We start from the raw sequence: 230,686 nt of genomic DNA, 5'->3' as shown, positions 1-230,686 counted from the left end.
TCGCCGATCAGACTTCCTTTCGGGTCGGTAATCACGAATGAGGTCGGGTAGTCCTTGGACACGCACTGCATGAGGTTGGGCTTCACAAAGAACCGGGTCTTGCCGCTGCCGGAACCGCCGATCACCAGCACATTTTTGTTCCGGGCGGTCTTGGGGTCTTTGGGCCGGTTGTTCATGGTGAGGCGTTCCGTCTGGGTCAGGAGGATGTTGTTGTCAAACACCGGGTCGATGTACGGGGCTATATCTTTGGGGCTGCCCCAACGGGCGCTGCCGTACTCGACACCCCGGCGGTATTTCTTGGCGTTCTTGCTTTTGCAGTACACCATCAGCCGCAGCGCCACCGCACCGGCCACGCCCACCGCCAGATCGAACAGGTGGAAGCTGGGGGCGGCGCTTTCAAAGGCAAGGGAAAAGCCGTCCGCAAGGTGCAATAGCTTTTCCGACAAGTCCGCCCCAGCCGCCAGCCGGTAGGTCTGTCCCAGCTTGCCGAACAGGTAAACAAACAGCAGGTAGGGCAGGTTGGCGATGATCAGCTTTTTCATTTCCGGCTTCATCGTGACAGCCCCCTTTCCTTGATTTTCTCCTTGGCCTGCTGGCTGCTTCTGGCCGCTGCCTTTTCTTTCAGGACGGCAAGGGTCTTTCGGATGGAGGGGCGCTCCTGCTGTTTGAGCTTCTTGGCCGTAAACTCCTTAAACGCCTGTTCCAGATTGTCCGCCTGCTTGGATTTGAAGATCACGATATACCGGGGCGGATGGGTAGTGCGGTCTTTCCGCAAGGTAAAATCAATGTCGTATTTCTTGGCGCAGGGCTTAAACAGGCCGATGTTGGCGTCGGTGATCTCAATGTTGGACAGGGCGGAACCGTCCTTTTTGAGCTGCCGTAAGCTCTGCTGTCCGTGATGGGCCTTGCCCGTCCCTTTCTGCCGGGCGGCCAGATATTTTCGGATGGCCGCTTGCAGCACTTGGGCGGTGAGCTTGCCCGTCTTAACCGCTAACGCTATGGTTTTCTGGTCTACTTCTTCCTGCAACTGCTATCCCTCCTTTGGAAAGTCAGCAGGCAGGCGGATGGCTTAAATCCGCACCCGCAGGCCGGAGAGGTCGTCGGCATGGATTCCCACAAGATACCAGTTCTCGGCCATTTCAATGCGGGTCGGCCTCCATCTGCCGCCCACCATCACATCAAAAGTTTCTCCGCAGTGCAGGCCGCCGTAATAGTCCGCAAGGTCAAAGCGGATGTCGTAGCGGTCTGTCTGCTCGTCAAAAATCAAAGCACCCTGTTTCATAGGGTCGGCCTCCTTTCAGATTTTGCCGGTGTTCATGTCATGGGCCACCAGCGCCGTGTAATAGCCGTTGATGGTGCTTGGGGCGTTGAACAGAACCGCCAGCAGGTATTTTTTGATGTTCCGTATTTCCGTGGTGTTTTTGCTGATACAGTCAAAGACAAACTCAATGTGAGAGCTGTTCAGCTTCATCAGCTTGGATTTCACCAGCTCGGCGGGGTAATCGTCCCCGGCAATGCGGATGGTCTTTCGGGCGCTGCATACGGTTTCCACCAGCAAGTCCACGATCTCGTCCAGCATATCCCGGTCAATCCCCTTGGCGTACTGGCAAAGGTGTTCATACTCGATGTTGTCCTTGATGATCTCCCGATAAATCTCTACGGTGCTCTGTGATTTCGCTCCCGTTCCTTTCCGTTCCGGCGGCGCAGCCGCTTCTTCCCCCAAAGGAGAGGGAGGGGAAAGGATAAGAATGGAATCGGTATTTGATCCATCCGTAATTGATTTCTCTTTACTTGATCTATCTTTATTTAATTGCGTTGGTTTTTCCTGCGTAGGCTTTTCCTGCGTTGGATTATCCAATGTTGGATTTTCCAATGTAGGTGAATCCGGCACAGGCTGGGGCTGTTCATAAATGATGTAATCCGCCCCGCGCAGGCGGCCTTGGCTGTCACGCTCACGGGAACGCACGATATAGCCCGCCTGTTCCAGCTCCCGGACAGCCGCCCGGATCGCGTCGATCTGCTCCCGGTTGATAAGGGATAAGCCTTTCAGCGTAAAGTCCCAGCTCTCCGGCAAGGACAGCATTTGCGACAGCAGCCCCTTGGCTTTCAGGGACAAGTCCTTGTTCCGCAGGTGGTGGTTGGACATCACCGTATAGCCCCGGTTTTTCTCCACTCGAAAAACTGCCATCTCGTCGTCCACTCCTTTCACTTGAAATTTCACCGCGCCGTCAAGGGCGGTGAGCTTGCCCGGCTGGTAGGGACATTCCTCATACACACAAAACTGGTACTTCCAGTGCGGGCGGTAGAAACGGCAGGTGCCGCAGTCCTCCGGCGCTCCGGCCTCGCCGTTGTCAAAATGATCTGCGCCCGGCCTCGTCTGCATGAGCTGTTCAAAGGCCCGGTCGCTGCCGGAAGTAAAGTACATAGGCGGTCGCCTCCTTTCTGTTTTTGGGCGCAAAAAAGCGGCGTCCTGATCTCCCCAAAGGGGAAAAGAGAACGCCGCTGTCTGCGGTGTCGTATTCAATTTTCGATGTGTCACTATTTGGGCGCTGGGCTTCACGGGAAGCAGAAGCGTGTCAAAGCTCAATCCGAAAGTAGTAAATCGGTAGTAAATTCAGTTCTTATATCCCGTGAAATGCCCGTATTTCCGGGCTTTTTGGAGATAATCAGAGTTGTTAACTTTAATTAGATTGTAAAAAGTTTAGTGCGCACGATTAAATTTTTTAAGACAAAAAAGAGGAGGAAATAAAATGTTTAACAAGCTTGAGAAAATACTTATGCCAATGTCTGATGTGCTAAGTAAAAACAGAGTCTTGATTGCCATTCGTGATGGCTTCTTAATAGCCACGCCATTACTGATCGTCGGTTCGATCTTCTTATTGATCGCCAATTTTCCGATACCCGGATGGTCTGAGTTCTGGACAGGAGTATTTGGGGCAGGCTGGGAGGAATGGTTCAAAGCCGTATCCCGTGCAACCTTTAACTGTACCGCTTTACTGACTTGTTTGGGTACTGGCTATGCTATGGCCAGAGAGTTTGGTGGAGATAAGATACAGGGTGCAGCCGTTGCCTTAGTTTCATTTTTCATCCTGCAGCCGGTCATTCACGATGCGGTAAATGATGCGGGAGAAGTGGTTTTAGAAGGTGCATTTGCAGGTTTATCCTTTGATAATATCGGTACGGACGGTATCTTCATGGCTCTGTGCTGCTCTATACTCTGCGTACTTCTGTTTATCTGGGTTTACAAAAAGGGATGGACAATCAAAATGCCAAAGGGTGTGCCACCTGCTGTAGCGGACTCCTTCGCTGCATTGGTACCTAGTGCCATCGTTTTACTGGTATGCTTCCTGATTCGTATTTTCTTTGAATTTACACCATTTGAAACTGCACAGGGATTTGTATTCACCGTACTTCAGACGCCTATGAAAGGACTGGGGGATACTCTGGGGGCAAATGCTATTTACAGCTTCATGTGTACATTCCTCTGGTTCTTCGGTATAAACGGTCCTGCCGTAATGAACTCTGTATACTTCATCGGCAACGTATTAACGGCCGATCAGCTGCTTGCATTTGAAGCAGGAACGCCGAATAATGAATTACCGCATATCTTTACAAATCCGTTCTCAAACTTCTTCACGAACTTTGGCGGCGGCGGAAGTACGCTATCGCTCGTTATCTGTATGCTGCTGTTCTGTAAATCTGAACGTATCAAGGTGTTGGGTAGATTAAGCATTGTTCCAGGTATTTTCGGAATCAATGAACCAATCATTTTCGGTTTGCCTATCGTATTAAACCCGATTATGATCATACCGTTCATCTTTGTACCATTATTTAATTTAGTTACATCCTACTTACTGACAATAGCAGAAATTCTGCCAAAGACAACCGGTGTCAACTTACCGTGGACGACTCCAATCGGATTCTCCGGCTGGTTATCGACAGGAAGCTGGATTGCCGCAGTATGGCAGATTATTCTGCTGGTTATCGGATGCTGTATCTATTTCCCATTCATTAAAGCGCTTGATAAAGGTTATTTGCATGATGAAGAAAATTCAGAGGATACAGAAGAAGAAGATATTTCATTTGATGATTTATCATTGGATGATCTGTAACATACCAGACGCTATTCTTACACAGCTATAGACTGAGCGGGTTTCACATCTGTTGTATTACACCAATAAGATGCGAAGCCTCTTTTTCTTAGCTCCCCCCCTTCCAATCCCAATAGATATATTTTATGAAAATGTGATAAGTATGAATTACAGCTCTTTCGTTGCGACTAATGCAATACGCTGCGCTGTAAGCCGAAAATTTCAAGCCTGTTATGACCCCTGTTATCGTGCACTGCTTCCTCTTTTTCGCATGAAAAAAGCTGTGATTAAGTATTGGTCATACATATATTTCCTAACAGCTAGGAAATATAATTGGTTATATTGCACATGAAAAGGATTTATAATGAATTGGTAATGGAGGATGATGTATGAAACGACTCTATTTGTTCTGTGACCAGGGAATGTCTACAAGTTTACTGGCAAGCCGTATGCAGGACTGTGCGGATAAACACATGCTTCCAATCGAAGTTAATGCATTCTCTTATAAAAAGATGCAAGGCATCGTTGAAGAAAAACATCCGGATATCATCCTGCTGGGTCCACAGGTAAAATATCTTTTTGATGAGACGAAGAAACGCTTTGATGAGCGAATCCCTGTCATGCTGATTTCACAGGAGGATTATGGGATGATGGATGGTGAAAAAGTATTAAAGAAAGCATTGCTTCTGCTGCAGAAAAGAAAGCGAGGAGAATTATAAAATGAAAGTATTGATGGTATTTGATCAAACGCAGGCAGGACTCGGCGGAAAAGAAAGTCCTGATTTGGCAATGGGTGGAAAACCGATGGCAATAGGTTCATGTCATATGTTTGAAAAGACTTTAACGGATATGGGAGGAAGCATCTGTGCAACACTGTATTGCGGTGATGGAACCTTTGCGCAGGATCCGGATACCAACGGAAAAAGATTTGCTGCGATGAGCAAGAAGCTCAATCCCGATGTGGTAATCTGCGGTCCGTGCTTTAATTACGGAAACTATGGAAAAATGGCCGCAAAAACAGCACAGACAATCAATGAACTGACAGACATACCGGCGTTTGCTATCATGTCTGAGGAATGCGGTACAGCTATTGATGAATTTAAAAATCATGTGACCATTCTTAAAATGCCGAAAAAGGGTGGTACGGGATTACCGCAAAGTCTGGCAATGATGTGTGAGTTTGCCCTGAAGCTTGCGAAAAAAGAAGATGTCAGTGATATGATTAAGGAATATGCATATCATTAAAGGCCTTATTGATTACATGGAAAGCAGCTGTTTTGCTGCTTTTCTTTTTTCCTAATACATAGGAAGCATTCTTCAAATACATTATTTTTAAAAGGCTTATAATGAATTTAGAAAGAGAAAGAGGTGTATTTATGTTGACGAATGAAACGATTGCTTTAATGGAGGAGTTAACACAGGCTGTTGGTATCTCCGGAGATGAAAGGAATATCTCAAAAATTATGAAAACGCATATGGAGCCCTATGCTGATGAAATTATATACGATAATCTGGGTTCTATCTTCGCCGTAAAGAAAAGCGGAAAACCGAATGCATTAAGAGTGATGATCTGCGGTCATATGGATGAGGTAGGCTTTATGATTACAAGTATTAAGAAGAACGGCCTTGCCGAATTTATATGTATCGGCGGGATGGATGCACAAAGTCTGCATGCACAGCGGGTGCGTTTAAAGACAGCCAGCGGTAGAGAGTACATCGGTACCATTGTATGTGATAAGGATGAAATAGCAGCCTGCGACACAAAGCATATGCGGATAGATTTTGGTGCGGAAAATGCCGAAATGGCTGCTGATTGGGGCGTTAAGGTTGGAGACAGCGCCGTTCTTGACGGCGGTTTTGCCATGCTTGGTGACGGTCATCGCATCCTTTCCAAGGCATGGGATAATCGCTATGGCTGTATTATGGCTATCGAGCTGCTGCAGGCACTGAAGGAAACAAAGCTTGATGTGGATTTGTATATCGGAGCAACCGTACAGGAAGAAGTAGGTATACGGGGTGGAACGACAGCGACAGGACTGATTCATCCGGATATGGGAATCGTATTGGACTGCAGTCCAGCAAACGACATCACCAAAGACGAGCAGGCAGTCGGTCTGCTTGGAAAAGGAATCCTGATTCGTTATTATGATAAAGGCATGATGCCGAATCGCCTATTGCTGGATACCCTTGTACAGACCTGTAAGGATCAGCAGCTGCCCTATCAGTATTACTATAATATGGCACAGACAGACGCAGCCTGGATACACAAATTATTTTCAGGCTGTCCAACCTTAAGCGCCTGCATCTGCGCACGCAATGTCCATACGGGAAACAGCATGATTGATATACGTGATTACGATTGTGCGAAGAGTGCGCTGCTTGCCATCATCACATCGCTTGATGAAAACAAAATTAACGCTTATAAAGCGGAGAATCGCTAAGGTGTGCATATGAAAGAGGCATATGGAAGAATAAATCTGGAAATGATCAGAGAGCTGAGTGAAGCTCATGGAATTTCAGGATGCGAAAAGGAAGTTAGCCGTATCATGAAAAAGTGGTTAACCCCTGTCTGCGACGAAATCACATACGATAACCTTGGCTCCATAGCAGGTCTGCAGAAAGGAAGTGCTGATGGTCCAAAGGTGATGATCTGCGGACATATGGATGAGGTTGGCTTCATGGTGCGTGAAATTGATGAACAAGGTTATATCCGCATGCTGCCCGTAGGCGGCTGGTGGGGACATGTTCTACCATCTCAGACATTATATGTAACCACAAAGGAAGGCCGACGATATCACGGCGTCGTCGGTTCCTGCGCTCCGCACGGACTGCCCCCTGAGGTAAAAGAAAAGGTTATAAAGCCCCTTGATTTATTTCTTGACATGGGAGTGGATAACCGTGAGGAGATATTGGAATTAGGAATTCAAATAGGAGATATGATCACCCCGGATACAAAGTTTGAAGTTATGAACAATCCTAATTATCTGATGGGGAAAGCATGGGATGATCGTTTATGTGCAGCTCTTGCTGTCGATGTGTTATACCGCATACAGAAGGACGCGCATGAGGCAAACGTCTATGCCGTGGGAACTGTGCAGGAGGAAGTCGGATTACGGGGGGCCCGTACAGCAGCGAACCTTCTGCATCCGGATGTAGCGATTGCACTGGATGTCACAACAGCATTGGACACACCGATGGATAAGGGAGATGTCAAGCTTGGCAACGGTGTGGTGCTGTCTATAATGGATGCCGGTATTATTGCCCATAAGGCATTGTTACGGGAAATGGAAGAAATTTGCAGGGATTTAGGACTCAGCATCAACTACGATATGATGACTGCCGGAGGAACCGATGCCGACAATATTCACAAAGCATATGATGGTATCATAACCATGACATTGAGTATTCCAACACGCTATATGCATTCCCATCACCTGATCATACACCGCAGAGATTATGTGCAGACGGTAGAGGCGATTGCAGAATTTTGCCGCCGTTTATCCTGGGATAAAGTAAGTGCAATGAGAACCGCAATACAGTAAAGGTGTCGAAAGACACCTTTTTTCATGAAACTGCGAACCATACCTACCTCTTCCTATGGCTGCGTTTATCCTATGCGCTGTGAGCCTTATAACATTGAAATCCATAAATCCTTAAGCATGACAGGCAGATTACGTAATATCCGTTCATCCTGAAAATTATTTGAAGTAATTGTGCAATGTACTTTAAGTCAGACAATAAGAAACAAAAAAAGGATTTAAATTTTAATGTGGAATAGGATATCCAGCCCTGTCCGTTCATCCTTAACACATGTAAAAAATAACGCTCAATGTTCTTTTCGTCTGTTATGCAGAATAGAAAAAAAAGCATACTCTTATTGTGGCGTTCTTATCCGAAAAAGAGTAACGCAAATAGTTCATAACAAAAAACACAGGATCAGCTTCATTATTGCGCATGATCTTGTGCTTTTATTATCTATAATCAAATAGTCAAATATGAGGAAGAATCAATCGTGGAATAGCCCAGAGAACTCTTTAATCTGTAGCAGATTTATGTGGGTATTGCTTTTTACCATCTGAAGGGTTCACGCAAAATATGCCTCGATATACCCTATTACTTCTCTCTTCCATGCTCGCCTCCACTCCTTAGATTCCCCCAGAATAAGCCCCGTTATGCCCTGTTACAGCATATCCTCTAAGTCGTAATCATCATAAGGCCACATCGGGCGATAAATCTGCTTGAATTTTAATAATTCACTTCTCTGATATGTCGGCCCCTGAGTAAGCGCCATCATACACAAGTCGCCATATGCGGCAAACTCGGCAGAGATATATCCCTGTTTTACCACAACGACATCATATTCCTTTAACACGATTCCACAGCGGGTATACTGCTCCGGCTCATAAAACTGAATCGCATCATTCAGAATAACAACGCTTACCGGTGCATGATCTAATCGGACCGTTATCGCAGTCCCCATATCTTTTTTATGCTCGTACCCTTCATCAGGTATACCTTTCGCGATTATAGTTCCTTCAATCGGTACGCTTTTACATAATTCATCATAATTCATGCCAATGCACAGACTGACATGCTCGCCTACATGTCGGGGATACAGTTTTTTAAAAGCGTTGTGATCAACAATTCCGCTTACCAGATACTGTTTATGGTTGGTATCATGCAATGCGAGAATCTGTCGTAGCATATAGGTATTAAAGCCATCCCCTCCGGAGCCTACATTATCTCCTGAATCTGTAATAAATACGGTTCCTCCAGTATGAGCAACTGCTTTTTTTAAAACCTCCTGCGGTTCACCGGTATTGCCGTGATAATGAAATTCATGACGTCGTGAATATGCAAACGCACGAATATGATCTGCCACTTCCTCGGCATAGGCTCGATACTTACCGCTCTGCGGTACAACGACAACAGAGCATCCCAGCTTGTCACCATCATGGCGCAGATAGCCGATATGAAAAGAAGCACTCATAATGCGTTCATCCTTTTCTGCTTCATCACACAGCCGGTTGATGGATACCATCGGCTCATCGAGTGATACACTCTTTTCCCCGCCGATTATGATAGGAACCTTTCGGTATACCGGTCTTATGTTCCTTCTGTTCTTTAACAGCTCAACAAATTTTTCTGCGACAAACTGAAATGTCTCCTCTGCATCCGTATGCGGAGAATGACGGTAGCAGCGCAGGATATTCACCTTGCTTACAAGCTCTTCGGACAGATTTCCATGGGGGTCCATTACAAGGGCAATCGGCATATACGGCCCGGTTATTTCACGTATTTCTTTCAGGAATGCGTGCTCAGCCGAGCCTCCTGCCAAGCCGATCACTTTACTGGCGCCATGTAAAAACAGAAAGATTCCATCAATTTCATGGACATGTGATTTCACCTCTGCCATCATACGCGAACGGATAAATTCAAAAGCATCATATGTGACAGGGCCATGCGGGTGCCCGCGGGCAATGATTGCCGGAATCAGTTCTATACCGGCATCCTCAAAAACCTTACGGCAGGAAACATGCTGAACGGCCTCTTCACCAAACTTAAAAACAAATTTATCAAAGGTCATCAAACTGCGTGAATGCTCATTCGATTCTGAGCTGAAATAAGCAAATAATACTTTCATAAAACGTTTCTCCTTTACTTTTATCTTTATATAAATTCATAAAATGTGTTGAAAGAGCAGGCATTTGGTTTTTCTACTTATCAATCTCTACATAAACTCATAAAACGATTTTTATTGGAAAAGCAGACATCCGGACGCCTTCGTCCTGCAGCCTCTGCTGTCAGAAAAACGGTTATCCCAATACCTCCCTTGCGGCAGTATACAACAGCTTCTGTTTGGACGCCGTTTCTATCTGACTGCTGGCAGCTGACAGACTGATACAATCATGCGGTTAGCCCTGATTCTGTGCTGTCTCTTTCGCTAATATCAGAAATTCATCCATTTGCCTTGTGATGGATTCAAGTGAGGCTTCCCAGAAAGCGGCATCCTCCAAATCTATACCGGCAATGGCCGCTGTTTCTTCTACCGTATGCGTAGTTGATGCCTTCAGCAAGGCGCGATATTTCGGAAGGAACGCCTCCCCTTCTTTTTCATACATCGCATACAGGCCTCTTGAAAATAAGGCGCCGAAGGTATATGGAAAATTATAAAAAGCAATATCTGGGATATAATAGTGTACTTTTGTAATCCAGCGATACGGATGGAGCCAATTCGGGTCCAACCCGTCCTTAAAACATTTCTTTTCCGCCTCCAGCATCAGCTGCATCAAGTCGGAAGCAAACATAAACCTTTCCTCACACTGTTCAAATACGGATTTTTCAAATGTGTAGCGGGTTGTGATATCACAGATATTCTGACAGAGCGCAGACAGCTGCGTATCAATTAAGAACAATTTATTTTCACGGTCTGCATCATTGATTAAAGCACGATACATGATATTCTCATTGAATGTAGATGCCGTTTCTGCCAGCGGCATACAATATTCTCTATTTAGAGGCCGCTCATTTTCAACCAGCATTCCATGATAGGCATGCCCTAGCTCATGTGCCACCGTGATAACGTCACTCAGGGTATTTCCATAATTGGTAATGATTCTGCTCTGTTTGATCCATGCCAGATTTTCACAGAATGCCCCGCTCTGTTTTCCCGTATGGCTTGGATAATCAATCCAATGCTCATCTATTGCCTGCTTTGTCATATCATATAAATCAGTGGAGAAATTTCTGAAATGCTGTTGTATATACGCTTCACAGTCTTCGATTGTAAAGGACATATCGCACGTACCGAGGGACGCGTAAATTTCATACCACGGAAGTCCGTTATCATATCCCAACAGCTTTGCTTTTGTACGCAGATACTCATGAAACCTAGGCAGATACTTATCAACAGCGGCATACATCGTGTTCAATGTTTCTTTCTTCATGAAGGAATCCTGCAGCATTTTATCCAGGGGATCCTCATACCCCCGCATACGTGCTTCCATCAGCTGTTGACGCTTGATGTTATTGATGGAAAAGGCAAGCGGCTCTTTGATGGATTCATAGGCCTTCATTTCACACAGAAAGGCTTCCTTTCGCACGTCTCTGCTAGTTGAATGACATAAATTTTTCACTTGTGTCAGAGTCATCGTTTGCCCCAGACACTCCACGGAGACATTTGCCGTCAAATGATAATACATATCACTAAATGCTGCTGTACTTGTCTGCGAAAGCTTCGCCAGCATCGCTTCTTCCTCTTTGCAAAGAGAATGAGAGGCCTTATCTTTTAATGTATACAGCAGAAAGGAATACTCCTTCAGCATTTCGTCCTGCTGTATGCAGGAGTCCATATGCTTTATATGTGCCAGATAATCCTTTAACTGCGAACGATAGACGGAATAAGAGGATATTCTCGAATTGATGATATTCAAATATCGCAGAGTCTGTTTATCATTGGTATCCACGGATTGGCGTAAAATCGTGTACATGTGCAGACGGCCGGATAAATCATATTCCTTTTCCAAAAGCCGAAGGACTTCCTTCACCGCACAGCATTCCTCCAGTGTGTTCATTTCTTCCGTCAGTGCAGAAAGCTCGTCGTGTAAATCATGATACTGTTTCAAATCATTTTGAAAAGCGGGGTCATCGTAGCCTTTATATAAAGCATCCAGCGACCATTCATATCTGTTCATTTTTAAAACCTTCTTTCCTGTACTCATTATAAGGCACTGAAATGCAAAGAGACGGTAGAACGTTTTCCTAACATCCTAGGAAGTACTATCACTCCTTCATAATCAATTTCCTAATGATTAGGAAACTGTGTTAAAAGTATTTTTTTCAATGGCTAGTATAATAAAAGTGCGTGATCAAGATCACTTAAGAGGAGGGTATGAGTAATGGAAGGTTTGGAAAAGCAATGCTTTCAAATTATCTCTGCTGTAGGAATGGCTCGCTCCAGCTATATAGAAGCAATACAGGAGGCTAAAAAAGCGAATTTTGAAAGGGCCAGAGAAATGATTGAAGAGGGAGATAAAAGTTTCCTTCAGGGACATGAAGCTCATGCGAAAATGATTCAGCAGGAAGCAGGCGGCGAAAAAGTAGAAACCGGTTTGCTTCTGATCCATGCGGAAGATCAGCTGATGAGTGCGGAAAGCTTTAAAATCATTGCTGACGAAATGATTCAGAATTATGAAAGAATCATAGCGCTTGAAAGCAAGATTAAATAGAGCAGAAAGGAGAACGATATGAAGAAAATTTATCTATTTTGCAGTGCAGGTATGTCTACGAGTATGCTGGCTCAGGAGATGCAGAATGTGGCAGATGCTCACGGCCTTCCCTTAGAAGTAAAGGCATATTCTCATTCTAAAATCGGTGACATTGTCGAACAGCTGCACCCTGATTGTATTTTGCTTGGACCTCAGGTAAAATATCTGTACGAAGAAACAAACAGACGATTCAAAGAAACGGCTCCGGTAGCGGTGATTGATGCTTCCGATTATGGTATGATGAACGGAGAAAGAGTTCTAAAAACAGCAATCAAACTGATTAAATCATTTAAGAAATAAGATAACCCCAAAAGCTGGGCTCTAACTCACTTTCAGATGTTTCTGTTTATAGCTATTCGGCACAAGATTACAATGTAATTTTGTGCCTTTTTATTTGCGATATCGCTTTGCCAGTTGGATATGTAAGAACGAAAAGATGGAAACAGTTTTTCTTTTTCTAATGCTCGTTTTTAGAAAACCGTATATGCGGTAGTCTAGTAGCTTGCGTTATACCGGAAGTATTTTAAAGAAGAGAGTATTTTATACTCAAATTGCTTGACGGATATTGCGCCCGTTTTCTTTTTGAGACTGAGGTGCTGAAGGAATCGCCACTTATTTTATTCCTAGCATTAGGAAACCGTATACGCGATAACCTATGCTGTTTGCATTATAATAAAAGTATTATAAGGAGGGCATTTTATGCACAAATTAGGTATCAGCGTATATCCGGAGCATTCAACACCTGAAAAAGATCAGGCATATATGGAAACAGCTGCCGGATATGGATTTACAAGAATTTTTACATGCTTGTTATCGGTACAAAAAGCAAAGGAAGAAATAATTACGGAGTTTACTGATTTCATGAATCGCGCTCATGCACTCGGCTATGAAATAGCCGTCGATACCAATCCGGATGTTTTCAAACACCTGGGAGCCACACCTTTGGATTTAAAGGTATTTCATGACATGCATGTGGATATCATTCGTCTGGACGGTCACTTTGATGATTTTCTTGATCGGGCAATCACCCATAACGAATACGGCATTAAAATTGAATTTAACGGAAGTATGGATTCCACAATCGACTATCTGCTGAAGCACGGCGCGGACCCGCATAATGTTACTATCTGCCATAATTTTTATCCGGAACGCTACAGTGGAATCGGCTGGAAGCTGTTTATGAATTTGAATGAGAAATGGAAGGGGCTGGGACTTCATACAGCAGCCTTCGTGACCAGCCGTGAACCGAATACCTTTGGTCCATGGCCAGTATCTGCCGGACTTCCAACCGCAGAGATTCACCGTACTAAGCCGATTGATGTGCAGCTGCGCCGTATGCTGGCCTGTGAGCTGATTGATGATATATTGATTGGAAATGCATATGCCAGTGAAGCGGAGTTAAAAGCGATGGCCGCTGTTGATCTATCAAAAACGACAATCCGCATTGAACTGGAAAAGGATATCTGTGCGGCGGAAAAGAAAGCACTGTTTGACTATCCGCATACCGGGCGGCAGGATGCCAGCGACTACTATATCCGCAGCTCTCTTCCGCGTTTCTTTTTCAAAGAAGAAGCAATACCGGAACGGATGAGTGAACAGAGAATGTTCCATCGCGGAGATGTCGTAGTTGTAAATGACAATCTAAAGCATTATCGCGGTGAAATTGAAATTCTGTTAACAGATATAGAAAATGACAGTGAGCGTAATCTCGTTGGTCATATTGCAAATGATGATATGATGATTCTTGATGAAATGGAAAAGCATCCGGAGCATATTTTTGGCTTTATCGAATAAAAAACTCATCCGTCCTTCGTTCCCACTCTGTGTAGTACGGAGGATGAAGCTGCTGGGCAATTACAAGGAACGGTATGCGTAATTCATCAAGGCTATGCGGATATGATCAGCTTTCAACAAGAAATCCTCTCAGATTCATGAGATTTCCGAAAGCATCGTACAGAAATATCTCTGCTTACACACAAAATGCAAGCAGATTCATATACTGCACCTACTGTTTTTTTGAACCGTCCCTTGCCTGATATCCCTTTTGGTGTATACACATACTTCCTAGGCTTTAGGAAATGATCTTAGAAACGATATGCTGAAATGGTATTATAATGAAGGAGAATATGATAGCTGATGAATGCGAAAGGAGAGAATGAATATGTGGGGTATTATAGCAACCTGGAGAATGGCAGCGGAAGGAATCGAAAAAGCTGCCCGAATATTGGAAAATGATGGTATCAGCGGTGATGCTATCGAGACGGCAATTAAAGAGGTAGAGGATTTTCCATACTATAAATCGGTGGGCTACGGCGGTCTGCCGAATGAGGAAATGGAAGTGGAACTGGATGCGGCCTATATGGATGGAACAACCTTTGATATCGGAGCAGTTGCCGCGATTAAGGATTTTGCGAATCCTATCAGTATTGCCCGCCGGTTAAGCAAGGAAAACGTAAACAATCTGCTGGTCGGTGAGGGTGCGGAAAAATTTGCGCACAAAGAGGGCTTTGAACGTAAAAATATGTTGAGCGACCGTGCGAAGATTCATTATAAAAATCGTGTTAAGGATGTGCAGGAGTTGGAAATCAAGCCATACAGCGGACATGACACGGTAGGTATGGTCTGTCTTGACAGTCACGGCGATATGACGGCAGCCACCTCAACCTCCGGCTTATTTATGAAGAAAAAAGGCAGAGTCGGCGATTCCCCGATTTCAGGATCCGGCTTTTATGTGGACAGTAGGACCGGCGGTGCCAGTGCTACAGGACTCGGTGAGGATTTAATGAAGGGGTGTATCTCTTATGAAATCGTTCGATTGATGAAGGAGGGAAAGCACCCGCAGGAGGCTTGTGATATCGCTGTTTCACAGCTCGACCAGGAGCTTACAAAACGGCGTGGCAAGGCGGGCGATATATCGCTCGTCGCTATGAACAGCAAAGGAGAATGGGGCGTTGCCACAAACATCGAGGGATTTTCATTTGCGGTCGCAACGCAGACACAAAAGCCGATTGTATATGTGACAAAAAGAGAACACGGAAAATGCGTACATGAAGAAGCCAGCAGTGAATGGCTGGAGAATTATATGAGTACCCGCATGGCACCATTGATTGAGAAATAGCATGGAAGATAAAATACTGGCGGAGATTGACAAAATCTCAGAGGAAATGATACAGGGAATTTTAGAGGTCGTACGAATAGATAGCGTCAAGAGTGAGCCGCAAAAGAACGCTCCCTTTGGAAAAGGCGTAAAAAAAGCACTTGATAAAGCCCTGGAACTAGCAGAAGAACTCGGCTTCGAAACTGTAAATGTGGATAATTACGTAGGATATGCCAAATATGGAGAAAGTGAGGACTATATCGGTGTCATGGGACATTTGGATGTCGTTGAAACAGGCGAAGGCTGGACACATCCTCCCTTCAGCGGTTACACGGATGAAAACGGGCGTATCTTTTCCCGCGGTATCCTTGATAATAAGGGACCTGTCTTGAGTTGTTTATATGCTCTCTATGCCTTGAAACGATTGCATATACCATTGTCCAGACAGGTACGCATCATGTTTGGTACGGATGAAGAAAGTGGTTTTGAGGATTTGACATATTATCTTTCAAAAGAAAAACCGCCTGTTATGGGATGGACACCGGATTGTAAATACCCTGTTGTATATGGAGAAAGAGGTCGTGCAAATCTGCAGATTCGTGCTGATCAAGCGCATCTGCGGCAATTCTTTTCATTCGTTACCACGTATTTTCTGGAAAGTGCAGCAAGCGGTAATCGTTTAGGCATTGATTATCACGATGATGAATATGGAGAAATGCAAATGCGCGGGTATGCGCTGCGTACAGAGCAGGAGGATGTCGTATTTCAATTTACTCTCAGTTATCCTGCCTGCTGCAGCATTCAAGACATACAGAAACAAATACGTACCAAGCTTGATTCCTGCTGTACACTGCAGCTGCTTCACAATTATGATCCTGTCCGATTTGAAAAGGACTGTTTCATGGTCAGAGCGTTACAAAGTGCATATGAGCAGGTAAGCGGTCTGGATGGAACACCGGTAACAACAACAGGCGGAACCTATGCAAAGGCGATGCCGAATATCGTCCCATTCGGACCAAGCTTCCCGGGTCAAAAGGGAATCGGACACCAGCCTGATGAATGGATGGATATCAAGGATATTATCATGAATGCAAAAATATATGCATTAAGCTTGTATAAGCTGGCAAAATAAGGCGGCATGCCTTAGAGTCAAAATCAGCTACAGGAGGATACCTATATGAATACTCAAATTGAAATCTGCTGCGGTAGTTACTATGATGCCCGACAGGCAGAAGCCGGAGGTGCAAAGCGCATTGAATTAAACAGTGCATTGCATATGGGCGGCTTAACACCGAGTGTGGCAACACTGCGCTTAATAAAGGAACATACGAAGCTAAGCGTCATGACAATGATACGTCCCCGCGGTGCTGGATTTCATTATCTTTCACAGGATTATGACGTTATGGTAGAGGAAACAAGAGATATGATCAAGAACGGTGCCGATGGAATCGTATTCGGCTGCCTGGACGCATACGGGAATATTGATACAGAGCAGAGTGGGCATATTACTGCACTGGCAAAAGTGAACCATAAGCAAGTGGTATTCCATCGCGCTTTCGACTATGTGAAAGATCCATTCAAAGCAATAGAAACCCTGATCAATATGGGAGTAGACCGCGTGCTTACGAGCGGTACTTACCCCACGGCATTTGAGGGAAAGGAAATCATACGGCAATTACAGGAGCGTTATGGCGATCGAATCGAAATACTCGCCGGATGCGGTATAGATGCCATGAATGCAAAGGAGCTCATAGCCTATACAGGAGTAAAACAGATTCACTCCTCCTGCAAAGACTGGCTGCGGGATGAAACAACATGTGGCGAGCGTGTTACTTACAGCTATGGACCGCAGGGTCATAAAAGCGATTATGAGGTTGTAAACAGTAAAAAAGTCGAGCATTTAATCTGGAGCGTTCGATAGCCATCCGCTGAATAACGGAAAATCAGTTTTCCTTGTTTTATAGCTTCATAAAGAAAAGAAGTTCCTCATTCTATTGTTTATAGATGCGGAGCTTCCTTTTTACGTATCCGATGTTCACTCTATATATCTGAAATAAAGGATATCTGACGTATTATGAGGATAAAGCCATTCTCTGAAATACGTAGATTTTAACTGACACAGCGCTCTTTATCACCTTTACAGCTGCTTCCTCTGTTTGCTGATGAAAGAAAATCGTTAACAGTTTTCAATCACAGCTACAATACCTCTTTCCTTCTATGCTGTAGGAATACCTGATAGCTGTATCCGCTTTATTCCATCCTGCTCAGCTTACAGTATTCTTTAACCCCTGCTTCCAGTACCTCTTCATCGAAGTCAAAATTGTGAGCATGCAGGGCAATCCCGGTACCTGTTCCAAGAAAGAAAAACACACCCGGCACCCTTCGCTGATAATGGGCAAAATCTTCGGAAATCATTTCAGGCTTCTCCAGCAGCACGATATTCGGATCCAGCTTCAGCACCTGATCCACAAGGGCAGCGTCATTCATGACTGCAGGATAGCCGGTATTGATATCAAAGGAGAACACTGCCCCCTGTTCTTCATACGGCTTCGCCAGCTCCAGCATACGCTTTTTCATATACTGATAGGTTTCATCCTGAAAGGCACGAAGGGTTCCTTCCATACGGGCAGCATTCGAAACAACATTGCGAACCGTACCGCTCTTCAGTAAACCAAAGCGCAGTAAACGATAGGTTTCCGCTGACAGCTCCTCCTGTTCCATCGTATATACATCCAGCAGATAGCGCGCTGCAATCTCCATCGCATCAATGCCTTCCTGATACTTTGCCGCATGTGCGCTTTTTCCGGTAATATCGATATTCACCTCACTGGAGCGTGCCATAAATTCGTTTCTGCGTGTGGCAATCACACCCTTGCCCAGCATTGGCCATACATGAAAACCGAAAATCCGTTTGATATGATACTGTTCAAAGATACCGCTTTTGCACATCGGCTCCGCTCCGCCCGGTGTTTCCTCTCCCGGCTGAAAAATCAATACCACATTGTGCGGAAGCTCTTTATAATACGCAGACAGCTGGTGTGCGAACTCCAGCAGCATTGCCATGTGACCGTCATGTCCGCAGGCGTGCATGCACCCTGTGTGTCTGGAAGCAAACGCTCTGCCGGTAGCTTCTGTTACCGGTAATGCATCCATATCACTGCGAAAGGCGATGCTTTCCTTTTTTCCTGCGTCAAAAAAAGCCACAACACTGCTTGGAATCGGTGAGCTTAAAGTACAGGGAAGATCCCTGAGCGCCTCTTGCAGATAGCGTTGTGTTTTCGGCAGCTCCAGCTCCAGCTCCGGTATCTGATGCAGGTCCCTGCGATATTTCTGTATTCTCTCTAACATATCCTTCATCCTCCCTGCTCTATGTTATGTTTATTATATAGGAAACCATCCCTCATGTAAATATTTTCATTTTATGAAATTTATACATTTAATTTTCATAAAACGGTTGTAATTTACCTTGAATAGTGATATGATACAGAAAAATAGATAGAGGCGCGGGAGCGACTACATCAGCTGGAGTCGGCAGACACCTGACAGCTGGTTTCAGCAATTCCGCCGAACTGCAGCCTTAGGCATAGGGTTGTGGTGGGCTTATGGAGAAGATCCATAAGACTGTCTACCATCAGTAGATGTGCTATCATTATTGTCATAAGGTGAACTACAATGTCAGTAAGGGTACGCGTCCCCTGCTGGCATTTTTTAATGAGGTGATGGAAATGAGTAAAAAAGTGTTGGAAATATCCGGAGTTTCCGTAGAACAGCTGGCGAATGCCTGCGGTACTCCGCTATATGTGTATGATGAGAACAAAATCACACAGAAAATGAGCCAGTTTCACGAGCTGTTTCAAAGTGAGAATTTTGATACCGAGGTTCTGTATGCATCCAAGGCGTTCTCCTGTAAGGCAATCGTTCAGATGGCGGCAATCCACGGTCTGTGTCTGGATGTTGTCAGCGGCGGTGAGTTATATACCGCCATGCAGTCCGGCTTCCCAATGGAAAAGATCTACTTTCACGGCAATAATAAAACATGGGATGAGCTGATTATGGCACTGGAAGCTGGCGTCGGGTGCATCGTTGTCGATAATGCCATGGAATGCGAGCTGCTGGTAAAAGCGGCACAGCGTGTCGGCACCACCGTTCGTACACTGATTCGCGTGAATCCGGGCGTTGAGGCACATACCCATAAATATATTGTAACGGCACATCTGGACAGCAAGTTCGGTATCTCCATCAGTCGTATGGAGGATATCCGCGATATGATTCAGACACTGACGAGTATTCCCAATATTGCCTTTGAAGGCTTCCACTCCCATATCGGATCTCAGATTTTTGATAAGGATGCCTATGTGGCGGAAATTCAGACACTGATGAAATTCGTGGACGATATGCAAAAGGCATACGGCATCACCACGAAAGCATTAAATCTGGGAGGCGGCTTTGCGGCTTACTATACGAGTGAGGATCACCCGATTCCGCTTCAGGAAGTGTGCCAGACAATTCTGGATACCTGCAAATGGGAGCGTGACCGTTATCAGCTGCCGTTGGAAAAACTGATGATTGAACCGGGACGAAGCATTGTTGCGGAGGCAGGCTCCACCTTGTACCGCATCGGGTATCAGAAGCAGACGGAAAACAAAAAGTATATTTTTGTGGATGGCGGTATGTCGGACAATATCCGTCCGGCATTGTATCAGGCAGCCTATGCATGTGATATTGCGAACCGTATGGACGAGGAAAAAAGTGAAACGGTGACCGTTGCCGGAAAATGCTGTGAGTCCGGAGATATTCTGGTGGAAAACGTCCGGCTGCCGCGCGCACAGACAAACGATCTGTTAATCTTGTATACAACCGGTGCCTACGGCTACAGTATGGCAAGCAATTACAACCGTCTGGGCAGACCTGCTGTTGTGTTTGTAAAGGATGGTAAGGTGCGCTTTGTGGTAAAACGTGAAACATATGAGGATATGTGCAAGCTGGAATGTGATGAGGAAATCAAGGTATGAATGTTGTAGAGAAGTATGGAGGAACAAGCGTCGGTACGATTGCACAGATTAAAGCAGTCGCAGCACATGCGGCGAAGCTGAAGGCACAGGGGGATCAGGTGGTCATTGTGGCAAGTGCCATGGGAAAGACAACCAACAAGCTGATTGCCATGGCAAAGGAAATTGGTGAACATGTCAATGAGCGGGAGCTGGATTCCCTGCTTTCCACCGGTGAGCAGAGAACCATCACCCTGCTTGCAATGGCCATTGATGCGCTGGGCGTACCGGCGGTATCCCTGACCGGATACCAGTGCGGTTTCATAACAAGCGATCACCATTCCCATGCCCGCATCATGGATATTGACATTACGCGGCTGAAGCAGCATCTGGAGGATGACAAGGTTGTCGTGGTTGCGGGCTTTCAGGGAGCGAACGAGGTCGGTGACATCACGACACTGGGGCGCGGAGGAAGCGATACCACCGCCGTTGCACTTGCGGCCAAGCTGGGCTGGGAGTGCCATATCTTTACCGATGTCAACGGCGTGTATACCATTGACCCCAGAATGTACCCGCATGCGAAACGTTTGCACGAAATCACATATAATGAAATGATGCAGATGGCGTGTCTCGGTGCCGGGGTACTGGAAACAAGAAGCGTCGAGCTTGCCAGCAAGTACGGTGTCCGTCTGTATCTGGGAAGGGCACTGGAAGAGAATTTAGACAAAGGAACGTATATTATGGAAAAAACGAAGCATCTCGAAGATATGCCGATTACAGGAATCAGCATCAAGGAAGATTATGCAATTATGAGGGTAAACGATCTGCCCAATGACGGAAAATTTCTGAACTCGCTGTTTGCGATGATATCACAGCTGGATATCAATCTGGATACCATATCCCAGCAGCTAACCCATGACGGCAAGGTCAATTTTGCCTTTTACTGTAATAAACAGCAGTCGGATGTGATACTGAAAAATATTGATAAGCTGCATTCCCGCTACCCGATCTCCCGTCTGCTTGGGTTTGTGAAGCTGTCGATTGTCGGCGTCGGTATCTCCACACACAGTGGTATTGCCGCAAAGGTTCTGACGACACTCAGCGATCACAATATCCGCTATTACCAGATCACCTCCAGTGAGATTTCCATCTCCCTGACGATCGAGGAAAAGGATAAGCTGAAGGCAGTTGAGGTGCTTGGAAAGGCCTTTGACCTATGATTCCGGTAACCAAATATCACGGCTGTGGAAATGATTTTATCATTACCGACTGGGAGCTGTTAAAGCATAAGAATATTGAAGATTTTGTCAAACATGTCTGTGACCGGCATACGGGAATCGGTGCAGACGGCTGCATTCTGGTGAAGCAGAAGCCGCTGGAGATGGTATTCTACAATGCGGACGGCTCCCGCGCACCAATGTGCGGAAACGGAATTCGCTGCTTTGCGAAATACTGTTATGATGAGGGAATTGAAACCGCAGAGGAATATGATGTGGAAACACTGGCGGGGGTCAAGCATGTGACACGGGTGTCTCTGGATCCGTTTCAGGTCCGTATTGATATGGGGACCTGGGATGACGAACCCAAAAGCATTCAGGTGGACGCGCTGAAGGAGCCTGTCATGGGATATGAGCTGCCTGTCGGTGATAAAAGCGTAACGGTCTACAGCTTCTTTATGTCCACCGTGCATACTGTTGTGTTTGTATCCGATGCCTTTGCCTTTGATTATAATGAGATCGGGCATGCAATCTGTCACCATACCCTGTACAGAGAACAGACAAATGTCAACTTTGTGCAAATCGTGGATGCGCATACCCTGCAGATGGTAACGTATGAGCGGGGTGTCGGTATGACGCTGGCATGTGGAACCGGTGCCTGTGCCGCAGCACGCATCGCCCACGAGAAAAAGGGCTGTGCCGCAAATCTGAAAATTATATTAAAGCGTGGAGAGCTGCATATTGATATCGATGATCAGCAGCACGTCCACATGTTTGGTCCTGCCGAAAGGATCCTGAAAGGAGAAGTTGCATATGTTTAATGTTAAAGGAAGTATTGTCGCTCTGGTAACTCCGTTTCATGAGGATGGAAGTGTGAATTTTGATAAGCTGAAGGAAATTCTGGAATGGCATGTGGAAAACGGAACGGATGGTATTCTGGTTCTGGGTACAACCGGTGAATCCAGCACCATGACGCACGAAGAGGATGATGCGGTCGTGGAATGCACCCTGCAGACAATCAAAGGAAGAATCCCTGTAATTGTCGGCAGCGGCTCCAACTGTACGGAAACTGCCGTCGATAAGAGCAAGAAATATGCCGCTATGGGAGCCGATGCACTGCTTGTGATTTCTCCCTACTACAACAAGGCAAATGCACAGGGGATGATTGCCCATTTTACTGCCGTGGCGGATGCTGTGGACAAACCGATCATTCTCTATAATGTGCCGGGCAGAACCGGATGCAGTATCAGCGAGGAAGCAGTCAAAGTGTTAAGCAAACACCCTAACATCTGCGGTATCAAGGAAGCAAGCGGAAACATCGCGTATGCCGCAGCCATTGCACGGTATCTGAGTGATGATTTCGTTATGTTTAGTGGAAATGATGATATGGTCATTCCCCTGTTATCGCTTGGCGGCAGCGGCGTCATTTCCGTATGGGCAAATATCATGCCGAAGGAAGTACATGAAATGGTGCACAATTACCTGAACGGGAATACAGAGGCGGCGCTAGCGACACAGTTACACTATCTTGATCTGATTCACGCCCTGTTTATCGAGGTCAATCCGATTCCTGTCAAGGAAGCCCTGAACATGATGGGCAAGGCTGTCGGCGGATACCGTCTTCCGTTGTGTGAAATGGAGGAAACGCACCGCAAGGCACTGTTACATGAAATGAAAGAGGCCGGTCTATGTTAAATGTACTTGTTGCAGGCTATGGGAAAATGGGTAAAATGATTGTGGAAACCATTGAGCAGAGCGACGATATGAAGGTCGTTATGATTGCCGACGGTACCAATCATCCGGATGTATCCACCCTGCAGGAGCATGTGAATATCATCATTGACTTTTCTCATCCGGACAATCTGACCTGGATCAAGCCGTTTGTACTGGAGCATGCATGTGCCTATATCTGCGGCACCACCGGGCATAATGATATTCAGAAGCGCCAGGTGGAAGAGCTGAGCAGTGTGGCACCGGTTGTATTTCAGGCAAATTTCTCTCTTGGAATCGCAGTTTTTCAGGAGGTTCTGCAAATGATTACACCGATGCTGGAGGAAAGCTTTGATATGGAGGTTGTGGAAAAGCACCATAACCAGAAGCAGGACGCGCCAAGCGGTACCGCCAAAATGCTGGTAGCTGCCATGAACAGGGAGCATACATACCGGGAGGTACACGGAAGGAACGGTTTTGTAGGGAAACGACAGAAGGAAATCGGTATACACGCCGTGCGCGGCGGCACAGTTGCAGGGGAGCATGATGTTTACTTTTTCGGAGATGATGAAATCTTCGAAATCAAGCACACTGCCAACAGCCGTAAAATTTTTGTGAATGGGGCATTGCGCGCTGCACGCTTTGCCGTTACACAGAAGCCGGGTATGTATACCATGAAGGATATTCTGTTCGCATAAGGAGGAGCCATGGACGCAAAGGAAATTATCGCATTTATACAAAACGCAGAAAAAAAGACACCGGTAAAGGTGTATCTGAAGGAAAAAAAGCCGGTTGCTTTTCCGGACTGTAAGGTATTCGGGATCGACAGCAGGGTCATATTCGGTGACTGGAAGGTCATTGAGCCAATCCTGAAGGAGAATGCGGAAAGCATTGAGGATATGGTTGTGGAAAACGACTGCCGCAATTCCGCTGTGCCGCTGCTGGATAAAAAATATATCAATGCACGGATCGAGCCAGGGGCAGTCATTCGAGATCAGGTGGAAATCGGTGACAATGCCGTTATCATGATGGGTGCTATTATCAATATCGGCGCTATCATCGGAGAAGGTACCATGATTGATATGGGCGCTGTTCTGGGCGGCAGAGCGACCGTTGGAAAGCATTGTCACATCGGTGCAGGAGCCGTTCTTGCGGGGGTTATCGAACCGGCAAGTGCAACTCCTGTCATTGTGGAGGATGATGTATTGATCGGTGCAAATGCCGTAGTGATCGAGGGAGTGCATATTGGAAAAAATGCCGTGGTTGCGGCAGGTGCTGTGGTCATTGAGGATGTTCCTGCCAACAGTGTGGTCGCAGGATGCCCGGCTCGCGTCATCAAGGAAAAGGATGCAAAAGCCACAGAGAAAACCGAGCTGGTTGACGCATTGCGCAGTTTGTAGAATCTAAATGAGAAAAGCGGATCGAAGCATGACCCGTTTTTTTCAGCTGTTCGTGGCATCCGGTCAATATCCCTTCGTATAGGCAGCACAGCTTAGATACAACAACGCTGATTCTATTTGAATACATGCATCACAAAACTCTATTAAGCATTATCATAAATAAATTACTTGTGAAAACAGTACATCCGATAATACGCTTTGCACAATGAAAGGTCTCAGTGGAATGACTCCCATCAGTGTATCTGCAAGATGCTGTCTGAGCATAGATACCCTGCTGGAACTGTGTTATAATAATCGGGTAATCCGGAGGTATGTTATGAAACGTTCATTATCCTGGCTGGAGCTGTTGTGGTATCTGCCGCTATATATCATCAGTGTATATTACCACCTTAATTCCGTCATGGTTTTAGTCATCGTGGCTGTGGGGTATACCGTATCGCATTATCATAAATATACAAGCAGTGCGGAGTATCGCGAGCACTATAAAAAATCCTTCCTGTTTGTTCATACAAAGGATACCTATGCCACCCTTCAAATCAGCTGTATCTGGGGGATTTTGTTTTCTGTGGTATGCTGTGTCTATTTCTTTCTGCACGATACCACAGCCGGTATCTACAGTCTGATTCCTGCCGTTTTGCCGCTGATCCTGCTTCTGTATATCCGCAAAGCAAACAAAAAAACACACTGATTACTGTGTCAGTATCCAGTGTGTAATATCCTGATGAATGGCTTTCTGTACGTGAGAGTCATTTTCTTTTGTATACAGGCTGTTTTGAAGCAGGGAAAGCAGATTACTGTTCTTGTACAGATCCAGCAATGTAATCGACGATTTTTCCTTTATATAAGAAGTATTTCGCAGCTGCGAATCGTTCATTGCACACAAAATCTGCTTCACATAGGCATCATAGATTCCAAGCTTTTCCACATCCTCTCGCTGTACCAGCGGACGCAGATTATTCTCCAGCAAGGTGTTTATGCCCTCCTGTGAGCGTACCAGCTGTAAAAAGGCAAAGACAGCATTGGGATAGCGTGTCTTCTGACTGGCCGTAAAGCCGTATACATCCAGCATGGGACGAAGGGATGTATCGTCATAGGACGGCATCGCCGTAAACTGGAGATGCATATCTGCATATGCCGTTGAGCTGTCAAAGTTTGTATCGTTCATAATGAGGCCACTCACATAGCGTCCGTCCTCATAAAAGGCTTCATCATCCAGTGTATCATCATGCAGATCCAAAGCCGTATGGAAGCTGCGGTATCGGTGCAGCCGTTCTTTAAATAACGACGATTGTACAACGGTTTTCATCGATACTGCCGCATCCTCATCATCCTCACGGTCAAAGAAAAACGGTATGGTATAAGCAAGCGTGCGATTCTGATAATATACATCCTTTTTTCCTGCAAGGCTTTTGAAATCATCAAAATCACCCGCTGTCAGTCCCCGCTGCTTCGCGGTATATGTATTATAAACAAAGACCAGTCCTTTTCCGCTCACAGGAAAGAAGCTGTCCTTTATAGCTGTTCGCTCAAGCTGGGCGGGCCAGGGATATTCCAGATGCTGCTTAATACCGGTAAGCGGATAAGCATGGGCTGTTTCATTCCATGCATCCGTATCCTTGCCCCACACCAGATCATGAGTTTGCAGGGATTTATCCTCCTGTGAAAAATGCAGTGCATTGCGATATGCGGGATAGGTCTTATTCCAGAGTGCTTCCAGAGCACAGGACAAGCCCTCATCCGGCAGATAAATATCCAGCTGCGCTCCCTGTTCAATTTCATAGCGGTCCTCCTTCATATGGATATCCGCAGGCTGTGAAGCAGCGCCACTGCAGCCCTGCATCAGCAGCACCGGTATGCACAATAAAAGCTTCTTCATATGCATCCTCCTCGTGATGCAAGTATAAAAATAATACACTGAAAAAAGTGTCGAAATCGCTTTCTTTTCTCAATTAACGATTGACATTTTTCGCCACGTATAGAATACTATACGTATAAGGGGGTTTTCACATGAATTATTTAAAACGCTTATATGAGGAGCTGGAAAAGCAGTGCAGAAGCCATGCAAAGGAAATTTACAATTATGCAATTCCACAGTCCTGGAATCTGTATGGATACCGTCCGGCCAAGAGCATTCGCAGCAGAGAGCTGCTTGTACATCCGTATGAATTTTATCTTTTCACCCTGCGCAATATCCTGAAGGATGCGGATGGAAACTGGAAACAGCCGCAGCTTACGAAAGAGAAACCCTCTGATAAAAGAGACTGGCTAAAGCATGCCAGTGTGTATTCTCTCATGGTTCGCACAGCAACCGCCTGGGATCATGATCGCGACGACCGTCTGGTGAGTGACAATCTTTACCATCTCAACGATAACGGAACCTTTCTGAAAAGCATCCTGCTGCTTCCTCTGTTGAGGCGCATGGGCGTCAACACTCTGCTGCTGCATCAGATTTTTCCGCTTTGCAAAACGCAGAATGCGCATGATTATCCGGTCAAGGAGGCCGTCACAGACTTTCGCAGCATTGATCCGCTGCTGCAGGACAAGCTGGTCAAAAAGCTGGATGCCAAAGAACAATGCGCTGCCTTTCTGGAGGCCTGTCACCTGCTGGGATTTCGTGTGATTCTGGAATACTGTCCCGGCAAGCTGGCAAGAGAGAACAGCTATTATAAGGAACATCCGGAATGGTTTTTCTGGTTTGACAGCAATCAGCAAAACGCTTATCACCCGCCGCGCTGCAATGCACTGCCCCAGAATACCCTTCCCTTCACCTATGCCCTGAAGGATTTTTACCGAAGTGAGGATGTGCAGCAGCATATTGCCCTGTTTCAGGAGGCTCCCGACGGTTTGCATGAGTTTGAAAGCTTAAGAGAAATCGAGCTGGACCTGCATACAACAATTGCCCCATCCATGGTGGATCAGATCAATGCCGCTATCCCTGCCGAGCAGGATACGACCATATGGCGCATGTATGAGGATATTCACGCTCAGGTCCCCAGGGATATCAGAGCACAGGCCAAGCCATACCTGATGCAGGATATCATCCGCTATGACCTCCATCCGGCGAGAAAGCCGATGACAGCGCTGTGGGATTACCTGTGTGAAAATATCTGCTGGTATCAGCAGGAGCTTGGTATAGACGGCATCTTTCTGGAAAAGCCGTATCTGCTTCCGGAAAAGCTGCAAAGGGCTATGGCCAAAGCAGCAAGAAAGCAGAGGAAATCCTTTGTCATGATTGCCGAGGATACGGTGAGTGACAACAGTCCGTTATGGCTGAGTAAAGGCTATGATGCCATATCCGGCAGCGGAGCCTATGAAGAAAGTGATGTATGGAATTTTAAATTTCACAGCTTCAGCTATCGGCTGAAGGGAAATGCCTGTTTGATGTTTGCGGCCTGTGAGTCCTATGATTCCCGCCGTATCGCCAGTGTGGAGGGTAATACCGCTGCGATTATGCTGACGGTGATGAATCAGTTTCTGCCAAATGGAATTCCGTTTATGATGAATGGTGTGGAGTCCTTTGAGGTGCAGCCGATGCAGCTGAGTGAATACGGCGATTCCAAATATCTGAACGCATTGCCTAAAGAAGATCCCCGGCATCGCAGACAGGCATATCTGGATGAATATTGGTTTGATTACCGCAATCCGAATCTTCCGGTGCTTCCTGCCTTGCTTGAGAAGACAAGCGCTATCCGGAAAGCCTATGAAGAAGCTGTTACGGATCCGAATGCCTGTATTCCCGTATGGTTTGACTCTCCAAGAGATTACGGTATTGGATTTACATACATAATGGAAGACAGGGCATTGCTTGTTGTATGCAATACCAACGTGCATGACAGTGTACTGTTGCACATACATACGGAAAACATGATCTGCGAGCTGCCGTTTACCCTGGCCTCCCTGCAACAGATTTTTTCTACAAAAGACCCGTTTACTCATGATATCATGATGGACAGCTTCCAGAATATACCACTGGAATTTGATCCGGGAGAGGTAAAGTTTATAGAATTAAAGCCGGAATGACTAGAAACGTTTGTTTCTTCAAACCGGCTTTTCTTTCGCTCCTTTATCCGTTATAATAAGCATAGGTGATCGTATGTACAGATTAAAAGAAGATACCATGGCAGAACTGGAAATCAAAAAAAGCAGATTTCTCTGTTATCTGCATAAAAGCTTTTCCGAAGCGGATGCCAAGGAGTTTATACAGCAAATCAAAAAGCTTCATCCAAACGCAAGGCATCACTGCTATGCCTTTATCATCGGAGAACAGAATGAGCTGCAGCGAAGCAATGACGACGGGGAGCCGCAGGGGACAGCCGGTGTCCCCATGCTGGAATGTCTGGCAAACCGTCAGATGCAGGATACCGTTGCGGTAACCGTCCGCTATTTTGGCGGTATTAAGCTGGGAGCCGGAGGACTGATTCGTGCCTACTCAAAAAGTGTATCCAATGCACTGGATCAAGCCGTCATTACACAGAAGCAAAAACGCCTGGTGTATTACATGACCTTCAGCTATGAGCTGATTGGAAAGCTGGATCACTATTTCCGGCAAAATGAGGTTGCTGTTTTAGATAAGGATTACGGAGAACAGGTTACCTATCTCTGGATGTGCAAAGAGCCTCTGGATGCGGATATAGCAGAGATTACAAACGGGCGCTTTCTGCCGGAATTTATAGAGGAACGCATCGTTGATGTGGAAGTCTAATGCTGTCGCCGTCTGATATCTTGTGATGATTGTTGGAAGGATCGATGCTGTGACTTAAAGGGTATACGGTTATATTGAAGAAGAAATGGACACAGAGATTTCTATCCTGCATGAGCAAAGAATTTAATAACTCTCTGCAAACTCAGATTTCAAGCTTGATTCCCGCATGAAACAGGAGTGTAAAATTCGCTCAATGCTATTTGAAGAACATGACAGTATTTTTACAGGAAGCTATAGAAGCAGTGGTCACCTGTACTTTTATCCTTTCTATGCCGATAGGTTCCCAGTATAAGAAGTCCAAGGAACATACGGTGATGAATGAGAAGATTTTCAGCTTTGACGGTCCTACATGTGCAGGCGCATGCAGATTATTCCAAAGCAATAACAGCCAAAATAGCAGGAGTCATCATTGATTTCTGCTTTTTTATCGTATCTCCTGAAATGCTGTACGGGATAAAGCAATATATATAAAAAAGAAGGAGCTATCCTCCTCTTCCTATACGATTCAATGATGGGAAAAGAAATGCTCTGTATCCTGTTCATAAACCGAAAGGAAATTCAACAGAAAGCGCTGTGCCAGAGAAGCCGGCTTTACCGAAGCCCTTGCCTCATCAAAGGTAAACCAGGCAGCCCGGTCCACTTCCCATGTACTTACATTCTCCAGGCATTCACTGTCAATAACCACAGCAAAATTGAATATCAATGTGTTGGTTTTCGGAAAATACTCACTGCGCAGAAAACGGTATTCCAGCACCTTTCTTCCAATCTCCTCCTGCATCTCCCTAATCATGGCATCCTCTGCACACTCTTCCTTATTGACGTAGCCTGCGACCAGTATATTATTAGGCTTTCCATACTGCTGTATCATCAGAATTTTATCCCGCTTCGGATTCAGTGTCACCATGGAAATCGCTGTACTGAAAATAGGAAAGCGATATGCACGGCATGATTCACAAAAGGGAACCATTCCCTCATGCTCCAGCTCCTTCATATGCAGCTTCTCTCCGCATTCATAACAATATTTCATAACGTCACCTCACAATCATATCTATTATACGCCTGTTTATGTTTGACATGCAAAAGAAAGAAACCTCTCGGTTTCTTATCTCAGTTCTTTTACCAGCTTCCAAAGCTCGCTGTAGGAAACAAAGCCAATGGCATCACATTTCTCCTTTGCCACCTGACGCTGCTTCTTGACATTTCCTTCATGCACCCTGTTCAGATTGTTCTTATCCATCATGTACTGCACATAGGAGAATTTTTTCAGCAGGAACCAGTTTGCGATGATGTTGTTAATACATTCTTCCTTATCATCGCATTTCGCAAGAATGTCTCTCAGATTTACCAGCTGGTAGCTCGCGATCTTCTGAGCAAGTTCATACATTTCATCATAGTTCAGGAACAGCTTTGCATCAAGCTCTCTTTGTACAATACCAGCCTTGCGGTTTCTCTCGAAAAAGCTTTCCACCGTATCCAGCAGGGTATCGACACTTTCCTTGTTTACACTTAAGGCGATAATCTCATTCCGCGTTCCTTCATATTCATTCTCCGGTTCGCTCATGACATAATACAGCGCCTTTGCCATCACATATTCCTCTTTATCTCCCAATGTAAGAATAATCGCCTTCTGGTGTTCATCAAAGCTTCCATATACAACATACGGACATTTGATTGTTCCCTTCGGCAGTTTAAATGAATCCTTGTAGCGTATAATCTGATTGGCAATCGCATCCTTGTTGATGTTCAGCCTCAGATTTGCACAAATTTTCAGATTATGATCCTTTTCAAAGAGCTGCGAAAGGATAGTGTAGTCGTCCTCTTTTCCTTCTGCTGTTTCTATGATGGAAAGATAATCTTCTAGGAAACCATTGAATTCACAGATACCGGTATCTGCTTCTCTTACGTCTTTTACTTCACATAAAATATCATAAATAGCCATAGTTCTCTCCTCCTTTCCCTGTCGTATTTTACATTTGAAGATAAAATGAACTATGTATGTCTATATGGATACAGATTCACCTTCATAACCAGTATATGATGTTTATCTGCCGAATTATTCCTATTTCTTAAAAATGTAAGGGGATTCCTAACTTAATTTTACAACCTTTTGAGAATTTTTCAACATATTTTTCCATAATTGGTCGTTTTCTTCTCATATTTCTTCCGCAATCCATCCAGAACAGGGGGATTACTGCCTATATTTTGCATATGCTTACAAATGGCAAGGTATATGTAAACAGGAAGGGATCTTCGGATTCCATAAGAAAACAGACTGTAAAGCACATAAGAAATACTTTTCTGCCAATCATGTGCATACCGCCTGAAAAGAAAAAGACGGATATCCGTCCATTCTAATTATGTAATTGCCCGCAAAAGCTGGGAAGCAGAGCGCAAACGATTTCTGCCGATATCGCGGAGGCCGCAGCACAGTTTTTCTCAAATTCCCCGATTCCTTTGTGCTCCGCCGTATCGGTTATCGTGCGTATGGCCAGAAAGGGAAGCTTGTTCACATAACAGACATGGGCAACAGCTGCTGTTTCCATATCGGTGCATAACGGGGTAAAACCAGTCAAAATCTGTTCTCTGTTTTCCTCTGTCACAAACTGCTCACCGCTTACCATTGTTCCAAATAAAATCACCCGCTTTGTTGTATTGCTGTAGGCTTTCGCAGACTGCAGTAGGTTTTCATCTGCATAAAAATACACACTGTCCATCCAGGGATGAAACTCTGTCAGAATATCATCCGCCACATCATGATAGGCGATTCTCTCGGAAATCACGGTATCAAAAAGCTGCACTTGTTCCTGTATGCCCCCTGCAGTACCTGCGTTAATGATACAGTCCACTGCAAAGCAGTCAATCAGCAGCTGTGCCGCAATTGCCGCATTCACCTTACAGACACCGCTGTATAAAAGGACCACTTCCACACGATCAATGTTTCCGCAATGAAAGACGAGCATCGCTTTCTCGATCACTTCAGTCTCCTTTACATATGGTAAAAATGCCGCCAGCTCTGTATCACCGGCACACAGTATTCCAATTTTTTTCATATATGACTCCATTTCTCCGCTTTCTTATTCGGATACAAATATCACATGTAAATTATTTTAAATTGTTTATTTTATCAGAGTTTCTTTCACGCTATTCTTTCCTTCAGCTTCCTTCCCCATGCTTTGTTTTCGTATCCCTTTTCATGCAGTCCTGTTCCTTATCTCTGTGTATTCCAAACCAGTCTGCTTTTTATATTATCAATCCTTAAAATACCAGTGATTGTCCTCTAACGTACGTAAATCCTGTGGATATAGGGCCGGTACTTCCAATAAAACCGTCTTTGATGTTCCTGCATCCCATGTATAAAAGCGATACACCGGTATAACATATGGCAGATAAGAGACATATCCTTCCTTTCTTCCGCCATAGGACAGCTCCACATGTAAAAATTCAAGTTCACCAATAGAAAATTCAGAAGGCTCCAGCGTGCTGTAAAACCCTCCCTGACGCATTACCTGTTCTGCCTCTTTCCTGCTCATGATAGTAAAATCCTGCAGCTGCTCCAAATTTTTATCATATGGAAAACTCAGATAATATACACCATCTCCCGCATTTGTTAGTGTGGCACCCTCTTTTACCTGATACAGCAGGCTCTTTTTATCATCATCCTCTGCCTGAAAGATTTCCGTTTCGCAAATCATTGTTCCATTTCCCATACTGATATTACAGCTCGTTTGAATATCTCCTCTTTGAAAGGAGAACAGCTCAGGATATGTCTTTATCAGCTCTTCTGCAATCTTTTGCTGCTGTGTTCTTGTACCTTCCTTCTTATCTGTATGCAAAATCAGGCGCAATTCCCCGTTTCCATCTGCCATAATATCTGTGATGTTAAGTATTTTCGATGTTTTTTTCTTTATTGTCTGAAACAGCTCTTCCGCTTTCTTTTTATGCTTCTGCATTTCTTTTTCCGGGATAGAGTCCAAATTCGCTCCATTACCATACTGTTTTCTGAAAACAGGTAGGGTGCTTTGTATATCCAGGCGATCCTTCTCATACGGCATTTCTTTTATTTTTTTCTTTTGTATGAAAGCCTTATCCGTAACCCCCATACCTCCTATCATATACGTCTTTGTCTGCGGCTCATAGGTTTCCTTTGGTATCACACGATCCTGTGCTGATCCGGTTTTACTTTCCTTTGCCTGTTCCTGCACCGTACCCGGTACAGCTTCATCCGCTGCTTTATTTTTTTCTATGCTGTTCGCAATCTGCGCGGCGTTTTCCGGCTGCTGTGATAGTGCATTCCTATCATATACATTGAAGCAGATAACAATAACGACACACAGGGCTGTACAGCCATAGATGAAGCGCAGCTGCTGTTTCTGACGGCGCTGTGGATGTTCCTGCTTTGCTGCTGCATGACGTATCCTTTGCTTCAGCTCCTCACTCATATGTATCTTATTCAGCTCCTCGCGATATTTTCTCATTGCCTGTCACCCTCTTCCAGTTTGTTTTTCAGCTGCTTTCTTGCCCGATGCAGCCATGTCAGAATCGTCGCCTCTTTCCTTTGCAGTATATCCGCAATCATAGCAACGCTCAACTCCTCATAATAAAACAAATAAATAACATTGCGGTACTTTACAGGCAGCTGCATGACCTCATACAGCAAACCGAAATCTGTATTCTCTTTCACTTTAGCCAGATTTTCCTGCAGCTCCACCGTTTTGCGAAGCCGCTGGTATTTCCAGTAATCCTTGCAAATGTTAACAGTAACCCGTAGTATCCATGCCTTTTCATGGGTTGTTGATGTAAACTGCGGCTTCTTCTTCAGAATACGCAGAAAGACGTCCTGTGCAACATCCTGCGCATCTGCGATATTCCCCATATTCTGCAGGGCAACACGATACACCATATCGCCATAAACCTCCAGCAGCTCATCCAGATCCCCGCACAGCTGTTCCCTTTCATCCATAAGTTTTCTCCTTCATGTGTAAAACGATCAGCATCCGCATAACATTTCATAAATTCCAATTTCACTATTGAAAATGTACTGCGGTAACCTTCAGCCTATCTTTGGCTTTTCCTATGACTGCGTGCAGACGATACGGCAGCTTATCCGTATGCACACCCCGTTCTATCCAATCTGCCACTTTTATATGACTGCAATACATTTTAATTTCCTGATATTCATATTTTAAAGCATATGTTAATACCGCCTTACTTGCAAGAATTTCTCCTCCGACAGCACCTATCTTCTTCATCTTTTCATTTTCATGTATTATATTTTTCATTTTCACCACGATGCCATCCTTTGAAGCAATTATCCAAAATGCATAAAACCTGCGAGTATCCGCATGAAACCCTCCACATACATACCCCGCAAGACTACCATTCATCATTGTTTTATTCTCATACTGCAGACTTTGATTCACACGATAACAAAAATCATTCCAAAGCTCATTTATGGATGCTGTGGAAGCTGCGAAACAGCTGTCTGCCAAGTAATCGAGAAAAAAATCCTCCGCCTGTGCATAGGAAGAAAACACCCTGCCAAAAGCATTGGAGTACCCTATTATATTCCGTTCATAGTCATTGACGGTATCGTATATACCAGGCTTATATCCTCTTAAGACAACATAATATTTCCGTTGGTCTTGCATGCTTGTAACATTTACATAATTTCTGCGTATTTCCATATATTTTTTTAAATGCCAGTAAAGCTCACAGCCCATTTTTCTACCATACTGTTTTATACAGTGAAGATAGATAGCTTTGAAATCTGAACAGGAATTACCGATCTGATCGTATTCAAAATCAAAGAGAGCGTGATAGATGGTATCCCTCAGAATTATCCTTTTTCTGATATCCGCTACATACATCCAGTATTCACACAGTGCCTGAAAGCCTTTATCCCCGCTTATAACTGCGATATCCTGTTGCATCCCCTGTCCGCATAGCTCTCCTATTTTTGAAGCGATATAAAAATCCAGCGCATTCTTTCCCCTTTTATACAGGACGACAGATTGAATGGAAATGCCTTTTTCAGCTGCTTCCCTTAATTTACCGTTTTCAACATTTTCTTTATCCCCCATATTATAAAACACGAATATTCTATCATCCTTCTTGAGCATTTCTATACCATATAGACCTTCTTCATGCACATTCTCATAATCTATCATATACCACATTGCCTGCTCTCCCTTCAATTCAATCATATGTTTGCCCGTCATTTTTTTATTATATCAGAATTTGTACTGCTATAAGCTTTACATTCCTGGATTTATAGTGTAAAACACATCAATATAGCTGCTGCCTCTATGCAAACATCATTTGAATTTGTGATAAGATTCGCAATACATCAACTTTTCACCTTTTTGTTTACTTCATAAGCATCTCGGTTTAAAATATAAGTATTATGCGAGGTGATAAAGGATGAAAAAAGAATTATTGCTGTCATTACTGGAAACAAACGCAAGATACTCCACCAGAGATTTGGCGGATGTATTGCTGGAGGATGAGGAAAGTGTCATCCACACTATGAGTGATCTGGAAAAGAAAAAGGTCATCTGTGGCTACCATACAATTATCAACTGGGAAAAGACCAATAAGGATAAGGTCATGGCACTGATTGAGGTGGACGTTACGCCGGAGCGTGATTTCGGCTACGATCGCGTTGCCAAAAACATCTATCGCTACCCGGAAGTCGATACCATGTATCTGATGAGTGGTAAGAGTGAATTTATTGTCATTATCTATGGAAGAACCATGCAGGAAATATCCAACTTTGTCGGTGCCAAGCTGGCAACAACAGAAAATGTCGTTTCCACATCTACCTTTTTCGTGCTAAAGGAGTATAAGGTCAACGGTATTGTTCTGGATGAAGAGGAAAAACCGAATGAACGACTGGTGGTGACGCCATAATGTATGAGAAATTTTTAAGTAAGCACGTACAAACCATCAAGCCAAGCGGCATTCGGAAGTATTTTGACCTAGCCAGTGAAATGGAGGGTGTGATTTCTCTGGGTGTCGGAGAACCGGATTTTGACACACCGTGGCATATTCGTGAGGCTGCCATTTATTCCATAGAAAGCGGTAAAACACACTATACAGCAAATCAGGGCCTTTTGGAGCTGCGTGAGGAAATCTGTCTTTATCAGAAGCGCCGGTTCCAGCTGGATTATGACCCTGTGGATAATGTCATTGTCACGGTAGGCGGTAGTGAAGCCATCGATATTGCCATGCGTGCCATTGTAAATCCCGGTGATGAGGTCATTTTGATGGAGCCAAGCTATGTAGCCTATACACCGAGTGTCGAGCTGACCGGCGCAGTACCGGTGCATATTAAGCTGGAGCATGAGGATCAGTTCAAGCTGACCCCGGAGAAGCTGAAAGCCGCAATTACACCGAAGACCAAAGCAATTCTGATGAATTTTCCGAGCAATCCGACCGGCGGTGTGATGACGAGGGAGGACTATGCCAAGCTTGTCCCCATACTGAAGGAGCATGAAATTATCGTAATCAGTGATGAAATCTATGCAGAGCTTACCTATGACGGTACCTTCTGTTCACCTGCGAATTTCAATGAAATCAAGGATCAGGTTATCATCATCAGTGGATTTTCCAAGGCGTATGCCATGACCGGCTGGCGGCTTGGCTATGTTCTTGCGAACAAGACCTTCACGGATGCGATGAATAAGATTCATCAGTATATCATTATGTCCGCTCCGACAGCTGCACAATACGGTGCCATTGATGCCATGCGCAACGGTGATATCCATGTCGCAGAAATGCGGGAATCGTATATGACAAGAAGAAACTTCATTACAAAGGGCTTCAACCGCATCGGTCTTCCAACACACCTGCCTCACGGCGCCTTCTATATCTTCCCGGATATTCGCGGTACCGGTTTAACCAGTGATGAATTCTGTGTTCAGCTGCTCGAGGATCAGCGTGTAGCCTGTGTACCGGGCACTGCGTTCGGCGATGCAGGCGAGGGCTTTATTCGTGTATCCTATGCCTACAGTATCGACCATATCCGTGAAGCTATTGAGCGCATTGATCATTTCATGGAAAAATTCCGGCAGAAATAATTTTACAGATTTTCTGCATGCATAACACAGCATGTGTTATGCTTAAACACTGAAAGACTCAGACGATCCTTATAGGAAGGATGAAGCCTGAGTCTTTTTATTTTTCTAAGTTTTTTCTTACGGTACGCTTATCAGCGGAATCAAGCTTTACAAAAGTCTGCCGTAATGCCCTGTATCTTATGCATTTACAGCTCCAGCTCCAGCTGTTCGATTTCCTTTTTCTCGACTACCCTCATGCATGTTTCTCCTTCAAGCGGAGCCTCCAGACGATCGATGAGAAACTTAACATTCGCAAATGCCGTTCTGCGATACTCCATCAACGGCTTCACATATCTTCGAAATACATCCCTGGGAAAGAATTCCTCTGCCTGTTTATCGCTGCCATAGCTTAGATTCCATGCGGTAAGCGCCAGCTCCAGAAAGCTGTTTTTCTGATCCTGACCTGCATTCCACAATATAGCGTTTAAAGGATTCAGATAATCGGAGAAAAGCTCCTCCTTCTTTTCCTGCATATTGCGCTCCAGCACCGAGAAGGAAGCTGTCTCATGCTCTGAAAGCAGCGCACCTTTTTCCATAGCGATACCGCGATATTCCTCAAAAAGCTCTATTACGAAGGATAGATCCGCAATTGCCTGCGTGTTTCCGATACTGTCGAGGATGAAATGATTTTTATATGGCAGGATGGCATACTGCACCATGCAGGGTAGTGTCTGATTGCGCAGCAGGAAGCTCAAAGAATCTGTAATCCCCTTTACGCCATACAGCGTTCTGCCCCTGCGATCCATTACAAAGGTATATTCCTGCTCATACATCATAACATACAGCTGCTGCTTACGACAGCCTTGAAACCTTGCAATACAGGCAGCGTCCTCTTTCGGCAGCTGAGGATGAAGCTTGAGGTATTGTGAAATGAGACGCCTGCTTGATTGTTCATTGCGGAACACGATCGTACTCCCCACATGGCACAGATGCTCTATATTGTCCATGGTTACTTTTGCCTTCTTATTCTTTGTCCGATATGCATACAGAAACAGACCGCTGAGCAGATTGATGACATGCTTTGCCTCCTGTGCAGGTAAATGATCCATATGAATTACTCCCTTACTTTTTATATGTATATAGTAGCATACTTTCAAGCATTATGCGCCGCTTATTTCACATTCCTGTTCCCTGCGGACAAGGACATGAATCCATTTCTTGGAGCGGAAGCGCCATAGTGTAACCATAGCCTTTACCAGCTCATCACTGAAGGACAGTGCAACAACCCAGTGAAGCGGCAGCCTCCAGACAGCAGCCGCAAGAAATGACATGGGGATTGCGACAAACCATATACCGATCAAATCACAGAACATACAGAACTTCGTATCGCCTCCGGAGCGCAGAATCCCGCATATATGTACATATGACATCATTTTCGGTGTGGTATACAGCGCATAGGCGATCAATGTAAGATTCAGCATCTGGCTTGTGGCAGCATCATAATTGTAGATATCGATAATCCTGCCTTTCATAAGAAGCAGAGCTGCTGTCATAACCAGGCAGAAGCCGATATTGATTCCAATGAAGACTCTTCCATACGAATACGCCAGCTTTGTATGATTTCTTCCCAGCTCATTCCCGATCATGACAGCACAGGCATTCCCCAGTCCGAAAAACACGCATTGAAACAGGTCATTGATTACACTTGCCACCTGCACAACGGCAACTGCACTCGTTCCCAGCAGACCGTACGCTATAAAGCAGACCGTCGTTCCGATACTCCATGCACTTTCACTCATAGCCACCGGAAGAGCAGTTTTCACTACACGCTTCATCAGTGGTACATCCAGTCTGCGAATGGTCGCACCGTCAACTGCCAGCGGATGGTCTTCACTGAAATAAACATAGCCCAGGATTAGCAGCATTTCCACAAATCTTGCGGTCAACGTAGCGATAGCAGCACCCTCAACACCCAGCCTCGGCAGATGAAAATTGCCGAATATCAGTCCGTAATTCAATACGGTATTGACGGTTATCGCCAGGACGCTGGCAAGGGTAGGCACCTTCAGATTATGAATGGCACGCGAATTAAAGCTCATAAGAAAAGAAAATGCAGTCATGAGATACGTAAAACAGGTTATACGCAGATAGGAGGCACCGATTGCCACAACATCCGGTTCTCTTACAAACAGATGCAGAATCTGCGGTGCAAACACCAGCGCCAGCCCAACAGTAAACAGGGCGAGGAAAAATCCGATGCGCATTTCGATTGCAATCACCTTGCGGATATTTTCTACATCGCGGATTCCCCAGTACTGGGATACATAAATACTCGAACCGCTGTAAATTCCAAAACAGATAATGGAGAATATAAAGTATACCTTATTTGCCGCCCCTACAGCTGCCAGCTCACCCACACCGATACTTCCAATCATAAAGGTATCGATCATATTCAGACTCAATGAAATAATCTGCTGTAAAACAATCGGCAGTCCGATTGTCAGAAGCAGCCGTACAAAAACCTTTCGGTCTATCATGCTATCACCTCAAACTGTGAGTAATTTTACCATACTTTTATACAGGCAGGCAATGATGCTTATAAGCATAAGAGCGCTTTTTGTAAGAATTATAAAAGAAAACCCGTTTCGACAGGCTGCTGATATATGTGATGGAAGCCTGATGCCGCAGGGCTTTCCTTTTTGCTTCATGTAAGCTTTTGCGTTTGAAAAAAGGACGGCGCAGCGTCCTTTTTCATGTATCATGCTCAGACTTCATGATACAGCGACATCTGTAAACAAAGGATGTCAATCGCCATGGGATGATAACATCATTCCTGACATCTTTATTATACAGCAGAATCATGAAAACACCTACGTACAATTTACCGCAATAATACGGTAATTTTGTACGAAGCTGTCCTTTTTAAATTGTGCTATACTGATAATGTGATGAACTATGAAACCTTATCTTTTATATCCGGTACTGGAGCAGCTGATCGTCTCTCCCTTTTGCACAACCTTTCAGCTTGCGAAACAGGCGGGACTGTCTGAAAAAACCGTACGGACGTATCTGAAGCAGGCAGATGCTTTACTAGCCGCATTCTCATTGACGCTTACACGAAAACCCGGCTGCGGAATAACACTTTCCGGAAGCAGGGAAAATATGATGAAGCTGCAAACTTATCTGCTTGATGAAAAAACGCGCTGTCCTCTTATATTGCCAAGGGAGCGTGTCAGCTACATCCTTTACAGTCTGCTTCGCTTTTCACGTCCACTGCGCATGTTTCAGCTGGAGGAAACACTCCATATATCTCGCAGCTCTCTGTATGCAGACATACGAAAGGCTGAGCAATGGCTGCGGACCTATCAGCTGTCCATCTCCCATACAAGAAGTGGTATACAGATATTGCAAGGAGAAAAGCGCATTCGCAAAGCATTGGCACAGCTGGTTAACGAACTGCATGAAGCCCGTACCATAACCTTCCACAAGCCGCTGAATGATTTTGTTGAAGCATGCTTTTCAGACAATACCGTAAAAAGGAACATCCTGCTTTATATCCGTCAGTTCGAAGTATGCAGCTTTTTACAGCTGAATCAGGCGGATAAGGAATATGTCAGTGTGTTGTATTATATTGCACTGGATCGTATATCCAGAGGAAATCATGTGCATATGCACAGTCCAAATCCATTGCAAAAGACGGCGCTGTTTCAACAGTTGATGCACCTGCGCAAAGAAATAGAACATCATCTGCAGCAGACAATTCCCGAGGAAGAGCTTTCCTATGCCTTATCTGTCCTTCTGACATTGAAGAACACCAATACCGGTTTATTGCAAACGCCGGAAATACAGGCAGCCTGCAAAGAAATCCTGCGGCGGTTCACACCGCCGATTTATGCACGTTACCCTAAAATCGACAGTGATACGTTTGAAAAGCGGCTCTTTCAGCATTTATCGAATGTTCTGGAAAAATCCGTCTATTATTATGAATATGACAATCCGCTGAAGGATGCTATGAAAGCTAAATTTCCGATTCCCTACCAAATGGCTTCCTCCATGAAAGAGATTGTACAGGATATCTGCGGCCTGCAGCTTCCGGAGGATGAAATATCCTACATCACCCTTCATATAGCAGCTGCTTTGCAATACACACTGCAGCCGCTGGAGGCAGTCTTTTTATATGAGCATCGCTACAGTGAGCTTATTTTTTCCTTACGGCTGCTGCAAACGCATATTCAGGAGGTGAAAATACAACGTGTAATACGATGGCAGGAGGTTAGCGAACCGGATAGTTGGATGCATTATCCTGTCATATTTTCCACCTTTCCCCTTACCGTACCGCCATCTGTTCACTGGTATCAGATTCCCATGCTGCCGGATCAGACATTTCTACAACGGCTGCGGGATGATATCCAGAGTTTGTTCAATCATCAGAATCATTTCTAAACCACAGAAAAAGGGACTGTACATGCAGCCCCTTTTTCTCATAAAATATACCGCTGTATTGCTTTAGCAACCCCGTCATCCATGTAATCTGCAGTTACAATATCGCAGGATGCCTGAATTTCCTCAGCAGCATTTGCCATGGCTACAGTAAGTCCCGCTTCCGCAAACATGGGAAGGTCATTCATGGCATCACCGAAAGCCATAAATTCCTCCTTCTTCAAATGCAGGGATTGCAGTACAGCTTTTATAGCATTCCCTTTATGAACACCACCGGCAGTGATATCAAAGCTGATAGGCTGATAATCGGTTACCGTGATGTTTTCTATACATTCTATCTGTTTTCTGGCTTTTAATAGCCGATCCGTCTGCATATCATAGACCAGTATCTTCGCAATATCATGAGCATGGTGCTTCAGATCTTCCCAACTCATGCCGGTAAAGGATGTTACCTGAACCTCTGCCGGCAGCTGATTATTTATATGATCGTAGAGAAACCTCTCATCATAAGGCTCATGCGTAAAGAATTCGTGCTTTCCCTTGAAAAAGGCATGTGCGTGTGCATGCTCCTTCAGCACATCAATAATCTGATACAGAACATGCGGCTCTATCGTATGCATGATACACTTCGTCCCTATTTCGTATATCGCTCCGTTAGAGGAAATCACCCTTACGGATGGATGAATTTTTTCCGCAATCATCCTTGTAAAGCAGTAAGGCCGTCCGCTGATCAGATATATCTGAATGTTTTGTTTTATACATTCCTGCAATGCACTAATATTTTCATCACTTACCGAGTTGTCCTTTCTCAGCAGGGTTCCATCCAGATCAAGACCTATGAGGCGAATTTCAGGCATAGGAGTCTTTCAGAATAGCCTCCAGCTCCTCTCTGCTTCCAAATGGCAGATGATCCAGAACTGGAGATGCCAGAATTTCCTGAAAGTCTTCCTCACTGACTCCGAAATCCTTCAGCTTCTTGTGAAGCCCGATTGTTTCCAGGAATTCAATCATTGCCGTATATAAATCGTCACTGCCAAACAGCTTTGCGACATCCGCAAAACGCTCCTTGTTTTTATCTGCCATATGCTGAATGAAGGCAGGGAAAACGACAGCCAGTGCTTCCCCGTGCGGCAGATGTACAATTCCGCCAATAATTTCAGAGAGCGGATGCGGTGCACTTGCACCGGAATTAGCCAGTGCGCGGCCAGCCAGTGTGTCGGCAAGACACATGTTTGTACGGAATTCCAGATTCTGCGGATCTTCCAGTACATGTGGCAGATGATCAATCACCAGTCGCATTGCCTCCATGGAATCCATCGCACTGTAAGGGGATGCATTGGCATTGATGTAGCTCTCAAACGCATGGGTAAACGCATCAAAGCCGGTAGCGGCACTCATGCGCTTTGGCAGGGTCAGCATCAGCTGCGGGTCCAGAATCGTTTCCTGTGAAAAGTTATCCGGATGAAAGAATGTGATTTTCTCTTTTCCTCTTGTGATGACAGCCGCCTGTGTTACCTGAGAACCGGTTCCTGAGGTTGTCGGTACACTCAGCAGGGGCAGGTGTTTTTCACTGTAGGAAGGGTAATATGCGAACGGTGAGCTGTATTCGTTAAACAGATGATCCCAGTCAATCGACTCTTTACCATTCGCAAATGCAATCGCCTTTGCTGTGTCAATCGAGCTTCCGCCCCCGACTGCCAATACAAAATCGGCAGGCTGCTCCTTCAGCATGGCAAATCCCTGTTCTACGATTTCCACACTTGGATTGGGTTCTACCTTATCAAAATGAATAACGCTGATACCTTCCGCATCCAGCAGTTTCTTCACACGTTCATATAACGGCTGCAGGGGAGCATCCGGTGTTGTTACAAGAAAACAGGTCTTTCCATAGCCTCTGCAAACATGCCCCAGCTCATTCAGCTGACCTGCACCGAAATGAATCTTTGTAGGCTGATAATAATGAAACATAGTACATACCTCCTCTTTACAGCTTCATTATACGTGTTTTTTCACCGCTGTATAGAACACAGCTATACAGAGTGCTTCCATAATGATACGGAAAAAAATACAGGGAGATATTTACCGCATCCTTATGGAAACAAAGGTTGCATGATGAAGGCCCAAATATACACAGATTTTGTATACTTAAGAAAAAGAAGAGGAGTGATGGTATGCTGTATCTGATTGACAGCGGGAATGCACAGGAAATAGAAGAGGCTTTGATGCTGGGCGCAAGAGGTGTAACAGCCAACACAAGTATGTATCGCAAAAACGATATCCGTCTGCATGATTTTGTTAACGGCTATTCAAACAGGGAGCTTGATTTCCTAAGTGGAGAGGTCATCGGAACCTATGAGGAAATGCTGCAGCAGACAGAGGAGCTTCTTGCCCTATACAGTGAGATTGTTATTAAAATCAATTTTTCAAAGGATGGTCTGCATCTTGCAGACACGCTGCATAAACGTGGAGTTAAAACGGCAATGACACTGATTTTCACCATGGGACAGGCTGTGGCAGCCATCAATGTCCATGTGGATTATCTGTTTTTCTTTATCGGAAGAAACGAGGAGTACGGAAGTGATGCCATGCGTATTCTCAGCAATATTCAGGAAATGATAGCAGCTAAGAGATATCCGGTGAAAACTGTTGCCGCATCCATCAAGAATCTGGCACAGCTGGAGAAGCTGGCAGCAATGAAGGTGGACTATGCCGCGATTCCATACACATTGTATATGAAATCACTGGAGCATCCGTTAACCGATAGTGGAGCACGTACCTTCGAGGATGATTTTTATCTACGATAAAGGAAATGTAGAAAATCCGTTTGTCTATCTACTATAAGAAGGACTGTCATCATATAGACACAGTCCTTTTCTTTGTTTCCTATCCGAATTTCAGTCTGCGTCTTCCCTTGCTACTTTATGCACCGATCACGCAGGCATGACGTATACTATCTGGCTATCTGCATACAGAAATAGTTAGCCACCATTGCTATTTAACGGATTTCACAAATGCCTTCATCATCAGCATAGCAACGCAGGCCCCCGGATCTTTCAGCGAACGGCTCATTTCTCCTCTGGTAGCCGCCCTGCCATGAACCGCCAGCATGGTAGCAGTATTTTCATAGCCTGCACATGCTGCCTCATATGCTTTTTGTGCGAAGCTTTCCAGGCTCTCATGGTTTTTCAGGCTGCTTCTCATACTCTGTACAGCAGGGTCAATACCATCAAGGAACGTTTTTTCGTTTATGTTTGCTTTTCCTCTGTGCATCACACCAGCTTCATATGCCTGAAAGAACTGTGCTATATGGTTCAGATCGAGCTCACAGACACCCTTTAACGCTTTCCCCGCCTGCATAAATCCACTTGCCATCAGGGTACCCATTGTGGAGGGTACGGCAACAGACATCGCTTTTCCTGCCATATATAATAGCTTGCCTGCATCTGTTTCATCGCTTTTGCGTACAGCCTCCGCAGCAGCCTGAAAACCGTCACTCATCGTTAAGCCGAGATCCCCGTCTCCCACGATACTATCCTGTTCAATTAAGAACTCTCTATTCTCCTGCATAACCTCTGCAAAACAGTTTAACAGGCTTTTTATATATTTAACATCCATATTAAATTCTCCTACAGCTGTTTAAAGAACGGGGTATTTGCCGGATAATCAATCAGCTCTGTAAGCTCTTCGTCAAGCTTCAGTAAGGATATGGATACTCCTGCCATTTCCAGTGAGGTTGCATATTCCCCCACATAATAGCGGTGAACAGCTATTCCTTTATCCATGAGAAGCTGATTGATTTTTCTCGTTACGATATATTGTTCATCCAGTGAAGTCGCCCCCAGACCATTTACAAGTACCGCAACACGATCTCCAGGTGCATAAGGAAGATCTTCTATTATCTTATTCATCATCTCTTCTGTTATCTGATCAGCTGTTTCAATCTTTCCTCTGCGAATACCCGTTTCTCCATGAATTCCCATTCCGATTTCCATTTCATCCTCTTCGATATGAAAACCGGCATGCCCGACACGGGGAACGACACAGGATGTTAAAGCAACACCCAGCGTCCTTGTGTTCCAGCTTGCTTTTCTTGCAATGCGTGTCACAGTGTCAAGGCTCATCATTTTATCAGCAGCTGCTCCGGCACATTTATAAACAAAGAAAATACCTGCAACACCCCGCCTTGTTGTCTTCTCGTCCTGCGAAAGCGGCCCGATACTAGCGACGTCATCTGCACCAAGCACTGTTTCCACACGAATTCCATCCTCAAAATCCGCCATTTCTGCCGCCATATCAAAATTAAATATATCCCCATTGTAATTTCCGTAAATATAGAGAACTCCGGCACCTGAATCAATCTCTTTTGTGATTGCATGCATCTGTTCAGCGCTTGGAGACTGAAAGACATCGCCTACACTGCAGCCGTCCAGCATACCGTCACCTACATATCCCAGAAACAAAGGCAGATGTCCGCTTCCTCCACCGGTTGCGATTCCCACCTTCCCTGCTTTTTTTGTTTTGGTAACCAGACATTGCGGATCATCATTTACATATGTCAATTGATTTTGATGAGCGATATAGATCCCTTCCAGCATCTCCGATAGATACTTATTCGGGTCATTGATAATCTTTTTCATAATAGCCTCCCTTTGTAACATATTCTGTTGAGTTGATGCATTCTACCGTGTACCTTCCCTTATGATAGCCGATAATTGTCACACTGCAATTTCCAAACCTCACTTCATTCCTCAGACATTCTTCATAAACTTCCTTATCCGCAGTATGCAGAGCAGCCAGTATGGAAATTCCATGACTCACACATAGAATATTCCCATGTCCTCCTTTATTCTCTTCCAATATTTGTCTCATTGTCTGATGGATTCGCTGGCAGACATCCTCCAAATTTTCTCCACCGGCAGCCTTCCATGGAAACTGAATTCTCTGTAGATAGGTTTCACATCCGGCAAATGTATTGGCCTTGGTTTCAAAGGTACCGAAATTCATTTCCTTCAGACCCCTGCACATGGTTATCTCCATATTTCTTTTTCCCCGTATATAACAGGCAGTATCATAAGCGCGTTCACTTGTTGATGAATATATCTTCTCAAACGGTGTATTTGCCAGTCCTCTTCCCAAAGCCTTTCCCTGTGCGATTCCCTTTTCCGTCAACGGAGTATCCGACCATCCCTGCAGCGTATGCCATATATTGGATAGTGTTTCCCCGTGGCGCACAAAATAGAAATACATCATATCACTGCTTCGGAAATTTGATTTCTTTTGGGTATTCCCATTTCTGTAATTCTTCCTGAGCGAATGATTTTGGTTCCTTGCCCTGTAAAACAGTAACTGCATTATAATAAAGCTGTGCCAGTTCCTCAATATAAGCGGCCTTCAAAAAGGCTTCATAAATATCCTGTGAATCAAAGGCTACAGCGCCATGACTTTCCATCAAAAAGCTTTCAGCTTCCATGCATGCATCAACCACACTGTTTGCCAGCTCCATCGTCCCCGGTCTTCCATAAGGCGCCACCGGCACGCGTCCCTTTGTAAGTCCCATATTTGCGACTTCATATACGATAGCAGGAATCGGCTTATTTAATAATGCAAACGTAGTTGCATACATAGAATGGGTATGTGCAATAGCATTCGCATCCTTTCTGGTCTTATAAATGGTAATGTGCATCAGCGATTCACTTGTCGGTTTTAAACCGGACAGGTTTTCAATGACATTGGCCTCCAAATCCATCACAATCATATCTCTTGGAGTCAGCAGCTCACGATCCACACTTGTCGGTGTAATAACAATATAGCCGCTTTTCACATCACGGGCTGAGAAATTCCCTGATTTATGCTTACATAATCCATCACGCTGTGCTCTTTTCGCAATCTCACATACATCTTTTTTTAAATTCTCTAACATACCTCGTACCTTTCTTTAGATATTATATCTAATATTTCCGAAATGGAGTCTGTAGACTTCATCCGATTAAAATCTTCTTCATTTTCTACGATATCAATCAGTGCATACAGCGCCTTTAAATGAATTTCACGATTTGGTGTTGCCATAACGACAACGATAACAGCTTCCATATAACCATTGAAGCAAATACTTTCCGGCAGCTTTAGAAGGGACATGCCCAATGCATTAACCCCCTCCTCTACACTTGCATGTGCCAGCAGCAGACCATCCGCAATCGTCCAGATCGGTTTATCATATTTGACGCTGTAAATCATATTTTCTATATATTTCGTTGTAATACAGCCATTTCTCAGCAATGGTTCCGATGCAGTTTGAATAGCTTCCATCCAGGTTAGTTCATGCTCTGCTATATGCACGGTTTCCGGTGTTAACAGATCATGAAGATTGTTTGTGTCCATTTGATGGCAATGCTCTGTCAGAACCATTTCCTGCGTGGTTTCACCAAGATAGCTTTTTAATGCCGTCAACAGTCCTTTACGGTCCTTTACATCCACATATTTACTAATAACATGCAGTAGACTTGCTGAGTTAACCTCATAAATAGTTTTATTCAAAAGCTCGTTGAACACCTTTTTGCGAAGATTATGCAAATCGTTATCATCCATAATCGGCTTTACCAGAAATTGTGGTACCGCTGTATCAAGATGAACGGTAGCAAATACAACATCATATTCCTTATGGTATTCGTAAAACTGCCGTGAGGATAAAGAACAAAGAAATTCAAGCTCAGGGAATGCCTCCTTCAGCTTCAGAAACAGAAAATTGGAAATGGAAATACCATTGGTACAAACGACAATAGCTCTTCTTTTTTTCTCAAGAAAATCCAGTGTTCCTTCCTTTGTCATCCACCCGCCAAACAGGATGGTGATATACGCCATTTCCTCCTGCGGAATAAGAATATGGAACATCTCCTCAAACGGCACCATTGCATGTCTTGTGATTTCAAATAGATAGGAATGATGAGGAAGTATCATATTGAGAATATTGCCTTCGATATGATACTGATAGCGTATTCTGTAAAGGGCCGGTTTCAGATGCTGAATCAGAGCATCCAGCAGGGCCTTACGATCCTGAAAACGAATACAGACGAGATTTTCAAAATTCTCAAGTGTCTTCTCTGCCGCTTCCGCCAGTTCCTTTTCAAATTTCTTACTGCGGCTGTCTTCAAAATTAACACTTGATATCTGAAACTGTGATACCAGATATAATTTGTCCATTGTATTCTGGATATCATATTTAGCGAAGATATTCATAATAGAGCCATATTCACTGGTACCTGCAATATGCTGATAATCCTCCGGAAGCACATCCAGAAATTTCTGAGCCTCGATTCGAATAAGAATGAAATATAGGATAAAGGGAATCTCCCGTATCCGTTCATCGGTATAACGTACTTTCAAGGTTTTTTCTACTTCCTCTACATCGGCACAAAGCATCCGGATCCGTTCCTCATCAATTTCAAGTATGGAAAGCAGAATAGATTCTCCGCTCAGCAACGGCAGGATGCTTTGAATCATGCGAATCATCAACGTACGCTTTTCATATTCCTTGCCAACCAGATAATATCCCTTGGAACGATCATACCATAGCTTCAAATCGAATTCCTGTAAAATCACCGTCTGCAGTTTTTTCAAATCATTCAAAACCGTATTCTTGCTAATCCTCAGGATCGAGGTGAAATGGTTAATGCTGAGTTCCTCTTTATGCTGCAAGAGAATCAGGGCAATCAAGTAAAGACGCTCTTTTTCTATAAATACATACGCACCTTCATCAAAGGTGAACTGATTTGTTTTATAGGAATTGATAACATTATGGGGTATGATAAATTTCCCCGTCCGCATTCTTCCGATTTCTTCAAATCCATTTTCCTTCAGATAAAAATTTATCTTTGCTAAAGAATAACTAAGCTGTTTTCGTGACAATCCTGCTTCTTTTTCCAGTTGAGAACCACTGATCGTCGGATTATTTACTAGCAGTTTTAAAATATTCAAGCCTCTTTCATCCAACGACATTGCGATTCCTCCTTATAAATAACGTGATCAGCAGGACAGCATCATCCTCTACCGATCCGCACAGCTTTCCTCAAATTTCATTTTATAGTGATTGCCGGTGTATCAACAGGAAAATCCAGCAATTCTTTAAATTCTTCCTTCATACGCATCACCGTCAGCGCAGCTCCACTCATCTCCAACGAGGTTACATAATCACCTACAAAGGAGCGATAGACTGAAATATCGCGTTCTGTAAAATAATTCTCTATCTCATCATAAAGAACATAAAGCTCCATAATTGGCGTTCCGCCCAGCCCGGATACGATGACAGATATTTCTTCTCCATGCTTCAGCTTTAAATCTGCTTCTATTTTCTCACAGAGTACCGCGGCGATTTCTTTTGCGCTTTTCAATGATTCTACAATCAGCCCGGGCTCACCATGATGTCCGATACCATATTCCATGGTACCTTCCTGAATCTCAAAATTAGCATGACCGACAGCAGGTATTGAGCAGGGGGTCAGCCCTACACACAAGCTTCTGGTTTCATTCACAGCAGCCTGTGCTGCATCGATCACTTCATCCAGCGTACCGCCAAGCTCAGCCTTTGCACACCCGATTTTCCACATGAACAGACTTCCTGCAATTCCATGACGCTTCTCTTTTTCATCCAACGGTGCGCTTGCAATATCATCATTGGCCGTAACATAGCGTACATTTACCTGCTGCATTGCCGCCATTTGTACTGCCATTTTCACATTCATATTATCGCCGGCATAATTGCCAAACAGACAGGCAACGCCTGCACCGGTATCAGCCTCTAAAAATGCCTGATGAAACGCAGTGGCAGGGGGAGAAGAAAATACTTCTCCTACTGCTACGGCATCCAGCATGTGTTCGCCAACATAACCAAGAAAACATGGCTCATGACCGCTTCCCCCTCCGCTTACGATTCCTACCTTATGCTTCCTTTGCCGGTTTTTCACAACTACATGATCGTTCTTTTCACTGATATGAAGGATATCCTTATGACATTTCACATACCCCTTTAACATATCATCTACAATCATGTCCGGATCGTTAACAAATCGCTGCATCTCCAGTCTCCTTTCGTGAAGCTTTTTCCAACGCTATTATCGTTGAGCAGAATGTCTGCAGAATCAGGCAGCAGGAGGTTGCCCCTGCATCCTGATGACCGATTGATTTTTCTTTCAGACGTGATGCTCTGCCTAATTTAGCCTGCATATCACAGGTCGCCTGCATCCCCTCTTCTGCAGCCTGTGAGCAGGCTGTAAGAGCAGCGCATGTATCCTGTGTTTTTTCAAAGACTGATGCATACGCTGAAACAGCAGGAGCAAGGACATCTACCAATGTTTTATCTCCTGGCTTAGCCGGTGAGATCATCTGAATATTGTCATAGGCCTGCTTCAGCATCTTTTCAATGATTGCACCGTTAATGTATTCTGCATTTCCCAATGCGGCCTGCATTCCCATAAAAATTGAACCGTAGAGAGGCCCCATGGATCCTCCTATTTTTTCCATAAGCACACAGGAAAGCGTGCACAGCGCTTCACTTAATGTCTCGTTTTTATCCACCTGTGACTTTGCGATCGTTACTCCTTTATTCATATTGATACCATGATCGCCATCACCGATTGCACCATCTATTTCACTTAGGTAATCCTTATGCTTTTGTATTGTATCTATGATATTCAATACGATAAGCTTACCTTCTTTATTAGTAAAAGACATGCCTACTCACCTGCTGCTTTTGCATTACCATCCTTCGCCTCGGCAAGCTTGTTTTCTTTGCTTAATGCGCGGTAGTAGAATGCGTAGCAGGTAACCCATACAAACAATACGATAATCGGAATCCAGTTGCCGTTGATCACATCAAATACCTGTGAAATTGCATACGTGAATACCGGCCCGTCAATCGAGGAATTGGAAATCATTTCGCCGGCCTTCAATGCTACCGCACCGGTTGTGTTTGCAAGGTCTGTGATAAAGGGAGCAAATGCAGTACCTACCCACAGGAACGCAGGAACTCCAAGTGTGCATAAAATAAGCATTCTCGGAAGATTTCCCTTTGTTACAAGATAAGCAGGAACAGCAAGTGCTATATTGATGATTCCTGCAAACGGCAGTATCGCATTACCCGGTAAAAGCATTGCACAGATCAAGGTTACCGGAACAGACCAGATGACTGCCAGCCATATTTCATTGGAACCGCCAAGGAAAGGCCAGTCAAGACCGACAAGCAGTGTTCTTCCCTTGAATTTTTTATTCATAAAGTCAGATACCGCTTCACTGATTGGTGACAGCGCCTGCATAAAATATTTTGTGATGACCGGGAACAGCGTTAAGGCTGCGGCACACTGAATAGCAAGCGTCAGTGTTTCTGCGACAGGATATTGAGCAAGCAAACCGAAGATAACGCCCAGAATAAACCCCAATACATGATTCTCAGCAAAGATACCAACTTTATCCTTTAATGCAGCCGCATCAAATTTTTTGTTAAATGCAGGTATCTTTTTCAACAGGCAGTCAATCGGATACATCAACGCTCCAAACAGGACCATCTTATGTGTACAGGTTACGCCTGGAATACCGGATAATTCTTCAATTCTGCGCTGGTGCACATCCGCTGTTTTTAATTCAAATACAATCTGTATGGCGGCTACCAGAAATGCCAGCGGTACGCTGCCGGTAATTGCCACAACGCCAACCGCTGTAAAAATCTTACCCCAGACATTCCATAAGTCCGCATTGAATGTATTTGTTTTTTTAATAACCAGCATGATTATATTGATGACAATCATGAGTGGAAACATTAGGAACGCATATGGCCAGGACCAAGAAATGGTTGACATTGTGGTCCAGCCACCATCTACGATTGGCAGAGATATCCCTGTATTTTTCAGCATCGCTTCCGCAGCCGGTGAAATTGCCCCCGTCATAAAATTGATCAGCATCGTCATCCCGGTAAACGCTACCCCCAGTGTAATACCTGCGGATATTGCATCCTTCAATTTCATTCTAACAATCAAACCGGCAATGATAATGATAATAGGAACAAAGATTGCTGCGCCTAAGCTTAATAGATAATTAACAACATCTGATAAAATTTCCATTATATTTCCCTTCTTTCTCTTCCTTCAAAGTTCTATTTTGCGTTGTTTATTGCCTCAATTAATTTACTCAGCTCCGCATCCTGATTCATGCCTGTCAAAAATGCGATACCGTTGATCACAGGGATTGGGTATTCCTTTGTGACCTTTGTTATTGTGATATATGCTGCAGCATCTACAAGGTAACGGTCTACCGATTTTAAATCTACGGCATCTACCTTTGCATCAACGTTTTTTTCCTTCAGCAAACGATTTACCTTTGATGCCACTGTCTGACTTGTAGCTACTCCGCTTCCGCAAGCCACGATTACTTTTTTCATAATGTTCTCCTTCTACCTGTTTTTTATGATTTTGATAAGTTCTTGAAACGCTTCTTCTTTATGCTCTCCTGAGAGAAAAGCAAGTCCGTTAACAGTAGGAATTCCATAATCCATATGACTATTTGTAATATCGATATAGGCAAGAGCTCCATGAAGCTCTCTTTGTAAAGAACGCAGGTTCACTGCCTCCACCCTGACATTGGTGATGTTCTCTTTTTCCAGCATGCGATTGATACGAAAAGCCACTGTTTGAGAGGTTGCAACCCCATTCCCACAAGCAACGATTACTTTTTTCATTAGAGTCCTTCCATTTGCTTCACTATTTCCAGAAATTCTTCCTTTGTTGCGGCCTTCAGCAAGCTTTCCATCGTGTCCTCGTTCTGAAAGTTCTGCAGCAGCAGCTGTAGAATTTCCACATGTCCCTCTTCTCTTTTAAAGCCCAGAAGAAACACAATTTGTACCGAAAGGATGCTGTCATTGTTCGCCATTTCACACCAGCTGATTGCATTTTTCAAACGAACAGGTGCAATAAACTGCTTCACGATGTTGATGGGATCGGAATGCGGTATTGCAACCGGATAAGGCTTTACCGGCAATGCGGTAGGATAATCCTGTTCCCGTTTTTTTATGGCTGATAGAAATTGTTCTGTTACATAGCCCAGATCCACAGCCTTTTTGCTCATGACTTCAAAAAACTCATCTGTACTTCTCACATCTAAATCAAGTTCACAAAGCTCATCACAGATCAATGTATCATTCATCTTATCAAACCTCCTTTTGTTAAAGGAAAATCATATTTGCGCGCAAGCTCTTCCTTACAAAATAAGTATATTTTATCGAAACCGTTTTCACAAGAATTGTTAGGTACTATGTTTGGATATACGTTTGCACATCACTATGATGAGCATTCACGTTGTGCAAAAAATAAAACGATTCTCTTTGAATGAGATACCAGCAAGTACGAAAGTACATTCACCGGCAATGATTAAATGCCGGTACATAGCTTTTAATTGGAAATTTACAGGAAGTCTATATTCTGAATAGATAAAAGCAATAGGACATGCGTGTGAAAAAAAGAGCCACGCATTAGCTCATACCTTATGAGGATATTAAAAAAAGCAAATATATCCGATTCGACATATCTGCTTTAAGTAAATCTCTGTTTATTTATGGATCAAAGGCTTCCCCGGCACCTCGTGGCAATGACGGCATCTTGCCTCGTACTGCTCACTTGCTCCCACCAGAATGATTGGATCATCATAGCGGGCGGCTCTGCCGTCAATCAGCCGCTGACTTCTTGTGGCAGGTGCTCCGCATATTGTACACACCGCTGTCAGTTTTGTAACGAATTCCGCATGTGTAAACAGCTGCGGCATGACACTGAACGGCTCCCCGCGAAAATCCATGTCCAGCCCGGCAACCATGACACGCTTTCCATGATCTGCAAAATAATCGCATATCTCTACAATCTCTTCATCGAAAAACTGTACCTCATCGATTGCAATTACATCATAGCTGTCATCTATGTAATCAAAAATCTCATGCGCACGGTTTATCACAAAGCTTTTTGCCGTGCTTCCGCAATGCGATACAACACATTCCTCACTGTAGCGATCGTCGATTTTCGGTTTAAATACGGCGATTTTCTTTTTCGCATATTCCAGTACCTTGATCCGGCGAATCAGCTCCTCTGTCTTTCCTGCAAACATACAGCCGGATATTACCTCCAGCCATCCTTCCTTATACTGCTGATACATAACGACACTCCTCACTAACATTACGATTTGTATTATATCATAAAGTGATTCCAGTATGTGCAATTTACATCTGTTACTTAACTTTCATTTTCTTTCATCCTATATCTCAGCTTTTAGGTAAACCTTTATCCAATTCCTGTAATTCAGAAAATATAATACCTGTAAAACTATAAAAGAAAAGAGGCATATGCCCCTTTTCCACTGTAGTTGTTATTTAAGTCCGTATTTTTTGTTGAATTTTTCAATACGTCCCTGTGCAGCAGCGAATCTCTGACGTCCTGTATAGAAAGGATGGCAGTTTGAACAAGTATCAACACGCAGCTCTTTGCTGGTTGAACCAGTTTCAAATTCAGCTCCACAAGAAGTACATTTTACCATAATACGGTGGTACTCTGGATGAATTCCTTTTTTCATTTTAACTCTCCTTCCGCCTTAAACCTCAGGTGGGTTTAAAGTAAGTGCTATACAATTATAGCAATAAGTTTCTGCGAAAGCAATAGGTTTTTAGTAAATTCACATAAGAAATACATGAAATATTTCGTGTGAGACATTGCGAATCGCAGGACCATCAGATGATTTTCATTTACTATTTGAAAATAAAAAATCGTATTGCATATTGCTAAGGAAATCCTTTAAAAGCAATGCCAGTATAGTTGAATTCCTTTTAACGTGAAAAATAACAAATTTTATCAATTATTCGTGGATTCTTTAGGAATTTGACAGATTCCATACGTATAGAAGGGGGTAAGGAGCCCTTACAGAATGGAGGACATATAAATGTCAAATGCAAGGAATCAACTCAACTACAGTAACGATCTATTTTTTAAGTACGCCCTTTCCCGTGAGGATGAAGGCTCTGTGTACGCCCGCAACACCATCATTGAACGTGTTACCGGAATCAAGGTAAAGGAAAGCACCGTCCTCAATCCGAATCTGGACCCGGGCATCATCGGAAAGAAGCGCATCATTCTGGATGTCCACGTGAAGGATGAACAAAACCGTCATTTCAATATCGAGATGCAGACAACCTACAAAGGTTTAGCGGAAATGATGCGCTTTGAATTTTACGGTGCCAGAGCGTTGAACAATCAGCTGAAAAGCGGTGAGCTTTATGATCAATTAAAGCCGGTTTATCAAATTATCTTCATTGATGAGTATGCATGGAACAACAGAAATCTGATCAATCAGTATCAGATGCGCAATGAGCAGGGAGAGAATGAAAGCTACTACCCACTCATCCTTCGCACCTTTGTTCATATGCCGGCAATCAATGACATTGTAAAGGAGAAGGAAATGCAGAGACTGAATGACTTTGAACAGCTGATATACCTGTTTGAAAATAATAAAAAAAATGATATACTGAAGTCGAAGGAAAGGCTGGTGAAGGTATTCATGGACAAGTACGAGGAAATGCAGAAGGATGATGAGCTATGGTCAACCGCAATGGCGATTCAAATGGGAGAAGCACGTTACCGCAACGGCTTGCGTGACAGCTTTGAAGAGGGAAAAGCTGCCGGAAAAATGGAAGGTAAGCTGGAAGGAGAGAGGCAGCTCTTACACAGACAGATGCAAATCAAGTTTCATGAGGATTGCGCAATGTGGCTGCAGGCATTAACTGAGGAACAAATGCATATAGTATCCACATTGGTTCTGGAATGTGATACCTTCGAGTCTGTAAAAAAACGAATAAGCAAGTCCGACACGACGATATAAGCTGTCATTTGTAAATACATACATTGTGTGTTACTGTTTTAGATGTACAACGCAAAAAGGCTCTCTGCACACATAAGTGCTGAGAGCCTTTTGCTTACTATAAGAGGTATCGCAATCCCCTTGCGAATTGTGTACTCTATTATGCAATAGAACCCCTTTCATTCAACAGCAAAGCCTTCCTTTTGTGGTAAAAGAATGACTTATTTTTCCTTCATGCTTTCTATGAACAGCAAGAAAGATTTTCTTACTTTCAGCTCATTTCTCAATGCTGCATAACAGAGAATTTTTCCGTATGCTTCAGCTCTTCCATCAGCTTTTGTAGATAGTCCTTATTCTTTTTATTCATTTTTAGTGTATAGTTTCGAGAAACCTGAAAGTTATCCTGCTTGATATAAGAAATGCTGATATAAAACGCATTATCATAAAAGTACTCCTTCACACTCCTAGTACTGACTTCCTTTTGCACATCCAGCAGATCTTTCATGGATTCCTCATCCTGAACAGAAGTACCATACCCATCATAATATTCTTTATTCTTCGCATCATAGAACTGCATAGCGGAATCATTTTCAATAGAAGATGCATTCACATCAATATTTACACGCACCATGTCTGTCAGCGATGGAAATTCCTTTACCATCCCCAGCCCTTTTGTCTGCGTATACATATAGCTAAAGCCGAAGGTTCCGATATAAAGCAATGCAAATACGATTACGTGAAGCTTTTTTATCTGTATCTTTCGATTGGAGAAGAATATCATACAAAAATATGCAACCAGTATAATCAGGCTGGGAACAACGACACCGCCATTGATATTCATGACGAATAAAACCATACAGAAGGTGATAACCGTGATAATCACCGGGTATCCGAATAAGGTAACAGTTCGCTGCTCTGCATCCTCAGGCTTTCTATCCACAAAGGATTTCCAGCCAAACCAGAAGCACAGCACACCGATGACTCCCCAATATAGAAAGTACAGCCAGTTAAATGCGTTTATCAGAGTATCAATTCTATGCATTTCCGACGCCATGGAAGCTATCATATTAAATAGAAAGGCATATATTGTACTCGGCATGGAAAGCAGCATCTGGATCATTCCCATATTGATAAATTCACTTGGTGATGCGCCGATATCTCCAAGAATTGCCGTTATCTGATTACTAAAGAAAATCGTCGCGGAAAGCATGACAATAAACGGCATGACAACGTAAGCACCGTTGACAAGAATACTGTCAATCAGATTGTTGCATTTCACGCTTAAAAAGGTGAAAATGGAATACTGAATCAAAAGCAGGATGGATAAACCGAGAAAGAAGATTAACGGTATCAGCATATAGAGCGGTCTCTCCCGATATCCGAGCCCCAGCATTATAAAGTAGCCCAGAAGATAGTTCATCAGCAACGGGACCAGTACGACAAGCAGCCCGCTGATATAGTTGTATAGAAACAGATGCTTTCTTTGTATCGGTAAAGAGAAGTACATCTCATGACTTCTTTTCTTATACAAATAGCGAAAATTATATATTGGTAACAGATATGACAGGATACAGCCTCCAGCACAGGTTGCCGCTCCCAGAGCAATGAATCCCATATAAAAGGTATCCAGTGAATACGGGCCGCGTGGCAGTCCCATATAATTAAAGGTGAAGAATGGCATTATCAGAAACAGAATGATAAAAACCAGTATCAACAGCCGTTTATTGCTGTTTACATAATAGCGCAGATAGGCCTTAAAATCATTCATCATAAACACCATACCCCTTCTTTTCCATTTCATAGATGAAGACCTCCTCCAGATTGACATTCAGCACTTCCATCATCAGAGGGTCCATCGTATTCAAATAATTTTTAATTTTTTCAATATCTCCCTTAACAACCAGATTCACTACACGCGACTGCACATGCATCGACAGCAAATCCAGTGCCTTAAAATCATCTTCACGTTTTTCTTCTTTAAACGCAAGCTGAATCTTGTGGATATTTTCCTTCGTTTCATCCACATAGCCGGCAGTTCGAATCGTATTATCCTCCAAGATACCGAATGTATCGCAGATATCCTCCAGCTCACGCAGATTATGACTGGATATGATTACAGTCATTTCCTTTTCCTCGATCATTTTACTGATTGCCCGTTTAAAGGTCAGCCGCATCACCGGATCCAGACCGTCAAATGCCTCGTCAAGAAACAGATATTTTGGTGAAATTGCAAGTGCCAGAACGATAAAGGACTGACGCTTCATACCCTTGGAGAAATTCTTCAGTGTCTTATTTTCATCCAGCTTAAAGATAGCACGATATTTCTCGTAGATTTCATCATTGAGATTTGGATACCATACACGGTAAAATTCCTTCATATCCTTTAACGTGGCATTAAAGAAATAAAACGGATCATCACTGATCAACAGAATATCACGTTTCACATTGGGATTATCAAATACCCTTTCATCATCAATACAGATACATCCCAGATCCGGCTTCATAATACCGGCCATAATTTTCAGAAGTGTGGATTTACCTGAACCATTGGGACCGATCAGACCAAAAACACTGCCGCTGTGAATATCCAGGTTTACATCCATCAGCACGGTCTTTTCTTTAAATTTCTTTGTCAGTGACCTGATTTTAAGCATGATCCTTTCCCTCCTCATATACGGAATTCACCACTTTATAGAGCGCTTCCTTTTCGATATGATGCTGCTTCATATCAAGAACTGTTCCCTTAAAGTCCTTCAGCTTTTCTTCCCGTATCAGCTTATCGGATTCATTGTCTGCCACAAAGCATCCCTTTCCTTTCTCCGAATAAATATATCCGTGCTCTTCCAGCTCCTGATAGGCTTTCGCAACCGTGTTGGGGTTTACACCAATCTGCGAAGCCATGGCACGAACAGAAGGAAGTTTGTCATTTGGTGATAGAATACCAATTGTGATAAACTCCAGTATTTGCTTTTTCAGCTGTTCAAATATCGGAAGCTTGCTTTGCGTGTCAATTACAAACATCAATTGCACCTCCAGTGTATTAGTGTACTAAATACAGTAATACACTATCATGGTATTCGTATTCTGTCAATAACAACTATGTCGAATATCTGTTTTCTTAAACTATTTATGACTATACCGGTTACCATAGGACCAAATGAATATGAAGAAAAAGGTCCGGACAATCTGAATTCAGATCATGTCCAAACCTTACGTTCGGTATAAGCTGTATAGCGGATATACAGTAAACAGAGTGTGAATTCCCATAAAAACAGCTGTTATTGATTCTGCTTTTCCTCTTTTTCAAGCTTTCCTTCCCGATTGCGCACAATCACCGTACCAATCGGCTCGTCAAGAAACGGGATGATTTCCGGATCATAATTGCATACGGTATTTAAAGCGAAAACCTGCGTATGTTCAATATCATCAATATACTCCTGTGTTTCATCTCCGGCGAAGATTCTCCAGCCGCTGTCCGGATTGTCTTTGGAGGGCTCCTCGCGTACCATATAACAGATGGCATCCTGATCTATGCTGACACGATCCGTCACAAAGCAGCCCAACGTGCTGTCAATCAGCTTTTTCCCTTCTTTCATGCCCGGGAAATACTTCTTTCCCTCCAGCCAGGAATAGCGGTTCCATACATTGGTACGATTTTCAAAAAACAGCTTTTCAATCGCCTGCAGCTCATTTTGAAACATCATACTTCCATAATCGTTGTTCATCCCGGAGCTGCGGAACATGAAATAACACCCTCCGCACAGATAACTGAGCGCATATTCCTCCCATCTGTCAAACTGCCGGAATGCACGGGTTCCGATATCCTGCAGCATCATGTCCGCCGTTTCCCGATCCAGAAGTTCCACTGCATAGCATTCCCGTATCATGCGGACACATTCTCCATAATCAAAGCCGGCAAAGCCCTGATCCTTCAGGAACGGGTAAAACTGCTTCGCAAAGGTTTTGCAGCCCTCAAAGAACAGCCTTGCTTTTTCATCCAGCTCTTCCAAATCGAACTGAGGCTCATCCCTCCAGAAGCCCAGAAACTGCTCGTACTGCCATTGCACATTATCATTCAAAAAGGCTTTGATTGCCCTGATTGCACTCTCTTTATCGGTGATTTCAAACTGTTCCTTCAGATGCTTTCGCAATGCCTCCCGGTTGATGTTTTCACCTACCTCAAGCGTTACCAGATCGTATCCGTTTAAAATTGAAGGTATTCCGGACAACAGAATTTCAAATTCTTCTCTTTGTATAGCGACCTTGCCCTCAAGGCGTTTGGTCTTCATCTTTTTTTCCAGCTGATGCAGCAGCTTGATATAGGTAATTTTTTTCTGTGACATATCCTTCGTCTCCTTGTATGATCAATATCACTATTATACAACAGTTTACCCGGTAGGGAAACGACGGATGTGTAAGATTATCTTCTTATTCAGCTTAGCCTCTGCATGAATACGAAATCGTTCCGAATTTGAATATGAATAAGCCCATTGCCGCTTTCCATATCTTTCTATCAAAGCATCTGAATTATGATTTATTGCCCTATGGGAATAGAAGGGTTGCACATTCTGCGATAAGTGCGGCAATACAGAGGGCATTCAATATGTAAAATATCAAAATGATCACCTTGAGCAGCGTCATATTACGCAGCAGTGCAACCAGATGTGTTGTCAGTGAATACGGATGATCCATAGTTTGCAGTGATAAAATTTCCATATAGTCGCCGGGATTCCACTCCTTAGACTGCCGGATATGAAACAATATGTCATCCACCTGCATCTGATTTTTTAGTAAAGCATCCTTGAACATCATAAGCTGTTCCTTTTTCTGTTCCAGCAGAATCAACAGCTGTTCCCGATCCATGACTCCCTGCTGAAGCTTTGTGATTTCCTCTAGACTTAGGCCCAGTACCTTCCATGCAAGGATGCATTTCAGTTTTTTCTTTGCTGCTTCATCATACAGACGAATGCGCCCCTGATAACCGCTGGGCTTCAAAAGATCAATCTGATCATAATACTGCAGTGTCCGTACACTGATATTGCAGGAATCCGCAAGCTCACGTATGGTAATCATTACAGAATTCCTCCCTTCTCCAGCCATGCAAACACCAGTACAATTACAAGAATCGCACAAAACAGCCGTGTGGAAATAACCGCATGCCGATAGGTCTTTCTGCTGCATCGATAGTTATAAATCTGATAGATGGAATTCCACTTCCAGATCAGCATCCCCTCCACACAATCATCGTCATGCTGTTCATCCGATACCGCTGCAGTGATATCAAATTCCTCATGCTGCCGGATCGCATGTATAACATTGTTTACAGCCCTCAGCTGTTCCTGCTTTTCCTCCAGCTTTTGATTCAGCTACTTTTTATGTGTCATAAGCAGCTCCTTCAAACATTTTTCACTGCTGCCATGCAACAGCTGCTGAATCTGTTCCAGAGAAAACCCAAGTCCACGATAATAGCTGATACATTGCAGCCGCACTACATCTTCTTTATTATACATTCGATTTCCCTGTATCCTATCCGGATGCAGGAGTCCTTTTTCCTCATACAGACGAATCGCTTTTCTGCTTAAATGACAGCGTTCGCACACCTCATGAATCTGATACATATTCTTCACCTCTTCCCCTATTGTAGACTATTCCCCTGCGTCACCCGCAAGAGTTTTCAAAGAAAAAACCGCCATGTTTGCGGTTATCGTATTCCTATACCATCCTGCTTCTGTTTATATTGGGAATAGCGCAGAAACAGCAGCTCTGCCAATACAAAATACAGATTTGCCGCCTCATGCAGAATAAGATTGCCAATCATCACCTGTGAGGTTGTGATGTAGATGCTTTTCGTGCATTTATGAGCGAGCTCATTATTTTTCAGTCGCGTCATGGATATCGTTTTGATGCTTCTTAGACGAAGCTGAGAAGCAAACTCATTGATCAGCTCCCCTTCTCCGCGCAGGGAAATCAGAATCACAACATCATCACGGCTCAAGAAGGGCAGAACCATTTCCGTTTCCTTTTCGCCGGATAGAACATAGACAAATTCTCCGCAATATAAAAACATACGCTGCAGCTCCCTTGCCACAGAATCCTGCAAGGCTCCTGTTCCATATACGAATATGCGTCCAGAGTGATACAGCATTTCACAGATATCCGTGAAATCACGCTCCCGCAGCTCATCAATGGCGTATTTGCTTGTATCACATACATGCTCAATCAGATGCTCATCAATCACCATATCCCCGGATGGCCGGTTTTCCCAGCTCAGATATACCTTCAATTCACTGTATCCCTTCAGCGACAGCTTCTGGGCAAAGCGCAGGATCGTCGTTTTGGAAACATGGCAGCGCTGTGCAAGCTCAACGATAGACAGATTCTGACATTCCTTTCCATGCGCCTGTATATAGTCCCAAATGTACAGGTCATTGGAGGACAGCTCCTTATAATGCTGATTGACTAGCTCTGCAAGTTTCATGATCCTTCACCTCATTCTCTACGATTATATCATGAATTCCATCATAAACCAGCAATTCTGAAAAAGATCACAGCATTCCCACGCAGTTACAGCAAAAAAACACCCGTATGCATAAGCGTATGCAACCACGGGTGTTCTCTTCTATAATCTATAACATAAGTTTCAGATTCTTATTTTAATTCCGGCCAGTAATCCTTATTCGCCTCGATCAGATCATCCAGAATCGCTTTTGCGACGCTTGCACTTGGTACCATGCGACTCAGTGTCAGGGCCTGCCACAGCTTCTGATAGCTCTGTTCCGCCCATGCTTCCACAACCAGCTTTTCCACAGCGACCTGCTGCTCCATCAATCCCTTCTGGAACCGTGGAATATCCCCGATGCACAGCGCCTGCGGTCCATCGCTTCCCACCAGACAAGGCACCTCAACCATTGCAGTCGGGTCAAAGTTTTGTACAGCACCGTTGTTTTCCACAATCAGCAGCATTTTTTCCTTCGTATTGTATGCCAGTGCACATGCCAGATCGACAATATAGGATGCATGCTCATCAATATGCAGATCCGCTCCCTCACTGCTCTGTGCCTCTGCTATCTTGCGGCATTCTCCGAATACGAATTTTTCACGGCCATCCATAACCTGGTTGGCACGGGTATAGGCAGGATCGGTATGTTCCACTACATAATCCGGGTAGAAGTAATATTTCAGATAGGTGTTCGGCAGGGTATCCGGATCCAGTGCATAGACATCTCTTGCCTTGCGGAAGGTATCTGTCCAGCTGTCATCCGTGTGCTGATACATCTGTGCTTCCACACAGTATCCCTTTTCTTTGATATGTTCCTTTAATACAGGCATCAGATCATTTCCCGCATGATCCTTAATACTCGTCCACCATCCGAAATGGTTCAGTCCGTAATAGGAGATGTCCATATCCTTTCTGGAATCCAGATGCAGGATTTCCGCCATATGACGTTCAATGCCGATTGGCATATCACAGATATTGAGAATACGGGAATCCGGGCGCAGCTTTCTTGTCGCCTCCGCTACGATTGCGGCAGGATTGGAATAGTTCAGCATCCATGCCTGCGGTGAATATTTCTCCATGTAGTCAACCAGCTCCAGCATCGCACCGATGGAACGCATACCGTAAGCAATTCCTCCAGGTCCACAGGTTTCCTGTCCGACGACATTATATTTCATCGGTATTTTCTCATCCAGCTCACGCATTGCATATTTTCCCGCACGAATATGTGCCATGACGAAGTCTACATCCGTAAAGGCTGTTTCCGGATCGGTAGTTGCCAGAAAGCTAATCTCCGGATTCCGCTCACGAATCAGGACCTCGCATGCATCCGCAACAATTTTCTGACGATCTGCATCATTGTCATAGAACTTGATTGAACGAAGTGGAAAGCGGTCCAGATGGCTCAGCAGCATCAAAACGATGCCCGGTGTATAGGTGCTTCCTCCTCCTGCAATCAGTATTGAAAATTTCTTCATATCAGTATCCTCCTTTATCAGCCGTTGTTAAGGGCTGTCGTAATAAACTATACTCGTTATTCTCTTCCAAGCAGAAGCTCTGCCTGTTCTCTTACCTTTGGTACATCCAGACCGATGATGACCTGAATGGAGGTGCCGTTTTTCACAAGGCCGATTGCCCCGTATTTCTTAAACTCTTCCAGGCTCTGTACCGCCTTTTCATCCTTAACAAGCAGACGCAGGCGTGTCGCACAGTTGCTGATTTCCAGAATGTTGTCTCCACCGCCCAGTGCGGATAGTATGCCGTTTACATCAAAGCGGTCACTTCCGGTGCTCTTTTTCTCATCCTTTAATGCCTTGTACTCATCCTTTGTCAGCAGCTTGGCATCCTCATCCACCGCTTCTCGTCCCGGCGTTGCATAATTGAATTTCAGAATCATGAATTTGAATACAAAGTAGTAAATCGCGGTAAAGGCAATACCGATGACAAGCATCCAGACATACATCATTTCATGATTTTTAAACAGTGGTATCAGATTCAGGAAGATGATGTTGGGAATACCCTGACCGAAGTTTCCAATAACACCGAACAGTAACATGACCACCGCAAGCAGTGCGGACAGTACTGAATAGACAACGTACAGCACAGGCGCCACAAACAGGAAGGTGAATTCCAGCGGCTCAGTAATCCCGGTCATCATCGCTGTCAGACAGGCAGGCACCATCAGTGCGACAACCATCTTCCGTTTTTCCGGACGTGCTGTTTTATAGAAGGCAAGGGCAACACCGATGACACCGAAGATTTTCGCAAGCTCTCCATTGGAGAAGCCACCCAGCGGATACAGCTCAATCAGCGGCTTGGAGGAGTTAACAAAGTCCGGCAGATGCTGTGCCCAATAGGATATCGTACCACCATCCACAATGACGTTATCAAACAGAACCGGTGCATAGATAAAGTGATGAACACCGAATGGCAGCAGCAGCTTCTGTAACAGATTATATGTGAACAGACCGGCAGCACCACTCGCCTTGAAGAAGCCCTGCAAACCCAATAGGGCGGATTGTACATGCGGCCATACAAGTGCAATGAGGATTGCGACAGGAATCATGACGAAGAAGCCGATCATGACAACAAAGGCAGACCCCTTGAAGACACCGAGATAATCCGGAAGCTCCTTGTCATAAAATTTATTGTGCAGATAAATGGCAATACCCGCAATCAGGGTAGCTCCAATCATTCCGGTATCCAGCGTTTTGATACCGGCGATCATGGCAAGTCCACTGGTACCTCCCACCTCCGCGGCAAAGTCAAAGCCCAGTGAAGAACCGAACTGGTTTAAAAATTCACTGACAAAGTAGTTGAACGTGATATAGATCACAAAGGTTTCCATGCACGCTCTGGCATTCTGCTTTTTCGCAAGCGCAATCGGCAGGGAAACAGCGAACAGTACTGGCAGCTGATTGAATACCGTATTCGCACCGGCACTGATCATTGCCCAGAATTTGTACCATATAGACTCCGGATTCGCCAGATCCCCCATGATCTGCGGATTCATACAGGTCGTCGCAAGACCGACCATGATTCCGGCAAAGGCAAACAGCAGCACCGGTGTAAACATGGCCCCTCCAAATTTTTGAATCTTCTGTTTCATAACATCCTCCAATTCTCCCAATTACATGTAAAGGTTTTCATTAACACCGCTATTGTATCGTAAAAGGCTTACCATCCACAAGCAATCCAGTTCGTTTCGTTCCAAGGTGGCAGAAGTAGGAATTTTTCCCTTTTTACAGGAAATTTCCCAGAGAATCGTTTATGGGTCAGACGGTTATGGAGTGGCACCGGCAGCTATTGATGTTTACAGCGATTTTCATATCACACAGGTATATGAAAAACCGCAGATGATTTCTGCGGTTTTTCATAGATTCCCTATGTATTCGTATACTGATTATCTGCTTTTTGGAAATACGTGGCGCATCGCCTTGTATCCAACACCAACCAGAAAGGCAGTGGCAAGCAGAACGGACATCGTTTTTTGTGTCATGCATTCAGCCTCCTTTTGTTAATAACAGTATATCGTAGAATACTTATCCATACCATACGATTTCCTTACCCTTCCCTTACAGTTTTGTCATGCTTTTTCTTAACGTTTACGAAACATGTGGTTTCTTATGTCATTTCACTTCGGATAAGATGAAGAGACTGTCTGCTTGCTATCCTCCTGCAAAATACCAATCTGTAAAAAATAAAATTTCAGAAACAAATAATCACTACATAGTACCTACAATATCCGTATAGTATATGATTTCTTTTACTAAAGCTCTTGCGAACTCAATTTCACCTTGTGTGCTGCTTCCTATGTAATGATCAATATCCACAACAAGGATTGCATCGGAGATACGTATCCTTTCCTTATGCATGTCACCAAGCAGCTCCCTTTCTTCTCTTGTATACACAGCTATATCTGAATTTGTCGGATATACAATACTTAACATACAATTTCCCTGCAATGTCATTTCCTCTGTGATTTTCATAATCTCATTCCTGAATTTCAGACTCCCACATACCGTAATGATTTTCATGTTTTTTCACCTCGTTTTCGTTTTCATAAACTCTGCATTAAATGCTTTGCCTTCCATATTCTTATTTTGTTTTTTAACTCATCTTAACCGCAGAAATCTATTTAATTACTGTTTTTATATTATATCGATATATCCATTATATAACAATATCTGTTGTTTCAATAATGGTTACATAGGATGATCAGATACAATCTTTTGATGAATATCCTATTTGGGTATTCTTTGACCGATTTACTTCCGTGACATGAAGTGGTATCATACATAATAAAGAGGAAAAGGAGCACAGATTATGAACATACTTGTTATCAACGGAAGTCCGCATGTGAAAGGCACTTCTGCACTACTGATGGAAGAGTTTATACGGGGAGCACAGGAAAAAGGACATGAAATCCATGTGTTTCATGCCGCCAGAGAGGATGTCCATCCATGCATTGCCTGTGATACATGCCGTAAGACCGGTAACGGATGCGTGTTTAAGGATGGAATGGAAAAGCTGAATCCAATGCTTGCGGATGCAGAGCTGGTTGTGTTTGTAACACCATTGTATTATTTCGGAATGAGTGCACAGATCAAAGCCGTATTCGACCGCTTCTATGCGAACAATACTGCATTACGGGAACAGCAGAAAAAAACCATTGTATTAGCTACCTGCGGCGATACGGAGGACTGGACATTTGATGCATTAAAGCACCACTTTGAAGATGCTTTCCGCTATATGCGGTGGACATGCATCGGCAGTGTGTATGCATTGGGAATGTATGTCAGAGAGGATATTGAGCAATCTGATTATCCGAGAGAGGCGTACGAGCTGGGACGCAGCTTATAAAGATTTAAAAGGGTGAACACCATATAAAAATGGGTTACCCTTTTTTATATGATGTTTTGAATTATGCAACATCAAAATAAATATGTAAGTAAAAGAGATAACGAAACATTTAAAGAACGATTACAATGAATTAGCCTTGTATCTTTATTTGATCTAGCACCGTTTTATTTAATTGCTCCTCGAATTGCTGTATCCTTTTCATCATTGTTTCACAGGGTATGGATTCACCATAAATCATATTGCTCATCGCCTTATAATCCTTTCCAAAATATGCGATAGCATTTTCCTTCGGTACCAGTTTGCAGCCGCCTTGTAATACTAAATCATATCGTGCCCAATTACATGGATAAAACTTCTTTTTGAAGGATACCACTCCAGACGGACAGATATTCCATGCATACTTCTCAGCAAGCTTTTCTGCCATAGCATTTGCCGAAGGATATCCATATTCATGTAAAACATTACTGTAGTATGGGATAGTATAATATCCACTGATAAGCCGGTATATTTTATTACTGCTGTATAGTCTGTGAAGAGGCATTTTAACTGCATCCGGATTGCTTATATCATAGAAATCACTGTTTGTGAAAATAGTGCCTTTGGGGGAGTTTTTCATCCGTTCTTCCATTTTCATCATAAGATTTTCTCCCACAACACATCACTCCTTGTTACAAAAATTACATGCTTTTAGTAACAAAATTACAATAGGTATTGTATATAAATGATATCTTTGAACATTATGCAGATATTATCAATTCAAACCTGTGAATGACTGTCCATCATTTTTCGAGTTAAGTATTGAGCTATCGAAAAAAGTGGAAATTAAAGAAATTAAAAATTTCGATATGTTGTTCCTAAGTATGTCAAGTCTAATTTATCTATACGGATAATACACAAAAAAGTTCTTCTTTTGAGAAAAGAGGATTTTTTAAAATTAGGATATTTTCGGCCTTTTGTGATAATTCATTAATGTACTTTGTGGTATTCAATTAATGTACTTTGTGCTTTTTCGTTAATGTATTTTGCGGTATTTCATTAAAGTGATTTGTGCTTAGCTGTTCCTGTTGCTTATGACAGCTATAAGTGAAATACACATCCTCCATTTCACAGTAATCCGGCAAAGCGATATGCAATTCCATACCCTCTAAAAGAAATACCATTCCATCACGGTAAAAAAATCCCGGTCTCCATATGTACGCATACAAAAAAAGACCCCATCTCTTATGACAGAAATGGAATCCTTCTTCATACTTTCTTATTTCTCTTTTTGCTCACGATATGCTTTCGTAAACAATACCAGACGTAAAATCCCAACAATCAGCAATGCCCCACCGATCACCGACAACACGATCTGATCACTGTCGATACCATAATAGATAAAGAAACAGGAAATCAGACATACGAATATAGCTGTCAGTAATGCAGGCAGTACCGTTTTTGTTTGCAATTAGCTCACCTTCGTTCCGTTTGGCAGATCCTTAACAATCGTTACAATATCCAGATCATCCGCATTGCTGGCACACAGAATCATGCCCTGACTCTCTACACCACGCAGCTTGACCGGCTTCAGATTGGTCACAACGATGACCTTCTTTCCGACAACATCCTCTGGTGAAAAGCTTGCGGCAATACCACTGACAATCTGGCGGGTTTCCTCACCCAGATCAATCTGTTCCACCAATAATCTGTCCGCCTTTGGATGCTTTTCGGCAGAGATAATCGTTCCAACCTTCAGCTCCACCTTTGTAAAATCCTCGATTCCGATTTGTTCAACAGGTGCATCTTCTTTCTTCGCTTCTTTTTTATCCGCCTTCTTTGCGGCTTTTTCTTCCTTCTTGCGGTCTGCTTCCAGTGTTTCCATAAACTCCTTCGCATCAATTCGTGCAAACAGAATTTCCGGCTTTCCTTCCACTGTATGCCCGCATTCCAGCATTCCAAACTCCTTCAGGCTGTCTGCATCACGCTCGGATGTGCTCAGCTCCTCAAGAATTTTCTCAGCGGTTTCCGGCATATAGCTGCTCAGCAGTACGGCAGAGAAACGGATACATTCCAGCAGGTTATACAGAACAGTTGCCAGACGATCCTTCTTCGCTTCATCCTTGCCAAGCACCCATGGCGTCGTTTCATCAATATACTTGTTGCAGCGCTTCAGCAGGGTAAAGATTTCATCAATTGCTTCTCCGACATGCAGGGTTTCCATTTTCTTTTCCACACGCTTCGGCGTATCCAGAGCAAGAGCAATCAGCTCCTTGTCGATATCCTCCTGCTCCAGCGGATTGGAAATCACCCCGTTGAAGTATTTATTCTGCATGGAAATGGTACGGTTGACAAGATTTCCAAGAACATTGGCCAGATCAGAGTTTATACGCTCCACAACCAGATCCCAGGTAATCGTTCCATCCTGTGCAAACGGCATTTCATGCAGTACGAAATACCGCACGGCATCCACACCGAAGTAATGCACAAGCTCATCCGCATAGATGGCGTTTCCTTTGGATTTGGACATCTTTCCATCTCCAACCAGCAGCCATGGATGACCGAACACCTGCTTTGGTAGCTGCTCACCGAGTGCCATCAGCATAATCGGCCAGTAAATGGTATGGAAGCGCAGAATGTCCTTACCGATGATATGTACATCCGCAGGCCAGTATTTCTGATACAGCTCTCCATGGTTTCCATCAGCGTCAAAGCCCAGTGATGTGATATAGTTGCTTAGGGCATCAATCCAGACATAGACAACATGTCCCGGGTCGAAATCAACAGGAATACCCCATTTGAAGGATGTACGGGATACACACAGATCCTGCAGACCCGGCTTCAGGAAGTTGTTGATCATCTCATTCTTTCTGGATTCCGGCTGAATAAATTCCGGGTGATCCTCAATATGCTTGATCAGACGCGGTGCATATTTCTGTAGATTGAAAAAGTATGCTTCCTCACTTGCTTTTTCCACAGGACGCCCGCAATCCGGACATTTTCCGTCAACCAGCTGACTTTCCGTCCAGAAGGACTCACACGGCGTACAATATAAGCCCTCATAGGTGCTCTTGTAGATATCGCCCTGCTCATACAGCTTCTTAAAGATCTTCTGTACCTGCTTTTCGTGATAATCATCCGTCGTACGAATAAAGTAATCGTAGGATGTGTTCATCATATCAAAGTTTTTGCGCACAATTCCGGCAACTTTGTCGACAAATTCCTTCGGCGTTACACCGGCTTCCTTTGCCTTTTCCTCGATTTTCTGTCCATGCTCATCCGTACCTGTCTGGAAAAATACATCGTAGCCCTGCTGGCGCTTGTATCTTGCGATCGCATCTGTCAGTATGATTTCATACGTATTACCGATATGCGGTCTTCCCGATGTATAGGTAATCGCGGTTGTGATGTAGTATGGTTTTTTGTTCTTACATTCCTTACACATATTCATATCCTCCTTATATAAGAAAAAGCCCCCGCCAAAGGACGAAAGCTTCGTGTTACCACCTTTATTCATGCACGCATACACGTACACCTCATTTGCCGTTAACGCCGGCCTGCGGTTCTTCCTAATTATTCAGAAAAACGGTTCCAGGGCCATGTTCGCTTTTTCCTCATGAGAATTTACACCAGCCATTCTCTCTCTTCGCCTTGGATAAAAGCTACTCTTCCTGTCATTACCTTTGCAGTATCATTATATAGAATTCTTCCCGCAAAGACAAGGAAAAATACATAAAATAAAGGATTTCGCACAATAATGCATTGCCGAAACATCGCTCAGGGCCGCATGTCTCTATAAAAAGAGAAAGCTATTTGCAAGGTTTGTCCGTTTGGGAAATCACCATAGGAAAAACATACTGCTTTTCCGTTTATTGATAAATAACGGAAATGGCTGTATACCCGACGGGTGTGCGATCAAAAAGGGCATACATCAACAAAGGTGTATGACTTTCAAGAAACCGGAAATCATAGCATTTTACCATATCATATTTCATGTATCTATCGCTGTCAACCTGTGCTATACTATGAAAAAAGGAAGTGCATAGCATGAAGAAAATCGGACTGGCGCTGCTGTGTCTGCTGATGGCCTGCGGGGTATCCGCTATGGTACTGTACGGTATCTGGAATCAATACAATCCCACAGCGATTATCGGCAGCAGCATACAAACGGAAAACACGGATGTAAAGGAAGTCACCGAACAATGGTTTGATGAGTTTTTCAAGCAATATGAAGGACCTTTTGTCCCCTTTGAATTCCGTATCAGGGATAAAAAAGTAAAATCCATTGAAGTCTTAAACAAGGAAGAGGGCTTTGTACAGCTCGATTATGAATTCAGGCCCGCAAGCGATAACCCTTATGTTACATCCTACTATTCCGCTACCTTGCAGGAGAACGGCTGGTATGTGGCGCAGGTTGTATTACAGCTTGAGAAAACATTGAATGGATATACTGTAAAAAACAAAATGTCATCCGTACAGTATCAAATCCAGACAGATCCTTCCCTGCGCAAACCTCCAACCACGCATTACGCGATGGCTGACAGGAAGGAAACCTATGCATTCTCTCAAAATCAGCTGTATGTCACCTATGATGCAGGGAAAAGCTTTAACGAGGTTCCGGTACCCTATGAAGATATCGCAGGGACGAATAACAGTACCTACAATGAACTGCTTCCGGCACATGGATATATTGTAAGCAGGGACTTTACTGCCTTTGTTTGTTATGACGAAACCGGAAGCTACCTGCAATACAGTGAAGATATGGGAAAGACATGGGAAAAAAGCAGAATTATTTCAAGAACCTATCGTGGAGATACGCTTTATCTGTCAAAAACGGAAAACAGCTGCTATATCACACTGGCAACAGATCGTTCACTCGGTCATGAGTATTACAGCACGTTTAAAAGCAGCGATTTAAAAACCTGGAAGCAGCTGACTGGTGAAGTATTGAATGAGAAAAGAGACATTATCTTTCTTTCCGATGAAACTGCCTACATCGGCGCCGGAACGGATGAACAGGGAAATCCGCTTGTATACTATACAGAGGATGATGGAAATACGTATACCACACTGACAATCCCTGCTCATGAGGTGGAGATACTGGGCAGCAGCTTCAAGCCATTCGTTCAGATGGAATATGTTTATCAGGAGAGGGGAATAACCTATATGATCGTCGCTCAGGGTACAGACGGCGATTATATAAAGAATAATGCTCTTGTCAAGGGACGCTATAAATCAAAGGACGGCATCAATTTTACCTTTGATAAAGAAATCAGTGACTCGCCGACACTGGCAGGTTAGATAGGAGAACCGATATGAAAGCATATATAAGATATGGAAGCATTGCACTCATGATTGCATCCCTCATCCTTACAGGCTATCAAATGACCTGCGGAGCCGTACTGTTTATCTTTTACAATGACAATAAAACCGCCCTGCTTTATCTCCTCAGGGGAGGTCTTGCGGCCCTCATCTTCCTTCTGCTGTTTTATCAGAAGGAGCTGAAGCAACTGTACCTGAAGCATAAAGCAAATACGTCAGGCTCTCTGGAATAAACACCTGTATAGAAAAAAGCCTTTCTACTAGATATCAACACCGCTGTGAAGAACTTCATAGCCCGTGTCCTTACACCTGTAGAAAGGTTTTCTTTTTCTCTATGACAGGAAATCAGATGTAGCTATGCATCCATCAGGACAGCTTCAAGAATTCCCTTAACTCCTCCATTCGCTCATACTGACCATGTGCATCGAACGCTTTCTGAATCTCATCCATCGCAAGCTTACGCACCGCATAGGGATACGCCACACTGTTTTCCTTTTCAATATGACGTTCAAGCAGATCAATATATGCCTGAATGAAACCGATCAGACGTACACAGACCTTCTCAGTGACATCCTTCTTTAGCAGCTTCTTCATGGAGCGGATGTAATATCTTGCGAGATCATGCTCCACAAGCATTCCCTGTTCGACAAGGAGTTTCCCCTGCGGACTTGCCTGCTTCAAACGGCTGAACACCAGCTCCTCCTCCTTCTGATGATGAAAGACATCCGCATATTCCTGTAGATAATCAAGACAGTTTTTCAGCCATTCTCTGTCCACCTGCTTTGTCCGCAGTATGGATAGCGAGTATTCCTGCATGGCAGCCAGCAGGTGTGAAATCATTTCATGCTCATATTCCAGCTGTTCCACCCATGTACGGGACACAGCATCTTTATATAAAACTGCTTCCTTTGCATACTCCTCATATACATAGTCTGCCGGAAGCATTTTTTGAAGCAGCTGTTCCCGCTCCCACAGCCATAAGGAAGGATTTTGGTAATGCTGCAGCTGGGAATCATTCTTCCATACAATACGCGCATGTGTATCATCCTGCACTTCCATGATCAGGTTACGTTCACAGGGCATTCCATGAAGAAACAGTGCTTCGATCTGCTTCAGCAGCTGTGTCAGATCGCCATCCACTGTATGCCGCTGTCCAAAGCCTGCAATCACCTGCGCGGCAGCCTCTTTTCCCTGCTCATGTACAAGACGCTCACTTAACACAGCATGCTCGCACTGTACCTCTTTCATCATTTCCTGCAGGCTTTCATGAATGTTGTTTTCATCAATCAGATCCGTCAGCTGCAGCCTGTGACAGCGATGCTTCTGTTCCCTGTGCAACGCAATGCACAAGGCTTCATTCCATTCGCTTAGAAAACAGATGCGCTTATACAGCAGCTGATGAATTCCTCCCAGCCGCTTACTCATGACGGTACTCCCGTATGGCTGCGCACACCTCATCAACGTTCAGGGCATGCAGCTCACAGGCATCGCGTAAGGACTCAAACTGAGAGCTTGGACAACCCAGACAGTGGAAGCCTGCTTCATACAGCACATCCTCCATCCCCTCATCCAGCTTCAACAGCTCCGCCATCGTCATATCACCATAGGATGGTTCACGTTTCGTAATACCGAAATTCTCCATATCTTTTTCAACCTCCTGAATTGTTCTGATTCCATAGCTCTCCTTTAGCCACTGTACGACTTCAGGGCTCAAAAAGGCAGGCAGCGTCGGTCCCAGATGGATATTCTTCACGCCCAGATGCAGCAGTGCCAGCAATACGATGACCGCCTTCTGCTCATACCATGCAATGTTATAGAGGATTGGCAGCTCGTTGATATCCTGTAAGCCAAAGGCCTCCTTCAGTGCTTCTGCAATCAGTACCAGAGAATAGGAATCATTGCACTGTCCCGCATCCAGGACACGGGGAATCCCGTTGATCATTCCCAGATCAAGCTTCAGATAACGGTATTTTGCACATCCGGCTGTCAGAATCACCGTATCCTTTGGAAGTGCTCTGGCGAAATCGGTATAGTAGCTTCTGGTGCTGTGCCGGCCATCACAGCCCGCCATAACGATAAACTGCCGGATATCCCCGTTTTTTACGGCTTCCACGACTTGATCCTGTAACGCCATGACCTGTGCATGTGCAAAGCCGCCGATTACACTCCCTGTTTCCAGCTGCTGCGGTGCAGGACAGTGCTTCGCCAGTTCAATAATACAGCGGAAGTCCTTTCTTCCATTCACTGCTTCTATATGCTCAAGTCCGTCATATCCGACAACACCAGTTGTAAAGATACGCTGCCTGTAGCTGTCCCTTACCGGAATGATGCAGTTGGTTGTCATCAGAATCGGCCCGTTGAATGCTTCAAATTCCTCATTCTGTTTCCACCACGCATTTCCGTAATTCCCTTTGAAATGCTCATATTTCTTAAATTCCGGATAAGAATGCGCCGGCAGCATTTCCCCATGTGTATAAATATCGATTCCCTGTGAACGTGACTGTTCCAGCAGCTCCTTTAAGTCGTGCAGATCATGTCCGGATACCAGAATACCCGGACGGCTTCCTGTTTCCAGAGATACCGTGGTGATTTCCGGCTGACCATAGGTGGCTGTGTTTGCTTCATCCAGCAGTGCCATGCCCTGTACTCCCATCTCGCCGGTCTTATCAAGCAACGTCAGATACTCCTTTTGTTCGTGATCCTCCAGCAAATATACAAGGGTGCTGCGGACAAAGCTGCTTAGCTCTGCTTTCCGGAATCCCAGCACAGCTGCATGCGACAGATAGGCACACAGCCCCTTCAGTCCGTACAAAATAAGCTCCTGCAAGGAACGCACAGTCTCTTTTTGATTCTTCAGGCATCCCTCCCGTGTCAGCTCCTCCACAGATTTTCCGGTATATGTTTTTTCAATCGCCCTGCGGATATTCGCTGTGGAAAAGTTAGCATTCGTTATCGTCATGAACAGATTGTTCATAAGCTGTTCGTCCGATGCTGTATCATATAATGCGGCATACTGACTTGCCCGTATCAAGGCATCCTGCAGATTGGCGCACGCTGCACTTTTCCCGCACATGCCCTGTACGGTACATGCCGTCTCGTTCATCGTTTCCTGGCACTGAAAGCAAAACATTTCTTCCATATTACCGCTCTCCCTTCTGTATCAGCAGCATACGGCTGTTTGTGTCTGCACGCAGGGCATGTACAACAGATGCCGGAAGATGAACTGCCTCCATACCCTGTATTTCCTTTTCTTCTCCATCAACGGTGAATATAATACGTCCCTCCAATACGATTGCCAGCGCTGCCCGCGTACTCGTATGTTCCTGGATTTCCTCTCCCTGAGCCAGTGCAAACAGCGTTGTGCTTCCGTTTTGCGTCAGTACTTTCGACACGATAGCACCGTCCTGCATTCCTGCCATTTCCTGTATTGTTTCTGTTTTCACAGATATCGCCTCCTTGCTTACGAAGCAAGTATATCGCGCAGACAGAAAAAAAGCGGTAATCTATATTACCGTTTTAAAGTTTCCATGCTCATCAAGAACCAGAAGTCCGTCATCCACCATGCGATACAGCTCTCTGGAAAGAGCCGGTCGGCTGACACCGAGAAAGCTTGCCAGCTCATGGCGCTTCAACAGGACATCGGGATGCTGCTGCATATATTCCATGATTTTTTCACGCAGGCTGTCCTTCATTAACAGCTTCAGCTTCTGTGACAGCGTATATGCTTTTTGTGAAAGCATGACATTCAGATTCCGGCTGATTCGGGGAAACCGGTGCAGCACACTGCGGGGAATCATAAGCACCGTGCTTTTCTTCATCGCTTCCGCAGAAAAGGGAAGCTTTTCATCAATAAACAGATAAACCTCTGCAAAGCAGTCCATCGGCTCCCGTATGATGGTCAGAATATTGCGGGTACCGTCCGGTGTATCATCAAAAACACAAACCGCACCCTCCAGCAATACATACAAATATTTGGGCGTGTCTTCCTTATGGAAAATGATTTCCCGGCGCTGAAACGTTTTCGTGACAGACTGCGCCTTCAGCTCTGCGACCTCCTCCGGTTTCATCTGATCCAGAATATGCATCTGCTTCATGGCTTCACCTGCTTTCTCTGCTTTTATGCGGCAAATGCATTGCTTATTTTTATAACAAAGCGAAGATACCGGTATACTTCATCATAGCTGTCCTTCTGTATGCGTACCGTGCAATCCGATATCCGTGTCACGCCGTCCATGCGGGAAACAAAATCGGCATTGCGTTCATGATGAAAGGTGATATCCACACAATGTGGTTTTTTGGCATAGACAGGCGCTTGTCCACAATGTGCTTCCATGGATGAAACGGCACGCTCATAGCGTTCCTCCAGCATTTGCCAGCTGCAGGAAAGGGCACACTGGGAAGAGATTGCACGCTTGGTTTCCACATAAGCAAACGGCATCGGCAGTTCCTCCTTCAGCTGTTCCTTCAACAGATCATCGCCGCTGATGAGCACGATCGGAACACCATATTCCCAGGCAAGTCGGGCATTGATGCCGCTCTCTCCCATTTCCTCGCCGTCAACGCGGATGCTTCTCACCAAGGTTCCCCATATCGTGTGTGCCATGACGCCGCGGGTATTGCTGCGACAATGATATCCGACAAAGCATACACCGTCAAAGGTATCGTCCAGTCCCTCCATCATCCCATATTCCTTATAGGCACCATTGCTTACCACCATACAGGCACGCGGGTCCAGTCTTGATGCGCTCAGATTATCCATATTGCCATGACCGTCATTCACCACGACTTCCTCAGCTCCTGCCGTAAACAGCTTATCAATCAACAGGTTTACCTCCGAAATCATATTCGTGCGGTATTCCTCATACTCTGTGCCATTCTTCGCAGTATGTGCAAAGGCCCCGTTTCCCCAGATTCCTTCGATATCCGCAGAAATATACAGTTTTTTCATAGCTGCCTCCTGTTTATTCATATGCGTCATACTTCGCTGCATTTCCTCTGGCTTTTTCCACAGGATACTTCTTTTCATTCTTTTCCATTTTATCCAGAATGATGTCTTCCATATTCACCTGCAGCTTATCCGCGAGCTGCATACAGTAAATCATCACATCCGCAAGCTCCTCACACACCGCGCGATGTTCATATTTCTCCGGATCCCACTGAAAGCATTCCAGCAGCTCCCCTGCCTCTATGCAGATGGATTTTGCCAGATTATCCGGCGTATGAAACTGATCCCAATCGCGATCCTTTACAAAAGCTCTTACTCTTTCGATTGCTGTTTCCATAGTATACCTCTTTTCTTTATGTTCTATTGTCTTTTTGTGTAGTACAGCTTCTGCAGCTGTATGCATCCAGCGCTATTGTATCATATATCCTTACTGTCGTGTATTCCCAACACATACCGTTCTACGATATGCAGACCTTACAGTCTTTAACAGACCGTCTTGCAAGCTCATGAAGCTGACCCTCTGTGCCTGATTTTTAAACAATTAACAATCAGGGTGATCAACAGCAGCAGATACAGGAGCAGGACAAAACTGATAAGGAATAAAAATTCCAGCGGCCGACCATATCCCTTTGTCGTTATGATCCAGATCAGAAGCACAGCACATGCTATGTGGTTCATCCGCCCCCAGATGAAATAGCGTTTGTCGCATACCTTCTTCTTTTTCAGCATGGAAAGCGTCCCCACTGTCAGCATGATGGAAATCGCCAGTCCGTGCATAAAAATAGGTATCAGCGTGGCATTTTGGTTGAAATCTGTAAGATATAGGTTCATTGAATACCCCTTTCCTGTATCGTGTGCACGATAATGATAAATGTGTAAATTGCCTTTATCCGATGAGGAGGAGCAGGAAATTGCCGTGAATCCGATGGTTTTCCATACCGGTAAACGGATGCATCTGCATTATTTATAGCATATATCGTACAGCTTGTATAGGATGAAATGCTTAAGCATTCTTAAGTCGATATAGGGTACTTCTTTTCATCATAAAGCAGGGATACGCCCTTATGATGTAGGTAGCTTTGCAACGCAGCTGAAAAAAGACAGAAACCGGCTTGTATGGCTTCTGTCTGTTCTTATCTTCTTACATACGTGCATGCAGCATCATATCGATTAAGCCTTCTGCCTCCTTTGGACAGTTGCATCTTCCGATGCGTGTGTTTCCTTCCATATTATAGAAGCCGCTTCCCGCGCTGACGAGCAGCTTACGGTCTGTCGCAAGCTTTAACAGACTTGCCATAAGTAAGCGTAAGTATACTTAATTCTGAAATGAATGTTGAATATAATTAATTCATCTTTGTAGAGGAATCAAAAGTATATGCTTTTTATATGATAGTTAAGAATGACGGTAATTGCTTGAATATTATCATAATCAAGATACAATAAAAGAATAAATATCCACTAGCATAGCTGGTGTTTTTACGTAATCGCCCCAAGGAGCTCAAATTCAAGCTACGCTTTCCAGCATAACAATACGTATTTGCATTTCTATTTACGATTACCTGTAAACGAGTCCTCTATATGGAGAATCTATTGTTCACTCAATTCATCTTCTTTCAGTCGCTGCTCTATACATGCTTTGATTACTTTGTCATTTTTCCTACTGTATTCCTCTACACAAGAATGATCTGTTTCTATAATTGTATTTCATGCTTCTCCATTTCTGATATATCATAATACTGCTTTTCCCCTTCAGAAATCCCATGAATCCTGATACTGTCATTTTCGGCGGTATTTCCACTAGCATATGTACATGATCTGGACATACTTCTGCTGTTATTATTTTTCCCCCTTCCAATCACATAATTATCTTAATATAACTCCAATTTCCAGCCTCTTTTCTCCATAAAACACTTTTCTTTTATATTTGGGGGTAAACAATATGATACGAGCTTGTAAACAAGGTGATAACATGTTATAATTAACTAAAGAAAGGGTGGTACTATGAAAAAAATTTTTGTATGCTTTTTCACCTTAGTTGTTGCTTTAACGACAACTCTCTCAATATCTGCTACTCAATGGTCTTCAAAAGAAACGCTAAATGTCCCAGCTTGGGGTGCTTGGAGTGAAAGAACGAAAACATCTACTAAGAAAAACAAAGCTTGTGACTATGGTTATATTCATCTATATTCTAATAATACAGGTTGGACGACATATGGAGACTTTTATTTCCATGGGGAACGCCGTTCCAATTCATATTATTCTTTAGCGGAAGGTTATGATAAAAGAATTTATTATTTAAACGGATACAAGTCCAAGGATTGGTGGATTGGCGCAAGAGTTTCCTCTTCTAATGTAAATTTTGGAGGTCAAGTTTCCATTAATTTTACACCGACAAATTAAATGAATACATAATAGAAAACCGAAGTCTTTCGGTTTTTGTTATAAAAGGGGGCCATTATGAAACAAAAAAAACACTTAATAATCTTATTTACTGCATTAATTACTCTCAGCTCCTATGCTGTTTTTTATGCAAAGGATTTTTTCCAATATGCAAATGAATGGAATTTATTCTCTGTTGGTATTCGTATCTGGGATTTTAATTTAAATCTTATATTTATTCTGTTACTATTGCTTATTCTTCCTAACATTCTGCTATATAATATATTCGCACTACATGAAAATGGCGCAGAAAACATCGCAATATTACGAATCGGTATAAAAAAATTTCACATCCGTAATTTGAAAAAACTTCTAGCAGAATCTTTTCTTTCCATATCTTTATTACATTGTTTCATTCTTTTAGGTATATATTTTGTTTATCATCCCTCATTGTCTATTCATTTTATTCCTGATGATTATTTATTATTTTTTAAAAATCCCATTATCAATTATCTCTTGTTCTCACTATTCAGTTGCCTAGGCTTCACTCTCTTTATCATTTTTGTATATGTATCCATTTTCTTTATTAAAAGGCGATATTTCTTTCACCTTTATCCATTATTGATAATGATAGGTAGTGTAGTTTTAGTGAATTTAGTAATAAGATTAAGTGTAATTATTTTTCAATATAAATCAATACCTTTACCCTTACGGTTATTGACAAATGCAATTTTACCTACAAGTTTGATTTGTCCTGGAATGTCATTGCTTCAAATAGGGTATTTAAATTATCTTTCTGCCTTCATATTTTATATATTCTTTATTTCTATATTGTATGTGCTTTTAAAGAGATGGAGAAAATACTTATGCTGAGAAATTACATAGTATCTCTTAAGAGTAAATATATCCTATTATATATTCTTTCTATTTTGATTTTTTTCCTATTTCTATATGAAAGCGATTCGAAGATTGGCTTTATATCATACATAGGGAATAACTACTTGCCTTTAGTTACGTGTTCGATATTTTTTTCCTTTAACTATTGGAGGGCTAATTGTTTATATGCTATGAAATATCACATATTCTTAAGGATCAAAGAAAACAAACTTGTAACTCAAATCTTATGCATAGAGTTTCTTAATTCTCTTATTTTTATCATCATAACTTATATACTTCCATTTTATAATCAACTTGCATATATGCCAAAGATATATATGCTATATTTGATTAACATCAGTATCCTATACCTTATGATTAGTTGTTTAAATACTGCCGCTCTTTTTGTTGGCAAAAGAATAACTAAAATATTATTAATGGCACCATTTTTATTAATGTTTGTGTTTCATTACTTAATCATGCTGCCTATACTCGAAAAATTGTGAAGGAGACAATCAAATGATACAACTTGTAAATATTTCTATCGCTTTTCATAATGTTAGCATTCTACGTAATGTAAATATGGATATTCACAGAGGTGATTTGATTCATATCACCGGATCAAATGGTTCAGGAAAATCTACTCTTTTAAAGATAATTGCTGGTCTTTTAAATGCAGATAAAGGTGAAGTAATAATCGAAAATAATGATATTGAAATAGGTGCTTTAATTGAAAATCCTGCGTTTATTGAGAACGAGAGTGCTGAATATAATTTGAAATTCTTATATGATCTGAAAAACAGTTACGATAGAAAAACTGTTCAAAGCTATATGGAATATTTTGATTTAACTTTAGAAGATAAAAGGGCAGTAAAAAAATATTCAGTAGGTATGCGTCAAAAACTTGGTATTATTCAAGCTATTATGGAAAATCAGAATATTATCTTATTTGATGAGCCTACAAGAGGTCTCGATAATACATCAAGCAATAAATTTATTGAACTTGTAAAGAAATTAAATTCTGATAAGAAAACTATTATTATATGTGCTCATGATGGAGTTGACGAAATCCCTTTCAATAGGAAATTTACTATAGATAAGGAACAATTATATGAATGTATTGATTAGAAAGCACAAATATCTATTAGCTTACAGTTTGCTTTTTCCTATCTCCTATTTATTATTAAACTACAATAAAATATTTTTCAATCAGGTAGTTTACGGTATGCCTACGAACATTTTAATGATATGTCTTACTTGTCTCTTCTTGTTATTTGAAATACTATATCTTTTTGATACTACATTTGACTTTATGAATTTAAAGTATGAAATAGAAATTCGAAAACCTAATTTGCTTCGTGATTTAATTATTAAAAAAAGTTTGATAAGTGATATATTTTTAGCAGTAATACAACTTATTTCTTGTTATCTATTTTCTCATCATATCTATATAGGCTTTATTATGATAGATAAAGCAGGGTTGTTATTTATTTACTTGCTATTACTCAAAATAAAGACGACTAATGACAAAAAAGTAGACAGTATCATAATATTTATATTCATGATTATTCTTCATTTATGCATTGAATATTTATATGGCCTTTTAACTATCTTTTAAAATCGTGTTACTTACAGGTGATAGTAGCTTCTTATTCATTAAACTATTTTTACATTGGACTTCGCCAGAAAGAGTGGAATAAGGTAACTTATATTAAAAAAAATAATTCATTATAAACACCCCTAATACTGACTACAGCAGCTATATATAAAACATTAATATTTAACTTTTAAGGGTTCATAGGGATAAAGAGACATAATAAATAAAAGTATTACGTAATGATTGTAATGACTCTTCTCGTATAAGTTTAAGTCACTAATTGGAAGGAGTCCTGTAGATAAACGACTTTTAATAGTTACAAGAACAGACAAATTCATCCTCTATGAATCTGTCTGTTCTTATCTTCTTACATACGTGCATGCAGCATCATATCGATTAAGCCTTCTGCCTCCTTTGGACAGTTGCATCTTCCGATGCGTGTGTTTCCTTCCATATTATAGAAGCCGCTTCCCGCACTGACGAGCAGCTTACGGTCTGTCGCAAGCTTTAACAGACTTGCCATTTCCTTCTTTGTATGCATTGGATGGAAGACTTCAATTCCCTGTACACCCATGAGCAAAGCCTCGTCCAGTAGCTCCGGCTCCTGTACCAGCAGCTTTCCTGGATGGGCAAGCACAGAGATACCGCCCGTCAGTTCAATGACATCCAGTACATCCTTAAGATATGGATACTTCACAGGTACATAGCATGGCTTTCCGTATGCGAAGTAATCTTTATTCAAAGCTCGCCATCCGAATTCATCTCTGCGATACGGCTTTAAAATGGCACAATCATCAAATTCCGGTCGATTCAGTACATGCTTGGCAATCAGTTCACCGCTCAAACGCTGGAACCGGTTGCTTTTCAGAAGCCGTTCCTCATCAATATTACGTCCCAGCAATGCCTCAAATCTGCGGACACGGTCAATGCTGGCCCTCTTCTCATTCACCAGACTTTCATTTTCAATATGTGCGAATAATTCACTGTTATACTGAATGAAATAACCGAGAATACGCACACGTCTTCCACGCAGATCACAGTTGATTTCAATACCCGGAATATAGGTTACACCATACAGCTCACTCATTCTCACCGCAATACTGTTTGCCTTTGCACAGTCCAGATCGGTTATGGAAACCGTCCGAATGTGGTTGCGCTTCGCATATTGGAAAATCTCTTCGACATTATACTGCCCGCGATCGGAGAAATTGGAATGAATATGCAGATCCATCGTATTCATAATCAATTCCGGCTGCTCAGCCTGTTTCGGCAGCGGCTGCTTTACCGCCTGCGGAGCTTTTTCTTTTTGTACAGGCTGTTGTGCTTTCTCTAATGCAACAACCCGTGTTCCAAGAACAAGATCGATCAAAGAGCGATGACGGCTGTCCGCAAGCGTAAACAAACCGTTCAACCCCCAGTATGCAACAACACCGAATGCATTTGTAAAATACATCAGGATGATAAACGGAAGATCGAAGCCTACAAGCTCCCGTAAAAGAAGCTGCTGTCTGCTGGCTTTGCGCCCGCTTTTCTTGACCACCTTAAAGCCGAACATACGCATGCCGACACTCTGTCCGCCGGTTTGCCGGTAGATATAGCTGTTCAGAAATAAAATAGAGATAACAAGCAGCCCCCCGATAAAGATGCTGATCAGCTTAATGCCGGAGATGCTGATGATATTTCCCAGCACGGCAAGCAGAATAATATTCCATAAAGCAATCGGACACAGCATGATGCTGACATCCATGCAGAATGCAAGCAGCCGATCCTTACTGTCCTGTACATTCAGCGGACGAATGCCGTCCACAGCCAGCTGATATTGTTTTTCTGGTGTTTTCCTCATTTTTTTCATGCCTTCACCTGTTTTCCTTCTCTTCATACGTTAACAGTCCTGTCTTGACACAAAGCGTGCCCAGCAGCCCCGACAGCATAAAAGACACTGTCAGTATATAGATACATTTGATATCAATTGTTCTTCCCTGCAGAAATCGCAAGCTGGTACCAACCGCCGCCGCAACGGACAGCAGGGGTATGAGCATATATTTTTTCAGGCTTCCAGTATCAAGCTGATACTCTGCCCCGCAGGCAGGACAGCGCAGATGCACATAGCCCTTTATAAAATGCAGTTTGATAGAAGTACCGCATTTTTCACATGTAAATATCTTCATCCTTGTTTAACCTCACAAGGATATTATACTACAGAATCCGCATTTGTATATGGTATTTCCCGTCTTAAGAAAAAGTTAAAGATTCCCGTACAGTTGTCTGTACCATGCTTTTTCATCCTATATTTTACACGGGGATATCCGTTACAGTATATGGTATCGCCCTGTGATTTAGTAGAAGAATCCGTTGAAGTTTTTCTTCCATGTCCAACAGCTTTTCCAAAAAAACGACAGGATGAGAAGTTCTGCTGCCGCTTTCTTCGCTTATCTTATTTCTTTCGACAAACATAAGAAAATATTAAGGCTTCTCCTCTTGTGGAAATATCCGTTCTCCTATATCATATATACACATGAAGGGAGTTTTTGCATGTCCATGAAATATAAAAAAGAGCTGTCCTATGTATGCCTAGGCATATCCATAACGGCAATGCTGCTTTATTTTTATCTCACAATAGAAAATTATCTGAACTTCTCAGGAATCGTTATGTTTTCTGTCCTCATATGCTCGACACTGATCCTTGGTGTCTGCCTGCAGAACCGTCTCTATGATACACAAAAGCAAACAAGAAATCTGCGTCTCATGTGGATCGTCCTGTTTTCCTTCTATATATTTCAAATGATCTATATCCTCTTTTTTGCCAGTGAGTTCGCACGAGATTATGTAGACCTGCGCTCGCAGTCCTATCCGGATTCCCTGCGGATGCAATGGGAATATGGAACCAGTCTGAAGCCGTTCGCAACCATTCATCAGATGATGGCGATTTTCGATATGCCGTATGTGGACAACCGGATTGCCGTTATGAATCTGCTGGGTAATTTTGTCGCCTTTATGCCGTTTTCCTTTTTCCTGCTTTTACTTACTGACTGGGCGAAGCGTCCTGTGAAGCTGCTGCTCCGTATGGCATTTATCATCATCATGGTAGAGATTCTGCAGTTTTTTACACTGAGCGGTACTATGGATATTGATGATTTTATCCTGAATTTCAGCGGTGTTCTGTTGTCTTATATAATTTTACGTTTTACTCCGTTGTATAAAAGTCTATCTGTCTTTTTGAAAAAGTAAATAGTATTTTCCATTCGGCTCATACTTCGTTCACTAGAATCTAGCTTTGTGATCTTCGCCTAGACAAACAAAATCAGCGTATGGATTCACATTTAATCAATTCAGGAAGCTTAAAAATAAAGATACCAAAGCAGGTTGAAATTACAAAATTTCGTTTTGATACACCAAAAGCATATCTCTATATTGATATCCATTGTATGTTATAGACGCATCCCTTATAATATTGCTATGCTTACAGACTGAACATGAAAAAGGAGCTTAACAATGAAAAACAAAACATTATGGACGGATACCGAAGGAAAGCCTATACAGGCACATGGCGGAATGATACTGCAGCATAAAGGAATATATTACTGGTATGGAGAGAACAAGGATACGGAAACAGTTAATCGTCACGTCGATTTTATTGGTATTTCTTGTTACTCCTCTGAAGACTTGGAAAACTGGAGGAATGAAGGTATTGTACTTTCACCGGTAGTGAACAACCCTGCACACATGCTGTATACCAAAAACATATGTGAACGCCCCAGAGTATTATATAATAAAAGCACCAAGCAGTTTGTAATGTATACCCATGCGGATACTGCAGATTATTACTATGCCGGTGTTAATGTTGCGGTCGCAGCTTCTCCAACCGGACCTTTTGTCTGGCTAAAGAGCTTTCAGCCCAACCGGCAGGACAGCAGGGATATGACGCTGTTTCAGGATCTGGACGGCAGTGCCTGGCTGATTCACAGTGCAAATTACAATAAAACAATGAATATTGCACGATTAAGTGATGATTATCTGGATGTTACCGGTTCCTATATCAGTATTTTCCAGGATCAGGAGCGGGAGGCACCGGCCATCATGTATTCCCATAACCGCTACTACATGATTACTTCCGGATGCAGCGGATGGGAACCCAATCCCTCCTTATATGGCATCTGTGACCATCTGATAGGACCATGGAAGCTGATCGATAATCCTTGCACCGGTCCTGCATATCGTACCACCTTTGACGGACAGGGGACCTGTATTTTCTTTGTGCAGAATCAGCCCTATGTACTGCTGGATCACTGGCACCCGGATGATTTGCGCTCCTCTGCCTACAGCATGCTTCCGATTCAGATATTAGATAACGGAGGATTAAAGATTGAATGGCAGGATGAAACGTTCTTCACAAATAGCAAAAGAAGAGAAGGAACCTCATAAAAGGTCTTTCTCTTCTTATTTTCATTTACTGCTCCAATGACATTTTCATTAACGCTTCCCTTGCGTTATCAATGCTTTGATCAAGCAGCTGATCCACATCCTCTGCATAATCCCTTGATAAAACCAAATCCAGCAAAAGAGGAAAGTTCGTGCCGGTTACCGCTCTGGCATAGCCATACTGAAAGGTAGCCATTGCGGCAGCTTTAAAAGGAGAGCCGCCCGGCAAGTCAGTGAGGATAATGACATTTCCGTCGATAAACCTTTCCACTTCCTTATTCACCGTGTCGCACAGATCTTCAAAGGAGGTTCCCTCCTGAAAGCTTATGCAGACAAGATGCTCACACTCCCCATTTAACAGCTTCAAGGAGCTGTACATCCCTGCTGCAAAGTCGCCATGACCGCAGATGATAAGCCCTGTCATTACGATCTCCCCCGTTTCTTTTCTCTGGCCTTCTGTACACTGCTCATGAAAATCTCTGCACGTTTTGGATCAATTGGATTTTTCATATTTCCATTTTTCACCCATGTTGCGACCGATACACCATCATAGTATTGCAATAGCTCTTCAATGTTTTCGCCATTGGCGCCTCCACCTAAAATTACCGGTGTATCCGGAAGCTTTTTACGTACAGCATGTATCATTTCAAGGCTTTCCTCCTTGCTTTTGCCGGATACAAATAATCCATCCGCAAAAGCCTCATGCACTGCTTCCCATGCTGCATCATCAATCGGCTTACCACCTAACGGGATTCCATGAACCTCCTGTATATCCGCATATACGGGAACCTTGGAGCGTATTCTCTTACGCAAGGCTGCGATTTCAACACACTGCCCCTCCAATATACCTGCACTTGTAACATTTGCGCCTGTAAACAGATGCTCCACACGCACAAAATCGGCATGTACGGCATCCGCCACGGCAAGGCTGGCAACGCCATCCCAATTCACAAGAACACCAAGGATAAGCTGCGGATACTGATGCTTTATTTCATATGCGATACGCGTCATATAGGCGATTGCCTCCGGAGCTGCATTTTGCTTGATTGGCATATCGTTCATATTTTGTAAAATTACGCCGTCAAAGCCATTATCCACAATCATTTGTGTTTCTTCCAAAACCTCTGCAACGATATCATCAATCGTTTTATCCTCATGCCGGTAGCTTCCAGGCAGCGCACTGGGCTGGATCATGGCAAATGCCGTACAATCAGGTTTAAACATCATCTGCACCTCTCAGTTCTTTTATATACTTCATGCTTATATCATACAGTTGCGTAGCCGGAATTACTCCCTGCTCCGTGATGAACGCCTTGATAAACCCCGGTGACACCGCAAGCAGCTCCGGTGCTGTATAATCAATGGTTCCCTTCACCTGCTTCGGATTTGCCACAGGCTCCAGCTTGCTTCGCAAATCGTTTATCACCGTACATTTCTCTTTTCCATACACAGGACGTACATCCAGCTTGATCAAAGGGGATATAAAATACAGCGGCACATGAAAATAATCACAAAGCAGACCGACAATATCAGATCCGGTTGTATTGAAGCCCGTACCATCCGGGTATATGCTCTCTGCCCCCATAAAAACACCATCACAGGATTTCATATAATACATCATGCTCGCATCAGGAATGAAATGAATCTGATGTCCTGCTTCAAGACATGGCTGAACGAAGGGAGCACCGCCATTGATCACACGGCTTTCCGGTATATAAATACGCTTGGGACCGTTGATTTTACGCAGGAATGCTTCCACACTGCTGGAATAATCATATACCATGATTGCAGACATACGATTCCCTATTTCCACAGCATAGGAAACAGCGGTTTCTGATGCGGCCGTACAATCCCGCTCATATTGCTTTTTCACATCTATAATACGCTGTGCATAGGTACGAATATCACGTTCCTCATGCTGTCTGTATCCGGCAGTCATCAGATAGACAGCATTCGTTATCGCCTGCGATGCCTCTCCTCTGGTATGAATAAAAAACTGACAGACCTCCTGGATTCGCTCCAGCATTTCCGCTATCGTACGATTCGTTTCAACACTGTCAACAGCAATTTGCTCAATCATTTTCCCAATCATTTGAATATGCTTGCTAGCCCCTAATACTCTTTGCTCAACAATGTCATCAAAGTCCTTCACAGCAGCAGCCGGAAGAGCTTTCCTCGCCTTTTCTAAATTTACTGTATACATTCTTTTTCCTCACATCTGCAGCAGACGTTTGCCATTTCCATCCGTAAACATCTGCAGCTGATCCTCTTTCAAATCAAATAAATCAAATACCTCCACAGCATTTTTTGTAAAACGCTGCGGATAGGTTGTTCCGAATACGATCTGTTCTTCACGAAGCTGCCGGAATGCCTTTTTCAGAATCTGCATTTCATACTGATTACTCGTTTCTACATATGCATTTTTATTCCGCTTTACAATATCCACGCAGCTGTACCCGTAATCAAAGCATCCCATATGCAAATAGATAAACGGTATTTGCGGATATCTTCTTGTATACGATTCCCACTGATGCGGCAAGGCCTTTGCGCCAATACCGGAAAATACCTTAACTGGCAAACCGCGCTCCTGCAGCATTGCGAACACATCATCCAGAACAGGACAATCATCGGGAGCATAGCCATGACGATATGAATCGAATTCTATCATACGGATTTCTTTCAGCGAGCAGGCATGTCTTGTATCCTCGAGAATCGTAGATAGTGCAGGATTCAGCACTGCACATCCGATCAAACGCTCAGGGTATTCCTTTACCAGCTCAGCAATTTTCTGGTTTCCGTCTTGCACATCATCATAGCGCATATCTGAAATAACACGCCGATTGATATGGAAACGGTCCATATCCTGCAAGAGCTTTTGCACACTGCCTTCTCCACTGTCTGTTTTTAAATGCGAATGAATATCTATCATCAGAGCACCTCCTTAACCAAGAATGCCTGCATAAACTGCAAGTATAGCAAACACCATTGTGAAGAAAATCAGTTTAACTGCCGAGTTTTTTTTCTTTGTTACCAGATAATACATCAGGAAGGTATAGGCCAGACCCAGAACCCCCGGCATCAGACCATCCAATGTCTTCTGAATATTGATAACTGTCTCACCGGACTTTATTTCAATCGGAATGTTCATAACAACCAGAGCCGGTATGAAGCCTCCGACAATCGTATAGGCAGCGATTGCGGCAATATCTGTAATTTTGGAAATCAGACCACTGGAGTTAATTTTTTCAACAAGCTTGATTCCCTGCTTATATCCCTGAAATACTCCCAGATAGCGGATGCCCAGGGAAACGATACTCATACCGATAACAAAGAATATAGGTCCTACCCATCCCAGATTGGCATGTACAAGAGAAATGGCAAGACTTGCCAGAATAGGTCTTGCTGTACCATTCAGCAAGGAATCCCCAAGGCCTGCAAGAGGTCCCATAAGGGCAGTTTTTACCGCATTGATTGCATTGGGGTCCATATCCGGATCATTCGCGTGCATTTCTTCCATTGCCGCAGCAATTCCGACAGGAATTGCACTTGTGATATCATTTGTCAGAAAATATTCCATATGCCGTTCATAAGCCTCCCGCTTATCCTCATCATTGTCATAGACCTTTTCAATGACCGGCATCATAGCCTGAGTAAAGCCGGCATTTTGCTGGCGCTCATAGTTATTTGCTCCACGGATTGTAAGCTGACCGCGGAATACCTTCCATAAATCTTTTTTTGTTAGTTTCTTTGCTTCCATTTGCCTACTCCTTTCCCTCATCTGCAAGTTTGAAATAGTAATACAGTGCCGCAAAAACAACAGCCAGCAGTGCAATACCTACCATATTGATCTGCAGATAGGCCGCAAAGAAAAATCCGAGAAACAGGAACGGCCACATGGTATGATTTTTGATAGAGCTGAGCAGTAAAGCAAAACCGACAGCACCTACCATATTTCCTCCTACAGATAATCCGGTTATAATCTTATCCGGAATCGCTTTAATGATATCTGCTACAAAATCGGCACCAAAATATACAGCAAGAAAGGTTGGTACTCCATAGAGAAGGGCATTCATCGCCATTGTAAAGACGATATTGTTCATAACCAGCCCTCTTGTATCCAGTTTTTCAATCGCATGCTCCGCTCTATGCATAAACCATACATTGATTACGGAATTTTGCACCGTCTCCGCAATCTGACCTATGAAGGATACAGGAAGTGCAGTTGCTACTGCCAGATCTGTCCCTCCGCCACCCAAAATGGCTACAGCAGTTGCGATTGCTGTTGAAATCGTGGGATTGGGGGGCACTGCTGTTCCAACAAAGATAACAGCAAGAAACATAAGCTCAACGGTTACACCTACCTGCAATCCGGTATTGAAATCCCCCATGATAGCACCAACCAGTGGCCCAATAAATATTGGGCGGAAGATGTGTGTCTGTGTTGTATGTGCATCAATAAATGCAATTGTCACAGCCAGCGCGACAAGAAATGCCTGTAAAAATAAACTCATAAAATTCCCTTCCTTTCTAAATTAAAGCAGATTTACCAGAATCTGTTTATGCTCATTTGGTACAGCGCGTACTTCAACCTCCACCTTTTCTGCAAGAAGACGAATATCCTTTTCTTCCTCATCATTCAGCCAGCAGTTCCCCAGAATTTTTCTTTTCCCCTTTTTCATATTGATATTTCCGACATTTATACTTTTTACATCGCTGCAGCTGTCAATCAAATACAACGCCTGCTTCGGACCGCGTACAAGCAGCAGTGTTTTTGTATCACTCTCGTCGTTTTGAATCAGCTGCTTTGCATCCTCAAGACTCATAATTTTTAAATCAACCTTTTTCGGTGTTGCCATTTTGAGGAGGGACTGCTGCAGGGTATCCTTCGCAGCCGCATCATCCGCAACCAAAATCTGCTTTGCATCACTATGTGCTATCCAGGCGGTTACCACCTGTCCGTGAATCAGTCGATCATCAATTCGAAACGTAGTTATGTTCATATCTGTTCCTCCCTTACTCGCTTCCATAATTTTTCAGCATTCCGATAAAAAATATCAGCGCGCTGCTCTTCTGTTAATTCCAACTCATAAAATTTGCTGATCTCCATATTTACCGGCTTATAGGGCCAGTCCGTACCAAAGCAGACACGTTTCGATCCCAGCACAGCTATCGCTTTTTTTAATACCTCTACATCCATTTGTCCGGAGGTTTCCACCCAGACATTCGGTAAATCCTTAACCGCTTCTATCGTGGACATCCCGAATTCATAATACCCGATGTGAGTGAATACAAAACGGACATGCGGATGCTTTTTGGCATATTCTGCCCAGACATTGGGATTGCTGATTGGTGCAGTACCGACATGGGTTTGCACATGCACACCATAGGAATCGATTTTGTCCAGCAGGCGATCGAGGGATCCGGAATTATCCGGATAATAGCCATGCTTCCAGGAATGAAACTTCACTGCACTCATGCCATATGTCCCAAGGCATAGGTCTATTTCATTTTCTGCAGCTGCATCCTTTGGATTGATAAACGCATAGCCCTCAATGACCTCTGGATATTCCTGCATTGCACGGTAAATCAAATCATTCTGCTCTCTTGTAGATATCCCTGAAAGACAGCTGATACCGACCTTTTCAATACCATACCTCTTCAAATCTGTTACCAGCTCGCTGGGTGTGTTTTCATCTCCGGAGCTTGTCTTCCCTAAATGGGAGTGAATATCATAATACTTCAAGTCGTCTCCCTCCTGTTCTAATCATGATATAACATGTTATAGCCATATAATAACTTATTATATCATGTTTGTCAATATTAACTGTATGAATTACAAATTTTGTTATCTATGTAAGCCTTTTACATAAAAACATGCGGTATAATAGCTGTTCACTTGTTATATCATCGAAACAAAAAAGTAATGGCGGACTGGATTATATGCCCTTTTTCATTCTATTTACTTATGAAGCAATACGGTATGCATTACTTTGCTGTAAATCAAAAAGAGCAGCAAACAACCGTTCACTGCTTTCATCAAAAATATGACATATTCATTTTCCTCAACGGGATATCATAAGCATGCAGACAGACTCGTGAAGCCACAGAGTGAAAGCCTACTGCAACAGATCAATAAGCTGCTTATAGCTCATCCTTTTTCAATGTAATGATATATTTGTATTCATCCGCTTTATAGGAATTTATCGATAATTCCAGCGGCCTGTTCTTGTAATCATAAGTGATTCGCTCTCTCCTAAATAACGGCTCTCCTTCATTCATATAAAGCTCTTTCCGCAATGCCGTAGATGGCATTACCGCCTCTATGGATTCTACTGCACGCTCTATATGGAGACCCTGTTCTTCATATAAGGCATAGATTGATGTTTTTTCATTCAATACATCTGCGTGTAGTTCAAAACCGGTTTGCCTCGATATAAACTGTTCATTCATCCCGATGATTCTTCCATTTTTCAAGCGCAGACGTTTCAGGCGGTAAATATCAGCGCCCTCCTGAAGCTGTAAGTAATCACATACGATACCGGAAGCTTTCAATTCTTCAAATTCCAAGATAATAGAAGAAGGCCGTTCCCCGGACTTCATAGCATCCTGTGAGAAACTGCTGACACCGACCAAATCGGTATATTTTCTATTCGCCAGCACCATAGCACCTTTCCCCTTTTGCACTTTTATAAATCCGGCAAGCTCCAAATCCTGAAGTGAACGTCTAATCGTTATACGGCTGACATTGAATTCCGCTTGTAAGGATGCTTCTGATGGCAGAAGCTCATTTTCTTTATATACTCCATTTTCTATTCGTTTCTGCAACTCCTTGTAAATCTGCAGATACAGCGGAGCACCTTCTTTTTTCTGCATTGTTTCATCCCCTTTCCTGAATGTAGTTCCCCTTAAAATATAACACAACATGTTATAAAAATAAAGATAACATGATATAACATCTTCTCTTTTTTAAGTTTTTACTTCGTTCATGTGATAAAGAACACATAAAAATCGCAGAACCATGTATGAGAATGAAGAAGGACAGACGCAGAAGCCTCATAGTTTCTGGAATTTCCGGTATATCTATTGCATAGCATTTTATGTGTTGATTCACTGATATAATACATGTTGTCGAAGACGGATATGCATACAAAAAGGAATCAGATTCAGACTGATCCCTCTTTGTATTATTTCAATGTGTTTTCCACTGTCTGAAGCAAATCCTCTGCAGTTAATCGGAATTCCTTCTGCAAGAATTCCGGAGTACCTACTGCGCCGAAGCGTTCTTTAACACCATGTCGTTTGAACTTCACAGAGATATTGTTCTCCGCAAGAACCTCTGCGACAGCACTTCCCAGACCACCGATAATCGAGTGATTTTCAAATGTTACAACAGCCTTTTTCCCTGCTGCCTCACGAATGATCAGCTCCTCATCCAGCGGCTTGATGCAGAACATATCGATGACTTCCACGGAAATTCCTTGTTTTGACAATACTTCCGCACAATCCAGTGCATCGCTCACCAGCTGTCCGGCAGATATAATCAAAACATCGCTTCCTTCTCTTACAATATTTCCTTTTCCCATTTCAAAGGTGGAGCCTTTTTCGTATACATTGCGTACATCCTTACGATTTGCACGGATATAATGCACACCCTCCATCCTTGCGAATTCTCTTATGATCCAGTCCAGCTGTACCTCATCGGCTGCATCGCATACCACAGCATGCGGAATTGCGCGCATCAGAGCGACATCCTCCCATGTAGTATGTGTTCCCCCGTTTGGCCCTGCCGTAAATCCGGGATCCGAACCGTATATGTTCATTGTATTACCGGCATATGCACCAGACAGGAAAATCTGATCGTAGATTCTTCTGGAAGCAAAGGGTCCAAACGTATGTAAATACGGTTTGAAGCCTGTCACAGACAGCCCTGCCGCAACACCTGTCATGTTTGCTTCTGAAATACCGCACTGAATGAACCGGTCCGGATTGCTTTTCTGAATCTTGGTAAAGCCGCTTGCACCGCCAAGATCAGCTTCCATTGCCACAACCTGAGCATCGCTCTTCATCATATCCTGCAGTGTTTCCACGACAACCATACGCAGCTCTTTCCCTTTTTTACTGCGGTCTTTGCTGAGAGTAAACATTCTACTGTCCCTCCTTTTCAATAAATTGCTTTAAATCTGCAATCGCCTTATGTGTTTCATTGATAACTTCATCACTGTTGAATTTGACAGAATGATTGGATACCATTTCTTCAAAGTACGGTACACCCTGTCCTTTGATCGTATCCAGAACGATACATACTGCCTGATCCTTTACCGCTTTGGCCTGTTCAATTGCCGCATCAATCGCTTCAATGTCATTTCCCTTTACGACCTGAACATCAAAGCCGAATGCCTTCATCTTATCAGGAATACTGAAAGGATTCATGACATCCTTCGTATACCCGTCAAGCTGCCGCTTGTTATCGTCAATAATCACGATACAGTTATTCAGCTTATAATGAGCAACATACTGGAAGGCTTCCCAGCACTGCCCTTCATTCAACTCGCCATCTCCCACAATCATGTAGACATAACGACTTGATCCTTTCATACGCAGCCCCGTCGCAATACCTGCAGCAGCACTTGTACCCTGTCCCAGAGATCCGGTTGTCATGTCAACACCCGGAGTTTTTGTACGGTCGGGATGACTTGGAAGTCTTGTACCACCATCATTCAGTGTCATCAGCCATTCCTTGTCGAAAAAGCCCTTCTCTGCCAGCGCACAGTACCAGGCAGGTCCCGCATGACCCTTTGATAAAACGACCATATCGCGATCCTCCATCTTCGGGTTTTTCGGATCCACATGCAGCTGTTTACCATACAGAACACTCATCAGTTCAACGATGGATAGAGAACCTCCCAAATGTCCGTATCCTCTGTGTTCCAGCATTTCCAGTATATCCATTCGCAGTTGTGCAGCAAATACCTGCAATTCCTTCAGTTGTGATGTTTCCAATGCTATTACCTCCTTTTCAGATAGCGTGCAAGCCTTCAGGCAATGTATGGTACAGCTCTTTTTACGTTCGCTGTACAATTAGCGATGCTCCAGTTTTCACGCTTATTTCTGCTGTTTTTTATCAAAAATTTGTAAAGAAAAAGAAGGATGGAAGAAACAGCCTTCTTTTTCCGTTTTTTTAAAGACCGAATACTTCTTTCAGCTTGGTTTCGATTTCATTCATATCCATAAGCTGATTTAAGATGATCTTGTTTTTGTAGCTCGTCATCTGAGGTGCAAGGTCTGCTCCGATGACAAACAGGTCAGCACTTCCTTCTGTTACTTCACCGATTGCCGTATGCTCAACCTTTACACCGGATACGCCCAGCTTCTTCAGAGCTTTTTCGACGTTCATGCTGACGATCATGCTGCTTCCAAGTCCCTGTCCGCAGCAACACATAATGCTTCTGATTTCCATAACTTATTTTCCTTCTTTCCAAAGCTTATTCAGCTTTTTTTGCTTTCTTAGGTGCAACATAATTGTACACGATAGGAATCAGGAATACAACTGCACAGACACCTAACAGACCTACGCCCTGAACAACCTGAGCGATATTTCCGAAGACGATTCCCATCCAGGAGAAGTCTGCATCAGAGAATGTACAGTTAGCGAAGTTCAGGGAACCCATAACCGGCATACAGATAGCAGGCAGGAAGGTAATCAGTAATCCGTGCATGAAGCTTCCGAATACACAGCCTTTTAATCCACCCTCAGCGTTACCGAATACACCAGCTGTTGCTCCACAGAAGAAGTGAGGAATAACACCAGGCAGAATCAGTGCAACACTCATAAGGTTTGTATCGATGAATCCAAGAATGAACAGTCCCACGATACCTCCAAGGAAGGATACCAGGAATCCGATCAGTACAGCATTTGGAGCATAAGGGAATACGACTGGACAGTCGATTGCAGGTACAGCACCTGGAACCAGCTTCTCAGCAATACCACGGAATGCAGGAACGATTTCCCCGACAATCAGACGAACACCGCTCAGGATGATGTAAACACCACCAGCGAAGTTCAGACCGCTTGTAATTGCCCATACAGCCCAGTGAGTCTTTGTTTCAGCCCCAACGTTCAGCAGACCAGCAAGGTTTGGATATTTTTCAAGAATAGCTGCAGCATCTGCACTCAGGATACCCTTGCTTACCGCTACGGTTGTAACGATCAGGAAGAAGATCACCATGGTAAGACCGATTGCTACGGTTGTATCACGCAGGAAGGTCAGACGCTGAGGGAAGTTAACTTCCTCTGTTGATTTTCCTTTGCCCTTGAACAGCTTCCCACACTGTGCAGCAAACCAGTATCCGGCACCACCGAAGTGACCGAAGCCAAGCTCATCCATTTTGGTAATCTTGCGCATTGTCGGCTGACAGAACGCAGGAGAGAATGCCATGATGAAGCCAAGCAGAAGTCCGCCGCCCAGCCACAGCTGCCAGCTGGTAAGACCACCGACATTCAGAATAACGGCAAGCATACATGCCATGTAAAGAGTATGATGACCTGTTAAGAAAATGTAGTGCATTCTTGAGAAACGAGCCATAATGATATTGAAGACCATACCCAGACACATGATATAAGCAGTATCTGTAGCGAAGTCCTTCAGAGCCAGAGAAACAATTGCTTCATTGTTTGGAACAACCCCCTGCATACTAAATGCATAATTGAACAAATCACCGAACGCATTCAATGATCCGGACTGCAGGAACGAAGCTCCGGCAGATAATACGAGGAAGCCGACGATTGTTTTAACGGTTCCCTTGACAATATCTTCGATTGGCTTACGCTGAAGCGCAAGACCCAGCAAAGACATCAGACCTACAAGAATTGCAGGTGTGGACAGTATGTTGATAATAAATTCTAACATATGTGTAAATCCTCCCTTTCAAATGGTTAACGCTATTTTTCACATGCGTTGGAAACAAACAGGTCGAATATTTCCTTCGGGCATGTTGCGTCCAGAATTTCCTGAACCTTCTTCTCATCGGAGAAGATGTTGGATACAGCCTGAATCCCTTCCATGTGGGATTCACTGTCTTTGGCAACCAGTGTTACCAGTACACGGACATCATATCCGTCCGGCTTGAATTTCACCGGCTCCTTGAGCACGGTCACAGCCATCTGTGTGTCATTGACACCGGATTGGTTGCTGGCGTGAATCAGGGCCAGGTTCTCACAGAGTACATAGTATGGACCAAGCCTTTCTGTGATTTCGTAAATGGCAGCTTCATATGCCGTTGTGCAGTAATTCTGCTCGATCAATGGTTCACATGCAATGTGAACAGCTTCTTTCCAGTCCTGCACCCGATCTCTCAGGTAACAGTTTTTTTCCTGTAACAGTTTTTCCATAGATGTCATAACCTTACCTCTTTACGTTTTCATTATCTTTTTTTTCGGTTGGAAATACAAGACCAATTGTTTTCCCGTTTTTGTGCAAAATGTTAGATATTGTGCAATTTGTAATCGCTTAAGTGCAAATTAACCTTCATTTTCCTGTGTATGCGCGCGAATATAGCTCTGAATATCCTCACTGCTTTCCAATGCTGCCAGCTGCTCAATACTCTTCTTTTTTGAAAATATATTCAGAACATCATTCAGGATGCGGATATGCTTGGTCTGATCCTCCGCACATAATACGATGATGATGCGTGCCTGCTTTCCATTCAGAAAGGTAACCGGATGCTTAAACGTGCATAAGGCCACATCAAGCTGCTTCACACCCTTTTCAATCGCTGCATGCGCAAGCACGAGTCCGTCTGCTAGAAACATCATCAGACCGCGGTTTCTCTGATCCTCCACGATTGCCTCCACATACTCCTGTTTAATGGAGTCCTCCATCAGAAGCGGACGGCAGGACAGACGCAGAGCCTCTTCCCAGTCACAATCCTCCCGGCAAATCTGAATATGGGAGGGCTTGAGATAATATACGAGATTCTGACCGAAATTTCGGTGGGGCACCGTACGAATCTGTATGCTGGAATAGTAATCCTGCAAATCTTTTTCAAACTCATCCAGCTTGGAGGATGGAATATAACTGGTTGCCAGTCGCACAATCTCCTGTATCTGCAGATTGGCCTGCGGTTCGGTATACATGCAGTTACGCAGTATGGTAACCCTGTCCTGATCTGTCAGAATCGGATGTACGACAATCAGCTTCTTTTCCTTCGGAAGGACGACGGTGGATATCACAACATCAAAATCATGATTTTCCTCGTACTGACTCAACGGAAGGTTCACGATTTCAGTTGCCTGCGGCACAAGTGAAGCCACCTCATTACGCAGCATATTTCCTGTTCCGATTCCGTTTGGACAGATGATCAGGATACGCAGATTGCGCTTCTGTGTCTGATTGGTCGTCAGAAATGCACCAAAATGCAGTGTAATGTAGGCTACCTCTGCATCGGATATCAGACAGCCCAGCTTTTTTTCCAGATATTCACAGGATTTTTTTGTAATTTCGTAAAGCTCCTCATACTCCGTCTTGATGCTGTTCAGCATCGGATTTCCCAGCTGAATACCGTATCGATAGCGATACAGGGATGTTTTCAGATGCGCATTGATCGCATCCACCAGCTCCTCCTCCTGATCAAAGAATATACAGGTCAGGCGTTCAAATTCATGAACAAGGTTTTTGGAAATCTCGTAGGTTTCATCCTGCTCCTTCATGACATTGACAGGAATCGTCTGCAGTCTCGACCCCAGCAGATGCAGAGTTACATAAATTTTCTCACCATTTTCCAAATCCGGAAAATACTGTGAAACAAGCTGATATTCCTTTGTTTCTACAATCTCCTCCTCATCCATATCCGAGAACGTCAGCTGATCACTGCGCTTGTCAATAGCAGACATGAAAACAGCAAGTGTCGGCAGTACTCCGCTGACATATTCCGCATGCAGCTCACTTTCAATTTTCTTCAGCTTTACCAGAATTTCACGGATATACTGCTCATTTTCCACAAGGACAACCTGCCGGTCATAATACTCCCATAAGGATGGAAACAGCATAAAGAAAATTGCACGCTTCTTAATCGTGTCTCCAGCAATACGATAGCCGCTTTTGATATCGTAGGTCAGCTCCAGATTGTAATTTTCAAGGAATCGTATGACATTTTTCAGATCATTGATCACCGTATTTCTGCTGACCTGACATACCTCCATGAAATTCTCTATATACAGCGGATGGGAACGGATAATGATTGCACATATCTCAATCCGATTTCGCTCATCCGGGGTAAAGACATGATAGTTATCACTCCCCTGATCACTCATTGCCTCCTGTATCCTTCTGGACTGCTCACTGCTGACAAAAATACCCTTGCCGCGTTCCTGAACAAGCGGATCGATTTCCTGATCCTCCAGCCATTCATTGATTTTAGTGATATCATAATACACACTGCGTCTTGATATCTGCATTTCATCTGCAAGATCCTGTATTTTCAGATATCCTCCGGCATACATTAGCCTTTTTAAGATTTCCTGACAGCGCTTGTCAAGATTCAACATAATATTCATGCAATTCCTCCCGCGTCTTAAACGAAATCATGCTTTATTCAATAGCTGTTTGACTTTTTTATGGTATGGCGTACCCTTCAGATTCACTCTGGCTTTGTTCAGATACAGCTCCATCTGTCGGCGGTTTTTCTGGTAGGAATACTGCAGTCCAAGCAGATATTGTAGAATACCCATCTGTACCTGCTGATCCTGCTTTTGATCTTTTTTTATTTTTTCTGCTTCCTTTTTCTCAAGGAGTGCTTCCATTTCTGCGATATCTTCACTCTTTTTTTCAATCATGATGCGAAACAGCATTCGATCATATAAAAGTTCTTCCTCCCCTGCGCTTTTTTCAATATAGGAGAGCAGCCGTTCACATACATCTCGGTTTTCCCGGTCAAGGAAATAAAAATAGGTTTGACTGGCTATCTGATATGCCTGCGCATTTGTAAGTCGGCTGTCAAGCAGCTTTTTGGTCTGTTCTTCAATTTTACGGTTATTTCCCTGTGCCAGATAAACACGCAGCGTGTTCCAGTTACGGTCATACTCCTTAAAAAACAGCTGAAACGCTTTGCTGTTCAGCATGATGAGAACCTTATCGTACTGCCCGTTATGAGGCAGTTTCAATACTCTGTTCCATAAAAGGCTGCGAATAACAAAGGGAACGGCTACCGCTATCATAATAATCGTCAGTAAGACGAGAAGCATAATTTTATTCATACCATCACTCCTACGATATCAGAATCGAATGTTTCTATTTATAAAATAACAAGCATAGCTTTCAAAATCAAATCCAAATCTTTTCACATCTTTTGACACAATCTGTACAATTATAGATTCTATCCTTATATAGTTTGAAAAGAAATCGCTATTTCCCGGGAAAATCAAACGTAGCAGAGAAAAAAAAGGAGCATGCTTTTTTGCAGCATACCCCATATACCTTGCCGAAATGACAGCTTTTACCGCCCATCAGCCTCAGTTTTGAAAAACGGCAGATATCTGCCGTTTCATTTTGTTTGATTATTCAGCTTTACCGTAAGAACCGAATTCTTTCATCATAGATGTAACTTTATCTTTGATTGCATCGCATCCTGGCTTCAGCAGTTTACGAGGATCGTAGCCCTTACCTTCCAAGTCTTTTCCAGCTTCAACATATTTACGAGTAGCATCTGCGAATACCAGCTGCAGCTCAGTGTTAACGTTGATCTTGGAAACACCTAAAGAGATAGCCTTAGCAATCTGATCAGCAGGAATTCCTGATCCACCATGCAGTACCAGTGGTTTTCCGTTTGTTACATCCTGAATTTCTCCCAGACGTTCAAAGTTCAGACCAGCCCAGTCAGCAGGGTATTTTCCGTGGATATTACCGATTCCGGCAGCCAGGAAGTCTACTCCCAGCTCAGCGATTGTCTTACATTCCTGAGGATCAGCAAGCTCACCCATGGAAGCAACACCATCTTCTTCACCACCGATTCCACCAACTTCACATTCGATGGATAATCCTTTAGAATGAGCCAGTTCGATCATTTCCTTGGATTTTGCCAGGTTTTCTTCGAATGCATAGTGTGAACCGTCGAACATTACAGATGTGAATCCAGCTTCGATACAGGCTTTTGCACCTTCGTAGCTTCCGTGATCCAGATGCAGAGCAACCGGTACAGTGATTCCCAGGCTGTCGTGAACTTCTTTAACCATAGCTACTACAGTCTTAAATCCACACATGTATTTAGCAGCACCTTCAGATACTCCTAACATAACCGGAGATTTAGCTTCTTCAGCTGCCAGTAAAATCATCTTTGTCCATTCAAGGTTGTTAATGTTGAAAGCACCAACTGCGTAATGACCTTCGTGTGCTTTATTCAGCATTTCTGTTGCGGATACTAATGCCATAATCAAATTCCTCCTTTAGTCTCTTAACACTATTATTCTACTGCATTTTTCCCCTTTTGAAAAGCTTTTGGACACATATTTTCAAAAAAGGGCATATTTCAAGTTTGCTTACGGAAAACCTTTTATATCACGGCAGCCATAGCAGGCATCCGTAGGTTGACGGCCTTCCTTCCCTGATTTTCCAAAAGCAGTATGCTGCTATGCTTCCATAGTACATGCGGATAACGGCTTAGAGGCATGAAAAAGGGGATGCATCCTTTTTAGAATTCTTCATCCCCTGCTTTTGCAGCATCGTCTTCCTCGTAGTCATCGTCAGCCTCCTCATCGATAAGGATTTCTTCCGTATCCACAACAACTTCATGATAGGTGTGGCGTTCTCTGAGGTCCCATTTGTTTTCTCCGACATTTACAAATCGGTCATCCAGCGACAGATCACTGTAAAACTGTGCGATATTGTCTTCCTCCTGCTGCTTCGTAAATGCCATAACCTGGCAGACTTCTTCCCACAGCTTCAGGAATACAATAGCTTTCTTCTTCGTAGACATCAAATCATATGCTACATCGACCATAGACTTTTTCATAATAACTTCATGCTCCTCCTACATTTTTTCAATGGCGTCAACGCCGATTAGATATAAGGCATTCTTCAATGTGATCTTTGTGGCTTTCAGCAGTGCCAGTCGCTGGGAAGAAAGTTCCGGCTGCTGAGGATCTATTACCTTGCATACATTATAGAAGCTGTGGAAATGCTGTGCCAGCTTCTGAATATAATTGCATACCTTATGCGGTGCACGGGAACGTGCAGCATCGCTTACTACATTCGTAAATTCATTGATATACTTCATCAGTGCGATTTCCTTTTCATGCGTCAGCAGCTCAAAGGACTGCGCCTCCGCAATTTCGGAAGCCTGTCGCAAAATCGAACAGATACGGGCGTGTGCATACTGCGCATAGTATACAGGGTTGTCATTGCTCTGTTTTCTGGCAAGCCCCAGATCAAAATCCAGGTGTGTATCCACGGCACGCTGGACAAAGAAATAGCGTACGGCATCCACACCGACCTCTTCACAGAGTTCACGAATGGTTACCGCGTTTCCAAGACGCTTGCTCATCTTGACCTCTTCACCGTTTTCAACAAGGCGTACCATCTGGATGATATCCACCTGCAGCTTGTCCGGGTTATTTCCCAATGCTTCAATGCTCGCTTTCAGACGTGGAATGTATCCGTGATGATCGGCACCAAGCAAATCCACGAGCAGATCATAGCCACGATCCAACTTATCCTTATGATATGCTATATCAGGTACCAGATATGTGTAGGAGCCATCCTTTTTTCTAAGAACACGGTCCTTATCGTCCCCGAAACGTGTTGTCGCAAACCAGAGGGCACCGTCTTCTTCATACGTAAGACCCTTTTCATGCAATACCTCCAGTGCCTTTTCGACCTTTCCTTCATCACGAATGCTTTGTTCACTGCTCCATACATCGAAGTGCACCCGGAAGTTATCCAGATCACGCCGTATTTTATCAAGCTCGAATGCAATCCCCTTTTCCTTAAAGAATTTCAGGTTGGCATCGCTGTATTCGACATAGGCATCCTTATATTCTCCCGCAATCGCAATTGCGATGTTTTTAACATCTTCCCCGTGATAGCCATCCTCCGGCAGATCAAAATCCAGACCCAGATGCTCACGGTATCTCGCCTGCAGACTCTTGCCTAGATTTACAATCTGATTTCCGGCATCATTAACATAATATTCACGGCACACATCATATCCGCTTGCTTTCATCAAACGGGTGATGCTGTCACCCCACGCTGCACCTCTTGCATGACCCAGATGCAAATCACCTGTCGGATTCGCAGATACATATTCCACATTCACCTTCAGACCTTGTCCATCGTTGCTGTTTCCGTAGTTGTCCTGCTCCTGCAGAACCCTCGTTATGATCTGTGCAAGGGATGTGTTCTTGATCGTGAAGTTGATAAAGCCGGGTCCTGCAATTTCACAGCTTTCGATATCTGCCGCCGCTTTATCCAGTGCCTCTACAACAGCCTCTGCGATTTTACGCGGATTATTTTTTAATACCCGGGTCAATTGCATTGCCACATTCGTAGAGTAATCACCATGACTTTTGTCCTTTGGTATTTCAATTACAATGCTCGCTGTATCAAGCTCTGTATCAAATGCTTTCTGCACGGCATTGTGCAATGCCTGCTTTAAGTTGTTCTCAATCTGATTCACACCTTATCCTCCTTTAAAATCCAAAGGATACGATATCCGTCCGTGACCTCGTCACCGCTTAGAATATCATATTCAATGGCTATAATATTTTCTCTTTTTATATATTTATGCGTAAAAACTCCGATATCGATCGTTCCAAATTCTGACAGAACAGAACCTGTCGTCTGCTTTTTATGCTGAAACGTCAGCCGTGTCATGAGTTCTCCGTCCCGTTGAATGCGAAGCCCCTCGTTCTCAGCTTCAACGCTGACCGCAGTATTGCTGCCGCGTTCCGTGTAGGAAAGCCGAAGACAGCCGTTTGAATCCGAAAAAAAAGCCTGTCCTTCAAACATGAGGTTTCGCTCTTCTGTGTAAAGATGTTTCTGTTTTACTACGATATGCTTTTTCATGCTGTCACCACTTATCATGAGCATTATAGCAGAAATTGAATATCGTGCAACCTTTTTTTCACTTTTTCTCTTTAAAATTTTAACTGCCACTTTACGCACAAAATATGCATACAGAACATTTTTATCAAATCGCGCATATTATTATAATAGTGGAATAATAGTAATCAATGCAAAACAATATTATACTTTTAGAATATATAAGCATATTCCACTTTGAGAATCAGATTGCGTACAAGGGATTATCTTTTATACAATACTATAAACCATTCCGACAATTCTCTATCCTTTTACTTCCAATCATATAAATTCAGAAAAAAACTCTTCCTTATATTATATAGTCACTCTGGTTCTGATGATTCATTTTTCAAAAAAACTCTTCCTTATATTATATAGGGCAGTGACAAAACTCTTCCTTATAATATATAGGGTGTGAATTCACAAAAACAGTCTCCTAAAGTTCTTTATCATTCCCCCTAACGATTTCTGCATTAGTTATAGTATAATTGATATATTATAGTTTTATAATATAAAATAGACTCTATTTAAAATATGATTTTCTGTTCAGCAGGAGTTGGCAATTTTATTTCGTACAGGAAAAATTTATCTTCATCTCAGCTAACCTTCCATCAACGAGTTATTATATCAATCATAGTATATTATAATTATAGAATATTTGCGGATGGTGTATACCACTTTCATATTTTGTGTTTAAAGCACGCATAAAAGCTCACACTAATAGCATACGAGGTGTTGCTATGAAAAGAATCCGCAAGCTGGTGTTTGGAATGATCTTCGCACTGCTCACACAGATTGTATGTGTCTATGCCTACGCCCTGTTCAATCGACTACCGCTGGATGAACAGAGAAAGAACATTACAATCTATGATGTGAACGGCGATATCATATACGAATCCAATTTCAAAAAAAATATGCAGTGGACGTCCATTGATGATATTCCCGAATTTGTTCAGGATGCGTTTGTGAGTGTAGAGGACAAACGTTTCTACTACCATGCCGGCTTTGATCCTGTGCGCATTACAAAGGCGCTGGGTACGAATCTCATTCATGGGGATATCCGACAGGGCGGCTCCACGATCACACAGCAATATGCAAAAAATCTGTTTCTGACAAATGAACAGACCTTATCGAGGAAGGTGCAGGAATTTTTTTATGCAGCCCGTCTGGAAATGCAGTACAGCAAAAAGGACATTCTGGAGGGCTATCTGAACACGGTCTATTTCGGACACGGTGTGTATGGTGTGAATGCTGCTGCAGAGTATTTCTTTGATAAAAAGCTGAATCAGCTCAGCATAGCGGAAACTGCCATGCTGATAGGAATACCAAACGGTCCCAGTATTTATTCCCCGTTTCTGCACAAGGACAATGCAATCAAGCGGGAGCATTTGATTCTGGAGGTATTGAAGAATAACGGTGTCATTACATCAAAGCAGTATGAGGCAGCCAAAAAGGAAAAGCTGAAGCTTTCCACCAATGTAAACATCAGTACCTACGGTATTGATGAATACTACATCGATGCGGTTATTCAGGAGCTCAGCAAGCTGAATATCGATTTGAACCGGGAAATTCATGTACACACCTATTATGACCCAAAGGTACAAATGCAGCTGAGCAATGCTGTCACGAAGCATGTGGATTTAAGCAGTGAGCTGGAGGTAGCCGGCATTATCACACAGCCCTTCACCGGAAACGTAATGGCTATGGTTGGAGGAAAGGATTATACGATTTCACAATACAATCGCGCCATCTATTCCTCCCGACAGGTCGCCAGTACCATCAAGCCGCTGCTGTATTACTGCGCCCTCCAGCAGGGCTTTACCCCATCCACGCAATTCACCTCACAGAAGACAACCTTCCGCGTATCCGATGATGAGGAGTATGCGCCGACCAATTACGGCAATGTCTATGCGAACGGAAAAATTTCCATGATCAATGCCATTTCCCTGAGTGACAATATCTACGCCGTAAAAACACAGCTTTTTCTCGGTGTGGATACACTGCACAACGCACTGCTTGATTTCAACATCCGTCAATCCTCTCCGAATCCAAGTGAGGCGCTCGGTACCGTGAATATGTCGCTGCTGGAGCTGAGCCGTATTTACAATACCTTTGCTTCCGAGGGTCTGTATGTTAAGCCTGCGCTCATTTCTCATATCACCAGCGGGAATGATGTTGTATACAAGCGTGAGGTTCAGCCGAAACGGCTGCTCCAGCGGGATGAAACACTGATACTGAATCAGATGATGACCTCGACCTTCGATATCCGCAATAAATCCTATACCTTCCCAAGCATGTACGGGCATGAGCCGGATATCACCGTGGCGGCAAAATCAGGCACCAGCGACTGGGATTCACTGGTTATGGGCTTTAATCCGGAATATACCGTAGGCATCTGGAGCGGCTTCGATGATAACCGCGAACTGGAAAAGCAGTATTACACCATCAGCAAGGACATCTTCAAGGATACCTTTAACGGGTTATACAAAAAACGTAAGGGTGTCTGGTATCAGCCTAGTGACGGCATTCAGGAAAAACGAGTGAATCCCATCACTGGTACGGAAGATTCCGGAGGCTCTGTCTACTGGTTCAAAAAAGAGTAGGCTATAAAAAAAATCAAAAAAATTTTATATATCCTGCCGAACAGTAAAAAAGCCCATGAATAAGCGGGGATTTGCTGTTGTGTCATTACACTGTGCGCATTCTTTTTGCACTTTTTACAGAAAATGGGTTTGCAAAAAGGAATTTTCTCTGTTAGAATGCAAAACTGTGAGGTGACAACATGAATTTTATTGAAAAACATACCAAAAAAGTGGCGCTGATTCTGTGCCTGGCAACAGCTGGAACTGCAGTCACAACTGTATATGCTGCCACTAATGCGGACGGATGGCATGGAACCGGAGCGGACCGCATTTACAAAGAGGAAGGCGCTGTCAAGACCAGCTCATGGCTGTTTGACGAAAGCGGAAGCTTCTACCTGGATGCAGACGGGCATCCGATTATCAGCGAATGGAAGACCATCAACGGTTCTGTTTACTACTTCGACTCCGAAGGACACCGTGTGAACGGAAAACAGGTCATTGACGGTCATGAATATCAGTTCCAGAAATCCGGCATACTGCTGACCGGCTGGAATCAGACAAAAACATCCTACTACAGCGAATTCGGCGAAAAGCTGAACGGTCTGCAGACAATTGATGAAAAACAGTATCTGTTCGATAAGGACGGAAACATTGTCAGCGGATGGCAGACGGTAGATGGGAAGAAGCTGTACTTCAAAGAAGACGGCTCTCTGGCAACAGCAAAAACAGAGATTGACGGAAAAACCTATAACTTCTCCAGCGACGGTTCCTTACAGAGTGGCTGGGTGAAAAAAGACGGAGAAAAATACTATTACGACAAGTATGGCTTTATGACAAAGGGCTGGAAGACCATTGACGGAAAGAAATACTATTTCAACCGCAAGGGACAGGCAGCAACCAGCACGAAGTACGCAGGCTACAAGTTTGATAAGAACGGTGTGGCGAAGAAAATCAAAGAGAAGAAAAAAGAAGAAACAACAGAAAGCAATGAGAATGTACAGAGCACACGCACAGCTGGCAACAGCTCCGCGGCGGCTTCAAGCAGCTCTTCCTCCTCAAGTGCAAATCTGAATCCGGCAGGTTCCGGAAGCAACTCCAGTGCGGCAGGCATTGCGGCTTCCATGGTAGGCTCCCCTTACGTTTGGGGCGGATCCTCACCTGCAGGCTTTGACTGCTCCGGTCTGACCTCCTATGCCTATGCACAGGCAGGCATCAGCATTCCGAGAACAGCAGGCGGACAGGCAAGTGTCGGTTCAGCGGTATCCTACGGCAATATGCAGCCAGGCGATCTGATTGTATGGAGCGGTGGTGCACACGTATCCATTTACGTAGGTGGCGGACAGATGGTTCATGCAACGAATCCATCTACAGGAGTTATCACATCCTCTGTAAGCTTCTGGAGCAACAACAGCGGACAGAGTATCACGGCAATCCGCAGACCGTAAAAAGCAAAAAACAATAAAAAAGGGGCTACGGCTCCTTTTTGTGTTTCTGACGCATTTCGGATAAAAAACGGAAGAAATACAAAAAAATTTCATAACTTTTTTAAAATTTTCTAAAATCGGGTTTCAGCCTATAAACAAAGCTTTTAAAGAGAATCGTGATGGGACGGAAAAGTGACAAAATCGTAAGTTTTCAAAAAATAGGGGTTGCAAATAAAAAAACGCTTTGTTACAATGAGGGCGTTGATGTCGAGGTGATAACATGAATTTTATCGAAAAAAACACAAAGAAAGTTGCTTTAGTCCTGTGTCTGGCTACAGCTGGAACAGCAGTAACTACGGTATATGCGGCACAAAATTCTGACGGATGGCACGGAAGTGGCACGGACAGAGTCTACAAAATGGAAGGCCAGGTAAAAACAAGCTCATGGGTATTTGATGAGGCTGGCAGCTACTACCTGAACAATGAGGGTCATCCGATTACAAGTTCCTGGAAAGAAATCAACGGTTCTACCTACTACTTTGATGCAGAAGGTCACCGTGTGAATGGAAAACAGGTCATCGATGGTCATGAATACACATTCCAGAAATCTGGAGTATTGCTGACAGGATGGAACGAAGTAAAGGATACATACTACAATGAATTTGGAGTTGCTGTTACTGGTGTACAGAAGATCGATAACAAAACTTACAACTTCGGCGAAGATGGTAAACTGGTTACCGGTTGGACCAAGGTAAACGGAAAGAAAGTTTACTTCACAAAAGATGGTTCTCTGGCTTCCGGCGTTGTAACCATTGATGGTAAAAAGTACAACTTCAACGATGACGGTACGATTACGACCGGATGGGTGAAGAAGGACGGAGAGAAATACTATTACACAGATTACGGCTTCATGACCAAGGGTTGGAAGACGATTGACGGTAAGAAGTATTATTTCAACAAAAAAGGTCAGGCTGCAACTAAGACAGAATATGCTGGTTACAAGTTTGACAAAAACGGTGTAGCAAAGAAAATCAAGAAAAAAGAAAAGGCGGAAACTACAGATAACGCAAGTGAAGATGTAGCTGACAGCGAAGATACTGCAAGCAATGGTTCCGGTAGCAGAGCTGCAAGCTCTTCTAAGAACCTGGGAACTGCTGATGGCGGAATCGCTTCTGCAGCACTGGCTCAGCTTGGTGTTGGTCAGGACTGTACAGCATTGGCTTCCAATGCACTGGCAGCACAGGGAATCTATTTCCACGGCTGGCCGGCAGAGTATATGTCTCTGGGTAGCGTAACAAGCAGTCCACAGCCGGGAGATTTAATTTACTATGATGATGCCGGTGCCGGAGTTCCTCATATCGCTGTATATGTTGGTAACGGACAGGCTGTTCATGGTGGATGGAAGGGCGGAACGACCGTTGAAGCATCTGCTTATATCGGAAGTGGTCCTGTATTTATCCGCGTAAACAAATAATTTGTGTAAAAAAGAAGGCAAATGCCTTCTTTTTTGTATCTCTGCTCTCCGGTCATTTCTTAATTTTTCTTAAATCCCCATTTTTATTCGTTTTAGAGCGTTTTAAGAGAATTAACTGATTCCTGTATTCCCAGCAATACAAACTCCTCTTAAAACGAGTTTATAAGCGTCATTAGATTTCTTAACTCTCCTTATCTGCCTTTCTTCTACTCTTAACGATTCATAGAATCTCTATTTCTGCTTCATAAGCCTGGAAAAATAATAGCTCAGGTATCGCATTGCCGGTTTCTGCCTTTGCATTCCATCCACAATAAAAGACTCATGACAGGTTTCATAAAAACCCCATGAGCCCTTTTATATTCCCATAAACACTTCCCGTAAGCTCTGCAAAGCCTTCACAGCATCTTCCCATAAAATTCATAACGCACTTCTTCCGTTGATAATAACTTCTTTCACACGCATATCATGTCCCAGAATCACCAGATTGATATTTTTTCCCAATCCGATTTCATGGGCATAGGTTTTCAGCATCCTTGCAGCGTTGGTGGAACACATACGGATACAGTCGGACAGATCATAGCCCTCCTGCTTGTACAGATACTGAAAGATATCCAGCAGGTCACAGCTGCTGCCCAGCAGTACATCCTCTTTATAAACAGCGCCGTTTCGTATAACACTTCCATCCTCCAGCTCATAGCCGTCCGGATAATGAAAGCCAGAAAAAGGCGTGCCGTCACTTACCGCAACCACACGGCTACAGCCCAGCAGACGAATCACCCATTTCAGCATCTCCTTCTGCATGTGTACGCCGTCCATGATAACTTCACACAGACAGTCGGATAAGAATACGGCATCCATCATACCGGGCTTGTGATGTGTGATTTCCGGCATGGTATTTCCCAGATGTGTAATCTGTGTAGCTCCACATGCGAACGCTTCATTGGTCTGGGTAAAATCTGCATTCGTATGCCCCAGTGAAATCTCAACCCCATACAGATGCAGTAACGAGATTGCTTCCATGGCATTTTTTACATCCGGAGCTATTGTCATGATTTTTATATTATCATGATACTCTGATAAAAAATCCTCCAGCTCACCCAGATGAATTTCCATAAGATTTTCTTTTTTCATGGAACCACGGCGATCCGGATTTAAATATGGACCCTCCAGATGCACGCCCTCGTAGCGTGCTCCCCGATAATCTCCCTGAAAGGCTTTCCGATATGCGTCGATGATCGTACGAAATTCATCCAGTGATCTTGCTGATACCGTCGGACAAAATGAGGTGATTCCGCGTTTTGGATATTCCAGCGCCAGCGCATGCAGATTCCCGATATCTGTATTTTCACAGGAATAGCCGTGAAAGCCATGGGTATGAATATCCACTAACCCCGGTATTGCTATATCACTCACCATATGTGGTGTTTTATAATCAATTCGTTCCACAAAGCCATCTTCCAGATGCAGATCACCAAACACCATGGTGCCATCCTGCATAAATTTTATATTTTCAATGATTCGTTTCATACAAACACCCTTTCTTCCTTAATTGTATTTCATTGGAATGCCTTTTACAAGCAAATACCCGGACTTCTTTAGAAAATCTTTTGAATTGATGCCGTCGTTCCTTAATACTTTTTCGATATACTTGCTTCAGGAGGACGGATTATGAACATACTGGATATCATGATACTGTTTATCGGATTCAGCCTTGCCGGATTACTCTGTCTGCATACCTTTGATATGTCTGCATTTTATGAAAAAACAAGAAAATAGCACATATCTGTTGTATAATTATAAAAAAGGAGTGTCATCATGAGTTCTGTCATACTAATTGCCGAGGATGAGGCATCGATTGCGGATGCTATTGAAATTTATTTAAAAAGCCAGGGATATCAGACCCTGAAAGCAGCGAATGGAGCCATTGCCTGGGAGCAATTACAAAACAATACGGTGGATCTTGCAATCATCGATGTCATGATGCCGGTAATGGACGGGATTGCCCTGACAATGAAAATCAGAGAGCTGTATGAGTTCCCTATCATCATATTATCTGCCAAATCGGAAGATATTGATAAGATTACCGGTCTGAATATCGGTGCGGATGACTATGTGACAAAGCCGTTTGTCCCGATGGAGCTGCTCGCCCGTGTACATGCACAGCTGCGGCGGCATTTGCGCTATCAGCAGCTGCTCGAGCAAAAGCAGGAGGTGGAGGACAGGCTGCTTCTGGGTGGAATCGAACTGCATCGCAAAAGCAAGGAGGTCTTTGTGGATGGAGAATCACGCCGGCTGACACCGATTGAATTTCGGATCCTGCAGCTGTTTATGGAGCATCCTGGTCAGGTCTTTTCCAGTGATGATATTTATGAGCATGTATGGAACGAAACCGCAGTCAACACCGAAACCGTTATGGTCCATATTCGAAATCTGAGAGAGAAAATTGAAATCAATCCCCGTGCTCCCCGTTATATCAAGGTTGTTTGGGGTGTCGGGTATAAGATTGAGAAACAGTAAAAAGAGGTGAATTATGAAAAAAGTACATTGGACTACCCTAATTCTTCTGTCCGGTATTGCACTGGCAATCATATCTATGTTTCTGGTATTTCCATCCCTTGATCAAAAAGCCATCGAAGAGTACAAAACGCATTACAAATACATTAACAGCGAAGAGGAACGGGACTTTAGCGGCAATACATTTATCAAAGAACCGGCTGATGATTCCATTCCCATGGAATATTCCCGAATTGAGGAATATATGGAGCCGGCCCTGCAGCGCATTACTTTGCTGGTAGGCACACTGCTTTTTGCATGGTCTTTGCTTATGCCATATAAATGGGCGGTAAAAAGCGGCTTCTATCGTTTTTTTACACAAAGGCTGCCCTATGAAATCACGCTGGGTGCTGCACTGCTTGGACTTTATTTCTATAAAATCAGGGGCAGCGAGCTTGTGTACCGGATGTTTCGTCTGCCGGAGGATTTCTCACTGGATATTCTCTCAGCCGATACATGGCAGATTTCCAGCTATTATCTGTTGCAGATTGCTTGTTTAAGCGGACTGTTCGCAGTGCTTTCCGGATGCGGCTATGCGATTCGCTCCATGCAGCACAACGGTGTGCGGGTATCCCTGCAAAAGCACTCCCTGCTAACACAAAATTCCGTATTGCTTGGCAGACAGGCAAAACGGCTGTATCGCTATATTATCGGCTTTGATTTTCATGATAAGGGAGAGCTTCGCCTGCTCGCCGCTTTGTTCCTGCATATCGTATGTATCCTCATAGTATGTATCTACCGGGACAGCGGAATATTTTTCTATCTTCTGCTTTCATGCTATTGTCTGATCCTGTATTCTATCCGTCATCGTCAAAACAGCAGGATGAAACGAGACTTTCAATCGCTTGAAGGCAGTATTCAGCGCGTTGCAAATGGTGACTTCCAAACCACTGTGGATGAAGATTTGGGCATCTATGAATCACTGAAGGACAATCTTCAGAATATTGAGACATCCTTTCAGGAGGCTGTTGCACAGGAGGTTCGCTCACAGAATATGCGCACGGAGCTGATTACCAATGTTTCTCATGATTTGAAAACTCCGCTAACCTCCATGATCAGCTACATCGACCTTCTGAAAAACAAGAATCTTCCGGAAGAGGAGCGGCTGCGTTACATCACAATACTGGAATCCGGCAGCAATCGTCTAAAGCACTTGATTGAGGATTTATTTGAAGTCAGCAAGGCCAGCACAGGCAACATACAGCTGGATCGCATGGATGTTGATTTAATTTCTCTGATTAAGCAGGTGGAAATGGAATACGAGGCACTGTTCATTCAGCATGACCTGACGATACGCAACACTTTCAGTAAAGAGAAGATCGTTCTCAGCCTTGATCCTCAAAAAACCTTTCGCATATTGGAAAATCTACTGGTGAATGCAGGAAAATATGCCTTGGAGCATACCCGTGTGTATGTCTATGTGGAGGAACGCGAGCAGGAGGTATATATATCTGTCAAAAATATATCCGCAACAGAGCTTGACTTTGACCCTGCCGATATCATGGAACGCTTTCAGCGCGGCGATAAGGCAAGGAATACGGAGGGCAGCGGCTTAGGTCTTGCGATAGCCAAAAGCTTTACAGTGCTGCAAAACGGGCATATGCACATCAGCTTTGATGCCGACCTGTTCAAGGTGGAGCTGATTTTCCAAAAGGAGCTGCCATGAAAAGCAGACTAGGCAACATCCTGGCTGTACAGATGACGAATATAAAACAGACACAGCAGGCATCAGCGTATCATACCGTTACTACGGAAAACAGGAACTGTTATACAGCCGATATACAAAAGTAACCCTAAAACAAAGAGCTTTCCTATGACACATCATCGAATAAGGAAGCTCCTTTTTCTGTATTTCTAAAAAAGTATACCCGATTTCTGTAATCGGATGTTAATGAATATTAAAATGCTGGATACGTAAGCTTAGACATATATATCATCACAATCACAAATGAGAATTAAACATGCAAATCAGCGATATCCAAAGGGTATAAGCTTGTGTATTCGCACCACCTGAAAGCATAATAAAAAGAAACCCGGAGGTTCCTTTTTGCATTATAATTTAATGAATTTTTCTACATCGATAACGAAGATCGTTGCGCCTCCTACCTGTACTTCAACCGGGAAAGATGCATATCTTCCGATGTCGTAGGATGCTGTACTCGGTACCACTTCCGTACGGCGTCTGCTGTATTCTCCAATCACTTCAATCGCACGTTCAATCTTATCGTCATCGGTACCTACGATCAGGGTGGTATTTCCTGCACGCAGGAATCCTCCAGTCGTTGCCAGTCTTGTTACCTGATAATTTTCTTTTGTCAATGCACTGGAAACTGCAGGACTGTCGTCATTGGACATAATCGCTAAAATTAGTTTCATAAACACGCTCTCCTCTCGTCTTGTTATATGCTAATTTTATCACTTATGGAACGTATTTACAAACCCTAAATGAACTAAATATGGATATTGCCTGTAAAATTATTGTCACACCACGATTTCCTCTGATAACGCCATTTTGATTTTTACCTTCGTGTGTAAGTACGTAGAAACTGTGCTATAATATACAGGTCATAAAGGAAGTGAAGAGAATGAGTAAGCTTGGACTTGTTCTGGAAGGAGGCGGCATGCGCGGAATTTATACTGCCGGTGTGCTGGACTTCTTTATGGAACAGAATTTATATACCGACGGTGTCATTGGCGTCAGCGCAGGTGCCTGTCATGCGTGCAGCTATGTATCCAAACAGATCGGCAGAGCGTACCGTACCAATACCGCCTATTTAAAGGATAAGCGCTATATGAGCGTATCCTCTCTGCTGAAAACCGGAGATTTCTTCGGAGCAAAATTTGTGTATGAGGATATACCGAATACACTGGATCCCTATGATTTTGATGCCTTTAATACATCGCATACAAAGCTGTATGCCGTTGCCAGCAATCTGGAAACCGGTAAGGCAGAATACCTGCAGTGTATCAATATGAAGCGTGATGTTATCTATGTACGTGCCTCTGCATCATTGCCCCTGCTTTCCAGAATTGTCGAAGTTGATGGAAAAAAGCTGCTGGATGGCGGCGCAACAGACAGCATTCCCATCCATAAATTTCAGGAGATGGGATATACAAAAAATATTGTTGTACTCACACAGTGTAAAGAATACCGCAAAGGAAAAAACAATCTGCTGCCGATGATCCGCCGCAGCTATAAGAAGTATCCGAAATTCATCAAGGCGCTGGAAACACGCCATATCGCCTATAACCGCACACTGGATGAGCTTGCTTTAATGGAAAAGGAAGGAAGTGTCTTCCTCATACGCCCAAGCTCTCCCGTGGAAATTTCGCGTCTGGAGAAAAATGAAGCCAGATTGCGGGAATTATATGAACAGGGCTACATGGATGCCAAAAACAGCTTTGAGGAATTGAAGTCTTTTATTGCAAATGAAAATTAGACCCCTTCGGTCTTTTTTTTCTTTATCTAAAAAGCAGGCAGAATACCCCCACCTCAGTGGTCGATGAACAGGTGGGAGATGAATGCAGCCATCTTTCTTTTCATCCTTGTTTTCTTTCTGTTTTTCATATCTTTCCTTAAGCTTTTCTTACGTTCGTGGTATAATGATGTCAACAAAAGGAGGGTTTCCAACATGAAATCATATCGCACATATTCTAGTATCCTATCTGCTAATCACCCGCAAAACCCCCGGCTTTTCTGCTCTTACGCATCGTGCTAAAAATCTGTACAACGTTGCTTCGTTCTATATAAGAAATGCGTACAGTGCTTCCATCAAATCAAATGAGGATCGCTTTCCACATGAGATACAGGTCCTGGAAGAACTCAATGGTGTCGTTGATGAATTGAATGTCATACGTCAAAAGCATCATAGCACACCATTCCACATCATTGATCATGATCATCGCTTTGTTTCCATGCAGCATCTGGATGGTTTTTTTAAATTGCGTGACCAGATCGATTACCGTGCTCTTCCTGCTCAGGCAAATCAGAATGTTTTGCATATGCTGTATCGTGACTGGAAAAGCTTTTTTGCTGCTTTAGCGGATTACAAAGCACATCCTGACAAATATGAAGCAATTCCTCATATCCCTCGATATGCAGATAAAGACGGTTATAAACCCTTGATTTTTACCAATCAGATATGCAAACTGAGAAAAGACAAGCATGGTTGGTATGTAAAATTTCCTAAGGCAGTGCTGCAGGCAGGGTGTGTACGTGACCGATATGATCTTGGTAAGATGGATCTGCATGAACAGAAGCTGAAGGAAGTACGTCTGATTCCCAATGGAGATACTATCAAGCTTGAAATCGTATGCGAGATAGAAATCATGGAACCGACGATTACAATCCATGAGGCAACCAGAGTAGCCGGCATAGATATTGGTGTCGATAATCTGACAGCGATTGCGTTTACGAGTGGACACCGCCCTGTACTGATAAAAGGAAATGAAATAAAGGCAGTCAACCAATTCTATAACAAACAGATCGCACATTATCGCTCACTGCTAAGAACTGGAAAGAAGGATAGCAAAGGCATCCATCAAACAAAACGAATGAAACGTATCAGCGAAAAGCGAAATCGACGTGTAAAGGATATCCTGCACAAAGCATCAAGAAAATAATAGATCTATGTGTGGAGGAAGGAATTGAAGTTATCGTCGTAGGAAATAATGCGGGTTGGAAGAAGCGTATCCATATGGGAAAGAAGAACAATCAGACATTTGTGCAGATACCGTTTCGTACGCTGATCGAAATGATCAAATATAAAGGAGAAGCGGCAGGAATCAGAGTCGTAGTCTGTGAAGAAGCAATACAATCGAAGGCTAGTTCCATTGACGAGGATCAAATACCAGTCTATGGAAACGATGTAACGCATACCTTCACAGGGAAAAGAATCAAGCGAGGATTATACAGAAGCAAAAACGGCATTCTAATAAATGCCGATATCAATGGAGCAAGCAATATCATACGAAAAGTATATCCATGTATGCCAAAGCGAGAGCGATGGAGTAGAGGTACGGTGAACGTACCAGTTACGTGTATCTGAACACGAACAAAAAGTTTTGATGAATGCGCAGGCATTCATTGGAAGCCGCTTGCTCTTTAGCTGGCGGTAGTTCACGATTGTGATACAATGAAAAAAAAGGATGGTAAAACATGAAAAAGAAAATTCAAATTGTCATATGCTGTCTGCTATGTTTTCTTATGGCAGCCTGCAGCGGCGAAAAAGAGAAGAAGGGACAGTCCGATGAGGTTGCTGATATCGTGCTGAGCGACAAGCAAAGTGATATGGCGCTTCAGTTTGTAAAGGATCTGACGCAGCGCAAATATGATAAGCTGCAGAAGGATTATGCATATGATGAGCAAATGCATAAGGCTGTACGGGAGGATTCCTTCCAGAAGCAGCTGGATGCCTATAATGACAGTCTCGGATCACTGATTGAGGCAGAGCAGCCCTATGGACAAAGCTATCAAAATTCGACAATCATCATGATACCATGCCGTATGGAGGAACAGAATACCAATATTCAGGTGAGCCTGAATGAACAGGATCAAATTCAGGGCTTGTTCTTTAAGCCGTACAAATCACAGAAGAAAGCAGCGAAAGCTCCGGATGGTGTCAAGGAGCGTGAAGATGAGCTGCAAATTGCCGATGGAAAAAAGCTGAGCGGCAGACTGACAACTCCGGCAGAGGGTAAAAGCTTTCCGCTTGTAATTCTTCTGGCGGGAAGCGGACCGAATGATATGGATGAGACCATTTACGATAACAAACCGTTTCAGGATATCGCCTGGGGACTTGCGAAAAAGGGTATTGCGAGCTACCGCTATGATAAGCGAACCTACACATATCCTGAATCCTTTACAGTGAAGGATACGGTCGAGCAGGAGGTAATTTTCGATGCTGTGGCAGCATTCAGCCAGATGAAGCAGCAAAAACAGATTGACACAAATAAAATCTATATCCTGGGGCATAGTCTCTCCGGCTATCTGATTCCAAGAATCGCAGCAGAAACGGACGGCTGTGCAGGCTATATCATGATGGCTGCCCCTGCAAGAGCATTGGATGAGCTGCTGATGGAACAGGTTACCTATCTGGCAAAGCTGGATGGAAACTTAACAAAGGACGAACAGGCAGCTATCGATCAGTACAAACAGGATCAGCAGGATCTGCAGCGAATTGATGAGCTGAGTGATGCCAAAATATTTTTCGGAGGTATGTCAAAGGCTTATATGAAGGATTTGCTGTCCTATGATGCTGTTCAGCAGGCTGCGGATATCAAGGTCCCTGTATTATGTGCACAGGGTCTGCGTGATTATCAGGTCACAGAAGAAGATCAGGCAATCTGGAGGAAGAATTTTGAAACGCATAAAAACTGGAAATTCACAACCTATCCGAACGCAACGCACCTTATGATAGATGGAGAAGGAACACCGACGAATGAGGAGTACAAAACAAAGGGTCATGTAAATCAGGCGTTTATTGAAGATATGGCAAGTTTTATTAAAAAATGATGATATTCTATAAATTGAATACTATATAAATCATATATCAATATACAGAAAAATTGACCTAAAACAGGCAAAAAGAGGCTTCTTCCCGGATTATTCTACACAATCAATGGGAAGAAACCTCTTTTTACATATGATAAATGAAATGCATCAACAGGTGCTTTGTTTCCTAAACATTAAATCGGAAATGCAGAACATCTCCATCCTGAACAACATATTCCTTACCTTCCAGACGCAGCTTTCCTGCCTCCTTTACAGCCTGTTCAGTTTCCAGTTTATCAATGTCATCAAACTTATAGCATTCTGCACGGATAAAACCTTTCTCAAAATCCGTGTGTATCACACCGGCACACTGCGGTGCCAGCATTCCGCGATGAAATGTCCATGCCCGGCATTCATCCTCTCCGGCTGTCAGGAAGGTGCATAAATCCAAAATATGATATGCTGTCTTTATCACCTTATCAAGACCGCTTTCCTGAATTCCAAGCTCGTTCAAAAACTCCGTTTTCTCTTCTTTATCCAGCTCTGAAAGCTCCTCTTCAATCTTCGCACAAACAGGAACAACCTCATTATGCTCCAAGTTTGCAAGCTCCTTCACCTTCTGAAAATATGGATTGGCTTGCGGATCGGCGATTTCCTCATCCGACATGTTTGCTATATAAATCATTGGTTTGATAGTCAGAAGGCTGAATGCCTTAATTAGCAGCAGCTCATCCTTATCAAGCTCTACACTTCGCGCAGGCTTTCCGGCCTCCAGCGCTTCCTTCAGCTTCTTCAAAACGACAACCTCTGCAAGTGCATCCTTGTCCTTATTCGTGACAGCCTTGCGCTCCACCTTGCTTAAACGGTTATCAATTGTCTGTAAATCCGCCATAATCAGCTCCAGATTGATGATTTCAATATCACGTATCGGATCAACACTTCCTTCGACATGCGTAATATCCGCATCATCAAAGCAGCGTACTACATGGCAGATGGCATCCGTTAGACGGATGTTGCTCAGAAACTGGTTTCCAAGCCCCTCTCCCTTGCTGGCTCCCTTAACCAGACCGGCAATATCCGTAAATTCAAAGGTTGTATAAATGGTTTTCTTTGGGTGAAACAGCTCCACCAGACGGTCGATTCTATAATCAGGCACTTCCACGACTCCAACGTTTGGCTGTATGGTCGCAAACGGGTAATTCGCAGCTTCTACCTGGCTTTTTGTAATGGCGTTAAATAATGTGGATTTACCGACATTGGGCAATCCAACGATTCCTGCAGTTAATGGCATATACTATCCTTCCTCTCGCTTTACCATTTTATCGTTTTTTTCGCATATATGCAAGCAAATACGGGGAATCCGTTATTTCTTCCAATCTGACTTACGGATCCACAAACTTATGCTGATACTAAACACCATCAGGAGGGAAATGATATTCATAACTACCAGTGTTTCTCCGCGAATGAGATCAAAGATCGTCAAGGCTGCCAGCACGATCGACAACGCGGTAAATACATAAGCAATAAACGCCATTCTGCCATCCTTCAGCGGACCAAAATAAGAGTTGCTCAAAATACTTGCCACAGAGCCGTATGTTATAGCAATACAGACAATACTGATCAGCGTTTCTCCAAAGCCGACATTCTTTTCGAAATCAAACAGTTGCATATCGTTTAGAAATGCAGCCAGTAACATGAGTATAATCGTTATGAGGAAGGCACGAGTCATAATTCTGCCGCGAACCTGTTCCTGTCGTTCATCAAAGTTTTTCATAATCTTCACTCCTCCCAAAATAAATCATTCAGTGTTTTTCCCAATACTCTGCATATGGTAATACATAAATTTATACTTGGGTTATAATCTCCCTTTTCGATGGCATTGATTGTCTGTCTGGTTACACTGACTTTTTCTGCAAGCTGTTCCTGTGTCAGATCCATCGCTGCTCTCGCAGCCTTCAATTTCAGATTTTTCGCCATTGCACCACTTCCTCTTCCCTTTTATTGTATGCTTTATTTTCTATTATGTCAATTATATTTTACATTCATATTTTATTAATGCTTTGAATAGGTTTGTCCTCGCTATTATTATAAATATAAGGCGCTGTTGTATCTTTCCCCTACCTTATAAAAAAGACATCGCATAGGATGTCAGTTTTCATTCGTTTCTCCGGGAGCCTTTTCTATAATTCTCTTTAATTTCTTTTCAAACTGCACTCTGGGAAACAGCACACTTGTACCACAGCCCAGACATTTAATGCGAATATCTGCCCCCATACGTATAATTTTCCAATATTTTGATTTATGACATGGATGTTCCTTTTTCATTTCGACGATATCATTGAGATCATAATCTTTTTCTATCATAAGCACCTCCACATTTATAAGACGATTTCCAGAATTCCGATGATCATATACCCTATCAGAATCCACATGGTGATTCCCATAAGCACACACAGCAGCTTCTTCAGCGTTTTGTTCCAGCCCTTATACAGACTGTCAAGAAACAGCTCCATCAGACCGTAGGTCCCATATGCCACTCCCTCAACCAGTATCTCACCCAAAAATTCTATCAGCATATCAGCTGTGTTTCCGATAGGATTCCAGCGTATTTTCCAAGAGCATTGCAATGGTCATCGGTCCAACGCCCTTAGGTACCGGTGTAATTACGGCCGCCTTGTCTTTCACTGTCTCAAAATCCACATCACCGCACAGCCTGCCATCCACACGGTTAATGCCGACATCGATGACAACAGCTCCCTTTTTCACCCAGTCAGCTGTAACCAGGCGGGGACTTCCAACGGATGCGATCAGGATATCCGCTTCCGCACAGATTTCTTCGATATTCCTTGTCCTGGAATGGCATATGGTTACCGTGGCATTGCGGTTTAACAGCAGCTGCGCAACCGGCTTTCCGACAATATTGCTGCGGCCGATGACGACTGCGCGAAGACCGCTTAAATCAGAATATCCAGCAGTGTCCAGCATACGCAGGATTCCCTTTGGAGTACAGGGCAGATAGGTATCCTCCTGCAGCATCAGCTTTCCTATATTATATGGATGAAAGCCATCGACATCCTTTAGCGGATCAATAGCAAACAGAACTTTATGCTCATCCATATGCTTTGGCAGCGGGAGCTGTACCAGAATACCGTCTACGGAGGTATCCGTATTCAATCTGTGAATTTCCGCCAAAAGCGCTTCTTCTGTGGTATCCTCCTGCAGCCGCAGCAGAATGTTTTCCATTCCGATTTCTCTGCACGCCTTTTCCTTACCGGTCACATAGGACAGGCTGGCAGGATTATCCCCTACCAGAATCACAACAAGCTTCGGAATCCTTTTTCCTTTCTCACGCAGCTCATCAATCTGTTCCTTCAACGAGGTACGTATATCCTTCGCTATTTCACTTCCATATAAAATTGTGCCCATTTCACTTCCTCCTACCATTCTTCACTGTCCAGCAAAATTGTAACCGGACCGTCATTCAGTAAATCCACCTTCATATCCGCACCGAAGATCCCCGTTTCCACATGGATACCATAAGTACGGAGCTCTTCATTAAATGCATGGTACATCGGCTGTGCAAAATCCCCGCGTGCCGCTTTTTCAAATCCCGGGCGTCTTCCCCGTTTACAATCCGCATACAGCGTAAACTGTGATATAGAAAGAATACTGCCACCGATATCCTGAAGCCCTCTGTTCATTTTTCCATTTTCATCCTCAAATACACGAAGCTGTGCGCATTTTCCTGCCATCTTCCTCATGATGTCCTCGGTATCCGACGGCGTAATTCCTACCAGCAGCAGAAATCCCTGCTGTATACTTCCTGTTATAGCTCCATCAACACGCACACTTGCATGCTGTACCCTCTGTAGCAATACTCTCATGATGTCACCTCGCTGTTTCCTAGTATACCGTAACTTTGTAACAAACACAATTCTATTTTCTGAATATTTTTCATTTTAGGGAGAGATTCCGAAAATAAACATATATGAAGCAGGAATTAGTTGTTCAAAGAAACAATGATTTTCATTTGCATCAAGCTTTCTGAATCATTCCTATGGAAAAAGCTGACGTTGACGATAAAACAAATTCATCCCTTTTGTGTATCTTTAAATAGCTGTGACAGACGATATCTTGTAGCATACCGTCAGCCTTTGTCACAAGGGCAGAGCCTGATTCCGGCTTATCCATAGCATTCGCATTGGATTTCTGCGTATTTCAAACATTTCGTATATGTGCCGACAAAATACGATGCAGCCATACACAAGAAAAAGCCCAGAATTGGGCTTTCACTTCCTATATTGTTCATGCCTGCATTTCTGTTGAAAAGCAATATCAGATGACACACACAGCACGGACATACATATCTGATCCCTTATGCATTTCCATAACACACACAAGGGCGCATTAACCTATAGAGAATCCTCCTCCGCGCTAAAACTGACTGACATTATTCATCAGCGAAGCTGATTTCCTTTGGATACTCCCAGCATTGCAGCTCCTCCTGTGAAAAAGCTTCCGGTTCCTTTCCCTCATGTACTGTCAGCGCATTATAATACAGCTGTGCCAGCTCCTCAATGTAATTGGCCTTTAAATACGCTTCGTAAATATCTCTTGTATCAAAAGCAACCGTACCATGCTTTTCCAGTAAAAAGCATTCCGCCTCCTTACAGACCTCAACAACAGAATCAGCCAGCTCCATCGTACCGGGGCGGCCATAGGGTGCTACCGGAATACGTGCCTTGGTAAGCCCGAAATTTGCGACCTCATATACGATTGCCGGAATCGGTTTGTTCAACAAAGCAAACGTGGTGCCATACATGGAGTGTGTATGCACGATTGCCCTCGCATCCTTTCTCGTCCTATAAATCATCAAATGCATCAAGGCTTCACTCGTCGGTCGTAATCCGGATGCATGCTCCAAAACATTGGCATCCAGATCCATAACAATCATATCACGAGGTGTCAGCATTTCGCGATCAATACTGGTCGGTGTAATAACAATATAGCCGCTTTTCGCATCACGGGCAGAAAAATTCCCTGATTTGTGTTTACATAACCCATCCCTCTGCGCACGCCTTGCTATTTCACAAACATCCTTTTTTAAATGCTCTAACATATGAGGTCCTCTCCTTTTCATATCCTTCTCTTTCATTCCGAAAGAAGCTGATCAAAACACTATCTAATGAGACATATGTTTCCTCTATGACAAAAGGAAAAGAAGTTGCTGTCTCCTTTTCCTTGCCATAATCGAAAGCTGAAGAAATCAGCTCAGTCCGAAATGTTCTTTCAATTCCCGTACATTTTCATCGGTCATTCCATGCATCATATTGGCTTTCACCAGAACATATACATGCGCATTTTTATCGATTGCCTCAATCAAGCCGATGGCATCCGAAATGGAATTGCCACTCGAGAATATACCATGGAACGGCCACACAACGACCCTTTTATCCTTCATTTTATCAGCTGTCGCCGGACCGATCGGACCTTCTCCGCATTTCATCCAGGGCAATACTGCCAGTCCTTCCGAGAACACCAGCGCACACTCGGAATTCATCTTCCACAAGGTCTGTGTAAAGCTTTCCTCATCCAGCTCATGAATCATCGTCATTGCATTCAGGTAGGTAGGATGACAGTGCATTACAATTTTGTTGTTTGCATCATCTGCGAGCCTTGCACGATGACACAGTACATGGGCGGGAAGCTCGCTGGTTGGTCTTCCTCTTCCCTGATCAAGTCCCCACAGAATATCATATCCGTTTTCCTTGAACTGAATGATTCCCAGATCCCGTTCATACTTTTTCTTCATTGTACGAAAGCATGCTCCGGATTTTGTGACAATAAATGCCTTTCCCTTTAAGCCAGCTGTGTCAAAGGCAACATCAACAGATGCCGACACCTGCATATACTCCTTTAGCTGATCAAATTCATCATCTGAAAGAAGATAGCTGATATTTCCTGCATGATATTCTCCCCATCCTGCTTCCCAGAAATACTGGCAGGCATCAACGAGTTCTTCTACAAATGCTACGTCTAAAATATTCATTATGACGATCCTTTCTATATATGGATAGTCTTTCGATTCCGTGAGGACGGTATGCCGCATTCCTTTCGGTATAAGGTTACACTTCTTCTGGATATCACAAATCCGTCTTCCTCCAGCAGCTGATGAATTTTCTCATCGGAATAGGGATGCTGTTTATCCTCAGAACGGATGATTTCCTTAATCTCGTTTCGAATAGTATCTATGGAGGCTGTCACTTCTCCCTGCCGTTCATAGCATCTCGGCACTAAAAAGTGAAAGGAGTAGGTTCCATATTCACATTGAAAAAATTTACCGGAAATCGCTCTGCTTATGGTGGAGGTATGCATTTTTAGCTGTTCTGCGATATCCACAAGGCGCAGCGGCTTCAATGCACGTTCATCTCCTGTCTGGAAAAAGGCGGCCTGATATTCAACCAGAAAGGCTATGATTTTTTTCAGCGTCACCGACCGTCTGGAAATACTATATTGAAGCCATTTAAAATCATTCAGCTTTTCCTTCAGAAAGGCCTTTGCTTCCGCATTGCAAGCCGCTGATTTGTAAAGCTCATAGTTTTCCGTATTCATACTGAGCTTATCCTGCAGTCTGGCGTTCATTTCCAGAAGAAACGTAGAATCTTCTTTCCTTATATATACATCAGGAATGATAAACACCGTCTTCTCCCGTACTCTAAAGCCGTTTGCGGGTATGGGATTCAGTGAACGAATCAGCGACAACGCCTGTTTTACATGCTCCACATCGGTATGCTCCAACTTCGCAATTTTCAAAAAATCTCCTGTACTGAGTGCCTCCAGATGAGAACATACGATATGCTGTGCCAGAGTGGAGCCCTCGATTTCCGATAACTGAATGCATATGCATTCTCCGGTATCCTTTGCGCCCAATCCCTTCGGATCTACATGCTGCAGGACATGCAAATACTGCAGCAGCCTTGTCTTCTTTATATTCAGGAATCTGCACAAATCATCCGGTGTTTCTGAAAGAAATCCTCTGGAATCCAAAGACTCTAATAATACGGTAAAAACCTCTTCATCTTTTTTTGTCTGCATATGCGGATAGAGCTGCACGATGACATGCTCGAACAAATCATCCTGACTTTCATCCGCATATACAATTTCCTGAAGCTCACTCTGTTTTTTTCGAACCCCCTGAAAATCCAAATCGACATCTCTGGTCTTTAAGGATATTGTATTCTGATCAACATCAGAGAACGGATTATCCATCAGACTTGCATCGACCAGGGACTCCAGCTCATGCTGAGAAAGTGCCAGGATTTCCATAGAGGGTACGAGCTTCGATGAGAATTTCTGTTTCTGATTTTGTATAATTTCCAACGACTGTTTCATAGTTGAATTATACATCCATAAAACGCAGTTTTCAATTCCCTGTGTTTTTATTTATATACAATGCAGTTTTTGATAACCTTACCGCTAGCGTGCTCTACAATCGCCTTTTCAGTATCCTCAATACAGTATTCATTCTGTACAAAATCCTCTGCACTGATTGCCCCCATCTTCAACATTTCAAAGGCTGCATTTACATGCTGCGGAGTTGTATGGAACACACCCTTCAATGTCAGCTGAGAATAGTGTACAAGTGTTGTATCCACAGGTACCTCCAGGCCTTTTTTCGTACCGCCGAAGAACAGAACCTCACCGCCAGGTCTTGCCATACGCAGGGCAATCTGCCATACCTCCGGTAATCCGGCAGCTTCAATTGCCGCATCCACACCGCGCGCATCCGGTGTCAGCTCCTTTACTGCCTCTGCCTGATCCTTACCGTTGAGATCCTTGATATTGATGATCTCCTGAGCACCCAGCTTTTTCGCAAGTGCCAGTCTTTCCGGTGTCATATCACAGGCGATAACATGTGCACCTCTCAATACACACATACGTACAAACATCAGACCGATCGGTCCGCAGCCGTTTACACAAACATAGTCACCGAGATCAAAGTTCGTCATTTCCGTTCCATACAAGGCACAAGCCAGCGGTTCCAGCAGTGCAGCCTGCTTATAGGACATTCCTTCCGGAATATGGAAGGTATTCAATTTGACGATTCTTTCCGGAATCAGCTGATACTCCGCATAGGCTCCGTTGGTAAACTGATTCTGAATCAGATCCACACACATGGACTCCTGTCCCTTTTTACAATAGTAACAGGTTCCACAGGATGCCGAATTGTGTGCAACCACACGATCACCGACTTTAAACCCGGTAACCCCTTCACCGACGGCATATACGACACCGCTTGCTTCATGCCCCATGCCGAACGGCGGTTCATAGCGGTATCCGCGTTTATACGTTTTCACGTCTGTACCGCAGGTTAAGGTAACCTCATTTTTAATAACGATTTCTCCTGCTTCCGGTACAGGAATTTCTGCCTCCTCCACACGGATATCACCGGGTGCGTAAAATTGTATTTTCTTCATCATAAGTATCTCCTCCTGTTTTTTTATTTCAATGTATTCAATATCATATTTCCCATACATTCCAGCTGCATTGCCATCGTAACAGCTCCCGGGTCCAGATGTCCTACGCCCTTATCGCTGCGATAGCTGGCTCTTCCTTTTACAGCTTCCATTTCCTTTGTACGCTTCGCACCGTTTGCGGCGCCTTCCATAAAATCCTGAATGATTTCTTCATCACACCTGCCTGCGTCCAATCCTTCCCTGTATGCACGAAGTGCCGGGTATAATGCATCAATCATCGTTTTCTGTCCGGGCTCTGTTTTTCCACGCTTCATGATTTCCTGCAGCATGGCGTCATACACCTCATACAGACCGTGTACATCCAGCACAGCTTTGCCGGCACAAGCTCTTCCGGCCGCCATGTATCCGCTGCCATAAAGCGCCCCGGAGGAGCCTCCGACAGCTGAATACATTGTCATTCCAACCTTTTTGAACATATCTGCCAGCGTCATGTCTTCCAGCTCCTTTGACAGAGCTGTTATTTTTTCAAATCCCATATTCACATTCACCCAGTGATCGCCATCCCCTGTCGTGGAGTCCAGCTCCGTGACATAGTCCCTCTGCGCAGCAATCACCTCACGGGCTTCCTGAAAATAGCGGATAAAATCCTTTGTCTGTAATTGAAATCCCATTATCCAATCTCCTTAAATGCCGGGGTATTGCTTGGATACTCCAGCAGCCTTTTCAATTCCTCATCCAGCTGTAGGATACTGCAGGATGCCCCTGCCATTTCAATAGCCGTCATATAGTTTCCAACATAATACTTGACCGGCTTCAGACCTTGGGCACATAACCGGGCATGCACATCAGAAGCCAGAATATATAATTCCATCAAAGGAGTGGCACCCAGACCGTTGATCATGACTGCAACCTCACTCCGTCCATAGTCCTTATCCGCAAGGATTCTGTTTACCATGATATCCGCAATTTCCTTTGACGGCTTCAGCTTCGTTTTCTCAATACCTGCTTCACCGTGGATGCCCATACCGACCTCCATGCAGTCCTCCTCAATCGTAAAGCCGCATGCGCCGACCGCCGGAATCGTACAGGCTGATAACGATACCCCAAAGCTTCTTACGTTCTCAATCGTTTTTTCCGCAACACGCTTAACCTCGGCAAGAGATGCCCCTGTTTCTGCTTTCGCACCGGCAAGCTTATGCACGAATACTGTTCCTGCAATACCACGTCTGCCTGTAGATTCATCACTTTCCGCAACAGCAACATCATCCCTCACAACGACATGATCAACCTCGATACCTTCCATGCCGGCAAGCTCTTCTGCGATTTCAAAGTTCATGATATCTCCGGCATAATTCTTTATGATCAGCAGAACACCATGACCGGAGTCTGCAAGCTGAATTCCACGCAGCACCCGGTCCGGGGACGGCGATGCGAACACATTACCACTCACTGCGGCATCCAGCATACCATAGCCGACATAGCCGGCATGCGCCGGTTCATGACCGCTGCCTCCTCCGGATACAAGCCCGACCTTATCACTTTTTTCCTTGCGGGCAATGACGACGCCTTCCCTGTCATATAAAACATCCGGATTCGCGATTTCAATACCCTGCAGCATTTCTTCAACAACGGCATTCGGATTATTTATTATCTTTTTCATTTCTGTTGTCTCCCTGGTGTAAACCACTCATTTTTAATCCCCCTCTGTGTATATACCTTCGGTAATTCAACCTTGTCATTTAATTTTCGCAGTCCGGCAGTGGAAACGGCGCAGAGTATTGCCAGCACCCAGTTGCGTGTCACTACTGATAAAAGAAGCGCGACAGCTGTCATACAAACGCCTATATACCACCAAAACTGTTGAAATCTGCTCATAGGATCACCTCATTCTTCATTTTGCTTATTGCATTACTATGATAGATACTGTGTCAATTTGCAGCGACATAAGCTGCTTTTCCATAGGTTATATTACAACATACAGAAGGAAAGACACTTTTTTACTGTCCGGATTCCAGACGTTCCTTTGCGGCTTTTTCTCTTGCGGGTGCCAGCTTCAGGAAGTACAGAATTCCCAGTGCCACAACAGCAACACATGCCACGATACCGATCATATTGCCGGTTGCTGCTTCATATATTGCAAAACGGATTTCCGCAATATCGCAGCCCCACCATGTGATATCGGTGTTGTAGGTTCCGGCAGTATTTGCAAGATTGGTCAGGAGCGGTCCCATAACGGATGCCGCATAGCTTAAAATCGGACACCAGATCCAGGAAACGATACACATTTTCAGCACATCGCCCTTCATTGCCAGGAACAGTGGTACACAAACACAGACATTCATCAGATTTCCAAGAACCAGCGCAGTATTTCCCGGCAGAATCAGCGAGAAGATCAATGCAACCGGAATTGTCAGAATGATGGCAACCCAGATTTCAGAGTTACCTGCCAGAATTGGCCAGTCAAGCCCAATGATCAGCTCACGGCCCGGGAATTTCTTTTTCACCCATTCACTTGCCGCATCGGAAATCGGTGTCAGTGCGGTCATAAACAGCTTGGAAACCATCGGGAATAAGGTCAATGCAGTACCTGCCTGTACACCGAGCAGCAATGCACCGGAACCCTGTCCTGCCGCAAGACCGATAATGGTTCCCATCAGGAACCCAAGTACGTGATTTTCACCGAAGATACCGATTTTATTACGTATTTCCTGCGCATTCAGCGTCTTTGTATTTGGCAGAATCTTATCCAGTATATTTGCAATCGGATAGAAGAAGATATTACTTAAAAACATACAGTGCGGCATACCTACAGAAGGAACACCGGTAAGCTCCAGAATCTGATACTTCGTGTAATCCGCATTCTTTAATTCCGCGATAATCTGTACAATAGCAACGATAAAGCCAACAATCACATTATTGCATGCACTTGTGACAAGGAAGGCTGTAAACACCTTGTTTCCTACATTCCACATATCCACATTCAGACAGTTCGTCCATCCGAGCAGCAGCATGATAACATTGATGGCAATCTGTATCGGGAACATGAGGAACGCATACTGCCACTGCCACGCAAGTCCAAGGGCCGGTGCCCATCCCATATCGATATACTTTAATGTACTATCTGATCCCTCAACGATTGTTGTGAAAGCAGCCCCGACGGTATCCCCCATATACCCAATCAATAAATTGATACCAATAAATGCAACACCTAAGGTCAATGCGGATGAGAACGCCTTGCCAGGTTTCATGCCTACGATCAAGCCGATAATGAATAACACAATCGGAAGAAATACGGCAGCGCCCAGGTCAAGAAGACCCTGGAATACGGTAGCTAACATTTCCATAATTTTTTTCTCCTCTTCTTTTCTTTTACTTTAATGCTTTGACAATCTCGTCAATGCAGGCATCCTTGCCCATTCCTGTCAGCAGCGGGATCCCGCTGATTACCGGAATGTCATAGCTTTGTACCACACCGCGCATCGGGGTAATGGATACATAGACATCTGCAGTCTTGATGAAATTATCAAGTGACTTGATATCGACAGCCTCAGCCTTCGCCAGATTACTCAATCCGCGTTCTTCCAGCGCCATATTGATTTTTGTAGCGCATGTAGCCGAGGTTGCGATACCACCTCCGCAGGCAACGATAATTGTTTTCATCTCATTCTCCTTTCTAACCATCTTTCAGGTCGTTTACGCCTATTTAATAAAGCAAAAATTTTGCCAATTCCAGTGAACAGACACTTTTTTCCTCTGTTTTTACACCGGAGAAAGCATAGGGAAGCTATATGCAAAAATGCTTTTTTGTCTCTTCTTTTGTCTTACAGAACGGCTGTTTTTCCAATATGCTTCCTTATATATGTAACCCGAATTCCCCAACACTCTTTTTATAACGTATATCCCTTTCATGCATGCTTACAGATAACTGCATTTATTTATTATTTCTTTTATATTTTCTATGCTATAATTTTAAATGAGATTTCAATCACGAACGAATATGCTCTGTAAATCATAGCTTTTCCATGTCCCTATGGTATCACAAACAACCTCTGCATGTTATCTGCATAAGCATAGTGATAAATTTCAGCCTTGGTAAACAGGAGCTTAAGGGAAGCATTTTCTCATAAATTTTCAGATATATTTCATAATCAGCTTATAATTCCATAGTTTGGCAAGATTTTTGCTTTAATAAAAAGCGGGAGGTATTCAATTATGGAAAAATACAATATAAGGGATTTATTATTTGAAGAACTGATAGAATTAACACTGGAAGCAGAGGATTTTGAGGATGCTATCAAAAAAATCGGTGAGGATGCATACCGGAAGGGATATGTTAAGGAAGGGTTTGCGGATGCAGTTATCAAAAGAGAAAAGCTGTACCCGACAGCATTACCCACGGAGGTACTTAAGGTTGCAATCCCTCATCCCATGGAAAGGGATACGGTTAAGAAATCGGCAATCATCATTACAAAGCTGAAAACCCCTGTGGATTTCACGCTAATGGGATCAGATAATGAAACCGTACCGGTAAATATCATCTTTACGCTTGCTGTGAATGGTGCTGAGCATCAGCTGACAATTCTCCAAAAGCTTGTCGGAATGTTTTCAGAGAAGGAATCCATGGAGCGGATTAAAGCTTCCACAACGCCAAAGGAGATTATGAACTCATTGATTGAGCTTTTATCCTAAACGGATGCTGTCTGTACGTTTCTGCAGCCTTCCATACAGCAGAAACAAAGCACAGATATCATGCAATACAATAGAGAAAGGCATTTGCAGTGCTCTTTTGCACAATGGCAAACTGCACATTCATTAATAAACGTACTGCTGCATCATGGTAAAACAAATGATGCATTCATAAAAGAAAAGAGGTGTAGATATGTCTGAGCAGGAAGTATTCGATTATATCTATTCTGTCATTACAAGGGAATATCTGGAAAACAGAATTCAGAAGAAAGAGAATTTCGGAATCACAGCAAAGGATATCGCTGATCACTTTAACACATACCGTTCGACGGTCAGTACCATGCTGAATACGGCTGTCAAGAACGGCTTGTTTATTAAAATTGAAACCCGACCTGTTTTATTTGTTCCTGTGGATATCATAAAGAAGGAGCTGCATGTTCCCCTGGAAAAGAGTGTTTATACCCCGGAGGAAATCAGAGATCTGTTTTTCAAAAAAGAACAGGAGGTAGATTCCTTTTCCATCATGATTGGCTATGACGGCAGCCAGTCTTTACAGATTAAGCAGGCGCAGTCCGCAATTTTATATCCACCAAAGGGTCTGCACACACTGATTACCGGAGAAAGCGGCACTGGAAAAACATTATTCGCGCATACGATGTATGACTATGGCAGAAAAATAAAAGGCATGAGTGAAAAGGAATATCCCTTCGTGGAATTCAACTGTGCGGACTACTATCACAATCCACAGCTTTTACTGTCACAGCTGTTCGGACATATCCGGGGCGCCTTTACCGGCGCGGATCAGGAAACGGAGGGTCTTGTTGAAAAAGCGAATCACGGAATATTGTTTCTCGATGAAATTCACAGACTTCCTCCGGAGGGACAGGAGCTGTTATTCTATCTTATGGATACCGGACAGTACCGCAAGATGGGGGAAGCAAATACGATACGGAAAGCGGATATCCTCATCATTGGAGCTACAACAGAAAATCCGAAGGATGTCCTGCTGAAAACCTTTAAGCGCAGAATTCCGCTTACAATCAATCTGCCGCCGCTGCGCGAGCGTCCGCTACAGGAAAAGCTGAAAATCATGGAGCATCTCTTTTCCAAGGAGGCAATCCTTACACAGCGTACCTATATCATTGATGCGGATATTGTGAAAGCTATTACCCTGTATGATTTTACAGAAAATATCGGACAGCTTGCCTCTGAAATAAAAATACTGTGTGCCCGCTCTTTCCTTGAAAGTAAAACCAAGGAATTCGGTGAAATCAAGGTTCCCTATGTATTTCTGTCAGACAATATCCGAGAGGCTTATAAAAAGTATAGGAAAATCGGATATACCTTCACCGACAATTATGAGAATTACAACTATGACCTTGTAATCACACCTTCCAATGAGATTACACATGTAAAGGAAAATGTACTGAATGAGGAAGCATACTGCAGTCTGATTGATGAGATTCGCAATTATTCCAGACAGGGACTGACGAGCGATGAGGTCGCAATTCGCATATCCTCCGCAGTGTCTTCCTATTATGACGAAATTCTCAACAGCATGTATTTTAAAACAGTAAACAAGGATGAGCTTTATAAGATTATTGAACCGCGCATTGTCGATTTCTCACTGGAGGTCATGAAGGAAATACAAAACCGCCTGTCTGTAAAAATAACGGAGCAGAGCATCCTCGTTCTGGCCTTTCATTTAAAATTTCTCATTGACAGATTGCGGAAAATAAAGCTGACGGAGAGCAGCTCCGTGCCTGTGAAAACAGGCGATGCGATTGTTGACGATATGATCGACAGGATCGAAAGCAAGTTTTCTCTGCGTCTGCCAACGGATGAGAAAAAGTTCTTTCAGCTGCTGATCAAGAATATTACAAGTGATATTGTACCGGATAATTCATCAAAGGCTGCCTTATATATTCTTGCTCATGGCAATACGGCATCCAGCATAGCAGAGGTATGCAACCGCCTGCTGCATACGGATTTTGTAAGGGCATTTGATATGCCGCTGACACAGGATGTCAACCAGAGCTACCAGCTGTTTATGGAGGAAATCGAGAGTCTGCATCTCAAAAAGGGTGTGATGATTCTGGCGGACATGGGCTCTCTTCTGGATTTTGGTCATAAGCTGACCAGAGATACCGGTATCCCCACACATACGATTCCAAACGTATCCACAGCAATTGCTTTGGACTTTGCGCACATCATGCTGAATCGCAATGAGCATATTGACCTCACCTATAATGAATATCTGATTAAAAACCGCTTTGAGCCTGCCTTTGCAAGCTCAGAGAAAGAGCCTGCAATCATATCCGCATGTTCATCCGGTCAGGGAACAAGTATCGCATTTAAAAATATGATTGTTGAAATATTAAAGGAAAATTCGCTTGGCTACATCCATGTATTTGCGTTAAGCAATGAGGAGCTTCAAAAGAAAAATGAGACCTATCAGGAAATCGTGGACAGCTACAATCTGATTGCAGTCATTGGAAATGTACATATTGATGTGGATGCCCCTTTCTTTCATATATCCGAACTGGTTACCGATGATAAAAAGGAGAATTTCATTAAATTTCTGAACAAAACAGGAGTAAGCGAACAAAAGACAAAGCATAAAAATACAGACCAGAGTGCAGAGGAAGCTGCAGGATTTCTGGCCCAGCATGTTATGTATGTAAATCCACTGGCTGTTCAGAAGGTTGCCGCGGAGTTTTTAGAAAATCTTTTTGATGATCTGGAGTATGAAGAAAAAAACAGAGCCTCTACCGGATTCTCATTAATTATCCATATCGGTTTTATGATTGAGCGTATCATAGCAAATAAGACAATCATATTTGACCATAAGACGCCCTATTTGGACAGTAATAAAGAGATTTTTCAGAAAATAAGAAGCCATATCAAGTCCATTGAGGAGGCCTTTGAAATTGAGATCAGTGATGATGAAATCTGTTATATGATGATCACCCTGTATCCGAATACATATGATGCCGCTGTTGCATAACAGTGGAAGCACAGTTCATGCAGCATTTTGAGGAGAACGAATATGAATGGAAAAATTTACTTAATCGAATATACGGTTATCGTGGCGATCATGATGGTTTTCAACCGGTCAGCCTCATTGGAGAATATGCTCATCGCTTTTCTGATTGTCCTCATACAAATTGGCTTTGACAGGTTGAGAAGAAGGAAGTAAACTTTTATAGTTCTACAGGACCTCGTCCATAACGAATACATATACATGGGGGAATTCAAATACTGTTGTATTTCATAGATATTTGGATTCCCTTTTTCGTCTACATCCACTAGCTAGAAAAAACCTTCTACATCACGATTTTTTTAACCATGTCAGAGAACAGCTCCAATCAATAGGTTGGAATATAGATACCCGTTTTAAGCTTAGATTATTGCTTATTGAAAAGAGTGATATCCTTTTCAGTAAGACTGCTTTTCCCAGATGTATCAATACAGACTTCCATATTCTTTTTTTTGCGGAAGATTCAGCGTACTTACACAAGCATAATTACCGATCATACGTTTACCAGCGCTTTGCATGATATCCGCAAGCAGACTGAATGCATCATAGATCTGCCAGTTAAAGAACTCACTGTATCCTTTACCATAGAGTCTTATACATTGCCTGTAGCCATAGCATAACATCTAATTTTTCAGGTATGCTGAAAAGTAAACAAATCATGAATTTTTTCAATTGCTTCGCTTAACAAAAAAGAGATACCAGATGATTCTGATATCCCTATAATGTTAACCACCGTAAACCTTGATACGGTTAATTGCTTTTGCCAATGCGACCTCAGCACGCTTAATGCTGGTGCGGTTATCCATTTTCTTCAAACGCTCCTCAGCACGTTGTTTTGCATGTCTGGCACGCTCGATATCGATTTCCTCACGGCCTTCAATCGCATCCGCAAGAATTCGCATCTCATTGTCCGCAAACTGAAGCAGTCCGCCGGCAATCGCATAATCCTTATATTCATTGCCTTCCATAAGAGAACATTTGCATGTTGTCAGCATTGCAACGATTGGCATGTGGTTGGGAAGAATTGTCGTTTCTCCTTCCACCGTCCGTACATGCACGCCGCCGACTTCGCCTTCCTTGTAAAGACCCAGCGGCGTAATGATCTTGATTTTGATCATACTCAGTTTTCCAGAGCCTTAGCTTTCTCGACAACTTCTTCGATCGTTGATGCGAACATGAAGGCCTGTTCCGGAAGGTCATCGTATTTCCCAGCCAGCAGTTCCTTGAAGCTTCGCACGGTATCCTCACGGGATACATAGCAGCCCTTGATTCCGGAGAACACCTCCGCAACATGGAATGGCTGTGACAGGAAGTTACGGACACGGCGGGCACGGTTGACAATAATCTTGTCTTCCTCACTCAGCTCGTCCATACCCAGAATGGCAATGATATCCTGCAGCTCCTTATAGCGCTGTAAAATCGTCTGTACTCCGCGGGCAACTTCATAATGCTCTTCACCAACAACTAGCGGATCCAATATACGTGAGCTGGATTCCAGCGGATCAACAGCCGGATAAATTCCCAGTGCCGCAATATCACGGTCCAGAACCGTTTTCGCATCCAGATGGGTAAATGCGGTAGCCGGAGCCGGGTCCGTCAAGTCATCCGCAGGTACATAAATTGCCTGAACAGAGGTAATGGAACCATCCTTCGTGGATGTGATACGCTCCTGCAGCTGCCCCATTTCTGTCGCAAGTGTCGGCTGATAGCCTACTGCACTCGGCATACGTCCCAGCAGGGCGCTTACTTCACTTCCCGCCTGGGTAAAACGGAAGATATTATCAATAAACAGCAGCACATCCTGATGGTCATGATCACGGAAGTATTCCGCCATCGTCAGACCGGTCAGGCCGACACGCATTCTTGCACCCGGAGATTCATTCATCTGTCCGTACACCAGCACGGTCTTATCAAGGACACCGCTGTCCTTCATTTCATGATACATGTCGTTTCCTTCGCGGGTTCTCTCCCCTACGCCGGTAACGACGGACATTCCACCATGTTCCTTGGCGATATTATGGATCAGCTCCTGAATCAGTACGGTTTTACCTACTCCCGCACCGCCAAACAAACCAATCTTACCACCCTTGGAATATGGGCATAGCAGGTCAATGACCTTAATTCCTGTTTCCAGCATTTCTGCGGATGTCTGCTGCTCCTCAAAGCCCGGTGCCTGTCTGTGGATCGGCAGTGTGTTCTCCGTTCCAACAGGTCCCAGACCATCAATTTCACGTCCAAGGACATTAAACATTCTTCCCAGAATTTCTTTTCCCACCGGTACACGGATTGCGGATCCTGTATCAATGGCTTCCATTCCACGAACCAGACCGTCTGTACCACCCATGGCGATACAGCGGACACGTTCATCACCGATATGCTGAGCAACTTCGACAACTAAAGATTCACTGTCTTTCAGAGGAATTTCAATAGCGGTCAATAGCTGCGGCAGATCTCCGTTCTCAAATGCAACATCGACTACCGGACCAATGACCTGTACGATTTTTCCTGTATTCTTACTCATGGCTGCTCCTTTCATTCCATAGCGTTGACACCGCCGACAATTTCCGTTATTTCCTGGGTAATTGCGGCCTGTCGAGCCTGGTTGAATTGTAATTCGAGAGTTTCCTTCAACTCCTCTGCATTATCTGTTGCACTTTCCATTGCCATACGCCTGCTTGCCTGTTCACTTGTTTTCGTTTCCAGGAAGTAGCTGTATAAAAGGGAACGCACATACATTGGAACCAGGGTGTCCAGAATCCGGTCACCTGCAGGCTCAAAGATGGTTTCTGCAGTCGTTGCTTTCTCTCGTTCTTCCTTTTCCACCGGAAGCAGCGTAATCAGCTTCGGTTCAAAGGTTACAGAATTAACAAAGTGTGTATATAAGATACGTATTTCCGATATTTCCTGTTTGCGGTACAGTTCCAATGCATGATCAGCTACACCAACCAGCTCACTGTAACAGTCCTCTTCCAGATCCGTTTCGCTTTGCACAACATGGAAATCCTTATTGTGAATCCAGTTGGCTCCACGTGCTCCGATAATGACAAAGTCACCCTCATTGCCGATTTCATGCTGCAGCATACGGAAGATGTTGGCATTATAGCCGCCGCACAGCCCCATGTCACTTGTAAAGACGATGGTATACGGTTTCCCCTCCTGCTTCTGCAGATACGGATGTCTGGAATGCTCGATGGAAGACAGGATTTCCTGCACAGTTTCTTTCAGATAATATGCATAATCCCGATTCTCTTCCATGTACTGTTTCTGTTTCTTCAGCTTACTGGTGGCAACCAGCTGCATCGCCTTTGTAATCTTTTTTGTAGATTCAACAGAGCGGATGCGCGCTTTGATCTCCAGTTTACCTGCTGCCATACATTATCCTTCTATCATATTCTTGAATTCAGCTTCAAACGCCTGCAATGCAGCCTTGATGTTTGCACTCAGTGCATCATCCAGCGCCTGCTTTTCTTCGATTTCCGTTAAGATGTCCGCATGGTTTCGCTCCATGTACTTCAGCATTTCTTTTTCATACATCTGAACATCCTCCACCTTAACCGGCTTCAGAAATTTGTTTTTCGCCGCAAACAGTGATAACACCTGATGGGTTACCGGAAGCGGATCATACTGATTCTGAATCAGCAGCTTCGTCAAACGCTCACCGTGGGCAAGTGTTTCCGTTGTAGCCGCATCCAGATCACTTCCGAATTTAGCAAAGGCCTGCATCTCACGGAACTGTGCCAGCTCCAGTTTCAGGGAACCGCTCACCTGCTTCATTGCCTTGATCTGCGCCGCACTACCTACACGGGAAACGGACAGACCACTGTCAACGGCAGGACGTACACCACTGTTGAACAGCTCCGTTTGCAAGAAGATCTGTCCATCGGTGATGGAAATAACATTTGTCGGAATATAGGCGGAAATATCTCCAGCCTGTGTTTCAATAATTGGCAGAGCTGTCAGACTTCCTGCGCCAAGCTCATCATTCAGCTTTGCCGCACGCTCCAGCAGACGGGAATGCAGATAGAAGACATCTCCCGGATATGCCTCACGCCCAGGCGGACGCTTCAGCAGCAGGGACATGGTACGATAGGCAACCGCATGCTTACTCAAATCGTCATAAACGATCAGCACATCATCACCGTTTTCCATCCATTCCTCGCCGATTGCACAACCTGCATACGGCGCAATATATTGCAGCGGAGCCGGTTCACTTGCGGTGGAGGATACAATGGTCGTATACTCCATGGCACCGTGGGAACGCAGCTTTTCTACGATTTGTGCTACCGTACTGGCCTTCTGACCAATGGCAACATAGATGCATTTTACATTGTTATTCTTCTGATTGATAATCGTATCAATGGCAATCGCCGTTTTTCCGGTCTGGCGATCTCCGATGATCAGCTCACGCTGACCGCGGCCGATTGGAATCATGGAATCAATGATTTTCAAGCCGGTCTGAATCGGCTGATGTACACTTTTTCTTGTCATAACACCGGGTGCCACACGCTCTACCGGACGGAACTTATCACTTTTGATCGGTTCTCCTCCGTCAATTGCCTGTCCAAGTGCATTGACAACACGTCCCAGCATACCGTCCCCAACGGGAACCTCTACAATACGACCGGTACGTTTTACTTCATCGCCTTCACGGATGTTGGAGTCATCCCCCATCAAAACAGCACCGACGTGCTCTTCCTCCAGGTTCAGTACCATTCCATAAATATCTCCGGGAAAACGAAGCAGCTCACCGGCCATCGCATTCTGTAAACCGTAAATCAGCGCGATACCGTCACCAACGGTGATAATCGTACCAGTTTCATCGATTTCCAGATCCTCATCATATCTGCGAATCTGATCCTTGATCAGCTTACTTATCTCTTCTGGCTTTAAGCTCACTCGCACTCACCTCTAACTTTCCTGCACAGGCTCACTCTGTGCCAGCTGTTTCAGATTATCCATACGGCTTCTGGCGGTATTATCCAGAACCATATCATTGATCTTTATGCGCAGTCCCGCAAGCAGATCCGGATCCTCCTGTATGTGTAATTCCACAGTTTTCGAAAGCTTTTCCTCCAGCATGGATTTCAGACGCTTAATTTCCGCATCATCCAGCTTCTTTGCCGTACGGACATGTGCCACTTCGATATTGTTTACCTTGTTATACTGCTTTACAAACTCTCTGGTAATATCGTGAAAACTCTGAAAACGGCTTTTGTCAATCAAAAGCTTTGCGAAATTCAAAACCATATGATCGACTTCACTACCGAATACAGACGCAAGCGTCTGTTTCTTTTCTTCCTTGTGAATCTTGGGATGCGTCAGTACCCGCATGAAATCGGGATACGCCTTCAGCTGTTCATCCATCATGCATACATCTGCCTTGAATGTATCCAGCTTCTGCTCCTCCTGTGCAAGTGCAAACAGTGCATCACTGTAGCTTTTTGCTGCTATGCCTGCCATGACTCATCACCTGCATGCTCGATAAAATCATCCACGTACTGCTTATGTGTACTTTCATCCAGTTCTTTATTAACAATCTGTTTTGCGGCTTCAAATGCCACATCCACGATTGCATCCTTCATTTCTGCACGAGCCTGTACCTTTTCACGCTCGATATCCTTCCGTGCTTTTTCCTTGACCGCTTCGGCTTCACCTCTTGCGGCAGCCAGAATTTCACGTTTTTCCTGTACGGCATTGGCTTTGGCACTTTCCAGTATTTCATGAGCCTCGCCGCGGGCATTGGCCATCTGCTCTTCATACTGGCGCTTGTATTGTTCTCCTGCTTCCCTGCTTTGCGTACCTGCATCGATATCTGCCTGAATAGCAGCCTTGCGTGCATCGAGATAGGCAAGCACCTTGTCCCAGAAAAAATGCTTTGCGATAGCGATGATGATCAGCGTTGATACACAGACCATGATCATATCCATCGGATTCAGCCGCAGATAGGCATTTATATCAAAATCCATACTATGCGAATACCTCCTTTCTTCATAGCTTCATGATGAATGACATTACCCTTTCATGAAGATTAGAATCAAGGCAACAATCAATGCATAGATACCCGTTGTTTCCGCCAAAGCGATACCAAGTACCATGATGGAACGAATCTTACCTGCAGCATCCGGATTGCGTCCAACACTTTCCGCACCCTTGCTGGCAGCGATACCCTGTCCGATACCAGGACCTAACCCGGCGATCATTGCAATACCTGCACCTAACAGTGCCATACCCTGTACAAAATATTCATTGAATTCCATAATTTTTTCCTCCTGTTAACATCATTTGTTATTCTTCCGGGGCAACCTGTTCACTAAGGAAGAAGCTTGCCAGCGTGAAGAAGATATAGGTCTGTATCAGACCTGAGAACACATCAAAATACGCATGCAGAAACGGTGTCGCAATGTATCCGAGCACTCCAAACGGGAGAAAGCTTCGCATCATTGTATACACCAGCAGCATAATAATGGAGCCTGCCAGTATGTTTCCAAACAAACGCATGGAAAGCGAAATCGGAAGTGCCAGCTCACCAATGACATTCAATGGTGTAAGCAGCCACATCGGCTCCGTCAGCTCCTTCAGACGTGCGCCAAGCCCGCCTTTTTTGATACCGTTATACTGAATGGTCAGAAACATCATCAGTGCAAGGGTAACATTGAAGCTCAAATTGGATGTCGGCGGCTGCAGTCCGAGAAGTCCCAAAAGATTGCTGACGGCCATCATCATGGTCAGTGTACCCAGAAACGACAGATAATGCTTCGTTTCATGCTTCAGGTTATCCCCGATAATATTGGTACACAGCCCGGTAATCATTTCTGTAATCAGAAGTATTCCCGACGGCGCCTTTCGAACATCGGCCTTTTCAAACTTTTTGCCGGCCCAGATAAAGAATATGGAAAACAGCACACAGAGAATCAGCCAGTTGATAATCGACTGCTGAAATTCGATGTTGTATCCAAACAGTGTCAAAACGATTCCGTCAAACTTATCGTCCACTACTCATCCTCCTTTCTGTGTTTCCAGCTGTAAATCAGAATACTGCACTTATGAAGCAGCATTCCCACCAGCAGAGCCGCGATATGCGCACCTGCGATGGCACTTAAGGCAAAGATAACGGCATACAGCATATATCTTCGCGTATAGGAGCGAAATGCACGGGATTTGATATCCGCCAGTTCTCCGTCAATGTGCCCAACCATGTTCTGGATCATGTTGAAGCCCATAATACCGGTTAAGGAGCCGATCAGAATACCCATGACACCTGACTTCCACGCTCCGGGAAACAGGATGATGCAGACCACACAGCCTGCCGCACAGAGCAGCAGCGTAAGTATGCGGATCTCCATTCCCATTTTCCTTGTTTCATTCATGATCATCACCCAGCTTTCGAATCATCAGATACAAACTGGAGATGATGGCGTAGGCTAACAGAATCAGAAGACACCATGGCGAGGTATGAAATACATCATCCAGCCAGGCACCGATCCATACCGCTGCCCCACAGGCAAGTGCCATGGTAAACATCTGCCGCATAGCCTGATACGCTTCCTTCATGACTACTTCGTACCGAAAATACGGTCTCCTGCATCTCCAAGTCCGGGTACGATATACCCTTTTTCATTCAGTTTTTCATCCAGTGCCGCAAGATAGATATCCACTTCCGGATGTGCTTCTTCCACGGCCCTTACACCCTCCGGAGCTCCGACCAGACAGACAAGGCGGATATTCTTAGCGCCCTGTTTCTTTACCATGTCAATGGCGGCGATTGCACTTCCTCCGGTTGCCAGCATCGGATCAACGATCATAACGATAGCGTCCTTTACTTCCTTCGGATACTTTTCAAAATATGTATGAGGCTCCAGTGTTTCTTCATCACGATACAGCCCCACATGTGCAATCTTGACGGTAGGGATCAAATCACAGATTCCATTCACCATACCAAGACCTGCACGTAGAATCGGTACCAGTACGATTTCCTTCGCAAGCTCATAGGTTGTGGTCTTTGCGACAGGTGTGTTGATTTCGACTGGCTGAAGCGGGAAATCTCTGGAAATTTCGTAAGCCATCAGACCTGCGATCTCATCCAGATTCTGGCGGAAATCCTTTGTTCCGGTTTCCTTTTTACGCATCTGTGTCAGCTTATGCGTAATCAATGGATGTTGTAAGACTTTCAGCATAATAATCTCCTTACATAATCAATACGGATATAGCGTACCATAATCCGTTCCAACAGTAGACAGACAATTCAAACGAATTGTATAAATTCTGGCCACGTTGTTTTTATTATACCATGAACACCCTGCTTTTTCCCCCTTTTGTGCATTTTTTCACCACCTTTTTCAAGTGCTTTCCTATATATTATGTATGCACTGGAAATGATTATTCTTTATGTTTTTCAGTGACTAATATCCAGAAGCAATACGTAAAAGCGCTGCGCACTTTTTTCTTTGTGAATTTTAGTATAGGAATTTATCCCACAACAAATAATTTTAGAAATTACGGTATATACATTACATATGTTATAAATATTGTGTTATCTAAATCATCATTCGCTTAACTTCAATGCCAATTTACTATAGATAGAAATAATATGCTATAAGTAGTACAATATGTATGCACGGTACCCTGCTATCTTTAAACGTTCATCTATCTTGCAACGAGCAGTTCATGTTAAAGGAAAAGCAAGCATCTTAATCCAAATTTTCTCAAGCTTATCAGCAATACATAAAAAAAGAGAATCCCCATATTGAAGAATTTCCCTTTTCATTTATCCACGATTACAGCTTCATCTCACTATACCTTTGTAATGACACACGATTTTTTATAAAATGCAATACCGTATCCAATCACATCCTCATATCCATTCGCTAACAGCCCCTCCATATATTTCTTCTGCCGGATTTGCTCACAGGCTTTTTGCGCCATTGATCTTACTTCTGCCATTGATGTCGCAATTTTTAACTCCAATATCAGTCCTCTATCCATGATAGAACGCGGCAGAATTGCAATATCCGCTCTGCCTAAACCGTACTCCTTATTTGAAGCCACTATATAGTCATTCAACATTCCAAGCAGAAGTCCATGATAGAATTTCTCATCATAATCGAAATAGCTGATGCTTTGAAATAATACGTTATTTAATATTTCAGTTGCATTCCTTATCTGTTCTTTCCGTAACGCCTCTACAAAAGATGTACCATTATGTTCTACCTGTTCATTGAACCATTCACTGAATATAGACACATAGATTTGCTTGATTTCCTTATTGGGTATTGATAACCGATACATCCTTTTTTCATTATCAACACATTTAATTGCCTTTAGATAACCGGTAAATAACAGAAAACTGTAAACGTTGTTTATCTGATCCATTTCCCTATAGGTTATCGTATCCTTGATTGGTTTTTCTATCACTCCACCGGATACCAGTATATCAAACTCTTCCCGCATTTTGGGATTTGCTTCTTTTATATACCGGTAAATAATATCATTACCACTGGTGTTCGCCCAGAACGATTCCGGCTCATGCAGATGCGTCTTATTCAGCTTTTCTATATACATTAAAACACTCCATGGATTAGGCTCTGCCCACTAGTAGTGTAGATATCACAGCTACCAAACTGGTATCCGTCACGCCATGGGCGGGCAGCGCCTACCATTCCTTCACTTTATCCCGATATGCCTCTGCCTGATAATCTGATAATAGTGAGTCCATTTCTTTTTGTGTGAATCCAAATTGCTGATTGGATGTATCATCGAAAATAGTAATGACCTTAAAATTATTCAATCCTGTGAAAAGGCTAAAGCCCGCCAGTGGTGTAGATTCTCTCGCTATTCTTAAACAACCTGTCAATATACCTTTCTCCACCGCATCATTAGTTTTTAATGCTGCACTGAACATATTTTTTAGAAAAACAACCATATCATCATAATAACCATTCAGGTAGGCGCTTTGTAGAGGAACATCACGCCACGGGCGGGCAGCGCCTACTCATCAATCAAAAGAACAACCTTTTTTTTCCAATGCTTCTCTAAACAATTACTTAGAAATCGTAGTCCATTCTGAAGCTGTGCTTTATTTACTGTACCTGCTTTATATCTCTTTAATAAATCTCTATCCATTTCATCCAAATGCTCACTGATAAGCAATTCTTCATTCCTGCTTATAATTTCACTTAAGATAATTTGAAAATTATTTAACTGATCTTGAAATGATAAATCTTTTAGATCCTTCAATGACATAAAAATAACAGGATATTGATTCTGATACTGCATTGCTTCCTTATTTTTTGAAATTTCTAATCCATCAAATAGATATGCATTATCCGCTTGGCGAATGGAAAAGAAATAATATAACACGCCTGGGCGGGCAGCGCCTACTCATGTTCAAGGTTTTACCGAATCGGCGTGGCCTGGTACAAAGAGCAACCTTTTCTTTTAATACATCACTAATAAATAAAGTTTTATCAACATAATAATAATCTTTATCTATCAGCTCTTTAAAATTCTCTATTCCAATAGGTATTTGCTTCATACAATCATCTCCTATTCTATAGGTTTATTATATCCCAAACAGATAGCAACTGCCATGAAAATAAATGTATTTCATGACAACTGACCACATTCGTTAACACATACAGCTTCCATCAAAATCAAAGAAATTGTGTAAGAGTGATTGCAGTTCTCTTTCATCCCGCGCGGTAAAATCAGCTTTTTGATCAGCTTCCTGTTGTCCGTATTTATTCAGCCAGATAACATCCCAGCCTGCCTTCTTCGCACCGATTACATCATTTTCATAAGAATCTCCGACATACAGCCCGCTTTCACATACCATATGGAAAATACGTTCATCCGGTTTCGAGATGCCTACCGCGGATGAAATGATCATATCCTTTTCCTCTATCCACTTCCCCAGACCAAGACTCCTTATTTTCTTCAGCTGATGCTCATACGGTCCATTGGTTATCAAACTGATTCTTACATCCCTGCTTTTCAAATAATCCAGTATTTCCACTAGCGTATCACTTAATGAAATCTCATATTGACCCCTCTGATAAGCAGCTTGAAATTTTAACGCTTCCTCATCCATAATCAAAATGTCATGGTCTTTTAATGCAAGCTGAATGCGTCCAATCTGCATGGCTTCAAAAGATATCTCTTTATTCTGATGCCGAAAAAACAATTCATTGCTACGGATGCGAAAGCTTTTATAAATTCTTCTTATCTGCTCATTTGATACCGATTGAATAGTAAGCAACGCCTGTCGAAAAGGTGCAATCTGTTCATACAGCGTATCATCTAAATCAAAGCATATATGTTTTAATCCTTCACTCATTCTGTTTCCTCCCTGTATTCTTTTCTGTGTTTGACAATGTACCCGCTATGGTGATTGTATCCAGATTACACACATACGTCAAGCTTTATATATGCAGGAGGTATATGTACTCCTATATTCCCTGCAGCATTGCACAAGCAAGCAAAAACAGAAGTCAAACAACCCTTTCGACTCCTGTTTCATCATATTATTCGATTATTCTGCGAACTCTGCTGGTAACTCCCTTCAGATGATAGCATTCCGCATACTGCTGCAGCGGTCTCTTGATATGATCAACAACAAACCGCTGTCCATCAATATGATGCTTCGCCAGATTCTCATACAGTATCCGCAGCTCTTTCTTTACGTCCGCATCATTGAATGCATAGTGTCCTGCGATATCCAGAACATCCAGTGACAGCTGTTCATCCTTCAAAATATCGGCAACCTGCAGATTGCGCTGTTCCCCGATCATCCATTTTCTCCAACGCTCTGTTTTTATCGCCTTAACCAGCAATGTCTTTCTTAACGAAGAAGTTTTTTCAAGCAGTCCTTCCTTTTTCAGAATATCCTCAACCTCGCACAGCTTGAGATATGCTCTTGTCTCTTCTGTTCCATACTGCGGTGCGACATTGCTTGCCGTTACATTTGCAGGAATATGCTCCAGCAGAGTTACATCATCCAGATAATCTGCATTATGCTCCTTTAATCCGACACCGTATGCTTTTGCCATGGCAGCCAGATCATATGCATTATGGAAATTATATGTTCCTACCTGCTCTGTTTTTCTGGTCAGTGTTCCTGTCTGCCCGACGATAAAGGTAGGCATCGGCAGTCCCTTAACCTTCAACTCTATTTCCAGCTTTTCAATAAACTCGCGATATTTTTCTGTCGATGTCAAACCGCCATTTGTTTCCTCCGTTCCGACCTCATACCCTATTTCCGGTAAATTTCTACGCTTGCGTTCTTCCTCACAATAAGCAATCAGCTCCACTGTCCTCTGCAAAACAACATCCAGAGGTATCACCTTTCCAATTTCAAAGGGATCCTTTGTCGGATCAATCATCAATAAATCAAAGCCGTTTTCAATATCCGCAAGATAAGACTGTCGTGCCAGCCTCATGGCCTCCTCCTCGCTCAGGTGTGCATTCCGCTCATTATCTCTTTGCCATGGTCCTCCATGATCCCTGCACAGATAATACAAGCCATCAAAGCCAACCTGCTCAGCAACTGCGCGTATATCGTCCTGAAAGCGTTTCTGATTCCAGCCGTTTACATAGCCGCCGCCTAATTCATCTGCATCCACCTGATTCCGGCTGGCAATGAACATTAAAGGAAAATCATAATCCCTCGCAATTTCAAAGCTTGCCTGCAACAGATTCGGTGACATCGGCCCAATGCCCAGAAGCGTTGCACTTTCTCCTGTATCCTGTAATTTCAATAAGCCTTCCACTACCTTCTTGATTGGTAATTTGTTCATAATTTCTATCTCCATTTCCTTTCGACTTCCATTTCATTCATTTGACTATACCAGCTCCTGCATGTTCACCATCTGATGAAACCATTCAGCTTCCTCTTCCTGCATAGCCTGATAAAGCTCATTCATAAAGTACAGCACTTTCGCTTTGTATTTTTTCTTATACCGTATAGATAACGGCTGTCCGGCATTTGTTTTGGCCCGCATTGGCAGTACTGCTTTTAAATAGTCCCTATATGAATCCTGCTGTTCTTTGAATATACCAAGCAGCACCTCATCCGCATGAACAAGAGCATAGCAATCCTGCGGCTCTTGTTTGCTTCTTATACATTTAAAGCGTAATCCTGCTTTCTCCAGCTGTTTGCTTCTATCTTCATTCCTCATAATATTTTCTTCTGCATTCTCATCCCCTATGAACGTGAAATACATTTGTGAAGCGCCGTGCTGCACTCCGTAAGCCATTGCCGTGTCCAAATCTGTTCCCAATACTACAATTTGCTTCATACAGCCTATTTCACAGATGCTTTATTATCTTCAGTTACAGACAGCTTCTCTGTTTTTTTATCCTTATTCTCGAGATTCGGTTTCAGCAGCATTAGAAGCAATGCTGTGACAACAACGCCGATTGCCATATCCAGTGTATATAATAATGGCTTATTCGTAGCCGCAACAACAATCATCCCGCCATGGGGAACGTAGCATTCAATTGCATGCATCATCGCAAGACCGGCTCCAACTGCACTTCCACCCATAATGGCAGGTAAAACATGCTTGATATCCTTTACTGCAAACGGTATTGCCCCCTCTGTAATACCAATCAGTCCCATAAACGCACTGGTCACCCCCAGCTGCTTCTCCGCATTATCGTATTTTCTTCGGGAAATGAAGGTGGATAATGCCAGACCCAGAGGAGGGATCGCCACAGCGACGCGGAATGCGCCGTTAGGTCCATACAGTCCTTCCGCCATCAAAGCCATCGTAAAGGCAGATGCAGTTTTATTTATCGGCCCACCCATATCAAAGGCGGTCATCACACCAATCACGATTCCCAGAAGAATCGCACTTCCTCCCTGCATGCCACTCAGCATACCGGTTAATGCCTTCATCAATGCACCCAGAGGACCCACCAGAATGTAAAGATATGCAAGGCAGCAAATCAAAGCGGAAACAATCGGAATAATCAGGACGGGCATGATGGATTTTATTGTCGGTCCCACCTTCCAGCTTTTGATCCACTTACATACATATCCCACCAGAATCCCCATAATCATGGCTCCCAGAAAGCCTGTGGATACATTGTTTTCTCCCACCGGATTATTTGCTATATAGCCCACAATCATACCCGGGGCAAGCGCAGGCTTTCCTGCGAGTGAATATGCGATGTAACCGGCAAGCATCGGTATCATCATCGCCATACCTGCGGAACCGATTGTATTGATATTCTGCATAAAGCCGTTTGTCACCTTCATGCCGTCACTGCCCGCTTCTCCGGTTGCCAATGCGAATGCCAGAAATACACCGCCGATTACAACTGCCGGAAGAAAGTATGATACCCCTGTGTTAAATGCCTTAACTAAATCTTTTCCTAAATTTTTAAACATAAGCTCTCCTCACTTTATTTAATTTTATAATTTCTCTGCCTGATCAATGATTTCAGCCGGATCCCGTATGACTACGGACGGGTCAATCTTAATGATTTTCCCCTCTTCTTCCTTTTCCTCGAACCGTTCTTCCCCCTCGATACCGATGGCAATCGCCAGAATAACGGCATCTGCAGCTGCTATTTCATCCTCATCCAGTTCATTTTCAATTCCCATACCGCCCTGTGTTTCCACCTTGCATTCATAACCGCGCTTTTTGCACTCCTGTTCGATGGCTTCCTGCGCCATGTATGTGTGTGCAATACCGATGGTACATGCGGCAACCGCTACAATTTTCATTTTGTTTTCCTCCTCAATTTTCATGCTCCAGGAATTTAATGCACTCATAAAATTCCTGATCAGTTCTTATTTTGCGCAGCTCCTTACGGAACGCCTCCTTCATCAGGTGTCGGCTCAGCATTGCCAGTATACGCAGGTGCTCTTTGTTTCTACTGGAAAGCGGGACACCTATCATAAATACGAGATCAACCTCATCGTGATCCCATTGAACAGGGTGCAGCAGATGCAGACAGGCTACAAAGGTTTCCGTAACCGCATCGGATTCACCATGTGGAATCGCAATTCCAAATCCCACAGCAGTTGATGCCGTGGACTCACGATCCAGTACTGCATCGACATAGCTTTTAACATTCTTGATTTTTTTAGCATGTCCCGCCTTTTGACTCAGATACGTAATGATTTCTTCCTTTGTTTCAAACCTTGTGCTGGACACCTTCACAATTTCCGGTTCAAACATTTGACCACTCCTTTCTACGCCCTCATTGTATAGTTCTGCAATTTTTTTTGAAATACCAACCGTCTTCCACAAGTTGTGGAAATAAAAACACACAGCTATGTTTGCTGTGTTATTTCCTGCATTCAATTTAAAGCACCTATCTATGGCACTCTATATCGACGTGTATTTTATTTTCTACTATAAACAGAAGCAAGTTGCTATTTCTTTTTCCTCAAAATCATTCTATTATGTTAATGGGAAATTCTATCATGATAAAGCAGGAGGAGAAATCAAATGAAAACATCTGCACTATCTAAGTTTTTAAATCTGTTACTGGAAGAAAGTGATTATCGTAAGACCAGTTATTTCGCAGAAAAGCTCATGGTTTCAAATAAAACAATTTCAAATTATATTACAGAGCTGCGTTATCACATGAAGGAATACGAATTGGATATCACGGCAAAGCATGGGGTTGGTATCCGTATGGAAGGAGATCAAAGCGCTGTAAAGCTGCTTCAAAAGTCTATCCAGAGAACTGCAGGAGACAGCCTTACAAGTGAATGCAGACGCAAAAAAATAATGGAAAAGCTGTTAATGCTGGATGAAAGCATTTCTGTACGCAGGTTATCCGATGAATTCTGTATAAGCTCCACATCCATTGTGAAGGATTTGGAAAAGGTGGAGCAGGAGCTGCTACAGCAGGACATCTTACTGCTTCGCACAAAGGCCGGGACGCGTATTGAGGCAAAGGAGCAGCGTATTCGCAGTGCAAAGCGTAAGTTTATTTTTGAAGAGATTATGTCCCTGACACAGCAGGATCAAATTATGGACCTCACCCTGTGTACGAAAATTTTATCACGCTATGTAGCAGACGAGCTGCAGATAATCGCTCGAAGCATGATTGAAATTGCACAGGACAAGCTGGGATTTCGCATGGATACCAATTATTATGCACAGATATTTATATCCTACTCCATATTTATCCAGCGGATCAAAAAAGGACATGAAATTACAGAAGCACCTGCCAGACCGGTTGTCACGGAGCTGCATGTGCTGAAGACCTATCCGATTACAGAGGAAATCATACAGTGGCTAAAGGAAGTGCACCACATCAGAGTCAATGATTTAGATATTAGATGGGTTAATGCACGCTTGTCCGGAGTATATCATGAAGACCGAAAAGAAACAGCGGATTACTCTCCCATCATATTAGATACAGTGACGGAATTGATATCTTCCATTGGTGATATCTTCAACGCAGACTTTATCAGTGATGAGTTGTTAAAAAACGGCTTATCGAAACACTTTATTCCGATGATTGCCCGTCTAAAGAACAATATAAAAATCACACATCCCTTTATTATGCAGATCAAGCAGCAATATACCGCCATGTTCAGTGTAGTTTCACTGGCTTCCAGCATACTGGAGAAAAAGCTGGGATTCACCTTGTCTGATGATGAAATCGGATTTATTCTGATTCACTTTCAGGCAGCACTGGAGCGGCACAACCTGTCAAAAAAAAATAGCAGTCGTATACAACTGCGGCCTTGCGAGCGCTATGCTGATTGAAAATCAGATTAAAATCAATCTGCCCACCTTTGATGTTATAGAGCTGATCAATATTCATGATTTAAAAAAAGAGTATCTTCGGCATTTTGATTTCATCATCGCCACGATGGAATTGGATATGAAAGATATTCCTTCTGTTGTTATTTCACCGGTAGCGGACTTTGGCGATATTCAGCGTATTAAACAAACGTATGAAAAGCTTATAAGAAATGTAAAGGAATCGCGCTTTCCTTATCTTATTCAGGCAATCAGTGCTGATACGATTCTGGTTCATGAAAAATGTAAGACAAAGGAGGACATCCTGAAAAAGGCAAATGAAATCCTCCTGAAAAAGGGTTATGTAGAAGAAGAATTTTTTGACAGTGTGAAAAACAGAGAGAAGATTTCATCAACGGAAATTGGAAACGGTATCGCGATTCCTCATGGCTCTGATAAATATGTAAAGCAAACCTCTATTGTTTTGATTACACTGGAGGATGCAATCCTGTGGCGGGATGACATGGTAAGTGTCATTTTATTTACCGCTGTATCGTTTGAGCAGAAGGATACCATGCGAAGGCTGTTAAAAGACCTCTACCATTTGATCAGCTCTGAAAACTTCATAGAAAAAATACAGAAAGCAGCATCGATAGAGGAAATCCTCGGCATATTTTATGGAAGAGGTCTGTGAGCATGCCTGAAAGAATAAATAGATAACATTCTCGTAATGTACCTGAAGACAAACTAAAATCATAATCCAAAAAAAAGCAAAAGAGGTCCATTTCATGTCTGAGTTACTGAAACTGGCCTCTTTTATACCTGTTTTTCCCTACCGGTATTTTATATTGTTTTTGCCCTGTCTACTAGCTTAGCATTCACAGATGCATCATCGCTCTCTATACTACCGGATAATTTCAGAGAAAGCTTTGCGCATGCAGGACCGACCATCTCATATAATACAGCACTGGATAATATGATCAGCGACAGCATGGTACCCTCAGCAGTTGGAAGCAGGCGCTGCCCGAGTATAGCCAGCCCTATGGAAACACCAGCCTGTGGTATCAGTGCAAGTCCCAGATAGTGTCTGACAGAAGTGCTGGCATGAGACAGCCTTGCGCCTGCCCACGCTCCACAGGCTTTCCCGATAATGCGGACAAAGAAATAGACAACACCAATCAGGCCACAGGAAATCAGCGCATATAAATTCAGCCGCATCCCGGATAAAACAAAGAACAGCAGCGTAATCGGCGGTGTAAAGCTGTTAACCTGACGGAACAGATCTTTGTTGCCTGATAAATTAATGTATACTGCGCCAAGCACCATACAGGATAACAGCGGTGATATATCAAAGCAGCTGCAAAGCCCTGTTAATGTTAGAATTACAGCAATCACCAATACAAGGCGGTGATCACTGGAGCGTTTTTCACTGATGATACGGTGTAGTATCCATGCCAGTACGACCGCCAGAATGACAGCAAGCAGATTCCACACGACAGGAAGCAGAATGAGTGACCATTGCAGTGCCTGATCCGCATGCATGAATTCCACAAGTGCTGTACATATACTGAACGCTATCAAAGCGACGGCATCATCAAGCGCAGTTACCTGAAGGATGGTATCCACGAAATTTCCCTTCGCATGATACTGGCGAATCGTCATAATCGTGGAAGCGGGAGCAGTTGCACAGCCGATGGCACCCAGCAGTAGTGAAAATGACCATGGAAGACGGAACAGTGTTACCATTGCTATGGTAATGCAGGCTCCTGCTGTCAAAGCTTCGAATATCGTGATTGTTAGAATTTTACTTCCCTGCTTTTTGAGAATATCCCTTTTGAAGTATTTACCCACACCAAAGGCGATAAACGCCAGTGCGATATCCGTCATGAAATCCATCCCTGCAACCACTTCCTCGGGAATCATCTGCAGAACACAGGGTCCAATCAGAATACCGGAAATAATATATCCGCTCACATTAGGAAAACGCAGCCTTTTTGTGACTCTCGTACAGAGAAATCCCGCCAGTAAAATTATGGCGATGGAAAGGATGATTCCTGCATTACCCTGCTGCTTTAAGAAATCAGCTATCATAACAACCGCCTCCTCACACCATTGATTATATGAGAGAACGGTGATAAAATCTAATTATAATAATTTAGTCAAATATCAATAAATTTTATAATAAGGAGGTCGCAACATGCTGGATACAAAAATCGTTTCCCTGCTTACTCTGATAGATTGCTGATGCTACACAAAAGCAGCAAGGCAGCTGCATTTAACACAGCCGGCAATCAGTCACCAGATCAAGCAGCTGGAAGATGAATTTCAGATTAAAATCTTTCACAGGAGCAAAAAAAGCCTTATTTTAACGCCGGAGGGTGAAATTTTAGTCAAGTATGCCCACCGCATGACGGCTGTCTACAACAATACACATCAGGCTTTAGAGGATGCCAGAAACCATCTGCACCGCTTTAATATCGCCACAACACCAACTGCAGGAGAGTACTATATTCCCCAGCTTCTTGCGGCATACTGTCGTGAGCATAGCGATGTGCATATAAATCTGATTACTGATTCCATAAATAATATTTATAATAAACTGAAATTATATGAAGCAGATTTTGCTATTATTGATGGAAGACTAACCTCCGATAAATATCATTCCATTCTTTTGGATACCGATTATCTCTGTTTGATTGTTTCTCCGCAGCATCCCCTTGCCAATCGCAGCAGCGTGTCGATGAATGAGCTATTGGAGGAAAGCTTTATATTGCGGTCGAAGGAAGCCGGTACCAGAGAAATTTTTGAAAGCTATCTGGAATCCCAGCGTGACTCTATCCGCAACTACCGCATCTTAATTGAAACAGATTCACTTGCGACTATCAAAGAGCTGGTCATGAGCAATATGGGGGTATCCATCATGTCCCATAATGCCTGTAGGGAGGATGAGCAAAAGGGACGGCTGAAAACCATTCCGATTACAAATTCTACCATGATACGGGAAATCAATCTGGTATATCCAAAGGATTTCCAGCATGTGGATGTTCTGCTTGAACTGAAAAAGACCTACAGTAAGCTGCACTAAAGCCAATATCTAATAATCATAAAACTCCCATGTCTTTTTTTCATTTCATTTTCACAGGAATCGACTTGGTAAAGAAAGCTTTTTAACACCAGATTCCTTTTGAAATATAAAATACATCCTGTTGATTGGCAACTGAGCAGAATTATTGAGGAGTTCTTATCATTTTGCCATTTTTAGGATTTTAAAGCAATAAGCTTTTCCCTTTTAGTTGAGCTTTTTCTGTGCAATTGAAAACTCTTTTTTCCTTCCTTTTCTCAACATACCGCCTTATGACATACAGGATCCGGATAGACTCTTCTTTGTGTACATAACCTACACGATTATGCACTATTTGCAGATTTACAATACTTATTCTAGTGCTTGCAAACTGTTGAAATGGGAGCAGACTCAAGTCCGCTCCCATTGCATGTTTTCTTATTTCTCATTCGGCAGCGGAAACTGAACGGTAAGCGCACGCACTTCCTTGCGCACTTCTTCACGCACTGCTTCATCCTCTGCATTTTTCAGCACACGGCTGATCCATAAGGCAACCTGACGGAATTCATTTTCCTTGAAGCCTCTGGTTGTCATTGCCGCAGTCCCCAGTCGGATACCGCTTGTCACAAACGGCTTTTCTGTTTCAAATGGAATCGTGTTCTTATTGCAGGTAATTCCTGCTTCATCCAGCAGCTTCTCCGCAAGCTTTCCACTCATGTTCAGAGAGGATTTCACATCAACAAGAATCAGATGGTTATCCGTTCCGCCGCTTACAATGCGAAAGCCTTCTTCCTTCAATGTATTGCTCATGACTGCACAGTTTGCAATTATCTGTTTTGCGTACTCCTTGAACTCCGGCTGCATAGCTTCCTGCAGACATACCGCCTTAGCCGCAATGATATGCATCAGTGGGCCGCCCTGCATACCCGGAAACACCTTTTTATCCAGCAATGCCGCATGCTCTTTTTTACAGAGGATCAATCCTCCGCGAGGTCCGCGCAGTGTTTTGTGTGTCGTCGTTGTCACAAAATCTGCATAAGGTACCGGGCTCGGGTGTTCACCTGCCGCTACAAGTCCTGCAATATGAGCCATATCCACCATGAAATATGCACCGACTTCATCCGCAATTTCACGGAATTTCGCAAAATCAATTACTCTTGGATAGGCACTGGCACCGGCAACAATCAGCTTCGGCTGTTCCTTTAATGCGACTCTGCGCACCTCCTCATAATCGATCGTTTCACTGTCCTTTGTTACACCGTAATCCACAAACCTGTACAACGTTCCGGAAAAGTTTAAAGGATGTCCGTGTGTCAGATGACCTCCTGCCGTCAGATTCATCCCCAGTACGGTATCACCTGGCTGTAAAACAGATAAATATACGCCCATGTTTGCCTGAGAACCGCTGTGCGGCTGCACATTGGCATGCTCAGCGTTAAACAGCTGCTTTGCCCGCTCTCTTGCGATTTCTTCTATCTCATCAACATGTACACAGCCTCCGTAATAACGCTTGCTCGGATAGCCTTCTGCATATTTATTTGTCAGTATGCTTCCGGCAGCCTCCAGTACATCCCTTGATACATAATTTTCTGATGCGATCAATTCGATATTATACAGCTGGCGCTCTGCTTCTCTTTCAATGGCTTCCTGAATTTTCTTATCGTTCATACGCTACCTCCGTTTAATGCCTCTATTTTACCACAGATTTTTATATTGTCATTTCTTTTGTTCTGCGTTCATCAGGAAATATTTCTTTACAACAAAAATCAGTGCCACTGCCAGCACTCCTACCAGATTTTCCATGGCACTTTCATGCGATATAATGATCTGACGGGCAACCGCATACAGCAGTACCTCGATTACTGATTCCGGTGTATGCAGAATCAGCATCTTTACAAATTCCACCCCGACAACCAGAGTCAGTGCCTTTTCCAGTATAGCATCCAGCTGAAAGCTCTGATTCATAAGAGACTCCGCCCCAAAGCATACCGTTGCCAGCGTTGATATTGCGATGGCGATCATTAACAACACGGCAATCACAAGCTCAACGGCCTTCATCATTTTAACAAGTCTTGTGTTGATTTTGTGCATGTCTTCCTCCTTAGCATTATAAGATAATTTCCGGATTCAGGTTGATATCCGCTTTTTTAGCCTGCAAATGCTGCTGTCTGCGCGGTATGCGGTAATGAATATTGTCCTTCACAAAATTTGCACCGGTCTGTTTAAACCAGAAGGATATGCCCTTTTCCTCACACTGCTTGCGCAAATCGAGAATCCACTCATACCGGCAGACCCTTGCCTGTGGTCCGCTTTCTCCTCCAACGATCAGCTCTTCAATGCTATCATCCAGCCAGGGCCTCAGGTTTAAGGGCTCCAGCAGCGGTTCACATACCACATACTTATGACGCAGAGGTGCTGCCTGATAAATGGGAAGACGATACGCTGCGCGCTCCATCGTTTCCACCGTACAGGCGATTCCCACATGATCCCATCCCGTTCCCCAGTCATACGGAATGCATTTCATCAGCCTGTCGATCCGCTTTGTAATCATAAAGAAAAATAAATCCCTGCGCTGTCGCATGATATTCCATGCTTCATCTCTCCATACATCTGCTTCCTCTACAAAAAAATCGCTGGTAAAACAGGTATAGACGATTTCATCGGATGCTATCTTGTATTCACCTTTGCGATTTTTGTGCAAAACTTTATCAAAGTCCTTCAGACGGGTAACAACACCGGTTTCTTTGCCATGTCTTTCGTCCATCCGGTATACATAGCAATGCTCACATCCGGCACTGATCTTATGACAGCCATGCCAGGGGTTCCAATTTGCCATAGACTTCATCCTCACCTGTATGTATGCAGGACACTGCCATCCGCAGAAAGCTGCTGAAGACTCTGCTCTGCATATCGAAAGCAGAGAATACCGCCGTGCCTGCGCAGTCTGACATGAAATTTCCAGATATCCTGTTCCATCTCATCACAGCTGCTGATATAACCGAATACCTTTCTCTGCCCTTTCTGAATGGAAACGACACCGGAAAGACATATTTGTATGATTTCTTCATCTCCATGCCAAACCTTATAAAAGGGACAGGCAGCCTGACGCTGCTTCAAACGGTATCCGTATACATACAGAACGGCCAGGGACAGCAGCATTCCTGCAGTTTTCCTCATATTATTTTTCCAGAGCCATTACCTTGTCAATTCTTCTCTGGTGGCGCTCATCATGGGAAAACTCGGTATTTACCCAAACACGTACAATTTCCTTCATCAGCTCCACACCGATAATTCTTTGTCCCATCGCCAGCACATTGGAGTTATTGTGCTCTCTTGTCAGTTTGGCACTAACCGGATCACTGCAAAGCGCACAACGGATTCCCTTAATCTTGTTGGCGGCAATGCTGACACCGATTCCTGTTCCGCAGATAACGATTCCCTTATCGTTTTTACCATCCGCAACACTCTGTGCAGCCGGTCCTGCGTAGTCCGGATAATCCACAGACTCACATCCATGACATCCGAAGTCTTCGACCTCATGTCCCATTTCCGTTAACATTTCCTTCACGATTTCCTTATACTCAAAAGCACCGTGATCACAAGCTACCGCTATTTTCATATACAGTTCCTCCTCTTATAATATCCTTTCTCATTATAACATACAGCAGACAGAATGTAAGCAGCCTGAGAAAACAAAAAACTATAAAACAAGACGCAGGATCGATTGATATCATTACAGAAACAATTACCTAAATTGAATAGGTTATTCTGTGTCTCTTTAAAACTTAAAATGTTTCAATTTACTATATATGTTATATGCATGCATATTAAACCAAGGAATCCATAATTCAGCAAATAATTACCCAGCACTATCAGTATTAGATTTGATTCCTGATAAGCTAATCTGCTTACTGCCGCTTCTACTACTGAGATAAGAAATCGATATTTTTCTGTATTCACAAGGTGACCTACAGACACAGAATTAAAGAGGCAGAAAAATGACCGCCTCTTTTTCTATTGCATAAAATAGCACTTTATTATAATTACAATATTTTTCTAGCATTCTTACAATCCAATAAAGACATACCGCATCAAACTCTTTTGCTTTCTATTTCTTGCATACCTATAAACCTTTGATACAATTGCAAAGATTATATTCATTTCTTTTGCTTGCAATGATTTTTCCTTGTTGATGTATACACAAGTAGCCAAAGGATTATAATCATCGCCACAATAAATGTTTCTAGTGCAATTCCTGTTGAGGAAACAAGGAAGCTGTATAAATAACCTAAGACCGGTACACTGCCTGCCACCCTTCCGATGAGACGCTCATAAGCAACACCTGCCGCATCCTGATAATCATTGTGATCCCCTTTTGTAATAAATTCCTTATCCTTCGTATTATTAGCTACAACTCTATGTGTGGCAAGCTGACCGCTTTTTACATCAAGACGAAACGTAATGACATCGCCTACCTGAATCGTCTCCGGTGCACTTTCTTTTACATAAATCAAGCTGCCGACTGAATATGCCGGTTCCATACTATCTGTTAGTACAGCATAAGGTATAAACCCAATCACTTTAGGAATCAGAAAGGGAGCTATCATTAACAAAAGGATTCCCAGCAAAACATATGCCGTTCGATTAAGTATATTAATCATTTTCATCCCCAGGCATAGTAGAATCGATTATTTTAATCAATTCCAACGCACTTCGAAAGCATATTTCTTTATTGGTATCCACCCACGTCAACGTACCCTGCCAGCTGTGATTCTCTCTGTTTTTTATATCAACAATGAAAGTTGCTTTTTCGCAATTGTTTTTTTCATCCATTTCATCATCTCCTGTTATTAGAATATCACATTAAAGTCACATACAGGTAACAAACATATATAAATGAGTAAAATTCATTCTTCTATTATTCAACATGATATCCCAGCAAACCCAATCCTTCTGCTTTTACTTCATCATAGTTATCTTCACCTGCCACCTTTGACTGTACTGCGGATGCTTTTACTTCTATATCACTCAAACTAACCAGCTCAGAATTATCTTTATTTATTATATTAGCGACCGTTACAGAATCAAAAACCGGTGTAAGTCTTGTATTTTGCTTTGATGCCTTTACTGATTCAGGTTGTCCATCCTTTACATAGACATAGTAGGAGATATCATCTATTTTATCAATAAACATCCATTCATCAGATATATTCAAAGAAAGCAATTCTTCAGAGGGATTTTTAACACTTACAAAAACATAGCAATCAGGTGAATTAGCTAAAATGGTAACGGTAGGATCTTTATGCAAAACTTCCCCTGGAAGAACATTTAAGTAATCATTACCTTTATCTGATCCTGCAATCACACCGTTTTCTTCAGTAACCGTATGCAAATTTTTATCAATGCGGTCCTCATCAAGCTGCATGCTTATACCATTGGAAAATGTAAAACGATTGTTCAACTGCTCCGTATTAGAAGTTAAATATGCTAATGTTCCACCAACCCCAATCAGTGCCAATAATATTATAGATAAACATAAAGTTATAATTTTTTTTCTATTCATGTCCATACACCTCATTTAATCACTATCTTTTTACAAATATACTATACCTTTATCCGGTCACATGATGGTAATACAAGATAACATTAACAAGCCACATGATATAAAAAGTAATCTTTCTCACAGGATGTTATTTGACACTATAAAAGGCAGTGCATGTTCGACATTTGCACTGCCTTTTTGAAACCTATAATGCTTTAGAGCACACCTCAATCATCATAAAATCCTACGTTAATTAAGAGACCCCTTATACGCACTCCATATTTTCAATGCATTTTCATTATTGAATTTATTATTGGAATCCATTGCACTTAACTCATTTCCATCAGCATCCCACACAACTGCCTGAACTGCCTCCTGATATAACGTAATCTCGAAATCAGATACGTTTTTAAACTCTTCTTTAATCTTTCCATCAGCATCAAGCAGACCATTTACTTCAGTAAAGAGCGGATCAGTAGCCTTACCTGGTGATACAATACCCAGATAATACCAAAAACCATCAGAATTATTATATCTCCAACTCTCTGTTTTATAATTTATTCCATTATTTTGGGATAGATAATCAGCAATTACCTTAGGCGAGACAGTTACTCTCATCCTGATAATGCAGTCATTGGATCCTATGTTTTTAACACTCGGATCTTTTTTTATATTACTACCTTGAATTTCTGGATTTTCTTCGATTTCTGTTTCAATTTTACCTACTGTGAATGTATTTTCTAAATTATTTGTACTCGAAGTTAAATATGCATACGTTGTGCCAATGCCGACAACTGCGATAATGAGGACTATAAGAAGAACTATTTTTAGCTTTATTTTTTCAAAACACTTCATTCTATTGTTCCTCCTTTTCTACCGCCTTTAAAACATTCTGAGATATTCTGTAAAGGTTAAAATCACTTGTATTATCCAGTAATTTATCTTGCGTTATACTTACTTTACCATCATCTCCAATACGGAATCTATTTTCAATTACATCAGTGTGTGAAAACAGCTCTTCCTTTACAAGCTTATTTTGAAATTTAACAACCGCTGTTTTATTCTCTTCATTTATAACAGCCTGCTGCACAAGATCGCCAACACATACATATCGCAGTGTCTCCATTTCCGTAACAACATATTCTCCATATGGAAGATCTTTAACAATGGCACTACCGTTCAAAATCTCATGCAGTCGAATGGTGCGATAATAAATCAAAGACCCGTCTTTTCTTTTTATTTTAAATATAAGTATTCAGCAATCCTTTTCCCACATTATTCATAATTCTTACATTTGCCCTTAGTAACACCTTCTGTCTGTTAGGTAAGACATTTTAATATGGATAGAATCATCAAACTGTTGGAATATTACAAAGTCAAACATATAAAGCATCTTAATTTATGATTCTAGTTAACAACGCAGAATTCAATATTGCCTGATCCACACATATGCGACCTTTAAATAATAAAAATTGAGGATATATAATTTCAGCAACCATATATATCCTCAAGCTAAATCTTTGACTTGTATTTCCAGAAAATTTCTTTACTGCGAAGCTTCTTTTTCCTTTTTACGTCTTTTGAATAACAAGAATAGAAGAATAGCAAGCAAAGCTGCACCGCCTCCAGCTGCGTACATCATCATTTGACGGTTTCTTTTCGCAATGGCCTGTGGTGTTTCGCCTTCTCCCAAGACTGTTTCTTCCTCTTGGCTGCCATTTTCATTAACATCTTCACCATTGTTATCTATATTGTTATTTTCGCCATTATGTAAAGTATTGTTATTCTCTATCCCCTGTGTATCATTTGTACCAACTTGATTATTTGTACCAGCCTGATTATTTGTATTTGACTGACAAGGTACTACTTCATCAGGATTCGTCAAAGTATAAACAAATAGTATTTCTAATTGATCTTTTACTACAGCATCCTGTTCTGCGGTTTGATACGTATAACCGGGAATTGTCTTTGCTCTTGCCGTTACATTACTTCCTAACTCTCCCAGCATAGTTTTAGGTGTGGCGATATCCACCTTATTCTCATCAACGTAACGAATCGTATACGTTACCCCATCAATGACAACAGCGTATTTAGCTACATATACCATTTCCCCTGTTACTTTAGAACCAACGCTGGGCAGCTGCTTATTCCAACCAACAAAAACATACCCCTTTTCGACCTGTATATCCGGTTCATCAGGGAATACATCATCTGAAGATAGGCGATATGATGCTTCTTTATTTCCATTGATCGTTCCATGAGCACCAGCTTTAAAAACAATTTCATATTCTGCAGCATGTACACGAATACTGAATAACGGGAACATTACCATAGCCATAAGCAGGCAGCATGACAATATCTTGCATAACGTTTTATTCTTAATCATTCTGTTCACTCCTTCGACTGCGTACTTTTATAATAATAAGTAATATCAATCCGATAGCACTTGCGGCAAAAAAACCGAGAATTAAACCTATCGTTGTTGGATCACCTGTATTCACTCCTGGTATTTTATTGATCACAGGTATTTTTTTCACAATATTTGCAGCCTGTTCAACAGGAGCTGAATTCATGTGTTCGACTGAAAAAATAAAACGTAAACGCCCTTCTGTATCCTGATACGTATCATTCATGGAATCGCCATCAACCTGTAATATAAAATCAATGGTCGCTGTTTCACCTTTTTTTATTGATCTTAACAGATAGTTGGTTTCCAAAGAATTCATATTCGCCTTTGTTACACCACCGATTCGTCCGGTATAAAAGCTTTCGTTATTCGTTACAAATTCCACATTATAAGCAACATGTCCGTCGGCAACGGCTTCCCCCAGCGGATCTGTATATTCAGCTCTCACATAAAACTTTAATTCCTCTTCATCATTGTTTGTCAGTGTAATGCGCTGTACCCTTTTTTCACCCGGCATCATATTCTCATATGCGCTTTGCTGTTCATAGGTTATAAATTTCTCACTATCTCCCTCGAAACTTAATCCTGTTTCAGCAGCAGATTCAGCAGCCTGAAGTGATGTTATGGAAAACAGTACAGCCAGCAAAACGGCTGTGATTATTCGGAAACCTTTTTTCATAGTAATCTTTCTCCTTCTTGCATCTAATCCACTACGGAAGTAATACTTCCTTCTTCATCAACAGAAAGCTCTACACCCCATTCAGACAAAGCAGCCTCTGCTCCGGCTATACTCTGAATTGCATCTGCATCATAAGCAATATGTATACGATAATCGGCATATTCTCCATTCTTTATCTCGTGGCTAATCTTTATTGCATCTACTAAATTCGTGGTTTTTCCACCCTTTTCCAATGGTAGCTTATAATAGAAATAAACGATTTCCGAATTTGAATTATCAGCATCATCAATAATGATCCACTTGGAAGTATCTTCTGTGATCAGTTTGATTTTAGAAGCATCTGCGTCCACCATTTTTTCATTATCCTTATTTACCCAGTATTTTGTAACAGCAACACGGGTATACAGGGAATGATCCCTTTTATTTTCTACATAAACCCTATCCTTAATTTCATCCCCGGACATGGAAGAACGAATCTGAAAACCGTTTTCTGTCTTTGTTATTTTTTCCTTATCCATATCCTGCACAAGTTCAATCCCAAGATTTCCGGCACTTATTTTAGCACTGATATCTGTCTGTGCGTGAAAGAATGCCAAGCTTCCCTCATATACAAATATTGCGAGTAACACAACGGTTGTGACCACCAGCATTATTTTTTTCATATCATCATATCCTCTCATCATAAATATTACACCCTACTACTTTACGATATAAGTATAATAAAAACAAGTAACAAGGCAGTCACACGAAGCAAACTTATTCTACAATAAAGAAAACAAGCTGAAAAAAACAGCCTGTTCACTTATGTTTTATTCCTCTAAAGGGAGGTTTATCTTACAACAAGGAGATGCATCAATTCAAGAATGCTTTTAAATTCTCCTATTACTTCTTCATCCTTTTTTACAATCCCCTGCCAATCGCTTTTCCGTCTTGTCATAATAATGATATCATAAGTAGCATAGGCACCATGCTGTTCATATATATAAGAGCAATCCTCTTGTATATGCAAATTCTCGATTCTCAAATATTTTTTTTCTTTATTAAACGTTCTTTTTTCCTGAAAGGATTGCGGCTTTCCAACAAAATCCAATATTTCCTCCGTTAAAATGATAAAAGATGTGAAATTGTGAAAAGAAAACCCCTTTTTTCTGATACAGCTAAATAATGTACCATCAAAATCATCCTGTTGTGGCTCATGCAAGCATATCCGTACGGCATTTTTAGGATAGTATCTGTGATCATTCATAGTATTTTATCCTTTCAATGTATCATTTTCGAACAACTGCAGCTCATCGTAAGTATAATCTAAATCAATGAAGCTGTATTTATTGGCTGATTCATATTTATTCTGAATACGCTCAATCACCTGCTTTGCATTCTCTGCATTACAATTATGCAGCATGAATATAAACTGAGATCCACTGTATTTTGAGATCACATCTCCACTTCGCAAGCTTATACAGAGAATCTCCTTTAATGTATTCATTTCTTTTGATAACATATGCAAACCTTCCTGCGAATGCGGATCAACAAATTTTTTCGGTTGCAATGTCATCAATACCACATATTCCGAAAACCCTTCTCTCACCATTCTACGCAATTCCAGATGATAAATCTCTTTGAATACACCAAATTCACAATAAAACGCCTTTTCAATTTTTTCCTCAGCTATGCTGTTTTGAATAACATCCAGATTCGAGCTTACCTCATTGTTATTTTTCAGCAGCATCATATATGCCTTTTGAAGAAATTGTGATTGCTTAATACCTAAACGTTCATATAATAGCTTGCTGGCTGTATGATATTGTTCCTTTGCCAAATCATAATGATTTAAATACATCAATGAGGAAATAAACAGATATTGCATTTCATCATCCAAGGGATCCTGAATGAGAGCATCCTTGCATAATCTATTCATTTTTCATATTCCTGTTTTCCTTCAAATCTGAAGGCCAGCTGCTTCGCACAACGCAAATATATAGAATGATAATATGTAGAAAGTGATAAGACCCATCGTTTTGAGCTTATACTTGCTAAAAATTTACCCTCATACATCGTCAGACAATCAAACATTTCTGTCAGTTCTTCGTACGAATACTCCCTGTCAGTCTTTAATTTTTTATCCAAATCTTCAAATTTATCAGTATCCAGCTTGATTTTAAATGATGTATTCCAGTAATAGGAGCCTTTTCCTGTAATAATCATATCTGTTTTACCAAACACCTTTTTTAATAGGGTTCTCAGCCTGTACATCAGATTCTTTAATGCACTCTGCGGATTACTGATTTCCTCATCATCCTCCCAAAACATATCATTTAATTCCGATGATGATATTTTACGGTCGTTATAAATCAGAAAATAAGATAAAAGTGTAACAAGCTGGCTGGAACGCATATCTGTCTCATCCAGGTGTATATCACCATAATTTATTTGCAAATTTCCAAACAGGAATGCTTTGATCACTTCCATCTTCTTTCCCCTTTCATAAGATAGGAAACTCCCATAATAATTACAATAACTTCATTATACGCTTAATATACTTATCATTCAATATGTTTATATTCATATGCCAGTTCAGATTCAACTATCGTTTTTTTCTGTTCAAATCTATCCATGATCCGGCTGATAGCCCTGTCACACCCCTCCATCGAGGTTGTCGCAATAATCAGGGAATACTGAAACGGACTGCATTTCGTAAACACATCGTTTTTTCTCAGCTCTGTCGTTATAACATCGCGCAGAATATCCGACTCTCTCTGCTGAGCCTCTTCCTTAACACCCTCCGGCTGCCGCATGGTCAACAGCACCAGATAACGGGAACGGGAGGATCGTCTCGCAGAACGCAGATTCATCTGATAAATATTTTTAAATACATCAAAATCGCAATAGAAGGTTCCTTCATTTCGGACATGCTCCTTCAGCTGCTGCTCCAGCTCATCCACATCAACCGGATTGCTGGCAATACACTGTACAACCTCAGCATAAATTTCTCTGCAGAGCGGTGTTACCTCGATCCCCAGTCTTCCGTAATACATATCGGTCACCTTGTGGTAATACGAAATCGCCAGCGAATACTGATGGGTCTGTCGATATGCCTCCAGCTTGTATTCATGAATATGGTTATTCGCATAATGCTTAAAGCCCAGAATATCACACAGCTTGATTACTTCATCATAATATTCTTTATCCATCAACAGCTTGCAGCTGCGGTTGGTTGCCCGCATCAGATTGTTGTCATAATAGGTTTTCTGCAGCTCCACCCAGTCCTGCGTATGAAATTCAAACATGAAGTCTTCCATATAATTGCTGAGCAGCTCTTTGCAATACTGATAAGAGGCTTCCGGTGCTTCCTCCTCTTCGATTTTTTTGCACAGCTCATCCATCTGCACGATGTCAATCTCACATGGTATTTCAGAATTCCATGCATACGTATTGCCTTTTGACAGAATAAAGGAAAGCTCGGGATTATCCGGATAAAATTTCTGCAATTCCTTTCTTGCACGATACACAAGATTGCGCAAGGCACCCTCCGGCTTATCCGATTCATCTTCCTTCCACAATATTTTAATCAGCTTTTCCTTGGATACCACCGTATGCCGATACATCATCAGATAGGCGATCAAAAGGATCAGCTGTGTACTCTTCTTTGTTTCCTGCGGAAACCGGTAATTCTTGTTTTCCATATAAAATTCACCCAGCAGATGAATTTTCAATATATTTTTCTTTCTCATAGGATGTCCTCGTTGCTTTCTATGATTTCATTTTATCACAAATCCATCTCATGAAAAGAGGGCTGAAAAAAAATCAGAAATCATGAAAAAACAAAGCCATTAACGGACAGTGATTTTCATTTTTTCTGATTTTCCTATTTATCTTGACAATATAACTATATGAAATTCAGCAGAAGCTATCCCTTATGCGTTATGTAACACCTTTTTGATATCATCCGCAGAGATTGGGCCTTCACGGACAATGCGCGGTTCTTCTTCGCTCATATCTACGATCGTGCTCGCCAGCTTGCCTTTTGCTTCTCCTAAAACAATCGCATCAATTCTGCCGTCCAGCTGTTCCAGCACCTGCTCATCCCGAACACCAGTTTCCTCTCCGGAACGGTTGGCACTCGTTACCAGAAGCGGCTTTCCGCATTCCTTAATCAGACGCAGTACAAACGGATCATCCGGCATTCGGATTCCCACGGTAGGAAATCCGTTCGTCACATAATCCGGCAGCGTCTCCTGTTTTTTCAAGATCATAGTGAATGCTCCCGGCATAAAGGCATCCGCCAGTGCCACAGCTTCTGCAGGCATTTGTGCGATACACTTCATCTGCTCCACATCCGCAACCATGGTGGGAATCGGCTTATTCTCCGGACGTCCCTTGCTTTCCTTCAGTTTGCGCAAGGCTTCCTCATTCTCATAAATGACCCCCAGACCAAACACCGTATCTGTAGGAAATGCCACAACCTGCCCGTTTTTCAACAGCTCTGCAACTTCCTTTACATCCTTTTTATCAAACCGTCTGGTTTCCATGTTCATCATTTCCTTTCTGTTTATCAGCATTGTAGCACAGAATTTCCACAAAACATACAGTGGATAGAAAATGATGGAAAGTTAATGGAGAATCATAAACAAAATCTGGAAATTGTAGTATATTTTGCGAACAAAATGTTGAAAAATCATGGAGTTTATGAACTACCTATGGTATGATAGCTAGGCTCGACATTTATATTCTAAGGAGGGTAAAAATGGAAAGTTCAAAGAAAATAGTCTGGTATAACCTTGCGTTTATGGCATTTTCTACCGTTTGGGGTTTTGGAAATGTATTAAACGGCTTCGTATACTTCAATGGTATTCAGGTTATATTCAGCTGGATTCTGATGTTTGCTCTGTACTTTGTGCCGTATGCGCTCATGGTCGGAGAACTGGGATCAGCATTCAAAGACTCCGGTGGTGGAGTCAGCTCATGGATCAATGAAACAATTGGTCCGAAATTCGCCTACTATGCCGGGTGGACCTACTGGGCATGTCACATTACATACATCGCAAGTAAAGGCAGCGGTGGACTAAAAGCACTTAGCTGGGCAGTGTTTCGCAATGCGGAAACGTATGACACATTTCCAACCGTTTATGTACAGCTGGGTACGCTGGCAGTCTTCCTGTTCTTCTGCTGGGTCGCAAGCCGCGGTTTAAATCCGCTGAAGAAGCTGGCGACGATTGCCGGAAGCAGTATGTTCATCATGTCCATACTGTACATTCTGATGATGTTTGCCGCACCGGTCATCAATCCAAACGGCGGCTTTGTCACTCCGGATTTCAGCTGGGACAATATCTTCCCGCAGTTTAACCTGCAGTATTTTACATCGCTGTCCATTCTGGTGTTTGCCGTGGGTGGCTGTGAAAAGATCTCCCCTTATGTTAATAAGGTGGAAAATCCAAGCAAGGGCTTCCCGAAGGGTATGATTACACTGGCAATCATGGTTGTTGTATGTGCCATTCTGGGTACGATTGCAATGGGTATGATGTTTGATCCTGCCGTAATTAACGGAACACAGGAATCCTTTAATTCCTATGTATCCAACGGCTCCTACTGGGCATTCCAGAAGCTGGGCGGCTACTATCACATGGGAGATGCACTGCTGATTATTTATGCATTGTGCAACATGATCGGTCAGTTCTCAACTCTGGTATTAAGTATTGATGCTCCGCTGCGTATGCTGCTGGACAACGAGGAAGCCAGAGAGTTTATTCCATCCGGACTGCTTAAGAAAAACAAATATGGTGCTTATATCAACGGAATCTGGATGGTTGTCATTCTGTCCGGAAGCATTATTCTGATTCAGTCCTTCGTGCCTGGTGCTGCCAGCGTGCTTGCACAGCTGAACAAGCTGAATTCTGTCACTATGCCTATGCGGTATCTATGGGTATTTGCCGCCTATATCGCACTGCGTACGGCACGAAACAAATTTCAGCCGGAATACCGGTTTGTTAAGAATCAGGGAGTCGCTATGACCTTTGGTATCTGGTGCTTTATTCTGACTGCAGCATGCTGTATCATGGGTATGTATACACCGGGAGACATGTTCACCACAGCACTGAATGTCATCACACCAGTCGTACTGACAGCGCTTGGTATGATCCTGCCGGTTATCAAAAGAAACGAAAAGGCATAAACCTTAAGACAAGATCAGCCGGTCTTGTCTTTCTTACTATTGGCTCATCCTATGCATTCTACCTTTTCCCTTTACTGCTCACCCTTCATGCAGGAGGAATGTGGTAAATCGTCTGAGAGGTTAGCATAGACTCCAAAAAATATTTATAGAAAATGCTGTGCACAGGGTATGATTTCCTTGCAGGAAATCCCCCTTCCGCTGATCTGGTATATCATTAGGCATGTTTACCCCGTAAGCATACCATGCTATACTGTACGTGTAGATTACAGGAGGATAAATCAATTATGTATAAAGATATTGCGAACGAATTACTAAGCTTCATTCAGAAAAGTCCAAGCTGTTTTCATGCAGTGAACACTATGAAAGATATGCTGCTGGAAGACGGCTATACGGAATTACGGGAATGTGAAGCCTGGACGCTGGAAAAGGGCGGAAAATACTTCACTACAAGAAACGGCTCCAGTCTGATCGCCTTCCACATCGGAAGCAGTCTGGAGGATTACCACTTTCAGGTTACTTCATCCCATTCGGATTCACCAACCTTTAAGGTTAAGGAAGAAGCAGTGCTGAAAGGAAAGGGCGGCTATCTGCAGCTGAATACGGAAGGCTATGGTGGTATGCTGTGCGCAACATGGATGGATCGCCCGCTGTCTTTAGCAGGACGTGTTCTTGTGAAAGAAGGAAATACCTTTACAAGCAGGCTGGTAAGCTTTGACCGTGATCTGCTTCTGATTCCCAATGTTGCCATTCATATGAACCGTGATGTAAATAACGGTATGAAATATAACAATCAGATAGATATGCTGCCGCTGTTCTCAGCCGGAGAATGCAATGAGGGTGATTATGCCCAGCTGCTTGCCGATGAACTGGGCTGTGCAAAAGAGGACATCTTAGGGACAGACCTGTATCTGGTGAACCGCATGGCCCCAAGCATTTGGGGAGTGAAGGAGGAATTCATCTCATCACCGAAGCTGGACGATCTGCAATGTGCATTCACATCGCTGAAAGCCTTACTGCACGGGACAAATGAACAAGCAGTCAATGTGTTTGCCTGCTTTGACAATGAAGAGGTCGGTTCCGGAACCAAGCAGGGTGCATGCTCAACCTTCCTGTATGATGTTCTGCAGAGAATCAACGACAACCTTGGTTACACAAAAGAGGATTACTACCGTGCTGTTGCGAAAAGCTTCATGGTATCCTGTGACAATGCACATGCAGTACACCCGAATCATCCGGAAAAGACAGATGATACAAACTGCACCTATATGAATAAGGGAATCGTTGTGAAATTCAGTGCGAATCAGAAATATACAACCGATGCAGTCAGCTCGGCAGTCTTTGCGGGAATTTGTGAAAAAGCAGAGGTTCCTGTTCAGCATTTCGCTAACAGAAGTGATGCAGCAGGAGGCAGCACACTTGGAAATCTCTCCAGTCAGAAGGTATCCATGCATACTGTGGATATCGGACTGGCTCAGCTTGCCATGCATTCCTCCTATGAAACCGCAGGTATCAAAGACAGTGAGTATATGATTCGTGCATTGACAACCTTCTATAACACCAATCTTCATATTACCGACAGCGAAACGATTGAGGTCGCATAGGTCTCCATGAAAAATCAAAGCAGTCAGAAAAAAATTCATATTGACAATCTCTACCTGATGAAAAAGCTGGATGAGGATTATCATAAAGAATTTATGCGTTTCTATGACTATGTACTGCACAGCAATACATCCGATGCGGATATCAATATCATTGTTAATACCGCCCTCGAACAATGTCTCGAGGGCATGAAAAACAGAAAGAAAGCAACGCTGGTAATTCCCAGGGATCTGAAAGAATATACGACAAAGCTATCCCGTGGCAATGTATATAAGGATATGAAACGAAAAATACGCAATCAGGATTATGAGAAAATGCAAATCAGCAGTATCTGGTATGTATTCTCACTCTGTATCGTGCTGTTCTTCTTTAAAAATCTGATGGACCAGAAATTTATTGTGAATTATCTGGTAGATGTCATCGTTGCCTGTGTCGCTGGTGGAATTGCAATGAAAAATTTCCTGATACGCAAAAGAATCGTAAAACGCTACCAGTTCGGCAGCTTCTATATGCGTATGGATATCATTGCAATTGTCGCATGTGTATTTATAAAAATAGTAACACCTGCCGCATATGCTAATTTTGATATTACCTATCTTCTGCTGGTGATTTCCTTTTTCATTATGAAACGGAAAATCAAGCCGCAATTCGAAGCAGTGATATAGCAGACATGAAAAGCCCTCAGCAAATCATTGTAATTACGCTGAGAGCTTTTTTATCGAAGCCGTAAAATAAATAGACTGCAAGATACGTATGAATTTGTAAAAATTTTCGTATTGCATCTGTTGATTCCTTTATTATAAATATGCTGTTTATGAATTCTTTCGGTTAGACACATAAATAACCATTACTTTGTACAGACATAAGTATAAAGGTGCTGTTTATGAAGTATTCTTATATGGTGTTGCGTCTATTTAATTGTTTTTTAACTGACTCCAAGGTATCACATTCCAAAAGCAGATTGGATACGATATGCAGTTGATCCTCGGTTAATGACTGTAGCCATGCTGTACAGTCTTCCTGAAATTTGGCTTCCATGAGCCTATGTAAGAGTTGTCTCTCTCCTTCAAGCTTACCTTCGATTCTACCTTCGATTTTGCCTTCAACCTTACCTTCTGCTTTACCTCTTATGATACCTTCCTTCATTCCCTCCTCAAAGCTGTCCTCCAAGCCGTAGCGATAACGTGCCTCTCCCATCTGAATCGCCATTGCGGTTGACCACAGCTCGTCATCCTTCTGCATTTCCTCGTACTTGTTCATGAATACCTTCACCAGCCTTTCCTTTGATTCCAGTATATCATTTTTCGCATTGTTTTCAAACAGGAAGCACAGCTGTTCAAAGTCATCCATCTGCTGGATGGCTTTTTTCTTAGCGATTTCATTGATAACAGGAAGATGGATGTAGGTTCTTCTAATCAATGGATGTTTACTCTCATCTTCTCCCTGCTCATTGCGCATTCGATAGTGGTTGATCAGATTTTTATTATTCCATGCGCGTTTTTCAATGAAAATAATCTGATATACCGGCTTTAAATCCCTGTACTTCTCACTGCAGTCCAGCTGGTTGTTCAATGCTCTGGCCCCATAAAATTCAAAGCGCATCATTTCCGCTACTCCTGCATAGGTCGTCTGCATTTCCAGATTAAAAAAACGACCTTTCTCATCCTTCACATGGACATCCAGAATAATGCGCTTCTTTCCGATGATGCCCGGATCCAGATTCGGATTGAGGACGGTGCTTTCCTTTACCTTGATTCCGGTAACACGTTCAATAATGGTGTTGCGGGCGTACACAGAGCCTTCATCCTCACGGGAAAGGGCGTACTTGAAGAATACATCATTGCAGTAATCCAATACAGTATTTGTTTTCGTATTTTCCATGACGAAAACCTCCTTCTGTAAGCTCATCATCACTTACATACTTCTATACGTTAAGAACGTATGAAATTCCTAAAAAATCCACATATTCTTGATTTTTTTAGGTTCTGATTTCTTTATTGCTGTGAAATGAAATATATACTATCTCTGCCTCGTATAGATAATGAAAGGAGAACGTACCTGTATGAAACGAACCTACAGCAGTATCCTTATTCTGTTAACTAGTATCATTGTTTTTCTATTTGCATACATTATGCGCACAGCGTGCACACAGATACCGGTTTACGGAACGACTTCCACCGGCCTATCTGCACAGCATTTTGACAGGAACGGCGCTTTTGCAGCTGCTGACAGACAAAAGGAAGGTTCTCTTATGGAAAGTGATGCAGAGAACATGCCTGAGAGACGTGAACAGAGCGAAACGGATGATGAACATAAACAGAATAAGCTTCCTATTGTTCAGAGTATGCAGGAAACTTCATATTACTGTGTACCGGCCTGTATACAGATGGCACTTCGCTATCACGCTATAGAAAGCACCCAGCAGCACCTGGCACAGCAGCTTCATACAGATCCTGTAACCGGAACGGAATATGTGGATATGGCAAGAGTCTTAAACAGCTACCTGTTTCCCGGCACAAGCATACCCTCAGCTGATGAAGCAGGCTATCATGTACAGACACTGTCGCCAGACGACTACACGCAGGATGCTTCAGAAACATTTTCACGCCGCTGTGTACAAAATATAGATGACGGATATCCAGTTTTTGCCGCAGTTGATTTAAATGCTTTATATCCTGCACTTGCACATGCAAACCATATGGTGCTGGTGATCGGTTATGAAAAAAATAAGGATCAGATTACGTCCTACTACATCATAGATCCATATCCGCCTGTTCAGGATGAGGTACACAGGGGGTTGAAGCAGTTTACTGCCCAGGAGCTGGTACGTGCCATCCTGGTAAATGAAGAACCTGCCTATATATGGTGATTTCTTAGAAGGTCTGCAGGAAAAGATTCTTGAACTATACTACTTTAAAACAGCTTATACAGCACGGATAATTTGTTGACGATTGCGTTCACTCCTGATAGTATAATAACGGAATAAAAACACAGTCTGGTTGGTAGTCCAGACGCAATGAGAATTGTCAGTAACCTGCCTCCTTGGTTGTCCGTTTCCTTATGAAGTATATAAGGAGGAAGCATTATGAATCAGACTTCGCTAAGCTTTACTGTCTTCTTTGAAGACCCTTTCTGGATTGGCTTGTTTGAATACCGTGAACAGCAGCTGCTGTATTTGAAGCGAATTGTATTCGGAAGTGAACCCAGTGAGCAGGTGGTATATGAATGGCTGAAAGGCTGCTGGTATTCCATCAGTTTTCAGGCTCCTGTGGAAACCGTGCGCTCAAAGGCAAGCCATCGAAATCCCAAACGCATGCAGCGTGAAGCCCGCAAGGCACAGGGTACAGGGCTTTCCCTTACAAAATCACAGCTTGCAGTAAAACAGCAGCAGGAGGAACGCGCACAGCGGAAAGCTGAAAGACGAAAGGAGAACAGAGAAGGACAGAAGGAAGCGTTTCGTCTGCGGCAGATGAAGAAAAAGGCAAAGCATAAGGGCCGTTGACCCTTTACTTTACCAACTAACAAAAGGTATGCGCGTGCATACCTTTTTATCTGATACATACAATGCTTTCATGAAATCTTATTCCCGTATCGTTTTAATGCGAAAGAGGAAATAGTAATACTTAAAGAGCATGAGTGCAAGCAAAAACAGACGCAGCCACAGGTTACTCATAAAATACATGGCAAATAACAGCATAGTACTGGCAAATGCCAGTAGGGAAAGCTTGGTTCTCCATGTCATGGAGCGGTGCTGTACAAAGGAATCCAGATGATTTTTATAAAGTGCTGTTGAGATAAACCAGCAGTGAAAGCGCCGGGAGCTTTTCGCAAAGCACCAGGCGGAAAGAAGCAGAAACGGTGTCGTAGGCAGAACAGGAAGCACAACACCGACGGCTCCTAGCAGCATGGATACGATACCGATGATAAAATAAACAGGTTTCATGTATGTCTCTCCTTTCGTGACAGCCACATATGCTGAATGACCATGAGCGGTCTGTGCAGAAGCATCCTTGGTCCGCTAAAGCGCATGACCCTGCGGATTTGTTCACGCTGTTCCTTTTGATAGCAATGCACGCTGCAGTTGCTGCAGAAGGTCTTGCTTTCCATAAACGGACAGCAGTCTATGCGCTGATGTGCATACCTGCAAAGCGTTTGACATTCCTTACAGAGGCTTTGTCCATGATGCTGTTTCCGGCAGTACAGGGATATCATTTCCTGTATGACCTGCTTTTCCTTTTCGCGCTTGGCTGCGGCTTCCATCAGCTGACTCTCCCGGATTCCACAGAAAGCACCGTATCCGCAATGCGCATGGTAGTTGGTCTGTGCGATACCAGAAGAATCGTTTTATCCTTCTGTGCCTGAATGCTTTTCAGAATAACAGCTTCGTTCAACGCATCCAGATTACTGGTTGGTTCATCCAAAAGGATACAGTCACAATCATGTAGAAATGCTCTGGCCAAGCCAATCCTTTGACGCTCTCCTCCGGAAAGAGAATCACCAAGCTCTGCAACCGGTGTCGCATAATCCTTTGGCAGTGACATGATAAACTCATGAATTCCCGCTTTGCGGCAGGCTTCTTCAATCTCATCGACAGAGGCATCCAGCTTTGCAATTCGAATATTATTGAAAATAGTATCATGAAACAGAACCGTTTCCTGTGTTACCAGGCTCTGCATATTACGCAGATCCGAGGTATTGATATCCTTTAAATCAACGCCGTGCACAGAAATACTACCCTGTGATACATTCCAGAATCGCATGATCAGCTTCAGCAGTGTTGATTTCCCGGAACCGCTTTTTCCGTGAATTCCGGTAATCTTTCCCTTTTTGAAGGTTGCCTGCACATTGCGCAGCACCTCTTCCTCCTCATAGGAAAAGCTCAGATTCTCCACTTTAATATCCCCGCTGACTGCCTGTTTTTTTCCGCTGATTTCTTCAACCTCTTCTTTTTCATCCAGCAGCTGCAACACACGTCTCGCACTTGCCATGGTAATCAGTAGATTATTGGAAAGACTGGCAAGCGCCAGAACCGGCCCAAAGCTGGATACCATCAGCACAGTACTCATCAACACCGTTGTAAAGCTTACCGTCCCCTGCAGATACAGCAGACAGCCGCCCAGCAGCATAAGAAGGGTAAATAACGTAACAACTGCATTTCCGAGTATCGAAGAGGTCCCTTCGTGCAGCTTCAGACGCTTTGCTGTATCGTGCAGCTCTTCACTTTTTCTCTGCATTTCCTCCATACGTTGACTTCCGATACGATATTGCAGCACATCCTGCATTCCGCGCAGAGATTCCAGCACATAGCTGCTCAATCTTCCAAACCCCTCCCGGGATTGACAGCCCTCCTGCGTTCCCAGCTTTGTTATGATAAGAGGCAGCAGGACGCCACAGAACAGATATCCGAGCAATGCTATCATAAAGAACAGGATGTGCATTTTCGCAAACTGTATCAGCAGTATGCCGGATGTGACAACTGCAATCAGCACAGGAGAAATCGTATGTGCATAAAACACCTCCAGTGCTTCAATATCACTGGTGATCAGATAAATCAGATTTCCCTTATCCTGCCCCTCCAGCCGCGCCGGAGCAAGGCGGCGCAGAACGGTGAATACCCTATCCCGCAGAATGGCAAGCAGCTTAAATGCAATATAGTGGTTGCAGGCCTGTTCCCCATAATGTAAAATACCGCGAAGAAGTGCCAGCACCAGCATAATGACAAAGAACACGCCAATTGGGAAATCCGCTGCCTGTATGGCAATATGGCTGATGAGAAGTGCACTGAAATACGGAATGTAAATCGCACACAGAAAACCGGCTACACCAAGAAACACAGCCAGCAGCATATGGGGGGCAAGCGGTTTTACAAGCAGACTCATACGTGCCATCAATCGAATATTTCCTGTTTTATGCATACTGTTCAGCTCCTTCCATAGCTTCCAGCTCCTGCTGTTTTTCATACATCCTTGCATAGGTTCCCCGCAAACGCAGCAGTTCCTCATGTCTTCCGTGTTCCTGACAGGTACCCTGGTCAATCACATAGATCTGATCACAGTCTTTTATGCTTTTTAACCGGTGCGTAATCATGATTACCGTTTTTGTTTCTGCCAGCTTATGAATAACGGAAACAATAGCGTCCTCACTCTCTGCATCAATATTGCTTGCGGCCTCATCAAAGATATAAACATCCCGCTGTGCCAGCAATGCCCTTGCAATGGATAAACGCTGTTTCTGTCCGCCCGATAAATTATTACCCTGTTCCTGCAGTTCCATATCCAATCCGCCCTGTTCCATGACGAAATCAAGCAATGCTACCTTACGTAGTGCCTCCAGCATTGCTTCCTCACTTAGAGAGTCCTTTGCAATTGCCAGATTTTCACGAACACTGCCCTTGAAGATAAACGGCTGATGACTGACATACAGAAAGGATTGATAAAAGGCATCATCATCAATGTCTCTTCGCTGTGTATCCGCAATCAGCAGCTGCCCGTGGTAATCCTTGATAATGCCCGCTATCAGCCTGGCGATCGTACTCTTGCCCGAACCGCTTTCTCCAACGATAGCAGTAAACTGACCAGGCTTAAGCTGCATATAGACATGCTTCAGGATAGTGCGCTGTTCATCATAGGAAAAGCTCAAATCACGCAGCTGAATATCCACTGTCTCTGCTTTCCATTGCTTTTGTTCTGCCTGCTTCTGCGGTTTGTCCAGAATACGGAATATTTTATCACTGGCCGCTATTCCATTCATTGCAATGTGAAAGAAGGAGCCCAGCAGACGCAGCGGTATAAAGAACTCTGAGGATAGCAATACAATACAAATCACCTGAAATAATGACAGACTGCCGTTTTGAAAACCAAGAATTGCGACAATGCTGCCCAGAGCAGCACCGCCATATGCAATCAGATCCATGACACTGACAGAATTTAACTGCATAGTCAGTACCTTCATCGTAATTTTACGGAAATTTTCCGCTTCCCTATTCATCTCCTGCTGCTTCCATTCATCCGCCTGATATATTTTCAGCGTGGTAAGACCCTGCAGATTTTCCAGAAAGCTGTCTCCCAGCGTCGTATAGCTGCTCCAGTATTTGGATAGCAGCTTCTTTGCGAATTTCTGTACTGCGATAATAGACATTGGAATGAGTGGTACACAGAGTAAGAGTACAAGTGCACTTTTTACATCCATCCACACAAGAATCAGGAATAGTGTAACCGGGGCAAGCATACTGTAGAAAAACTGGGGAAGATATCGGCCGAAGTAAATCTCCAGCTGGTCAATGCCTTCTACGCTCAGCTGCACCAGCTCGCTTGTCGGTGCGCTTTCGGTATAGCCGCTTTTCATTTCCAGCAGCTTTTTGAACAACCGCATGCGAAGCTGCTCACGCACATGACAGGAAGCTTCATGGGAATATAAGCTCGCTTTTCGGACACAGACTGCTCTTAGTGCAATGCACAAAATGACTCCGCACGTTGTCAGAAGCAGAAGCTGTTCATTGACGGTTTTATAAAATATGTGTGAAAGTACATTTGCCAGCAGTGCCACAAAGACAATATTGCATAGCAGAGAGAACCACTGCATCGCTACCTGCTTCATGATATATGGCTTTGTTTCCGGCATCTCTTTTAAAAGTCGTTTGTCAATCATAGTACCTCCTAGTTAGTTTAAGATAACTTATCGGATAAAAGTTTACCACAGTTAACAATCGGTGTCAATGTGAAACAGTTTTTTATGTGATAATTTAACAAAAAATATAATGTGCATGAAAAGTATGTTAAAATTATCAGGATAGAAAGGATGTGGAAGGATGACAAGAAAGAAAATGCTGCTTCTTTACATATGCCTGTGGATTATTGGCTTATGTCTTGTAGTATCTGTTATTTTTCCGCAAAAGACACCGCCGGCAGCTGTTATACCACCGAAATCCAATGATATTGAGGTATTAAAGAACGGCTGGAAGGATGGAGCCGCTCAGGCTGAGGCAAAGACAGATATACGTGATAAAACCTTCAGTAGAAAAAGGACACTGCCACAGATAGCGAAGGATACCATGCTTGTGATCAGAAACAACTACCGCGGTGTACAGATTTGTATCGATAACGAAGTCCGCCTGGATTACGGCTATCATCGCGATGATTCTACATTATTAGGTAATGTATATGTGCGTATGCCGGTTACATCAGAAGACAGTGGCAAAGAGCTGCTTCTGAAATTCAAAAACAATTACTCAAATGTTTCCTCTGATATAGAATATCCAATGCTGGTTTCCGCATCCTCTTTTGCTTTTTATATTTTACAGGAGAATGCCGGAATTATTATCACAGTAATCCTGCTGCTACTGCTTGACATCATTCTTGTTTTTTTGATTATATGGCTGAAGAACCGCAGCTTCTGGTTGTCTAAAACATCGCTATATGCGCTTATGAGCTTCATTTTCCTCACAGCACTGTGGCTGCTTACAGATTCTCCTATATTACAGCTGTATGTGAGCGGCAGTCTGCGTATCGTTTTATTATCCTTCTGCAGCTTTATGCTTATGCCAATCCCGCTTCTGGTCTTTATAAATGACGCATTAAAGCTGCGGTGCCGTTCCCTGACCCTGCTTCAGCTTTTACTGTTGGGAAATACCATTGTCCAGTGTATTCTTTATCAGGCAGGCATCCTGGATTTTGTACAGATGCTGCCATTTACCCATCTGTTGATGATGGTTAGTATTGCCGCCTTGCTGTTTGCATTGATTCGTGAGGTTCGCCTGTATAAGACGGATTATTCCCGCAATATACTGCTTGCCTTCTTTATCCTTGCCCTGTTCTCCACAGCGGCGCTGACTGCCTTTTATCTGCATCCAATGAGTGACTATAATATATACTTCCGTATCGGATTATTATTGTTTATCGTCATGCTGAGCTGCTTTTCCTTTCATAAGGTTTATCTGCTGTCTCAGGAGCAGGAACAGATTCAGTTTTACCGCCAGCTTGCCTATACGGATACCATGACAAAAGCACGGAATCGCTCTGCATACGAACAGCGCTGTCAGGAAATGGAAAAGCTAAAACCAGATGCTCCTCTGACGGTCTTTATGTTTGATATCAATAATCTAAAGCATACCAATGATACCTACGGTCATCATGCCGGAGATACCATTATACGCAGTGCTGCCGACCTCCTGAATACCGTGTTTACGGATATCGGTCAAATATATCGGGTAGGTGGGGATGAATTTGTAGTTCTCAGCGAGAAAAATTATATGTCCGCGCAGGCAATGTTCAGCCTGCTGGACCAAAGACTGAAAGAATATAATCAAACGGCTGAGCTTCCTTTATCAATAGCAAAGGGATTTTCCAGCAATACATCCCGGAATAAGGGAATTCAGGAGCTGTTGGTCATGGCAGATCAAGCTATGTATGAGGATAAAAGGAAATCGCGGAATTTGTAAGGATGCTAGTAATATTTGAAAATCTTTGTTTTCCCATCCTGTGTCAGCATACTTAGATGGTTTAAATAATGTCGCTTTTAGAAATATAGGATAAAACTTTCTTATGGGACAATAAAACAGGATACCCCCTATTGAGCGATGATTCTGATTCTCCCAGGAAATATTATATTTTACATGATCATCTTTTACCTGAATTTCTATAGGATACCAATTCATAACCAATATAATGCAACTACAATATTGCACGAAAACGGTCTCTATCAAGAGACCGCTTTTTCATATGGAAATGGAATATTATCATTAAAAAAATCATACAAGCACATAAGCCAGAATTTATTCCCTATGTATAGCATCTGTAAACCGTCTATCATCCAAATAAAATTAACGACTTGTAGTGGTTCTCTGTATCAACATCCTCTTTCATTGTTGCATTATCTGCCATTGCCCTTACATTACGATATCCGCATGAGCTTTACAGGCATCCTCACATTCCATAGCTTCGCCATCAATGATATTTGTATCGGCAAACACACACAGATTCGGATATCTTAGTTTTACATGGTATACAGGTACTAGTCCTTCCTTCGTGATTACCGGTGTTCCAACCTCAAGTATGTCAATAACATCATGGACTGCATCCGCTATGCTGAATACTGTCTCGGTATTTGCAATATCAGTTGCAATTTGCAGCTTCATATCTTTCCTTCTCCTTTGAAATCATCTGATTTATTTTCTAAACGGTATTTAACCAAAGGCTTCATAAAATGCCCATTTGATGTGAGAATCAAATGAGCCGTTATGTTTATTTCTCTCTGTAATACTCCAGTGCATCCTCCTGAATTTCTGCAGCAGTTGCCTCATCTATGATAAATTCAACATCCGGGTGCATACGTAGCCAGGAAACAGGAAATTTAGGATCCAGCTTTTCATTTTCGAACAGCTTATGCAATAGCTTTCCTTTGTGGGTGCCAGAACAAACGACATAATATTTTTTGGCTTTCATATGTTCTTCCATACCGGTTGTAATCGCATATTCCGGAACACCTCCTGCACAGTCAGCAAATGCTTTTGCATTCTGCTGTCTGGTTGCCTCATCCATTTTAACGACATGTGTGCGTGGCAGTAAATACTCTCCCGGTTCATTGAATGCAATATGCCCATCATCGCCAATGCTGGTGATTGCAATATCCAGACCGCCCGCATCAATGATTTCCTGCGCATACTGTTTACACTCCGCATCCAGATCTGCTGCATCTGCTTTCGGATAACGTACATTATCCATATTGATATTGACATGATCCAGAAAGTGCTGATGCATAAAATAAATAAAGCTGTGTGAATCGTCCGGAGTCAGCCCTGCATATTCGTCCATATCAAATGTTCTCAGCTGTGAGAAATCAGCCTTTCCCTCTTTGTACATCTGAACAAGATATTTGTACATCCCGATAGGAGAGTTCCCCGCAGGCAGACAGAATACCAAATTAGGTTTTTTACGAATTTGTTCGACCACCTTTTCTGCCATAACTCTACTGACATCATCATAATCCTTACATACGACAATTTTCATGTTTGTAGCCTCCTTTTACAACTATATCATAACGCCATAAATTGTTATAGTCAATAATTTTGTAATCAAATTTTTCAATTTTAATAATTATTGTTCTATATCCGTCTATAATATTAAAAAATTTTATTGCTTATATGAATTTCGGCAATCCTAAGACTGCTTTTCATTATGATGAATATATCCTTGCACGTATTTGATATGCATCTATCACCTTTAAAATTGAAAAAGGAATCCGGAAGCAATACGCGCTTACTGTATACAGAAGTAACGTAAAGTCAAAGTCAACAGCCGTTCATATTATACGAACCTCTGGTAAGCATACAAGGTTCAGATTATGCAATGAACGAGGACAAGAGATAAATAGACAAGTAATAGATAAAAAAAAGGGTCTTTCTCGATTGTGGGTAAATCTAAGTATGAAAGAACCTAAAAAAATCCCAGACAGGGATTTTTTATGCAAAATGTATATTTATAAAACAATCTGTGCGGCATAAACAATCATTGGAAGTGTTACAACAGACATCAGTGTTGATAATATTACTATTTCTACTGCATATGTATAATCCTGATGAAATTTCTGAGCAAACATAGCTACATTAGCACCCACAGGTGCAGAAAGTACAATACATATCGCTACTTTCACCTCACAACAATCTAAGGGAATCACAGCAAGTAAGCCAAGAGAGGCCAATGGAATCACGAAAAGGCGACACAGGCTGCAGATATAACTGCTTTCTCTTTGTAACATTCTCATAAAAGAAATCTGCGACATATAAACACCGATTATGATCATCGCCAGCGGTGAGTTCATATTTGCTACGGTATTTGCTATATCCTTTATAAAAAGGATATTACCCAAGTCGCATAAATATAGAGTAAAGCCTGTTATAAAGGATAACAGAACAGCATTTTTAGCAATTACCTGAAAAGAAATCATCCTTCGTTCCGCTCCCATAACATAAGCACCATAAATCCATTGGAATATATTCAGAAAGGCTACAAAGCCTGCAATATAAAATACTGCGTGTGGTCCAACAGTTGCTTGTACCAGTGGAATACCAATGAAGCCTGCATTACTGAATGCTGCTGAGAAATTTTCAACTCTTTTTCTTTTCCCATATATAATGTAGGATAACAGCATAGAAACAGCGAAAACTGCAAGACTCAGCAACAGTGAATATAAAAGAAGCTGTGTTTTTTCCGGTGTCTTTTCGACCAGAAAGGAGTTAAGTACAGTCAGTGGTATGACCGCATACAGCAGAAGATTTACGAGCTCTTTACAGCCCTCATTGCTAATAAGCTTCAACTTTGCCAGCAAGAATCCAATACCTGACAGTGAAAACATAACAAGCAGCTGCTTCATAATTAGGATAGAAAGCTCCATGTTTATTCGTCTTCCAGTTCCTCTGTACTCACAACCAACTGCAGCTGTGCTCTTGCTGTTTCCACAATACGCCGGAGCTCTTTCTCACTCAGTTTTTTATCCTGCGGATACAATAGTATTTCAAGAGCTGCCGGTATGTTGAAACCTGTTATAAGGAATACATGATCATTACGATAGGGAATACATGCCTGATTTACACTCCCGGTTAACATATCTGTGAGAATTACAATTTCATCCTCTGTTTCAAATTCTTCAAAAACAGATTGTAGCTGGTTCTCCAACGGTATCTGTGTAGTATATGCATTTACAGCATATACGGAGAAACTGCTATTTGTTATGAAATCCAGTGTATTTTTTACACCTTCCGCCATACGTTCATGTGATGCGATAACAAGTCGTCTCATAATAGTTCCCCCAGTTTTTTTATCATTTTTTCTGTCTCTCCCTTTGGAATTAAAGTAGCAGTTGCTTCATAACACCTTCCATATTGATCCTGCTCAATAAAATAACCATGATGATCATTGGTACAGGTCATTATACAGGTAAAGGGAGTTTTTGCTTGTTCTTTTATATATTTACCAAACACGGATGTTAGTTCTCCCGGAAAGGTTACCAACAAGAGTTCTGGAAAGCGCAACAGTGACAGCTTCAGTTCCTTATGTACCTTATGAATAAGCAGCTTGCTTTCGAATTTGTCTTTGGATGAAAGAAGCAGCTTTCTTTTTGTTTTATCCGTTTCCGCCTCCAGATTTTTTTGTATTTCTTCCAGTTCCTTCTGATAACCGGAAAACAGCAAAGTATTGTCGTAGGAAACGGTATAGGAAAAGGTATCCAGCTTAAGTGTGTGCATATCAATCTCAGTAAAATTTTGTATTTCCAGCAATTGATTGGTGATTCCTTTCGCAGTACGATTAAGCTCTTTAAAATCATCACCCTCGCGGTAATGGCGATTGCTGATATCTGCCGAGGTACCGATACAGAGTAAAGGATATATATTCTCTCTTTTATGCAATTCCTCACGTATCGTACCGATAAGATCATAGGATATCTCCATATTAGTAGGACCAAGTACAGTAGAATGAACATTAATATTCACAAGCTCAGCAATCAGCTGATCATCGCTTCGAAACTGAAGCCTGTATGCATCTGCATCATAATATCTGTTCCTGTCATTTCGATTATCATAAAAGCCATGAATTTCTGTTTTCCCCATAAATGCACGAGCTTCTTCAGCTTTTGCAAAAACAGGTTTCAATCCTGTACATATTCTGGATATCACATCCTCTCTATATGTAACATTATCCTCATATTCTTTCCCCATAGCATCTGCACTGAATCCACTTGGTCCGGCATGTGTATGAATTGCATGGATGAATATTTCTTCTTTTTTTATGGAATATGCCTGTGTTATACTATCCTTTATTTGCTCAGCTCTGTTTTTCATAATACTAAGGATATCCATTGTCAAAATCAGTAGCTGACTGTTTTCAAGGACAAGACGCAGTGCTATTGCATAAATTGGAGCATGAGCGGTCTGTGTTCTCTGGGCAAGTCTTATGTCATTGATATAACCGCACAGCTTTACGGGACAATGCGGTGTTATATCAATTGCAGTGGTTGATACAAGCATAAATCAAGCCAGAATTCCAAAAGCTGCACAAATCCAGGAAAATACGATGATAATCAGGATAAGCCATGATATTTTTACATTTCTTCCCAACAGCTTATAGGAGATGAATGTGAATATTGCAGGTATCATCGCAGGCATAATGGTGTCCAGAATTGTTTGAACCTCTTGTGTTACCTCGCCCATTTTAAATACAAGAGGTGTTGTCACTTTCACAAGGGATGGTATTAAAGCACCGACAACAGTTAATCCCATTGCTGATATTGAATTCGTAAAAACAGACAACTTTTTGCCAAGCTCATTCACAAGCTTTAGTCCGCCCTTATATCCCCAGGATACAGACTTAATCCTGATAAAACCGATTACGATACCATATATACACCATACAATCATGCCCAAAGGATTTCCATCCTGTGCCATATATGCTGTAATCGAACCCAAAATTGTTGGTATCAGAATAAAGAAGATACTGTCACCAATACCGGAAAGCGGTCCCATCAAAGATACCTTAAGGTCCTGAACAGCATCCTTAGCCTGTATACCCTGATTATCCTCTAATGCTAGAGTAGCCCCCAGAATCAAATTTGTCAGCCAAGGCATACAATTGAAATATTTAAAATGGTTATCCATCGCTTCCGTCAATTCGCTATCATCCTTATAAATTTTACGAAGTGCTGGCATTACAGCAAAAGCATAGGAACCGGCAAGCTGGGTTTCGTAATTGAAAGTTTCAATGGACATGAACCATCTTATTCCTACCTGATTTAAATCCTTGTTTGATAAAATCGCTTTCTTTTCATTATTCGTCATCATACTGTTCACCTCCTGCAGATACCGCCATTTCCAAAGATCGATTCTGATCCTTATACAGCTTGAAACCTAATGCAGCTCCAACAATTGCCACTCCCAAAACAGGAACATTTAAATATGCCGCAAATACAAACCCAATCAGCAGATATTCGATATTCTGTTTAACTGGCATATATTTCAGCAAAACAGCAAATCCTACAACCGGTAATATTTTACCGGCAAGTGATAAACCGGAGGTGAACCAGACCGGCATGGCATCTATAATCGTGGTGACAAGCACATCACCAAATGCTACAGCAAGAAAGGTAGGTAATCCAGTCGTTAATGCGGTTATGATGATACAGATAATATACATCATATTGAAGGAATTCCATTTCCTTTCCGTCGCATATGTCTGAGCCTTGCGCACGAAGATACCATGTGCGATATTCCCAAGTACATCCAACTGTACAGCAAGCATAGCTACAGGAAGACCAACTGCGATTCCTGCCTCAATTCCCTGTCCGGTACTGACTGCTATCGCAATAGAAATGATGGCTCCAATCTGATAATCCGGAACTGATGTTCCACCGATTGCCGCAACTCCCAGCGACATCAGCTGAAAGGTGGCACCAATTGCCATCCCTGTCATGATATCCCCCATAATAGCACCGGCTAAAAACCCCCAGAATACAGTGTTGTAAATAAAAATCTGCGGCCCCTTCTGGTCAACCTTTTTCAAAGCGGCCAGCAATGTAATTAAAATTATTTGTATAGCATTCATATGTATATTTGATCTAGGACTAGATCAATCTCCTTTCCTATTTAACAATAGCTTCAAACGGTGTCGCCTTATCACTCGGCACATACTGTATCTCGACTTTTGCGCCTAGTTTCGTCAATTCCTTATATGCGATGATATCCTTTTCATCTGCCATCGCACGGTTTGACAGCTCAAAACCGTTTTCAATTCTCACAGTCCCCCCGATATTAACTTTTTTCAACGGCTCAACAGCTGCGATTTTCAACAGAATGTCCGGATGCTTCGTCACAATAAACACCTTCTGTGTGTCATATTTATGGTTTTTAAAATTTGTAAGAGCTGTCTCCTCATTGATAATGGACAAATTTACGCCACTGGGCCGCCCGAATTTCATGGTTTCCTTTTTCTGCGGATCATCTGCCACTTCATTGTCAATGACCATTAAGCGGGTACAGCCGGTTGACGGTGCCCATTGCGTCGCTACCACACCATGCAGTAGGCGATTATCGATTCTTGTTAAAACGATTGCCATATTTCATTCTCCTTTCCTATTCATCACTATAAACCTCTTTATCATTTCCATTCAGAATGTGCATATAATCATAGATATATGCTATCTCACTGCAGGGAATCTCTATTCCATAATGCTGTGAAAGCTCCTGAAATGCTATTCTCATATGATGTATGAAATCCTTTTGTTCAACCTCGAATTTCTGCAAATCGGGATACGTTTTCACCGGTATGCGTTTTACCATGCGCTCTACAAAGCAGCAGATATGCACGTACAGACCTATCAGAATTTTCGGATCGATTTTCGAAGACTGCTCACGCTCAAGCAGATGTATTGATTTTTCAACGATATCCAGCAAGGCCCTTGGATTTAGAATGGTTAAAGATTCAATGACATTGATCAATGAAAAATTCTTTAGTAGATCATCGTTAAACTGCTGTATTTCATCATCTCCCATATAATTTCTGAATATATCATTGATACGGCGTATTGCACGCAGATTGATAATATCTCCCAAATCGATGAAATCAGATCCCGCAAGCTTTGGATCCATTGTTCCTGCGACAAACAGAACATCATAGGAGCCCGTTATTTCCTCCTGCGTCTGTTCATTCAGAATCTGATAATAATCATATGATATCAGCTGGATCGGTATCGTTTTGGGAATACTGTCCTGGAACAGAGCTTTTATCTTCTCAGCAGTAGACATTCCGCTTTCGCTTGTAAAGATAATTGCTTTTTTCTTCGCCTTTTTTTGAATAAAGTTATACGTACAAACCGTTTGTTTACTAGCTTCCTGCAGGATTTCCTGAATATTTCTTTTCTGAAGGATACCATATCCGATATGCAGAGCCATAGAGGTCGTCGTATTGTTTATGATACCGATATTGATATCATAACGATTTCTGATTTTATTGCCTATCAGCTCCAGAGATCCCATATCCACCAGAATCAACGCATTATCCAAAAACTGTTTTTCATTCAAATAGGTATCAATTTTCTTTACGATTTCATCCACCTGTACATCCAGAGGCATATCAAATGCCACATAGACCTGCTCTGCCAGCAATGCATTTGCGGCATTCGCAATACTGGAAGCAGTTGAATAACCATGACAGATGATTAAGCCTACTGCATAATCATTGTCAAATGCTGTTTGATCGTACTTTAAATTCAGAATCATAAGCAGCTTCAGGAAGGCATTGGTTTCTATGGAAAATGTCTTATGCAGCAAAAATTCCACTTCGCTGTAAACCTGATATTCCTTTGATTCAACATCATACAGCATTGTGAGCAGTGTTTTGATTCTTTCCTCATACCGCTCCATAAATTCATAGAATATCTGATATTCAATCGACTGGCAATATAAAGAAAATACCATCAGATTCTGCATATTGTTGCTGAAGGAAATATTTGAGCGTGAGTGACAGATATCGGTGACACTTTGGATGATTGCTTTATACTGCTCCAAGCTCTTCTGGAACTTTGGCAGGCGGAAAATAATATGATCATTAAACTTTTCGACCGCCGCATACAGCCTCTTCCCGGATTTTGATGCCGTATCATAATAATATTCCTCGGCATACCGCAGGATATCATAAAACAGCTCCTTTGTGATTCCATGGTATATCAGCTGATATTCCTCCAGAAGATAGGCATGCTCCTTATCATAAACGCTCACCCTGTATTTCAATTCACTTGGAATACAGGATACATCCAGACAGATATGCTCTTCCTTTTTCTCATAAGCATGGAAGAAGGATCGCACAATCGCACTTTGCAGTTGTTCTATGCTGTCTTCAAAATCCTGTGCAATCATCAGCTCCATGAAGTAATCTGTAACCTTCAAGCCCTTTTGAACCTTCTTTGATTCTTCCCGTATGAAATGCAGAATCAGTGATTCCTTTTCATAGATTGTCCGCTCTTTCAGTGATGGTATCGTTACAATCGTCAAAAGGCGTCCCAGCAACTGCGGTGTAAACGTCATTTCAAGCTGCTGATTACAAAGAAAGATCAGCTTTGCCTTCGGCTCATTCAGTGCCGCACCCTCATCTATATAGTCTGCCAGTGCATTCTGAATGTTTTTTCCTGCATTTCGAAAGCTGTTAAATACAATATACTCATACTTCGAATTCTTTAATATCCCTGTTTCATTGCTCTTTTCATCATTCTTTCCAAACAGCAATGTAAAGAGCTCAGGCTCCTCGATGGTATCACAGGATATGTAGGTATATTCTGCATTTTCACTGATCAGCTGTTCTGCCTGACAGTATGCATATATCTGTCTGCTCAGAAACCGTTTTCCAGAACCCGGCTTTCCGCAAAGTACAATTGGAAGTCCGTGTGGTGGATAGTGCAGTGCCTTTTTAATATTTTCGATACTACTTCTTAAGCTGTAATCACTCCCTATCACATTTGTAAATTTTGAAACACCCATATGCAGCAGCTCTTCCAGATCTTCAACGGTATCATATTCACTTCGCAGTGATTTTCCGCGAATGCGGCTACGTAATATATCCTTATGCAAATACAGTACCGGTCTTTCATTTACCTTAATCAATTCCCCTTCTTTGTACAAATCGTTTAAGTAATGACTCGACAGACTCCGGCTGATCACGAACTTATCTGCAATATATGCGGAAGAATAATGATGCCTGTTTTTTCTTTTTAGATATGCAGTTTCATCCATCAGATAGTCCAGAATTAATTTCTTTGTTCCACTATACATATACTGTGTTTCCTCCTCATAAGGTCCTAGGTCTTATGCACCTTTATTTTATTCTCTGAGATGCTAAAAAAATTAAATTTCCAAAAGAATTGCCATACAGAAATTAGAATTATTCAAATACATAATGTTTTACACACTTCTTGCCCGATTTTAAACACTATTCCAATCTATGACAGCTCTACACTTCTCAGAAAATACAATTCTCTCATGCACAAAGTATATCAAAGAAAGCTGATGATAGCCATGCATCGCTTCTTCCATATTTTTCATGGGAGCCAGTTAACCTTAGCGTGTCAATTTACACTTTTAATATAGTAAGTGCATAATTCCGGGAACAGTATGGTAACTTAATCTCTCTTTTTAAAAGAATCCGGAATGCCGGCATATTATACGGATTATGCAGCTTTTTATATCTCTTCATTCATACTGGCTAGCTGGTCAAATTTCGTTGTTATTTAAATAACTTCACCATGAACTTCATACGCTTTGCCAAAGATGCTTCATATATGAATTTATTCCTTGCCTTGACAAATAAAAAAACAGACCTCATGGAAGTCTGCTTATAAATAACTTTCATTATTTCTCAATCGCGACTACCTTTGTATCTGCCAGGTAGTCATGAATCATTCTTCTGGATTTCTTTTTCATTGCGATATAGATAGACAACAAGCAGATGACACCACTTGCTACACCAAGAACCAGCGTCAGATCATATCCCGCTGCCAATGATAACAGCTGACAAACGTAGCTGCCCCCGGGAATCAGACAGCCTTCCAGAATTATACAACCTAAAATTTGCCGTTTACATAATGATTTCAAATCAATATCACTTCCATCCCGCTTAACGATTTTCATGTCCATGAATTTCTTTCCACATGTCTGACCGTTATGACGATAAGGATAAATCACATAATATGCGATGCAGAACAGCAGGCTGAGTATACCTGCCACCCAGCCATAAGGCTGATCAAATGCAAGCAGATTTTGGTTGACCTCCTGTGTTTTAGTTAAAGCCATATATAATATGACAGTAGGAAATGCAGTAATCAGTGAGCCTGCTATCCAGTCAATCCCCCATGCTACTGCACGATTTGTCATGTCCACATTACATGCTTCATTATCTAGTTTTGAAAACAGTCGAAAATACCATTTCAGCTTTACTGTATCTTCCATATGCCCTATCTCCTTTAAACATCACGTTTTCCAGTGGTCTATACCACTCGACAACCATAGTATAACACACATGAAAGCGCATTCCAAGTATTTTTCTATATAAATATCATTCCTTCATTGATGCAACAGCAAAATTTACTGTTGGAAGTTCTGAGTGAATTAAGTGCGGATTATGAAATCTTACATCACATAACGATACAGGCGGTATACAGGGCTCTGCTGTAACGGAGATACAACAAACTCTCCTGGTATCTATGAAAAAACCCTTATTATGAGAATATATTAAAAAAAATCAAGAATATGTGGATTTTTTAGGAATTCCATACGTTCTTAACGTATAGAAGTATGTAAGTCATGATGAGCTTACAGAAGGAGGTTTTCGTCATGGAAAATACGAAAGCAAATACTGTATTGAATTACTGCAATGATGTATTCTTCAAGTACACACTGTCACGTGAGGATGAAGGCTCTGTGTACGCCCGCAACACCATTATTGAACGTGTTACCGGAATCAAGGTAAAGGAAAGCACCGTCCTCAATCCGAATCTGGATCCCGGAACAATCGGAAAGAAACGCATTATTCTGGATGTTCATGTGAAGGATGAGAAAGGTCGTTTTTTTAATCTGGAAATGCAGACCACCTATGCAGGAGTAGCGGAAATGATGCGCTTTGAATTTTATGGGGCCAGAGCATTGAACAACCAGCTGGATAGCAGTGAAAAGTACAAGGATTTAAAGCCGGTATATCATTCCTGTTTGAAAACAATGCGAAAAATGATATACTGGAATCAAAGGAAAGGCTGGTGAAGGTATTCATGGACAAGTACGAGGAAATGCAGAAGGATGATGAGCTGTGGTCAACCGCAATGGCGATTCAGATGGGAGAGGCACGTTATCGCTACGGCTTGGAGGACAGCTTTGAGGAGGGAATGAAGGAAGGTATCATAAAAGGGAAAGCAGAAGGTAAGCTTGAAGGGGAGAGACAACTCTTACATAGGCTCATGGTAGCCAAATATCAGGAAGACTGTACGGCATGGCTACAGTCATTAACAGAGGATCAACTGCATATCGTATCCAATCTGCTTTTGGAATGTGATACCTTAGAGGAATTAAAGAATCGTATAAAAGCAATACTAAATAATACATCAAAATAAAGGAAACTGTTTACAAAAGCACGATAAAACCATCCTTTGATAAAAAGGGTGGTTTTATCTTTTTCAAAAAAGTCGCACGAATCATAAGGAAGCATATAGATTTGAATTGATGTAAAATTATTTGCATCCCCTTATTTGCAGGAGTATAATGATATTCATACATTGTGAACAAAAAAGGAGTTATGTTTATGCTATATACCTTTGTAATCTGCTTCATTGCCGGCATTGGCGCAGGGCTTGGCACAGGCTTTGCAGGGATGAGTGCCGCAGCTGTCATATCCCCGATGCTAATTACGTTCCTGCATATGGAACCCTATATGGCTGTGGGAATTGCCCTGGCAAGTGATGTGCTGGCCAGCGCTGTTTCCGCTTATACATATGGCAGACACGGAAATCTGGATATCCGCAACGGTCTTGTTATGATGATATTCGTACTTATCTTCACACTTGTTGGCAGCTATGTATCGAGTCTGGTTCCGGGAACAGCAATGGGCGGATTCTCCACCTTTATGACACTGCTGCTTGGAATTAAATTCATCGTACGTCCGGTGATGACAACAAAAAGCAGTATGAAGCATACCGATCCGAAAAAAAGACTTATGCAATCCATGCTGTCCGGAGCGATGGTCGGCTTTATCTGCGGATTCATCGGAGCAGGCGGCGGTATGATGATGCTGCTGATCCTGACCAGCGTACTTGGCTATGAATTGAAAACAGCGGTTGGTACCAGCGTATTTATCATGACCTTCACCGCATTTACCGGTGCTGTCAGTCACTTTACCATTGGAGGTATGCCGGATATGACAGCTCTGATTCTCTGCATCGCCTCTACCCTGCTTTGGGCAAGAATTGCAGCTAGATTTGCCAATAAGGCCAGCGCCAAAACACTGAATCGGGCTACCGGAGTTGTGCTTACAGTGCTCGGTATCGCTATTCTGGCAGTTAATTATCTGTAGCCAGGCCTACAGATCAGCCGTATCTCACGCATTTCTTAACGACTAAAAGGGATGAAACTGTGTCTAAACTTATATAGACCTGTTTCTCCCTTTTTACATGCAGCAAGTGTATCGAAATATAGAAATGCTTCTTCGAAACTTAAGCGCTGAATTATTTTTCCTTATAATCGACAGTATGCACACGGTATCCCTGCTTTCGGTCAACGACATTCTTCAGTGCCTTGTTTTCCAATAATGCCTGCAGGTTATAAAGTGCAATTTCTGTAAAGCGATAAAAGGATTCCTTCAGCTGGAAGGTGCCGGAAATATGAGGTGTGATGATGACATTCGGCTGCTTCCAGAGCGGATGCTCCTTTGCAAGAGGCTCGCAGTCACATACATCAAGAACAGCACCAGATAGCTGTTTACGCTGTATAGCCTGCAGGAATTCATTTGTATTCATAGCATCCCCTCTTCCTACATTGGCAAGAATCGCAGTTTTTTTCATACAGGCAAGCTGCTTACTGCCAAAGCATCCGCGAGTCCTTTCTGTACTCGGAAGTGCCAGTACCACCACATCAGCATGCGGAAGCAGATTGCACATTTCTTCCATAGTATGCAGTTCATCAAAATAAGGAACACTCTCCTGTATCCGCCGGCGAATTCCTATGGTATGTGCCCCCATTGCTTTCACTCTTTTCGCAAATTCCTGTCCCAGATCACCGGTTCCTGCTATCAAAACCGTAGATCCGTAAATCGACTGTACAGGTCCTTCCATATGCCAGTACGCCTGCTCCTGATTGCGTATATACAGATTCATATTCCGCATCAGCATTAAAATTGTACAAATCAGATATTCACTGATCGCCAGTCCAAAGCTACCGGAGGCATTGCACAGCTGACAATCCTTCGCAAGCAAACCATCTGCTGTATACTGCTCACTGCCAGCACAATCCAGCTGCAGCAACCGCAGTTTCCGTGCATAGCCTAAAAGCTCGACCGGCACTCTGCCAATAATGACATCTGCTTCTTTTACCATAGCAGCACTCACGCTCGTTCTATCAGCACATGTGACAATATAGCTGTCCGGTATGCGAGCGAGCTGTTCTCTTTCAAAGCCGGATAGCTCCAGCAGATGCAGCTTATCCCTACTCATCTTCATGCAGCAGCACTCTTCTTGAAATATCGGAAAGCAGATAAATCTGGTCAAAAACCTCTTCCATTTTTTCATTCAGCTCATCCAGAATTTCTCCGTCTACATTATAATTTAAAAAGGCATTTTCGATTTCCTCCGTCAGCTGCAGTCCCTTGTTGGAAATTTCCAGAAACTTTATGAAATTGGTACTGTTTGCTGCATTTTGGAACTTCTCAACATCATGCTTGATGAAGGACAGCACCTCATATTCATTGGAGAACTTGCCATGTACCATGGAATACGGGCGCATCCTCTGCAGAAAATACTTCCCTTCCCGTGTAATATTGAAGACATAGGATATCCGCATATCCTCCTTCAAATCAAAATTAACCAGATACATCTGTGAGTCCAGCTTCTGAATCTTTGTTGCATTCATTTCCTCCAGCTTTTCCTGAATCAGCTCTTCATTCATATACATAATCAGCCCTCATTTCCATTTGTTCACTTTATCATGATCCTTACCTTCAGTATATCACAAACCAAATGCTTCTCCTTATAAAATCTTGCGTTCCTTTTTTTAAATTTCGATGTATAATAGAAAGCTGAGGGATATATAATGGAAAATTTAATATTTTGTCTGAATGCCACGATTCCGGTATTCATAACAATGATTTTTGGTTACTTCTTTAAAAGAATACACCTGTTTGATGCAGCCTTCCTTTCAAAAATGAATAAATTTGTATTTGTTGCAGCATTGCCAGTCCTGCTGTTTGAGGATATCAGCACCACAGACCTTAGAACAGCGTGGGATACATCCTTTATCATCTTCTGCTTTCTGGCAACACTGCTGTCCATACTCTTTTCGATTGCTGTATCCTATCGATTAAAGGATCGAAGTATTCAGGGAGAATTTGTACAGGCAAGCTATCGCAGCAGTGCCGCAATACTGGGCATCGCCTTTATTCAAAATATTTATGGAAATTCAGGAATGGCTCCGCTTATGATAGTTGCGACTGTTCCTTTATATAATATTATCGCTGTAATTGTGCTGTCGCTCATGAAGCCAAAGCGTGGCGTATTGCGAAAAGAGCTTATTTTACAAACAGGTAGAGATATACTTTGCAATCCGATTATTCTGGGAATTGGTGCCGGAATGCTATGGTCCCTGCTCCGAATCCCGCAGCCTGTCATACTGCAGAAGTCACTGCATAATCTGGGAGCCCTTGCGACACCGCTCGGGCTGATGGCGATGGGAGGTTCCTTTGAATTTCACGATCTCTATGCCAAACGAAAGCCTGCCCTGATCTGTAGCTTCATGAAGCTGATTCTATTTGTTGCGATTTTTCTACCGATTGCAGTTTCTTTAGGTTTTGTAAATGATAAGCTGGTGGCAATTCTTGTCATGCTTGGCTCTGCCACGACGGTAAGCTGTTATATCATGGCGCGAAATATGGGTCATGAGGGAACGCTGTCCAGCAGTGTTGTCATGATGACGACGCTTGGAAGTGCATTTACATTGACGATGTGGCTGTATATATTAAAAAGCCTGGGAACCCTATAGGAGGAAACGATATGCAACTGATTAAACATGTACATATATTTGCGCCACAGGATCTGGGGATACAGGATATTCTCATTTCAGAAGGACACATTGCCCATATAGCACCTCACATAGAAACGGCTCCCTATATGGAAATCACTGACGGCAGTGGAAAACAACTGACACCGGGACTGATTGACCGTCATGTTCATGTAAGCGGAGGAGGGGGAGAAGGCGGCTTTGCGACAAGGACGCCGGAAATCCAGTTATCCGCTCTCATACAGGCAGGTATCACCACGGTGGTTGGTTTACTTGGGACTGACGGTGTGACGCGCAGTGTTGAGGATTTGATTGCCAAGGTCAAGGCTCTTAAAAGTGAAGGTATCTCCGCCTACGCCATGACAGGCTCCTATGCTTATCCGAGTACGACAATTACAGGCTCAGTAAAAAAAGATATCCTGTTTATAGACGAAATCCTTGGTGTCAAGCTTGCATTAAGTGATCATAGAAGCTCACATATATCATTTGAGGAATTTCTCAGACTGGCCAGTGAAGTCAGGACAGCCGGTATGCTCTCAGGAAAGCCGGGTTGTATGACACTGCATATGGGTGATGAAGCTGACGACCTTGCCTATGTCATGAAAGCCGTGAAAAACACAGGACTTACCTGCACCATGTTTCACCCGACCCATGTCACAAGAAATGAACAGCTGTTTCAAAAAGCCCTGCAGCTTTTATATATGGGTGGTACCATAGATATAACCTGTGAGGAGCATGAGGGATGTGCTTCCTGGATCAAGCAGGCGAACCCAAAGGATTATGGAAGAATCACCTTAAGCTCTGACGGACAGGGGAGCTGGTCAGACTATGATGAATACGGAAACCTTACCGCAATCGGTGTCTCCAATGTTTCTGTCCTCCTGCAAAATGTACAGGAAATGCTGCGGAATCAGGATTTTTCAATTACCGAGTGCATATCCTTCTCAACAGCGAATCCGGCCCGTGTATTGGGACTATATCCTGCAAAGGGCTGCATCTCTGTCGGAAGTAATGCTGATCTCTTGTTGTTTGATGATGACTGGCAGCTTCATGATGTAATGGCAAACGGACGCTGGTTCATGAAAAATCAAAAGCTTTTGAAGAAAGGAACCTTTGAGTAAACAGGCTGTTATTACTGTTAGAAAACAAACTGAGATATCCTAACAGGTCACGATCCTACGTTCCTATCACTGCTCACTTGCCAGGATTAAACAGATAAAGATAAGAAGAAATCAATATGTATTCCTATAGCTTTTTAAACATCATCTTACAAGCTTTTTATGAAACTGAATATAACAAAATTAGAAATATATACCTAATAACAGCCCATTAGAATAGCATCTTCATACAATCCCCATCCCTTTGTATACCCAGCATATGGCTTGCTTAGCATTCAGGTGTTTCTTATGGAAAACGCCGACAACATACAAAAAGCGTTGTGGCAAGTTCTATATACTAAGAAAAGGTATCCGCAAGGACAAAACGGTATGCTACCCACCGTATGTCTTACGATACCTTTTTTATATACAATTATTCCTTTGAAGCTCTTCTAAGGAAACTGTCAGCTTTTAATACTTCAAATCCTTTATCTTCTCCCAGCTGAATTCTTCTCTGCCGAAATGTCCATAGCAGGATGTTGCCTTGTAAATCGGACGGCAAAGCTTGAGTTCCTCAATGATATCCTTTACCTCAAAGCTGAAATTGCTGCGTATGATATCAAGAATCTCCTCATCACTTTTGTTTCCTGTTCCAAAGGTATCTACCATAATGGATACCGGCTTCACCTTACCGATAGCATATGCAACCTGTACCTCACATTTACTTGCCAGCTGATGTGCCACAATATTCTTTGCGACATAACGGCAGTAATATGCTGCACTGCGGTCAACCTTGGATGGATCTTTACTGGAGAAGCAGCCACCGCCGATTCTTCCCATACCGCCATAGCTGTCCACAACGATTTTCCTTCCTGTTGTACCGCTGTCACCAAAGGAACCGCCCATGACAAAGCTTCCGCTTGGGTTGATCAGATAAATGGTATCCTCATCCAGCAGCTCATCCGGAATGACAGGCGTTATGACATCCTTCATAACGATATCGGCAATCTGCTGCTGTGATGCCTCTGCCACATGCTGTGTGGAAACGACAATCGTATCAATTCTCTTGATTTTATCATTTTCATATTCAACACTTACCTGTGTCTTGCCGTCCGGCAGCAGCAATGCATTTCCACGGCGGACATCGCTCAGACGTTTTGCCAGCTTATGTGCATATTCAATAGCGGCAGGCATGTAATTGTCTGTATCATCGCATGCATATCCGAACATAATTCCCTGATCTCCCGCACCGATCTCGCCATCATCCTGTACAACTGCGTGGTTGATTTCCGAAGACTGCTCGCGTACCTTCACAAGCACCTCATACTCCTCCGTATACCCGATTTCCCGAATAACCTCTTTTGCGATTTCCTCATACTCCAGCTTTGCCTTGGTATTAGCCTCACCGTAAATAAGTACGAAATCATCCTTAATCGTTGCCTCCACAGCCATTTTGCTGGCAGGGTCCTGACGCAGAGCCTCATCCAGAATACTGTCCGCAATGCGGTCACAGATTTTATCCGGATGTCCCTCAGTAATACTTTCTGATGTAAAAATGTAATTTTTCATTTCTCAAATCTCCTTTGCTTCTTATTAGAAAAATGCCTTCCCTAGCGTGAGAGAAGGCAAATCGTTATGTGATTGTTTCTCTTATCGCTGTTAGCAGTACCACCTTATATGATGCGTCATACAGGTTGGCGTGGGATCAAGCGAGCTAACTCTCTACCCCAACTCTTGATAAAAAGGCATCTATATTAAACCATAATATAAAACGCATTGCAATAGTAAAAAGAGATTCCGCATTGGAAATCTCTACATAAGATTGATGGAATAAATCTGTATGATTTTTTTATATACTTCCTGAAGACCAATTTGCCGGATCCAGTTATCCAGTTCAAATATATTCTCAGGTTCATTCTGTATATCCATGATATCAACAATTATACGATAAATTTCGTTATCTGTTACAGTCATGCCCACCCTCCCATTGAATATTGAGCAACTCCCCATGATAGCTCTCCTATATCATAACACAAAATTGATAATTACACCAATTTTTCGTTAATTTGATATGAAAAATTGTTACCTTACCAACAAGATAGCTAAAAAACCGAAGCAATATATTAAAAAAATGATAATTACTTATATAAAAAGGAAAGACCTCTGTGGGAAAGGCAGAGATCTTCGTGAAAGAGAAAGGGCAACAGCTATTATGAAAAAGCTATTTATCAGGATGAGGAAACAAAACTGTCGCCGTTTAAGCAAACAGACATATCTTTGTCTGTACCTGTATCTTACACCTTTTATGTGAATACCTCGTGAAGCTGTCATGAAGGGTGTGTAAAGCTTTAAGCTGAGGCCCCTGCGGCTAGTATGAAAACAGAAATTCTCATGTATGGATTTGTGTAAGTATATGAAAATCCTTTCATTTTTACATTGACTTTCCCAATCTCAGCTTATAAAATGTACAGGAAAGGTGTGTAGAAAGTATATGAAATCAAGAGAAAAGCTATCATCCAGACTGGGATTTATTCTGATATCCGCTGGATGTGCAGTCGGTCTTGGCAATGTATGGCGGTTTCCATATATTACAGGCCAATATGGAGGAGCAGCCTTTGTACTGCTCTATCTGGTTTTCCTGATACTGCTGGGATTACCGATTATGGTGATGGAATTCTCCGTGGGACGTGCCTCCCAGCGCTCCGCAGCGAAGTCCTTCGATTTGCTGGAGCCGGAAGGAACCAAGTGGCATCTTATAAAGTATGTCTGTATGGGAGGCAACTATCTGCTGATGATGTTTTATACCACAGTTGGGGGATGGATGATCAATTACTGTTTGAAAATGGCAAGTGGTACCTTTGAGGGTCTGCGAACAGAGCAGGTGGGTGAAACTTTCTCCAATATGCTTGCCAGTCCGGGACAAAATCTGTTCTGGATGATTGCAATTACGGTTATCGGCTTCTTTATTTGCAGCAGAGGTCTTCAAAACGGTGTGGAAAAGATGTCCAAATATATGATGTCCTGTCTGTTTATCGTCATGCTCGTTCTTGTGATTCGGGCAGTTACCCTGCCAAACGCTGTAGAAGGCTTAAAATTCTATCTGATTCCGGATTTTCAGAAAATGATGGCAAACGGCTTATGGGACGCCATATTCGCAGCCATGGGACAGGCGTTTTTCACTCTGAGTCTTGGAATCGGTGCTCTGGCAATCTTTGGAAGCTATATCGGAAAAGACCGCTCTTTGCTGGGTGAGAGTCTTAATGTCTGCATTCTGGATACCTGTGTGGCCTTTATAGCAGGTCTGATTATATTTCCTTCCTGCTTCTCCTTCAACGTTGCAGCAGACAGCGGTCCCGGTCTGGTGTTTGTTACACTGCCGAATGTATTTAATGCCATGTCTGGTGGAAGGTTATGGGGCTTTCTGTTCTTCCTGTTCATGTCTTTTGCAGCTGTCACGACCATTATTGCGGTATTTGAAAATATTGTTGCCTTCGCAATGGACAGCGGCTGGTCCAGGAAAAAAGCTGTTCGTGTAAACTTTATCCTGATTCTGCTTTTATCACTTCCCTGTGCATTCGGCTTCAATCTTCTTTCCTTTATAGAGCCGCTTGGGGATGGAAGTACCATACAGGATCTGGAGGATTTCATTGTATCCAATAATATGCTGCCGCTTGGATCCCTCATGTATCTGCTGTTTTGTACCTTCCGCTATGGTTGGGGTTGGAAAAACTTCACGGATGAGGCAAACAGCGGTGTAGGCTTTCAATTCCCTATGTGGGCAAGATTTTATGTTTCCTACATACTGCCTGTTGTTGTGATCTATATTTTCTTTCAGGGCTATATTGAGAAATTCGCAAAGCCGTGGAATATATTGATTCCATCGGTACTGCTTCTTCTGATGATCTATGTTCCTTTGCAGGCATGGAGAAAGAAAAGAGCTAATAATAAGAATACATAAGCCTGCTCACAGAAGCAACGTGAGTAAGATATGAAAGGGGGTTCCTTAAAATTTAAAGGAACCTTTTTTACGGTTATTAAACGATTACCACCAGGAACGGATTTAATTTTCCTTCCTTAGCATATAGGATTGAATCGCTTCACCTACAGAATCCACCAGGTGATCGGCTGCTTCTTTTACCTTCTTAGGAGAAGCATGAAAGGTAAAGGATACATCTGCATCCTGCAGCATGGGGATATCATTGTAGGAATCTCCAATGCCATAGCAGCTGTCCAGATTCATAAGCTTTTTCAGCTTCAAGAGCGCCTTTCCCTTGGAACAGCCGTAAGGTACCACATCAACGAAATTCTGATTCTGGAATGCGGCACAGGTGTCCGGAAATTGCTTTTCAAGAGAACTGCATAACTGTTCTGCGGCTGCCTCGTCTATCATGCGAAAGGATAATCCGTGTATTTGCTGCCCCTTTATTTCTTCTATATCGTGAATGACTGGAATATCTGTAAATGCTCTTGCTTTCTTATATGCATAGATGTTCCCGCCAGCCTGAATAGCGGTGCTTTCCACATCTTTCGTAAGCATACTGAGCCGCTTTGCAGTTTCAGGTAAAAGACAGCTTTCAAACAATATCCTTTGATTTCTGTCCAGTATCATTGCTCCGCTGCTTACGATATAAAAATCAGGATGCAGTCGCTTAGAAAGAAATGCTGTAATACCCCATAAAGGACGCCCGGTACAAAGACCGAACAGACAGCCCTGCTTCTGCAGCTGCCCGATTCCTGCTATATCCCCTTCACGATAGCTTTCTGCTGCATCATGCAGATACAGCGTTCCATCAAAATCACTCGCCAATGCCTTCATAATCTCACAACCCTTCATCTGCTTCATTGTAAGAGGAAAGTGTTTAACTGTCAACAAAGAAATAGGTTACTCTTCGCTCATACTGATAGAAGATAAACAGGGGTCTTATAAAAAGAAGAAAGCTGCTATATCTTAAGGTTCTTTCTCGATTGTGAGTAAATATAAAACAGAGAGACTTCAACACTATTGTATTTATCAATAGAAGCTGAAGTCTCCCTTTTGCAAACAACCTAAAGAATGAAAGAAGCTGTTTTAAATATCATAGCTGAAATCGTGTATGCATAGCTGCGATAGTAAACAAAGCTCCCTTTCTTTACAAAAAAATGATGAATATCAGCATTCCTTCTGTATTTCATATGCCTACAGCAAAAGGAATTCAATATCTATGGATGAACACCAATAGTTTGAATTCCTCTTTTCTTAAACCTTATTTAAGCATATCCCAAAAGGATACAGGTCTTTTTTATAATAAATGATAATGCTGCAGCATCTCTTTGATTTTCTCATCATCCTGTGCACTGCATTCCAGTACCGGCTTTCTTGCCGGTCCGATTTCTGCGATTCCCGCCAGCTCTGCCGCACGCTTCATGACAACCGGTACCGTTCCCAGCTTCAATACGCCGCGCAGTACATCAATGTCCTTCTGCAGCGCCTCTGCTTTTTCTGTTTCTCCCTTACGCAGTGCCCTGTCCAGCTCCACCAGCACCTCCGTTATCACATTGGAGGTTCCTGCCACGGCACCGCTTGCCCCCAAAGCATAGCCATAGCTGATTTTGGAATCCGAACCGATCAGCAGATCAAAATCATCCCGCTTCGCAAGCTCTGCGTATGCCTTCAGATTTTCTTCCTTACCACTGCTGTCTTTGATACCTCGAATGTTTTCTACCTCTGCCAGACATCCCACAACCTCTGCGCTTAAGTTACAGCCTGTTGCCTTTGGGATGTTGTAGAGAATGATGGGAATACTTACACTTTCCGCAACCGCTGTGAAATGCTGTACCAGCTCTTCCTCTGTCGGTGTCAGAAAATACGGTGTGATGACACTCAGTGCATCCGCACCCAGCTCCTCCATCTTCTTTGACAGACGGATGGTTTCCTTTGTGCTGCATGCCCCTGTCCCTACATAGACCGGCACACGGTGGTCAACCATCCCGATCACCTTTTCGGCAAATTCTATTTTTTCCGCTTCATCGATCACATGAAACTCTCCATTGCTTCCAAGGATGAAGATTCCCTTAACGCCCTTTGCGATCAAATGATCGATCAGCTGCTTTGTCGCTTCATAGTTGATACTCTGTTCCTCATCACGATGAAATGGGGTTACGATTGGTGTTATAATTCCGTCAAACATGACTACTCTCCTTCTCATTCCTGCATAATATACTCTTACCAAGACTTCCGCCCGGATGCCATTTCACATACTGGGTTAAATCCAGCTTCTTTGCTTCCTGCAAGACTACGCTCAGACATTGCAGGATGAGGATCTCCGACAGGATGGAGGCACGCGGCGGCTTGTTCAGCGCATCCCCTTCTTCATCTACATGCGCTACCAGACATACCTCCGACTGCTTTGCCAGCGTCGATTGCGGATTTCCCGTACAGCTGATGATGTGTGCTCCGTTTGCTTTAAGTGTCTGTACGGTTGCCTCCAGCTCCATCGTTTCTCCGCTGTTGGATATGGCAATCACCACATCTCCTTTTTTCACCTGACCGCTGGATCCGTGAACGGCCTCTGTTCCATGCAGCTCATAGGTACTCGTTCCTGTGGAAGACAGCAGGGATGCGATATAGCCTGCCACATGCCCCGGCTTTCCGATTCCCGTGACATGGATCCGTCCTCCCTGCTTTTCACTTTCCATTATGATATGGGCTGCTCGTTCAATGCTTTCCATATCCATATCTTCTATATTTTTCCCTAGTTCCGATGCAATATTGCTCAGATATTCTTTTACACATTCTATCATATATTCACCTAGTTCCCTATCAGCTGTTCCAGTATGATGTCCGTAGACATTGCACAGGTTCGCTGTTCACTTTCCATGCTTCTTGCGGCTGTGTGCGGCGTTAACAGGAAATTATCCAGTGTAAGCAGCTTATCATCTTCCCTTGGAGGTTCGCTGCTGTACACATCAAAGCATGCACTTCGTATCTCTTTCTTCTTCAATGCTTCATATAAGGCTTCCTCATTCACGATACCGCCGCGTGCTGCATTCAGCAGGCAGGCATCCTTCTTCATTTTTTTGAATTCCTCTGTGGAAATCATATTCCGTGTGGACTCCAGAAGCGGTACGTGTAAAGAGATATAATCACAGTCTGTAAGGATATCCTCCAGTGTGGAAATCTGTGCATGGTACTGCCTTGCGGTTTCCTCTGCGATTGCAAAGGCATCATAGGCATATACCTCCATGCCACAGCCGTAAGCATACTCGGCAAGATACTTGCCGATCATTCCAAAGCCGATGATTCCCAGCTTCTTTCCATAGATCTCTCTGCCTGTCGGTTTATTCCAGCCATGCTGCTTCACATCCCTTACACTCGTATACAGATTCTTTGCTTCCATAAACATCATGGACAGTACATGCTCGGCAACAGAGCGGGAATTGCTTCCCACACAGCGTCCGACATGGATATTACGCTCTTTTGCATAATCCAGATCGATATTATCCGTTCCGACACCGAACTTGCAGACCGCCTTCAGATTCGGACAGCCCTCCATCATTTCTCTGTCCATTTTATCCACACCGACGATAATGGCATCGGCATCCTTCGACAGTGCTTTAAACTCCTCATGTGTATATGCCTTACCCGTGGCATTGTAATGTACCTCCAGACCCTTGGACTTCATTCGCTCCACCTGATCCAGACCGTAATTCGCAAACCCTCTCGGGGTTATCAGTACCTTCATATAAGCTCCTTCCTTTTCTTATCCTCCATATGCCTGTAAAGAAAACAAATCCATGTTCTTCCATGGATTTGTTCACATCTTATATAATATGGAAGAAGGTCAATACGATTGCAATAATCATTGTATAAATCATCAGACGGATATACTTCGGTCCGCGTTTCGTGATATACAGATACATTCCCATAACAACGATGAACGGCAGCATATTCGGCAGGATTCCGTCAATGATTTCCTGCAGCTTCACCGTTGATGTATCACTGGCGAATTCCACAATGGTCTGCACCTTTATATAAGAGGCTGACAGACATCCGATCATGAACAGACCAACGATGCTTGCGATGTCAATAACCTTTTTGATTGCTCCGGAGTGCAGGATTTCCAATACGGAATTTTTACCCAGAGAATATCCCTTGTTGAATAGGAACCAGGACCAGCCAAAGCTCCATGCGATATAGATTAAGCCAGGAATAAAGGCGGCGATTACAGAGCCCTCCAGTGCCATCGGAACAAAGATTGCCAATGGAATTGTCGCAACAATCCCCTGATCCACACTGTCACCGATACCGGCAAGTGGTCCCATCAGACCAAGCTTTAAGGATTGAATAACCTCCGGAGAAATATCATCATGGCCAAGCGCACGCTGTTCCTCCAGTGAAATCGTAATACCGTGAATGATACTTCCCCAGTCACAGTTTGTATTGAACATGGATGTATGACGACGCATTGCTGCCTGCAGCTCTTCCGGGTCATCCTTGTACAGCTTACGCAATACCTTGTTCATGGAATATCCGAAGGCAAGTGCCTGCATACGGTCAAAGCTTACCGGAACCTCGACTGCAAGTGTCCATTTCCACCATGCCTTTAACAGGTCTTTTTTTGTTACGATTGTTTTCTTTTCTTCAGCGGCTACACTGTTTACTGCTTCACTCATGCAACTTCCTCCTCATCGTTCTGTTTGAATAGGGATACGATCAGTGCAAGACATAATGCAATGACTGCTCCTGTCAGCATGGAGAAGCCCATGACAGAATACAGGAAGAATCCCAGTACGAAGAATGGCAGATATTTCTTTTTTCCCATAACAACCAGTGTCAGTGCGAAACCTAACCCCGGAAGCATATTGCCTGCGTTGGTGAGTCCGTTCATCGCCCATTCCGGAATTACATTGATGAATGCCTGTACAACGCTGGAGCCGAATAATGTCGCAATGAATACCGGTGTGAAATATAGCACACCATTGGTAAGCCATGGAAGTACAAAGGAGAAGATGGACAGCTTGTCATACTGCTTGTCCTCTACGAATTTATCAGCCTTCGTGTTATAGAAAGAGTTGATGGTACGACGCACATTATTGATTAAAACGCCAAGTACCCCGAATGGAACAGCCAGAGCCACGGCAGCAGCCGGATCCAGATTATTTGCGATAGCGGCAGGGATTGCGATACATGTTGCCAGTCCCTGATCACTTGGTATATTTCCGCCGGCTTCGATACCTCCCATATACATCAGCTGAATGGTTGCACCATACAGCAGACCGGTCTGTACATCCCCATATACAAGACCGATAAATACGCCAAGTACGACCGGCTTACGGAATGCAAACGAGATAAAATAGCTCGCGCGTCCCATGGATAGCCAGTACAGTATACCGACTAAGATTGCTTGAATTACCATATACATGTCCTCCTGTTATAATTTAGCGACAGCTTTTTGAAGTGTTTCTGAAGGATAATCCGGAGTTGTCTGGAAATAAATTTCGATCCCCATCTTTTCCAGTTCAAGCAGAGTATCCGCATCTGCTCTGTCCAGTGTAATTGCGTTGTTGACAGCCTTACGACCCGGCCCTCCGCCAAGACCGCCGATCTGTACCTTTTCCAGCTTCAAGCCTGCCTGTACTGCGGCATTCAGTTCTGCCACACCCTTGAACAGAACCATAACGCGGTTCTTATCGAAGGCACCCTCCTGCTGGCGCTTTACCGCATCCTCTACATTTACAATTGTGATTTTTACACCCTTTGGAGCTGCCATTTTGAATACTTCCTGCATGAAAGCATCCTTGCTCAGGGCAGTGTCGATTGTTACGATTTCATTGATCTGGCACTGTGTCAGCCATCTGGTAATAACCTGACCGTGAATCAGTCTGAAATCTACTCTAGTCAATTCAATACTCATCTTGAATTCCTCCTTACACCTACATTATATTGAAATCGCTTTCAAGCCGCTATGTTCAAACAAACTAAAAAGCCTGTGCCGTTTTTGGTCAAACGCACAAAGTTGAAAAAAAGCATCCGAAAGCCGGAGCATACATGTTTTCTATATATTATATGTGCGTTAGCTGACCTTCAAAAAGTCCTTTATTCATAGGCTTTTTAAGCATAAGCCAACCGGATGTACAATATCTTTTCAGCTGCTATCTCATTTGTTTAAGCGCACATATTTCATCTCTAATTTTGTTCACTCATCCAATTGTAAGCGTTTCTAAAACAACGTAAGATATAGGCAAGGAGGATGTCATTATGAATATGAAAAAAATGAACGTCACAAACCGTATGTATGAGGCAGGTGCACTTGCAATCGTTCGTGCGGAAACACTGGATCGCGCATGTGAAATAGCCGAGGGCTGCATGAAGGGCGGCGTACCTGTCATGGAAATGAGCTATACGTTAAATAACGCCGGAGATATCATACAGGGTCTTTCTGAAAAATATGGAGATGCACTCTGCGTAGGTGCCGGAACAGTTCTGGACGCAGAAACAGCACGACACGCAATCCTGCATGGTGCTGCTTTTATCATTGCCCCGAACTATAATGAAGAGGTCGCAAAAATGTGCAATCGCTACCAGATTCCCTATGCACCGGGATGTACCACCATTACCGAATGTGTTGATGCGCTAAGCAGCGGAGCGGCATTCGTCAAGGCATTTCCTATTTCCGATTTCTATGGTCCAAAGCTTGTAAAGGTTTTTAAAACACCGATTCCGGATATGCCGATTCTGGCAAGCGGGGGAATCAATCTTGACAATCTGACAACATGGCTGGAAAACGGTGTGGATGTCTGCGGGTTCGGAGGACTTCTGACAAAAGGAAGCAGTGAAGATATTGCAGCCAATGCAGCTAAAATTCATGAAATCATTACCAGCTTTCGTTGCAGCAAATAAGGACTGTTAAAGCTTATCTGAAGCTTCTGCATTCTTACAAAAAAGCATGGCGTATCTTATGTACACCATGCTTTTTCGTTCTTTACTCAAACGCTTCTACATTTGATAAATAATTCAAATATCCATTACTCCCCAGTTTCTTTTCCCAAAAATCCATACTTTCGTGTATTCTGATGAGCAGTCGAAATGCCATTGTTACAGATCCTTCACATATCTTATTTTTATCCATAGCTGCGATATCTTCAGCTTTAAGAGTATCCTACAGCTTTGGATTTATGATTGGATTACTACACCGTTCTAAACGTTTTGCCATTTCAATCAAATCCTGGTCAGCAACTGTGCAGAAGTCATAGGTCTTCTGATGCAGAGAACCATAAAGTAGAAGCATCCATATCTCAACAATCGCCGGTATATGGTAACCGTACCTTCCGGGTTCTGCATTTTAATTTGATTTCTGATTATGTCTGCATAGTGTTCCTTTACTTTTCCACTTTCGTATATATCCTCTTATACCTGAAATGGGAAATCATGAGCACTATACTTCTGATTTTCCATATTTATCAATCTGCTCACGTTATACACTTTACAAATTCTGCCCGTTTGTTTTTATCACCTCAGCATACCAGTGAAAAGAGTCCTTTGGATACCTGTTCAAGGCTGCACTGGCATCATCCTCTTCCCGCTCCACATAAATAAATCCGTAGCGCTTCTGATATCCGTTCAGCCAGCTTAACAAATCCGTGCAGGACCATGTACAGTATGCCAGTACCTCGCAGCCATCAGCAACCGCCTTTTTCAATTCCTCGATATGTGCACGAAGATATTCTATACGATAAGGATCGTGTATCGTTTTATCTTCTTCCAGCTTATCAAACGCTCCAAGACCGTTCTCAGATATAATGATAGGTAAATCATAACGTGAGGTTATTGTCCTGCAGCACATACGGATACCCATTGGATCGATTGTCCAATCCCAATCCGTTGTCTTCAAATACGGATTGGCTGGATTTTTATACAATCCGGGTACTCCGCTGATTTTTGCTGTTCCCTTTTCTCCTGTTGTATTCACCTCGTGATTAGCGCCAACACCATGAATATCATTATACTCGGCAACCGCTGTCTGATAGTAATTGACACCCATAAAATCAATCAAAGACGCAGCCTGACGGATATCCCGCATTTCATCCTCTGTAATATCCGGTGCGCAGTCAATAGACCTCAGATATTTCATAGCACTCTTTGGATAACGGCCATAACCATAGATATCCAGCCACCAGTAATTGCGTAAATCATCAAAGTCTTCTTTTGCCATCGCATTTTCCGGACGGCAATCAATCGCATAGCATGGAGAAAACGCAAAGCTTGCGCCCACCATCGCATGAGGAAAACGTTTCTTCAATTCCAAAACACTCCGTGCATGTGCAACATTCGCATGATGATTTACCTGATAGAACAGCTTCAGCTGATCTGTTTTTCCCGGTGGATGAAGTCCTTCCATCCAGCCCATAGAGGTGAAAATATTCTGTTCGTTCATGGTTATCCAGTATTTTACACGATCTCCATACCGTTCAAACAAAGTAACGGCATATGTTACAAAGTCCTCTATAATCTGTGGATTCTCCCAACCATGATATGCCTCTTCCAGCGCCTGCGGCATGTCCCAGTGATAGATGGTAACCATAGGCTCAATTCCATATTTTAAGCATTCATTGATAACATTATCGTAAAAAGCCAAACCTGCTTCATTTACTTTTCCATTTCCCTGGGGATATATTCTTGTCCACGCAATAGAAAACCGATAGGTCTTTAATCCCATTTCAGCCATTCGTGCAATATCTTCTTTATAATGATGATAAAAATCGACTGCGACTGCACCAGTAGTGCCTTTAAAGGTTTTCCCGGGTATCTTCACAAACTCATCCCAGTTTGAAATGCCCTTGCCGTCTTCACGATCCGCGCCTTCAATCTGGTAGGCAGCGGATGCACTGCCCCATAAGAAATCATCTGGAAATCCTGCTGTTTTTTCAAAATACATTGTATCCTCCATTCTCCCGCTGTATGCGAGTATTCAACATTGGTTCAGTTATCATACAGTTCCTTTATTACATTGGTTTCAAAGTGAAAATACTGTGGAAGATGCCGTGCGACGGAATACTCAAATATCTCAGATGTATCCAGATATGCGAGCTCTTCCACCTGACATACAAAATCATTGTCATTCATGTGAAAATATTTCTTTTCCAGTGCCTGCGGACGAACAGCCTGAAATGACAGATGTGCTCCTTGTATATGCTTGTGAAGCTGTTTTTCAATATACGCATAGATAGAGGTTTCCACATCCCTGCGCTGAAGTCCCGGTATGATCTGCAGTGGCATCCATGTATATTCTACAACTCTTGGCTCCTGCTTATACAAGCGAATGCGCTCTATCTCATACACAAACTCTCCGGCTTGTATATTCATTTTATCCGCCAGCTCTGTCGTGCATGCCGCTACTTCAAACTTTTCAACAACAGAGGTAACCTCCTCACGAATCAGATCCCGCCCGATAACAGGTACCCCCTGCATTCTGTCCGGACCTGTTCTGCATTTCTTTACGAAGCTTCCCAGACCTCTTTTTCTTACAATCACACCCTCACTGACAAGACGATCCAGCGCCTTTTTAACCGTTAGCACACTGCATGCATACTGCTTTGCGAATTCCTCTCCGCTTGGCAGCATTTCGTTTGCGCTATAGCTTCCCTTCTGAATCGCATCCTTTATCTCTGTATATACCTGCATATATTTCGGTATCATAGCACACCTCCGATGCTTATATTATAACTCAAAATTCTCAATGTGCAACATAAATATATATTTTTATATAAAAACATATATACTTTTAAAACACCTCAAAAAAAACCTCTGTGACAGGACAGAGGCTTTGCGGCAATGACGATGGATAACATATGGATGAATAGGAAATTGTCATTACCCTTCTTTCAGACAAGACTGTCTGTATATACAGCATACACCCTGCGTGTGAACAGCAGGTGAAGTATGTTTGAATATTCATACAATATCTGTATAATGATGTTATAGAACGGCAAAGGAGGACCCCTATGTATATCCTTTATAATCCGGATATTATTTACAGTATGCTGTCAGAAAAAGATAAGCATATATTTTACAGAAAAGGACAGGTGTGACAATGATGAATATACGCTACAAAAGAATGGAGAGTCAGCATTTAGATGCAGTGGTAAAGCTGTACATAGACTATTATAATACCTATGAAGGAGGCTGCTGGACTTATGATAAAGCATATAAAAGACTCCATCAGCTCATGACGATAGAGGATGCGCTGTGTTTTATACAGATGGCTGATCATGCTATCAGCGGATTCGTCATGGGATATTTCAAAGAATTTGATGATTTGACCGGCTATTATCTGGAAGAAATCGTGATTGCCAGACAATTTCAAGGAGCACATCTTGGCACGCATTTTCTAAATGAAATGGAGAAAACCGTAAAAGAGAACGGTGCTTCCTTCATCGAGCTGCTCAGCGTAAATGATGAGATGCACTCGTATTTTTATACGAAAAACGGATACAGAAATGCAGAGAATATGATTTTCAAATGCAAACACTTCACACAGTAGCTGCAAATCGTATTATCGCATGTAATTTAAGTGAGTCATTAACAGCAGCTCCCGCATAAGCTGTTGTTTTATTGCCGGTAAAGCTTAAGAAAAAGCTTTCATGTAAAATCTTGCGAATAAAAGAACCTCTGCGAGGGACAGAGGTTCCGCATGAAGGCAGGTAATGGAAATGAAAAAATATTGTAAACATGATAGCTGTTTGTTTTTTTATAGGGATGGGGAAACATTCCATTACCTTTATTAAGATTTCACAAGCATTGCTTTGCTTGTGTCTATATCATACATCCCCTTTGTGAACACTACGTGAACGTTATATGAAAAGGAACAGAAATAAGCAATACATCCATTCGTAAATCGGGAAGCTTCATAAACTAGGGAAAAGAATTGTCTGAACAATTCCTATCGTGGTAAAATAGACTGGAATGTGAAAGGAGTGCAGATTATGAATAAGCTGTGGGGACATTTTAAAACAATAACTGCACACAAGCTTGCGGTCACAAAGCTGTGTTTTCGCTGTGGTTTATATAAACAGGGACTTCTGCATGATCTATCCAAATACACTCCTGTTGAATTTTGTGCAGGTGTGAAGTATTTCCAGGGAAATCGCAGTCCCATTGATTATGAAAAGGAAGTAAAAGGCTATTCCTTAGGCTGGCTGCATCATAAAGGCCGCAACAAGCATCACTGGGAATACTGGCTGGATAATGCCGTAGGCGGTATCCGTCCGGTGAAAATGCCGCTTCATTATATTGTGGAAATGTACTGCGACCGGACAGCCGCTTCCCGCATCTATATGAAGGAAAATTATCATGACGGAAGTGCGTACGAATACTTCATGAACGGCTATGACAATGTTATCATGCATGAAGAGACAAAGGCAATGCTGAAGATGATTCTGGAATATCAGCGTAATCATGGAACGGACGCTACTGTTGATTTTATACGAAAAGAGATACTGAAGAACTGAAATAAGTTTCAAATAGGCTCTTCCTACAGAGAAAACAAAGGCCAGAATGCAGCCTTTGTTTATTTTATATCCGGTATGCTTTCCTCCTCCAGCTCATAAGGCAGAAATTCCGCAAGCAGATGCTTCTGACGGAGATGCTCTTCAATTTCATCCAGTATTTCCTGTGAATCCGCTGTTACATGATGAAAGTGATAACCTGCGGTCACATTCATCAGTGGAGTTGATTTACCTGTCTTTAGATTTTCCAGTAAAACTGCCACATCCCGGCGGTTTCGGATACGCAGAGGCGCCGACATTTTTCCATAGGCTCTGTGATTCACCATCACATCCTCCACACTTCCTCCAAGATCAACAATCGTTTCCAGCTCTTCACTGATCTGCTCTGTTGTGTGACAGACCTTAAACAGGCGAACTGCTTTTTTTGTTTCATTCAATATATAGCCCCGTGCAGTGGCGATGATCGGATATCCCTCCGTACGCAGCAGAGCAATATCCTGTACCACGACCTGACGGCTGACACCGGTATCTCTTCCCAGTGCACCACCGGAGAGTGGACGGGAAGACTGCCTCATCATGGTCAGAATACGTTTTCTGCGCTGAGAGCCTGTCAAAGCTGTAGCCATAAGGCTGTCTGCTACTTTCTTATCCATATGATTTTCTCTTTACTCACCAAGGACGCTCAAATGCTTCAGGCTGATATCCAGAATCGGAGCGGAATGTGTCAATGCTCCACTGGATACATAATTCACACCGAGATCCTTCATCAGCTCAATGTTTTCTTTTGTGATATTACCGGAGCATTCCGTTTCTGCACGTCCGTCAATCAGCTGTACAGCCTCCTTCATCTGGGCAGGGGTCATATTGTCCAGCATGATAATATCTGCACCGGCCTCCACTGCTTCCTTCACCATGTCAAGATTCTCTGTTTCGACTTCGATTTTACGGACAAACGGCGCATGCCTTCTTGCGGCCTCAATTGCCTGCTTTACACCGCCTGCCGCATCGATATGATTATCCTTCAACAGCACCCCGTCGGATAAATTATAGCGATGATTTTTTCCGCCTCCGACAAGAACAGCATATTTCTCAAACACCCGCATGCACGGTGTTGTTTTTCTAGTGTCTACCAGACAGGTTTTAGAGCCTTCCAGCATATCCGCTACGTTTCTGGTATATGTGGCAATTCCACTCATTCTCTGTAAATAATTCAACGCAGTCCGCTCACCCGATAACAGAACACGAATATCCCCGTGCACCTTCCCCATCAGCTGACCGTTTGTGACCTTATCTCCATCTTTAACAAGGAAATCAACCTGTGTTTGCGGATCAAGCAGCGTAAATACACGCTCGAAAATCTGAAGACCGGCAATGATGCCGTCTTCCTTGCAAATAAGCTGAACCTCTCCTTCCTTATAATCAGGCATAACGGAGCAGGTTGTTACATCCTCACCGTTAATGTCCTCCTCTAAAGCAAGACGGATATATTTATCAGCAACAAGCTGCATCGTAATTGGATTCATATGCTTTTTTTCCTTTCCGGCAGACTGTTATGTTATCAGCTGCTCTTTTCGCAAAAACAAGACTCTCCAGCAGACTGTTGCTGGCAAGGCGATTCTTACCATGCACACCGTTACAGCTGGTTTCTCCTACAGCATACAGATGCTGCATGGTTGTCTGTGAATGACTTCCCACATGGATTCCTCCCATAAAATAATGCTGCGCAGGAACGACCGGGATACTTTCCTTTGTAATATCATAGCCTTCCTTACGGCAGGCCTCCTGAATATTTGGAAAATGACTTTGTATGGTCTCTTTCGGTACATTTTGAAAGGACAGCCAGACATGCTCGGTGCCGTCCTTCTTCATTTCCTCAAAAATAGCCTGAGATACGACATCTCTCGGCAGCAGCTCATTTACGAAGCGTTCCCCTTTTTTATTCAGTAAAATCGCCCCATCTCCTCTGGCAGACTCGGAAATCAAAAAGCTTCTTCCCTTTTTACGGCTGTACAGGCTGGTCGGATGAATCTGCACGTAATCCAGATGATCCAGCTGAATCCCATGCTTTTTACAAATGCGCAAGGCGTCTCCTGTAAGACTTGGATAATTGGTGGAATGCTCATACAAACCACCGATACCTCCTGTCGCAAGCACCGTATCCTCTGCATGAACATGAACAACCTGCTGCTCTTTGGTTTCCAGTGCAATCCCCTTGCAGACACCATGCTCAACAAGCAGATCACACATCCGGGCATGCTCCATAACAGTTATATTCGAACAGCTTCGCACATGCTTCTGCAGAGCCGTCGTTATTTCTTTTCCAGTAATATCCTTATGAAAGCAGATTCTCGCACGGGAATGTCCTCCCTCACGGGCATATCGCAAACTTCCATCCTCATTTTGTTCAAAGCGGACACCCAGCCGAAGCAGTTCTTCTATAATTGGTCTACTCTGCCGAATCATGATGTCAACACTCTCTCTGTTATTTTCATAATGGCCTGCACGCATGGTATCTTCAAAATAGGAAGTATAATCTTCTTCATCAGGAAGCACACAGATTCCCCCCTGTGCCAGCATGGAATCACATTCCTCCATATCCCCCTTACACACCATCAGTATTCGCATGGTATCCGGCAGATTTAAAGCTGTATAAAGACCAGCAACTCCACACCCTGCAATGACGGCATCATAATACATATCTGATTGCATAATTCGCCTCCTTAAGGCGGTTTACGCCGCAAGCTCCAGCATTCTGTTCAGGGTTGCCTTTGATGGCTCAGCGATATTTGAAGCTACAGCTGCACCATTTTCTCCAGTGCGCAGGACATGCAGAATACCATCCAGTGTAATCTTTTTCATATCCATGCATACCGGCTCTGTTTTCGGAAAGTAAAATGTCTTCTTAGGATTCTGCTTTTCAAGCTCATAGCGGACACCAATCTCCGTAGCAATGATAAACTCCTTTGCATTGCTTGCAGCAGCCTGCTTCAAAATCCCGGTTGTTGAACCGATATAATCTGCAATCGAAAGCACAGAGGCATTACACTCCGGATGAGCAAGCACTTCCGCAAGCGGATGCAGCTGCTTCAGCTCCTGGATTTCCTTTACCTTCATTTCCTCATGAACCGGACAGTATCCCTTTACCAGCATGACATTCTTTTCCGGAACCTGCTCTGCTACATAACGTCCCAGATTTTTATCCGGGATAAATAAAATATTCTGATTGGGCAGCTTCTTCACAATCTGCACTGCATTCGCTGAGGTGACGCATACATCTGACCATGATTTGATCTCAGCAGTCGAGTTGATATAGCATACAACTGCAAGGTCCTCATAGCGTGCCCTTACGTCATCAATCTCTGCTTTTGTTACCATATGTGCCATCGGACAGTCAGCAGATGCATCCGGCATCAGCACTGCTTTGTCCGGATTTAATAGCTTTCCACTCTCTCCCATGAAGGAAACTCCGCAAAAAACCAACACCTTATTCGTCAGTTTGGACGCCACCTTACTCAGATAGAAGGAATCTCCTACATAGTCTGCAATCTCCTGTACCTCTGCAGGTACGTAGTAATGTGCCAGCAATACGGCATCCTTTTCAAGCTTCAGCTGTTTAATTTCTTCCTGTTTTGTCATATCCTTTGATGATACCGCTAATATTTATGCAGTATCTTCATCTCCCTTTCTCTATACCGTTGTATCTGCCTCAGTATAGCATATATAATGACAGGTGACAAGACACATGTCTGATGATTTGTATAAATAATGACTGTTTGTAATACACATAATTCATACGAAAATAAAAAATGCAGAAAAGGACTTCATCTGCATAGAAAGGCTCATAAATAAAAAAAATCGAGTAATTTAAAAGGTTCTTTCTTTAAGGTGTATGCAAAAGGGAGAATACAACTTCTATTGATAAATACAATAGTGTTGCATTCTCCCTGTTTTATGTTTACCCACAATCGAGAAAGAAGCATCTGAAAGAGCCTGCTCTTTTTCCGTATTTCGTTTTTGATACTGCCTAAAATGAAATCGAAGCAGTTGGCTTTTGTTTTTTCTTTATTCTTCCTCAATGCCGCCCAGCATTTCCAGCAGGCGGTTTAAATCTTCATTGCCATCATAGCGTATAGTAATCTGCTTCTCATCAATGCGCACCCTTGTTTGGAAACGACTCTGCAGACGATCCTGTACCTTATCCAGATTGATATCCCGCTGCTTCTTCTCTGGTGCGCTTTTCGGTTCATTCATATTTTTAACCAATGTTTCCACAGCACGCACACTCAGATGAAGCTGAATGGCTTTTTTTGCCACATCCTCAATTTGTGATGCATCCTTTAAACCAAGCAGTGCACGCACATGTCCCATACTCAGCTGCTTGTCGATAACATACTGCTGTACCGATTTTGGAAGCTTTAACAGCCGCAGCATATTCGCCACATGCTCTCTTGACTTTCCAATCCGCTTCGCCAGCTCTTCCTGTGTATAGCCAAGCTTCTTGATCAGCTTTTCATAGCCCTGTGCTTCCTCAATGGCATTCAGATCCTCACGCTGAATATTTTCCAGCAGTGCGATTTCCATCATCTGCTGATCATCAAATTCCATTAGAATAGCAGGGATGGTTTTTAATCCGGCAACCTTGCTGGCCCGCAATCGGCGTTCTCCGGCAATCAGTTCATAGCCCTTAACGGCTTTCTTAACCAGAATTGGTGTAAAAACACCATGCAGCTTAATGGAATCAGCCAGCTCCTGAATCTTGTCATCATCAAAGTTTTTTCGCGGCTGATACGGATTCGGTTTTACATCCTTTACCTCAACCTCAAATTTGGAGTCCTCATGAACCTCAGTCTTTCCCTGCTGAATATCCTCCAGCACATTACCGACATCTTCACCAAAAATGGCAGACAATCCTTTTCCAAGTCTTGCGCTATTCTCTTTTTTCGGCATTCATCCACCTCCCTATCTGGCTTTTGCTTTCTTATTCATTTTCACAACTTCATTCGACAGCCCTGCATATGCTTTTGCGCCTTCACAGCGGACATCGTATTCAAAAATCGACATTCCTCTGGACGGTGCTTCACTCAGCTTGACATTTCTCGGTATGTAATTCTTATAAACGCGATCCTTAAAGTGCTGACGTACCTCCTGCTGTACCTCAACGCTCAGCTTTGTTCGCGCATCATACATTGTAAGCACAACACCCTCAATCATTAAATTGCGATTGAAGAGCTGCTGTACCAGACGAATGGTCAAAAGCAGCTGTGTAACTCCCTCCAGTGCATAATACTCACACTGTACCGGTATAATTACAGAATCCGCTGCAGTTAAAGCATTTGTATTCAACAGTCCCAAAGAAGGCGGACAGTCAATGATGATAAAGTCATATTCATCCTTGATCAGCTCCAGCTTATTCTTTAGCAGCTCTTCTTTTCCTACTTCAAATTTTACCATTTGCAAATCGGCTCCCGCCAGTGCAATACTTGCAGGAACAATATCGATTGGTGGAGATGTCAGCTTCTTCCGGATATCCTCCACCTTGTAATCCTCCATAATCAGATTATAAACAGAAAGCTTATCCTCACCGACCTCTGCACCGACACCCTGAGTGGCATTTCCCTGGGGGTCAAAATCGACCAGAAGCACTTTATTGCCAAGGTATCCCAAGCCTGCAGCAAGGTTAATTGATGTCGTCGTCTTACCTACGCCGCCCTTCTGGTTGGATACCGCTATGATTTTACCCATAAGATCATTTCCTTTCTATTTTGGAATGCGAATGGTAATGATTACTTCATCCTCATGTTCCTCTTCGTTTATTTCTGCCGCTGTACCGGCGCGATTCACCATACTGACCGCCTGATGGATCGTATTGATCGCGATTTTAATATTCTTGCTGATACCCTTCAGCATCACTTTTTTCTTTTCTTTTTTCGGTTGTGCCTGTTCCTTCAGCATTTTTTCCGTCTGTGCAACCGTCATGCCCTTTTTCACAATTTTTTCGAGGGCATCGTGCTGTTTTTCTTCATCCAGCCCAATCAGTGCCCGTGCATGCCGTTCACTGATTTTTTTAGTACTGACAGCCTCCTGCACATCCTCATCCAGATTCAACAGACGGATTTTATTCGCAATAGACGACTGACTCTTGCCGACACGCAATGCCAGCTGACTCTGATTCAGTCCGGAATATTTCATGATCTCCACATAGGATTTCGCTTCTTCAATCGCACTCAAATTCTCTCTCTGGATATTTTCAACCAGTGCCATTTCCGCCATTTGCACTTCATTGGCATCCATGATCAGAACTGGTACATCAACAGCACCGTTCAGCTTCAGTGCACGGAATCTTCGCTCACCTGCAATTATCTGATATCTTCCATCCATCTCGCGAACCGTGATTGGCTGAATCAGCCCGTTTTCACGAATGGATTGTGCCAGATCCATCAGCGCTTCATCATCAAATTCCAGACGCGGCTGATAAGGATTCGGCTCGACCAGATCAATATCCACAATTCTTGTATCTTTCATTCTATTCCTCCTCAAAGGGGATTTTTCTTCATCTGTGCAAACGGTCTCGGATATTTCTTCGGTGTCGGTCTCGTTTTTACAAAAACGAAATTAATCCGCTGTGATCCATCTGACAATGTATGCACATCCCTCTGCTTCATTTCACAACCCAGAAGTCGAATTGCTTTTTCAGCCAATGCGTATTCTTCATCCCCATTGGCACCCTTTAGTGCGAGGAAGCTGCCCTGCTTCTTCACCAGCGGTATGCAAAGCTCACTTAGTAGCGGCAGATTCGCCACGGCTCTTGCACTGACGATATCAAAGCTTTCCCGATGGTCCTTTGCATAGACCTCAGCGCGTTCATGTACACAGGTAACGCCCTTGAGCTGCAGCTTATCGCATAATGCATTTAAAAAAGTAATTCTTTTTCCCAGAGTCTCCACAATTGTCAGCTCCAGCTCGGGATATATGATTTTTAAAGGTATTCCCGGAAAACCTGCCCCCGCCCCGACATCACAGAAGCTGCCCTGTATCGACATATCAAAGGAAGGCAATATGGAATCCAGAAAATGCTTTTCATAAATCTCATCCGGATCGGTTATGGCGGTTAGATTTATCTTCTGATTCCATTCGATCAACATGGATGCGTACTCTTCAAACTGCCGAAGCTGATGCTCCTGCAATATCATACCGTGCTTTGCAAGCACCTTGGAAAAGTCTTCTTTATGAAATATATTGGACATAGTATCCCTCCAGCACCTACTATTATATCAAAGAACACTCTCTAACTAAACATTTTGTTTGTGAATTTTCCACATAGAGCAGCTCGTAATATGTAATCGCTTTATAACAGGGAGAAAAACAGATATATTGAACCTGTAGGCTATTGTCTTACTGCAACATGTAGGTAATAAAAGGTCTTTCTTTGAAATAGCTACGGGTTATCCATAGCATATGATATGAATGAAGTTCGTTCAGCAACAGTTCATATCTTGTGAGAACTCCAACAGCACTGTGATTCAAGTGGATAAGTGAAGCATCAAAAAAACCTCTGACAGCATTTCACATGTGCCAGAGGCTTTATCATTTACTTGTATTTTATCACATCCATTTCTTCTTATCTATGTCTTTGTATAAGATACAAATCTTAGGATTCAAATCAAATTACAATACATCATGACAAGCTTTCAATGAACGCTTCGTATTTGAACTATTAATGGAATCTGCAGTATTTTCTTTTAACCATATCTGTTGCAGGTTGCTGATTTGCTTTATCCCTGCTTCTTACGTAATCTGCATTCCTCCTGATGCTTTCTATATTTTTTCCTGACTTTGCCGGAAGTGATGGTTCTTATGATATCCTTCCAATCTCATCAGTTTAGATAGTTTCAGGTTTCTTATGACATCTTTTTGTTAACCGGATACACATCCTGATCTTTGTAACGGACAACAATTCTCATGTTTCGTTTCTCATCAGTTTCTCCTTAAACGCTTGCTTTCCCATCAAATCATAGTCCAGCCGGTCATAAGATATAGATCTATTTACTTAACCATCGATATTCAACAGCCGTTCGATTTGTCTACTTGTATTAACATTCAAATTACCTTGGAGTTTTCTGTTTTACCAGTTGATACAATCACTCATATCATTTCCTGATACCTTGTCTGCTGTCACCAGTTCTTCTTCAGGCTTAAACTTTCGATGATCCACACCGTATTTCCGTTTTACGTTAGATTATTATGATATTCGAATAACTTTCTTTTCACTGACAAGCTCCTATACAAGAAACCCTTTCACGCATCAGCTTCTAATGACAAGTTCCAGAATAATCTAACTAGCTAACTGTCCCATTTTCTCACCGCTCTCTTTTCTTTGTTATTTCTTTTACACCTTTATTATATTCGCTGAACAGCTGCTGTAAAGGGTTGTGGAATAATTTGCAGAAATTTGGAATAATTGGTAATTTACCTACGTTATACTTCCCATAATCTCATTTCTACTAGAATCCCCAAGCAATATTAGAGTCCAAATTTTCAATGATAGGCAGGGGATGTAACGATAATCTTTATTGTTTTATATGCCTGATTCCCATGCCCGTCATACGCAGATATATGAACAGTATGAACGCCAACAGCATCCTCATCAAAACTACAGGTCTGGTTATTTTCATCACAGGTATATTCATAATAGCGGTATGCTTTATCCCCATCTTTTTCCTGCAAATCAAACACCACCTTATCATAGGGTCGAACATCATAAACCTTCAGGTAATCACTTAATCTAACGTTGGGATCACTTTCTATTTTCACTGGTCCCGTATATTTTATAATTGGAGGATCCCTGTCAACAATTGTCAAATTGAAAGCCCGGCTTGTCTTATACCCATTGCAGCTAACTGTTACCGTAAGCAACTGTTCTTTATTGATAATGGAATCATCATAATGAAACAGGACAGTCGCATCCCTGGCAGAAGAATCTAATTCTACAAAATCTTTCTCGGCCAGTGACTCTCCCCAAAGTATTTCTCTTGGGCTATCTTCCTTAATGAAATGAATAGCTTCTTCTATACCTCTCATCCACGTTACATAGCAAACAACACCAAAAGCCATACAAAGTAATAAGATGAAAAGAATAATTGACTTCTTTCTCATAGTACCATTTGAATTGAACCACTACCAGGCCAATAGGTCGATTTTACATCAATAGAAACAAATTGCGCAGAAGATACTCCGTTATAGTTAACTGCTAACTTTCCCATCTTTTCACCGCTCTCTTTCTTTTGTAATGCCGTTTACACGTTTATTATATACAACATCGCATATATGTAAATTTTTTTGGAATAATTTACAGGTAAATGGAATTTTGTGATCTTACTCTATTAAGCTATGGAAGGCGCTTAATACCTCTGCTTTCTTCGATCTGGAAATGGGCAGATGCAACGATGGCAGCATGACCATATCATTCTCAATTTTCATAATATACATAATATTTACCAGATAGCTGACATGAATCCAGAGAAAGTTATACGGTTTAAAGATTTCATAGGCATCCTTCATATTCTTACGTTCACGGAATTCCCCGCGCCGTGTATGATATACAAGCAGCTTTCCTTCTTTCTCAATATAATAAATATCGCTGATTTTCAATGGCACCTTTACATTGTTATAAGAGAACAAATACTCATCCTGATTGCGGAGAAGCTTTTGCATATGAGGAAGAATTCTCTCCATCTCTGATTGGAGATGTTTTCGTTCCACATAAAATATACGTGAAAACGGAAGAATCTGCTGTTCGGATGCACTGATTTTCGCCTTTGTATAGATGATGATACGCTGAGGCTTACGTAAAACAAAGGATTGTGTTATTCTGGGAACTTCCATTTTTTCATGAAAAATTACGACATGAAATTCCTTCTCCGCCTCCGCTTTTGCGAACTGGGATATCTTTTTAAAGCAGTAGAAGCAGCAGTCCTCCTCCTGCAGGTACTGTACAAGAGAAAACATGATGTTTTTCGCAGCCTCTTCATTTTCCAATATCGCTATTCTCAGCATAAGCATCACCCCCGTGTCGTTATGTTTTATACTTCCTTATAGGTACACAATTGTATCTGATATCGCTGAAGCAGAGCAGCCGCTTCTTCACTGCACAGGATTTCCAGCTCCTTCATGCGCTTCCATGAATATGAGGTTGTTTCATACAGAAACTGATCAATATAGGCGGGATGGCACATCAAATCCGTCACCTACTCCGGAATCATAGAAATCCATGCAAAGCTGCGCATGCGGAAAGGATACGGGATATGCAAAGCCGCCGCGAAATGGCAATGCATATTCCTTATTCAGTCTTTCCATCACCTTCTGCAGCTTTTGAGTTGTATGAATGTGGTGATGAGAATCCAGATGATCAATCCGAATACCATGCGCAAGAACACAGCTATCTGTGCCTTTAATTCTTCATACATTTCCGATTCACTATAACCTGCAACATCATCCTGTTTGTGGAAATAGCCGGTTTCCGTAACCAGGGTTTGATGTGTGGATAGCAGCGGACGATAACAGGTAAGATTCAGATGAACACCCACAGCCATATCCGGATGCTCGTGATACAGCTGAACTGCATGGGCAAAGCCGGGCATATTCGCCATAATTGAAGTCGATGTGACAATTCCCTCCTGCATAGCCTTTAATATGCCATGATTTACCGCCTCACTGAAGCCGAAATCATCCGCATTCACAATCATTCTTTTCATTTGTTTCTCCTCCTTTTATACAGCTTTATTATACGCCGTTTATAGGAAAGAGTATATGGAAACTAGCGGTTGTTCAGCATTGCGTATTTATATGCCAGCATAATTATCTGATCTGCATGGCTGCCGATCACCGGTATACCGTGTCCGCCGGCTACCATATCCGGATGCAGCTGAAGCCGCCAGAGCTTTTGAAAGCTTTCCAGCAAACGTAAGCCGTCATATGCCATATCGCCTTTCCATCCGGTATAGGCTGCTTCACCGGTTTCTCCATCCGCAAAAAACATGTCACCGCTGAAAAGCACTGCCTCCTTATCCAGCATTACATAATAAAGCATGGAGCCGCTGGTATGTCCCGGCATGCGCAGTGCATGGATACACAGACCTCCTACGGAAATATCCATATCCTCGTGAATACATACATCCGGATGACACGGTGGCATCACATGGTTGGTAAATGGGCTTTCCGGGCCGAAATTTCCGGTGATCATATTCATTTCATCACCCGTCCCTACATAAATTTGTGCCCCCATGCTTTGAAACCAGGAAGAACTGCCCGCATGATCATCATGACCGTGCGTCAAAAGAACATGCGTGATTTTGTGTTCGGATATATTCCAGTAAGCCATATTCTGCCGTATGATATCCAGTGCATCATATCGTCCGCAGTCAATCAGAATATAACCGCTGTCATGCTGAAGGGCATAGACATTTCCCAGCTTGCCATATACACCTCCGGAAAGTAGATACAGATGTTCTCTTAATTTCATATACATTCTCCTATCTGCCATATTTCACAGGAAACAAGACCCTGTATTAAGGACAGTATATCATATTCGAAGGTCTGCCTGCGATTTTTTTCTATGCGCAGTGAAGGCTGGTTGCCTAACCCTTTAACATTTCTCGTCTCATTTTCGCAGAATAGAAACTTCCATATCCGGCAGAATGAATAAACGGAAGCACCACTGCCTGCGGTAATTCAGGAATCGAAAAAAGAACCGCCGTTACCAGCCGTTCTTCTCTTTGCTTATTCTACTGTTTCTCTCCATATTTTTGCGCCGAGAGCTGTAAGCTTTTCATCGATATGCTCATATCCGCGTTCAATATGATAGATGTTGTGTATGGTTGTCACACCATCTGCGATCAGTCCTGCAATCACAAGACAGGCACCGCATCTTAAATCTGTCGCATAGACCTCGGCACCGGATAACGGTGTTGGCCCATTGATAAAGGAGCTCGGTATCATTACATTGATGTTTGCCCCCATCTTATTTAATTCCTGACAATGCTTAAACCGTTCTGTATAAATCGTTTCCGTTACAATCGACTGTCCCTGTGCCTGCGTCAGCAGTGCTGTCAGCGGCTGCTGAATGTCTGTCGCAAAGCCCGGATATGGCAGTGTCTTGATATCCGCAGCCTTTAAGTCCCTGGAAGCGCGAATCACCACATTATCCACACCGATTTCCAAATCTGTACCGATTTCCTTCAGCTTGGAAAGCAGTGCCTCCAGATGATGCGGAATAATATTGTCGATACGTACCTCCTTTGCGGCTGCGGCGGCAAGCACGATATACGTGGCAGCCTCAATTCTGTCCGGGATGATTTCATGAAAGCATCCGGCCAGCTGATCCACACCGTCAATCGTAATAACATTTGTACCGGCACCACGGATATTGGCACCCATTTTATTCAGCAGTGTTGCCACATCAATAATCTCCGGTTCCTTGGCGGCATTCTCAATCGTTGTTCTTCCCTTTGCATGAACGGCAGCCATCATAATATTGATGGTCGCTCCCACACTGGCGATATCCAGAAATATCTTGGTTCCTGTCAGCTGTGGTGCATCCAGAATATAGGAGCCGTGGTCATAGCGTATTTCAGCTCCTAATGCTTCAAAGCCCTTTAAATGCAAATCAATCGGTCTGGGTCCCAGATAGCAGCCTCCCGGCATTTTAATTTCCACATGGCCGTATTTGCCCAGCAGTGCTCCCATGAAATAATAGGAAGCGCGAAGTTTATTTACAGCGTCCTGTACCAGAGGACGATTTTCCATTGAAGTTGGATCTATAACAATGGTATCAGAAGAACGGATGTCCACCAGAACACCCAGATCTCTCAGCAGTACAGACAGGGATTGTACATCAGATATTTCAGGAACTCCACAAATAGTAACTGGTCCATTTGCCAGAATGGCGGCCGGGATCAGTGCAACCGTGGCATTTTTCGAACCACTGATTCTAACTGTCCCCTCTAATGCATGCTTTCCTTCAATCTTTATAACTTCTTCCATGACAATTCTCCTTCCAGTATTACTATTTTATTGTGATTTACTGTTCACGTGATTCTTTACAGGCGCAAAAGTGCATTATTATTATAAAGCATTTCAGGACAGATATCTATATAAAAAGAAAAATCTTAAGAACTTGTCATTTCCTGCATATGAATCCGCTGTACATCATAAAATATTCCCGATTTTTTCCCATTTAATTAGTAAATGCATGTCTTTTTTGGTATAATACGAAATAGTGGGTTGAAAAGGAGTGGAACGATGAAAGAAGTGGCATTTGATAATGACAAGTATTTAAAACTGCAATCCAAGCACATCTTGGAACGGATCAGCAATTTTGACAATAAATTATATCTGGAGTTTGGCGGAAAGCTGTTTGATGATCACCATGCTGCCAGAGTTCTGCCGGGATTTCAGCCGGATAGTAAACTGGAAATGCTCCTTGAGCTGAAAGAGGAAGTGGAAATCGTCATTGCGGTATCCGCAAATGATATAGAGAAAAACAAGATACGAAGCGATATGGGCATCACCTATGATGTTGAGGTGCTGCGTCTGATTGATGCATTCCGTGATACCGGGCTGTACGTCGGCAGTGTTGTCATCACACAATATGCGAATCAGGCTTCCGCAGATACCTTTAAAGCACATCTGGAGCATCTGGGTGTCCATGTTTATCTGCATTATCCAATCGCAGGGTATCCGAACAATATACCTTTGATCGTATCCGATGAAGGCTACGGCAAGAATGAATACATAGAAACAACAAAGCCGTTGATCGTTGTAACGGCACCGGGACCCGGCTCCGGTAAAATGGCAACCTGCCTGTCTCAGCTCTATCATGAGCACAAAAGCGGGATCAAGGCGGGATATGCGAAATTTGAAACCTTCCCGATCTGGAACCTTCCGCTGAAGCATCCGGTGAATCTGGCTTATGAGGCTGCAACCGCGGATTTAAACGATATCAATATGATCGACCCGTTCCACCTGGAGGCATATGGGGAAACGACTGTCAACTATAACCGTGATGTAGAAATTTTCCCGGTTCTGAATGCCATGTTTGAGAAAATCCTTGGAACAAGCCCTTATAAATCTCCAACGGATATGGGTGTGAATATGGCAGGCTACTGCATTATGAATGATGAGGCCGCAAAGCGTGCCAGCAGCGATGAGATCATACGCCGCTATTATAAAGCCAGAGTAGATTATAAAAAAGGACATACGAGTGAAGATACCATCGGTAAGATCGAAATCATCATGTCACAGGCGAACATTCAGCCTGAGGAGCGAAATGTTGTGAAACCCGCACTGGATAAATCTGAAGAAACAGAGGCACCGGCTGTGGCAATCGAATTGCCGGACGGGCGGATCGTAACAGGAAAAACAACCTCATTGCTGGGGGCAAGCTCTGCCGCTTTGCTGAATGCATTGAAGGCACTGGGTAATATTAACGATGAAATTCCGCTGATTTCACCAAACATCATCGAGCCGATTCAGAAGCTGAAGGTGAATTCTCTGGGAAATCATAACCCGAGACTGCATACGGATGAAATTCTGATTGCGCTATCCATCAGTGCAACCACCAATCCGGTATCACATCTAGCCCTGCAGCAGCTGGATAAGCTGAAGGACTGTGAAGCACACAGCACGGTAATTCTGTCCCAGGTGGATGCGAATACCTTCCGCAAGCTGAATGTCAATCTGACATGCGAAGACAGATATCAGACGAAAAAGCTATACCACAGATAATATGGACAGTCCCTTCGGACTGTCTTTTTAACTGCAGCAGGATTCACATGGTATTGCCCTTATTTTTGAAAAGCGTTCACAGCTGCTTCAGAAAAACTTCACAGAGCATTGATACAATAGCTGTGGTGATAAAAATGAACAAAAAGAAAAGAAGTGCTATGATTTTAACGATTGCAACGGTATCTCTATGTCTGGTGGCCTGGCTGTCCAAGCCAAATACGACAAATACGATTGGCAGTATTGTTTCCGGAAAGACAGCAGTAAAGGAAATTTATAATGTGGAAAAGCAGAATACCATTCGTAAAACTCTGGATGAACAGATTGCACAGGGGAGCCACAGCGAAAACAATGCTTTGATGGTCTATAATCCGTTTGGTACAAACACACTTTCCATGTATACTTATTTCACAACTGCACAGGGGGCGAAAATCAGCTACACGATCCATGTGGAGGATGATAAGATTGCGGATTTCACACGCACATTGAACAGTGATTATACACGAACACACGAATATCAGCTGATTGGTCTGATACCGGATCACGAGAATACGATTACCCTGCATATGGAATATGAAGACGGTACGAATAAGGATGTCACATATACCTATACCTGCGGCTCCCTAAGAGGAAACGAATCCATTCAGCTGGAAGCAAAGGAAGGTAGCAGCAGAGAAGAGCTCAGCGATGGTCTGTATGTTATTCTCGGTAATGACAGTGATGAGGATGACTTCATGTATTATTATGATAACAACGGTATCCTGCGCGGTGAGGTTCCAATTGAAGGCTATCGCTCACACCGTCTGCTGTTTGCGAATGAACGCATGTATTACAGTATCAGTACAAATAAGATGGCTGAGATGGATGCACTGGGACAGATAACCAATGTATTTGATCTGGGAAACTATGATCTGCACCATGATTACGTCTTTGATGATAATGGAGATATGCTGATTCTTGCGACCGATACGACAAAGGATACGGTTGAGGATATGATTATCCGCCTTGATGTTTCCAGCGGTGCCGTGTCTCAGGTCGTGGATATGGGGGATTTGTTTCCTACCTATAAGGCCTCAGTATATGACAAAGACAACGACGAGCTGGATTGGACACACCTGAATACCATTCAGTGGATGGGAAATAATGAAATTCTTGTGAGCAGCCGGGAAACTAGCACCATCGTCAAAATCACGGATATCTATGGTACACCGGAAATAGATTATATGATGGGAGAAAAGACCTATTGGGAAGACAGTGACTATGCAGACCTGCTGCTGGATAAGGCAAACAGCTTCACCTCACAGACCGGACAGCATTCCATAACCTATGTGGAAGACGATTCTCTGGCTGATGGTCAGTATTATCTGTATATGTTCAATAATAATTTCGGATACTCTTCCACGAATACAGCCTATGACTGGAGTCAGCTGAATATCCCTACCGAGGTGAAGGCAGAGGATGCTGTTAGCAAATATTACAAATATCTGGTAGATGAAAGCAAGGGCACCTATGAGCTTGCGGATACATTTGATGTTCCGTATTCTCCCTATGTATCCAGCGTGCAGAATATCGGTGGCAATACTGTTGTGGACAGTGGTATGGCATTTAATTTCCAGGAATATGACAGTGACCATACGCTGATTCGTTCCTTTACCATGGAGGGTGAAAAGTATATTTACCGGGTTTATAAATACACCTTCGACGGCTTTTACTTCAATCAGTAAATTTATTGGGTACATCACAGTCAATGTCATTAAGTTAAAGAAAAATAGATGAGAGACATTTATACAAAAAGTATAGGTGTCTTTTTTATTTAGGCTTGACAAAATCAGAAAAATCGTGCGCTCCGTTACACTTCGCGCTTTTGTAAG

At 43.0% G+C, this 230,686-nt stretch carries 241 protein-coding genes, 5 pseudogenes, 1 riboswitch and 1 other annotated feature (1 of these 248 cut by a window edge); of the genes and pseudogenes, 66 read left to right on the top strand and 180 right to left on the bottom strand.

The window, feature by feature from the left end:
* The 4 genes and pseudogenes from KSZ58_RS01200 to KSZ58_RS01185 all read right to left on the bottom strand — a co-directional run.
* Positions 1–554 (bottom strand): annotated as a pseudogene (locus KSZ58_RS01200) (VirD4-like conjugal transfer protein, CD1115 family) (its annotated part extends 988 nt beyond the left edge of the window); the annotation flags it as partial.
* Positions 551–1,027, bottom strand: a complete 477-nt coding sequence (locus tag KSZ58_RS01195; protein WP_003509387.1) for a PcfB family protein — start codon at positions 1,025–1,027, stop codon at positions 551–553. The pseudogene KSZ58_RS01200 and the gene KSZ58_RS01195, both read right to left, overlap by 4 nt.
* A 42-nt stretch (positions 1,028–1,069) precedes the next feature.
* Positions 1,070–1,282, bottom strand: coding sequence for a DUF5348 domain-containing protein (locus KSZ58_RS01190; RefSeq protein ID WP_003819042.1), 213 nt, complete (start codon positions 1,280–1,282; stop codon positions 1,070–1,072).
* Between the two features lie 15 nt (positions 1,283–1,297).
* Positions 1,298–2,425 carry a DUF6017 domain-containing protein gene (locus KSZ58_RS01185; RefSeq protein ID WP_374102556.1) on the bottom strand — a complete coding sequence of 376 codons (1,128 nt, stop codon included), beginning with the start codon at positions 2,423–2,425 and terminating at the stop codon, positions 1,298–1,300.
* Positions 2,426–2,750: 325 nt separating this feature from the next.
* Here KSZ58_RS01185 and KSZ58_RS01175 point away from each other — a divergent pair, with 325 nt between their 5' ends.
* From KSZ58_RS01175 to KSZ58_RS01155, 5 genes are all read left to right on the top strand, one after another.
* A complete protein-coding gene (locus KSZ58_RS01175; protein WP_008818319.1) occupies positions 2,751–4,112 on the top strand; it encodes a PTS sugar transporter subunit IIC in 1,362 nt (453 codons plus the stop codon).
* Between the two features lie 368 nt (positions 4,113–4,480).
* A complete protein-coding gene (locus tag KSZ58_RS01170) occupies positions 4,481–4,810 on the top strand; it encodes a PTS sugar transporter subunit IIB (RefSeq protein ID WP_009270248.1) in 330 nt (109 codons plus the stop codon).
* A gap of 1 nt (position 4,811) precedes the next feature.
* Positions 4,812–5,336, top strand: coding sequence for a GrdB-related putative oxidoreductase (locus KSZ58_RS01165; RefSeq protein ID WP_002607069.1), 525 nt, complete (start codon positions 4,812–4,814; stop codon positions 5,334–5,336).
* 131 nt (positions 5,337–5,467) lie between these two features.
* Entirely contained in the window at positions 5,468–6,532 is a 1,065-nt protein-coding gene (locus KSZ58_RS01160) for a M42 family metallopeptidase (protein ID WP_008818316.1), read from the top strand.
* Positions 6,533–6,541: 9 nt separating this feature from the next.
* The gene (locus tag KSZ58_RS01155) at positions 6,542–7,633 is read left to right on the top strand and encodes a M42 family metallopeptidase (protein WP_009270247.1); all 1,092 of its coding nucleotides are present in this window, start codon (positions 6,542–6,544) and stop codon (positions 7,631–7,633) included.
* Between the two features lie 638 nt (positions 7,634–8,271).
* Here KSZ58_RS01155 and KSZ58_RS01150 read toward each other — a convergent pair.
* Both KSZ58_RS01150 and KSZ58_RS01145 read right to left on the bottom strand, forming a co-directional pair.
* Positions 8,272–9,735 (bottom strand): M81 family metallopeptidase, encoded by a 1,464-nt coding sequence (locus tag KSZ58_RS01150; RefSeq protein ID WP_009270246.1) that lies wholly within the window; start codon positions 9,733–9,735, stop codon positions 8,272–8,274.
* Between the two features lie 271 nt (positions 9,736–10,006).
* Positions 10,007–11,785 (bottom strand): M3 family oligoendopeptidase, encoded by a 1,779-nt coding sequence (locus KSZ58_RS01145; protein ID WP_009270245.1) that lies wholly within the window; start codon positions 11,783–11,785, stop codon positions 10,007–10,009.
* A gap of 204 nt (positions 11,786–11,989) precedes the next feature.
* Here KSZ58_RS01145 and KSZ58_RS01140 point away from each other — a divergent pair, with 204 nt between their 5' ends.
* The 6 genes from KSZ58_RS01140 (at position 11,990) to KSZ58_RS01115 (ending at position 17,376) form a co-directional block, all read left to right on the top strand.
* Positions 11,990–12,319: a PTS lactose/cellobiose transporter subunit IIA gene (locus tag KSZ58_RS01140; RefSeq protein WP_008818312.1), complete on the top strand. Its 330-nt coding sequence runs from the start codon at positions 11,990–11,992 to the stop codon at positions 12,317–12,319.
* 18 nt (positions 12,320–12,337) lie between these two features.
* Positions 12,338–12,658, top strand: a complete 321-nt coding sequence (locus tag KSZ58_RS01135) for a PTS sugar transporter subunit IIB (protein ID WP_008818311.1) — start codon at positions 12,338–12,340, stop codon at positions 12,656–12,658.
* A gap of 399 nt (positions 12,659–13,057) precedes the next feature.
* On the top strand, positions 13,058–14,152 hold the full coding sequence (locus tag KSZ58_RS01130) for a DUF871 domain-containing protein (protein ID WP_074747656.1): 1,095 nt from the start codon (positions 13,058–13,060) through the stop codon (positions 14,150–14,152).
* A 367-nt stretch (positions 14,153–14,519) separates the two neighbouring features.
* A complete protein-coding gene (locus KSZ58_RS01125; protein ID WP_008818309.1) occupies positions 14,520–15,476 on the top strand; it encodes a N(4)-(beta-N-acetylglucosaminyl)-L-asparaginase in 957 nt (318 codons plus the stop codon).
* 1 nt (position 15,477) lies between these two features.
* Positions 15,478–16,587, top strand: a complete 1,110-nt coding sequence (locus tag KSZ58_RS01120) for a Sapep family Mn(2+)-dependent dipeptidase (RefSeq protein ID WP_008818308.1) — start codon at positions 15,478–15,480, stop codon at positions 16,585–16,587.
* A 45-nt stretch (positions 16,588–16,632) separates the two neighbouring features.
* Complete coding sequence (locus KSZ58_RS01115; RefSeq protein WP_009270243.1) at positions 16,633–17,376, top strand: copper homeostasis protein CutC; 744 nt, start codon at positions 16,633–16,635, stop codon at positions 17,374–17,376.
* Between the two features lie 329 nt (positions 17,377–17,705).
* Here the strand turns inward: KSZ58_RS01115 and KSZ58_RS01110 are convergent, their stop codons facing one another.
* Positions 17,706–18,803 (bottom strand): M20 family metallopeptidase, encoded by a 1,098-nt coding sequence (locus KSZ58_RS01110; RefSeq protein ID WP_009270242.1) that lies wholly within the window; start codon positions 18,801–18,803, stop codon positions 17,706–17,708.
* A gap of 140 nt (positions 18,804–18,943) precedes the next feature.
* A riboswitch (Lysine riboswitch) is annotated at positions 18,944–19,109 on the top strand.
* On the opposite strand from KSZ58_RS01110, the gene lysA reads away from it, so the two are divergent.
* The 7 genes from lysA to KSZ58_RS01075 all read left to right on the top strand — a co-directional run bounded on the left by lysA (position 19,094) and on the right by KSZ58_RS01075 (position 25,458).
* Positions 19,094–20,467, top strand: coding sequence for a diaminopimelate decarboxylase (gene lysA, locus KSZ58_RS01105; protein WP_008818305.1), 1,374 nt, complete (start codon positions 19,094–19,096; stop codon positions 20,465–20,467). It overlaps the preceding riboswitch by 16 nt.
* Entirely contained in the window at positions 20,464–21,663 is a 1,200-nt protein-coding gene (locus KSZ58_RS01100; RefSeq protein ID WP_008818304.1) for an aspartate kinase, read from the top strand. The genes lysA and KSZ58_RS01100 overlap by 4 nt, the downstream gene beginning before the upstream one ends.
* Positions 21,660–22,481 carry a diaminopimelate epimerase gene (dapF, locus tag KSZ58_RS01095; RefSeq protein WP_009270241.1) on the top strand — a complete coding sequence of 274 codons (822 nt, stop codon included), beginning with the start codon at positions 21,660–21,662 and terminating at the stop codon, positions 22,479–22,481. The genes KSZ58_RS01100 and dapF overlap by 4 nt, the downstream gene beginning before the upstream one ends.
* Positions 22,474–23,355 carry a 4-hydroxy-tetrahydrodipicolinate synthase gene (gene dapA / locus KSZ58_RS01090; RefSeq protein WP_008818302.1) on the top strand — a complete coding sequence of 294 codons (882 nt, stop codon included), beginning with the start codon at positions 22,474–22,476 and terminating at the stop codon, positions 23,353–23,355. The genes dapF and dapA (KSZ58_RS01090) overlap by 8 nt, the downstream gene beginning before the upstream one ends.
* Entirely contained in the window at positions 23,349–24,068 is a 720-nt protein-coding gene (gene dapB / locus KSZ58_RS01085; protein ID WP_009270240.1) for a 4-hydroxy-tetrahydrodipicolinate reductase, read from the top strand. Before dapA (KSZ58_RS01090) ends, dapB begins: the two co-directional genes overlap by 7 nt.
* Positions 24,069–24,077: 9 nt before the next feature.
* Positions 24,078–24,770 carry a 2,3,4,5-tetrahydropyridine-2,6-dicarboxylate N-acetyltransferase gene (dapD, locus tag KSZ58_RS01080; RefSeq protein ID WP_008818300.1) on the top strand — a complete coding sequence of 231 codons (693 nt, stop codon included), beginning with the start codon at positions 24,078–24,080 and terminating at the stop codon, positions 24,768–24,770.
* Positions 24,771–25,086: 316 nt separating this feature from the next.
* Positions 25,087–25,458, top strand: a complete 372-nt coding sequence (locus KSZ58_RS01075) for a hypothetical protein (protein ID WP_008818299.1) — start codon at positions 25,087–25,089, stop codon at positions 25,456–25,458.
* Here the strand turns inward: KSZ58_RS01075 and KSZ58_RS01070 are convergent, their stop codons facing one another.
* The gene (locus tag KSZ58_RS01070) at positions 25,459–26,646 is read right to left on the bottom strand and encodes a hypothetical protein (protein WP_009588104.1); all 1,188 of its coding nucleotides are present in this window, start codon (positions 26,644–26,646) and stop codon (positions 25,459–25,461) included. It lies immediately after the preceding gene.
* 131 nt (positions 26,647–26,777) lie between these two features.
* Here KSZ58_RS01070 and KSZ58_RS01065 point away from each other — a divergent pair, with 131 nt between their 5' ends.
* Together KSZ58_RS01065 and KSZ58_RS01060 are read left to right on the top strand one after the other, a co-directional pair.
* A complete protein-coding gene (locus KSZ58_RS01065; protein WP_161129098.1) occupies positions 26,778–28,790 on the top strand; it encodes a maltodextrin glycosyltransferase in 2,013 nt (670 codons plus the stop codon).
* 73 nt (positions 28,791–28,863) lie between these two features.
* A complete protein-coding gene (locus KSZ58_RS01060) occupies positions 28,864–29,472 on the top strand; it encodes a YigZ family protein (protein ID WP_008818296.1) in 609 nt (202 codons plus the stop codon).
* 505 nt (positions 29,473–29,977) lie between these two features.
* Here KSZ58_RS01060 and KSZ58_RS01055 read toward each other — a convergent pair.
* The 6 genes from KSZ58_RS01055 to KSZ58_RS01030 all read right to left on the bottom strand — a co-directional run bounded on the left by KSZ58_RS01055 (position 29,978) and on the right by KSZ58_RS01030 (position 35,675).
* On the bottom strand, positions 29,978–30,499 hold the full coding sequence (locus KSZ58_RS01055; RefSeq protein ID WP_009270239.1) for an NAD(+) diphosphatase: 522 nt from the start codon (positions 30,497–30,499) through the stop codon (positions 29,978–29,980).
* 75 nt (positions 30,500–30,574) lie between these two features.
* Positions 30,575–31,411: a hypothetical protein gene (locus KSZ58_RS01050; protein WP_002607045.1), complete on the bottom strand. Its 837-nt coding sequence runs from the start codon at positions 31,409–31,411 to the stop codon at positions 30,575–30,577.
* A gap of 412 nt (positions 31,412–31,823) precedes the next feature.
* Positions 31,824–32,522, bottom strand: a complete 699-nt coding sequence (locus KSZ58_RS01045; protein WP_009270238.1) for a 5'-methylthioadenosine/adenosylhomocysteine nucleosidase — start codon at positions 32,520–32,522, stop codon at positions 31,824–31,826.
* Positions 32,523–32,720: 198 nt separating this feature from the next.
* Positions 32,721–33,947, bottom strand: coding sequence for a hypothetical protein (locus KSZ58_RS01040; protein ID WP_009270237.1), 1,227 nt, complete (start codon positions 33,945–33,947; stop codon positions 32,721–32,723).
* Positions 33,944–34,432: an RNA polymerase sigma factor gene (locus KSZ58_RS01035; protein WP_009270236.1), complete on the bottom strand. Its 489-nt coding sequence runs from the start codon at positions 34,430–34,432 to the stop codon at positions 33,944–33,946. The genes KSZ58_RS01040 and KSZ58_RS01035 overlap by 4 nt, the downstream gene beginning before the upstream one ends.
* 64 nt (positions 34,433–34,496) lie before the next feature.
* Positions 34,497–35,675, bottom strand: coding sequence for a viroplasmin family protein (locus KSZ58_RS01030; RefSeq protein ID WP_009270235.1), 1,179 nt, complete (start codon positions 35,673–35,675; stop codon positions 34,497–34,499).
* A gap of 217 nt (positions 35,676–35,892) precedes the next feature.
* Here KSZ58_RS01030 and KSZ58_RS01025 point away from each other — a divergent pair, with 217 nt between their 5' ends.
* Positions 35,893–36,381, top strand: coding sequence for an Lrp/AsnC family transcriptional regulator (locus KSZ58_RS01025; protein WP_008818289.1), 489 nt, complete (start codon positions 35,893–35,895; stop codon positions 36,379–36,381).
* Entirely contained in the window at positions 36,381–37,550 is a 1,170-nt protein-coding gene (locus KSZ58_RS01020) for an aminotransferase class I/II-fold pyridoxal phosphate-dependent enzyme (protein ID WP_008818288.1), read from the top strand. The genes KSZ58_RS01025 and KSZ58_RS01020 overlap by 1 nt, the downstream gene beginning before the upstream one ends.
* A gap of 185 nt (positions 37,551–37,735) precedes the next feature.
* Here the strand turns inward: KSZ58_RS01020 and KSZ58_RS01015 are convergent, their stop codons facing one another.
* Positions 37,736–38,638 carry a hypothetical protein gene (locus KSZ58_RS01015; protein WP_009270234.1) on the bottom strand — a complete coding sequence of 301 codons (903 nt, stop codon included), beginning with the start codon at positions 38,636–38,638 and terminating at the stop codon, positions 37,736–37,738.
* Between the two features lie 51 nt (positions 38,639–38,689).
* Positions 38,690–40,066, bottom strand: coding sequence for an MATE family efflux transporter (locus KSZ58_RS01010; protein WP_009270233.1), 1,377 nt, complete (start codon positions 40,064–40,066; stop codon positions 38,690–38,692).
* A gap of 418 nt (positions 40,067–40,484) precedes the next feature.
* On the opposite strand from KSZ58_RS01010, the gene KSZ58_RS01005 reads away from it, so the two are divergent.
* Positions 40,485–41,972, top strand: coding sequence for a PRD domain-containing protein (locus KSZ58_RS01005; RefSeq protein ID WP_009270232.1), 1,488 nt, complete (start codon positions 40,485–40,487; stop codon positions 41,970–41,972).
* Positions 41,973–42,010: 38 nt separating this feature from the next.
* Here KSZ58_RS01005 and KSZ58_RS01000 read toward each other — a convergent pair whose 3' ends face one another.
* Positions 42,011–42,826 (bottom strand): HAD family hydrolase, encoded by an 816-nt coding sequence (locus KSZ58_RS01000; protein ID WP_008818284.1) that lies wholly within the window; start codon positions 42,824–42,826, stop codon positions 42,011–42,013.
* Positions 42,819–43,937, bottom strand: a complete 1,119-nt coding sequence (locus tag KSZ58_RS00995; protein ID WP_002607034.1) for an iron-containing alcohol dehydrogenase — start codon at positions 43,935–43,937, stop codon at positions 42,819–42,821. The genes KSZ58_RS01000 and KSZ58_RS00995 overlap by 8 nt, the downstream gene beginning before the upstream one ends.
* A gap of 203 nt (positions 43,938–44,140) precedes the next feature.
* On the opposite strand from KSZ58_RS00995, the gene KSZ58_RS00990 reads away from it, so the two are divergent.
* A complete protein-coding gene (locus KSZ58_RS00990) occupies positions 44,141–44,773 on the top strand; it encodes a transaldolase family protein (protein ID WP_009270231.1) in 633 nt (210 codons plus the stop codon).
* Positions 44,774–44,960: 187 nt separating this feature from the next.
* Here KSZ58_RS00990 and KSZ58_RS00985 read toward each other — a convergent pair whose 3' ends face one another.
* The 13 genes from KSZ58_RS00985 to rpmE all read right to left on the bottom strand — a co-directional run bounded on the left by KSZ58_RS00985 (position 44,961) and on the right by rpmE (position 55,562).
* Positions 44,961–45,584 carry a dihydroxyacetone kinase subunit L gene (locus tag KSZ58_RS00985; RefSeq protein ID WP_008818282.1) on the bottom strand — a complete coding sequence of 208 codons (624 nt, stop codon included), beginning with the start codon at positions 45,582–45,584 and terminating at the stop codon, positions 44,961–44,963.
* An 11-nt stretch (positions 45,585–45,595) separates the two neighbouring features.
* Entirely contained in the window at positions 45,596–46,606 is a 1,011-nt protein-coding gene (locus KSZ58_RS00980; protein ID WP_009270230.1) for a dihydroxyacetone kinase subunit DhaK, read from the bottom strand.
* A complete protein-coding gene (locus KSZ58_RS00975) occupies positions 46,587–47,219 on the bottom strand; it encodes a histidine phosphatase family protein (RefSeq protein WP_002607030.1) in 633 nt (210 codons plus the stop codon). The genes KSZ58_RS00980 and KSZ58_RS00975 overlap by 20 nt, the downstream gene beginning before the upstream one ends.
* 1 nt (position 47,220) lies before the next feature.
* Entirely contained in the window at positions 47,221–47,889 is a 669-nt protein-coding gene (locus KSZ58_RS00970) for a class II aldolase/adducin family protein (RefSeq protein ID WP_002607029.1), read from the bottom strand.
* Positions 47,883–49,961 (bottom strand): BglG family transcription antiterminator, encoded by a 2,079-nt coding sequence (locus tag KSZ58_RS00965; RefSeq protein ID WP_009270229.1) that lies wholly within the window; start codon positions 49,959–49,961, stop codon positions 47,883–47,885. Before KSZ58_RS00965 ends, KSZ58_RS00970 begins: the two co-directional genes overlap by 7 nt.
* Positions 49,962–50,038: 77 nt before the next feature.
* Positions 50,039–51,037, bottom strand: coding sequence for a dihydroxyacetone kinase subunit DhaK (locus tag KSZ58_RS00960; protein ID WP_008818280.1), 999 nt, complete (start codon positions 51,035–51,037; stop codon positions 50,039–50,041).
* Positions 51,021–51,692 carry a dihydroxyacetone kinase subunit DhaL gene (gene dhaL / locus KSZ58_RS00955; RefSeq protein ID WP_009270228.1) on the bottom strand — a complete coding sequence of 224 codons (672 nt, stop codon included), beginning with the start codon at positions 51,690–51,692 and terminating at the stop codon, positions 51,021–51,023. Before dhaL (KSZ58_RS00955) ends, KSZ58_RS00960 begins: the two co-directional genes overlap by 17 nt.
* A 2-nt stretch (positions 51,693–51,694) precedes the next feature.
* Positions 51,695–53,074 carry a PTS galactitol transporter subunit IIC gene (locus tag KSZ58_RS00950; protein ID WP_002607025.1) on the bottom strand — a complete coding sequence of 460 codons (1,380 nt, stop codon included), beginning with the start codon at positions 53,072–53,074 and terminating at the stop codon, positions 51,695–51,697.
* Positions 53,075–53,106: 32 nt separating this feature from the next.
* Entirely contained in the window at positions 53,107–53,391 is a 285-nt protein-coding gene (locus KSZ58_RS00945; RefSeq protein ID WP_008818278.1) for a PTS sugar transporter subunit IIB, read from the bottom strand.
* A gap of 12 nt (positions 53,392–53,403) precedes the next feature.
* The gene (locus KSZ58_RS00940; RefSeq protein WP_002607023.1) at positions 53,404–53,688 is read right to left on the bottom strand and encodes a PTS sugar transporter subunit IIB; all 285 of its coding nucleotides are present in this window, start codon (positions 53,686–53,688) and stop codon (positions 53,404–53,406) included.
* Positions 53,688–54,152 carry a PTS sugar transporter subunit IIA gene (locus KSZ58_RS00935; RefSeq protein WP_008818277.1) on the bottom strand — a complete coding sequence of 155 codons (465 nt, stop codon included), beginning with the start codon at positions 54,150–54,152 and terminating at the stop codon, positions 53,688–53,690. The genes KSZ58_RS00940 and KSZ58_RS00935 overlap by 1 nt, the downstream gene beginning before the upstream one ends.
* Before the next feature lie 402 nt (positions 54,153–54,554).
* Positions 54,555–55,148, bottom strand: coding sequence for a thymidine kinase (locus KSZ58_RS00930; RefSeq protein ID WP_008818276.1), 594 nt, complete (start codon positions 55,146–55,148; stop codon positions 54,555–54,557).
* A gap of 210 nt (positions 55,149–55,358) precedes the next feature.
* Entirely contained in the window at positions 55,359–55,562 is a 204-nt protein-coding gene (rpmE, locus tag KSZ58_RS00925) for a 50S ribosomal protein L31 (protein WP_002607019.1), read from the bottom strand.
* Between the two features lie 363 nt (positions 55,563–55,925).
* Between rpmE and KSZ58_RS00920 the strand changes: the two genes are divergently transcribed.
* On the top strand, positions 55,926–56,861 hold the full coding sequence (locus tag KSZ58_RS00920) for a PD-(D/E)XK nuclease family transposase (RefSeq protein WP_009270227.1): 936 nt from the start codon (positions 55,926–55,928) through the stop codon (positions 56,859–56,861).
* 262 nt (positions 56,862–57,123) lie between these two features.
* Here KSZ58_RS00920 and KSZ58_RS00915 read toward each other — a convergent pair whose 3' ends face one another.
* The 11 genes from KSZ58_RS00915 to KSZ58_RS00870 form a co-directional block, all read right to left on the bottom strand.
* A complete protein-coding gene (locus KSZ58_RS00915) occupies positions 57,124–58,641 on the bottom strand; it encodes a membrane protein (RefSeq protein ID WP_009270226.1) in 1,518 nt (505 codons plus the stop codon).
* On the bottom strand, positions 58,601–59,494 hold the full coding sequence (locus KSZ58_RS00910; RefSeq protein WP_009270225.1) for an ABC transporter ATP-binding protein: 894 nt from the start codon (positions 59,492–59,494) through the stop codon (positions 58,601–58,603). The genes KSZ58_RS00915 and KSZ58_RS00910 overlap by 41 nt, the downstream gene beginning before the upstream one ends.
* Entirely contained in the window at positions 59,487–59,861 is a 375-nt protein-coding gene (locus KSZ58_RS00905; RefSeq protein ID WP_009270224.1) for a GntR family transcriptional regulator, read from the bottom strand. The genes KSZ58_RS00910 and KSZ58_RS00905 overlap by 8 nt, the downstream gene beginning before the upstream one ends.
* A 257-nt stretch (positions 59,862–60,118) precedes the next feature.
* Complete coding sequence (locus tag KSZ58_RS00900) at positions 60,119–61,183, bottom strand: DUF2185 domain-containing protein (protein ID WP_008818272.1); 1,065 nt, start codon at positions 61,181–61,183, stop codon at positions 60,119–60,121.
* Positions 61,184–61,382: 199 nt separating this feature from the next.
* Positions 61,383–61,913 (bottom strand): MerR family transcriptional regulator, encoded by a 531-nt coding sequence (locus KSZ58_RS00895; protein ID WP_008818271.1) that lies wholly within the window; start codon positions 61,911–61,913, stop codon positions 61,383–61,385.
* A complete protein-coding gene (locus KSZ58_RS22445) occupies positions 61,913–62,077 on the bottom strand; it encodes a hypothetical protein (protein ID WP_021421214.1) in 165 nt (54 codons plus the stop codon). Before KSZ58_RS22445 ends, KSZ58_RS00895 begins: the two co-directional genes overlap by 1 nt.
* Positions 62,078–62,206: 129 nt before the next feature.
* Positions 62,207–62,458, bottom strand: a complete 252-nt coding sequence (locus tag KSZ58_RS22440) for a MerR family transcriptional regulator (protein ID WP_009270222.1) — start codon at positions 62,456–62,458, stop codon at positions 62,207–62,209.
* A gap of 83 nt (positions 62,459–62,541) precedes the next feature.
* Positions 62,542–63,318 (bottom strand): MurR/RpiR family transcriptional regulator, encoded by a 777-nt coding sequence (locus KSZ58_RS00885; RefSeq protein ID WP_008818269.1) that lies wholly within the window; start codon positions 63,316–63,318, stop codon positions 62,542–62,544.
* 170 nt (positions 63,319–63,488) lie between these two features.
* On the bottom strand, positions 63,489–64,814 hold the full coding sequence (locus KSZ58_RS00880; protein WP_008818268.1) for a 6-phospho-alpha-glucosidase: 1,326 nt from the start codon (positions 64,812–64,814) through the stop codon (positions 63,489–63,491).
* A 56-nt stretch (positions 64,815–64,870) separates the two neighbouring features.
* The gene (locus tag KSZ58_RS00875; protein ID WP_217752579.1) at positions 64,871–66,445 is read right to left on the bottom strand and encodes an alpha-glucoside-specific PTS transporter subunit IIBC; all 1,575 of its coding nucleotides are present in this window, start codon (positions 66,443–66,445) and stop codon (positions 64,871–64,873) included.
* A gap of 616 nt (positions 66,446–67,061) precedes the next feature.
* On the bottom strand, positions 67,062–67,373 hold the full coding sequence (locus tag KSZ58_RS00870) for a hypothetical protein (RefSeq protein WP_009270220.1): 312 nt from the start codon (positions 67,371–67,373) through the stop codon (positions 67,062–67,064).
* A 289-nt stretch (positions 67,374–67,662) separates the two neighbouring features.
* Here KSZ58_RS00870 and KSZ58_RS00865 point away from each other — a divergent pair, with 289 nt between their 5' ends.
* Positions 67,663–68,199: a flavodoxin family protein gene (locus tag KSZ58_RS00865; RefSeq protein ID WP_002607006.1), complete on the top strand. Its 537-nt coding sequence runs from the start codon at positions 67,663–67,665 to the stop codon at positions 68,197–68,199.
* 130 nt (positions 68,200–68,329) lie between these two features.
* Here KSZ58_RS00865 and KSZ58_RS00860 read toward each other — a convergent pair whose 3' ends face one another.
* The 3 genes from KSZ58_RS00860 to metG form a co-directional block, all read right to left on the bottom strand.
* Positions 68,330–68,836 (bottom strand): DUF6088 family protein, encoded by a 507-nt coding sequence (locus KSZ58_RS00860; RefSeq protein ID WP_002607005.1) that lies wholly within the window; start codon positions 68,834–68,836, stop codon positions 68,330–68,332.
* Between the two features lie 618 nt (positions 68,837–69,454).
* Positions 69,455–69,646: a hypothetical protein gene (locus tag KSZ58_RS00855; protein WP_009588146.1), complete on the bottom strand. Its 192-nt coding sequence runs from the start codon at positions 69,644–69,646 to the stop codon at positions 69,455–69,457.
* A complete protein-coding gene (metG, locus tag KSZ58_RS00850) occupies positions 69,647–71,620 on the bottom strand; it encodes a methionine--tRNA ligase (RefSeq protein WP_009270219.1) in 1,974 nt (657 codons plus the stop codon).
* A 34-nt stretch (positions 71,621–71,654) separates the two neighbouring features.
* Positions 71,655–71,862, bottom strand: a binding site (T-box leader).
* Positions 71,863–72,222: 360 nt separating this feature from the next.
* On the opposite strand from metG, the gene KSZ58_RS00845 reads away from it, so the two are divergent.
* Together KSZ58_RS00845 and KSZ58_RS00840 are read left to right on the top strand one after the other, a co-directional pair.
* Positions 72,223–73,476: a hypothetical protein gene (locus KSZ58_RS00845; protein WP_009270218.1), complete on the top strand. Its 1,254-nt coding sequence runs from the start codon at positions 72,223–72,225 to the stop codon at positions 73,474–73,476.
* Between the two features lie 14 nt (positions 73,477–73,490).
* Positions 73,491–73,730 carry a hypothetical protein gene (locus tag KSZ58_RS00840; protein WP_008818263.1) on the top strand — a complete coding sequence of 80 codons (240 nt, stop codon included), beginning with the start codon at positions 73,491–73,493 and terminating at the stop codon, positions 73,728–73,730.
* Between the two features lie 133 nt (positions 73,731–73,863).
* Here KSZ58_RS00840 and KSZ58_RS00835 read toward each other — a convergent pair whose 3' ends face one another.
* From KSZ58_RS00835 to tnpA, 9 genes and pseudogenes are all read right to left on the bottom strand, one after another.
* Entirely contained in the window at positions 73,864–74,922 is a 1,059-nt protein-coding gene (locus tag KSZ58_RS00835) for a hemerythrin domain-containing protein (protein ID WP_009270217.1), read from the bottom strand.
* Positions 74,915–76,636 carry a hydroxylamine reductase gene (gene hcp, locus KSZ58_RS00830; RefSeq protein ID WP_009270216.1) on the bottom strand — a complete coding sequence of 574 codons (1,722 nt, stop codon included), beginning with the start codon at positions 76,634–76,636 and terminating at the stop codon, positions 74,915–74,917. Before hcp ends, KSZ58_RS00835 begins: the two co-directional genes overlap by 8 nt.
* Position 76,637: 1 nt before the next feature.
* Positions 76,638–76,940, bottom strand: coding sequence for a cupin domain-containing protein (locus tag KSZ58_RS00825; RefSeq protein WP_002606999.1), 303 nt, complete (start codon positions 76,938–76,940; stop codon positions 76,638–76,640).
* Positions 76,941–77,000: 60 nt separating this feature from the next.
* Positions 77,001–77,591 (bottom strand): Crp/Fnr family transcriptional regulator, encoded by a 591-nt coding sequence (locus tag KSZ58_RS00820; protein WP_002606998.1) that lies wholly within the window; start codon positions 77,589–77,591, stop codon positions 77,001–77,003.
* 23 nt (positions 77,592–77,614) lie between these two features.
* Entirely contained in the window at positions 77,615–78,445 is an 831-nt protein-coding gene (locus KSZ58_RS00815; protein WP_002606997.1) for a M55 family metallopeptidase, read from the bottom strand.
* 13 nt (positions 78,446–78,458) lie between these two features.
* Entirely contained in the window at positions 78,459–78,779 is a 321-nt protein-coding gene (locus KSZ58_RS00810) for a nucleotide pyrophosphohydrolase (protein WP_002606996.1), read from the bottom strand.
* Positions 78,780–78,946: 167 nt separating this feature from the next.
* Positions 78,947–79,273 (bottom strand): hypothetical protein, encoded by a 327-nt coding sequence (locus KSZ58_RS00805; protein ID WP_008727975.1) that lies wholly within the window; start codon positions 79,271–79,273, stop codon positions 78,947–78,949.
* Positions 79,274–79,583: 310 nt separating this feature from the next.
* A complete protein-coding gene (locus KSZ58_RS00800; RefSeq protein WP_021421205.1) occupies positions 79,584–79,739 on the bottom strand; it encodes a hypothetical protein in 156 nt (51 codons plus the stop codon).
* Between the two features lie 290 nt (positions 79,740–80,029).
* A pseudogene (gene tnpA / locus KSZ58_RS00795) lies at positions 80,030–80,413 on the bottom strand (IS200/IS605 family transposase).
* A gap of 30 nt (positions 80,414–80,443) precedes the next feature.
* Here tnpA and KSZ58_RS00790 point away from each other — a divergent pair.
* From KSZ58_RS00790 to KSZ58_RS00780, 3 genes are all read left to right on the top strand, one after another.
* Complete coding sequence (locus KSZ58_RS00790) at positions 80,444–80,842, top strand: hypothetical protein (protein ID WP_002606994.1); 399 nt, start codon at positions 80,444–80,446, stop codon at positions 80,840–80,842.
* A 57-nt stretch (positions 80,843–80,899) separates the two neighbouring features.
* Positions 80,900–81,694 carry a hypothetical protein gene (locus tag KSZ58_RS00785; protein WP_002606993.1) on the top strand — a complete coding sequence of 265 codons (795 nt, stop codon included), beginning with the start codon at positions 80,900–80,902 and terminating at the stop codon, positions 81,692–81,694.
* A gap of 522 nt (positions 81,695–82,216) precedes the next feature.
* The gene (locus KSZ58_RS00780; RefSeq protein WP_002606991.1) at positions 82,217–82,825 is read left to right on the top strand and encodes an ATP-binding cassette domain-containing protein; all 609 of its coding nucleotides are present in this window, start codon (positions 82,217–82,219) and stop codon (positions 82,823–82,825) included.
* Between the two features lie 836 nt (positions 82,826–83,661).
* Here the strand turns inward: KSZ58_RS00780 and KSZ58_RS00775 are convergent.
* Complete coding sequence (locus KSZ58_RS00775; RefSeq protein ID WP_008818260.1) at positions 83,662–85,173, bottom strand: RDD family protein; 1,512 nt, start codon at positions 85,171–85,173, stop codon at positions 83,662–83,664.
* On the bottom strand, positions 85,151–85,462 hold the full coding sequence (locus tag KSZ58_RS00770; protein WP_009270215.1) for a hypothetical protein: 312 nt from the start codon (positions 85,460–85,462) through the stop codon (positions 85,151–85,153). The genes KSZ58_RS00775 and KSZ58_RS00770 overlap by 23 nt, the downstream gene beginning before the upstream one ends.
* A gap of 364 nt (positions 85,463–85,826) precedes the next feature.
* Between KSZ58_RS00770 and KSZ58_RS00765 the strand changes: the two genes are divergently transcribed.
* Positions 85,827–86,522, top strand: coding sequence for a VanZ family protein (locus tag KSZ58_RS00765; protein ID WP_008818259.1), 696 nt, complete (start codon positions 85,827–85,829; stop codon positions 86,520–86,522).
* A gap of 264 nt (positions 86,523–86,786) precedes the next feature.
* The gene (locus KSZ58_RS00760) at positions 86,787–87,716 is read left to right on the top strand and encodes a glycoside hydrolase family 43 protein (RefSeq protein WP_008818258.1); all 930 of its coding nucleotides are present in this window, start codon (positions 86,787–86,789) and stop codon (positions 87,714–87,716) included.
* A 25-nt stretch (positions 87,717–87,741) separates the two neighbouring features.
* Here KSZ58_RS00760 and KSZ58_RS00755 read toward each other — a convergent pair whose 3' ends face one another.
* The 20 genes from KSZ58_RS00755 to KSZ58_RS00660 all read right to left on the bottom strand — a co-directional run bounded on the left by KSZ58_RS00755 (position 87,742) and on the right by KSZ58_RS00660 (position 105,766).
* Complete coding sequence (locus KSZ58_RS00755; protein WP_008818257.1) at positions 87,742–88,137, bottom strand: PTS sugar transporter subunit IIA; 396 nt, start codon at positions 88,135–88,137, stop codon at positions 87,742–87,744.
* Positions 88,137–88,940, bottom strand: a complete 804-nt coding sequence (locus KSZ58_RS00750; RefSeq protein WP_008818256.1) for a BtpA/SgcQ family protein — start codon at positions 88,938–88,940, stop codon at positions 88,137–88,139. Before KSZ58_RS00750 ends, KSZ58_RS00755 begins: the two co-directional genes overlap by 1 nt.
* On the bottom strand, positions 88,930–89,916 hold the full coding sequence (locus KSZ58_RS00745; protein WP_008818255.1) for a hypothetical protein: 987 nt from the start codon (positions 89,914–89,916) through the stop codon (positions 88,930–88,932). Before KSZ58_RS00745 ends, KSZ58_RS00750 begins: the two co-directional genes overlap by 11 nt.
* Positions 89,917–89,925: 9 nt before the next feature.
* Positions 89,926–90,642 (bottom strand): amidohydrolase family protein, encoded by a 717-nt coding sequence (locus KSZ58_RS00740; protein WP_008818254.1) that lies wholly within the window; start codon positions 90,640–90,642, stop codon positions 89,926–89,928.
* 12 nt (positions 90,643–90,654) lie between these two features.
* A complete protein-coding gene (locus KSZ58_RS00735; protein WP_009270214.1) occupies positions 90,655–91,470 on the bottom strand; it encodes a PTS system mannose/fructose/sorbose family transporter subunit IID in 816 nt (271 codons plus the stop codon).
* A 4-nt stretch (positions 91,471–91,474) separates the two neighbouring features.
* On the bottom strand, positions 91,475–92,224 hold the full coding sequence (locus tag KSZ58_RS00730) for a PTS sugar transporter subunit IIC (protein ID WP_008818252.1): 750 nt from the start codon (positions 92,222–92,224) through the stop codon (positions 91,475–91,477).
* A 21-nt stretch (positions 92,225–92,245) separates the two neighbouring features.
* Positions 92,246–92,713: a PTS sugar transporter subunit IIB gene (locus KSZ58_RS00725; RefSeq protein ID WP_002606979.1), complete on the bottom strand. Its 468-nt coding sequence runs from the start codon at positions 92,711–92,713 to the stop codon at positions 92,246–92,248.
* Entirely contained in the window at positions 92,710–93,456 is a 747-nt protein-coding gene (locus KSZ58_RS00720; RefSeq protein WP_142419541.1) for an amidohydrolase family protein, read from the bottom strand. Before KSZ58_RS00720 ends, KSZ58_RS00725 begins: the two co-directional genes overlap by 4 nt.
* Before the next feature lie 398 nt (positions 93,457–93,854).
* Positions 93,855–94,586, bottom strand: coding sequence for a GntR family transcriptional regulator (locus KSZ58_RS00715; protein WP_009270213.1), 732 nt, complete (start codon positions 94,584–94,586; stop codon positions 93,855–93,857).
* Positions 94,587–94,897: 311 nt separating this feature from the next.
* Positions 94,898–95,857, bottom strand: coding sequence for a transketolase family protein (locus KSZ58_RS00710; protein ID WP_002606976.1), 960 nt, complete (start codon positions 95,855–95,857; stop codon positions 94,898–94,900).
* A gap of 1 nt (position 95,858) precedes the next feature.
* Positions 95,859–96,713, bottom strand: coding sequence for a transketolase (locus tag KSZ58_RS00705; RefSeq protein ID WP_009588112.1), 855 nt, complete (start codon positions 96,711–96,713; stop codon positions 95,859–95,861).
* A 178-nt stretch (positions 96,714–96,891) separates the two neighbouring features.
* Positions 96,892–97,170, bottom strand: a complete 279-nt coding sequence (locus KSZ58_RS00700; RefSeq protein WP_002606974.1) for a PTS sugar transporter subunit IIB — start codon at positions 97,168–97,170, stop codon at positions 96,892–96,894.
* Between the two features lie 25 nt (positions 97,171–97,195).
* Positions 97,196–98,620: a PTS ascorbate transporter subunit IIC gene (locus KSZ58_RS00695; protein WP_217752578.1), complete on the bottom strand. Its 1,425-nt coding sequence runs from the start codon at positions 98,618–98,620 to the stop codon at positions 97,196–97,198.
* Positions 98,621–98,652: 32 nt separating this feature from the next.
* Positions 98,653–99,102, bottom strand: a complete 450-nt coding sequence (locus KSZ58_RS00690; protein ID WP_224727239.1) for a PTS sugar transporter subunit IIA — start codon at positions 99,100–99,102, stop codon at positions 98,653–98,655.
* A 129-nt stretch (positions 99,103–99,231) separates the two neighbouring features.
* Positions 99,232–101,265: a BglG family transcription antiterminator gene (locus tag KSZ58_RS00685; protein WP_217752577.1), complete on the bottom strand. Its 2,034-nt coding sequence runs from the start codon at positions 101,263–101,265 to the stop codon at positions 99,232–99,234.
* A 27-nt stretch (positions 101,266–101,292) separates the two neighbouring features.
* A complete protein-coding gene (locus tag KSZ58_RS00680; RefSeq protein ID WP_142419542.1) occupies positions 101,293–101,964 on the bottom strand; it encodes a hypothetical protein in 672 nt (223 codons plus the stop codon).
* A gap of 300 nt (positions 101,965–102,264) precedes the next feature.
* A complete protein-coding gene (fba, locus tag KSZ58_RS00675) occupies positions 102,265–103,134 on the bottom strand; it encodes a class II fructose-1,6-bisphosphate aldolase (protein WP_002606969.1) in 870 nt (289 codons plus the stop codon).
* 260 nt (positions 103,135–103,394) lie between these two features.
* Positions 103,395–103,715: a DNA-directed RNA polymerase subunit delta gene (gene rpoE, locus KSZ58_RS00670; protein WP_002606967.1), complete on the bottom strand. Its 321-nt coding sequence runs from the start codon at positions 103,713–103,715 to the stop codon at positions 103,395–103,397.
* A gap of 18 nt (positions 103,716–103,733) precedes the next feature.
* Positions 103,734–105,377, bottom strand: coding sequence for an arginine--tRNA ligase (gene argS / locus KSZ58_RS00665; protein WP_008818244.1), 1,644 nt, complete (start codon positions 105,375–105,377; stop codon positions 103,734–103,736).
* Positions 105,374–105,766, bottom strand: coding sequence for a DUF1934 domain-containing protein (locus KSZ58_RS00660; protein ID WP_224721032.1), 393 nt, complete (start codon positions 105,764–105,766; stop codon positions 105,374–105,376). Before KSZ58_RS00660 ends, argS begins: the two co-directional genes overlap by 4 nt.
* A gap of 755 nt (positions 105,767–106,521) precedes the next feature.
* On the opposite strand from KSZ58_RS00660, the gene KSZ58_RS00655 reads away from it, so the two are divergent.
* The 3 genes from KSZ58_RS00655 (at position 106,522) to KSZ58_RS00645 (ending at position 111,261) form a co-directional block, all read left to right on the top strand.
* Positions 106,522–108,384, top strand: coding sequence for a transglycosylase domain-containing protein (locus tag KSZ58_RS00655; RefSeq protein WP_175627723.1), 1,863 nt, complete (start codon positions 106,522–106,524; stop codon positions 108,382–108,384).
* Between the two features lie 179 nt (positions 108,385–108,563).
* A complete protein-coding gene (locus tag KSZ58_RS00650) occupies positions 108,564–109,808 on the top strand; it encodes an NlpC/P60 family protein (protein ID WP_008818241.1) in 1,245 nt (414 codons plus the stop codon).
* A gap of 259 nt (positions 109,809–110,067) precedes the next feature.
* The gene (locus tag KSZ58_RS00645) at positions 110,068–111,261 is read left to right on the top strand and encodes an NlpC/P60 family protein (RefSeq protein ID WP_002606962.1); all 1,194 of its coding nucleotides are present in this window, start codon (positions 110,068–110,070) and stop codon (positions 111,259–111,261) included.
* A 417-nt stretch (positions 111,262–111,678) separates the two neighbouring features.
* On the opposite strand, the gene KSZ58_RS00640 is transcribed toward KSZ58_RS00645, so the two are convergent.
* Positions 111,679–112,788 carry an N-acetylglucosamine-6-phosphate deacetylase gene (locus KSZ58_RS00640; protein WP_009270202.1) on the bottom strand — a complete coding sequence of 370 codons (1,110 nt, stop codon included), beginning with the start codon at positions 112,786–112,788 and terminating at the stop codon, positions 111,679–111,681.
* 288 nt (positions 112,789–113,076) lie between these two features.
* On the opposite strand from KSZ58_RS00640, the gene KSZ58_RS00635 reads away from it, so the two are divergent.
* From KSZ58_RS00635 to KSZ58_RS23075, 3 genes are read left to right on the top strand one after another with little or no spacing between them, the layout of a single operon-like run.
* Entirely contained in the window at positions 113,077–113,778 is a 702-nt protein-coding gene (locus KSZ58_RS00635; protein WP_009270201.1) for a response regulator transcription factor, read from the top strand.
* 13 nt (positions 113,779–113,791) lie between these two features.
* Positions 113,792–115,480 carry a sensor histidine kinase gene (locus KSZ58_RS00630; RefSeq protein WP_008818238.1) on the top strand — a complete coding sequence of 563 codons (1,689 nt, stop codon included), beginning with the start codon at positions 113,792–113,794 and terminating at the stop codon, positions 115,478–115,480.
* Entirely contained in the window at positions 115,477–115,605 is a 129-nt protein-coding gene (locus KSZ58_RS23075) for a hypothetical protein (protein WP_008818237.1), read from the top strand. The genes KSZ58_RS00630 and KSZ58_RS23075 overlap by 4 nt, the downstream gene beginning before the upstream one ends.
* A gap of 261 nt (positions 115,606–115,866) precedes the next feature.
* Here the strand turns inward: KSZ58_RS23075 and KSZ58_RS00625 are convergent, their stop codons facing one another.
* On the bottom strand, positions 115,867–116,190 hold the full coding sequence (locus KSZ58_RS00625) for a cyclic-di-AMP receptor (RefSeq protein ID WP_002606956.1): 324 nt from the start codon (positions 116,188–116,190) through the stop codon (positions 115,867–115,869).
* Positions 116,191–116,399: 209 nt separating this feature from the next.
* Here KSZ58_RS00625 and KSZ58_RS00620 point away from each other — a divergent pair, with 209 nt between their 5' ends.
* On the top strand, positions 116,400–117,254 hold the full coding sequence (locus KSZ58_RS00620; protein WP_002606955.1) for a patatin family protein: 855 nt from the start codon (positions 116,400–116,402) through the stop codon (positions 117,252–117,254).
* Between the two features lie 337 nt (positions 117,255–117,591).
* On the opposite strand, the gene KSZ58_RS00615 is transcribed toward KSZ58_RS00620, so the two are convergent.
* A complete protein-coding gene (locus KSZ58_RS00615; RefSeq protein WP_040014064.1) occupies positions 117,592–117,816 on the bottom strand; it encodes a hypothetical protein in 225 nt (74 codons plus the stop codon).
* Here KSZ58_RS00615 and KSZ58_RS00610 point away from each other — a divergent pair, their 5' ends adjacent.
* From KSZ58_RS00610 to KSZ58_RS00600, 3 genes are all read left to right on the top strand, one after another.
* Entirely contained in the window at positions 117,817–118,437 is a 621-nt protein-coding gene (locus tag KSZ58_RS00610) for a transposase (RefSeq protein ID WP_224727240.1), read from the top strand.
* Positions 118,438–118,448: 11 nt separating this feature from the next.
* Positions 118,449–118,862, top strand: coding sequence for an IS200/IS605 family accessory protein TnpB-related protein (locus KSZ58_RS00605; protein WP_009270199.1), 414 nt, complete (start codon positions 118,449–118,451; stop codon positions 118,860–118,862).
* Positions 118,863–118,972: 110 nt separating this feature from the next.
* On the top strand, positions 118,973–120,328 hold the full coding sequence (locus KSZ58_RS00600; RefSeq protein ID WP_009270198.1) for a S9 family peptidase: 1,356 nt from the start codon (positions 118,973–118,975) through the stop codon (positions 120,326–120,328).
* A gap of 166 nt (positions 120,329–120,494) precedes the next feature.
* Here the strand turns inward: KSZ58_RS00600 and ychF are convergent, their stop codons facing one another.
* The 17 genes from ychF to KSZ58_RS00515 form a co-directional block, all read right to left on the bottom strand.
* A complete protein-coding gene (gene ychF, locus KSZ58_RS00595) occupies positions 120,495–121,598 on the bottom strand; it encodes a redox-regulated ATPase YchF (RefSeq protein ID WP_008818234.1) in 1,104 nt (367 codons plus the stop codon).
* 72 nt (positions 121,599–121,670) lie between these two features.
* A complete protein-coding gene (locus KSZ58_RS00590) occupies positions 121,671–122,081 on the bottom strand; it encodes a hypothetical protein (RefSeq protein ID WP_009270197.1) in 411 nt (136 codons plus the stop codon).
* Positions 122,082–122,086: 5 nt separating this feature from the next.
* Positions 122,087–122,284 (bottom strand): helix-turn-helix transcriptional regulator, encoded by a 198-nt coding sequence (locus KSZ58_RS00585; RefSeq protein WP_002606951.1) that lies wholly within the window; start codon positions 122,282–122,284, stop codon positions 122,087–122,089.
* A gap of 171 nt (positions 122,285–122,455) precedes the next feature.
* Complete coding sequence (locus KSZ58_RS00580) at positions 122,456–122,671, bottom strand: DUF951 domain-containing protein (RefSeq protein WP_002606950.1); 216 nt, start codon at positions 122,669–122,671, stop codon at positions 122,456–122,458.
* Between the two features lie 14 nt (positions 122,672–122,685).
* Positions 122,686–122,883, bottom strand: a complete 198-nt coding sequence (locus KSZ58_RS00575; RefSeq protein WP_008818232.1) for a hypothetical protein — start codon at positions 122,881–122,883, stop codon at positions 122,686–122,688.
* 1 nt (position 122,884) lies between these two features.
* The gene (gene folD, locus KSZ58_RS00570) at positions 122,885–123,733 is read right to left on the bottom strand and encodes a bifunctional methylenetetrahydrofolate dehydrogenase/methenyltetrahydrofolate cyclohydrolase FolD (RefSeq protein ID WP_008818231.1); all 849 of its coding nucleotides are present in this window, start codon (positions 123,731–123,733) and stop codon (positions 122,885–122,887) included.
* Positions 123,734–123,744: 11 nt separating this feature from the next.
* Positions 123,745–124,191: a D-aminoacyl-tRNA deacylase gene (gene dtd / locus KSZ58_RS00565; protein ID WP_008818230.1), complete on the bottom strand. Its 447-nt coding sequence runs from the start codon at positions 124,189–124,191 to the stop codon at positions 123,745–123,747.
* A gap of 151 nt (positions 124,192–124,342) precedes the next feature.
* Positions 124,343–124,498: a hypothetical protein gene (locus KSZ58_RS00560; protein ID WP_217752576.1), complete on the bottom strand. Its 156-nt coding sequence runs from the start codon at positions 124,496–124,498 to the stop codon at positions 124,343–124,345.
* A 259-nt stretch (positions 124,499–124,757) separates the two neighbouring features.
* On the bottom strand, positions 124,758–125,426 hold the full coding sequence (locus KSZ58_RS00555) for a class II aldolase/adducin family protein (RefSeq protein ID WP_142419543.1): 669 nt from the start codon (positions 125,424–125,426) through the stop codon (positions 124,758–124,760).
* 147 nt (positions 125,427–125,573) lie between these two features.
* Complete coding sequence (gene rhaD / locus KSZ58_RS00550) at positions 125,574–126,356, bottom strand: rhamnulose-1-phosphate aldolase (protein WP_009270194.1); 783 nt, start codon at positions 126,354–126,356, stop codon at positions 125,574–125,576.
* 14 nt (positions 126,357–126,370) lie between these two features.
* Positions 126,371–127,699, bottom strand: coding sequence for an RNA polymerase factor sigma-54 (rpoN, locus tag KSZ58_RS00545; protein ID WP_142419544.1), 1,329 nt, complete (start codon positions 127,697–127,699; stop codon positions 126,371–126,373).
* Between the two features lie 47 nt (positions 127,700–127,746).
* Positions 127,747–128,787, bottom strand: a complete 1,041-nt coding sequence (locus tag KSZ58_RS00540) for an alcohol dehydrogenase catalytic domain-containing protein (RefSeq protein WP_008818226.1) — start codon at positions 128,785–128,787, stop codon at positions 127,747–127,749.
* Positions 128,788–128,807: 20 nt separating this feature from the next.
* Positions 128,808–129,455 (bottom strand): dihydroxyacetone kinase subunit DhaL, encoded by a 648-nt coding sequence (gene dhaL / locus KSZ58_RS00535; protein WP_009270192.1) that lies wholly within the window; start codon positions 129,453–129,455, stop codon positions 128,808–128,810.
* Positions 129,455–130,444, bottom strand: coding sequence for a dihydroxyacetone kinase subunit DhaK (gene dhaK / locus KSZ58_RS00530; protein WP_009270191.1), 990 nt, complete (start codon positions 130,442–130,444; stop codon positions 129,455–129,457). Before dhaK ends, dhaL (KSZ58_RS00535) begins: the two co-directional genes overlap by 1 nt.
* The gene (locus tag KSZ58_RS00525) at positions 130,441–130,659 is read right to left on the bottom strand and encodes a hypothetical protein (RefSeq protein WP_002606940.1); all 219 of its coding nucleotides are present in this window, start codon (positions 130,657–130,659) and stop codon (positions 130,441–130,443) included. The genes dhaK and KSZ58_RS00525 overlap by 4 nt, the downstream gene beginning before the upstream one ends.
* Positions 130,660–130,781: 122 nt before the next feature.
* Positions 130,782–132,128, bottom strand: coding sequence for a PTS galactitol transporter subunit IIC (locus tag KSZ58_RS00520; protein WP_009270190.1), 1,347 nt, complete (start codon positions 132,126–132,128; stop codon positions 130,782–130,784).
* Positions 132,129–132,153: 25 nt separating this feature from the next.
* Positions 132,154–132,444, bottom strand: coding sequence for a PTS sugar transporter subunit IIB (locus KSZ58_RS00515; protein ID WP_002606938.1), 291 nt, complete (start codon positions 132,442–132,444; stop codon positions 132,154–132,156).
* Between the two features lie 552 nt (positions 132,445–132,996).
* Here KSZ58_RS00515 and KSZ58_RS00510 point away from each other — a divergent pair.
* The 3 genes from KSZ58_RS00510 to KSZ58_RS00500 all read left to right on the top strand — a co-directional run bounded on the left by KSZ58_RS00510 (position 132,997) and on the right by KSZ58_RS00500 (position 136,669).
* The gene (locus KSZ58_RS00510; RefSeq protein ID WP_002606937.1) at positions 132,997–133,473 is read left to right on the top strand and encodes a PTS sugar transporter subunit IIA; all 477 of its coding nucleotides are present in this window, start codon (positions 132,997–132,999) and stop codon (positions 133,471–133,473) included.
* A gap of 190 nt (positions 133,474–133,663) precedes the next feature.
* The gene (locus KSZ58_RS00505) at positions 133,664–136,477 is read left to right on the top strand and encodes a sigma 54-interacting transcriptional regulator (protein ID WP_009270189.1); all 2,814 of its coding nucleotides are present in this window, start codon (positions 133,664–133,666) and stop codon (positions 136,475–136,477) included.
* A gap of 42 nt (positions 136,478–136,519) precedes the next feature.
* A complete protein-coding gene (locus KSZ58_RS00500) occupies positions 136,520–136,669 on the top strand; it encodes a hypothetical protein (protein WP_008818223.1) in 150 nt (49 codons plus the stop codon).
* 266 nt (positions 136,670–136,935) lie between these two features.
* Here KSZ58_RS00500 and KSZ58_RS00495 read toward each other — a convergent pair whose 3' ends face one another.
* The 22 genes from KSZ58_RS00495 to KSZ58_RS00390 form a co-directional block, all read right to left on the bottom strand.
* On the bottom strand, positions 136,936–137,133 hold the full coding sequence (locus KSZ58_RS00495; RefSeq protein ID WP_021420412.1) for a hypothetical protein: 198 nt from the start codon (positions 137,131–137,133) through the stop codon (positions 136,936–136,938).
* A gap of 102 nt (positions 137,134–137,235) precedes the next feature.
* On the bottom strand, positions 137,236–137,628 hold the full coding sequence (gene atpC, locus KSZ58_RS00490) for an ATP synthase F1 subunit epsilon (protein ID WP_008818222.1): 393 nt from the start codon (positions 137,626–137,628) through the stop codon (positions 137,236–137,238).
* A 2-nt stretch (positions 137,629–137,630) separates the two neighbouring features.
* On the bottom strand, positions 137,631–139,031 hold the full coding sequence (atpD, locus tag KSZ58_RS00485) for a F0F1 ATP synthase subunit beta (RefSeq protein ID WP_008818221.1): 1,401 nt from the start codon (positions 139,029–139,031) through the stop codon (positions 137,631–137,633).
* Positions 139,032–139,042: 11 nt separating this feature from the next.
* Positions 139,043–139,882 (bottom strand): ATP synthase F1 subunit gamma, encoded by an 840-nt coding sequence (atpG, locus tag KSZ58_RS00480; RefSeq protein WP_008818220.1) that lies wholly within the window; start codon positions 139,880–139,882, stop codon positions 139,043–139,045.
* A gap of 3 nt (positions 139,883–139,885) precedes the next feature.
* Positions 139,886–141,406 carry a F0F1 ATP synthase subunit alpha gene (gene atpA, locus KSZ58_RS00475; protein WP_009270188.1) on the bottom strand — a complete coding sequence of 507 codons (1,521 nt, stop codon included), beginning with the start codon at positions 141,404–141,406 and terminating at the stop codon, positions 139,886–139,888.
* 12 nt (positions 141,407–141,418) lie between these two features.
* Positions 141,419–141,970: an ATP synthase F1 subunit delta gene (atpH, locus tag KSZ58_RS00470; RefSeq protein ID WP_008818218.1), complete on the bottom strand. Its 552-nt coding sequence runs from the start codon at positions 141,968–141,970 to the stop codon at positions 141,419–141,421.
* Positions 141,958–142,476, bottom strand: a complete 519-nt coding sequence (gene atpF / locus KSZ58_RS00465) for a F0F1 ATP synthase subunit B (protein ID WP_008818217.1) — start codon at positions 142,474–142,476, stop codon at positions 141,958–141,960. Before atpF ends, atpH begins: the two co-directional genes overlap by 13 nt.
* A gap of 45 nt (positions 142,477–142,521) precedes the next feature.
* On the bottom strand, positions 142,522–142,767 hold the full coding sequence (gene atpE, locus KSZ58_RS00460; protein ID WP_002606928.1) for an ATP synthase F0 subunit C: 246 nt from the start codon (positions 142,765–142,767) through the stop codon (positions 142,522–142,524).
* A 28-nt stretch (positions 142,768–142,795) separates the two neighbouring features.
* The gene (gene atpB / locus KSZ58_RS00455) at positions 142,796–143,503 is read right to left on the bottom strand and encodes a F0F1 ATP synthase subunit A (protein WP_008818216.1); all 708 of its coding nucleotides are present in this window, start codon (positions 143,501–143,503) and stop codon (positions 142,796–142,798) included.
* Complete coding sequence (locus KSZ58_RS00450) at positions 143,503–143,877, bottom strand: hypothetical protein (protein ID WP_021420413.1); 375 nt, start codon at positions 143,875–143,877, stop codon at positions 143,503–143,505. The genes atpB and KSZ58_RS00450 overlap by 1 nt, the downstream gene beginning before the upstream one ends.
* Positions 143,870–144,061: an AtpZ/AtpI family protein gene (locus KSZ58_RS00445; RefSeq protein ID WP_009270187.1), complete on the bottom strand. Its 192-nt coding sequence runs from the start codon at positions 144,059–144,061 to the stop codon at positions 143,870–143,872. The genes KSZ58_RS00450 and KSZ58_RS00445 overlap by 8 nt, the downstream gene beginning before the upstream one ends.
* 2 nt (positions 144,062–144,063) lie before the next feature.
* Entirely contained in the window at positions 144,064–144,684 is a 621-nt protein-coding gene (gene upp, locus KSZ58_RS00440; RefSeq protein WP_008818213.1) for a uracil phosphoribosyltransferase, read from the bottom strand.
* A 616-nt stretch (positions 144,685–145,300) separates the two neighbouring features.
* Positions 145,301–146,068, bottom strand: coding sequence for a PD-(D/E)XK nuclease domain-containing protein (locus KSZ58_RS00435; RefSeq protein ID WP_009270186.1), 768 nt, complete (start codon positions 146,066–146,068; stop codon positions 145,301–145,303).
* Between the two features lie 91 nt (positions 146,069–146,159).
* Positions 146,160–146,429 (bottom strand): AAA family ATPase, encoded by a 270-nt coding sequence (locus KSZ58_RS00430; protein ID WP_008818211.1) that lies wholly within the window; start codon positions 146,427–146,429, stop codon positions 146,160–146,162.
* A 65-nt stretch (positions 146,430–146,494) separates the two neighbouring features.
* Entirely contained in the window at positions 146,495–146,866 is a 372-nt protein-coding gene (locus KSZ58_RS00425) for an AAA family ATPase (protein ID WP_021420414.1), read from the bottom strand.
* Entirely contained in the window at positions 146,829–147,041 is a 213-nt protein-coding gene (locus KSZ58_RS00420) for an AAA family ATPase (RefSeq protein ID WP_008818209.1), read from the bottom strand. The genes KSZ58_RS00425 and KSZ58_RS00420 overlap by 38 nt, the downstream gene beginning before the upstream one ends.
* A gap of 93 nt (positions 147,042–147,134) precedes the next feature.
* Positions 147,135–147,842: an HAD family hydrolase gene (locus tag KSZ58_RS00415; protein ID WP_009270185.1), complete on the bottom strand. Its 708-nt coding sequence runs from the start codon at positions 147,840–147,842 to the stop codon at positions 147,135–147,137.
* A 187-nt stretch (positions 147,843–148,029) separates the two neighbouring features.
* On the bottom strand, positions 148,030–149,301 hold the full coding sequence (locus tag KSZ58_RS00410; RefSeq protein WP_008818207.1) for a class II D-tagatose-bisphosphate aldolase non-catalytic subunit: 1,272 nt from the start codon (positions 149,299–149,301) through the stop codon (positions 148,030–148,032).
* A 45-nt stretch (positions 149,302–149,346) separates the two neighbouring features.
* Positions 149,347–149,802 (bottom strand): hypothetical protein, encoded by a 456-nt coding sequence (locus KSZ58_RS00405; RefSeq protein ID WP_008818206.1) that lies wholly within the window; start codon positions 149,800–149,802, stop codon positions 149,347–149,349.
* A 5-nt stretch (positions 149,803–149,807) separates the two neighbouring features.
* Complete coding sequence (locus tag KSZ58_RS00400; RefSeq protein ID WP_008818205.1) at positions 149,808–150,899, bottom strand: PTS fructose transporter subunit IIC; 1,092 nt, start codon at positions 150,897–150,899, stop codon at positions 149,808–149,810.
* Positions 150,900–150,923: 24 nt separating this feature from the next.
* Positions 150,924–151,238, bottom strand: a complete 315-nt coding sequence (locus KSZ58_RS00395; RefSeq protein ID WP_009588318.1) for a PTS fructose transporter subunit IIB — start codon at positions 151,236–151,238, stop codon at positions 150,924–150,926.
* Positions 151,239–151,251: 13 nt separating this feature from the next.
* Positions 151,252–151,695 (bottom strand): PTS sugar transporter subunit IIA, encoded by a 444-nt coding sequence (locus tag KSZ58_RS00390; RefSeq protein ID WP_008818203.1) that lies wholly within the window; start codon positions 151,693–151,695, stop codon positions 151,252–151,254.
* A 273-nt stretch (positions 151,696–151,968) separates the two neighbouring features.
* On the opposite strand from KSZ58_RS00390, the gene KSZ58_RS00385 reads away from it, so the two are divergent.
* Positions 151,969–153,243, top strand: coding sequence for a PRD domain-containing protein (locus KSZ58_RS00385; RefSeq protein WP_233104348.1), 1,275 nt, complete (start codon positions 151,969–151,971; stop codon positions 153,241–153,243).
* A complete protein-coding gene (locus KSZ58_RS22430) occupies positions 153,233–153,913 on the top strand; it encodes a PTS sugar transporter subunit IIA (protein WP_233104347.1) in 681 nt (226 codons plus the stop codon). Before KSZ58_RS00385 ends, KSZ58_RS22430 begins: the two co-directional genes overlap by 11 nt.
* Before the next feature lie 149 nt (positions 153,914–154,062).
* Here KSZ58_RS22430 and KSZ58_RS00380 read toward each other — a convergent pair whose 3' ends face one another.
* Positions 154,063–155,310, bottom strand: a complete 1,248-nt coding sequence (locus KSZ58_RS00380) for a cation:proton antiporter (protein WP_009270183.1) — start codon at positions 155,308–155,310, stop codon at positions 154,063–154,065.
* A gap of 172 nt (positions 155,311–155,482) precedes the next feature.
* On the opposite strand from KSZ58_RS00380, the pseudogene KSZ58_RS23070 reads away from it, so the two are divergent.
* A pseudogene (locus tag KSZ58_RS23070) lies at positions 155,483–155,590 on the top strand (LysR family transcriptional regulator); the annotation flags it as partial.
* A 36-nt stretch (positions 155,591–155,626) separates the two neighbouring features.
* Complete coding sequence (locus KSZ58_RS00375) at positions 155,627–156,304, top strand: LysR substrate-binding domain-containing protein (RefSeq protein ID WP_008818200.1); 678 nt, start codon at positions 155,627–155,629, stop codon at positions 156,302–156,304.
* A 414-nt stretch (positions 156,305–156,718) separates the two neighbouring features.
* Here KSZ58_RS00375 and glyA read toward each other — a convergent pair whose 3' ends face one another.
* The 18 genes from glyA to KSZ58_RS00290 form a co-directional block, all read right to left on the bottom strand.
* Positions 156,719–157,948, bottom strand: coding sequence for a serine hydroxymethyltransferase (glyA, locus tag KSZ58_RS00370; RefSeq protein ID WP_008818199.1), 1,230 nt, complete (start codon positions 157,946–157,948; stop codon positions 156,719–156,721).
* Positions 157,949–157,996: 48 nt separating this feature from the next.
* Positions 157,997–158,371, bottom strand: a complete 375-nt coding sequence (locus KSZ58_RS00365; RefSeq protein WP_002606903.1) for a phosphate-starvation-inducible PsiE family protein — start codon at positions 158,369–158,371, stop codon at positions 157,997–157,999.
* Between the two features lie 16 nt (positions 158,372–158,387).
* The gene (locus KSZ58_RS00360) at positions 158,388–159,116 is read right to left on the bottom strand and encodes a DUF5131 family protein (protein WP_008818198.1); all 729 of its coding nucleotides are present in this window, start codon (positions 159,114–159,116) and stop codon (positions 158,388–158,390) included.
* A gap of 11 nt (positions 159,117–159,127) precedes the next feature.
* Positions 159,128–159,457 (bottom strand): hypothetical protein, encoded by a 330-nt coding sequence (locus KSZ58_RS00355; protein WP_021420417.1) that lies wholly within the window; start codon positions 159,455–159,457, stop codon positions 159,128–159,130.
* A gap of 1 nt (position 159,458) precedes the next feature.
* Complete coding sequence (gene rpiB, locus KSZ58_RS00350) at positions 159,459–159,899, bottom strand: ribose 5-phosphate isomerase B (RefSeq protein WP_008818196.1); 441 nt, start codon at positions 159,897–159,899, stop codon at positions 159,459–159,461.
* Positions 159,900–160,437: 538 nt separating this feature from the next.
* On the bottom strand, positions 160,438–160,941 hold the full coding sequence (locus KSZ58_RS00345; RefSeq protein ID WP_008818195.1) for a signal peptidase I: 504 nt from the start codon (positions 160,939–160,941) through the stop codon (positions 160,438–160,440).
* Positions 160,934–161,113, bottom strand: a complete 180-nt coding sequence (locus tag KSZ58_RS00340) for a hypothetical protein (protein WP_008818194.1) — start codon at positions 161,111–161,113, stop codon at positions 160,934–160,936. The genes KSZ58_RS00345 and KSZ58_RS00340 overlap by 8 nt, the downstream gene beginning before the upstream one ends.
* 85 nt (positions 161,114–161,198) lie before the next feature.
* The gene (locus tag KSZ58_RS00335; protein ID WP_008818193.1) at positions 161,199–161,843 is read right to left on the bottom strand and encodes a hypothetical protein; all 645 of its coding nucleotides are present in this window, start codon (positions 161,841–161,843) and stop codon (positions 161,199–161,201) included.
* Positions 161,844–162,071: 228 nt separating this feature from the next.
* Positions 162,072–162,677, bottom strand: coding sequence for a SipW-dependent-type signal peptide-containing protein (locus KSZ58_RS00330; protein WP_009270181.1), 606 nt, complete (start codon positions 162,675–162,677; stop codon positions 162,072–162,074).
* Between the two features lies 1 nt (position 162,678).
* Positions 162,679–163,062, bottom strand: coding sequence for a hypothetical protein (locus KSZ58_RS00325; RefSeq protein ID WP_374102557.1), 384 nt, complete (start codon positions 163,060–163,062; stop codon positions 162,679–162,681).
* Between the two features lie 306 nt (positions 163,063–163,368).
* Positions 163,369–164,208 carry a MucBP domain-containing protein gene (locus KSZ58_RS00320; RefSeq protein ID WP_009270180.1) on the bottom strand — a complete coding sequence of 280 codons (840 nt, stop codon included), beginning with the start codon at positions 164,206–164,208 and terminating at the stop codon, positions 163,369–163,371.
* A complete protein-coding gene (locus tag KSZ58_RS00315; protein ID WP_008818189.1) occupies positions 164,201–164,908 on the bottom strand; it encodes a hypothetical protein in 708 nt (235 codons plus the stop codon). The genes KSZ58_RS00320 and KSZ58_RS00315 overlap by 8 nt, the downstream gene beginning before the upstream one ends.
* A 23-nt stretch (positions 164,909–164,931) precedes the next feature.
* Positions 164,932–165,570, bottom strand: coding sequence for a hypothetical protein (locus tag KSZ58_RS00310; RefSeq protein ID WP_009270179.1), 639 nt, complete (start codon positions 165,568–165,570; stop codon positions 164,932–164,934).
* 167 nt (positions 165,571–165,737) lie between these two features.
* Positions 165,738–166,154 carry a hypothetical protein gene (locus KSZ58_RS00305; protein WP_008818187.1) on the bottom strand — a complete coding sequence of 139 codons (417 nt, stop codon included), beginning with the start codon at positions 166,152–166,154 and terminating at the stop codon, positions 165,738–165,740.
* A gap of 6 nt (positions 166,155–166,160) precedes the next feature.
* Positions 166,161–166,826, bottom strand: coding sequence for a diguanylate cyclase domain-containing protein (locus KSZ58_RS22425; protein WP_233104346.1), 666 nt, complete (start codon positions 166,824–166,826; stop codon positions 166,161–166,163).
* Positions 166,823–167,377 (bottom strand): hypothetical protein, encoded by a 555-nt coding sequence (locus KSZ58_RS22420; protein WP_233104345.1) that lies wholly within the window; start codon positions 167,375–167,377, stop codon positions 166,823–166,825. The genes KSZ58_RS22425 and KSZ58_RS22420 overlap by 4 nt, the downstream gene beginning before the upstream one ends.
* Positions 167,378–167,451: 74 nt before the next feature.
* The gene (locus KSZ58_RS00295) at positions 167,452–168,639 is read right to left on the bottom strand and encodes a BTAD domain-containing putative transcriptional regulator (RefSeq protein WP_008818185.1); all 1,188 of its coding nucleotides are present in this window, start codon (positions 168,637–168,639) and stop codon (positions 167,452–167,454) included.
* Positions 168,640–168,822: 183 nt separating this feature from the next.
* Complete coding sequence (locus KSZ58_RS00290; RefSeq protein ID WP_238135798.1) at positions 168,823–169,446, bottom strand: L-threonylcarbamoyladenylate synthase; 624 nt, start codon at positions 169,444–169,446, stop codon at positions 168,823–168,825.
* Positions 169,447–169,652: 206 nt separating this feature from the next.
* Between KSZ58_RS00290 and KSZ58_RS00285 the strand changes: the two genes are divergently transcribed.
* The 3 genes from KSZ58_RS00285 (at position 169,653) to KSZ58_RS00275 (ending at position 173,341) form a co-directional block, all read left to right on the top strand.
* Positions 169,653–171,077, top strand: a complete 1,425-nt coding sequence (locus tag KSZ58_RS00285) for an amino acid permease (RefSeq protein ID WP_008818183.1) — start codon at positions 169,653–169,655, stop codon at positions 171,075–171,077.
* A 284-nt stretch (positions 171,078–171,361) separates the two neighbouring features.
* The gene (locus tag KSZ58_RS00280) at positions 171,362–172,678 is read left to right on the top strand and encodes a M18 family aminopeptidase (protein ID WP_008818182.1); all 1,317 of its coding nucleotides are present in this window, start codon (positions 171,362–171,364) and stop codon (positions 172,676–172,678) included.
* 6 nt (positions 172,679–172,684) lie between these two features.
* Positions 172,685–173,341, top strand: a complete 657-nt coding sequence (locus KSZ58_RS00275) for a hypothetical protein (protein WP_008818181.1) — start codon at positions 172,685–172,687, stop codon at positions 173,339–173,341.
* A 229-nt stretch (positions 173,342–173,570) separates the two neighbouring features.
* Here KSZ58_RS00275 and KSZ58_RS00270 read toward each other — a convergent pair whose 3' ends face one another.
* Positions 173,571–174,557, bottom strand: a complete 987-nt coding sequence (locus KSZ58_RS00270; RefSeq protein WP_008818180.1) for a PD-(D/E)XK nuclease family transposase — start codon at positions 174,555–174,557, stop codon at positions 173,571–173,573.
* Positions 174,558–174,738: 181 nt separating this feature from the next.
* Between KSZ58_RS00270 and KSZ58_RS00265 the strand changes: the two genes are divergently transcribed.
* Positions 174,739–175,545 carry a C39 family peptidase gene (locus KSZ58_RS00265; protein ID WP_217752575.1) on the top strand — a complete coding sequence of 269 codons (807 nt, stop codon included), beginning with the start codon at positions 174,739–174,741 and terminating at the stop codon, positions 175,543–175,545.
* Between the two features lie 216 nt (positions 175,546–175,761).
* Complete coding sequence (locus tag KSZ58_RS00260; RefSeq protein ID WP_009270175.1) at positions 175,762–176,178, top strand: YjdF family protein; 417 nt, start codon at positions 175,762–175,764, stop codon at positions 176,176–176,178.
* Positions 176,179–176,256: 78 nt separating this feature from the next.
* On the opposite strand, the gene KSZ58_RS00255 is transcribed toward KSZ58_RS00260, so the two are convergent.
* Genes KSZ58_RS00255 through KSZ58_RS00240 form a run of 4 tightly spaced genes read right to left on the bottom strand, consistent with a single transcriptional unit; the run spans position 176,257 to position 180,323 of the window.
* Positions 176,257–176,619: a YbaN family protein gene (locus tag KSZ58_RS00255; protein ID WP_009270174.1), complete on the bottom strand. Its 363-nt coding sequence runs from the start codon at positions 176,617–176,619 to the stop codon at positions 176,257–176,259.
* Positions 176,616–176,936: a nitrous oxide-stimulated promoter family protein gene (locus tag KSZ58_RS00250; RefSeq protein ID WP_008818175.1), complete on the bottom strand. Its 321-nt coding sequence runs from the start codon at positions 176,934–176,936 to the stop codon at positions 176,616–176,618. Before KSZ58_RS00250 ends, KSZ58_RS00255 begins: the two co-directional genes overlap by 4 nt.
* Positions 176,936–178,591: an amino acid ABC transporter ATP-binding/permease protein gene (locus tag KSZ58_RS00245; RefSeq protein WP_009270173.1), complete on the bottom strand. Its 1,656-nt coding sequence runs from the start codon at positions 178,589–178,591 to the stop codon at positions 176,936–176,938. Before KSZ58_RS00245 ends, KSZ58_RS00250 begins: the two co-directional genes overlap by 1 nt.
* Positions 178,584–180,323, bottom strand: coding sequence for an ABC transporter ATP-binding protein/permease (locus KSZ58_RS00240; RefSeq protein ID WP_009270172.1), 1,740 nt, complete (start codon positions 180,321–180,323; stop codon positions 178,584–178,586). Before KSZ58_RS00240 ends, KSZ58_RS00245 begins: the two co-directional genes overlap by 8 nt.
* Positions 180,324–180,483: 160 nt before the next feature.
* On the opposite strand from KSZ58_RS00240, the gene KSZ58_RS00235 reads away from it, so the two are divergent.
* Entirely contained in the window at positions 180,484–182,112 is a 1,629-nt protein-coding gene (locus KSZ58_RS00235; RefSeq protein WP_008818172.1) for a GGDEF domain-containing protein, read from the top strand.
* Positions 182,113–182,559: 447 nt separating this feature from the next.
* On the opposite strand, the gene KSZ58_RS00230 is transcribed toward KSZ58_RS00235, so the two are convergent.
* The 10 genes from KSZ58_RS00230 to KSZ58_RS00185 all read right to left on the bottom strand — a co-directional run bounded on the left by KSZ58_RS00230 (position 182,560) and on the right by KSZ58_RS00185 (position 192,654).
* Entirely contained in the window at positions 182,560–182,808 is a 249-nt protein-coding gene (locus KSZ58_RS00230; protein ID WP_002606877.1) for an orotidine 5'-phosphate decarboxylase / HUMPS family protein, read from the bottom strand.
* 106 nt (positions 182,809–182,914) lie between these two features.
* The gene (nagB, locus tag KSZ58_RS00225) at positions 182,915–183,679 is read right to left on the bottom strand and encodes a glucosamine-6-phosphate deaminase (RefSeq protein ID WP_008818171.1); all 765 of its coding nucleotides are present in this window, start codon (positions 183,677–183,679) and stop codon (positions 182,915–182,917) included.
* Positions 183,680–184,148: 469 nt separating this feature from the next.
* The gene (locus KSZ58_RS00220; RefSeq protein ID WP_224721077.1) at positions 184,149–185,042 is read right to left on the bottom strand and encodes an AEC family transporter; all 894 of its coding nucleotides are present in this window, start codon (positions 185,040–185,042) and stop codon (positions 184,149–184,151) included.
* Positions 185,043–185,065: 23 nt separating this feature from the next.
* Positions 185,066–185,467 (bottom strand): PTS sugar transporter subunit IIA, encoded by a 402-nt coding sequence (locus tag KSZ58_RS00215; RefSeq protein ID WP_008818169.1) that lies wholly within the window; start codon positions 185,465–185,467, stop codon positions 185,066–185,068.
* Positions 185,464–186,693, bottom strand: coding sequence for a neutral/alkaline non-lysosomal ceramidase N-terminal domain-containing protein (locus tag KSZ58_RS00210; protein WP_009270171.1), 1,230 nt, complete (start codon positions 186,691–186,693; stop codon positions 185,464–185,466). Before KSZ58_RS00210 ends, KSZ58_RS00215 begins: the two co-directional genes overlap by 4 nt.
* 3 nt (positions 186,694–186,696) lie before the next feature.
* A complete protein-coding gene (locus tag KSZ58_RS00205) occupies positions 186,697–187,503 on the bottom strand; it encodes a PTS system mannose/fructose/sorbose family transporter subunit IID (RefSeq protein WP_002606872.1) in 807 nt (268 codons plus the stop codon).
* A complete protein-coding gene (locus KSZ58_RS00200) occupies positions 187,490–188,263 on the bottom strand; it encodes a PTS sugar transporter subunit IIC (protein ID WP_002606871.1) in 774 nt (257 codons plus the stop codon). The genes KSZ58_RS00205 and KSZ58_RS00200 overlap by 14 nt, the downstream gene beginning before the upstream one ends.
* Before the next feature lie 37 nt (positions 188,264–188,300).
* A complete protein-coding gene (locus KSZ58_RS00195; RefSeq protein ID WP_009270170.1) occupies positions 188,301–188,774 on the bottom strand; it encodes a PTS sugar transporter subunit IIB in 474 nt (157 codons plus the stop codon).
* 16 nt (positions 188,775–188,790) lie between these two features.
* Entirely contained in the window at positions 188,791–191,481 is a 2,691-nt protein-coding gene (locus KSZ58_RS00190; RefSeq protein ID WP_008818167.1) for a PRD domain-containing protein, read from the bottom strand.
* A gap of 576 nt (positions 191,482–192,057) precedes the next feature.
* On the bottom strand, positions 192,058–192,654 hold the full coding sequence (locus KSZ58_RS00185) for an RDD family protein (RefSeq protein WP_009270169.1): 597 nt from the start codon (positions 192,652–192,654) through the stop codon (positions 192,058–192,060).
* Between the two features lie 384 nt (positions 192,655–193,038).
* Here KSZ58_RS00185 and KSZ58_RS00180 point away from each other — a divergent pair.
* Positions 193,039–193,808 (top strand): annotated as a pseudogene (locus tag KSZ58_RS00180) (PD-(D/E)XK nuclease family transposase).
* Between the two features lie 188 nt (positions 193,809–193,996).
* Positions 193,997–194,764, top strand: coding sequence for a sulfite exporter TauE/SafE family protein (locus KSZ58_RS00175; RefSeq protein WP_009270166.1), 768 nt, complete (start codon positions 193,997–193,999; stop codon positions 194,762–194,764).
* A gap of 151 nt (positions 194,765–194,915) precedes the next feature.
* On the opposite strand, the gene KSZ58_RS00170 is transcribed toward KSZ58_RS00175, so the two are convergent.
* Complete coding sequence (locus tag KSZ58_RS00170; RefSeq protein WP_009270165.1) at positions 194,916–195,905, bottom strand: D-2-hydroxyacid dehydrogenase; 990 nt, start codon at positions 195,903–195,905, stop codon at positions 194,916–194,918.
* Positions 195,892–196,356 (bottom strand): hypothetical protein, encoded by a 465-nt coding sequence (locus KSZ58_RS00165; RefSeq protein ID WP_002606863.1) that lies wholly within the window; start codon positions 196,354–196,356, stop codon positions 195,892–195,894. The genes KSZ58_RS00170 and KSZ58_RS00165 overlap by 14 nt, the downstream gene beginning before the upstream one ends.
* A 138-nt stretch (positions 196,357–196,494) precedes the next feature.
* Between KSZ58_RS00165 and KSZ58_RS00160 the strand changes: the two genes are divergently transcribed.
* Both KSZ58_RS00160 and iadA read left to right on the top strand, forming a co-directional pair.
* Positions 196,495–197,439 (top strand): AEC family transporter, encoded by a 945-nt coding sequence (locus tag KSZ58_RS00160; RefSeq protein WP_009270164.1) that lies wholly within the window; start codon positions 196,495–196,497, stop codon positions 197,437–197,439.
* 11 nt (positions 197,440–197,450) lie between these two features.
* Complete coding sequence (iadA, locus tag KSZ58_RS00155) at positions 197,451–198,578, top strand: beta-aspartyl-peptidase (protein WP_009270163.1); 1,128 nt, start codon at positions 197,451–197,453, stop codon at positions 198,576–198,578.
* Positions 198,579–199,025: 447 nt separating this feature from the next.
* On the opposite strand, the gene metK is transcribed toward iadA, so the two are convergent.
* Both metK and KSZ58_RS00145 read right to left on the bottom strand, forming a co-directional pair.
* Positions 199,026–200,123: a methionine adenosyltransferase gene (metK, locus tag KSZ58_RS00150; RefSeq protein WP_009270162.1), complete on the bottom strand. Its 1,098-nt coding sequence runs from the start codon at positions 200,121–200,123 to the stop codon at positions 199,026–199,028.
* Between the two features lie 243 nt (positions 200,124–200,366).
* Positions 200,367–200,528, bottom strand: coding sequence for a hypothetical protein (locus tag KSZ58_RS00145; protein ID WP_009588313.1), 162 nt, complete (start codon positions 200,526–200,528; stop codon positions 200,367–200,369).
* A 517-nt stretch (positions 200,529–201,045) separates the two neighbouring features.
* Here KSZ58_RS00145 and KSZ58_RS00140 point away from each other — a divergent pair.
* A complete protein-coding gene (locus KSZ58_RS00140; protein WP_002606858.1) occupies positions 201,046–202,512 on the top strand; it encodes a sodium-dependent transporter in 1,467 nt (488 codons plus the stop codon).
* 102 nt (positions 202,513–202,614) lie between these two features.
* Here the strand turns inward: KSZ58_RS00140 and KSZ58_RS00135 are convergent, their stop codons facing one another.
* From KSZ58_RS00135 to KSZ58_RS00105, 7 genes are all read right to left on the bottom strand, one after another.
* On the bottom strand, positions 202,615–203,397 hold the full coding sequence (locus KSZ58_RS00135) for an HAD-IIB family hydrolase (RefSeq protein WP_065532404.1): 783 nt from the start codon (positions 203,395–203,397) through the stop codon (positions 202,615–202,617).
* Positions 203,398–203,833: 436 nt separating this feature from the next.
* Positions 203,834–204,721, bottom strand: a complete 888-nt coding sequence (gene dapA, locus KSZ58_RS00130; RefSeq protein ID WP_217752574.1) for a 4-hydroxy-tetrahydrodipicolinate synthase — start codon at positions 204,719–204,721, stop codon at positions 203,834–203,836.
* Complete coding sequence (locus KSZ58_RS00125; RefSeq protein ID WP_175627727.1) at positions 204,714–205,334, bottom strand: SIS domain-containing protein; 621 nt, start codon at positions 205,332–205,334, stop codon at positions 204,714–204,716. Before KSZ58_RS00125 ends, dapA (KSZ58_RS00130) begins: the two co-directional genes overlap by 8 nt.
* An 8-nt stretch (positions 205,335–205,342) precedes the next feature.
* Positions 205,343–206,275: a phosphoglycerate dehydrogenase gene (locus tag KSZ58_RS00120; protein WP_065530388.1), complete on the bottom strand. Its 933-nt coding sequence runs from the start codon at positions 206,273–206,275 to the stop codon at positions 205,343–205,345.
* Between the two features lie 79 nt (positions 206,276–206,354).
* Positions 206,355–207,206 (bottom strand): PTS system mannose/fructose/sorbose family transporter subunit IID, encoded by an 852-nt coding sequence (locus KSZ58_RS00115; RefSeq protein WP_002606850.1) that lies wholly within the window; start codon positions 207,204–207,206, stop codon positions 206,355–206,357.
* The gene (locus tag KSZ58_RS00110) at positions 207,203–207,949 is read right to left on the bottom strand and encodes a PTS sugar transporter subunit IIC (RefSeq protein WP_002606849.1); all 747 of its coding nucleotides are present in this window, start codon (positions 207,947–207,949) and stop codon (positions 207,203–207,205) included. Before KSZ58_RS00110 ends, KSZ58_RS00115 begins: the two co-directional genes overlap by 4 nt.
* A 15-nt stretch (positions 207,950–207,964) precedes the next feature.
* Positions 207,965–208,447 carry a PTS sugar transporter subunit IIB gene (locus KSZ58_RS00105; RefSeq protein ID WP_008818150.1) on the bottom strand — a complete coding sequence of 161 codons (483 nt, stop codon included), beginning with the start codon at positions 208,445–208,447 and terminating at the stop codon, positions 207,965–207,967.
* A gap of 344 nt (positions 208,448–208,791) precedes the next feature.
* Between KSZ58_RS00105 and KSZ58_RS00100 the strand changes: the two genes are divergently transcribed.
* Positions 208,792–209,433, top strand: coding sequence for a ketohydroxyglutarate aldolase (locus KSZ58_RS00100; RefSeq protein WP_008818149.1), 642 nt, complete (start codon positions 208,792–208,794; stop codon positions 209,431–209,433).
* Between the two features lie 583 nt (positions 209,434–210,016).
* Here the strand turns inward: KSZ58_RS00100 and KSZ58_RS00095 are convergent.
* Positions 210,017–211,468 (bottom strand): glycoside hydrolase family 1 protein, encoded by a 1,452-nt coding sequence (locus KSZ58_RS00095; protein WP_008818148.1) that lies wholly within the window; start codon positions 211,466–211,468, stop codon positions 210,017–210,019.
* Between the two features lie 44 nt (positions 211,469–211,512).
* Positions 211,513–212,229, bottom strand: a complete 717-nt coding sequence (locus KSZ58_RS00090; protein ID WP_008818147.1) for a GntR family transcriptional regulator — start codon at positions 212,227–212,229, stop codon at positions 211,513–211,515.
* 394 nt (positions 212,230–212,623) lie between these two features.
* On the opposite strand from KSZ58_RS00090, the gene KSZ58_RS00085 reads away from it, so the two are divergent.
* Both KSZ58_RS00085 and KSZ58_RS00080 read left to right on the top strand, forming a co-directional pair.
* Positions 212,624–213,073, top strand: a complete 450-nt coding sequence (locus KSZ58_RS00085) for a GNAT family N-acetyltransferase (protein WP_008818146.1) — start codon at positions 212,624–212,626, stop codon at positions 213,071–213,073.
* A gap of 442 nt (positions 213,074–213,515) precedes the next feature.
* Positions 213,516–214,040, top strand: a complete 525-nt coding sequence (locus KSZ58_RS00080) for a DUF5662 family protein (RefSeq protein ID WP_009270147.1) — start codon at positions 213,516–213,518, stop codon at positions 214,038–214,040.
* Between the two features lie 59 nt (positions 214,041–214,099).
* On the opposite strand, the gene KSZ58_RS00075 is transcribed toward KSZ58_RS00080, so the two are convergent.
* The 15 genes and pseudogenes from KSZ58_RS00075 to KSZ58_RS00015 form a co-directional block, all read right to left on the bottom strand.
* Positions 214,100–214,690: a transcription repressor NadR gene (locus KSZ58_RS00075; protein ID WP_009270146.1), complete on the bottom strand. Its 591-nt coding sequence runs from the start codon at positions 214,688–214,690 to the stop codon at positions 214,100–214,102.
* 12 nt (positions 214,691–214,702) lie between these two features.
* A complete protein-coding gene (gene nadC, locus KSZ58_RS00070) occupies positions 214,703–215,560 on the bottom strand; it encodes a carboxylating nicotinate-nucleotide diphosphorylase (protein WP_008818144.1) in 858 nt (285 codons plus the stop codon).
* The gene (locus KSZ58_RS00065) at positions 215,529–216,746 is read right to left on the bottom strand and encodes an L-aspartate oxidase (RefSeq protein ID WP_009270145.1); all 1,218 of its coding nucleotides are present in this window, start codon (positions 216,744–216,746) and stop codon (positions 215,529–215,531) included. Before KSZ58_RS00065 ends, nadC begins: the two co-directional genes overlap by 32 nt.
* Before the next feature lie 21 nt (positions 216,747–216,767).
* Positions 216,768–217,673, bottom strand: a complete 906-nt coding sequence (gene nadA / locus KSZ58_RS00060; RefSeq protein WP_009270144.1) for a quinolinate synthase NadA — start codon at positions 217,671–217,673, stop codon at positions 216,768–216,770.
* A 426-nt stretch (positions 217,674–218,099) separates the two neighbouring features.
* Positions 218,100–218,984, bottom strand: a complete 885-nt coding sequence (locus KSZ58_RS00055) for a ParB/RepB/Spo0J family partition protein (RefSeq protein WP_009270143.1) — start codon at positions 218,982–218,984, stop codon at positions 218,100–218,102.
* A gap of 12 nt (positions 218,985–218,996) precedes the next feature.
* Positions 218,997–219,779: a ParA family protein gene (locus KSZ58_RS00050; protein ID WP_002606836.1), complete on the bottom strand. Its 783-nt coding sequence runs from the start codon at positions 219,777–219,779 to the stop codon at positions 218,997–218,999.
* A 15-nt stretch (positions 219,780–219,794) separates the two neighbouring features.
* Positions 219,795–220,559, bottom strand: a complete 765-nt coding sequence (locus KSZ58_RS00045) for a ParB/RepB/Spo0J family partition protein (RefSeq protein WP_002606835.1) — start codon at positions 220,557–220,559, stop codon at positions 219,795–219,797.
* Between the two features lie 11 nt (positions 220,560–220,570).
* Positions 220,571–221,281 carry a 16S rRNA (guanine(527)-N(7))-methyltransferase RsmG gene (gene rsmG, locus KSZ58_RS00040; protein WP_008818140.1) on the bottom strand — a complete coding sequence of 237 codons (711 nt, stop codon included), beginning with the start codon at positions 221,279–221,281 and terminating at the stop codon, positions 220,571–220,573.
* 1,291 nt (positions 221,282–222,572) lie between these two features.
* On the bottom strand, positions 222,573–223,148 hold the full coding sequence (locus KSZ58_RS00035) for a hypothetical protein (RefSeq protein ID WP_021420116.1): 576 nt from the start codon (positions 223,146–223,148) through the stop codon (positions 222,573–222,575).
* 261 nt (positions 223,149–223,409) lie between these two features.
* Positions 223,410–224,090: a LytTR family DNA-binding domain-containing protein gene (locus KSZ58_RS00030; RefSeq protein ID WP_008818124.1), complete on the bottom strand. Its 681-nt coding sequence runs from the start codon at positions 224,088–224,090 to the stop codon at positions 223,410–223,412.
* Positions 224,091–224,116: 26 nt separating this feature from the next.
* A complete protein-coding gene (locus tag KSZ58_RS22415; protein ID WP_238135849.1) occupies positions 224,117–224,281 on the bottom strand; it encodes a hypothetical protein in 165 nt (54 codons plus the stop codon).
* The gene (locus tag KSZ58_RS22410; protein WP_009270142.1) at positions 224,247–224,390 is read right to left on the bottom strand and encodes a hypothetical protein; all 144 of its coding nucleotides are present in this window, start codon (positions 224,388–224,390) and stop codon (positions 224,247–224,249) included. Before KSZ58_RS22410 ends, KSZ58_RS22415 begins: the two co-directional genes overlap by 35 nt.
* Before the next feature lie 18 nt (positions 224,391–224,408).
* Positions 224,409–224,779, bottom strand: a pseudogene (locus KSZ58_RS22405) (ChbG/HpnK family deacetylase); the annotation flags it as partial.
* A gap of 71 nt (positions 224,780–224,850) precedes the next feature.
* Complete coding sequence (locus tag KSZ58_RS00020; protein WP_009270140.1) at positions 224,851–225,555, bottom strand: MBL fold metallo-hydrolase; 705 nt, start codon at positions 225,553–225,555, stop codon at positions 224,851–224,853.
* Positions 225,556–225,812: 257 nt separating this feature from the next.
* Positions 225,813–227,075 carry a UDP-N-acetylglucosamine 1-carboxyvinyltransferase gene (locus KSZ58_RS00015; RefSeq protein ID WP_002606828.1) on the bottom strand — a complete coding sequence of 421 codons (1,263 nt, stop codon included), beginning with the start codon at positions 227,073–227,075 and terminating at the stop codon, positions 225,813–225,815.
* Positions 227,076–227,333: 258 nt separating this feature from the next.
* On the opposite strand from KSZ58_RS00015, the gene KSZ58_RS00010 reads away from it, so the two are divergent.
* Both KSZ58_RS00010 and KSZ58_RS00005 read left to right on the top strand, forming a co-directional pair.
* A complete protein-coding gene (locus KSZ58_RS00010; protein ID WP_022299952.1) occupies positions 227,334–228,818 on the top strand; it encodes a DUF1846 domain-containing protein in 1,485 nt (494 codons plus the stop codon).
* Between the two features lie 158 nt (positions 228,819–228,976).
* Positions 228,977–230,539 (top strand): aryl-sulfate sulfotransferase, encoded by a 1,563-nt coding sequence (locus KSZ58_RS00005; protein WP_254884686.1) that lies wholly within the window; start codon positions 228,977–228,979, stop codon positions 230,537–230,539.
* Positions 230,540–230,686: the final 147 nt, after the last annotated feature.

The sequence above is a fragment of the Erysipelatoclostridium sp. DFI.2.3 genome (genome assembly GCF_019132535.1).
In the GTDB taxonomy this organism is placed as follows: domain Bacteria; phylum Bacillota_I; class Bacilli_A; order Erysipelotrichales; family Erysipelotrichaceae; genus Clostridium_AQ; species Clostridium_AQ innocuum.
This window is presented reverse-complemented; position numbering and strand designations above follow the sequence as displayed.

Coding starts and splice junctions, on each gene's coding strand:
- KSZ58_RS01190 (WP_003819042.1), bottom strand. CDS start 1,282: ATGAAACAGGGTGCTTTGATTTTTGACGAGCAGACAGACCGCTACGAC.
- KSZ58_RS01185 (WP_374102556.1), bottom strand. CDS start 2,425: ATGTACTTTACTTCCGGCAGCGACCGGGCCTTTGAACAGCTCATGCAG.
- KSZ58_RS01175 (WP_008818319.1), top strand. CDS start 2,751: ATGTTTAACAAGCTTGAGAAAATACTTATGCCAATGTCTGATGTGCTA.
- KSZ58_RS01170 (WP_009270248.1), top strand. CDS start 4,481: ATGAAACGACTCTATTTGTTCTGTGACCAGGGAATGTCTACAAGTTTA.
- KSZ58_RS01165 (WP_002607069.1), top strand. CDS start 4,812: ATGAAAGTATTGATGGTATTTGATCAAACGCAGGCAGGACTCGGCGGA.
- KSZ58_RS01160 (WP_008818316.1), top strand. CDS start 5,468: ATGTTGACGAATGAAACGATTGCTTTAATGGAGGAGTTAACACAGGCT.
- KSZ58_RS01155 (WP_009270247.1), top strand. CDS start 6,542: ATGAAAGAGGCATATGGAAGAATAAATCTGGAAATGATCAGAGAGCTG.
- KSZ58_RS01150 (WP_009270246.1), bottom strand. CDS start 9,735: ATGAAAGTATTATTTGCTTATTTCAGCTCAGAATCGAATGAGCATTCA.
- KSZ58_RS01145 (WP_009270245.1), bottom strand. CDS start 11,785: ATGAACAGATATGAATGGTCGCTGGATGCTTTATATAAAGGCTACGAT.
- KSZ58_RS01140 (WP_008818312.1), top strand. CDS start 11,990: ATGGAAGGTTTGGAAAAGCAATGCTTTCAAATTATCTCTGCTGTAGGA.
- KSZ58_RS01135 (WP_008818311.1), top strand. CDS start 12,338: ATGAAGAAAATTTATCTATTTTGCAGTGCAGGTATGTCTACGAGTATG.
- KSZ58_RS01130 (WP_074747656.1), top strand. CDS start 13,058: ATGCACAAATTAGGTATCAGCGTATATCCGGAGCATTCAACACCTGAA.
- KSZ58_RS01125 (WP_008818309.1), top strand. CDS start 14,520: ATGTGGGGTATTATAGCAACCTGGAGAATGGCAGCGGAAGGAATCGAA.
- KSZ58_RS01120 (WP_008818308.1), top strand. CDS start 15,478: ATGGAAGATAAAATACTGGCGGAGATTGACAAAATCTCAGAGGAAATG.
- KSZ58_RS01115 (WP_009270243.1), top strand. CDS start 16,633: ATGAATACTCAAATTGAAATCTGCTGCGGTAGTTACTATGATGCCCGA.
- KSZ58_RS01110 (WP_009270242.1), bottom strand. CDS start 18,803: ATGTTAGAGAGAATACAGAAATATCGCAGGGACCTGCATCAGATACCG.
- lysA (WP_008818305.1), top strand. CDS start 19,094: ATGTGCTATCATTATTGTCATAAGGTGAACTACAATGTCAGTAAGGGT.
- KSZ58_RS01100 (WP_008818304.1), top strand. CDS start 20,464: ATGAATGTTGTAGAGAAGTATGGAGGAACAAGCGTCGGTACGATTGCA.
- dapF (WP_009270241.1), top strand. CDS start 21,660: ATGATTCCGGTAACCAAATATCACGGCTGTGGAAATGATTTTATCATT.
- dapA (WP_008818302.1), top strand. CDS start 22,474: ATGTTTAATGTTAAAGGAAGTATTGTCGCTCTGGTAACTCCGTTTCAT.
- dapB (WP_009270240.1), top strand. CDS start 23,349: ATGTTAAATGTACTTGTTGCAGGCTATGGGAAAATGGGTAAAATGATT.
- dapD (WP_008818300.1), top strand. CDS start 24,078: ATGGACGCAAAGGAAATTATCGCATTTATACAAAACGCAGAAAAAAAG.
- KSZ58_RS01075 (WP_008818299.1), top strand. CDS start 25,087: ATGAAACGTTCATTATCCTGGCTGGAGCTGTTGTGGTATCTGCCGCTA.
- KSZ58_RS01070 (WP_009588104.1), bottom strand. CDS start 26,646: ATGAAGAAGCTTTTATTGTGCATACCGGTGCTGCTGATGCAGGGCTGC.
- KSZ58_RS01065 (WP_161129098.1), top strand. CDS start 26,778: ATGAATTATTTAAAACGCTTATATGAGGAGCTGGAAAAGCAGTGCAGA.
- KSZ58_RS01060 (WP_008818296.1), top strand. CDS start 28,864: ATGTACAGATTAAAAGAAGATACCATGGCAGAACTGGAAATCAAAAAA.
- KSZ58_RS01055 (WP_009270239.1), bottom strand. CDS start 30,499: ATGAAATATTGTTATGAATGCGGAGAGAAGCTGCATATGAAGGAGCTG.
- KSZ58_RS01050 (WP_002607045.1), bottom strand. CDS start 31,411: ATGGCTATTTATGATATTTTATGTGAAGTAAAAGACGTAAGAGAAGCA.
- KSZ58_RS01045 (WP_009270238.1), bottom strand. CDS start 32,522: ATGAAAAAAATTGGAATACTGTGTGCCGGTGATACAGAGCTGGCGGCA.
- KSZ58_RS01040 (WP_009270237.1), bottom strand. CDS start 33,947: ATGAGAAAATATCGCGAGGAGCTGAATAAGATACATATGAGTGAGGAG.
- KSZ58_RS01035 (WP_009270236.1), bottom strand. CDS start 34,432: ATGGATGAAAGGGAACAGCTGTGCGGGGATCTGGATGAGCTGCTGGAG.
- KSZ58_RS01030 (WP_009270235.1), bottom strand. CDS start 35,675: ATGATTGAATTGAAGGGAGAGCAGGCAATGTGGTATATGATAGATTAT.
- KSZ58_RS01025 (WP_008818289.1), top strand. CDS start 35,893: ATGAAAAAAGAATTATTGCTGTCATTACTGGAAACAAACGCAAGATAC.
- KSZ58_RS01020 (WP_008818288.1), top strand. CDS start 36,381: ATGTATGAGAAATTTTTAAGTAAGCACGTACAAACCATCAAGCCAAGC.
- KSZ58_RS01015 (WP_009270234.1), bottom strand. CDS start 38,638: ATGGATCATTTACCTGCACAGGAGGCAAAGCATGTCATCAATCTGCTC.
- KSZ58_RS01010 (WP_009270233.1), bottom strand. CDS start 40,066: ATGATAGACCGAAAGGTTTTTGTACGGCTGCTTCTGACAATCGGACTG.
- KSZ58_RS01005 (WP_009270232.1), top strand. CDS start 40,485: ATGAAACCTTATCTTTTATATCCGGTACTGGAGCAGCTGATCGTCTCT.
- KSZ58_RS01000 (WP_008818284.1), bottom strand. CDS start 42,826: ATGCCTGAAATTCGCCTCATAGGTCTTGATCTGGATGGAACCCTGCTG.
- KSZ58_RS00995 (WP_002607034.1), bottom strand. CDS start 43,937: ATGTTTCATTATTATCAGCCTACAAAGATTCATTTCGGTGCAGGTCAG.
- KSZ58_RS00990 (WP_009270231.1), top strand. CDS start 44,141: ATGCTGTATCTGATTGACAGCGGGAATGCACAGGAAATAGAAGAGGCT.
- KSZ58_RS00985 (WP_008818282.1), bottom strand. CDS start 45,584: ATGGATGTTAAATATATAAAAAGCCTGTTAAACTGTTTTGCAGAGGTT.
- KSZ58_RS00980 (WP_009270230.1), bottom strand. CDS start 46,606: ATGAAAAAGATTATCAATGACCCGAATAAGTATCTATCGGAGATGCTG.
- KSZ58_RS00975 (WP_002607030.1), bottom strand. CDS start 47,219: ATGATGTATTTCTATTTTGTGCGCCACGGGGAAACACTATCCAATATA.
- KSZ58_RS00970 (WP_002607029.1), bottom strand. CDS start 47,889: ATGTTAGAGAATTTAAAAAAAGATGTATGTGAGATTGCGAAAAGAGCA.
- KSZ58_RS00965 (WP_009270229.1), bottom strand. CDS start 49,961: ATGTCGTTGGATGAAAGAGGCTTGAATATTTTAAAACTGCTAGTAAAT.
- KSZ58_RS00960 (WP_008818280.1), bottom strand. CDS start 51,037: ATGCAGCGATTTGTTAACGATCCGGACATGATTGTAGATGATATGTTA.
- dhaL (WP_009270228.1), bottom strand. CDS start 51,692: ATGTCTTTTACTAATAAAGAAGGTAAGCTTATCGTATTGAATATCATA.
- KSZ58_RS00950 (WP_002607025.1), bottom strand. CDS start 53,074: ATGGAAATTTTATCAGATGTTGTTAATTATCTATTAAGCTTAGGCGCA.
- KSZ58_RS00945 (WP_008818278.1), bottom strand. CDS start 53,391: ATGAAAAAAGTAATCGTGGCTTGCGGAAGCGGAGTAGCTACAAGTCAG.
- KSZ58_RS00940 (WP_002607023.1), bottom strand. CDS start 53,688: ATGAAAAAAGTAATCGTTGCTTGTGGGAATGGGGTTGCAACCTCTCAA.
- KSZ58_RS00935 (WP_008818277.1), bottom strand. CDS start 54,152: ATGAATGATACATTGATCTGTGATGAGCTTTGTGAACTTGATTTAGAT.
- KSZ58_RS00930 (WP_008818276.1), bottom strand. CDS start 55,148: ATGTATCAGCAGTATAAGGAAGGATGGCTGGAGGTAATATCCGGCTGT.
- rpmE (WP_002607019.1), bottom strand. CDS start 55,562: ATGAAAAAAGGAATTCATCCAGAGTACCACCGTATTATGGTAAAATGT.
- KSZ58_RS00920 (WP_009270227.1), top strand. CDS start 55,926: ATGTCAAATGCAAGGAATCAACTCAACTACAGTAACGATCTATTTTTT.
- KSZ58_RS00915 (WP_009270226.1), bottom strand. CDS start 58,641: ATGAAATGGAAAAGAAGGGGTATGGTGTTTATGATGAATGATTTTAAG.
- KSZ58_RS00910 (WP_009270225.1), bottom strand. CDS start 59,494: ATGCTTAAAATCAGGTCACTGACAAAGAAATTTAAAGAAAAGACCGTG.
- KSZ58_RS00905 (WP_009270224.1), bottom strand. CDS start 59,861: ATGTTTGTAATTGACACGCAAAGCAAGCTTCCGATATTTGAACAGCTG.
- KSZ58_RS00900 (WP_008818272.1), bottom strand. CDS start 61,183: ATGTCACAGAAAAAAATTACCTATATCAAGCTGCTGCATCAGCTGGAA.
- KSZ58_RS00895 (WP_008818271.1), bottom strand. CDS start 61,913: ATGATTACCATACGTGAGCTTGCGGATTCCTGCAATATCAGTGTACGG.
- KSZ58_RS22440 (WP_009270222.1), bottom strand. CDS start 62,458: ATGTATCAGATTCATGAGGTGTGCGAACGCTGTCATTTAAGCAGAAAA.
- KSZ58_RS00885 (WP_008818269.1), bottom strand. CDS start 63,318: ATGAAACTTGCAGAGCTAGTCAATCAGCATTATAAGGAGCTGTCCTCC.
- KSZ58_RS00880 (WP_008818268.1), bottom strand. CDS start 64,814: ATGAAGAAATTTTCAATACTGATTGCAGGAGGAGGAAGCACCTATACA.
- KSZ58_RS00875 (WP_217752579.1), bottom strand. CDS start 66,445: ATGAAACAGAAGATTCAAAAATTTGGAGGGGCCATGTTTACACCGGTG.
- KSZ58_RS00870 (WP_009270220.1), bottom strand. CDS start 67,373: ATGAAAATCATTACGGTATGTGGGAGTCTGAAATTCAGGAATGAGATT.
- KSZ58_RS00865 (WP_002607006.1), top strand. CDS start 67,663: ATGAACATACTTGTTATCAACGGAAGTCCGCATGTGAAAGGCACTTCT.
- KSZ58_RS00860 (WP_002607005.1), bottom strand. CDS start 68,836: ATGATGAAAATGGAAGAACGGATGAAAAACTCCCCCAAAGGCACTATT.
- metG (WP_009270219.1), bottom strand. CDS start 71,620: ATGTGTAAGGAATGTAAGAACAAAAAACCATACTACATCACAACCGCG.
- KSZ58_RS00845 (WP_009270218.1), top strand. CDS start 72,223: ATGAAGAAAATCGGACTGGCGCTGCTGTGTCTGCTGATGGCCTGCGGG.
- KSZ58_RS00840 (WP_008818263.1), top strand. CDS start 73,491: ATGAAAGCATATATAAGATATGGAAGCATTGCACTCATGATTGCATCC.
- KSZ58_RS00835 (WP_009270217.1), bottom strand. CDS start 74,922: ATGAGTAAGCGGCTGGGAGGAATTCATCAGCTGCTGTATAAGCGCATC.
- hcp (WP_009270216.1), bottom strand. CDS start 76,636: ATGGAAGAAATGTTTTGCTTTCAGTGCCAGGAAACGATGAACGAGACG.
- KSZ58_RS00820 (WP_002606998.1), bottom strand. CDS start 77,591: ATGAAGCAGATGCATATTCTGGATCAGATGAAACCGGAGGAGGTCGCA.
- KSZ58_RS00815 (WP_002606997.1), bottom strand. CDS start 78,445: ATGAAAAAACTGTATATTTCTGCGGATATCGAAGGAATCTGGGGAAAC.
- KSZ58_RS00810 (WP_002606996.1), bottom strand. CDS start 78,779: ATGGAAACAGCAATCGAAAGAGTAAGAGCTTTTGTAAAGGATCGCGAT.
- KSZ58_RS00805 (WP_008727975.1), bottom strand. CDS start 79,273: ATGAACCTATATCTTACAGATTTCAACCAAAATGCCACGCTGATACCT.
- KSZ58_RS00800 (WP_021421205.1), bottom strand. CDS start 79,739: ATGGCAAGTCTGTTAAAGCTTGCGACAGACCGTAAGCTGCTCGTCAGC.
- KSZ58_RS00790 (WP_002606994.1), top strand. CDS start 80,444: ATGAAAAAAATTTTTGTATGCTTTTTCACCTTAGTTGTTGCTTTAACG.
- KSZ58_RS00785 (WP_002606993.1), top strand. CDS start 80,900: ATGAAACAAAAAAAACACTTAATAATCTTATTTACTGCATTAATTACT.
- KSZ58_RS00780 (WP_002606991.1), top strand. CDS start 82,217: ATGATACAACTTGTAAATATTTCTATCGCTTTTCATAATGTTAGCATT.
- KSZ58_RS00775 (WP_008818260.1), bottom strand. CDS start 85,173: ATGAAGAGAAGGAAAACAGGTGAAGGCATGAAAAAAATGAGGAAAACA.
- KSZ58_RS00770 (WP_009270215.1), bottom strand. CDS start 85,462: ATGAAGATATTTACATGTGAAAAATGCGGTACTTCTATCAAACTGCAT.
- KSZ58_RS00765 (WP_008818259.1), top strand. CDS start 85,827: ATGTCCATGAAATATAAAAAAGAGCTGTCCTATGTATGCCTAGGCATA.
- KSZ58_RS00760 (WP_008818258.1), top strand. CDS start 86,787: ATGAAAAACAAAACATTATGGACGGATACCGAAGGAAAGCCTATACAG.
- KSZ58_RS00755 (WP_008818257.1), bottom strand. CDS start 88,137: ATGACAGGGCTTATCATCTGCGGTCATGGCGACTTTGCAGCAGGGATG.
- KSZ58_RS00750 (WP_008818256.1), bottom strand. CDS start 88,940: ATGATGTTTAAACCTGATTGTACGGCATTTGCCATGATCCAGCCCAGT.
- KSZ58_RS00745 (WP_008818255.1), bottom strand. CDS start 89,916: ATGTATACAGTAAATTTAGAAAAGGCGAGGAAAGCTCTTCCGGCTGCT.
- KSZ58_RS00740 (WP_008818254.1), bottom strand. CDS start 90,642: ATGATAGATATTCATTCGCATTTAAAAACAGACAGTGGAGAAGGCAGT.
- KSZ58_RS00735 (WP_009270214.1), bottom strand. CDS start 91,470: ATGGAAGCAAAGAAACTAACAAAAAAAGATTTATGGAAGGTATTCCGC.
- KSZ58_RS00730 (WP_008818252.1), bottom strand. CDS start 92,224: ATGAGTTTATTTTTACAGGCATTTCTTGTCGCGCTGGCTGTGACAATT.
- KSZ58_RS00725 (WP_002606979.1), bottom strand. CDS start 92,713: ATGAACATAACTACGTTTCGAATTGATGATCGACTGATTCACGGACAG.
- KSZ58_RS00715 (WP_009270213.1), bottom strand. CDS start 94,586: ATGCAGAAAAAAGAAGGTGCTCCGCTGTATCTGCAGATTTACAAGGAG.
- KSZ58_RS00710 (WP_002606976.1), bottom strand. CDS start 95,857: ATGTTTACTCTCAGCAAAGACCGCAGTAAAAAAGGGAAAGAGCTGCGT.
- KSZ58_RS00700 (WP_002606974.1), bottom strand. CDS start 97,170: ATGGAAATCAGAAGCATTATGTGTTGCTGCGGACAGGGACTTGGAAGC.
- KSZ58_RS00695 (WP_217752578.1), bottom strand. CDS start 98,620: ATGTTAGAATTTATTATCAACATACTGTCCACACCTGCAATTCTTGTA.
- KSZ58_RS00690 (WP_224727239.1), bottom strand. CDS start 99,102: ATGGAAAAACTGTTACAGGAAAAAAACTGTTACCTGAGAGATCGGGTG.
- KSZ58_RS00685 (WP_217752577.1), bottom strand. CDS start 101,265: ATGAATATTATGTTGAATCTTGACAAGCGCTGTCAGGAAATCTTAAAA.
- KSZ58_RS00680 (WP_142419542.1), bottom strand. CDS start 101,964: ATGAATAAAATTATGCTTCTCGTCTTACTGACGATTATTATGATAGCG.
- fba (WP_002606969.1), bottom strand. CDS start 103,134: ATGGCATTAGTATCCGCAACAGAAATGCTGAATAAAGCACACGAAGGT.
- rpoE (WP_002606967.1), bottom strand. CDS start 103,715: ATGAAAAAGTCTATGGTCGATGTAGCATATGATTTGATGTCTACGAAG.
- KSZ58_RS00660 (WP_224721032.1), bottom strand. CDS start 105,766: ATGAAAAAGCATATCGTAGTAAAACAGAAACATCTTTACACAGAAGAG.
- KSZ58_RS00655 (WP_175627723.1), top strand. CDS start 106,522: ATGAAAAGAATCCGCAAGCTGGTGTTTGGAATGATCTTCGCACTGCTC.
- KSZ58_RS00650 (WP_008818241.1), top strand. CDS start 108,564: ATGAATTTTATTGAAAAACATACCAAAAAAGTGGCGCTGATTCTGTGC.
- KSZ58_RS00645 (WP_002606962.1), top strand. CDS start 110,068: ATGAATTTTATCGAAAAAAACACAAAGAAAGTTGCTTTAGTCCTGTGT.
- KSZ58_RS00640 (WP_009270202.1), bottom strand. CDS start 112,788: ATGAAACGAATCATTGAAAATATAAAATTTATGCAGGATGGCACCATG.
- KSZ58_RS00635 (WP_009270201.1), top strand. CDS start 113,077: ATGAGTTCTGTCATACTAATTGCCGAGGATGAGGCATCGATTGCGGAT.
- KSZ58_RS00630 (WP_008818238.1), top strand. CDS start 113,792: ATGAAAAAAGTACATTGGACTACCCTAATTCTTCTGTCCGGTATTGCA.
- KSZ58_RS23075 (WP_008818237.1), top strand. CDS start 115,477: ATGAAAAGCAGACTAGGCAACATCCTGGCTGTACAGATGACGAATATA.
- KSZ58_RS00625 (WP_002606956.1), bottom strand. CDS start 116,190: ATGAAACTAATTTTAGCGATTATGTCCAATGACGACAGTCCTGCAGTT.
- KSZ58_RS00620 (WP_002606955.1), top strand. CDS start 116,400: ATGAGTAAGCTTGGACTTGTTCTGGAAGGAGGCGGCATGCGCGGAATT.
- KSZ58_RS00615 (WP_040014064.1), bottom strand. CDS start 117,816: ATGCAAAACATTCTGATTTGCCTGAGCAGGAAGAGCACGGTAATCGAT.
- KSZ58_RS00610 (WP_224727240.1), top strand. CDS start 117,817: ATGCTGTATCGTGACTGGAAAAGCTTTTTTGCTGCTTTAGCGGATTAC.
- KSZ58_RS00600 (WP_009270198.1), top strand. CDS start 118,973: ATGAAAAAGAAAATTCAAATTGTCATATGCTGTCTGCTATGTTTTCTT.
- ychF (WP_008818234.1), bottom strand. CDS start 121,598: ATGCCATTAACTGCAGGAATCGTTGGATTGCCCAATGTCGGTAAATCC.
- KSZ58_RS00590 (WP_009270197.1), bottom strand. CDS start 122,081: ATGAAAAACTTTGATGAACGACAGGAACAGGTTCGCGGCAGAATTATG.
- KSZ58_RS00585 (WP_002606951.1), bottom strand. CDS start 122,284: ATGGCGAAAAATCTGAAATTGAAGGCTGCGAGAGCAGCGATGGATCTG.
- KSZ58_RS00580 (WP_002606950.1), bottom strand. CDS start 122,671: ATGATAGAAAAAGATTATGATCTCAATGATATCGTCGAAATGAAAAAG.
- KSZ58_RS00575 (WP_008818232.1), bottom strand. CDS start 122,883: ATGCTGATAGAATTTTTGGGTGAGATACTGGTTGAGGGAGTGGCATAT.
- folD (WP_008818231.1), bottom strand. CDS start 123,733: ATGGGCACAATTTTATATGGAAGTGAAATAGCGAAGGATATACGTACC.
- dtd (WP_008818230.1), bottom strand. CDS start 124,191: ATGAGAGTATTGCTACAGAGGGTACAGCATGCAAGTGTGCGTGTTGAT.
- KSZ58_RS00560 (WP_217752576.1), bottom strand. CDS start 124,498: ATGGATAAGCCGGAATCAGGCTCTGCCCTTGTGACAAAGGCTGACGGT.
- KSZ58_RS00555 (WP_142419543.1), bottom strand. CDS start 125,426: ATGTTAGAGCATTTAAAAAAGGATGTTTGTGAAATAGCAAGGCGTGCG.
- rhaD (WP_009270194.1), bottom strand. CDS start 126,356: ATGAATATTTTAGACGTAGCATTTGTAGAAGAACTCGTTGATGCCTGC.
- rpoN (WP_142419544.1), bottom strand. CDS start 127,699: ATGAAACAGTCGTTGGAAATTATACAAAATCAGAAACAGAAATTCTCA.
- KSZ58_RS00540 (WP_008818226.1), bottom strand. CDS start 128,787: ATGATGAAGAAAATACAATTTTACGCACCCGGTGATATCCGTGTGGAG.
- dhaL (WP_009270192.1), bottom strand. CDS start 129,455: ATGGGATTTCAATTACAGACAAAGGATTTTATCCGCTATTTTCAGGAA.
- dhaK (WP_009270191.1), bottom strand. CDS start 130,444: ATGAAAAAGATAATAAATAATCCGAATGCCGTTGTTGAAGAAATGCTG.
- KSZ58_RS00525 (WP_002606940.1), bottom strand. CDS start 130,659: ATGAGCAGATTTCAACAGTTTTGGTGGTATATAGGCGTTTGTATGACA.
- KSZ58_RS00520 (WP_009270190.1), bottom strand. CDS start 132,128: ATGGAAATGTTAGCTACCGTATTCCAGGGTCTTCTTGACCTGGGCGCT.
- KSZ58_RS00515 (WP_002606938.1), bottom strand. CDS start 132,444: ATGAAAACAATTATCGTTGCCTGCGGAGGTGGTATCGCAACCTCGGCT.
- KSZ58_RS00510 (WP_002606937.1), top strand. CDS start 132,997: ATGGAAAAATACAATATAAGGGATTTATTATTTGAAGAACTGATAGAA.
- KSZ58_RS00505 (WP_009270189.1), top strand. CDS start 133,664: ATGTCTGAGCAGGAAGTATTCGATTATATCTATTCTGTCATTACAAGG.
- KSZ58_RS00500 (WP_008818223.1), top strand. CDS start 136,520: ATGAATGGAAAAATTTACTTAATCGAATATACGGTTATCGTGGCGATC.
- KSZ58_RS00495 (WP_021420412.1), bottom strand. CDS start 137,133: ATGTTATGCTATGGCTACAGGCAATGTATAAGACTCTATGGTAAAGGA.
- atpC (WP_008818222.1), bottom strand. CDS start 137,628: ATGATCAAAATCAAGATCATTACGCCGCTGGGTCTTTACAAGGAAGGC.
- atpD (WP_008818221.1), bottom strand. CDS start 139,031: ATGAGTAAGAATACAGGAAAAATCGTACAGGTCATTGGTCCGGTAGTC.
- atpG (WP_008818220.1), bottom strand. CDS start 139,882: ATGGCAGCAGGTAAACTGGAGATCAAAGCGCGCATCCGCTCTGTTGAA.
- atpH (WP_008818218.1), bottom strand. CDS start 141,970: ATGGCAGGCATAGCAGCAAAAAGCTACAGTGATGCACTGTTTGCACTT.
- atpF (WP_008818217.1), bottom strand. CDS start 142,476: ATGGATTTTGATATAAATGCCTATCTGCGGCTGAATCCGATGGATATG.
- atpE (WP_002606928.1), bottom strand. CDS start 142,767: ATGGAATTCAATGAATATTTTGTACAGGGTATGGCACTGTTAGGTGCA.
- KSZ58_RS00450 (WP_021420413.1), bottom strand. CDS start 143,877: ATGAATGAAACAAGGAAAATGGGAATGGAGATCCGCATACTTACGCTG.
- KSZ58_RS00445 (WP_009270187.1), bottom strand. CDS start 144,061: ATGAAGGAAGCGTATCAGGCTATGCGGCAGATGTTTACCATGGCACTT.
- upp (WP_008818213.1), bottom strand. CDS start 144,684: ATGCTGAAAGTCTTACAACATCCATTGATTACGCATAAGCTGACACAG.
- KSZ58_RS00435 (WP_009270186.1), bottom strand. CDS start 146,068: ATGTATATAGAAAAGCTGAATAAGACGCATCTGCATGAGCCGGAATCG.
- KSZ58_RS00430 (WP_008818211.1), bottom strand. CDS start 146,429: ATGGTTGTTTTTCTAAAAAATATGTTCAGTGCAGCATTAAAAACTAAT.
- KSZ58_RS00420 (WP_008818209.1), bottom strand. CDS start 147,041: ATGAAGCAAATACCTATTGGAATAGAGAATTTTAAAGAGCTGATAGAT.
- KSZ58_RS00415 (WP_009270185.1), bottom strand. CDS start 147,842: ATGAGTGAAGGATTAAAACATATATGCTTTGATTTAGATGATACGCTG.
- KSZ58_RS00410 (WP_008818207.1), bottom strand. CDS start 149,301: ATGAACAAATTACCAATCAAGAAGGTAGTGGAAGGCTTATTGAAATTA.
- KSZ58_RS00405 (WP_008818206.1), bottom strand. CDS start 149,802: ATGAAGCAAATTGTAGTATTGGGAACAGATTTGGACACGGCAATGGCT.
- KSZ58_RS00400 (WP_008818205.1), bottom strand. CDS start 150,899: ATGTTTAAAAATTTAGGAAAAGATTTAGTTAAGGCATTTAACACAGGG.
- KSZ58_RS00395 (WP_009588318.1), bottom strand. CDS start 151,238: ATGAAAATTGTAGCGGTTGCCGCATGTACCATCGGTATTGCACACACA.
- KSZ58_RS00390 (WP_008818203.1), bottom strand. CDS start 151,695: ATGTTTGAACCGGAAATTGTGAAGGTGTCCAGCACAAGGTTTGAAACA.
- KSZ58_RS00385 (WP_233104348.1), top strand. CDS start 151,969: ATGAAAACATCTGCACTATCTAAGTTTTTAAATCTGTTACTGGAAGAA.
- KSZ58_RS22430 (WP_233104347.1), top strand. CDS start 153,233: ATGCTGATTGAAAATCAGATTAAAATCAATCTGCCCACCTTTGATGTT.
- KSZ58_RS00380 (WP_009270183.1), bottom strand. CDS start 155,310: ATGATAGCTGATTTCTTAAAGCAGCAGGGTAATGCAGGAATCATCCTT.
- KSZ58_RS00375 (WP_008818200.1), top strand. CDS start 155,627: ATGACGGCTGTCTACAACAATACACATCAGGCTTTAGAGGATGCCAGA.
- glyA (WP_008818199.1), bottom strand. CDS start 157,948: ATGAACGATAAGAAAATTCAGGAAGCCATTGAAAGAGAAGCAGAGCGC.
- KSZ58_RS00365 (WP_002606903.1), bottom strand. CDS start 158,371: ATGCACAAAATCAACACAAGACTTGTTAAAATGATGAAGGCCGTTGAG.
- KSZ58_RS00360 (WP_008818198.1), bottom strand. CDS start 159,116: ATGGCAAATTGGAACCCCTGGCATGGCTGTCATAAGATCAGTGCCGGA.
- KSZ58_RS00355 (WP_021420417.1), bottom strand. CDS start 159,457: ATGAGGAAAACTGCAGGAATGCTGCTGTCCCTGGCCGTTCTGTATGTA.
- rpiB (WP_008818196.1), bottom strand. CDS start 159,899: ATGAAAATAGCGGTAGCTTGTGATCACGGTGCTTTTGAGTATAAGGAA.
- KSZ58_RS00345 (WP_008818195.1), bottom strand. CDS start 160,941: ATGATTAATATACTTAATCGAACGGCATATGTTTTGCTGGGAATCCTT.
- KSZ58_RS00340 (WP_008818194.1), bottom strand. CDS start 161,113: ATGGATGAAAAAAACAATTGCGAAAAAGCAACTTTCATTGTTGATATA.
- KSZ58_RS00335 (WP_008818193.1), bottom strand. CDS start 161,843: ATGAATAGAAAAAAAATTATAACTTTATGTTTATCTATAATATTATTG.
- KSZ58_RS00330 (WP_009270181.1), bottom strand. CDS start 162,677: ATGAAGTGTTTTGAAAAAATAAAGCTAAAAATAGTTCTTCTTATAGTC.
- KSZ58_RS00320 (WP_009270180.1), bottom strand. CDS start 164,208: ATGATTAAGAATAAAACGTTATGCAAGATATTGTCATGCTGCCTGCTT.
- KSZ58_RS00315 (WP_008818189.1), bottom strand. CDS start 164,908: ATGAAAAAAGGTTTCCGAATAATCACAGCCGTTTTGCTGGCTGTACTG.
- KSZ58_RS00310 (WP_009270179.1), bottom strand. CDS start 165,570: ATGAAAAAAATAATGCTGGTGGTCACAACCGTTGTGTTACTCGCAATA.
- KSZ58_RS00305 (WP_008818187.1), bottom strand. CDS start 166,154: ATGAATGATCACAGATACTATCCTAAAAATGCCGTACGGATATGCTTG.
- KSZ58_RS22425 (WP_233104346.1), bottom strand. CDS start 166,826: ATGAATAGATTATGCAAGGATGCTCTCATTCAGGATCCCTTGGATGAT.
- KSZ58_RS22420 (WP_233104345.1), bottom strand. CDS start 167,377: ATGGAAGTGATCAAAGCATTCCTGTTTGGAAATTTGCAAATAAATTAT.
- KSZ58_RS00295 (WP_008818185.1), bottom strand. CDS start 168,639: ATGAGAAAGAAAAATATATTGAAAATTCATCTGCTGGGTGAATTTTAT.
- KSZ58_RS00290 (WP_238135798.1), bottom strand. CDS start 169,446: ATGATGAACATGGAAACCAGACGGTTTGATAAAAAGGATGTAAAGGAA.
- KSZ58_RS00285 (WP_008818183.1), top strand. CDS start 169,653: ATGGAAAGTTCAAAGAAAATAGTCTGGTATAACCTTGCGTTTATGGCA.
- KSZ58_RS00280 (WP_008818182.1), top strand. CDS start 171,362: ATGTATAAAGATATTGCGAACGAATTACTAAGCTTCATTCAGAAAAGT.
- KSZ58_RS00275 (WP_008818181.1), top strand. CDS start 172,685: ATGAAAAATCAAAGCAGTCAGAAAAAAATTCATATTGACAATCTCTAC.
- KSZ58_RS00270 (WP_008818180.1), bottom strand. CDS start 174,557: ATGGAAAATACGAAAACAAATACTGTATTGGATTACTGCAATGATGTA.
- KSZ58_RS00265 (WP_217752575.1), top strand. CDS start 174,739: ATGAAACGAACCTACAGCAGTATCCTTATTCTGTTAACTAGTATCATT.
- KSZ58_RS00260 (WP_009270175.1), top strand. CDS start 175,762: ATGAATCAGACTTCGCTAAGCTTTACTGTCTTCTTTGAAGACCCTTTC.
- KSZ58_RS00255 (WP_009270174.1), bottom strand. CDS start 176,619: ATGAAACCTGTTTATTTTATCATCGGTATCGTATCCATGCTGCTAGGA.
- KSZ58_RS00250 (WP_008818175.1), bottom strand. CDS start 176,936: ATGGAAGCCGCAGCCAAGCGCGAAAAGGAAAAGCAGGTCATACAGGAA.
- KSZ58_RS00245 (WP_009270173.1), bottom strand. CDS start 178,591: ATGCATAAAACAGGAAATATTCGATTGATGGCACGTATGAGTCTGCTT.
- KSZ58_RS00240 (WP_009270172.1), bottom strand. CDS start 180,323: ATGATTGACAAACGACTTTTAAAAGAGATGCCGGAAACAAAGCCATAT.
- KSZ58_RS00235 (WP_008818172.1), top strand. CDS start 180,484: ATGACAAGAAAGAAAATGCTGCTTCTTTACATATGCCTGTGGATTATT.
- KSZ58_RS00230 (WP_002606877.1), bottom strand. CDS start 182,808: ATGAAGCTGCAAATTGCAACTGATATTGCAAATACCGAGACAGTATTC.
- nagB (WP_008818171.1), bottom strand. CDS start 183,679: ATGAAAATTGTCGTATGTAAGGATTATGATGATGTCAGTAGAGTTATG.
- KSZ58_RS00220 (WP_224721077.1), bottom strand. CDS start 185,042: ATGAAGCAGCTGCTTGTTATGTTTTCACTGTCAGGTATTGGATTCTTG.
- KSZ58_RS00215 (WP_008818169.1), bottom strand. CDS start 185,467: ATGAGACGACTTGTTATCGCATCACATGAACGTATGGCGGAAGGTGTA.
- KSZ58_RS00210 (WP_009270171.1), bottom strand. CDS start 186,693: ATGCTTGTATCAACCACTGCAATTGATATAACACCGCATTGTCCCGTA.
- KSZ58_RS00205 (WP_002606872.1), bottom strand. CDS start 187,503: ATGATGACGAATAATGAAAAGAAAGCGATTTTATCAAACAAGGATTTA.
- KSZ58_RS00200 (WP_002606871.1), bottom strand. CDS start 188,263: ATGAATGCTATACAAATAATTTTAATTACATTGCTGGCCGCTTTGAAA.
- KSZ58_RS00195 (WP_009270170.1), bottom strand. CDS start 188,774: ATGGCAATCGTTTTAACAAGAATCGATAATCGCCTACTGCATGGTGTG.
- KSZ58_RS00190 (WP_008818167.1), bottom strand. CDS start 191,481: ATGTATAGTGGAACAAAGAAATTAATTCTGGACTATCTGATGGATGAA.
- KSZ58_RS00185 (WP_009270169.1), bottom strand. CDS start 192,654: ATGGAAGATACAGTAAAGCTGAAATGGTATTTTCGACTGTTTTCAAAA.
- KSZ58_RS00175 (WP_009270166.1), top strand. CDS start 193,997: ATGCTATATACCTTTGTAATCTGCTTCATTGCCGGCATTGGCGCAGGG.
- KSZ58_RS00170 (WP_009270165.1), bottom strand. CDS start 195,905: ATGAAGATGAGTAGGGATAAGCTGCATCTGCTGGAGCTATCCGGCTTT.
- KSZ58_RS00165 (WP_002606863.1), bottom strand. CDS start 196,356: ATGTATATGAATGAAGAGCTGATTCAGGAAAAGCTGGAGGAAATGAAT.
- KSZ58_RS00160 (WP_009270164.1), top strand. CDS start 196,495: ATGGAAAATTTAATATTTTGTCTGAATGCCACGATTCCGGTATTCATA.
- iadA (WP_009270163.1), top strand. CDS start 197,451: ATGCAACTGATTAAACATGTACATATATTTGCGCCACAGGATCTGGGG.
- metK (WP_009270162.1), bottom strand. CDS start 200,123: ATGAAAAATTACATTTTTACATCAGAAAGTATTACTGAGGGACATCCG.
- KSZ58_RS00145 (WP_009588313.1), bottom strand. CDS start 200,528: ATGACTGTAACAGATAACGAAATTTATCGTATAATTGTTGATATCATG.
- KSZ58_RS00140 (WP_002606858.1), top strand. CDS start 201,046: ATGAAATCAAGAGAAAAGCTATCATCCAGACTGGGATTTATTCTGATA.
- KSZ58_RS00135 (WP_065532404.1), bottom strand. CDS start 203,397: ATGAAGCAGATGAAGGGTTGTGAGATTATGAAGGCATTGGCGAGTGAT.
- dapA (WP_217752574.1), bottom strand. CDS start 204,721: ATGTTTGACGGAATTATAACACCAATCGTAACCCCATTTCATCGTGAT.
- KSZ58_RS00125 (WP_175627727.1), bottom strand. CDS start 205,334: ATGATAGAATGTGTAAAAGAATATCTGAGCAATATTGCATCGGAACTA.
- KSZ58_RS00120 (WP_065530388.1), bottom strand. CDS start 206,275: ATGAAGGTACTGATAACCCCGAGAGGGTTTGCGAATTACGGTCTGGAT.
- KSZ58_RS00115 (WP_002606850.1), bottom strand. CDS start 207,206: ATGAGTGAAGCAGTAAACAGTGTAGCCGCTGAAGAAAAGAAAACAATC.
- KSZ58_RS00110 (WP_002606849.1), bottom strand. CDS start 207,949: ATGGTAATTCAAGCAATCTTAGTCGGTATACTGTACTGGCTATCCATG.
- KSZ58_RS00105 (WP_008818150.1), bottom strand. CDS start 208,447: ATGAGTATTGAATTGACTAGAGTAGATTTCAGACTGATTCACGGTCAG.
- KSZ58_RS00100 (WP_008818149.1), top strand. CDS start 208,792: ATGAATATGAAAAAAATGAACGTCACAAACCGTATGTATGAGGCAGGT.
- KSZ58_RS00095 (WP_008818148.1), bottom strand. CDS start 211,468: ATGTATTTTGAAAAAACAGCAGGATTTCCAGATGATTTCTTATGGGGC.
- KSZ58_RS00090 (WP_008818147.1), bottom strand. CDS start 212,229: ATGATACCGAAATATATGCAGGTATATACAGAGATAAAGGATGCGATT.
- KSZ58_RS00085 (WP_008818146.1), top strand. CDS start 212,624: ATGATGAATATACGCTACAAAAGAATGGAGAGTCAGCATTTAGATGCA.
- KSZ58_RS00080 (WP_009270147.1), top strand. CDS start 213,516: ATGAATAAGCTGTGGGGACATTTTAAAACAATAACTGCACACAAGCTT.
- KSZ58_RS00075 (WP_009270146.1), bottom strand. CDS start 214,690: ATGGATAAGAAAGTAGCAGACAGCCTTATGGCTACAGCTTTGACAGGC.
- nadC (WP_008818144.1), bottom strand. CDS start 215,560: ATGAATCCAATTACGATGCAGCTTGTTGCTGATAAATATATCCGTCTT.
- KSZ58_RS00065 (WP_009270145.1), bottom strand. CDS start 216,746: ATGCAATCAGATATGTATTATGATGCCGTCATTGCAGGGTGTGGAGTT.
- nadA (WP_009270144.1), bottom strand. CDS start 217,673: ATGACAAAACAGGAAGAAATTAAACAGCTGAAGCTTGAAAAGGATGCC.
- KSZ58_RS00055 (WP_009270143.1), bottom strand. CDS start 218,984: ATGCCGAAAAAAGAGAATAGCGCAAGACTTGGAAAAGGATTGTCTGCC.
- KSZ58_RS00050 (WP_002606836.1), bottom strand. CDS start 219,779: ATGGGTAAAATCATAGCGGTATCCAACCAGAAGGGCGGCGTAGGTAAG.
- KSZ58_RS00045 (WP_002606835.1), bottom strand. CDS start 220,559: ATGAAAGATACAAGAATTGTGGATATTGATCTGGTCGAGCCGAATCCT.
- rsmG (WP_008818140.1), bottom strand. CDS start 221,281: ATGTCCAATATATTTCATAAAGAAGACTTTTCCAAGGTGCTTGCAAAG.
- KSZ58_RS00035 (WP_021420116.1), bottom strand. CDS start 223,148: ATGGCTTTTGGTGTTGTTTGCTATGTAACGTGGATGAGAGGTATAGAA.
- KSZ58_RS00030 (WP_008818124.1), bottom strand. CDS start 224,090: ATGCTGAGAATAGCGATATTGGAAAATGAAGAGGCTGCGAAAAACATC.
- KSZ58_RS22410 (WP_009270142.1), bottom strand. CDS start 224,390: ATGGAAAGACTGAATAAGGAATATGCATTGCCATTTCGCGGCGGCTTT.
- KSZ58_RS00020 (WP_009270140.1), bottom strand. CDS start 225,555: ATGAAATTAAGAGAACATCTGTATCTACTTTCCGGAGGTGTATATGGC.
- KSZ58_RS00015 (WP_002606828.1), bottom strand. CDS start 227,075: ATGGAAGAAGTTATAAAGATTGAAGGAAAGCATGCATTAGAGGGGACA.
- KSZ58_RS00010 (WP_022299952.1), top strand. CDS start 227,334: ATGAAAGAAGTGGCATTTGATAATGACAAGTATTTAAAACTGCAATCC.
- KSZ58_RS00005 (WP_254884686.1), top strand. CDS start 228,977: ATGATTTTAACGATTGCAACGGTATCTCTATGTCTGGTGGCCTGGCTG.